219 protein-coding genes, 2 tRNA genes and 3 pseudogenes (1 of these 224 cut by a window edge) are annotated in these 230,686 nt (G+C 55.4%); 103 read left to right on the top strand and 121 right to left on the bottom strand.

Features of this window, described 5'->3' with window-relative positions; translation table 11 throughout:
* The 7 genes from COMA2_RS15220 to COMA2_RS15185 form a co-directional block, all read left to right on the top strand.
* Nucleotides 1-22 carry the 3' portion of an ArsR/SmtB family transcription factor gene (locus COMA2_RS15220; protein ID WP_090900092.1) on the top strand. The gene continues 317 nt to the left of window position 1, outside the view, so only the last 22 of its 339 coding nucleotides appear in the window; its start codon lies beyond the left edge, outside the window; it ends in the stop codon at nt 20-22.
* A complete protein-coding gene (locus tag COMA2_RS15215) occupies nt 19-528 on the top strand; it encodes an SRPBCC family protein (protein ID WP_090900089.1) in 510 nt (169 codons plus the stop codon). The genes COMA2_RS15220 and COMA2_RS15215 overlap by 4 nt, the downstream gene beginning before the upstream one ends.
* A 1,476-nt stretch (nt 529-2,004) precedes the next feature.
* Nucleotides 2,005-2,301, top strand: a complete 297-nt coding sequence (locus COMA2_RS15205) for a type II toxin-antitoxin system Phd/YefM family antitoxin (RefSeq protein WP_090900083.1) — start codon at nt 2,005-2,007, stop codon at nt 2,299-2,301.
* Nucleotides 2,298-2,591, top strand: a complete 294-nt coding sequence (locus COMA2_RS15200) for a type II toxin-antitoxin system RelE family toxin (protein ID WP_090900080.1) — start codon at nt 2,298-2,300, stop codon at nt 2,589-2,591. Before COMA2_RS15205 ends, COMA2_RS15200 begins: the two co-directional genes overlap by 4 nt.
* A gap of 705 nt (nt 2,592-3,296) precedes the next feature.
* The gene (locus tag COMA2_RS15195) at nt 3,297-4,367 is read left to right on the top strand and encodes an alkene reductase (RefSeq protein ID WP_090900077.1); all 1,071 of its coding nucleotides are present in this window, start codon (nt 3,297-3,299) and stop codon (nt 4,365-4,367) included.
* Between the two features lie 135 nt (nt 4,368-4,502).
* Nucleotides 4,503-5,729, top strand: coding sequence for an ankyrin repeat domain-containing protein (locus COMA2_RS15190; protein ID WP_090900074.1), 1,227 nt, complete (start codon nt 4,503-4,505; stop codon nt 5,727-5,729).
* Between the two features lie 211 nt (nt 5,730-5,940).
* Nucleotides 5,941-6,480, top strand: a complete 540-nt coding sequence (locus COMA2_RS15185; RefSeq protein ID WP_090900069.1) for an ankyrin repeat domain-containing protein — start codon at nt 5,941-5,943, stop codon at nt 6,478-6,480.
* Nucleotides 6,481-7,099: 619 nt separating this feature from the next.
* Here the strand turns inward: COMA2_RS15185 and thpR are convergent.
* Together thpR and COMA2_RS15170 are read right to left on the bottom strand one after the other, a co-directional pair.
* The gene (gene thpR, locus COMA2_RS15175; RefSeq protein ID WP_090900063.1) at nt 7,100-7,699 is read right to left on the bottom strand and encodes an RNA 2',3'-cyclic phosphodiesterase; all 600 of its coding nucleotides are present in this window, start codon (nt 7,697-7,699) and stop codon (nt 7,100-7,102) included.
* Nucleotides 7,696-8,991 carry a competence/damage-inducible protein A gene (locus COMA2_RS15170; protein WP_090900060.1) on the bottom strand — a complete coding sequence of 432 codons (1,296 nt, stop codon included), beginning with the start codon at nt 8,989-8,991 and terminating at the stop codon, nt 7,696-7,698. Before COMA2_RS15170 ends, thpR begins: the two co-directional genes overlap by 4 nt.
* Nucleotides 8,992-9,209: 218 nt before the next feature.
* Here COMA2_RS15170 and COMA2_RS15165 point away from each other — a divergent pair, with 218 nt between their 5' ends.
* The 4 genes from COMA2_RS15165 (at nt 9,210) to COMA2_RS15150 (ending at nt 12,162) form a co-directional block, all read left to right on the top strand.
* Nucleotides 9,210-9,932 carry a chlorite dismutase family protein gene (locus COMA2_RS15165; RefSeq protein ID WP_090900057.1) on the top strand — a complete coding sequence of 241 codons (723 nt, stop codon included), beginning with the start codon at nt 9,210-9,212 and terminating at the stop codon, nt 9,930-9,932.
* A gap of 259 nt (nt 9,933-10,191) precedes the next feature.
* Nucleotides 10,192-10,410 carry a hypothetical protein gene (locus COMA2_RS15160; protein ID WP_090900054.1) on the top strand — a complete coding sequence of 73 codons (219 nt, stop codon included), beginning with the start codon at nt 10,192-10,194 and terminating at the stop codon, nt 10,408-10,410.
* A gap of 95 nt (nt 10,411-10,505) precedes the next feature.
* Nucleotides 10,506-11,672, top strand: a complete 1,167-nt coding sequence (locus tag COMA2_RS15155) for a hypothetical protein (protein WP_090900051.1) — start codon at nt 10,506-10,508, stop codon at nt 11,670-11,672.
* A gap of 49 nt (nt 11,673-11,721) precedes the next feature.
* Nucleotides 11,722-12,162: a hypothetical protein gene (locus tag COMA2_RS15150; RefSeq protein ID WP_139077409.1), complete on the top strand. Its 441-nt coding sequence runs from the start codon at nt 11,722-11,724 to the stop codon at nt 12,160-12,162.
* Nucleotides 12,163-12,173: 11 nt separating this feature from the next.
* On the opposite strand, the gene COMA2_RS15145 is transcribed toward COMA2_RS15150, so the two are convergent.
* The 3 genes from COMA2_RS15145 to COMA2_RS15135 form a co-directional block, all read right to left on the bottom strand.
* Nucleotides 12,174-12,434, bottom strand: coding sequence for a hypothetical protein (locus COMA2_RS15145; RefSeq protein WP_090900045.1), 261 nt, complete (start codon nt 12,432-12,434; stop codon nt 12,174-12,176).
* Nucleotides 12,435-12,447: 13 nt separating this feature from the next.
* On the bottom strand, nt 12,448-13,245 hold the full coding sequence (locus COMA2_RS15140) for a hypothetical protein (RefSeq protein WP_139077408.1): 798 nt from the start codon (nt 13,243-13,245) through the stop codon (nt 12,448-12,450).
* Nucleotides 13,246-13,538: 293 nt separating this feature from the next.
* Nucleotides 13,539-14,402: an SDR family oxidoreductase gene (locus tag COMA2_RS15135; protein ID WP_090900039.1), complete on the bottom strand. Its 864-nt coding sequence runs from the start codon at nt 14,400-14,402 to the stop codon at nt 13,539-13,541.
* Between the two features lie 243 nt (nt 14,403-14,645).
* Here COMA2_RS15135 and COMA2_RS15130 point away from each other — a divergent pair.
* Nucleotides 14,646-14,721, top strand: a tRNA-Met gene (locus COMA2_RS15130).
* 198 nt (nt 14,722-14,919) lie between these two features.
* Here COMA2_RS15130 and COMA2_RS20550 read toward each other — a convergent pair.
* Both COMA2_RS20550 and COMA2_RS20545 read right to left on the bottom strand, forming a co-directional pair.
* Nucleotides 14,920-15,015 carry a hypothetical protein gene (locus tag COMA2_RS20550; RefSeq protein ID WP_217490777.1) on the bottom strand — a complete coding sequence of 32 codons (96 nt, stop codon included), beginning with the start codon at nt 15,013-15,015 and terminating at the stop codon, nt 14,920-14,922.
* Nucleotides 15,016-15,022: 7 nt separating this feature from the next.
* On the bottom strand, nt 15,023-15,163 hold the full coding sequence (locus COMA2_RS20545; protein ID WP_217490776.1) for a hypothetical protein: 141 nt from the start codon (nt 15,161-15,163) through the stop codon (nt 15,023-15,025).
* A 326-nt stretch (nt 15,164-15,489) separates the two neighbouring features.
* Between COMA2_RS20545 and COMA2_RS15120 the strand changes: the two genes are divergently transcribed.
* The gene (locus COMA2_RS15120) at nt 15,490-15,855 is read left to right on the top strand and encodes a DUF3703 domain-containing protein (RefSeq protein ID WP_342672622.1); all 366 of its coding nucleotides are present in this window, start codon (nt 15,490-15,492) and stop codon (nt 15,853-15,855) included.
* Between the two features lie 36 nt (nt 15,856-15,891).
* On the opposite strand, the gene COMA2_RS15115 is transcribed toward COMA2_RS15120, so the two are convergent.
* Nucleotides 15,892-18,507, bottom strand: a complete 2,616-nt coding sequence (locus COMA2_RS15115; RefSeq protein WP_090900036.1) for an FtsX-like permease family protein — start codon at nt 18,505-18,507, stop codon at nt 15,892-15,894.
* Between the two features lie 143 nt (nt 18,508-18,650).
* On the opposite strand from COMA2_RS15115, the gene COMA2_RS15110 reads away from it, so the two are divergent.
* A complete protein-coding gene (locus tag COMA2_RS15110) occupies nt 18,651-18,929 on the top strand; it encodes a LuxR C-terminal-related transcriptional regulator (RefSeq protein ID WP_090900033.1) in 279 nt (92 codons plus the stop codon).
* A gap of 2 nt (nt 18,930-18,931) precedes the next feature.
* Here the strand turns inward: COMA2_RS15110 and COMA2_RS15105 are convergent, their stop codons facing one another.
* Together COMA2_RS15105 and COMA2_RS15100 are read right to left on the bottom strand one after the other, a co-directional pair.
* Nucleotides 18,932-19,858, bottom strand: coding sequence for a dihydroorotate oxidase (locus COMA2_RS15105; protein WP_090900191.1), 927 nt, complete (start codon nt 19,856-19,858; stop codon nt 18,932-18,934).
* Nucleotides 19,858-20,508, bottom strand: coding sequence for an ABC transporter ATP-binding protein (locus COMA2_RS15100; protein WP_175304645.1), 651 nt, complete (start codon nt 20,506-20,508; stop codon nt 19,858-19,860). Before COMA2_RS15100 ends, COMA2_RS15105 begins: the two co-directional genes overlap by 1 nt.
* A gap of 603 nt (nt 20,509-21,111) precedes the next feature.
* On the opposite strand from COMA2_RS15100, the gene COMA2_RS20300 reads away from it, so the two are divergent.
* The 6 genes from COMA2_RS20300 (at nt 21,112) to COMA2_RS15070 (ending at nt 24,531) form a co-directional block, all read left to right on the top strand.
* The gene (locus COMA2_RS20300) at nt 21,112-21,519 is read left to right on the top strand and encodes a ComF family protein (protein ID WP_175304644.1); all 408 of its coding nucleotides are present in this window, start codon (nt 21,112-21,114) and stop codon (nt 21,517-21,519) included.
* Nucleotides 21,520-21,522: 3 nt separating this feature from the next.
* A complete protein-coding gene (locus COMA2_RS15090) occupies nt 21,523-21,864 on the top strand; it encodes an FmdB family zinc ribbon protein (RefSeq protein ID WP_090900024.1) in 342 nt (113 codons plus the stop codon).
* A 106-nt stretch (nt 21,865-21,970) separates the two neighbouring features.
* A complete protein-coding gene (locus COMA2_RS15085; protein ID WP_090900021.1) occupies nt 21,971-22,168 on the top strand; it encodes a helix-turn-helix domain-containing protein in 198 nt (65 codons plus the stop codon).
* Between the two features lie 15 nt (nt 22,169-22,183).
* On the top strand, nt 22,184-22,624 hold the full coding sequence (locus COMA2_RS15080; RefSeq protein ID WP_090900018.1) for a division/cell wall cluster transcriptional repressor MraZ: 441 nt from the start codon (nt 22,184-22,186) through the stop codon (nt 22,622-22,624).
* 9 nt (nt 22,625-22,633) lie between these two features.
* Nucleotides 22,634-23,230, top strand: a complete 597-nt coding sequence (locus tag COMA2_RS21400; protein WP_090900015.1) for a RusA family crossover junction endodeoxyribonuclease — start codon at nt 22,634-22,636, stop codon at nt 23,228-23,230.
* A gap of 101 nt (nt 23,231-23,331) precedes the next feature.
* A complete protein-coding gene (locus COMA2_RS15070; RefSeq protein WP_090900011.1) occupies nt 23,332-24,531 on the top strand; it encodes a cyclic di-GMP phosphodiesterase in 1,200 nt (399 codons plus the stop codon).
* A gap of 34 nt (nt 24,532-24,565) precedes the next feature.
* Here the strand turns inward: COMA2_RS15070 and COMA2_RS15065 are convergent, their stop codons facing one another.
* From COMA2_RS15065 to COMA2_RS14990, 16 genes are all read right to left on the bottom strand, one after another.
* Nucleotides 24,566-25,801 (bottom strand): ABC transporter permease, encoded by a 1,236-nt coding sequence (locus COMA2_RS15065; protein ID WP_090900007.1) that lies wholly within the window; start codon nt 25,799-25,801, stop codon nt 24,566-24,568.
* Nucleotide 25,802: 1 nt separating this feature from the next.
* Entirely contained in the window at nt 25,803-26,513 is a 711-nt protein-coding gene (locus COMA2_RS15060) for an ABC transporter ATP-binding protein (RefSeq protein WP_090900004.1), read from the bottom strand.
* A 121-nt stretch (nt 26,514-26,634) separates the two neighbouring features.
* Nucleotides 26,635-27,888 (bottom strand): efflux RND transporter periplasmic adaptor subunit, encoded by a 1,254-nt coding sequence (locus COMA2_RS15055; protein ID WP_090900001.1) that lies wholly within the window; start codon nt 27,886-27,888, stop codon nt 26,635-26,637.
* A 206-nt stretch (nt 27,889-28,094) separates the two neighbouring features.
* Nucleotides 28,095-29,435 (bottom strand): acetyl-CoA carboxylase biotin carboxylase subunit, encoded by a 1,341-nt coding sequence (accC, locus tag COMA2_RS15050; protein WP_090899998.1) that lies wholly within the window; start codon nt 29,433-29,435, stop codon nt 28,095-28,097.
* Between the two features lie 43 nt (nt 29,436-29,478).
* Nucleotides 29,479-30,042, bottom strand: coding sequence for an acetyl-CoA carboxylase biotin carboxyl carrier protein (gene accB, locus COMA2_RS15045; RefSeq protein WP_245631048.1), 564 nt, complete (start codon nt 30,040-30,042; stop codon nt 29,479-29,481).
* Nucleotides 30,039-30,599 (bottom strand): elongation factor P, encoded by a 561-nt coding sequence (efp, locus tag COMA2_RS15040; RefSeq protein ID WP_090899993.1) that lies wholly within the window; start codon nt 30,597-30,599, stop codon nt 30,039-30,041. The genes accB and efp overlap by 4 nt, the downstream gene beginning before the upstream one ends.
* Nucleotides 30,600-30,670: 71 nt before the next feature.
* Nucleotides 30,671-31,141 carry a type II 3-dehydroquinate dehydratase gene (gene aroQ / locus COMA2_RS15035; RefSeq protein WP_090900188.1) on the bottom strand — a complete coding sequence of 157 codons (471 nt, stop codon included), beginning with the start codon at nt 31,139-31,141 and terminating at the stop codon, nt 30,671-30,673.
* Between the two features lie 123 nt (nt 31,142-31,264).
* Nucleotides 31,265-31,987, bottom strand: a complete 723-nt coding sequence (locus tag COMA2_RS15030) for a tetratricopeptide repeat protein (protein ID WP_090899990.1) — start codon at nt 31,985-31,987, stop codon at nt 31,265-31,267.
* Between the two features lie 8 nt (nt 31,988-31,995).
* Nucleotides 31,996-33,240: a bifunctional phosphopantothenoylcysteine decarboxylase/phosphopantothenate--cysteine ligase CoaBC gene (gene coaBC / locus COMA2_RS15025; protein WP_245631046.1), complete on the bottom strand. Its 1,245-nt coding sequence runs from the start codon at nt 33,238-33,240 to the stop codon at nt 31,996-31,998.
* A 3-nt stretch (nt 33,241-33,243) separates the two neighbouring features.
* Nucleotides 33,244-33,603 (bottom strand): DNA-directed RNA polymerase subunit omega, encoded by a 360-nt coding sequence (locus COMA2_RS15020; RefSeq protein ID WP_090899988.1) that lies wholly within the window; start codon nt 33,601-33,603, stop codon nt 33,244-33,246.
* 27 nt (nt 33,604-33,630) lie between these two features.
* Nucleotides 33,631-34,347 carry a guanylate kinase gene (gmk, locus tag COMA2_RS15015; RefSeq protein ID WP_245631044.1) on the bottom strand — a complete coding sequence of 239 codons (717 nt, stop codon included), beginning with the start codon at nt 34,345-34,347 and terminating at the stop codon, nt 33,631-33,633.
* On the bottom strand, nt 34,344-35,222 hold the full coding sequence (locus COMA2_RS15010) for a YicC/YloC family endoribonuclease (RefSeq protein ID WP_090899985.1): 879 nt from the start codon (nt 35,220-35,222) through the stop codon (nt 34,344-34,346). Before COMA2_RS15010 ends, gmk begins: the two co-directional genes overlap by 4 nt.
* Nucleotides 35,219-35,866: an endonuclease III gene (gene nth / locus COMA2_RS15005; protein ID WP_090899982.1), complete on the bottom strand. Its 648-nt coding sequence runs from the start codon at nt 35,864-35,866 to the stop codon at nt 35,219-35,221. Before nth ends, COMA2_RS15010 begins: the two co-directional genes overlap by 4 nt.
* A gap of 39 nt (nt 35,867-35,905) precedes the next feature.
* On the bottom strand, nt 35,906-37,621 hold the full coding sequence (gene hflX, locus COMA2_RS15000) for a GTPase HflX (RefSeq protein WP_090899979.1): 1,716 nt from the start codon (nt 37,619-37,621) through the stop codon (nt 35,906-35,908).
* The gene (tsaD, locus tag COMA2_RS14995) at nt 37,593-38,684 is read right to left on the bottom strand and encodes a tRNA (adenosine(37)-N6)-threonylcarbamoyltransferase complex transferase subunit TsaD (RefSeq protein ID WP_090899977.1); all 1,092 of its coding nucleotides are present in this window, start codon (nt 38,682-38,684) and stop codon (nt 37,593-37,595) included. Before tsaD ends, hflX begins: the two co-directional genes overlap by 29 nt.
* A 108-nt stretch (nt 38,685-38,792) precedes the next feature.
* Complete coding sequence (locus COMA2_RS14990) at nt 38,793-41,219, bottom strand: ATP-dependent Clp protease ATP-binding subunit (RefSeq protein WP_090899974.1); 2,427 nt, start codon at nt 41,217-41,219, stop codon at nt 38,793-38,795.
* Nucleotides 41,220-41,477: 258 nt separating this feature from the next.
* On the opposite strand from COMA2_RS14990, the gene COMA2_RS14985 reads away from it, so the two are divergent.
* On the top strand, nt 41,478-42,338 hold the full coding sequence (locus COMA2_RS14985) for an NAD(+)/NADH kinase (RefSeq protein WP_090899971.1): 861 nt from the start codon (nt 41,478-41,480) through the stop codon (nt 42,336-42,338).
* Between the two features lie 21 nt (nt 42,339-42,359).
* On the opposite strand, the gene COMA2_RS14980 is transcribed toward COMA2_RS14985, so the two are convergent.
* Complete coding sequence (locus COMA2_RS14980) at nt 42,360-43,712, bottom strand: FAD-dependent oxidoreductase (protein ID WP_090899968.1); 1,353 nt, start codon at nt 43,710-43,712, stop codon at nt 42,360-42,362.
* 310 nt (nt 43,713-44,022) lie between these two features.
* Between COMA2_RS14980 and COMA2_RS14975 the strand changes: the two genes are divergently transcribed.
* Nucleotides 44,023-45,006, top strand: a complete 984-nt coding sequence (locus COMA2_RS14975; RefSeq protein ID WP_217490771.1) for a polyprenol monophosphomannose synthase — start codon at nt 44,023-44,025, stop codon at nt 45,004-45,006.
* A 91-nt stretch (nt 45,007-45,097) separates the two neighbouring features.
* Here the strand turns inward: COMA2_RS14975 and COMA2_RS14970 are convergent, their stop codons facing one another.
* The 9 genes from COMA2_RS14970 to radA all read right to left on the bottom strand — a co-directional run bounded on the left by COMA2_RS14970 (nt 45,098) and on the right by radA (nt 52,238).
* Nucleotides 45,098-45,832, bottom strand: a complete 735-nt coding sequence (locus COMA2_RS14970) for a hypothetical protein (RefSeq protein ID WP_090899965.1) — start codon at nt 45,830-45,832, stop codon at nt 45,098-45,100.
* A 33-nt stretch (nt 45,833-45,865) separates the two neighbouring features.
* On the bottom strand, nt 45,866-46,378 hold the full coding sequence (locus tag COMA2_RS14965; RefSeq protein WP_090899962.1) for a peptidylprolyl isomerase: 513 nt from the start codon (nt 46,376-46,378) through the stop codon (nt 45,866-45,868).
* Nucleotides 46,379-46,397: 19 nt separating this feature from the next.
* A complete protein-coding gene (locus COMA2_RS14960) occupies nt 46,398-47,471 on the bottom strand; it encodes a ligand-binding sensor domain-containing protein (protein ID WP_090899959.1) in 1,074 nt (357 codons plus the stop codon).
* Nucleotides 47,468-48,244 (bottom strand): twin-arginine translocase subunit TatC, encoded by a 777-nt coding sequence (gene tatC, locus COMA2_RS14955; RefSeq protein WP_090899956.1) that lies wholly within the window; start codon nt 48,242-48,244, stop codon nt 47,468-47,470. The genes COMA2_RS14960 and tatC overlap by 4 nt, the downstream gene beginning before the upstream one ends.
* 45 nt (nt 48,245-48,289) lie before the next feature.
* Entirely contained in the window at nt 48,290-48,529 is a 240-nt protein-coding gene (locus COMA2_RS14950) for a DUF465 domain-containing protein (RefSeq protein ID WP_090899953.1), read from the bottom strand.
* A 15-nt stretch (nt 48,530-48,544) separates the two neighbouring features.
* Nucleotides 48,545-49,081, bottom strand: coding sequence for a ribosomal protein S18-alanine N-acetyltransferase (rimI, locus tag COMA2_RS14945; RefSeq protein ID WP_175304643.1), 537 nt, complete (start codon nt 49,079-49,081; stop codon nt 48,545-48,547).
* A gap of 14 nt (nt 49,082-49,095) precedes the next feature.
* On the bottom strand, nt 49,096-49,887 hold the full coding sequence (gene tsaB / locus COMA2_RS14940; protein WP_175304642.1) for a tRNA (adenosine(37)-N6)-threonylcarbamoyltransferase complex dimerization subunit type 1 TsaB: 792 nt from the start codon (nt 49,885-49,887) through the stop codon (nt 49,096-49,098).
* Between the two features lie 7 nt (nt 49,888-49,894).
* On the bottom strand, nt 49,895-50,812 hold the full coding sequence (locus COMA2_RS20295) for a hypothetical protein (RefSeq protein WP_175304641.1): 918 nt from the start codon (nt 50,810-50,812) through the stop codon (nt 49,895-49,897).
* Between the two features lie 64 nt (nt 50,813-50,876).
* Complete coding sequence (gene radA / locus COMA2_RS14935) at nt 50,877-52,238, bottom strand: DNA repair protein RadA (protein WP_090899945.1); 1,362 nt, start codon at nt 52,236-52,238, stop codon at nt 50,877-50,879.
* Nucleotides 52,239-52,426: 188 nt separating this feature from the next.
* On the opposite strand from radA, the gene COMA2_RS14930 reads away from it, so the two are divergent.
* The 5 genes from COMA2_RS14930 (at nt 52,427) to COMA2_RS14910 (ending at nt 57,395) form a co-directional block, all read left to right on the top strand.
* Nucleotides 52,427-52,861, top strand: a complete 435-nt coding sequence (locus tag COMA2_RS14930; RefSeq protein WP_090899941.1) for an RrF2 family transcriptional regulator — start codon at nt 52,427-52,429, stop codon at nt 52,859-52,861.
* Between the two features lie 6 nt (nt 52,862-52,867).
* A complete protein-coding gene (locus COMA2_RS14925; protein ID WP_090899939.1) occupies nt 52,868-53,716 on the top strand; it encodes a sulfite exporter TauE/SafE family protein in 849 nt (282 codons plus the stop codon).
* Nucleotides 53,717-53,984: 268 nt separating this feature from the next.
* Nucleotides 53,985-54,614 (top strand): fibronectin type III domain-containing protein, encoded by a 630-nt coding sequence (locus COMA2_RS21395; protein WP_090899936.1) that lies wholly within the window; start codon nt 53,985-53,987, stop codon nt 54,612-54,614.
* A 176-nt stretch (nt 54,615-54,790) separates the two neighbouring features.
* Nucleotides 54,791-56,656, top strand: coding sequence for a transketolase (locus tag COMA2_RS14915; RefSeq protein ID WP_090899933.1), 1,866 nt, complete (start codon nt 54,791-54,793; stop codon nt 56,654-56,656).
* A 298-nt stretch (nt 56,657-56,954) separates the two neighbouring features.
* Nucleotides 56,955-57,395 (top strand): c-type cytochrome, encoded by a 441-nt coding sequence (locus COMA2_RS14910; protein ID WP_175304639.1) that lies wholly within the window; start codon nt 56,955-56,957, stop codon nt 57,393-57,395.
* Between the two features lie 93 nt (nt 57,396-57,488).
* Here COMA2_RS14910 and COMA2_RS14905 read toward each other — a convergent pair whose 3' ends face one another.
* Together COMA2_RS14905 and COMA2_RS14900 are read right to left on the bottom strand one after the other, a co-directional pair.
* Nucleotides 57,489-57,809: a cupin domain-containing protein gene (locus tag COMA2_RS14905; RefSeq protein WP_090899927.1), complete on the bottom strand. Its 321-nt coding sequence runs from the start codon at nt 57,807-57,809 to the stop codon at nt 57,489-57,491.
* Between the two features lie 35 nt (nt 57,810-57,844).
* Nucleotides 57,845-58,264: a sll1863 family stress response protein gene (locus tag COMA2_RS14900; protein WP_090899924.1), complete on the bottom strand. Its 420-nt coding sequence runs from the start codon at nt 58,262-58,264 to the stop codon at nt 57,845-57,847.
* 150 nt (nt 58,265-58,414) lie between these two features.
* On the opposite strand from COMA2_RS14900, the gene COMA2_RS14895 reads away from it, so the two are divergent.
* Both COMA2_RS14895 and sthA read left to right on the top strand, forming a co-directional pair.
* Nucleotides 58,415-59,278: an HDOD domain-containing protein gene (locus COMA2_RS14895; RefSeq protein WP_090899921.1), complete on the top strand. Its 864-nt coding sequence runs from the start codon at nt 58,415-58,417 to the stop codon at nt 59,276-59,278.
* Complete coding sequence (gene sthA / locus COMA2_RS14890; RefSeq protein WP_090899916.1) at nt 59,275-60,690, top strand: Si-specific NAD(P)(+) transhydrogenase; 1,416 nt, start codon at nt 59,275-59,277, stop codon at nt 60,688-60,690. The genes COMA2_RS14895 and sthA overlap by 4 nt, the downstream gene beginning before the upstream one ends.
* Nucleotides 60,691-61,104: 414 nt before the next feature.
* On the opposite strand, the gene COMA2_RS14885 is transcribed toward sthA, so the two are convergent.
* The 4 genes from COMA2_RS14885 to COMA2_RS14870 form a co-directional block, all read right to left on the bottom strand.
* A complete protein-coding gene (locus COMA2_RS14885; RefSeq protein ID WP_090899913.1) occupies nt 61,105-62,556 on the bottom strand; it encodes an RtcB family protein in 1,452 nt (483 codons plus the stop codon).
* Nucleotides 62,553-62,990, bottom strand: a complete 438-nt coding sequence (locus COMA2_RS14880; protein ID WP_090899910.1) for an archease — start codon at nt 62,988-62,990, stop codon at nt 62,553-62,555. Before COMA2_RS14880 ends, COMA2_RS14885 begins: the two co-directional genes overlap by 4 nt.
* Nucleotides 62,991-63,061: 71 nt before the next feature.
* Nucleotides 63,062-64,210 (bottom strand): M24 family metallopeptidase, encoded by a 1,149-nt coding sequence (locus COMA2_RS14875; RefSeq protein WP_090899906.1) that lies wholly within the window; start codon nt 64,208-64,210, stop codon nt 63,062-63,064.
* 123 nt (nt 64,211-64,333) lie between these two features.
* Nucleotides 64,334-67,696 (bottom strand): YhdP family protein, encoded by a 3,363-nt coding sequence (locus tag COMA2_RS14870; RefSeq protein ID WP_175304638.1) that lies wholly within the window; start codon nt 67,694-67,696, stop codon nt 64,334-64,336.
* A 290-nt stretch (nt 67,697-67,986) separates the two neighbouring features.
* Here COMA2_RS14870 and pgm point away from each other — a divergent pair, with 290 nt between their 5' ends.
* From pgm to COMA2_RS14845, 5 genes are all read left to right on the top strand, one after another.
* Complete coding sequence (gene pgm, locus COMA2_RS14865; protein ID WP_090900176.1) at nt 67,987-69,633, top strand: phosphoglucomutase (alpha-D-glucose-1,6-bisphosphate-dependent); 1,647 nt, start codon at nt 67,987-67,989, stop codon at nt 69,631-69,633.
* A gap of 13 nt (nt 69,634-69,646) precedes the next feature.
* Nucleotides 69,647-70,459, top strand: a complete 813-nt coding sequence (locus COMA2_RS14860; protein ID WP_090900173.1) for a class I SAM-dependent methyltransferase — start codon at nt 69,647-69,649, stop codon at nt 70,457-70,459.
* Nucleotides 70,460-70,552: 93 nt separating this feature from the next.
* Nucleotides 70,553-70,789 (top strand): type II toxin-antitoxin system BrnA family antitoxin, encoded by a 237-nt coding sequence (gene brnA, locus COMA2_RS14855; RefSeq protein WP_090899900.1) that lies wholly within the window; start codon nt 70,553-70,555, stop codon nt 70,787-70,789.
* A 336-nt stretch (nt 70,790-71,125) separates the two neighbouring features.
* Nucleotides 71,126-71,287: a type II toxin-antitoxin system RelE/ParE family toxin gene (locus COMA2_RS21390; RefSeq protein WP_090899897.1), complete on the top strand. Its 162-nt coding sequence runs from the start codon at nt 71,126-71,128 to the stop codon at nt 71,285-71,287.
* Nucleotides 71,287-71,592: a HigA family addiction module antitoxin gene (locus COMA2_RS14845; protein WP_090899894.1), complete on the top strand. Its 306-nt coding sequence runs from the start codon at nt 71,287-71,289 to the stop codon at nt 71,590-71,592. Before COMA2_RS21390 ends, COMA2_RS14845 begins: the two co-directional genes overlap by 1 nt.
* A gap of 411 nt (nt 71,593-72,003) precedes the next feature.
* On the opposite strand, the gene COMA2_RS14840 is transcribed toward COMA2_RS14845, so the two are convergent.
* The 3 genes from COMA2_RS14840 to COMA2_RS19885 form a co-directional block, all read right to left on the bottom strand.
* On the bottom strand, nt 72,004-72,969 hold the full coding sequence (locus COMA2_RS14840; protein ID WP_090899891.1) for a hypothetical protein: 966 nt from the start codon (nt 72,967-72,969) through the stop codon (nt 72,004-72,006).
* A gap of 98 nt (nt 72,970-73,067) precedes the next feature.
* Nucleotides 73,068-74,258 (bottom strand): hypothetical protein, encoded by a 1,191-nt coding sequence (locus COMA2_RS14835; RefSeq protein ID WP_139077404.1) that lies wholly within the window; start codon nt 74,256-74,258, stop codon nt 73,068-73,070.
* 374 nt (nt 74,259-74,632) lie between these two features.
* The gene (locus COMA2_RS19885) at nt 74,633-75,064 is read right to left on the bottom strand and encodes a hypothetical protein (protein ID WP_139077402.1); all 432 of its coding nucleotides are present in this window, start codon (nt 75,062-75,064) and stop codon (nt 74,633-74,635) included.
* Nucleotides 75,065-75,401: 337 nt separating this feature from the next.
* Here COMA2_RS19885 and COMA2_RS20940 point away from each other — a divergent pair, with 337 nt between their 5' ends.
* Nucleotides 75,402-76,499 (top strand): helix-turn-helix domain-containing protein, encoded by a 1,098-nt coding sequence (locus COMA2_RS20940; RefSeq protein WP_281176451.1) that lies wholly within the window; start codon nt 75,402-75,404, stop codon nt 76,497-76,499.
* 63 nt (nt 76,500-76,562) lie between these two features.
* Here the strand turns inward: COMA2_RS20940 and COMA2_RS14825 are convergent, their stop codons facing one another.
* From COMA2_RS14825 to COMA2_RS14785, 9 genes are all read right to left on the bottom strand, one after another.
* A complete protein-coding gene (locus tag COMA2_RS14825) occupies nt 76,563-76,880 on the bottom strand; it encodes a helix-turn-helix domain-containing protein (RefSeq protein WP_090899882.1) in 318 nt (105 codons plus the stop codon).
* The gene (locus COMA2_RS14820) at nt 76,870-77,271 is read right to left on the bottom strand and encodes a type II toxin-antitoxin system RelE/ParE family toxin (RefSeq protein WP_090899880.1); all 402 of its coding nucleotides are present in this window, start codon (nt 77,269-77,271) and stop codon (nt 76,870-76,872) included. Before COMA2_RS14820 ends, COMA2_RS14825 begins: the two co-directional genes overlap by 11 nt.
* 296 nt (nt 77,272-77,567) lie before the next feature.
* On the bottom strand, nt 77,568-77,714 hold the full coding sequence (locus COMA2_RS20285; RefSeq protein ID WP_175304637.1) for a hypothetical protein: 147 nt from the start codon (nt 77,712-77,714) through the stop codon (nt 77,568-77,570).
* Between the two features lie 110 nt (nt 77,715-77,824).
* Nucleotides 77,825-77,980 carry an addiction module protein gene (locus tag COMA2_RS14810; RefSeq protein ID WP_090899873.1) on the bottom strand — a complete coding sequence of 52 codons (156 nt, stop codon included), beginning with the start codon at nt 77,978-77,980 and terminating at the stop codon, nt 77,825-77,827.
* 82 nt (nt 77,981-78,062) lie between these two features.
* Nucleotides 78,063-79,007, bottom strand: coding sequence for a lipoyl synthase (gene lipA / locus COMA2_RS14805; RefSeq protein ID WP_090899869.1), 945 nt, complete (start codon nt 79,005-79,007; stop codon nt 78,063-78,065).
* Nucleotides 79,004-79,378 (bottom strand): hypothetical protein, encoded by a 375-nt coding sequence (locus COMA2_RS14800; RefSeq protein WP_090899866.1) that lies wholly within the window; start codon nt 79,376-79,378, stop codon nt 79,004-79,006. The genes lipA and COMA2_RS14800 overlap by 4 nt, the downstream gene beginning before the upstream one ends.
* Nucleotides 79,379-79,381: 3 nt before the next feature.
* The gene (locus tag COMA2_RS14795; protein ID WP_090899863.1) at nt 79,382-79,747 is read right to left on the bottom strand and encodes a hypothetical protein; all 366 of its coding nucleotides are present in this window, start codon (nt 79,745-79,747) and stop codon (nt 79,382-79,384) included.
* Nucleotides 79,748-79,940: 193 nt separating this feature from the next.
* Nucleotides 79,941-80,252, bottom strand: a complete 312-nt coding sequence (locus tag COMA2_RS14790) for a Rieske (2Fe-2S) protein (protein WP_090899861.1) — start codon at nt 80,250-80,252, stop codon at nt 79,941-79,943.
* Between the two features lie 24 nt (nt 80,253-80,276).
* Nucleotides 80,277-81,152 (bottom strand): Mrp/NBP35 family ATP-binding protein, encoded by an 876-nt coding sequence (locus COMA2_RS14785; protein ID WP_090900170.1) that lies wholly within the window; start codon nt 81,150-81,152, stop codon nt 80,277-80,279.
* A 230-nt stretch (nt 81,153-81,382) separates the two neighbouring features.
* On the opposite strand from COMA2_RS14785, the gene COMA2_RS14780 reads away from it, so the two are divergent.
* The gene (locus COMA2_RS14780) at nt 81,383-84,331 is read left to right on the top strand and encodes a proline dehydrogenase family protein (protein ID WP_090899858.1); all 2,949 of its coding nucleotides are present in this window, start codon (nt 81,383-81,385) and stop codon (nt 84,329-84,331) included.
* Here the strand turns inward: COMA2_RS14780 and COMA2_RS14775 are convergent.
* Nucleotides 84,224-85,120 (bottom strand): TapB family protein, encoded by an 897-nt coding sequence (locus tag COMA2_RS14775; RefSeq protein WP_090899856.1) that lies wholly within the window; start codon nt 85,118-85,120, stop codon nt 84,224-84,226. The two genes, COMA2_RS14780 and COMA2_RS14775, sit on opposite strands and share 108 nt — an antisense overlap.
* Before the next feature lie 131 nt (nt 85,121-85,251).
* Between COMA2_RS14775 and COMA2_RS14770 the strand changes: the two genes are divergently transcribed.
* Complete coding sequence (locus COMA2_RS14770; protein WP_090899853.1) at nt 85,252-86,028, top strand: SDR family NAD(P)-dependent oxidoreductase; 777 nt, start codon at nt 85,252-85,254, stop codon at nt 86,026-86,028.
* A gap of 98 nt (nt 86,029-86,126) precedes the next feature.
* The gene (bioD, locus tag COMA2_RS14765) at nt 86,127-86,879 is read left to right on the top strand and encodes a dethiobiotin synthase (RefSeq protein ID WP_090899850.1); all 753 of its coding nucleotides are present in this window, start codon (nt 86,127-86,129) and stop codon (nt 86,877-86,879) included.
* Here the strand turns inward: bioD and thiE are convergent.
* The 3 genes from thiE to COMA2_RS14750 are packed head-to-tail and all read right to left on the bottom strand — an operon-like array spanning nt 86,830 to nt 89,199.
* Nucleotides 86,830-87,504: a thiamine phosphate synthase gene (gene thiE / locus COMA2_RS14760; RefSeq protein WP_245631042.1), complete on the bottom strand. Its 675-nt coding sequence runs from the start codon at nt 87,502-87,504 to the stop codon at nt 86,830-86,832. The genes bioD and thiE overlap by 50 nt on opposite strands.
* 5 nt (nt 87,505-87,509) lie before the next feature.
* Complete coding sequence (locus COMA2_RS14755; protein ID WP_175304635.1) at nt 87,510-88,097, bottom strand: SRPBCC family protein; 588 nt, start codon at nt 88,095-88,097, stop codon at nt 87,510-87,512.
* Nucleotides 88,087-89,199, bottom strand: coding sequence for a DGQHR domain-containing protein (locus COMA2_RS14750; protein ID WP_090899845.1), 1,113 nt, complete (start codon nt 89,197-89,199; stop codon nt 88,087-88,089). The genes COMA2_RS14755 and COMA2_RS14750 overlap by 11 nt, the downstream gene beginning before the upstream one ends.
* A gap of 96 nt (nt 89,200-89,295) precedes the next feature.
* On the opposite strand from COMA2_RS14750, the gene COMA2_RS14745 reads away from it, so the two are divergent.
* The 9 genes from COMA2_RS14745 (at nt 89,296) to COMA2_RS20280 (ending at nt 98,139) form a co-directional block, all read left to right on the top strand.
* Complete coding sequence (locus COMA2_RS14745) at nt 89,296-89,670, top strand: hypothetical protein (RefSeq protein WP_090899842.1); 375 nt, start codon at nt 89,296-89,298, stop codon at nt 89,668-89,670.
* Nucleotides 89,671-89,685: 15 nt separating this feature from the next.
* Complete coding sequence (gene queG / locus COMA2_RS14740; protein WP_090899839.1) at nt 89,686-90,693, top strand: tRNA epoxyqueuosine(34) reductase QueG; 1,008 nt, start codon at nt 89,686-89,688, stop codon at nt 90,691-90,693.
* A 463-nt stretch (nt 90,694-91,156) separates the two neighbouring features.
* Entirely contained in the window at nt 91,157-92,110 is a 954-nt protein-coding gene (locus tag COMA2_RS14735) for a multicopper oxidase domain-containing protein (RefSeq protein WP_090899836.1), read from the top strand.
* A gap of 61 nt (nt 92,111-92,171) precedes the next feature.
* Entirely contained in the window at nt 92,172-92,615 is a 444-nt protein-coding gene (locus tag COMA2_RS14730) for a group I truncated hemoglobin (protein WP_090899833.1), read from the top strand.
* Nucleotides 92,616-92,872: 257 nt separating this feature from the next.
* Nucleotides 92,873-93,331, top strand: a complete 459-nt coding sequence (locus COMA2_RS14725) for a c-type cytochrome (protein WP_090899830.1) — start codon at nt 92,873-92,875, stop codon at nt 93,329-93,331.
* A 284-nt stretch (nt 93,332-93,615) separates the two neighbouring features.
* Nucleotides 93,616-94,953 (top strand): sigma-54-dependent transcriptional regulator, encoded by a 1,338-nt coding sequence (locus tag COMA2_RS14720; protein ID WP_090899827.1) that lies wholly within the window; start codon nt 93,616-93,618, stop codon nt 94,951-94,953.
* 150 nt (nt 94,954-95,103) lie between these two features.
* On the top strand, nt 95,104-96,324 hold the full coding sequence (locus COMA2_RS14715; protein ID WP_090899824.1) for an HD-GYP domain-containing protein: 1,221 nt from the start codon (nt 95,104-95,106) through the stop codon (nt 96,322-96,324).
* A gap of 130 nt (nt 96,325-96,454) precedes the next feature.
* Nucleotides 96,455-97,675 (top strand): cyclic di-GMP phosphodiesterase, encoded by a 1,221-nt coding sequence (locus tag COMA2_RS14710; protein WP_090899821.1) that lies wholly within the window; start codon nt 96,455-96,457, stop codon nt 97,673-97,675.
* Nucleotides 97,676-97,965: 290 nt separating this feature from the next.
* Nucleotides 97,966-98,139, top strand: coding sequence for a hypothetical protein (locus COMA2_RS20280; protein WP_090899819.1), 174 nt, complete (start codon nt 97,966-97,968; stop codon nt 98,137-98,139).
* Between the two features lie 302 nt (nt 98,140-98,441).
* Here COMA2_RS20280 and COMA2_RS20535 read toward each other — a convergent pair whose 3' ends face one another.
* The 7 genes and pseudogenes from COMA2_RS20535 to COMA2_RS14670 all read right to left on the bottom strand — a co-directional run bounded on the left by COMA2_RS20535 (nt 98,442) and on the right by COMA2_RS14670 (nt 103,261).
* Nucleotides 98,442-98,735 carry a hypothetical protein gene (locus COMA2_RS20535; protein WP_217490769.1) on the bottom strand — a complete coding sequence of 98 codons (294 nt, stop codon included), beginning with the start codon at nt 98,733-98,735 and terminating at the stop codon, nt 98,442-98,444.
* Nucleotides 98,735-99,970 (bottom strand): ComEC/Rec2 family competence protein, encoded by a 1,236-nt coding sequence (locus COMA2_RS14700; protein ID WP_217490768.1) that lies wholly within the window; start codon nt 99,968-99,970, stop codon nt 98,735-98,737. Before COMA2_RS14700 ends, COMA2_RS20535 begins: the two co-directional genes overlap by 1 nt.
* 375 nt (nt 99,971-100,345) lie before the next feature.
* Nucleotides 100,346-101,200, bottom strand: a complete 855-nt coding sequence (locus COMA2_RS14695; protein ID WP_139077400.1) for a hypothetical protein — start codon at nt 101,198-101,200, stop codon at nt 100,346-100,348.
* 60 nt (nt 101,201-101,260) lie between these two features.
* Nucleotides 101,261-101,728, bottom strand: coding sequence for a thioredoxin-dependent thiol peroxidase (gene bcp, locus COMA2_RS14690; RefSeq protein WP_090899812.1), 468 nt, complete (start codon nt 101,726-101,728; stop codon nt 101,261-101,263).
* Nucleotides 101,729-101,741: 13 nt separating this feature from the next.
* Nucleotides 101,742-102,191 carry a tetratricopeptide repeat protein gene (locus COMA2_RS14685; RefSeq protein ID WP_139077398.1) on the bottom strand — a complete coding sequence of 150 codons (450 nt, stop codon included), beginning with the start codon at nt 102,189-102,191 and terminating at the stop codon, nt 101,742-101,744.
* 24 nt (nt 102,192-102,215) lie between these two features.
* A pseudogene (locus COMA2_RS20795) lies at nt 102,216-102,872 on the bottom strand (DUF507 family protein).
* A gap of 5 nt (nt 102,873-102,877) precedes the next feature.
* Nucleotides 102,878-103,261 carry a cyclophilin-like fold protein gene (locus COMA2_RS14670; protein WP_090899800.1) on the bottom strand — a complete coding sequence of 128 codons (384 nt, stop codon included), beginning with the start codon at nt 103,259-103,261 and terminating at the stop codon, nt 102,878-102,880.
* A 95-nt stretch (nt 103,262-103,356) separates the two neighbouring features.
* Between COMA2_RS14670 and COMA2_RS14665 the strand changes: the two genes are divergently transcribed.
* The 8 genes from COMA2_RS14665 to COMA2_RS14630 all read left to right on the top strand — a co-directional run bounded on the left by COMA2_RS14665 (nt 103,357) and on the right by COMA2_RS14630 (nt 115,612).
* Nucleotides 103,357-104,148, top strand: a complete 792-nt coding sequence (locus tag COMA2_RS14665; RefSeq protein ID WP_175304634.1) for a ribonuclease H-like domain-containing protein — start codon at nt 103,357-103,359, stop codon at nt 104,146-104,148.
* On the top strand, nt 104,145-104,900 hold the full coding sequence (locus COMA2_RS14660) for a PP2C family protein-serine/threonine phosphatase (RefSeq protein WP_090899795.1): 756 nt from the start codon (nt 104,145-104,147) through the stop codon (nt 104,898-104,900). The genes COMA2_RS14665 and COMA2_RS14660 overlap by 4 nt, the downstream gene beginning before the upstream one ends.
* Nucleotides 104,901-104,991: 91 nt before the next feature.
* Nucleotides 104,992-105,867, top strand: a complete 876-nt coding sequence (locus COMA2_RS14655) for a nuclear transport factor 2 family protein (protein WP_175304633.1) — start codon at nt 104,992-104,994, stop codon at nt 105,865-105,867.
* Between the two features lie 79 nt (nt 105,868-105,946).
* Nucleotides 105,947-106,951 carry a hypothetical protein gene (locus tag COMA2_RS14650; protein ID WP_090899790.1) on the top strand — a complete coding sequence of 335 codons (1,005 nt, stop codon included), beginning with the start codon at nt 105,947-105,949 and terminating at the stop codon, nt 106,949-106,951.
* A 302-nt stretch (nt 106,952-107,253) separates the two neighbouring features.
* Complete coding sequence (locus tag COMA2_RS14645) at nt 107,254-111,462, top strand: PAS domain S-box protein (protein ID WP_090899786.1); 4,209 nt, start codon at nt 107,254-107,256, stop codon at nt 111,460-111,462.
* 101 nt (nt 111,463-111,563) lie between these two features.
* On the top strand, nt 111,564-112,838 hold the full coding sequence (locus tag COMA2_RS14640; RefSeq protein WP_090899783.1) for an ATP-binding protein: 1,275 nt from the start codon (nt 111,564-111,566) through the stop codon (nt 112,836-112,838).
* Nucleotides 112,839-112,853: 15 nt separating this feature from the next.
* The gene (locus COMA2_RS14635) at nt 112,854-114,284 is read left to right on the top strand and encodes a sigma-54-dependent transcriptional regulator (RefSeq protein WP_245631041.1); all 1,431 of its coding nucleotides are present in this window, start codon (nt 112,854-112,856) and stop codon (nt 114,282-114,284) included.
* A gap of 200 nt (nt 114,285-114,484) precedes the next feature.
* A complete protein-coding gene (locus tag COMA2_RS14630) occupies nt 114,485-115,612 on the top strand; it encodes an HD domain-containing phosphohydrolase (RefSeq protein WP_090899780.1) in 1,128 nt (375 codons plus the stop codon).
* A 1-nt stretch (nt 115,613) separates the two neighbouring features.
* Here the strand turns inward: COMA2_RS14630 and recN are convergent, their stop codons facing one another.
* The 9 genes from recN to moaC all read right to left on the bottom strand — a co-directional run bounded on the left by recN (nt 115,614) and on the right by moaC (nt 125,835).
* Nucleotides 115,614-117,293 carry a DNA repair protein RecN gene (gene recN / locus COMA2_RS14625; protein ID WP_090899777.1) on the bottom strand — a complete coding sequence of 560 codons (1,680 nt, stop codon included), beginning with the start codon at nt 117,291-117,293 and terminating at the stop codon, nt 115,614-115,616.
* A gap of 183 nt (nt 117,294-117,476) precedes the next feature.
* The gene (trxA, locus tag COMA2_RS14620; RefSeq protein ID WP_090899772.1) at nt 117,477-117,854 is read right to left on the bottom strand and encodes a thioredoxin; all 378 of its coding nucleotides are present in this window, start codon (nt 117,852-117,854) and stop codon (nt 117,477-117,479) included.
* 57 nt (nt 117,855-117,911) lie between these two features.
* Nucleotides 117,912-120,380, bottom strand: coding sequence for an LPS-assembly protein LptD (locus COMA2_RS14615; RefSeq protein ID WP_090899769.1), 2,469 nt, complete (start codon nt 120,378-120,380; stop codon nt 117,912-117,914).
* A gap of 1 nt (nt 120,381) precedes the next feature.
* Nucleotides 120,382-121,665 (bottom strand): bifunctional folylpolyglutamate synthase/dihydrofolate synthase, encoded by a 1,284-nt coding sequence (locus COMA2_RS14610; RefSeq protein WP_175304632.1) that lies wholly within the window; start codon nt 121,663-121,665, stop codon nt 120,382-120,384.
* A gap of 40 nt (nt 121,666-121,705) precedes the next feature.
* A complete protein-coding gene (gene accD / locus COMA2_RS14605) occupies nt 121,706-122,542 on the bottom strand; it encodes an acetyl-CoA carboxylase, carboxyltransferase subunit beta (RefSeq protein WP_090899763.1) in 837 nt (278 codons plus the stop codon).
* A 121-nt stretch (nt 122,543-122,663) separates the two neighbouring features.
* Nucleotides 122,664-123,404, bottom strand: a complete 741-nt coding sequence (locus COMA2_RS14600; RefSeq protein WP_090899760.1) for a hypothetical protein — start codon at nt 123,402-123,404, stop codon at nt 122,664-122,666.
* Between the two features lie 65 nt (nt 123,405-123,469).
* The gene (gene moaA / locus COMA2_RS14595; protein WP_090899758.1) at nt 123,470-124,534 is read right to left on the bottom strand and encodes a GTP 3',8-cyclase MoaA; all 1,065 of its coding nucleotides are present in this window, start codon (nt 124,532-124,534) and stop codon (nt 123,470-123,472) included.
* A 92-nt stretch (nt 124,535-124,626) separates the two neighbouring features.
* Nucleotides 124,627-125,325 (bottom strand): molybdenum cofactor biosynthesis protein, encoded by a 699-nt coding sequence (locus tag COMA2_RS14590; protein ID WP_090899756.1) that lies wholly within the window; start codon nt 125,323-125,325, stop codon nt 124,627-124,629.
* A gap of 15 nt (nt 125,326-125,340) precedes the next feature.
* Nucleotides 125,341-125,835 carry a cyclic pyranopterin monophosphate synthase MoaC gene (moaC, locus tag COMA2_RS14585; protein ID WP_090899753.1) on the bottom strand — a complete coding sequence of 165 codons (495 nt, stop codon included), beginning with the start codon at nt 125,833-125,835 and terminating at the stop codon, nt 125,341-125,343.
* Between the two features lie 238 nt (nt 125,836-126,073).
* On the opposite strand from moaC, the gene COMA2_RS14580 reads away from it, so the two are divergent.
* Nucleotides 126,074-126,349 (top strand): hypothetical protein, encoded by a 276-nt coding sequence (locus tag COMA2_RS14580; RefSeq protein WP_217490766.1) that lies wholly within the window; start codon nt 126,074-126,076, stop codon nt 126,347-126,349.
* Between the two features lie 38 nt (nt 126,350-126,387).
* Here the strand turns inward: COMA2_RS14580 and COMA2_RS14575 are convergent, their stop codons facing one another.
* Entirely contained in the window at nt 126,388-126,900 is a 513-nt protein-coding gene (locus COMA2_RS14575) for a hypothetical protein (RefSeq protein ID WP_090899749.1), read from the bottom strand.
* A gap of 361 nt (nt 126,901-127,261) precedes the next feature.
* Here COMA2_RS14575 and COMA2_RS14570 point away from each other — a divergent pair, with 361 nt between their 5' ends.
* Both COMA2_RS14570 and COMA2_RS14565 read left to right on the top strand, forming a co-directional pair.
* On the top strand, nt 127,262-127,645 hold the full coding sequence (locus COMA2_RS14570) for a hypothetical protein (RefSeq protein ID WP_090899746.1): 384 nt from the start codon (nt 127,262-127,264) through the stop codon (nt 127,643-127,645).
* Nucleotides 127,646-127,727: 82 nt separating this feature from the next.
* Complete coding sequence (locus COMA2_RS14565; RefSeq protein WP_090899743.1) at nt 127,728-128,276, top strand: OmpH/Skp family outer membrane protein; 549 nt, start codon at nt 127,728-127,730, stop codon at nt 128,274-128,276.
* A gap of 247 nt (nt 128,277-128,523) precedes the next feature.
* Here COMA2_RS14565 and COMA2_RS14560 read toward each other — a convergent pair whose 3' ends face one another.
* Complete coding sequence (locus COMA2_RS14560) at nt 128,524-128,889, bottom strand: rhodanese-like domain-containing protein (RefSeq protein ID WP_090899741.1); 366 nt, start codon at nt 128,887-128,889, stop codon at nt 128,524-128,526.
* Nucleotides 128,890-128,903: 14 nt separating this feature from the next.
* On the bottom strand, nt 128,904-129,917 hold the full coding sequence (locus tag COMA2_RS14555; RefSeq protein WP_090899738.1) for a PA0069 family radical SAM protein: 1,014 nt from the start codon (nt 129,915-129,917) through the stop codon (nt 128,904-128,906).
* A 138-nt stretch (nt 129,918-130,055) separates the two neighbouring features.
* On the opposite strand from COMA2_RS14555, the gene serS reads away from it, so the two are divergent.
* The 4 genes from serS (at nt 130,056) to COMA2_RS14540 (ending at nt 133,372) form a co-directional block, all read left to right on the top strand.
* The gene (serS, locus tag COMA2_RS14550) at nt 130,056-131,342 is read left to right on the top strand and encodes a serine--tRNA ligase (protein ID WP_090899735.1); all 1,287 of its coding nucleotides are present in this window, start codon (nt 130,056-130,058) and stop codon (nt 131,340-131,342) included.
* 413 nt (nt 131,343-131,755) lie between these two features.
* Nucleotides 131,756-131,929, top strand: a complete 174-nt coding sequence (locus COMA2_RS20275; RefSeq protein WP_175304631.1) for a hypothetical protein — start codon at nt 131,756-131,758, stop codon at nt 131,927-131,929.
* A 320-nt stretch (nt 131,930-132,249) separates the two neighbouring features.
* Nucleotides 132,250-132,660, top strand: a complete 411-nt coding sequence (locus tag COMA2_RS14545; RefSeq protein WP_139077396.1) for a hypothetical protein — start codon at nt 132,250-132,252, stop codon at nt 132,658-132,660.
* A gap of 337 nt (nt 132,661-132,997) precedes the next feature.
* On the top strand, nt 132,998-133,372 hold the full coding sequence (locus COMA2_RS14540; RefSeq protein ID WP_090899729.1) for a DUF4870 family protein: 375 nt from the start codon (nt 132,998-133,000) through the stop codon (nt 133,370-133,372).
* Nucleotides 133,373-133,823: 451 nt separating this feature from the next.
* Here the strand turns inward: COMA2_RS14540 and COMA2_RS14535 are convergent, their stop codons facing one another.
* Both COMA2_RS14535 and COMA2_RS14530 read right to left on the bottom strand, forming a co-directional pair.
* Nucleotides 133,824-134,768, bottom strand: a complete 945-nt coding sequence (locus COMA2_RS14535) for a hypothetical protein (RefSeq protein WP_090899726.1) — start codon at nt 134,766-134,768, stop codon at nt 133,824-133,826.
* 202 nt (nt 134,769-134,970) lie between these two features.
* Nucleotides 134,971-135,297 (bottom strand): DUF4282 domain-containing protein, encoded by a 327-nt coding sequence (locus tag COMA2_RS14530; RefSeq protein ID WP_175304630.1) that lies wholly within the window; start codon nt 135,295-135,297, stop codon nt 134,971-134,973.
* A 1,235-nt stretch (nt 135,298-136,532) separates the two neighbouring features.
* Here COMA2_RS14530 and lexA point away from each other — a divergent pair.
* The 5 genes from lexA (at nt 136,533) to COMA2_RS14505 (ending at nt 144,231) form a co-directional block, all read left to right on the top strand.
* Nucleotides 136,533-137,090 (top strand): transcriptional repressor LexA, encoded by a 558-nt coding sequence (gene lexA / locus COMA2_RS14525; RefSeq protein WP_281176454.1) that lies wholly within the window; start codon nt 136,533-136,535, stop codon nt 137,088-137,090.
* Nucleotides 137,091-137,109: 19 nt separating this feature from the next.
* The gene (locus COMA2_RS14520) at nt 137,110-138,294 is read left to right on the top strand and encodes a DNA polymerase Y family protein (protein ID WP_175304629.1); all 1,185 of its coding nucleotides are present in this window, start codon (nt 137,110-137,112) and stop codon (nt 138,292-138,294) included.
* On the top strand, nt 138,295-141,327 hold the full coding sequence (locus tag COMA2_RS14515; protein ID WP_245631040.1) for a DNA polymerase III subunit alpha: 3,033 nt from the start codon (nt 138,295-138,297) through the stop codon (nt 141,325-141,327).
* Between the two features lie 18 nt (nt 141,328-141,345).
* Nucleotides 141,346-142,248: a DUF72 domain-containing protein gene (locus tag COMA2_RS14510; RefSeq protein WP_090899715.1), complete on the top strand. Its 903-nt coding sequence runs from the start codon at nt 141,346-141,348 to the stop codon at nt 142,246-142,248.
* Between the two features lie 576 nt (nt 142,249-142,824).
* On the top strand, nt 142,825-144,231 hold the full coding sequence (locus tag COMA2_RS14505) for an MFS transporter (protein WP_090899712.1): 1,407 nt from the start codon (nt 142,825-142,827) through the stop codon (nt 144,229-144,231).
* A gap of 176 nt (nt 144,232-144,407) precedes the next feature.
* Here the strand turns inward: COMA2_RS14505 and COMA2_RS21385 are convergent, their stop codons facing one another.
* Entirely contained in the window at nt 144,408-145,295 is an 888-nt protein-coding gene (locus tag COMA2_RS21385; RefSeq protein ID WP_090899709.1) for a phytanoyl-CoA dioxygenase family protein, read from the bottom strand.
* Between the two features lie 816 nt (nt 145,296-146,111).
* Between COMA2_RS21385 and COMA2_RS19880 the strand changes: the two genes are divergently transcribed.
* Together COMA2_RS19880 and grrM are read left to right on the top strand one after the other, a co-directional pair.
* Nucleotides 146,112-146,936, top strand: coding sequence for a hypothetical protein (locus COMA2_RS19880; protein WP_139077394.1), 825 nt, complete (start codon nt 146,112-146,114; stop codon nt 146,934-146,936).
* Nucleotides 146,933-148,111, top strand: a complete 1,179-nt coding sequence (gene grrM, locus COMA2_RS14490; RefSeq protein WP_090899703.1) for a cyclophane-forming radical SAM/SPASM peptide maturase GrrM/OscB — start codon at nt 146,933-146,935, stop codon at nt 148,109-148,111. The genes COMA2_RS19880 and grrM overlap by 4 nt, the downstream gene beginning before the upstream one ends.
* 2,550 nt (nt 148,112-150,661) lie before the next feature.
* Here grrM and COMA2_RS14475 read toward each other — a convergent pair.
* From COMA2_RS14475 to COMA2_RS14425, 11 genes are all read right to left on the bottom strand, one after another.
* Complete coding sequence (locus COMA2_RS14475) at nt 150,662-150,901, bottom strand: hypothetical protein (RefSeq protein WP_139077392.1); 240 nt, start codon at nt 150,899-150,901, stop codon at nt 150,662-150,664.
* Between the two features lie 194 nt (nt 150,902-151,095).
* On the bottom strand, nt 151,096-152,301 hold the full coding sequence (locus COMA2_RS19875) for a YfaP family protein (RefSeq protein ID WP_175304628.1): 1,206 nt from the start codon (nt 152,299-152,301) through the stop codon (nt 151,096-151,098).
* Between the two features lie 919 nt (nt 152,302-153,220).
* A complete protein-coding gene (locus COMA2_RS14465; RefSeq protein ID WP_090899687.1) occupies nt 153,221-156,247 on the bottom strand; it encodes a sigma 54-interacting transcriptional regulator in 3,027 nt (1,008 codons plus the stop codon).
* Nucleotides 156,248-156,258: 11 nt separating this feature from the next.
* On the bottom strand, nt 156,259-156,837 hold the full coding sequence (locus COMA2_RS14460) for a hypothetical protein (RefSeq protein ID WP_090899684.1): 579 nt from the start codon (nt 156,835-156,837) through the stop codon (nt 156,259-156,261).
* 9 nt (nt 156,838-156,846) lie between these two features.
* Entirely contained in the window at nt 156,847-157,893 is a 1,047-nt protein-coding gene (locus COMA2_RS14455) for a S1C family serine protease (RefSeq protein WP_175304627.1), read from the bottom strand.
* Nucleotides 157,894-157,930: 37 nt separating this feature from the next.
* Entirely contained in the window at nt 157,931-158,431 is a 501-nt protein-coding gene (locus COMA2_RS14450; protein ID WP_090899678.1) for a hypothetical protein, read from the bottom strand.
* A 30-nt stretch (nt 158,432-158,461) separates the two neighbouring features.
* Nucleotides 158,462-158,995: an LPP20 family lipoprotein gene (locus COMA2_RS14445; protein ID WP_175304626.1), complete on the bottom strand. Its 534-nt coding sequence runs from the start codon at nt 158,993-158,995 to the stop codon at nt 158,462-158,464.
* Nucleotides 158,996-159,193: 198 nt separating this feature from the next.
* Nucleotides 159,194-160,717 carry a hypothetical protein gene (locus tag COMA2_RS14440; RefSeq protein WP_139077386.1) on the bottom strand — a complete coding sequence of 508 codons (1,524 nt, stop codon included), beginning with the start codon at nt 160,715-160,717 and terminating at the stop codon, nt 159,194-159,196.
* Nucleotides 160,718-160,723: 6 nt separating this feature from the next.
* Nucleotides 160,724-161,620 (bottom strand): LPP20 family lipoprotein, encoded by an 897-nt coding sequence (locus COMA2_RS14435; protein ID WP_407919018.1) that lies wholly within the window; start codon nt 161,618-161,620, stop codon nt 160,724-160,726.
* Nucleotides 161,621-161,732: 112 nt separating this feature from the next.
* Nucleotides 161,733-162,203 carry a tetratricopeptide repeat protein gene (locus COMA2_RS20530; protein WP_217490764.1) on the bottom strand — a complete coding sequence of 157 codons (471 nt, stop codon included), beginning with the start codon at nt 162,201-162,203 and terminating at the stop codon, nt 161,733-161,735.
* Nucleotides 162,204-163,343: 1,140 nt separating this feature from the next.
* Nucleotides 163,344-163,817 (bottom strand): JAB domain-containing protein, encoded by a 474-nt coding sequence (locus tag COMA2_RS14425; RefSeq protein WP_090899663.1) that lies wholly within the window; start codon nt 163,815-163,817, stop codon nt 163,344-163,346.
* Nucleotides 163,818-164,257: 440 nt separating this feature from the next.
* Between COMA2_RS14425 and COMA2_RS14420 the strand changes: the two genes are divergently transcribed.
* The 14 genes from COMA2_RS14420 to COMA2_RS14355 all read left to right on the top strand — a co-directional run bounded on the left by COMA2_RS14420 (nt 164,258) and on the right by COMA2_RS14355 (nt 178,986).
* On the top strand, nt 164,258-164,617 hold the full coding sequence (locus COMA2_RS14420) for a TrbC/VirB2 family protein (protein ID WP_217490762.1): 360 nt from the start codon (nt 164,258-164,260) through the stop codon (nt 164,615-164,617).
* Between the two features lies 1 nt (nt 164,618).
* On the top strand, nt 164,619-164,948 hold the full coding sequence (locus tag COMA2_RS14415; protein WP_090899659.1) for a VirB3 family type IV secretion system protein: 330 nt from the start codon (nt 164,619-164,621) through the stop codon (nt 164,946-164,948).
* A gap of 56 nt (nt 164,949-165,004) precedes the next feature.
* Entirely contained in the window at nt 165,005-167,464 is a 2,460-nt protein-coding gene (locus tag COMA2_RS14410) for a VirB4 family type IV secretion/conjugal transfer ATPase (protein WP_090900154.1), read from the top strand.
* An 8-nt stretch (nt 167,465-167,472) separates the two neighbouring features.
* Nucleotides 167,473-168,519, top strand: coding sequence for a TrbL/VirB6 family protein (locus tag COMA2_RS14405; RefSeq protein ID WP_090899656.1), 1,047 nt, complete (start codon nt 167,473-167,475; stop codon nt 168,517-168,519).
* A gap of 3 nt (nt 168,520-168,522) precedes the next feature.
* Entirely contained in the window at nt 168,523-169,248 is a 726-nt protein-coding gene (locus COMA2_RS14400; protein WP_090899655.1) for a TrbJ/VirB5 family protein, read from the top strand.
* Between the two features lie 28 nt (nt 169,249-169,276).
* Nucleotides 169,277-170,044: a VirB8 family type IV secretion system protein gene (locus COMA2_RS14395; RefSeq protein ID WP_217490761.1), complete on the top strand. Its 768-nt coding sequence runs from the start codon at nt 169,277-169,279 to the stop codon at nt 170,042-170,044.
* Between the two features lie 13 nt (nt 170,045-170,057).
* Entirely contained in the window at nt 170,058-170,984 is a 927-nt protein-coding gene (locus tag COMA2_RS14390; protein WP_175304624.1) for a TrbG/VirB9 family P-type conjugative transfer protein, read from the top strand.
* Between the two features lie 9 nt (nt 170,985-170,993).
* The gene (gene virB10, locus COMA2_RS14385; protein WP_090899650.1) at nt 170,994-172,394 is read left to right on the top strand and encodes a type IV secretion system protein VirB10; all 1,401 of its coding nucleotides are present in this window, start codon (nt 170,994-170,996) and stop codon (nt 172,392-172,394) included.
* A complete protein-coding gene (gene virB11, locus COMA2_RS14380; protein WP_090899647.1) occupies nt 172,375-173,484 on the top strand; it encodes a P-type DNA transfer ATPase VirB11 in 1,110 nt (369 codons plus the stop codon). Before virB10 ends, virB11 begins: the two co-directional genes overlap by 20 nt.
* 8 nt (nt 173,485-173,492) lie before the next feature.
* Nucleotides 173,493-175,556, top strand: coding sequence for a type IV secretory system conjugative DNA transfer family protein (locus tag COMA2_RS14375; RefSeq protein WP_090899644.1), 2,064 nt, complete (start codon nt 173,493-173,495; stop codon nt 175,554-175,556).
* Nucleotides 175,553-176,530, top strand: a complete 978-nt coding sequence (locus COMA2_RS14370; RefSeq protein ID WP_090899640.1) for an OmpA family protein — start codon at nt 175,553-175,555, stop codon at nt 176,528-176,530. Before COMA2_RS14375 ends, COMA2_RS14370 begins: the two co-directional genes overlap by 4 nt.
* An 18-nt stretch (nt 176,531-176,548) precedes the next feature.
* On the top strand, nt 176,549-177,646 hold the full coding sequence (locus COMA2_RS14365) for an LPD7 domain-containing protein (RefSeq protein ID WP_090899637.1): 1,098 nt from the start codon (nt 176,549-176,551) through the stop codon (nt 177,644-177,646).
* A 46-nt stretch (nt 177,647-177,692) separates the two neighbouring features.
* Nucleotides 177,693-177,971 (top strand): TrbM/KikA/MpfK family conjugal transfer protein, encoded by a 279-nt coding sequence (locus COMA2_RS14360; protein WP_090899633.1) that lies wholly within the window; start codon nt 177,693-177,695, stop codon nt 177,969-177,971.
* A gap of 382 nt (nt 177,972-178,353) precedes the next feature.
* Nucleotides 178,354-178,986 (top strand): DNA-directed RNA polymerase subunit alpha C-terminal domain-containing protein, encoded by a 633-nt coding sequence (locus COMA2_RS14355; protein WP_090899630.1) that lies wholly within the window; start codon nt 178,354-178,356, stop codon nt 178,984-178,986.
* Between the two features lie 102 nt (nt 178,987-179,088).
* On the opposite strand, the pseudogene COMA2_RS21380 reads toward COMA2_RS14355, so the two are convergent.
* Nucleotides 179,089-179,343 (bottom strand): annotated as a pseudogene (locus COMA2_RS21380) (DUF6908 domain-containing protein).
* Between the two features lie 231 nt (nt 179,344-179,574).
* Between COMA2_RS21380 and COMA2_RS14345 the strand changes: the two are divergent.
* The 4 genes from COMA2_RS14345 (at nt 179,575) to COMA2_RS14330 (ending at nt 186,748) form a co-directional block, all read left to right on the top strand.
* Complete coding sequence (locus tag COMA2_RS14345) at nt 179,575-180,792, top strand: VOC family protein (protein ID WP_175304623.1); 1,218 nt, start codon at nt 179,575-179,577, stop codon at nt 180,790-180,792.
* A 43-nt stretch (nt 180,793-180,835) separates the two neighbouring features.
* Entirely contained in the window at nt 180,836-183,385 is a 2,550-nt protein-coding gene (locus tag COMA2_RS14340; RefSeq protein WP_090899621.1) for a pyruvate formate lyase family protein, read from the top strand.
* A gap of 9 nt (nt 183,386-183,394) precedes the next feature.
* Nucleotides 183,395-184,660, top strand: coding sequence for a Dyp-type peroxidase (locus COMA2_RS14335; protein ID WP_090899619.1), 1,266 nt, complete (start codon nt 183,395-183,397; stop codon nt 184,658-184,660).
* A 270-nt stretch (nt 184,661-184,930) separates the two neighbouring features.
* Nucleotides 184,931-186,748: a phospholipase D-like domain-containing protein gene (locus tag COMA2_RS14330; RefSeq protein WP_090899616.1), complete on the top strand. Its 1,818-nt coding sequence runs from the start codon at nt 184,931-184,933 to the stop codon at nt 186,746-186,748.
* Nucleotides 186,749-187,004: 256 nt separating this feature from the next.
* Here COMA2_RS14330 and COMA2_RS14325 read toward each other — a convergent pair whose 3' ends face one another.
* The 18 genes from COMA2_RS14325 to COMA2_RS14245 all read right to left on the bottom strand — a co-directional run bounded on the left by COMA2_RS14325 (nt 187,005) and on the right by COMA2_RS14245 (nt 209,716).
* A complete protein-coding gene (locus COMA2_RS14325; protein WP_090899613.1) occupies nt 187,005-187,205 on the bottom strand; it encodes a hypothetical protein in 201 nt (66 codons plus the stop codon).
* Nucleotides 187,206-187,218: 13 nt separating this feature from the next.
* Nucleotides 187,219-188,313: a hypothetical protein gene (locus tag COMA2_RS19870; protein ID WP_139077382.1), complete on the bottom strand. Its 1,095-nt coding sequence runs from the start codon at nt 188,311-188,313 to the stop codon at nt 187,219-187,221.
* Between the two features lie 9 nt (nt 188,314-188,322).
* Nucleotides 188,323-188,724: a CPBP family glutamic-type intramembrane protease gene (locus tag COMA2_RS21375; protein ID WP_407919017.1), complete on the bottom strand. Its 402-nt coding sequence runs from the start codon at nt 188,722-188,724 to the stop codon at nt 188,323-188,325.
* Nucleotides 188,725-188,869: 145 nt separating this feature from the next.
* Complete coding sequence (gene qatD / locus COMA2_RS14315; RefSeq protein WP_090899608.1) at nt 188,870-189,631, bottom strand: Qat anti-phage system TatD family nuclease QatD; 762 nt, start codon at nt 189,629-189,631, stop codon at nt 188,870-188,872.
* Nucleotides 189,628-190,803, bottom strand: coding sequence for a Qat anti-phage system QueC-like protein QatC (gene qatC / locus COMA2_RS14310; protein ID WP_217490760.1), 1,176 nt, complete (start codon nt 190,801-190,803; stop codon nt 189,628-189,630). The genes qatD and qatC overlap by 4 nt, the downstream gene beginning before the upstream one ends.
* A 98-nt stretch (nt 190,804-190,901) precedes the next feature.
* Entirely contained in the window at nt 190,902-191,507 is a 606-nt protein-coding gene (qatB, locus tag COMA2_RS20525) for a Qat anti-phage system associated protein QatB (RefSeq protein ID WP_342672623.1), read from the bottom strand.
* A 265-nt stretch (nt 191,508-191,772) separates the two neighbouring features.
* Entirely contained in the window at nt 191,773-193,536 is a 1,764-nt protein-coding gene (locus COMA2_RS14300) for a KAP family P-loop NTPase fold protein (protein ID WP_090899599.1), read from the bottom strand.
* Between the two features lie 888 nt (nt 193,537-194,424).
* Nucleotides 194,425-195,063 (bottom strand): hypothetical protein, encoded by a 639-nt coding sequence (locus COMA2_RS14295; protein ID WP_090899595.1) that lies wholly within the window; start codon nt 195,061-195,063, stop codon nt 194,425-194,427.
* Nucleotides 195,064-195,144: 81 nt separating this feature from the next.
* The gene (locus COMA2_RS14290; RefSeq protein WP_090899592.1) at nt 195,145-198,498 is read right to left on the bottom strand and encodes a Swt1 family HEPN domain-containing protein; all 3,354 of its coding nucleotides are present in this window, start codon (nt 198,496-198,498) and stop codon (nt 195,145-195,147) included.
* Nucleotides 198,499-198,508: 10 nt separating this feature from the next.
* Nucleotides 198,509-201,322, bottom strand: coding sequence for a DUF1156 domain-containing protein (locus tag COMA2_RS14285; RefSeq protein WP_090899589.1), 2,814 nt, complete (start codon nt 201,320-201,322; stop codon nt 198,509-198,511).
* Nucleotides 201,319-201,870 carry a PIN domain-containing protein gene (locus tag COMA2_RS14280; RefSeq protein ID WP_090899586.1) on the bottom strand — a complete coding sequence of 184 codons (552 nt, stop codon included), beginning with the start codon at nt 201,868-201,870 and terminating at the stop codon, nt 201,319-201,321. Before COMA2_RS14280 ends, COMA2_RS14285 begins: the two co-directional genes overlap by 4 nt.
* Nucleotides 201,860-202,216: an STAS-like domain-containing protein gene (locus COMA2_RS14275; RefSeq protein WP_090899583.1), complete on the bottom strand. Its 357-nt coding sequence runs from the start codon at nt 202,214-202,216 to the stop codon at nt 201,860-201,862. Before COMA2_RS14275 ends, COMA2_RS14280 begins: the two co-directional genes overlap by 11 nt.
* A gap of 22 nt (nt 202,217-202,238) precedes the next feature.
* Nucleotides 202,239-203,108: an ATP-binding protein gene (locus tag COMA2_RS14270; protein ID WP_090899580.1), complete on the bottom strand. Its 870-nt coding sequence runs from the start codon at nt 203,106-203,108 to the stop codon at nt 202,239-202,241.
* Entirely contained in the window at nt 203,105-206,680 is a 3,576-nt protein-coding gene (locus COMA2_RS14265; RefSeq protein WP_090900148.1) for a helicase-related protein, read from the bottom strand. Before COMA2_RS14265 ends, COMA2_RS14270 begins: the two co-directional genes overlap by 4 nt.
* A gap of 613 nt (nt 206,681-207,293) precedes the next feature.
* Nucleotides 207,294-207,614 carry a hypothetical protein gene (locus COMA2_RS14260; protein ID WP_139077379.1) on the bottom strand — a complete coding sequence of 107 codons (321 nt, stop codon included), beginning with the start codon at nt 207,612-207,614 and terminating at the stop codon, nt 207,294-207,296.
* Between the two features lie 84 nt (nt 207,615-207,698).
* The gene (locus COMA2_RS14255) at nt 207,699-207,995 is read right to left on the bottom strand and encodes an AbrB/MazE/SpoVT family DNA-binding domain-containing protein (RefSeq protein WP_090899574.1); all 297 of its coding nucleotides are present in this window, start codon (nt 207,993-207,995) and stop codon (nt 207,699-207,701) included.
* Between the two features lie 189 nt (nt 207,996-208,184).
* Nucleotides 208,185-209,168 (bottom strand): relaxase/mobilization nuclease domain-containing protein, encoded by a 984-nt coding sequence (locus tag COMA2_RS14250; protein WP_090899571.1) that lies wholly within the window; start codon nt 209,166-209,168, stop codon nt 208,185-208,187.
* The gene (locus COMA2_RS14245; RefSeq protein WP_090899568.1) at nt 209,165-209,716 is read right to left on the bottom strand and encodes a plasmid mobilization relaxosome protein MobC; all 552 of its coding nucleotides are present in this window, start codon (nt 209,714-209,716) and stop codon (nt 209,165-209,167) included. The genes COMA2_RS14250 and COMA2_RS14245 overlap by 4 nt, the downstream gene beginning before the upstream one ends.
* 401 nt (nt 209,717-210,117) lie before the next feature.
* Between COMA2_RS14245 and COMA2_RS19865 the strand changes: the two genes are divergently transcribed.
* A complete protein-coding gene (locus tag COMA2_RS19865; protein ID WP_139077375.1) occupies nt 210,118-210,927 on the top strand; it encodes a hypothetical protein in 810 nt (269 codons plus the stop codon).
* A gap of 89 nt (nt 210,928-211,016) precedes the next feature.
* Here the strand turns inward: COMA2_RS19865 and COMA2_RS14235 are convergent, their stop codons facing one another.
* From COMA2_RS14235 to COMA2_RS14220, 4 genes are all read right to left on the bottom strand, one after another.
* On the bottom strand, nt 211,017-211,445 hold the full coding sequence (locus tag COMA2_RS14235) for a DUF6908 domain-containing protein (protein WP_139077373.1): 429 nt from the start codon (nt 211,443-211,445) through the stop codon (nt 211,017-211,019).
* Nucleotides 211,446-211,507: 62 nt separating this feature from the next.
* Entirely contained in the window at nt 211,508-211,750 is a 243-nt protein-coding gene (locus COMA2_RS14230; protein ID WP_090899559.1) for a hypothetical protein, read from the bottom strand.
* 633 nt (nt 211,751-212,383) lie between these two features.
* Nucleotides 212,384-212,653 (bottom strand): type II toxin-antitoxin system YafQ family toxin, encoded by a 270-nt coding sequence (locus tag COMA2_RS14225; RefSeq protein WP_090899555.1) that lies wholly within the window; start codon nt 212,651-212,653, stop codon nt 212,384-212,386.
* A gap of 3 nt (nt 212,654-212,656) precedes the next feature.
* The gene (locus tag COMA2_RS14220; protein WP_245631038.1) at nt 212,657-212,935 is read right to left on the bottom strand and encodes a type II toxin-antitoxin system RelB/DinJ family antitoxin; all 279 of its coding nucleotides are present in this window, start codon (nt 212,933-212,935) and stop codon (nt 212,657-212,659) included.
* Between the two features lie 335 nt (nt 212,936-213,270).
* Between COMA2_RS14220 and COMA2_RS14215 the strand changes: the two genes are divergently transcribed.
* Nucleotides 213,271-213,573 carry a BrnA antitoxin family protein gene (locus COMA2_RS14215; protein ID WP_245631037.1) on the top strand — a complete coding sequence of 101 codons (303 nt, stop codon included), beginning with the start codon at nt 213,271-213,273 and terminating at the stop codon, nt 213,571-213,573.
* 127 nt (nt 213,574-213,700) lie between these two features.
* Here COMA2_RS14215 and COMA2_RS21370 read toward each other — a convergent pair whose 3' ends face one another.
* The 3 genes from COMA2_RS21370 to COMA2_RS14200 are packed head-to-tail and all read right to left on the bottom strand — an operon-like array spanning nt 213,701 to nt 214,592.
* Nucleotides 213,701-213,904, bottom strand: coding sequence for a type II toxin-antitoxin system RelE/ParE family toxin (locus COMA2_RS21370; protein ID WP_407919016.1), 204 nt, complete (start codon nt 213,902-213,904; stop codon nt 213,701-213,703).
* 59 nt (nt 213,905-213,963) lie between these two features.
* A complete protein-coding gene (locus tag COMA2_RS14205; protein ID WP_090899549.1) occupies nt 213,964-214,344 on the bottom strand; it encodes a type II toxin-antitoxin system VapC family toxin in 381 nt (126 codons plus the stop codon).
* Complete coding sequence (locus COMA2_RS14200) at nt 214,341-214,592, bottom strand: type II toxin-antitoxin system Phd/YefM family antitoxin (RefSeq protein ID WP_090899546.1); 252 nt, start codon at nt 214,590-214,592, stop codon at nt 214,341-214,343. Before COMA2_RS14200 ends, COMA2_RS14205 begins: the two co-directional genes overlap by 4 nt.
* A 718-nt stretch (nt 214,593-215,310) precedes the next feature.
* On the opposite strand from COMA2_RS14200, the gene COMA2_RS21365 reads away from it, so the two are divergent.
* From COMA2_RS21365 to COMA2_RS14160, 7 genes and pseudogenes are all read left to right on the top strand, one after another.
* Nucleotides 215,311-215,568 carry a helix-turn-helix domain-containing protein gene (locus tag COMA2_RS21365; RefSeq protein ID WP_090899543.1) on the top strand — a complete coding sequence of 86 codons (258 nt, stop codon included), beginning with the start codon at nt 215,311-215,313 and terminating at the stop codon, nt 215,566-215,568.
* 559 nt (nt 215,569-216,127) lie between these two features.
* Nucleotides 216,128-216,946: pseudogene (locus COMA2_RS21360) on the top strand (site-specific integrase); the annotation flags it as partial.
* Between the two features lie 225 nt (nt 216,947-217,171).
* Nucleotides 217,172-217,261, top strand: a tRNA-Ser gene (locus tag COMA2_RS14180).
* Nucleotides 217,262-217,351: 90 nt separating this feature from the next.
* Nucleotides 217,352-217,588, top strand: a complete 237-nt coding sequence (locus COMA2_RS14175) for an HlyU family transcriptional regulator (protein WP_090899540.1) — start codon at nt 217,352-217,354, stop codon at nt 217,586-217,588.
* A 43-nt stretch (nt 217,589-217,631) separates the two neighbouring features.
* Nucleotides 217,632-218,000 (top strand): hypothetical protein, encoded by a 369-nt coding sequence (locus COMA2_RS14170; protein ID WP_090899537.1) that lies wholly within the window; start codon nt 217,632-217,634, stop codon nt 217,998-218,000.
* 113 nt (nt 218,001-218,113) lie between these two features.
* Nucleotides 218,114-218,422, top strand: coding sequence for a hypothetical protein (locus COMA2_RS14165; protein WP_090899534.1), 309 nt, complete (start codon nt 218,114-218,116; stop codon nt 218,420-218,422).
* A gap of 146 nt (nt 218,423-218,568) precedes the next feature.
* Entirely contained in the window at nt 218,569-218,787 is a 219-nt protein-coding gene (locus tag COMA2_RS14160; RefSeq protein ID WP_090899531.1) for a hypothetical protein, read from the top strand.
* A gap of 2 nt (nt 218,788-218,789) precedes the next feature.
* Here the strand turns inward: COMA2_RS14160 and COMA2_RS14155 are convergent, their stop codons facing one another.
* A complete protein-coding gene (locus COMA2_RS14155; RefSeq protein ID WP_090899527.1) occupies nt 218,790-219,062 on the bottom strand; it encodes a hypothetical protein in 273 nt (90 codons plus the stop codon).
* Nucleotides 219,063-219,239: 177 nt separating this feature from the next.
* On the opposite strand from COMA2_RS14155, the gene COMA2_RS21355 reads away from it, so the two are divergent.
* From COMA2_RS21355 to COMA2_RS14135, 5 genes are all read left to right on the top strand, one after another.
* The gene (locus COMA2_RS21355) at nt 219,240-219,416 is read left to right on the top strand and encodes a lipocalin family protein (protein ID WP_139077371.1); all 177 of its coding nucleotides are present in this window, start codon (nt 219,240-219,242) and stop codon (nt 219,414-219,416) included.
* A 48-nt stretch (nt 219,417-219,464) separates the two neighbouring features.
* A complete protein-coding gene (locus COMA2_RS14150) occupies nt 219,465-220,010 on the top strand; it encodes a hypothetical protein (RefSeq protein WP_090899524.1) in 546 nt (181 codons plus the stop codon).
* Nucleotides 220,011-220,272: 262 nt separating this feature from the next.
* Entirely contained in the window at nt 220,273-220,692 is a 420-nt protein-coding gene (gene msrB, locus COMA2_RS14145; protein WP_090899522.1) for a peptide-methionine (R)-S-oxide reductase MsrB, read from the top strand.
* A gap of 439 nt (nt 220,693-221,131) precedes the next feature.
* Nucleotides 221,132-222,289, top strand: a complete 1,158-nt coding sequence (locus COMA2_RS14140; RefSeq protein ID WP_139077369.1) for a hypothetical protein — start codon at nt 221,132-221,134, stop codon at nt 222,287-222,289.
* A 248-nt stretch (nt 222,290-222,537) separates the two neighbouring features.
* Nucleotides 222,538-223,434 carry an NAD(P)-dependent oxidoreductase gene (locus tag COMA2_RS14135; RefSeq protein ID WP_090899518.1) on the top strand — a complete coding sequence of 299 codons (897 nt, stop codon included), beginning with the start codon at nt 222,538-222,540 and terminating at the stop codon, nt 223,432-223,434.
* 454 nt (nt 223,435-223,888) lie between these two features.
* On the opposite strand, the gene COMA2_RS14130 is transcribed toward COMA2_RS14135, so the two are convergent.
* The gene (locus COMA2_RS14130; protein WP_090899515.1) at nt 223,889-224,461 is read right to left on the bottom strand and encodes a DsbA family oxidoreductase; all 573 of its coding nucleotides are present in this window, start codon (nt 224,459-224,461) and stop codon (nt 223,889-223,891) included.
* 70 nt (nt 224,462-224,531) lie between these two features.
* Entirely contained in the window at nt 224,532-226,469 is a 1,938-nt protein-coding gene (locus COMA2_RS14125) for an ATP-binding protein (RefSeq protein WP_090899512.1), read from the bottom strand.
* A gap of 211 nt (nt 226,470-226,680) precedes the next feature.
* On the opposite strand from COMA2_RS14125, the gene COMA2_RS14120 reads away from it, so the two are divergent.
* Nucleotides 226,681-227,034 carry a flagellar basal body rod protein FlgC gene (locus tag COMA2_RS14120; protein WP_090899509.1) on the top strand — a complete coding sequence of 118 codons (354 nt, stop codon included), beginning with the start codon at nt 226,681-226,683 and terminating at the stop codon, nt 227,032-227,034.
* A 64-nt stretch (nt 227,035-227,098) separates the two neighbouring features.
* Nucleotides 227,099-229,273 carry a B12-binding domain-containing radical SAM protein gene (locus COMA2_RS14115; protein WP_090899506.1) on the top strand — a complete coding sequence of 725 codons (2,175 nt, stop codon included), beginning with the start codon at nt 227,099-227,101 and terminating at the stop codon, nt 229,271-229,273.
* A gap of 155 nt (nt 229,274-229,428) precedes the next feature.
* On the opposite strand, the gene COMA2_RS20265 is transcribed toward COMA2_RS14115, so the two are convergent.
* A partial coding sequence (locus tag COMA2_RS20265) for a porin family protein (protein WP_090899503.1) occupies nt 229,429-230,686 on the bottom strand: 1,258 nt, incomplete at its 5' end.

The raw sequence follows: 230,686 nt of genomic DNA, 5'->3' as shown, positions 1-230,686 counted from the left end.
AATGAAGGAGACCAGCCGATGACGATATTGCGACATCAGCCAGACCCTCGACTCGATTTGGTTCTTGAACGCCTCGTCGATGTTCCGCCGGAGTTGATCTGGAAGGCATGGACCTCGCCGGAACACCTTAAACCCTGGTTCACTCCCGCTCCATGGAAAACAGTCGACTGCGAAATCGACCTGCGTCCGGGCGGGATATTTCGGACAGTCATGCGTTCACCGGACGGTCAGGAGTTTCCCCACATCGGCTGTTATCTCGAGATCGTCACGAACGAAAAGCTGGTCTGGACGAACGCGTTGCTGCCGGGCTATCGGCCGGCTCCTCTACCCGCCGAGGCTGAGACCACCTGCGACTCATTCTTCTTTACGGCCATTCTGCTCCTTCAACGGCATCAGAAGGGAACCAAGTACACGGCGCTCACGATCCACAGAGACGAAGCAGGTCAGAAACAGCATGAGAAAATGGGATTCCACGAAGGTTGGGGGACGGTGCTGGATCAATTGGTGGTGTATGCGAAGACTCTCTAGCGTGTGAACTCTAAAGCTGCTAGGGTCTGTACACAATTGAGGAACTTCAGTACAGTCTGTTTTTTTCAGGAGGAACCAGACACGATGCCTCGCACACTACTCAGAAATGACCAATGGGAACGAATCAAGGATTTACTCCACCATCCCCGACATGCATTGATTATCCATGCGCGCGCTGATGTAGGAGACGGGAAGCGCGTTCTTGACGTTACGAAGCGGCTATCTCACGGAAGCATATATTCTCTGCAGAGCGCAGACCTTTTGATCGCCGGCGGGAACGCCAACTGGGCAATTGACGCTCAGCGACAGAATTACTGGGTGTCATCCTGGCCACGGCATCTCAACTCCTTGCCTCCATCCGCACACTCCTGAAGCCGTCAACCTTTTCCGCGAACCGGTCCATCAGGTATAACGACTAACAAAGACCAGCAGGTGAGCCGTGAGGCTCATGACGCACTCAACAGAATGCACAAAACAAGACTTGCCCCGACCTTTGACCGAGCTAAACGGAGGTTTGGCATCACTGGCGCTCTATCTCACTCCTCGTTCAAGAATGCCTCAATGTCCTTATCTCGGCCGGAGAAGTGCTCAGACTGCTTTGTTCTTGAACTAGTAAGATGGAAATAGCGCCAGCACTCGCTCACAATTTCCCCCCAGCTCTTTTGGTAAGTCTCCTGGTACCACGCGAAGCCCTCGCTTGGAATGCAGTCGGTGCTGCTGATAATGAGTCCGTTGAGTATTGGAATCTTGCGTGAATTGCAGTAATCACCGAGCCTGCATGCATACCAACCCACTCCATCCAGGTGCCGTAGAAAGGGATCGCCCCAATCTTAGATCGTAGATCGCAGGAGAGCTTACGCAGTACTTTCGCGGCATCATCTTCACCAGCTCGGTCCCCCACAGGCGTGAGAATCGCCTGAGCATGAAATACCACTGCGTAGCGAATCTCCTCCAATAACTTCTTTAGATCGTGAATAGGCTCGATGACTAATTTGCCAAGGAGTTGGCTCGTCACAAAAACAATCATGTACCCAGAACGGTGGCGGATGAGGTAATAAGAATTTTCGTTAGGTCATCCACTGCGTTTCATACCCTCTAACAATGTTTGGACAGACTGTATAATCCCCTCACGGCAGCTTGTCCGCCTCTGTCTAAGCCAACGAATAGGCACCAATTGCCCGCTGAAAATCGTAGGGTCGGATCTTGTATGGTGCACGCGTAGCAACAAAGCTTTAGCCATCCTGCTGAAGGAAACAAATAGTTGGGGATATCTCTGATTGCTCCATTCAATGTGTGTACCACCCCCAGCCTCCCCCGAATTCGGCGGCCCATCCCTTGCACCTCAGCGCGGCAAAACATTTCACCCTTTCCTGCGCACGGATGGCAGCACACACGGGCCAGTTCATTTGACGTAACGGCGCCAATCGATGTATCATAACGACCAGAATTCTGGCCTCTAATATTAGGAAGTTCACGATGGTAAAAACCTTGTCGTTATCGGAAGTCAAAACCCGCCTCCCTGAACTCGTGGCGGGAGTGCAAGAGCGTGAAGAGGAAGTCATCGTCACGAAGAATGGCCGGCCGGCGGCCATTTTGATGAATATCGATGAATATACCCGTCTCAAAGAGACCTTGGACGTCCTGAGTGATCCGGGACTCATGAACCAGATTGCCGAGAGTCGGGCCTTTTACAAAATAAAGCGCAAAGGACTCTCGTTTGAGGATGTGTTCGGCGAGCCCCTCGCGCCCGTCAAGAAACGCCGTACGGCGTGACATCCTTCCGACCGGACATCCCTCCGCATGTGGTGGACATAATCCGTTCGCTCCATCCTGACCTCAAGCAACTGATCAAGTCAGCTGTCCGTGCCATTGCCGCCAATCCCGAATGTGGAGAGCCGCTCAAACGGGAACTCGACGCGTTGCGAAAATATCGCGTTCGCCGCTTTCGCATCGTCTATGGCGCTGATCAGAAGAAACGAATCATTCGGCTAATGGCTGTGGGTCACCGTCGATCTGTGTATGAGGAGTTGGCGGAGCGGATTGGACGAAAAACCCGAGTATAGCCGCGTCTGAACGATGGTACAAGACTTGTACCCCTAGCGCTTCATAAGGTACCACGTCCGAGATTTCATTTCTCACGGCAACCATTTCATACGTTTGACGATCTCAGCGATTCGCCTGCACTCACACTGCGTGCCGATCCAACCTGCCCTCATCCCATCATGTTGTACTGAATCAAGACTTTCGCGATAGTCGCAGCACGCACGATGAAAACACTGGACGATATTCGCCGACAACTTTCCGCGGTAAATTCGAGTTCAGCCACCTGCTGTACTAAGTAACACCCACTGCCAACGTTGTTCACACCGCTCCAAGTCGAAGACCTCTTCTTACCAAATCGTATCGCCACGGCTCCCATCACCGCAATGAAGGGGTCGGGCGTCTTTTTTACTTCACGCTGCTTTGATGCCTGATGACGGCAGGTTACGAGACGGTTCAGTGGATGACACACAACTACTCGGTCCTCATAGCTGAGAAAAGCGCGGTCACGTTACTTCACCGTCGCACGAGAAATCGACTCCGACGCAGTCTGCAATCGTTGCGGTACCTGCTTGCGAGAGCTACCACGACATGCATAGGCTGATACAGGCGAAAGCTGCTCTTCCCTAACATTTGCCGCAGCGACTTACCTGCTGCCTTGACTCCCCGGCCATCTCACTTATAAGTTCTTCCCCCAAGGATTCATCAACTGACGTAAAGGACCGCCGATGCCCACGTTGTTGACGCCGCTTCAAGTTGGAGCGCTTCTCTTGCCCAACCGTATCGTCATGGCTCCTCTCACCCGTGTGCGGGCCGGCTCCACCCACATCCCCAACGACATCATGGTGGAGTATTACGCTCAACGCGCTTCGAGCGGACTCCTCATGACGGAATGCACGATGGTCGATGCCCACGCCTGCGCCTTCATGGGCGAAGGCGGCATCTATAGTCCTGCGCACGTGGCCGGTTGGAAACGCGTGACGGATGCGGTACATGCCAAGGGTGGCCGTATCTTCATGCAGATCTGGCATCCTGGCAGAGCCGCGCATTCGCTATTGAACGACGGCGAGCAGCCGGTCTCCAGCAGCGCGAAGGCGATTCGCCACGAGATGACCCACACGCCGGATGGCGCCAAACCCTACGAAGTGCCTCGTGCGCTCCGCACTGAAGAAATCCCACAATATGTGGAAATGTTCAGATCTGCCGCGCAGAACGCACGGCAGGCCGGCTTTGACGGGGTGCAAATCCATGGCGCTCACGGCTATCTGATCGACAACTTTCTGCGTGACGGCGTGAATACGCGCACGGATGTCTATGGAGGCTCTGTTCCCAACCGCGCTCGATTTCTGCTGGAGGTGACGGATGCCGTCATCGGCGTCTGGGGCGCCGGACGTGTCGCCGTGCGAATATCACCGCTGGTCCCGTTCAATGACATGGTGGAGAGCCGACCGGAAGCTCTGGTGACCTATGTCGCACAGGAATTGAACCGACGCGCGATCGCGTTCCTGGAGATTCGGCATGAGAACCACGCGCTGCCCGAGGAGCAAGCCATTTTGCACATCGCGCGAAAACATTTCCAGGCGGTGCTCATGAGCAACGGCAGCTACACCCGTGAGAGCGGCGAAAGGACGGTCACGGAGGGAGCAGCTGATGCGATTGTCTACGGACGGCCGTACATCGCGAATCCGGATCTGGTCGAACGCTTCGCCAAACAAGCTCCGCTCAACGACGTCAACTATGATCGCCTATACGGAGGTGGCTCGGACGGCTACAGCGACTATCCGGCTTTGGCCGGATGACACCCAGCCCACCCCCTGCAGTGTGGTGTGTGTAGCCGCTTACCCTACTCACGACGATGGAAGAGAACGAGTGGAGAGGAACCAGCGGATTAGCTGATAATCTCCGCCCGCGCTCGCACGACATTGGAGACTGACATGATTTCACGATGGATGAGACTCTGCGTCCTCTGTGCCCTGTTGCCGCTGCTCCTGGCCATGCGCCCCGTGGATGAGAAACTTCTGATGGCCGCACGAGACGGCAATCTCAACCAAATCAAGACCCTGCTTGATGAAGGAGCGAACGTCCAAGCCGCCAATGAGCAGGGGACGACATCACTGCATGCCGCCGCCTGGAATGGGCACCGCGACGTGGTCGCGCTCTTGCTGCGCAAAGCCGCTCCGGTCAATTACGCCACCAGCGACGGAGCCACCCCGCTCTATATCGCGGCGCAGAATGGTCATTCGGCGGTTGCCGCGCTCTTGCTGAACAACGGAGCGGCGGTGGATCAGGCCACCAACGTCGGTGTGACGCCGTTGTTCATCGCCGCGCAGAACGGCCATCGAGAGATCGTGGCGCTCTTGCTCCAACACAAAGCCGACGGGAACCACGTTGCGGAAGACGGTGTCACGCCGCTGTTCATTGCCGCGCAGAAAGGCCATCACGGCGTGATCGAGTTGCTTCTTCAACAGGGGGCCGCCGTGAATCCGGCCCTGCCCGATGGTTCGACTCCGCTCTTCGTCGCAGCCCAGCATGGTCATGTCGCGACCGTGTCGCTCCTCGTGAATAAAGGCGCGGCAGTGAACCAAGCCATGACGGATGGCGCAACGCCGCTGCTGGTCGCCTCGCAGAACGGTCATCTCGCCGTCGCGAGGCTCCTCCTCGAACAGGGAGCCCTCGTGAACCAAGCCGTCCACAACGGTGTGACTCCGCTCCATGTCGCCGCGCAAAACGGCCATCAAGAAATAGTGGCGCTCCTCCTAGAGCAGGGCGCGGCGATCAATCAGAAAGCACGGAACCATGCCACGCCCCTCCTCCTCGCCGTGCAAAATAACCATCGAGACGTTGCGGCGCTGTTACTCGCCCATCGGGCGCTGATCAACCAGCCGGCGCCCGATGGCGCCACCCCGCTTCACATCGCGGTCGCGGCAGGCCATCGAGACATGGTGGCGCTCCTCTTGAAAAAACGAGCGGACGTGAACGCCCAGACGGCAGACGGCAAAACCCCGTTGCATGTGGGAGCCTATCAGGGCGATCGAGAGATCGTCACGCTGTTGCTCAAGCACGGAGGGAACAGACGCGCCAAAACACTATCCGGCGAACGTCCGATCGACGTCGCCCGCCAACAAAGCCACCGCACGCTCTTTTCTCTCCTGAAACCGTAGGCGTCTGTATCGATGTCCTTCTTCGAACGCACGACAACGGATTTCAACCAGGCAAGCCCGATTGAAAAGCCATTGTCTACCCATGAACGAGAGTTCACCTCGCTGTTGATCTGCGAGGCCTCAGCAGTGTAAAGGAACGCGCGATGAATACCGCGACCATGCTTCAGCACCACGCTCGTCGATCGTGCCACCAGGAAAAGGAGTCTGGGGCATGAAGCCGGTCGCCTCGCGCTGGACCTTTGCCCTCTGTCCGCTGCTGCTCTTGAGCGGCTGTATGACGGCGCCGGAGGAGAAGCTGCGGCTGGCCGCCGCGGAGGGCAATTTGCTCCGAGTGCAGACTTTCCTTGGACAAGGTATCAGCGCTCAGGTGGCGGATGCGCACGGCGTGACCCCGCTCTTTTTGGCGGCAAAGAACGGGCATCAAGAGGTGGTGGCGCTCCTCCTGGAACGAGGAGCAGCCATGCATCCCATGCGGCAGGACGGCGTCACGCCGATCTTCGTCGCGGCACAGGAAGGACAGCGGGAGGTGGTGGCGCTTCTTCTTAAACACGGAGTGGATGCGAATGTGCGCGCGCCGATAGGCGATGTGACGCTCTTACATGTTGCGGCCTATCGAGGCGATCAGGAACTCATCACCCTCCTGTTGCGGCATGGAGCGCATAAGCATGCCAGAATGACATCCGGAGAACGCCCGGTAGGTTTGGCCCAGGCGCAAGGCCACACGGCACTGATCCCGCTCCTCGAACCATGACGGCTTTCACGGCAACCTCTTGCTGCTGCTAGTTACATGTATTCCTCCCACTTCCCATAGCTCGTTCGCTGGTCCCACACATCCGATCCAACAGTCGCTCTTCGGTTTCAAACAAATTCGTATCCGGTCAGATACTGGGGTGTATCCGAACCGATAACGTTGAGAGCTTGTAAGAAGCGTTCCTCGTCTCCTTGGCTTCCTGCACCGCGCAAAGAGAGAATCTTCCGTTTGGATAGCCGTGGCATTGATCGTGCTCCATCGACGAGCAGCCTCCCTGAGGCTTTTCTTCTCATTCCTCACTCAGGGAGGCATTCAAGGGAGGTATGTATGGCACACACAAACTGCTCATCAATCGATATGGCTGCCAACGTCTATTTCCGAGGATGCATTTCAACAATCTGCGCGTTCGGATGCGCGATGCTGCTGATAGGGACGCTTGATGGACGCCCGGCGCATGCCGCAGCACTCACGGATCTCAAGGCGACCTGGATCGGGTGGTCCTCGATCAAGATCAGCGAGCCTGGTTTCGACTTTGAAGTGCGAGAAGCGGACGGTGTGCCCAAGGCGAATATCCGGGACTTGATCGAGACGGTGAGGCATCGGACGAGACATCATCAGGTCATCCGACTTCCCATAACTTCGTATACACCGGTCCGGTCGGACGCAATTTGCTTTTCATTAACACAAGCGCCCCGACGGTGATGGCGCCGAGGGAGAGTGGCCGTTCACAGACGCCGCTCTGGGCCAATAGCGGCCCGGCTTGTCGATCGCCGGCCTTGATTCGTGCCAGCGTCAGATGCGGTGTAAAGGGTTTGTCATCCGTCGACAAACCGAGTGACCGGCAACAGGATTCTATCTCCCGATGCAACGCCGCCAACCGGTCGGCGGCGTCACTTTTGAACCACTGTTCCGATGGGCCGACCCACAGCACGCGCGGTTGCCGAAGGTTTGGGAACGCCTGGAGCCGATCGATGGGAATCTGAACGGCCGGATGGGATCGCCTGACGGTGGTCATGGCTTCGCGCATCCGACCAACGAGTTGTTCGTCGGTGTCGCCGAGAAATCTGAGGGTAAGATGAATGGACGACGGCTGCACCCACGCGATCCGGATATCTTTTGAAGACTCGCAGTCGAGCCGTTGTCGCACATCTTGTTGAGCCAGCGAGATCCGGCTGCGGAGATCGTCTCCGAGTTCCACGGCAAGAAACGTGCGTATCATGTTTCTCTCCTGGCGATGAGCCAGCGACGCAGGACATCCAGGGCCGCCTGCGCGGCGCGCTGCCGAATAACGGACCGCTCGCCGTGAAACCGACACTCCTTTGACATGACCTCATCCCTCCCACCATTGAGCCCGATGTAGACCAGCCCGACGGGTTTGGTCTCAGTCGCGCCGCCCGGCCCGGCGATGCCCGTGACACTCAAGGCCACCGACACGCCAGCGCGTTCGCGCATCCCCCTGGCCATGGCTTCGGCCGCTTCTCGACTGACCGCTCCATGTCGCTCGATCAGGCTCGCCGGCACGCCGAGCATGTCTGTTTTGGCTTGATTGCTGTAACACAGCGCCCCGCGATCGACGTAGGCCGAGGACCCCGGCACCTGTGTGAGCCGGTAGCCGATAAGACCTCCCGTGCACGATTCAGCTACTGCCACGGTGAGTTGCTGTTGCCGAAGCATACGACCGACGACTTCTTCCAACGTCTCCGGTCCTTCGGCATAGATCCACTCGCGCAATCTCGTACGAACCCCTTCCGCCAATGACTGAAGCGCGGCTTCCTTGATCGATCGATGGGCCTGAGTCGTCAGCGACACCAGCACTCCGGTCGGGGAGGCCAGGAGCCCCAGGGCAATCGGCGTCCGCTTCTGTTTCCGTATGAGTCCCTGTAGCTTTGCATCCACTTCAGACTCCGGCAATCCCCAGGTATGAAAGATCAACCGTGTGATGGGAGAGGGACGCGCCTGCGCCGATCGATCACATTGCGCGGCCAACCAGGGAACAACCGATTGCTCCATCATGGCTTTCATTTCGTTGGGAACACCAGGCAATGCGATCATGTGAGTCCCCCGCCAGGTGATCGCAAACCCCGGTGCCGACCCAACTGGATTCGGCACCACTGTCGCCTTGGACGGAATCAACGCTTGTCGTAATTGCCCCTTGTTTGGCGTTCGCCCCCATTGTGCCAACCTGGCCCTCATGCTCTCGAACGCTTCCTTGCAGCGAGCCAATCGAAAACCGGTGACCGACGCGACGGCCTCCCTGGTGCAGTCATCGATCGTAGGACCTAAGCCTCCGGTCATAATCACAATCCCGGCACGACGACAGGCGGTCGCGAGGACACCGGCAATGTCAGACGGATCGTCTCCGACGATTGTCTTGAACCTGACTTCGATGCCGATCGCAGCCAAGGCATCGGCGATAAACAGCGAATTGCTGTCGGCGCGGCCTCCGACGAGAAGCTCTGAGCCGATCGCGATCGTTTCCGCGAAATATCTATGCGGCGACGCTGCTGCCATACGCGATACGGGTCCATTCAATCCGAGCCATGTTGATCACAAAGCGAACCGCTCCACCGATTGCACGCGGTTGCCAGTACCAGAAGCTCGGCATCCTGTCAATGAACAGGTCGGGTCTGGCCTCCCGTTGACAAGACAGAAGGGGAAGTGCTAAACGAAGAAGACTTGAGGAAGTCTCTCCTCTCTTTGATGCTAATTGATACTAAAGGAGCTTGGTAATGTCGACCCCGGAAACATCCCCCACCCCGTCGGCCCCTCGGCGTCAGTACGTCAACTTTGTGTTCTATAAAGTCGATCCCGCTTGGCGGCGGTTGCCGGAGGATGTGCGGACGCAGGGCAAGCAGGAATTCCTCCGCGCGGTGGAGGAGTACAACGGACAAGTCCTCGTGGTTCCCTATTCGACCATTGGTATTCGCGGCGACTGCGACTTCATGCTCTGGCGTATCAGCTACGATCTGGACCTTTTCCAGGACATGACCACCAAGATCCTGGCCTCCGGCCTTGGGCAATACCTCACGACCCCCTATTCCTATCTGGCGATCACCAAACGATCCGTGTACGTCGATCATCACTCGCATGCGGGCCAGGAAGGCAAGCGGTTGACCGTGGTCCCGGGGAAAAGCAAGTACATCTTCGTGTATCCGTTTTTGAAGACACGGGAGTGGTTTTTGCTGACGAAGGCGGCGCGGCAGGGCATGATGGACGAGCATATTGAAGTGGGACATCGATTCCCCTCCGTGAAGCTGAACACGACATATTCGTTTGGGTTGGACGATCAGGAATGGGTAGTGGCCTTTGAAAGCGACAAACCTGAGGATTTTCTGGACTTGGTGATGGCGCTACGGGAGACGGAGGGCTCGCGCTATACGCTGCGAGATACCCCGATCTTCACGTGCATTCGCAAGAGCCTCAAGGAAACCCTGGACACGCTCGGCGGCTAGATATCCGGATCGCGTGAATCCTAGGGCCTTCGATCATAACGATCGAAGGCCCTTTGTTTTTATCGAAAAAGCCGTCATCGGGACACACCGGCGCCCTCTGGTGTTCGATAGCTCTCGCTGGGACCTATCGCTCAAGCCCTCCCTCCATCTCCACGACCTCCGTGCTCGCGCCGATGACGGCTTACACTCACGCGTTTCTGCGGCTTTGACAGTCTGATGAGGCCTGTGTTACCTCTACACTATCATTCGCTGGGGTCTCATGGCTGATACGACCGCTCTCTATGCCGTGCGTTTTCCCGATGGCTCGGTGAGCCTGTATGTCGATGACCTCTATGCTCAAGACCGAGGCATCGACCCTTCCCAGCTTGTGCGGGTGGAAATTCCACGAGACATGTTCCTCAACGGCAGCATACAAGACATCCGTGAATATGTCGCCCGTCAACTCGAACAACGTGAGCAACGAACCGGCACAGCCTAGTCAGCCATCAGGTGCGAGTCGTGCTGTCTCACCCCTGCGTACACCTTAGAACCATGGCCTTCACCGCCTGAAAGAACCTAATGACACACGCAGTCATGGCATCGCCGCTGACCGCCGAGATGATTGAAGAGGTCGTCGCCGGCTTGCCGATCCAAGGTCGCATCATCCTCAGGCTGTTACTGATCCAATACCTCGACGTCACTCACGAGGAAATCTTGTATATGGTGGCAGACCGGCCGGACCCTCGCTGTGTCTCCGGCAAGAAACCCGTCACCACGATGACCCAGGAATCGATCACCGCAATGATCGATCGCCGGAACGAATACCGCAGGCGGGCTCGGCTTCGACGAGAACGAACCTGGCTTCAATGCGTGGCTTTGAAACATCAGGTCCACATGGCGGAGGCCTTGGTCTCTCGAGCCGCGCTCCTGCTCGCTGACCGCGGTGTGTCTGCCGAAACCATCGAGACGCTCAAATCCCAGGCTCGGTCCGCCGTCCCCACCACGACGCTCCGATTGCTCGAAGAGCGTTGGGAACACAACGAGATTACGGCCGAGGAATATCAACGGCAACGGCTGGCCGTTGAAATGCAAACACTGCTCCGTTTTGCCGAACGGTTCAAGAAACGTCTCGACCTGGCGGAGCGCGAGCAGCGGACATCGGATCAGACGATCTTGCTCGATCATGAAATCGGCCATATTTGGGGAATCCCGGCCGGCACCTTGGCCGCGCGCAAGGTCAAGTTCTTGTCTCAGTATCTCACCGCACTGCAGGCCAAAGGCTCAGGGACCCGTCCGGTACCAGGAAGCACCCCCTCCCTGGAGCTCTGGAAGGACACCGTGCAGGTTCTCTCTCGCACCCCCATCGAACGATCAATCGCGACCTACGATGGGCTCGAGCAGACTGAGTCAGCTTTACTTGAGAAACTGGCGGCTTATGCCGTGATTCGCATTCCGGAAGCCACGGAAACGAAATTCTGGAATTCGCTCGTGTATGGAGCCAGTTCAAACGCCATGCACAGCGAATCAACTCGGACCTTGTTCGGACTCCAACGGCTGGTCTCCATACAAAAAGATGTGGACGCCGGCGACGAGGCGCTGGATGAAGAACTCCTCACTCGCACGGCGCCGATATCGAAAGAGCCGGAGTTGCTCGCGCCACCGAACGAGGCCAATCCGTCCGAGCTGACTGAACTGCAGCAGCACATTCTCCACAACTTCATCGGAGAGGATGTCAACGGTCGACCCTCAGACAAATGGTAAACTTTCAGGGTTGCCTATCACCGGCAGTTCGGTATAATTACTTCACCAAATGACAATACGATCCGCCACTCCCTCACCCATTGTCACCTCAGTGATTGTGCTGCTGCTACTCGTCATCTGCCCGTGCCTGCCGGGATTACCGGGCACGGCGACTCCGGCGGCGGCCGCCGGCCTGATTGAGATCGCGGAGCTCTTGGCCCACCCAGAGCAATACGATCATCAAGACGTCATGGTCACGGGGAAGGTCATGAACGTGCAGTTAGCCACCAATCGTCAAGGACAGCCGGCCTACGGATTCTTGCTGCAAGACCAGGCCGGCACATTGAAGGTGGTGAGCCTCGGGCAACTGGAAGTCCATGAGGGCGATCAGGTGATTGTCGAAGGTGTCTTCAGTCGCCTCAGACAAGTCGGCCGCACGATTGTCTACAATGAGATCAAGGCCCTATCCGTCAAACCGCTGACCCGTCTCAATCCGGACCTCGTCGGCTGATTACGACTTCTCTAGTCGAGCTTCTGAACAAATTCCGCATGACCGTCTTTCCTCACGTAGACATGCACCGTATCGCCCGCTGCAACCACGTCCTTCCTCGAATGGGTGTCGACGTGGATTCGGAGCTCTTCGCCTTTCGGCGTTTGGATGCTATACCACTCTCCATCGATTCGGATCAGCGTGCCTGTCACCCCATCCAATCCGCATCCGGACAAACCCATGCTACCGATCACCACAGCAAGCATTCCTCGAATCATCGCCGTGCGATTCACTCTTGCACCTCCGCTAGCGGAAGACGTCGATAAGAAATCGAAACCCGACCTGAATAGTGTAATTCCATTCTTCCGGCAAACCGCCGCCTCCTGCGACAAAGCGAACGTCTTCCGTCGTGTTCCGAATGCCTCGAAAGACCAGATCCACCTGCATAGTCGGCGTCCTGTACCAACGGAACCCGGTTTGATAAGCCGGAAATTTCTCCTCAAATCCAAAAGGATCGCCATTGAACGTCTCGGCAAGAAATCGCAGTTCACGTGAGAAGGTGATCACCTCGAACCCGGCGGCCCAATAGAACTTCATCTGATAGGTTGCCGAGCCGGCGTCATACCGATTCTTCGTTCCAAGATTCACATGGATGGCCAAGTCGTTATCGTAGGGGTCCGTACTATTCTCGGGCGTAAAGAGAAACCAACTGACGTGCGCCATCGTATAGGAATCCCAGTGCTGTGTGTTTCCACTGAGCGGGAAAAGTGACGCCGCGGCGACCGAGATCGATGGAATCATGCCGAATGATCGGTGGATGACGTACTTCGGCTGGACAAGCATATCCAGAGGGCGCGCCTGGCCACCTTGGTAGGTGAACCCGAATCCACCGGCAATCAGTTCGAATCTGTCCGTAAGCGCCAGGCCCTGAATCGAGCGGGCCTCGACAACCGGCCTGCTGCCGTCCGCCATGCTTACCCCTGCGAAAGACTCCACTTCGAACTGCCCTTTGTAGACAATTCGCGCGTCGTCGGTCACGAAGGGACGGACAGCGAATGCCTCCGACGGCCAGTGGAGCGACACGGCTGCGACGATAATCGCCATCGCTCCGAAACGCTGAACAACGCGCGCGCACATAGTTACAGCCGGTCCTCTCTCCGACGAATGACAGGACTTCACACATGGCCACCTGCTGACTTCTCTGACTACATGAGATTGCCTGAAACCTCAATCTAAATTCGATCGGACATCCAACCGCACCAAACATGTAACAACCCAGTACGAGGCGCATCATCCTTTCGGCCACGCACTGCCGCATGCGAGAACCGGCTCAACCGTCCGCTTTGGATCCGTGACCCGTCTGAATAAGAAATCATTGCGGAGATGGCGGTGTGCGCTCAGTGGGGAAGCTTCAAGATCCAGGTAAGCATTCGATCTGAGATCCGATCGGGAAGAAGTTTGACCATCAACGCGCGGAGCTTGGCGTCAGTCCCAACGAGATACCGCGTTTTGGGAGTCGACGCGGTCAACGCGTCTTCAACCACTCTTGCGACGGCGTCAGGCGAAATCGCCCGTTTCGAGGCTTCTCCCACGACCTTTCTCACCGCAGCCACGACAGGCTTATAGAGAGTTCGAAGTTCCGTCTCGATGGCCGCCTCTCGCTCAGCTGCCTCGATCGCCGACTTGTTCCAAATAGGCGTCGTGATCGCGCCCGGCTCGATAATCGAAACATGGATTCCCCATTGCTGGACTTCGAGACGCAAGGCGTCTGTAATGGCTTCGAGCGCGAACTTCGATGCCGAATAGGGACCCATCAGCGGCATCGTTGAAAGTCCTGCGATAGAGCCCATATTGACGATTCGTCCCCTTGCCTGCCGGACTAATGGAAGAAACGCTTGGGTGACGGCCACCTGCCCGACGACATTGACCTCAAGCTGCTGACGGAGGTCGGCGATCGGTACGGCTTCAAGCGGCGCCACGACTGCAATCCCGGCATTGTTAATGAGTCCAAAGAGTCCGCGATCCCTCGTCGCTTCCACAACCACTGCGTAAGACTTCTGAATGGTTGCCAGATCGGTCACATCGAGTTCCACCGGGACCAGCCGATCGGAACCGGCCTTTTGAAGGACCACGCCGTCTTCAGATTTCCGTACTCCGGCGAACACGGCGAAACCCAATCGATCAAGATGCAACGCACAGGCCGCTCCGATTCCAGTGGAAGCTCCCGTGATGACCACCGCGCGACTGTCTCCGATCGACATCTTCATCCTCTCGAACGGCCTCGCAAAACCATAGCAGGTTTTGAGCAGCTTTCTCCATGACGTCTCACACCGCGTGCGACCGTCGGCCTGACTCTTCGGCGCGCGCGGTTGGTGCGCTGCCATCCACGCGCAGGGATGGGCTGCGCGATGGGAACAGCGCTATCCCCCTGCCTTGCCTGAAGACCTAGGGGCATGGTACAAGTACCGGTTAAATAAGACCCTGAAAGCTGCAGATAATATCGTGGCGGTGTAGCTCAGTTGGCAGAGCAGCGGACTCATAAGCCGCGGGTCGGCCGTTCAATCCGGCCCACCGCCACCAAAACCGACCTTCGGTTGACCTGCTGGCTAATTTTCGTTTTTTCGTGATTGCCGCCAGCGGATAACTCTCTTCGACTTTCTCCTATTCCATACCTCGTTTGCGCGCACCGACCGCTCATTATCGTTTTATCGTAATTATTATCGGCGGATAAGCGCCTCTGGTACAGGGCAGGCATGTGCCGAAGCATTCCTTCAGAAACTAGGCCGCTTTGTTCAGCCGTTTGCTGGCATGCAATACAGTAAAGCCGATAACTTCTTCCCCCTCATAGCGGACGATCACGTCGTCATCGGTCATCTCGCTGTCAGCGGCATGGCTGGGCTTTTTTATAGTTCACGTAGAGCGTGTCGGCCTCGGCATCGTACGTGAGCCACACAGCCTGTTGCGGTGCTCGGTTTACGGCCGGAATCAGCTTCAAGTATTCCTGGATGTCTGCTATGGCCATAGCTTCCTCCTCTTCTCAAGAGACCGAATACGACGGGTGAGACACGCCGTAATGACAAAGCCGTCGTCGGTATATTCTCGATACGCGACCACGAGATGCTTCCCCACTTCCAATTCACGAACTGCAATCAATTCACATCGCCTCCGAGCAAGACCCGCGCCGGATGCGATACAGTATCAAGTACTTCCGAACGCAACCCGGCAAGCTCGCAATGCTCCTCGGTGATGTGCCTCCATGCAAAAGAAACGAGACGTCAACCATTGCGTCGGCACCTTGGTTTCCCATCATTCCTCGCGTACAGTAACGGAGAGCAATTCCACTGAGGGATGAACATGCACCCCGAGCTTCGACGAGCCTATGAGACCGAGATGACGAAGGCAGTCGGCCAGTACGACGCCGGAGACTTTCGACTCGCATTTTCCCATCTTGAGCGGGCGCACATCTTAGGACAATCGTTTTCGATTGAACATGCCAGATCTCATTGGTGGATGCTGAAAGTCGGTTGGAAGCGTCGAGATATAGTGGAAATTACCGGTCAAATCCCAAGGATGTTGGGAGCGTTGCTCTTCTCACGAATGTGGGTGCCGATCGGCAATCCTGGCGGGGCTCGCGTCCCTCCGTTTCAGTCCATGCCCATTCCTGAGGACCTTCAACGGTTGCTCGACAAATACGGACGCGGCTCCATGACGTGAGCCGTCTCTGCGGAAGTCGTCATACAGTCGTCGCTCTTATTCTTCCCGGAGCCCTTCCACCACCGGCTGTCGCGCGGCCCAGCGGGCCGGGAAGTAGCCCGCCACCAAGGTGGCAACCGCCGCGAGCCCCACGGCCTGAACAAGCGCACCGATCGGAACAATCATCTGAATCGTCCACCCGAACGATTGCTTATTGATGACCTTGATAAGTAACAGCGACAGCAGTCCCCCACCGATGAGGCCCAACGCAATCCCCACCGCGCCAAGATAGGCCGCCTCCCATAACACGAGCTGTCGAATTTGCTCCGGGCTGCCGCCGATGGCCCGTAGCGTCGCAAATTCCCTGCGACGTTCAAGGACGGACGTCACCAGTGTATTGACGATCCCCAGCATGGCGATCACGATCGCGATGGCCTCCAGCACATAGGTCAACAGAAAGGTGCGATCAAAGATGTCGAGAATTTCTTTCCGCAATTCAGTATTACTGATCACAAGCGGCGGAAGTCCTCCGCCGGCTGCGCCGCTCAGTTGCTCGAGGATTCGTTCTCTCACGCGTTCGATACTTGACCCAGCGCTCATGTAGACGGGGAATACCGTGGCCAAATCATCGTGCCAGAGCGACTGGTACAGCGCCCGATCCATGAGCAGCTTCCCTCCATCCGTCGAATAGTCATAGAACACGGCTACGATCGGGAATCGCGCGGGACCGCTCGGCGTCAGAATGTCAAGCGTCGATCCCTCTTCCACCCCAAGCCGATCGGCCAACACCTCAGAGACGAGGAGACCACGGGTATCGGCTGCCCGTATGAGCTGTTCCGAAGAATCGCCCCGGCGCACGAGATACCGGCTCCATTGGGCATGCAACCGCAGATCTCGCGAGACAATAGCCACCCGTTGACCGTTTACCTCCACCCGGACATCACGATAGCTATCGACTGCCGCGACACCCGGGGTCGATGATAAGATACTCAACCACGAGGGCGGAAGACTCCGGCCGGCGCCTCCGATTTCCGTGCCCCGCAGCCACAGAGAGGGTGCCACGACCAGATCGGCAAGAACCGTATCGGTAACCCATAATTCGACCGTATGGCGAAAACTTCGCACCATGACCAGCACGCCGATCATAATCGCCAATCCCACCATTAAAGCGGAGACGGTCACCCCATTTCGGCCGGGACTGCGCGATGCATGCTCGACGGCGATCCCTCTCATGACTCCCCCCACTCCCCCTGCGCGTCCCACATATCGTCGCGGACGCCGCCATCCGGTGACACACATCGGGGCCAGACAGGCCAGACCGGCCAACAGACAAAGCGTTGCCGCATACCCCATGACAGGAACTCCACTAATGGGTCCCGGCAGGCTCAAGAGTCCCGTCATCACGAGCAAGCTCAACCCGAGCGCGGCGAGCGTTCCCACTCGTAGTTGCTGACTTGCTTCATAGTCGCCGGGAGCCAACGCTCGCACGGTTGCGGTTCGGCTGGCATCCAGGCTGGGGCCGACGGCGCCGAGCATGGACATGACGCATCCGATCACAATGCCTTCGAGCATCATGCTCCAGAATTGACCGGTCTGGAATAGTCCTCCTTCCCCGGCACCGACCGGAGCATAGAGATCCGAAATCGTTCGACTGAGCAGAGCCACCAGCTCTTGCGCCAGCGCCACCCCTGCCACGCTTCCGGCGAGTCCTCCCAACAATCCAAAGAACCCGGCTTCCGTCAAAAACAACAACGCGACCCGAGACTGAGTCATCCCGATGGCTCGATAGATTCCGATTTCCCGTCTCCTCTGGGCGACGGCAAAGGCCATCGTGTTATAGATCAAGAACATTCCGACCAACAGGCCGACCCAGCTCAACACCGTCAGATTGAGGCGAAAGGCGCGCACCATTTGCTCAACCTGCCTAGTTCTGTTGACCGGCCGTTCCACCGTCAAATAGGAAGGCAACACAGCCCGTAAGTCCCGTGCTACTTCTTCGACGGTTTTTCTTTCGTCGGTCACGATATCGATTCGATCCAGTTTCCCGACCATCCCGAACGTAATTTGTGCGGCGGCGATATCCATCACGACCATGCGTCCCCATGAGGAGGGTCGGTCCGGCTCATTGTGAAGAATCCCTGCGACCCGACAGGTAAAACGCCTAGACCCAAGTAGAAGATCGACCTGATCATCAACCGACAGATTCCACTCCGTGGCCAATCGGCTTCCCAAGAACACCGCCTGTGGCTCGATCATGCCCATCAATTGGCTTTCTGTCGACGGCTGGCTCATGCGGAACCCGCGTGTATTGAATTCGGCCAGAAGATCCAGTCCCACCACTTGCACCGCTTGGTCGACTTGCTCTCCCCTCAGGCGAACGGCCGTCTGTAGAATCACCGGCGATGCAGACGTCACTCCGGCGATGGTTCTGACCTGTATAATGACTTGTTCATTAAGTCCGGTCTCCCCTCCGGACACCTCCAAGGTCGTTGGACCAGCCACCGTCAAGACTGCCTCTTCAAAGGACCGCAGCACGTCGATATTGGCAGTCCGCACGGCGACGGAGGCCGATACGCCGAGCGCGACCCCGACGATCGTCAGCAGTGTGCGTACCGGCCATTGCCGGACATGAGAGGCAAGAAGAAGGAGTAATGCCCTTACAAAGACAGGCATTGAGCGTGAGAGCAATTTCCTGCTGAGAGAAGTCTTATTGGCCGTGATCTATACATCCGCGCGCTGAGCACAAATCAGTCGTTTCGTTTACACGTTTCCAGTCGTTTGCTAGACTGATCTCAGATCATTTGAGAGGAGAACAGATGGCCAGAAGCAAAAGCACCACCGCACTCCCGCTCCATCGGGTAGGACATCGTTCCAGGCCTTCTCTGCACATAACGCCCCGCCAACGCGAGATCCTTCGATTGGTCGCGCTAGGCCATACCAATCGTGAGATCGGCGCGGCCCTGGACATCAGCGTCCGGACGGTCGAAGTCCATCGTTTCAACTTGATGCGCCGGCTCAATGTCCGGAACGTCGCCCAGCTCCTGCGTCAAGCCCTGCAACAAAACCTGCTGCCTCGCAACTTCGGCACAAAATAGGCTCATAATTCCTTGAGCCGTCCCTGACATTCCACAATCGACTGGTATCCTTTTCTCATCAAAACCGCCGTCAATTCCGCTTCCAGTCGTCCGAACACATCCAACCCTTCCTCCACCAACACCGTCCCGATTTGAACCGCCGACGCGCCGCACAGGAAATGTTCGAACACATCGATCCCCTCGACAATTCCTCCGGTTCCGATGATCGGCATCTTCCCATCAAACAGCTTATAGAAGGCGCGGACGTTCGCCAGGGCCACGGGCTTGATCAGTCGCCCGCCCAACCCGCCGAATCCGCCTTTCGGTTTAATGACGACGGCTTCACGTTCCGGATCGACAACCAGGCCGTTGCCCACCGAATTGATCATATTGAGAAAGTCGACTCCGCAACGCCCAAGTACCTTCCCCATGGCTTCATGATGCGCCGGATCGAAGTACGGCGGCAGCTTCACGCCCATCGGAACCGTGATGAGACGCCGAACCTTTTTGAGCACGCGTTCGGAAGTTTCCGGATCGTAGCCAATTTGGGGCTTCCCTGGAATATTCGGGCAAGAGAGATTGACCTCGATGAGATCCGGCTTGGCGGCATTGATCGCTTCCGCGATGGTCGGAAAATCTTCCTCCCCAAGTCCGGCCACGCTGGCGATCACGGGCTTTCCGAACCGCTTGAGATGAGGGATCATCTCGGCGTAGGCTCGATAGCCAAGGTTGGGAAGGCCCATCGAGTTGATCGACCCCCCGGGAAATCCGTGATACCGTGGCGTCGGGTTGCCTTGGCGTGACTCAATGGTCATCGACTTCGTGACGATCGCCCCCGCGCCGGATTTCCCCAGGGACTCGAGCTCGTCCCGTGTGACGCAGAGCGCTCCCGACGCATTCATGAAACAACGGGGGAACGTTACGCCGGCGATCGTTGTGGAAAGATCGATCACGAGGTTGCCGGTTCGGTCATACGTTCAGTGCGTGCAATCAGCTGTCCGTCTCGCATGGTCCACACATAGTCGGCGGCGTGCGCAGCCTGCAGGCTGTGGGTCACCAGCAGGACCGTCCGCCGTTCAGCCGTCGCGAGCTCACGAATAAGCGCCATGATATCCGCTCCTTGCTGAGAGTCGATATTGCCCGTCGGCTCATCGGCCAAGAGGAGACGGGGCCCATGTGCCAATGCCCTGGCGATCGCAATGCGTTGTTGCTCTCCCCCCGACAATTCGGCTGGTCGATGCCGGCGCCGGTGGCTCATGCCCACCCTATCCAACATGTCCGTCACCCGTGTTTCTATCTCCCGTCCGTTCTCCCCGCGCAACATCAGAGGCAGCGCAATGTTCTCTTCAGCCGTCAAACCATGAACCAAGTGGAAGGCTTGAAAAACAATCCCGATCGTTTCACGCCTGATCCTCGTCCATTCGTAACTGGACAGGTTGTGGGTGGATCGCCCATCAAGCACGATCTCTCCCGAAGTCGGCAGGTCCAAACCCGCGACGAGGTTCAGAAGAGTGCTTTTCCCGCAGCCACTGGGGCCCACGAACGCACAGAATTCTCCGGGTTTAATCTCTAAATTTACTTCGCGCAAAGCCGTGACCATGGCTTCTCCACGCGAATGGGTTTTCGAGAGGTGCTTCAATATCACCATCGGTAGCCAGCTCTCTCTGATGACCGGTCGACCGGGGTACGACCATTCTCATTCGTATAGCACAATAAATCAGAAGCCGACAACCTTGACACGGGTTGGCCCGTCGCCATAAAGAGAGGTGGGACACATACAGATAAAAGGCTGTCCATGGCCAATCCTGTCACAGAATCGACCTCACGTCTCATGCGCCGTGCGCTCAGGTTCTTTCTTCCCGTTCACTGTTCGAGTTGCGCTTCGCTTCTGACGGATGATCCGATTCCCTATTTTTGTTCCGACTGCTGGAGCACAATTGCTCTCATGCCCGATGCCCGATGCTCCCGCTGTGACCGCCCCTTCCCTTCCTCAGTCGCCACAACCTACAGCCCAAACCATGTTTGCCAACCCTGTGCTGAACGTCCGCCTTCGTATACGAAAGCCTGGACCCTGTACCCTTATACCTCTCTACTCCAGCAGGCAATTCGTCTCTTTAAATACCAGGGGAAAGTTTCCCTGGCGACTCCACTTGCCGCCCTCATGATCGCTCGACTCCCTCCGCTCGATTCCATTGACCTGATCATGCCCGTGCCCTTACACAGCGAGCGACTTCGTCAACGAGAATTCAATCAGTCCCTGCTGCTTGCCGATGGCATCGGACGTCACCTCGATACTCCCGTCGCGTATACGAATTTGATCCGAACCCTCCCTACTCCAGCCCAGACCACGCTATCCCGCAAAAGCCGCCTCAAAAACCTTCGTCGAGCTTTTGCCGTCCGACATTCTCATGTCATTGTGAAGAAACGCATTCTTCTGATCGACGACGTCTTCACGACCGGCACGACGGTGAATGAGTGCGCAAAGACACTCCGGAAGGCCGGTTCCGGCGATGTGTTCGTGATGACGTTAGGACGCACGATGGATCCTACGATGATTCCCGACCGCATCATGGCCCAGCGCGTACGGTCGCCGGAGCTGCTGGGAGGTTGACCGATGCCGATTTATGAATATGCTTGTCAGGAATGCCGCAGAAAATCATCGGTTTTGGTTTTGAATCCGCGCAATCCCGGCCTGCTCACCTGTCGGCATTGCGGCAGTGAGAAATTGGATCGGCTCCTGTCGCGATTTGCCGCTCCTAAGTCTGAGGAAGCTCGACTCGAATCGCTGGCAGATCCAGCGAACCTCGGAGCGGTTGATGAGAACGACCCTCGGAGCGTCGCCCGTTTGATGAAGAAAATGGGACAGGAAATGGGCGAGGATGTCGGCGATATCGAAACGATGATGGACCAATCCGATGACGGCGATGGAATATCAGAAGACACTGACGGCTTGTGACCTGTACTGTCATATATTTTCGCTTGACATTCCCAAGGCCGTCTCTAGAATGACGAGAGTGCTGGAGGCAGAATGAGCATCAATCAATCTGGCAACAGGTGGAGTGATGAGCAGGGCTCCGAAGACCGAATTGATGACCGCGACGGAAACATGCCGGTATCTCAAGATTACCCAACGTACCCTCTATCGCTATCTTCAAAGTCGACAGATTCCCGCCTTCAAGCTGGGCAAGGAATGGCAATTTGTCCGTTCGGATTTAGAGCAATGGATCCGCGACCGAACCAGAACCGCCTTGATTTCCTAACCACAGGACACCGCAATGTTTGCCGGTGAATACCTTTGCAAGGTTGATGAGAAGGGGCGCTTCATCGTCCCCTCACCCATCCGTGAACAGATCGAAGCCGATGGCCAGACCGTCATGTTCCTGAAGGGTCCGGAACAGTCCTTATTGATCTATTCCACGAGAGAATGGGAAAAGGTGCTTGAACGGACCCGGACGTCGCTGGATGAAGACCAGAGCCGGCTGTTTATGCACTTTATCGTGTCCGAGGCCGGCTCATCGGACATCGATAAAACCGGACGGATCTTGATTCCTGGTCGATTGCGCAAACTGGTTCCGGTCGATGAAGATCAAGAAATCATACTGGTCGGGCTTTATCACCGAATGGAAATCTGGAACCCAAGCGAATGGCGTCGGTATCTGGCCCGTACGGAAGATCGCTTTGAACAAAATATGGCCAAGATCATGAATCTCCTCTAATTCGGATCCATGCCGTTCAACCGACGTCGAGACAGTTGCCGGTCATCAAGGTTTCGCCTTCCTGCAATATTGCGTCGCGGCACTCCACCCAACCCATCCGTACCGAAAAAGGCGCTGCGAATCAACGGGACGACTCCAGCGCCGACACCTGATCCAGCCGGCCAAAACACCACCATTCACGCGCCATTGCCTGCTCCACTCATCACATCACACGCATTCAAGGTCACCTTGCCCGTCCCTCCCAGCATCAACCATCAATATGCAACAGTGAATGGACGTCGTCTGCTCTCCTCCGCCGGACGTGCCTATAAGACATGCGTCGGCCGGCAGGTATGGCTGGCATTGGCCCAATCCTCTACCGGATGCTCCCTACGGGATCGACTTCAATCCGGACCGCTTGCGCTCTCGATACGATTCTTTTTCGCGTCCGCCTTACGACGCGACCTCGATGGCGGTCTGAAGATCGCCCAAGATGCGGTCTGCGAAGGGCTTGGCATAAACGATAATCGCATCATTGAAACTCATCTGTATAAGCAGGTCGACAAAGCCGACCCTCGTATCGAAGTCTCTCTCTCGTGCATTCATTCTCCGCATCACTCGGCCTGACCACTCCCGACAGGACTCGCTCGGCTACAGTTAGTCCCGGTTCGTGCCGATATCTGAAGGAGCTATGCCCGCAACCTTGTTTACAAGCAGACGGATCTCCGATGGCGACAACACGCGTCCCCGTCAGTGAGCTTCACATCGGGATGTATGTCGCCCGTCTGGACCTCTCGTGGTTCCGCTCCCCCTTACTCCGCCATTCATTCCTGATCGAACATCCTGCCCAGATCGACAAACTGGTGCGTGCAGGAGTGAAGATGGTCGACATCGACCTCGACCGTGGAATCGCCTCTCCGCCGCATCACCTCGCGGATAGTACCCATGCGGCAACTAAACCAGCCCCTCCCGGAAAGAGCACACCACCCAAGTCTTTGGCCCAGCTGAACGAAGAATATGCCCAAGCGAAGCTGGCCAAGCAACAGATGGATCAAGCGGTACAATCCGTTTTTACGACCATTACGAGGACGGGGACGGTCAACCCCGAGCAGGCCGCCGAAGCGGTCCAAGAAATCACAATCGCCATGAGAACTCTCACCGACTCTGCTATTTTCATGGCCTTGAGTCAAAACCGGGCCGACGACTCCACCCTCAGCCAACATGCACTGGCCGCCTGTACGCTGTCACTGGTGGTCGGACAGGTCTTCCAATTCAACCCCCTGGAACTGCACGAGCTGGCGACCGCCGCACTCTTGCATGACATCGGGCTCTTACAGATCAGACCTGCCATTGTCCGCCATACTCATGTCACGTCAGACATTGCCAAGGCCAACCGACGGGAATTCGAAACCCATCCCCGCCGCGCCGTTCTGATGTTAGAGGGGCAAAGAGGAATTGAAGCCGCCATACTCCATCTCATCGCGAATCATCATGCCTACCTTGATGACAGCGGCTATCCGAAAGAGTCACGAGGACAATTTACCTCCGACCGCACACGGATTCTGATGGTCGTGGATCGATATGACGAATTGATCACCGGATTCGGCGGGACCGCCCCCCTGACGCCCCACCATACATTTCAACGCCTGTACCAGGAAGCTCGGCAAGGCAAGCTTGATCAACGAATCGTGTCGTCATTTATCGCGCGAATCGGTATTTATCCCATCCATAGTCATGTGCGACTGAATACGCAAGAGGTGGCGGTGGTCACGAAGCTCCATCAAGAACACCTGCATCAACCGATCATCACCGTCACCCACCAGCCAGAGGGTGTTGAATATCCGGTGCCGTTTATCGTCGATCTCGCGCACCAGGCCGGCGATCCCCAGGTCCGGGCGATTGAAACGATCATAGACAGGAATGCGTAGGAAGCAGTGGCGTCAGGAATAATGCGGGCAAGCCCTATTCGTAACGCAATGCATCGATGGGATTGAGCCGAGCAGCCTTATTCGCCGGATATAATCCAAAAAACAGGCCCACCACGACGGAAAACACAAACGCCACCGCGACGGTATCACTCGAAATCACGGTCGGCCAACCGGCGATGACTGTCGTCAAGCGCGCCGCAAGCACTCCGAATAGAATGCCGATACAGCCACCGACCACGCTCAGCGTCATGGCTTCGATCAGAAACTGCATGAGAATATGGAACCGTTTGGCTCCGACGGCCATCCGAATTCCGATTTCCCGGGTCCGCTCGGTGACGGAGACAAGCAGAATGTTCATGATTCCAATGCCGCCGACGAGTAACGAGACAGAGGCCACGATCATCAACATGACCGTCAAGGTTTCGCTCGTCCCTTCCTGGACCTTTCCGATTTCGACCTGCGTACGAATGGTGAAATCATCCGGCTGATCAGCCTGCAAGCGATGTCGAGACCTCATCACCTGGCGGATTTGCTCGACGGCATCCGCCAAATCCTCGGTTCGTTCCGTCGAGACAAAAACCCCTCCGACCGATCCAAGGAACAATGTTCCGAAGACTTTTCGCTCGGCAGTCGTGAAGGGGATAAAGACGATATCGTCCTGATCGGATCCCTGAACCGACTGTCCTTTAGGGGATAAGACACCGATGACTCGAAACGGGACATTTTTTATGCGAATGATCGCGCCGACCGGTTCTTCACCTGGCTCGAAAATGTTTTCGACCACGGTTTGTCCAAGGAGCGCTACCCGGGCCGCACTCTCCATATCTGCTTGGGTAAAGGAACCTCCGCTGCTGAAGGACCAGTCTCTGATCGAGACGTAGCTGGGTGACACGCCGTGAACCGGACCATTCCAATTGCGGTTCCCATTCACAATTTGCATGGTGCTTCGTATAAGCCACCCGGACTCAGACAGAATTGGAATCCGTTTCTTCAGTTCCAGCGCGTCGGTCACCGTCAGTGTGACGGCACCGCCTTGCGCGCCACGCACGCCGCCGATTGTCATGTAACTGGGCCAGATCATAATGACGTTGGTGCCCATCGTGGCGATCTGCTTCTGCACCGCCAGCTTCGCCCCTTCTCCGATGCTGACCATCGCAATGACCGCCCCGACTCCGATAATGATCCCGAGCATGGTCAAACCTGCGCGCAGTCTGTTTCGCCCGAGCACTCTTAACGCCGTTACGACGGTGAGCCACACAAACGCCGTCAATTTAGCCTCCCACTGCCTGCGACCGTTCTTTGGTCACTTGATCGCTGAGGATCCGACCATCCTTGACGACGATTTCACGCGAAGCGTAGGCGGCAATATCGACTTCGTGCGTGACCAGGATCACCGTCATACCATCCCGATTCAAACCGTCAAGAATCCCCATGATTTCCTGACTGGACTCCGTATCCAGGTTTCCGGTTGGCTCGTCGGCCAGCAACAAAGAGGGCGAGGTCACCAGGGCTCGAGCGATCGCCACCCGCTGCTGCTGGCCACCTGAAAGTTGCGTGGGGGAATGATGCTCACGCCCCTTCAATCCGACACGTTGAAGCGCAGCGAGCGCGCGCGTACGCTGTTCTTTTAAGGAAAGTCCTCTGTAGAACAGAGGCAACTGAGCGTTTTCTAGGGCACTGGTACGGGGAATGAGGTTGAAGCTCTGGAATACAAAGCCGATTTGCTGATTCCGGATCTCTGCCAACTGGTCGGGCCGTAATTGCCCGACCTCGACGCCGTTCAACCGATACTGTCCCCTGGTCGGTTGATCCAGGCACCCGAGAATATTCATCAACGTGGACTTCCCGGATCCGCTCGACCCCATGACCGCGACAAAGTCCCCCTGTTCGATGGTGACACTCACCCCACGCAGAGCCTGCACCTCGACATCGCCCACTCGATAGACCTTCCAAATATCTTCACCGACGATCAATGGATTCACAAACCTAGCTCATCCTACGCGCCTTCAACGCGAATCATGAAGATGGACTGATGGAGGGTAAAATATGCCTTCTCCGCCGACGAGCGACGTTCACACACGGCGCTTGAGGAATATCAGCGCCTCATCGGGAGCGAGGACGTTGCTGGTTCCCAAACCCCGGCGGCAATTCACTACCTTTTCTCTCGCCGAACGGCTGTTCAATACCAACAACAACGAGATCCCCTTCCCTGAGACCGCCGGAGAGTAATTCAGTGGTAAGGCCATCCGAAATGCCGGTTTGAACCGGCAGAGAAGCAAGGTCGCCGTTCTCTACCAGCCTCCAGATGGTTTTCGGCGGTATCGCGCCGGTCTCTGTTTTGACGGGACCTCCTCCATGCCCGTTTGCTGCGCGCCCATCGGCCTCTCGGCGACTCCCCTCACCCTTCGGCGGCATAAATCTGAGGGCCGCATTGGGCACCTTGAGAATCTGGTCTTTCTGCGCCACGATAATCGACACATTGGCCGTCATGCCAGGTTTGAGCCGTAAGTCCGTGTTATCCACACCGACAACCACATTGTAGGTGACGACGTTCTGGACGTTGATGGGTGCGAGTCGTACCTGCCTGATGATGCCGGTAAATGTCACGCCGGGGTAGGCGTCCACCGTGAAGACGGCTTCCTTCCCTTCGGCCATCCCTCCGATGTCCGATTCGCTCACGTTGGTGTCGACCTGCATTTTGGTCAAATCGAGGGCGATCAGAAACAGATTCGGCGTGGCAAAGCTGGAGGCGACCGTCTGGCCGACCTCTACATTGCGCGCCACAACGATGCCGTCAACGGGCGACCGAATGACGGTATATTTCAATTCGAGCTCAGCCGCATTCAACGCCGCTTCCGCTTGCTTGACCTGTGCCTCAGCGACCTTCAATTGCGCTTCCGCGCTTTGAAAATTCGTGAGGGCAACATCGACGTCATTTTGCGAGACAAACTGTTGAGGCAACAAGGATTCCACTCGGTCCAGTTCGCGTTTTCGCTGCGCCAGGTCGGCTTTGGATCGCGCAACGTTTGACCGCGCCATCTCCAGATTGCTGGCAGCCTGTTCCCGGCGAGCCTTGAACGGTTCCGGATCAATGACCGCAACCATATCTCCAGCCTTCACCCGCGAGTTGAAATCCGCGTGGAGGCTCTTGATCATCCCGGACACTTGCGTGCCGACCTGAACCGACACAACCGGATTGATCGTCCCCGTGGCACTGACGGACGAAATAACCTGACCTAGCTCAATCGCCGCTGTTCGATATCGAACGGGGGCCTTCCGCTCCCCATTGAAAAACACATAGCCGCCGATGGCGAGTCCAATGACTATGACACCGATGATAAAAGCGATACGGCGCATATATCCCGCATGTAGTCCAAGAATTGTCGCTATCCTATCAGGAAGCCACCGAACGATGCATCTCTCGCTCCACGCGAGGCGACGGCTCCTCCCCTTCAAACCGCTGTCTTGAGCTTAACACAGACCCAGCGGCCCACCAAGAAATGGGATCTCTTGATGGCGAAACACTGTGAAGACGGCACTGGGGGAGGAAAGATGTGTAGGGATTATCCGGCCAAGAACCGGTCCAGGAACGTCGTCGACACATGGCCCTTCTGAAAGTCCGGATCATCAAGGATCCGACGGTGAAGAGGGAGGGTGGTCTTAATCCCTTCGATGACGAACTCACCGAGCGCGCGTTTCATGCGAGCCATTGATTCCTGCCGATCACGGCCATGAGTGATCAGCTTGGCGATCAGCGAATCGTAGTACGGAACGACCACCGAGCCTGACTCCATGGCGGAATCGACCCGCACCCCGAATCCTCCAGGCGGACTGTACTTGGTGATCGTTCCAGGAGATGGCGTAAACTTCTCCGGATCTTCAGCATTAATTCGACACTCCAGGCTGTGTCCGGTCAGCACGACATCCTGTTGGCGAATGGAGAGAGGATGGCCTGCGGCCAGACGAATCTGTTCCTTGATCAAATCGATGCCGGTCACCATTTCAGTGATGGGGTGCTCGACCTGGATGCGGGTGTTCACTTCCATGAAATAAAAATTTCGGTCTTTATCGAGCAAAAATTCGACGGTACCCACGTTTCGGTAATGGGCAGCCTTGACCGCCTCCACGGCCACCCGACCGATTTCTCGACGCAGCTTGTGATCGACCACCGGGGATGGCGTTTCTTCGACCAGCTTTTGATGCCGTCGTTGAATCGAACAGTCCCGCTCCCCCAGATGCACCACCCGACCATGTTGATCGGCCAAGATCTGCACTTCGATATGGCGCGGCTCGAGAAAGTACCGCTCGAGGTATACCCCGTCGTTGCCGAAGGTCGATTTCGCTTCGGCCTGCGCGGCCTGAAACGCCCGACCCAGGTCTTCGGCCTTGTTGACGACGCGCATGCCTCGCCCTCCGCCGCCGGCCGTCGCTTTAATAATGACGGGAAAGCCGATCTTCTGCGCCGCCTGCAACGCGTCCTCCTCGCTGCGCAATTCGCCTGGGCTTCCGGGCGTGACCGGTAGGCCTCGCCTCGCCACGATTTCACGCGCCTTCGCCTTATCCCCCATCATGGCGATATTGTCCGAGCTCGGCCCGATAAACTTGATGCCGATTGACTCGCAGACTTCGGCAAAATGGGCGTTCTCCGACAGAAATCCATACCCGGGATGGATCGCGTCGACACCGGTAATCTCCGCGGCACTCAAGACGTTGGGAATATTTCGGTAGCTCAATGCCGATTCGGCCGGCCCCACACACACCTTTTCCTCGGCCGCTCGGACGTGCAGGGCATGCGCATCAGCCTCAGAATGAATGGCCACGGTCTTGATGCCCAGTTCTTTACAAGCGCGGATCACTCGCAGCGCGATTTCTCCGCGATTGGCAATCAGAACTTTCTTAAACACGTCTCGGCTCCGATACGATGGCGAGGACCGCCTTTAGAATGACCTATGAAGCGGCTTTGGGATCGATCAGAAACAGCGCCTGACCATATTCCACCGACTTTGTGTTTTCCACCAAGATCTTGGCAAGGCGACCATCCACTTCCGACTCAATTTCATTCATGAGTTTCATCGCTTCGACGACACACAACACTTGGCCCTTTTTCACAACGTCACCTTCTTCAACGTAGGGATCCGCATCGGGTGAGGGCGACCGGTAGAACGTGCCGACGATAGGGGACGTGACGGTCAAGAAACCCGTGCTTGCGTCTGATACTGCTGTCGTGGCTGAAGCGGAATGCATCGGTTGTTGAGGCGGAGTGGGGGCAAACTCCTGCGCGGATGTCGCGAGCGGTCTGGCGGCGAGATCATGGCGGACGCGGATGCGGATGCCTTGTCGTTCAAACTCGAGCTCGGTCAAATTATTACGCCGAAGCAGGTCGATCAGTTCTTGGATTTGCTTGGTCGATCCCCCTGTGAGTGAACCCTCATGCCCGGTCTCCTCTCCAGCCTGCGGCAACACCACCCGACGAGCCTTGGTTTTTGCATGAGTAGATCGACGACGGCTCACCGAACACGCTCCACGTAGGATCTGGTGCGAGTATCGATCCGAATGACGGTGCCAACCTCCAAGTAAAGCGGAACCTTGATCGTCGCCCCCGTTTCCACGACCGCCGGCTTGGTTCCTCCAGATGCCGTGTCTCCACGCACACCCGGATCCGCATCCACGACCTTGAGCTCGATGAAGTTCGGCAGCTCAACGGCGATCGGGCGATGCTCATAGACGAGGATCTTGGCGATCATATTTTCTTTCAATAAATCGGCATTCTCTCCCAACTGACTCTTCTCAAACGTCAATTGCTCATACGTCTCGGTATCCATCAACGTGTAGGAATCTCCGGTCGCATAGAGGAACTGCATGTCACGCTCTTCTAAATCAGGCTCTTCAAACCGTTCCCCTGATCGAAACGTCCGGTCCAACACATTTCCGGAGAGATAGCTTTTCAACTTCGTCCGTACGAACGCACCGCCCTTGCCGGGCTTGACGTGTTGAAACTCGACGATATGAAAGGGCTCGCCTTCGACCATTAAGCGTACCCCGCTACGAAAATCCACCGTAGAAATCACTCGCAACTCCCTTCTATGAAACACATAACCGGCCCGGTGACATTCTGATTGCGCTTCCGTCTTCGCTCCGCTTATTGAGGTACTGCCGCCGAAGAACCCTTGGATCCGGCAGCAGATATGTGCTCGCACAATCCTCGCAAGGCCAAGAGATACCCCGAGGCACCGAAGCCGGCGAGCTGTGCCAACGCGACCCCCGACACATATGAATGCTGTCTGAATTCTTCACGCCGATAGATATTGGACAGATGGACCTCGACGGTGGGCAACTCAACGGCGGCCAGGGCGTCGCGTATCGCGATGCTGGTGTGCGTGTAGGCCGCTGGATTGATGATAATGCCGTGATACCCGCGTCGTGCTTCCTGGATCCAGTTCACCAATTCTCCTTCGAGATTCGACTGACGAATAACCAGTTCAGCTCCAAGTTCACCACCCAGCTTTTCCAGTGACGCATCGATCATATCAAGCGTCGTCGTCCCATAAATGGAGGCTTCTCGATTACCCAACAGGTTCAGATTGGGACCGTGAAGGACCAGGATGCGCAGCATATCGCGTACAATGCCTCCCCTATACACCTGCCTCGCCCTACCACGTCAAGGGCGGCATTCTAGCAGCCCCCTCTCAGGGGGTCAAACTGCTGAGGTCATGGGGGAAGTTCAAGAAGAGACTTACACTTGGGGATCTCGTCGGCGGATCTGGAGCTGGTTGAGCCACTGCTCAAGCCGTGCAGTCACGAGACTTCTGGATTTCTGTGCGGCCTGGTCCCTGGATCCATTTGTAGGAATACGCGTTTCTTCCGAGCGGGGCACGCTACTCAACAATCCCTTGGCCTCATCTTTCGTTGCCGGCGTCGCGTCGTCTATGGCGGATGTCATACCCTCGCCGCGAGGCCGATTGGCGTCAAGGCTTGCGAGTTTGACCAGTTTCTCACCCGATTGTCCTGGTGATGATGCTTCCGTTCCATGAGCCGGTGCGTCGAATCCGGCACAGAGCGACAAGGCTTCTTGGTCACGCGGATTGATGGATAATATGACGCTGCATGACCGGATGGCCGAGTCCGTGGCCCCTTGAGCCGCATAGAGTTTGGCCAATGTTCGATGGGCACGAAGGTTATCGGGACTTACCTTGATGGCTTCTTCGAGAATGGCCTTCGCCTTGACTGGTTGGTTCAACTGCTCATAGGCGCGTCCCAACGCGACCATGGCCGTGATGAATCCTGGATAGAGCTTCAACCCATCTTCAAGAACAGCCACCGCCTCTTCCCACATGCCGGCTTTGCCGTATTCTTCTGCCAGCGGGATAAACGCCTTGGATCCAGGATCTTTCGCGAAGGCCAAGGCCAACCGATCAATTTCGGCGGCGTTACCGACTTTCTTTGGACCTGACGCCATAGCCCCAGTCACTCCACCAAGGATTCGCGACGAGGCGAGATCAAACAGAGCTCATGCACCGCAGTCAGAATTTCGTCGGCCAGTCGTCGCTTGGGCATCAGACCCAGGACTCTCTGTTCGCCCGCCGCCGAGAGAATGACGACCGCATTGTCGTCACTGCCGAACCCACATCCCGCCTGCGTGACATCATTCGCAATGATGAGATCCAGCCCTTTCCCTCTCAACTTGTCTTTCGCATGCAACAATACGTGTTCGGTTTCCGCAGCGAATCCAACCATAATTTGCGATGTTCGATGCGCGGCCAGCATCGCCAGAATGTCCGGGGTAGCTTCCAGGTCGAGCATGAGCTCGGATTTCCCCCGCTTTTTGAGTTTCTGTGTCGCCTGACTTTTGGGACGAAAGTCCACAACCGCTGCAGCCATGATCAGAACGTTCGCAGCAGGGAAATGCCGATTCAACGCATCGGCCATCTCGCTCGCCGTATTGACCGAAACGGTGGTCACCCCTGGAGGAGGCGTGAGAGAGGACGGTCCTGTAACCAAGATTACCTCCGCACCTCGATCTCGCGCGGCCTCTGCAATGGCATATCCCATCTTCCCCGAGGAATGGTTCGAAATAAAGCGAACCGGATCAATAGGTTCCTGAGTCGGGCCTGCGGAAACCAACACCTGCTGTCCCTGCCAATCCCGCCGGGGGTTCAGCGCGGCATGCACGGCATTCATGATTCGTGACTCTGTCGGAAACCTCCCTTGTGCGACGTGTCCTGATGCCAGCGGACCGACATCGGGATCGAGCACGACGACGCCGCGGGCTCGAAGCACCTGCACATGTTGAACGACCGTGGGATGTGTCCACATGTCCCCGTCCATGGCCGGGGCGACAATCATGGGACACCGAGCGTTCAACAGCATCGTACTCAGCAGATCATCCGCCAGACCAAGTGCCGCCTTTGCCAGGAAATTGGCCGTCGCCGGCGCCACAATGATTGCATGGGCTTGTTCCGGGACAGCGAGGTGGACCATTTCTTCATGAGATTCAAAAAGGTCCGTCGCCACTCGTCTTCCCGACAGGACTTCAAACGTAAGGGGAGTCACAAATTTCGTGGCGGCTTGAGTCATGACCACGGACACGGTGGCCCCGTCACGCGCAAGCGATCGAAGCAACCCAACCGCTTTATACGCAGCGATGCTGCCCGTTACCCCAAGGACAAGCCTCTTACCCCGCGGATGGGTCGGCACTTGCGCTTCCTCCAAAACCTACTCCTCAGCCGGAGCCACCGTCGGCTGTACCGTATCATCGACGTAGACACTGAGTTCCTTCTTGATTTCGCGGGCGTCCTCTCCGGTCATCATCGCGATGCGCTCGGTTTCACCCTCTTTCCCTCGCTTGGCCTCCTTCATTGCATCACGGGCGTCCTTGCCGGTCAAATACTTGACATGACCTCTCAGCACCTCGTCGAGCGCCATAGTTGTTTCTTTGGTGAAGCGAGAGACCCACGTTGACTTCGCGCCTTGAGTCAAGTGTTTCGCGCGCTGTGACGCGACGATCACCAAGCGGTGGCGGGAATCGAACTCATTGGACGTGTATTGCGGCAACAAGCTCAGCATGTCGATCATAGTCAGTCTAGCTCCCCTCGTTATAGGTTATGAAGTGGATGACGGTTCCGTTTCCGCGGATTTTGCGTCTTTCTCAAAAATAAAGCTTTGTTCAAGCCAATGTAGGTCCATCCGTTCGGTCTTCAAACGTTCCGCAATGAAAATGCTTTGCAGCTCACGGAGAGATTGCGTCAGATCATCGTTGCGGACGATGTAATAATATTCCCTGAAACACCAGACCTCCTCCTTCACCTTTTGCAATCGGCGAACAATCTCCTCCTGAGAGTCGGACCCTCGACCGTGGAGTCGAGCGCGCAGAATGTCCATCGATGGAGGAAGAATGAAAATATAGACGGCATCGCCGAATTTCTTCTTAATCTGAAGCGCGCCCTGGACATCGATTTCCAGTAAGACATCGATACCCTGCTCCATCTTATCCATCAAGGGCTTTCGCGGTGTTCCGTACCAGTGGGAATACACGTGCGCGTACTCCAAGAACTCATTTCTCGCAACCATATCGTGAAAAACGTTCTCGTCGATAAAGAAGTACTCACGTCCGTGTTCTTCTCCTGGCCGCGGTGCTCTTGTCGTAAACGAGACTGAATGCCACACCCCGGAAACCGACGCCACGATCTGTTTGCACAACGTCGTCTTCCCGGCCCCTGAGGGAGCTGAAACGATGTACAGGATTCCTCGACGTTCAGGAGCTTGCCGATTCCCCGTCACACCCGGAGGGAGATTACTTGTAGTGATCGCGGTGCTCATTCGACATTCTGTATCTGTTCACGTATGCGCTCAAGCTCCGCCTTCATCCGGACCACGTCGGCCCTGATCCCCGCGTCATTCGCTTTTGATCCAACAGTATTGACTTCCCGGCCTAATTCCTGAAGAAGAAAATCCAACGTCTTCCCCACCGACTCGGTCCCTTGAAGCGCACGCTCAAACTGTATCATATGGGTGTCTAGTCTGACCAATTCTTCCGTAATGTCGCACCGATCGGCATACAGAGCCAACTCTTGATTGAGCCGAGGGAGGTCCGGGATAGCGTCTGTCAACAATTTTTCCACTCGCTGCTTCATGCGGTCGAAGGTTTCCTGCGCAATGAAGGGAGCGCGGGACGAGATCGCGCTCCTGCATTGACGCACGAGGTCGAGTCGAGCCAAGATATCCTGCGCAAGCAAGACTCCCTCCTTCTCACGCATCTTCACCATATCCGACACCGCGAGCGACCCGAGTTTCTCCACCATTTTCGTGAGCTTAGGATCGTCGGCCGCCTGCTCAGACAGCGCGACAATATCGCGAAAACCCGCCATCAGCCCGATGTCAATGGAGCCTTTAAGTTTCAGTGTGCGTTGGAGTGTACGGAGAGCCTGATGGTACTGCTTCGCTAGACCAACGTCAAGTTGCACGGCACGAGTATTTCCCCGACTCCCCTGAAGCAGCACCGTAAGATCGACTCGCCCACGGACACAATGTTGCTGGATCGTCTTCTTGAAGCTTTCCTCCAGCCCACTCATCGACTTCGGCAGGCGAATGGAGGTTTCAAGGAACCGATGGTTCACCGATCTCACTTCAATGCTGACGGTCCCATCGGCCCATAGTCCCTGTCGCCGACCAAATCCGGTCATGCTCTTAATCATTTCGGTAGTTTTCCTTCCCACTCACAGACATCGTAAATCGGACACACGAGGCAGCGAGGCTTCCGCGCGAGGCATATATACCGACCATGAAGGAGTAACCGTTGGGATACCTTCGTCCACTGCGTTGGCGGATACACCGATTGCAGATCGCGTTCGATTTGCTCAGGGTGACTCGAATGGGTCAAGCCGAGTCGGTTGGCCACCCGTCGCACATGCGTATCGACCACAATACCCGGTTTCCCGAATGCGGCCCCAAGAAGGACGTTCGCAGTTTTTCGTCCGACACCAGGTATCGACGTGAGTTCTTCCATCGTATCAGGAACTTGCCCCTTGAATTGCTCACTAATGACCTGCGCGCAACCGATCAAATTTTTCGCTTTACTCTTATAAAAACCCGTTGATCTGATCAATGGCTCCAATTCCGTCGACGTCGCTTTCGCCATGACCTGAGGTGTGCGATACCGTTTGAAGAGGGTCGGCGTGACCTGATTCACTCGCTGGTCCGTGCACTGCGCTGAAAGAATTGTCGCGACCAGCAGCTCCCACGGCGAACGATGCGTTAATTCCACCGGCGCCACCGGCATGGCGTGACGAAGACGCAGAGCAATCTGCGCCGGGCGGTCGAGCGCAGGCTGTGTCCTCATGCGTGTGGTTTTCTTCATGGCGGCCCGATTGTGCAGAGGTTACCGACGAGATGCAAGCGCCAGCGCTTCATCCTGCAACGGGGGACGAGCGGTCTGACATTCACTACTTGGCAGAGATCTCACGTGTGCTTCCAATCGGGCCAAGAGAGGCCCAAGCGTCGCAGGCTGGAGCGCCGAAATACCGATGGCTCCGTATCGTCGGCACAGCAACTCAACGCGCGGTGGTGACATCTGGTCACACTTATTAAACACGAGCAGCCTAGGGATCGCATTCAACTGCAAGTCTTCAAGAATGGCGACGACAGCCGTAATCTGAATGTCGATGTCTGCGGCGCTGCCATCGACAACATGCAGCAGGAGATCAGCCCCTCGTAGCTCTTCGAGCGTTGTCCGAAAGGCGCCGACCAGTTCTTGCGGAAGATCACGGATAAATCCTACCGTATCGGTGATGATGACTTCGCGATCTTCCGGGAACCGCAGGCGTCGGCTCGTCGTGTCCAGAGTTTCAAACAATCTGTTTTGCGCCGATACCTGACTGCTTGTCAGCACGTTGAGCAACGTCGACTTACCGACGTTCGTATAGCCCACGAGAGAAACGACGGGGAGTCCGTGCCGATCTCGCCTGGACCGACGTTGGTCTTGCTGGCGCCCGAACTGTGTCAATTCCCGTTCTAAGTGCGTGATGCGGTCGCGCACACGGCGACGATCGGTTTCCAGTTTGGTTTCACCCGGCCCCCGAGTGCCGATCCCGCCGCCCAGGCGCGAGAGTTGGGTGCCCTTTCCGGATAATCGTGGAAGCAGGTACCGCAACTGCGCGAGTTCCACCTGTACTTTGCCTTCACGGCTGTGAGCCCGGCGGGCAAAGACGTCCAGGATCAGTTGCGTCCGGTCGATCACCTTGATATCAGTCATCTCTGAAATCGCTCGCAGTTGAGCCGGAGACAACGTTTGATCAAAGATCACCATGTCCGCGCCCCGATGGAGCGTCTGAATCAGGACATCCTTCATCTTGCCGCGTCCCAAGAGATAGCGCTGATGCCCATCCGGCGTTCTCTGCACGACCCGGTCGACCACCATGACGTCGGCGGAGTTTGCCAGCTCCGCCAATTCGACTAAACGCTCTTCCTGCTCAGACCGACTTTTGACGGAGGCGCTGACAAGTATCGCTGATTCCTTCCCGCTCTCAACCGCATAGTGCCCTCGCGCCTGCTGAAGGTCTGATTCGAGCTCTTCGATGAATTGGTCGAACATCATGGAGAGATCGTGGAAGGGGACAGCCTTGAGCACGTTGAACAATTGCCCGGCCGAATTAGGCGCCAGCAGGTGAGCGATATACAGATCGCCTAGCCGGCCATCCTCGGTAACGGAGAGGAGGCCAATGAGATCAAGCCGCAAGAACGCGAGGTCGGTGAGCATCTCTTGATTTAAGGGCTGATCATGCAGTTGTGTGCGAATGAATCTCAAGCCACGGAGCGATCGCGCACCGGCACGGAACAGAGTCAGTGTTGTGGAAGACAACGTCAATTCCGTTCCCACAATCACTTCCTGAACTTGTCCACGCCGGGTCAACAGCACGCCAATCGGACGGCGGAGCTCAATGGTCAGTTGGGCCATTGCCTTCGCGAGCTCTGGGGTCACGACCTTGTCGGGTAAGACACGACGTCGGTACAGTCGCTCAAGCGACACGACTTGGCTGGTGCGCAGTCCTGCGACCTGACCTCGGATATCAGGAATGGGCGTTCTCCTTATCTGCATGAATCGTCACGAATCTCTCAGCCGGGCTGATATCGAGATCGGAATGCGGTCGTTCTCCGTTCATCAGCAACTGACGCCCCGCCGAGGCAATCATGGCAGCGTTGTCTGTGCAATACTCGATAGGCGGCAGCGAGAGGCAAACGCCTTCACGTGCCGCGCGCTCGCTCAGTATGGTCCTCAACCGGGAATTGGCTGAGACCCCTCCCACGACGGCCAGCGCGGTCAGGTTCGACTGTCTGAGGGCCACGAAGGCCTTTGTGGCTAAGACCTGCACAATAGCCTCTTGGTAGCCGGCCGCCAAGTCGGCAGCCTGATGCGGTCGCAGAGGACCATCCATTTCTCGTAACTTATACAACAACGCCGTCTTGAGCCCACTGAAGCTAAACTCAAGACTGCTCTTTGCCCGGTGGAATCGAGGAAACCGAATGGCCTGCGAATCACCGGAACGTGCGATTCGATCAACGGCTGGTCCACCCGGAAAACCCAAGCCAAGCATCTGGGCTCCCTTATCAAACGCCTCGCCGGCGGCGTCGTCACGAGTGCGCCCCAACAGAATACACCGACCACCGACTTCATGGCGATAGAGATGGGTATGGCCTCCCGAGACAACCAATACAATGCAGGACGGTGGGAATGTCGGATCGGCGAGCCATGCGGAAGCGATGTGGCCCTGCAAATGATTGACCCCGATGACCGGAATCCCCAAACCGTAACTCAAGGCTTTGGCATAATTCACTCCCACCAAAAGCGCTCCAGCCAATCCAGGTCCCTGGGTGACGGCCACGGCACCGAGAGCATGTTTTGGGACTTGGGCGATCGCCAAAGCTTCTTCGACGACCAAATCGATCGTCCCAAGGTGAGCTCGCGCGGCTAATTCCGGAACGACTCCACCGAACTTTTCATGGACTGTCACTTGTGAAGACACCACATTTGAAAGCACCTCTCCCGCATGACCGAGCACGGCTGCAGCCGTTTCATCACATGATGACTCGATTCCGAGAACCAGGTCCGGACGCCATTGAGTCCCAGATTGAAATACAGACTGTGTAGGGGAGGAACACATCTCGTTACGAATGGGCCAGATGATATTGAATAACAAAACGGCCCCTGCAGCGATCCGCCACAGAGGCCGCTCACGATTGCATGGAGACACCAACGATCACAAAGGGCGCTAGACTCCGGCCATTGCCTCCTGCTCGATGAAAGTCGGAGCTCCGTCTCGCAGAACCACTTTCACCTTGCGGCTTTCCTTGAAGCGTCCTCTGATGAGCTCATCGGAGAGCGGGTCACCGATGGCACGTTGGATCGCCCGCCGCATTGGTCTCGCTCCATATAACGGCTCATAGCCCTCTTTGATAAGCCATTGCTTGACTTCGTCGTCGACCTCAATCTCAATCCCTTTGTCCAATAGGCGAAGGTTTAGCTCACGGAGCAGGATATCCAAGATGCTATAGAGCTGTTCTTTTTCCAGCTGATGGAAGATTACGATTTCATCGATTCGGTTCAGGAACTCCGGACTGAACGACTTCCGAAGCTCTCCGAGTACTTCTTCCTTCTTCCGACGCGCGGCCTCACCTTCTGTGCTCTGGAACCCAAGAGAAACACCCTTCTGAATCATTTTTGTCCCGATATTGGACGTCATGATGACGACCGTATTCTTGAAATCAACCTTTCGTCCGAGACTATCGGTCAGCACGCCGTCGTCCAGTACTTGAAGAAGGACATTGAACACGTCCGGGTGCGCTTTCTCGATCTCATCGAACAAGACGACAGAATAAGGCCGACGGCGAACCTTCTCGGTCAGCTGCCCCCCTTCTTCATACCCCACATAGCCGGGAGGAGCGCCGAAGAGACGAGAGCTCGTAAATTTCTCCTGATATTCGGACATATCGACACGAATCAACGCGTCTTCGCTGTTGAATAGAAACTCCGCCAATGTCCTAGCCAGTTCCGTTTTCCCGACACCCGTGGGTCCCAGGAAGATGAACGAACCGATCGGTTTCTTGGCTTCCTTCAAGCCGGCACGAGAACGGCGGATGGCACGAGCGACCGCCGAGATCGCCTCATTTTGACCGATGACTCGTTTATGGAGAAACTCTTCCATGCGCAAGAGCTTATTGGACTCTTCTTCCTCCAGTTTAAAGAGCGGAATGCCGGTCATTTTTGAGACAACGTAGGCAACATCCTCTTTGCCGATCACAGGCTTATTCTTTTCCTGATTCTTTTTCCATTCTCGCTTGGATTCGTCGAGGAGCTTGCGCAACCGCTCTTCCTCCTCGCGATGCCGTACGGCCTCCTCGAAATTCTGCATGGAGATTGAGAGTTCTTTCTCTCGTGAAACCTTCTTCAGCTCTTGCTCCATCGCTTTCAATTCAGTGGGGAGAGCATAGGTCTGCAGTTTGGCGCGGGAACCCGTTTCGTCGATCAAATCGATCGCTTTGTCCGGAAGGAACCGGTCGGTAATGTACCGATCCGACAATTTCACGGCCTCCACAATGGCGTCTTCCGTGATTTCCACTCCATGATGTTCTTCGTATCGGTCCCGAAGCCCTTGGATAATGAGGATCGTTTCGTCGAGATTGGGCGGCTGAACATGGATGGGTTGGAATCGCCGTTTCAAAGCACCGTCTTTTTCAATATGCTTCCGGTACTCATCCAAGGTCGTCGCTCCGATACATTGAATCTCGCCGCGCGATAAGGCCGGCTTCAACATATTGGAGGCATCAATGGACCCTTCCGCCGCTCCGGCTCCAACCAGGGTGTGAAGTTCATCGATGAAAATAATGATATTGCCCGCCTGGACAATCTCCTTCATTACCACCTTGAGGCGTTCTTCAAATTGTCCGCGATACTTTGTGCCTGCAACGAGCGACCCGAGATCCAAGGCAATGACTCGACGAGAGAGCAGGTTGTCCGGAACTTCGGATTGAATGATGCGCTGAGCAAGTCCCTCGACGATCGCGGTTTTCCCCACACCAGACTCGCCGATCAGCACGGGATTGTTCTTGCTTCTCCGGCTGAGAATCTGCAACACACGTTCGATTTCGTCGGCTCGCCCGATCACCGGATCCAATTGACCTTCTTGAGCCAACTGCGTCAGATCACGGCCAAACTCATCCAGCGCCGGGGTGTTGCTCTTTCGATCACGTTCACGGGGAGCAGATTTCCGCAAAAACGTCACGGTCAGTTGACGCGCCGTCAAAAGATTCGCGCCCAAACTCCGAAGAATTTTCCCACCGATTCCCTCTTCTTCCCGTAGGAGCCCAAGGAGAAGATGTTCACTACCGATGTGGTTGTGGCCCAGCAGGCGGGCCTCCTCAACACCATACTCAATGACCTTCTTCACGCGCGGGCTAAATGGGATTTCCCCAAACGTCATCGTCGTTCCTCCGCCAGGCAGATTTCGCTCGATTTCCAACCGAATCTGCTCGGTAGAGAGGCCCATCTTTTTCAGAATCATAAGGGCGATGCCATCGGACTCACGGAGGATGGCCAGGACGAGATGTTCAGTCCCTAGATAGTCGTTTTGGTGTCGCTCAGCCTCCTCGCGTGCGAGGATGATGATCTTTCGACCTTTGTCCGTGAATCGTTCGAACATCCTGCCTCCTTCTCAGAGAGTGAAACTTCTGGCCGCGTTCGAGCAAAACCCTTGAAAAACCTTGCTGTGATTCTAACCACAGTATGTGCGAGAGTCAAGATTGAGCGGAGAACGAGACAGCGAGTTGACGGCCACGTTCCCGCTTTCTCTTGCTCTGGGTGTACCGACAGGAGAAGGTCCATGACTTTCCGTTGACATGAAAATCAGCATCCCGATACAATCACGCTCCCCGTTCGTCCGACCATATGCCTGGTATCCATGAAAAGTAAAAGCATCGGGATCTTGACCAAGCCCAAGTTCCCCGAAGTAAGAGACACGTTGCTCGGTGTGGCTGCCTGGCTCCGTGCCCGTAGCATTGATGTCTTGCTCGACACAACCTCTGCAACGCTCTTGAGCGAGGTCGGAGGAATTCCCAAGACGCAACTGGCTCAGAAAGCCGATGTTCTCCTGGTGCTCGGAGGGGACGGAACCATTCTCAATGCCGCACGGCTCGCGGCAGAACGGAGCATTCCGATCCTGGGAGTCAATATGGGTGGCCTTGGCTTCTTGACGGAAGTCCGATTGGACAACCTCTATCCTTCCCTCGAACGGGTATTTGCCAACGATTTTACCCTTGATGAACGACTGATGCTGGCAACACACGTCCATCGGCATGGAGAAACCGTTGCGAGAGGCATCGTACTCAATGATGTCGTCATCAGCAAAGGCACCCTGGCTCGCATGATTGAACTCCACATCGCCATTGATGGCCAGTTCGTGACGAATCTACGAGGGGACGGCCTGATCATTGGAACCCCGACAGGCTCTACAGCGTACTCGCTCTCTGCCGGAGGACCTATCATGAACCCCGCTCTGCAGGCCCTCATTTTGACGCCGATCTGCCCACACACACTGACACATCGTCCGTTAATCGTACCAGGCAATGTCGTCATTGAAGTGACGTTGACAAGTAAAGATGACGGATCGATGGCTACACTCGATGGGCAGGTCGGCGTCTCCATCACACAAGGAGATACCGCGGTCATTCAGACTTCAGACTATCGAACCCGATTGATCAGGTTTCCGGAAAGCCACTACTATGAAGTGTTGCGGGAAAAACTGAAATGGGGGCATGCGTAAAGATGAAGCCTGCCAGGCACCTCACACTCTCCTCTCCTCAATATACTCGAGCATCTCCTGGTTGACTGAAAACTTGAACTCCCCGATACAATCGGACTTCTCGACGCATGCGTGTTCTGCCGCAGCCAGCGCCCGTAACCCATTCACATCAACCGGACGACTCTGACGTTGCTTCAACCGTGCATGCAAGCGATCCAGAATAATGTTAACGTCTCCCCCCTTCGCCTTGGTGGCTAGGTACCGCTCAACCACCTCCGCACACCAATCTCCGTCACGCTTGGCGACGCCGACGAGGCCCTCGCTGGCTTTCCGTGCCCAACCGGCCAAAAACACGCCGTCCATCACCTTGCCTTCTGATTCGTCATAGGCTTGAAAGAGCGCATCATCGGGGTCATTCCCGGTCTTGGTCGGGTTCGTGGTAAACATGCCGTTCTTATAGGGCAGCCCGACGGTTTCATCCACCTTGTCGCCAACCGCAAACACGACAGAATCACAGGGAAATTCATAATACTGCTTCAATCCAGCCGCGACGGTATCCTCACCCTTCGGGTCAAGCCGGTTATCTTCCATTTCAAGTCCACGCACCCGATTCTGGCTGTCAACCAGGATACGCTTCGGCGACGCAAGGAAACGGAACCCCATCTTTGTCTCGGATACCTTCGACTCACATTTTGTAAATTCGTCCGTGAATGCCTTCAAGACCTCATCGGGATTCTGGCCGACCTTAGCAAGGCGATCCTTGATGCGTTCAAACTCAGTTTTGATCCCATCGAGATCCATGTTGGCACAGATACTGCGAATCTCTTTTGGATTGTACTTACGTTCCACGGGTCCCCGCCTGACGATGGCCGTGACCCTTTCAACTTTCTTGTAGCGGATCAACCAGTGGGCAATATCCACCATCACATCGCCCGCCCCAATTACTGCAACATGTTTTCCCATTTCAAATGGACGGTCGCCGAAGCCGGGTAAACGATTGAAGTGATAGACCACATCTTTGGCATGAAACACGCCCTGAGCTGAGTCCCCCTCGACACCGATGGCCTTGGTTCCCTGCGCACCGATCGTGAAAACTACCGCATTCGCACCCAGCCCTCGCACATCTTCGACCGTGAGGTCTTTTCCGTTCCCGATGGAGACATTTCCGAAATAATGGACGTTCTTCTGCTGAAGAAGTTCCCAGTACTGTTTCTTGAGCCCGCCACGGAGTTTCAGCTTAGAGGGAAAGATCCCGTATTCAGCCAATCCACCGAATTTGATATCGCGATTGAGAATAATGATTTCGTGGCCGGCTTTCGAGAGCGCGCTGGCGACAGCCATCCCTGCCGGTCCTGCTCCTGCCACAATAATCACTTGCGTCTGTGTCCCGCTCATACAGTGTTCCTTAAGAGTTAAGTGATAGAAAATCCTGCAATATCAACGGATCGCGGACTTTAGCATAGCCGTTCCCGCACTGTCAAAACGCGCAGGCAACGCACCGACATGATCGACTGAATCTTTGCTTGCACACCTCTCCGCTGTCGACTAGAATACCGCCGATTTCAACAAGGAGAGTGCTCTGTCGTCTCACGTATCCTATTTAGATCCGCGCATCTGACATATTCCTCACATCTTTCGTATGCAGACAGATCAACCTCCACCCTGCTGGGCCATGCCCTAGGCGAACAATTCATTGAACAATTCCATGCCCGGTAGCCCATCCATCGCTCCACCGCTCGATAAAGATCCCATGCCGTTCATATCCTTCCATCACATCGGCAAGGATGACGGGGCAACGCCTCTCCGGAAGCTGGGCACAAATGAGGCCTACGCCGTCCCGAACTTTGAACTCGCTGAGGAGCTGATTGCCCATGGCGCTAACAGCGCGCGCATTGCCATCAGCCCACCTGAGTCTACTGAAAGCCGGCCTCGAGAATATTCCCAAGCGGCGCCAGGTACACCACTCATCCCCACCTCACCATTCGAGTTCAAACGATCGATTGTCATCGTCCTCCCAACTTACAATGAACGCGCCAATCTTGAGGCGCTTGTTCGGGCGATCAGCCGATATCTCGTCGCTGATATCGTGGTCGTTGATGACAACTCCCCGGATGGGACCGGAGAGTTAGCCGATCAGCTCAGTTGTCGGTATGGGCATGTGCACGTCCTGCACCGGCCAAACAAAGAAGGACTTGGGCCAGCCTATCTCGCAGGATTTGCGTGGGCGCTGCAGCGGAATTACCATCTCATCATTGAAATGGATTGTGACTTCAGTCATGCGCCCTGGGATCTGCCCCGCTTGGTGCACCGCTGCCACACGGCCGACCTGGTGATCGGAAGCCGCTACGTGCCCGGGGGTGGGACCGAAAACTGGAATGCCCGCCGTCGTTTCATATCCCGCTGCGGGAATACCTATGTCAGCCTCTTCCTGGGCTCGACCATCCACGATTGGACAGGAGGATTCCGCTGCTATCGCCGCGAGCTCCTGGCACGGATGAACCTCGCCACCGTCCAAGCAAAAGGGTACATCTTTCAAGTAGAGCTGGCCTGGCGGGCTGTGCAACTGGGCGCGGATGTCGATGAATTACCCATCCGCTTTTGCGATCGCATTGAAGGCCAAAGCAAACTCGGCTGGCAGTCCATCGTCGAAGCGCTGATGGAAGTACCCAAAATGTATCTGCGGGCATAGCTAGTCGATAAAACGCTTCTCTTCGTTTTTCCAGTCTTCCGGCAAACACTCCCGCATCACATCGAGACGTGAACCGTGCCAGGCTCGGTTGCTAGCACAGAAACTCATGATTCACACATGGCCTCATGAGGGAAATCTCCGGATCAGGCGGATTGAGCTTGGTCAGATCGACGATGAGTTCGTCCTTCGCATTGGCTAAAATCTGGTCCAGCAGGCTGCTCTTCGTCGGAACAACTGCATGCACTGGCTCAAACATCAGGTCAAACCCTTTCGCAGCCGTCGGCCGCATAGGATACCGCCGATCATAGATCATCCCATAGGCCGGAATACCGTAAATGATTCTCCAATTCCCCAGAATGATGTGCAACTCCGTCCCATGAATGTAGAATCCGCCCGTCGTGATAATTCGCCGGGCGAAGGTCTGCGGCTGGCTCAAATAAAAGGTCACTCGCTCGTTGGCTTTCGCCTCAGCCAGCGCCTCCGATATCCGCACAGACAGGAGAGTCAATTCCTCATCCGTGAAGGCCGGAACCAAGGGAGACTCCCCTCGCATCCACCGCTGCAGCGCAATCCAATGCTCCTGCACCTTCAATCCCGACAAAATCATCCGCAATCTATCCGGCTCGATCGTGAACGGATGGGCATGGTGGCTCGGTGGCCATTCCGCAAGCACTTCGGAATCCTCTTCCAACCGCACGAAGTTGACCGGATCCTCGTAAATAATTCGCGATGGCACATGAGGCGCGGCACAACCGGCCAGTATCGCGCACACAAGTGCGCCCCATGAAACGTGAAACATGAAACGTGAAACGATGGTTCGGATCATCCTTCTTCTTTCTTTCTCGGTACGTCTTCCCGTTCATCCTTCGCTGATCGTGACGGTCATCTCGGCTCGCTCCAGAGGATTGTCCCGCCCGTCACGCTTCATGTTGACGATCTTATCGGCCACATCCATTCCGCTCACCACCTCGCCGAATGCCGTGTATTGCCAATCGAGGAAATTGGCGTCAGCGACGCAAATAAAGAACTGCGAGCCGGCGCTATCTGGATCATTCGCGCGGGCCATCGAGACGATACCTCGCTTGTGTGGCGTACTGTTGAACTCCGCCTTTACTTTATGACCCGGTCCACCCATTCCATGGGACGAACGGTCGGAATTCTTACTGTTCGGATCTCCTCCTTGAATCATGAACCCGGGAATGACACGGTGAAACGTCGTCCCATTGTAAAACCCATCTTTGGAGAGCTTCACAAAGTTATTGACGTGACCGGGCGCCACATCGGGGAAAAACCGAAGGACGATTTCTCCCACGGATTGCCCTTTACTTGTCACGGCTATCGTTGCCTGTGTCTTCGCGCCGATATCAGCCATTACATACGTCCTTTCTAAGTTAGCGAAAGAGAAACGGAGGAGGTGCCATTCCCGCCTCCAACCCCTGGTTGACGGCCGTCCAGCTGAGGCCGTCGTCGCTGCGAAATACCCCTGAGCTCGTCCCCGCGTAGAGCCCTTTGTCACCCGACCCGATCAACACTTGCACGGCAAGGTTCGTGAGTCCCTTATTGACCGGAATCCATTGCTTGCCCTTGTCCACCGTCCTAAAAATCCCGTTCCCGGTTGCCACGACTACGCCTTGATCACTGAATACAATGCCCCTGATAGAATCGTTAGGGAGCGCTCGACTGATCGGTCGCCACGTAAGTCCGCCGTCGACGCTCCGAAAGACTCCGCCGTCGAACGTGCCGGCCAAAATACTTTGATCCTGATCGATGGCAAGAACACGAATGAAATTTTCGATCATTCCCTCGTGATCCTTCAGCCCATGCCGCATACGAACCCAGCCGGTAGAGCGAGGGCTCAACCGAAAGATGCCTTGACCGGACGTCCCGGCGAATAAGGTTCCATCAGCTGAACGAACGAGTGCGTGGACCAGAATATCATCCAACCCCGAGGTCACGGGTGTCCAATGATCCTCGGAGCCGGCCAGGCGATACACGCCATCCCCGGTACCGGCAAACAGTTCGTGGTTTACCGCCAGTAAGGCTTTGACTTCAAGCCGTTTGAGCCCGGCATTGACGGGCTGCCAGCTGTTTCCCTTATCGCGCGAACGAAACACGCCACCACGAAACGTACCGGCATAGACCGCTCCGTCTTTCGCCGAGGCCAAACTCAAGATAAAAGGATCGGTGATGCCACCGCCTACGGGAGCCCATGTCGCGCCTTGGTCCACGGTGCGAAAAATCCCATGCCCGAAGGATCCGGCATAGAGAACTCCATTGCCGCCTATCACCAGGGCCTGTACGCTGGCTGCGGCTTGTTCCGAATATCCCGGTGTCGTCGACGGTTCTGATACCGGCAGCGGATCGAGCGTCTCGGGGCTTTCCGCACCGGCCGTACCGAGAAGACCACCGCAGACCAGCATCGCGGACATGATGGCCCGTATCCGCCGGGTCTCTCCCTGTCTCATCGTACCCTCGTTCCCGCGGTGTTGATCGGCAGATCCGGGTCAAGCGGCAAATCGATCCCTCCCGAGTCCGGTTTTCGTCCGAATAGCCGGGCGCCGAGAATCCCGATCTCATACAGCACCATCAAGGGCACCGCCATCAGAAGCATGGTAAAGAGCGTGGCATCCGGAGTGACGACGGCGGAGACGATGAGACATATTAAAATGGCATGTTTACGGTAGCGCGCGAACGTATGCGCCGACGCCATCCCGGTCATTGCCGCCAGCGTCATCGCCAGCGGCAATTCAAAGGCACAACCGAAGATGAGCAGGAATTTCACGTTGAAATCAATGTAGGTGCCGACACTCAGCTGCGGAGTGATATCACGATCGAGTCCAAAACTCACGAACAGATCGATCACGAGCGGCAAAATCACCACATTGCAGAAGACCAGCCCCAACGCGAACAGCCCTCCGGCCACCACGAACAGCGGGATCGCCCAACGCTGCTCTTTCGGTAACAGCGCCGGCTCGATGAACTTCCAACACTGATAGAAAATGACCGGCAAACTGAGGAGGAGGGCGGCCAACAGCGACACCTTGATCGACGCGAACAGCGCCTCCGTTGGGCCATAAAACGCCAGTTGGTTTGAAAAGGGTCGGTTGAGCCACGCCACCATTTCGGCGGAAAACGAGAAGGTCAGCAGCAACGCGCCCAAGACCGTCGCACCGATGATGAGCAGTCGTCGCTTGACGGCTTGGATGTGGGCGGCAAGCGGATGGATGGCCTGTTCCATATCGACAGATTCAGCCGCCTGCAGAATCGGTGGCCGATCAGCCTGCTACCGCGCCGGCTCGAGCCTGTGCTCGCGGTAGAGACGAATCAGTTCTGCAAGCTTGTCTTTCTTCGCCAATTTTTCCTTTTGCATCCGCTTTTTCTCGATTTCTTCCGAAGGGGTCAAGACATGGCGCTTCTGCAGCTCGTTCAGTTCAATGTCCAGGCGATGGTGGGACGCTTCGAGCTCCCGGAATTCGGTGTTGGAGTGGCGAAGCTGTTCGATAATCGCATCTTCCGTCAACATAACGACACCTCCTGGTTAAAGTGAGTCTGTTGAAGCCGATCCACCTCCTATGGCATCCTGCCGCCGGCCGCTCAAGAGCGCGAGCGGATGCAGTTCCATCAACAAGGCGTCTTCGATGGGATTCGTATAGTAGCGAGGGCGACACCCGATCTGCACAAAACCGATACGAGTATAGAGGGAACGCGCCGGATTGTTCGAGGCTCTGACTTCAAGGACCGCCCGAGTCGCCGCGTGTTCTACTCCCAGGCGAAGTGCTTCGGTAACCAACGCTCCTCCGACCCCTCTCCTCCGCGTCGACTCTCGCACCGCCAGATTCATCAATCGCAACTCTTCAAAGACAATCCAGAAGCAATGGTACCCGATAATCATGGGTTCGGCCGGTAGGACAGACACCTCTCGTTTTCTCGCAACAAGGAAATGCGCGAACTGGTTGTTCGTCAACTCGGCCTCCAGCATTTTGCGCGTCCAAGGGGATGAGAAGCAAGCCTCTTCCAGAGCGAGGATGTCCGGTAACATATCCGGTGTCGCGGGGACAATTTGAAACTCGGACATCACCATGTTCTTCCTCACGGCTCCCCCAGACGCGACCGTCGGCGCCCCCGAGCCAATCGCTCGGCAACCTTGGTTTCCACCCGCTGCCGGCGCCTCGCAACGGGTGACACCCCTCCTGACCGTTCGTATTGGATTTCCGCCTCGGTCCGCTGGACATACAGCGGCAGAACCAGTTTTCCGGCAATTTCACCGCGGCGAAGACGTTCCAGCCCCATACACGCGACATGAAGAGCCGATGGCTTGAAGACATCCCGTGGTCCCACCGTCACGGGGACTGATGCAGGCAATGCCGCTCGAATCTCCGATTCCATCGAGGACCAGCCGTCACCGAATATCACCGTGGGTTCAGTAAGACTCCGCGCGAAGGCTTCCGGAGTTCCAACCTGTTCATCGACCATACGATCTAATCGCCCATCCCCGGCCCGGCGGAAAATCGCCCAATACACTTCCCCACGACGACTGACCAACAGCGGGCAGACCGGAACGAGTGCCGCTTCAAGACTCCTCGCCATGGCTTCCAGGGTCGGCACCAGCGCGAGCGGGAGACCAGTGGCCGCCCGAAGTCCTAAGCATGTTGCAATCCCTACCCGAATGCCGGTAAATGAACCAGGCCCAATCGAACAGGCAAGGCCATCGAGATCACCCAGCTGTAATCCGGCTTGAGTGAATAGTCGATCGATGGCCGGCAAGAGGAGAGACCCTTGAACACCACCAGCCTCTTGCTCATGCGTGGCGAGGATACGGTCGTCCTCCAGAATCGCGACACTCTGCCACGTCGTAGCCGTTTCCACCGCGAGGACTTTCATTGCCGATTCATGAGATCTGACCCATGTCTTCCACCCGTATGGTTTGATTGTGATGCATCTCGTGGAAAATGATATGCACTGTGCCTTGCCCACGACCATCTTCGAGAGAAATCTTGAACGGGCGGAATAGCCGAACATCCGGATCAACTACGGCCTGTGTTGGAATGCTCCCCGCCTCCTCGAGCGGTCTAAAGTCGTCATACTGAATCGTTGCCTCCACCTCCCCACTCGACCCAAGCCACTCTTCTTGCACGACGAACAATCGGCGGTCAAACCATAGGCGGCGGATCGGCGAACGCGATGGGCCAGTTCCTCCGGTTGCCGGCGCATAGACATCGAGACGATATCGATTTCTCTCTTCCACGACCGTAGCCGTTTCATCTCCGGCAACGGAGTTCGTCCCCAAGACACCGCCGACAGCCCATACACTCAACTGAGAGAATCGAGCCAGCTTCCCCGCTTCTTTCATGTCGGACTGGTACCCGCTATAAATCTTTCCCTCGAACGGCAAGCGGAGCTTGTACTGATCATCGGCTTGGATGAAGTCGAACAGCTCATTTCCGAGCGAGGTAAACCCTCTCAACCGCAACGCGTTCGGACGACGGTAATAGACCGTGCCCTCGATTCGTGAGGCAATCGGAATAAGCCCACCCCGCACTTTCGCGCTGAACAATCCCTTCATGGATTGGATGGCCGCTTCACGATGGCGCAACAGTTCGGTCAGTTCTTCGGCTGTGACTCGTTTGAGCGGCTGTTCGTGCGTTGGCGAAAAAAAGGCACAACCAGCCAGCATGGAGATGGCGACACACAAGCCGAGGAAGTGCGGCAATCCTGTTTTCCCACTACTCTCCCCTTTCCAGGGAAGCAGAGGCGGATAAGGCTCTCCTGCGCGCATGCAACGAGCACCGCCCATTGCGATCAGCATTCGATTCATTTTGTGTGCGCGTTGCGCGAGCACGGAGCCTTGTCCGCCGCTCGCTTCTCTATTTCTACGCCAACACCACATCCAACGCCTCTCGCACTTCTTGAATACCGATCAGTTCCATACCGTCGATGGGATCGAGCTTCGTCAAATTTCGTTCAGGCAACACGCATCGTTTAAACCCCATCTTCGCGGCCTCGCGAATGCGCAATTCAGCCTGACTGACAGCACGTACCTCTCCGCCCAAACCGATCTCCCCCAACAGCAATGTCCCCGGCTCGACAGGCACCTCACGGAGACTCGATGTGACAGCGGCGACGATCCCCAAGTCGATCGCCGGTTCGTCGATATGCATCCCTCCCGCAACGTTCACATACACATCCTGTCCGGAAAGATGCACCCCCAGCCGTTTCTCCATAACCGCCAGCAGCAGCGACACCCGATTGACCTCCACGCCGTTCGCCATTCGTTTGGGCATGGCATAGGTCGTTGAGGACACCAACGCTTGCAGTTCCACCAGTATCGGCCTCGTCCCTTCGAGACTCGACACCACTACCGATCCCGTGCTTCGTTGAGGACGTTCCGCCAGAAACAACTCGGACGGGTTACTCACCTCTTCGAGCCCCACATCTTTCATTTCGAACACCCCGATTTCATTCGTCGACCCAAAACGGTTCTTCACGGCGCGGAGAATCCGGTAGCTGTGCCCTTTATCTCCCTCAAAGTACAACACCGTATCGACGATATGTTCCAGCAACCGCGGCCCTGCAATCGCCCCCTCTTTCGTGACATGCCCGATGATGAAGACCGGCACGCCGGCCCGCTTGGCAAACCACATGAGTTGTCCCGCCACTTCCTGAACCTGACTGATGCTGCCGGGGGCGGAGGTAATTTGTTCCGTATACACCGTTTGGATCGAATCGACCACCACTGCGGCCGGCTCAATTTCCTGCACCGTTTTCAGGATTTGTTCAAGGGAGGTTTCGGCCAAAATCAACAGATGGGGATGTTCAATACCCAACCGTTGTCCACGCATCTTGATCTGCCGGGGAGATTCTTCCCCGGAGACGTAGAGAACCGGCGATTCCTTCGTCGCCAACCGTGGCAAGGCCTGTAAGAGCAGCGTCGTCTTCCCGATTCCAGGATCGCCTCCGATTAGGATGACCGCACCGGGAATTACGCCGCCTCCCAGGACTCGATCGAATTCACCAATGCCGGTGAACCGACGATCCTCTCCCACGACTTCGATTTCACCGATGGGCGTGGCCTTGGACTGAGCTGTCTTGATCGCGGCAGGACGACCCTTTCCAGTCGCCGCTTGCCGCTCCTCTTTCATCGTATTCCAGCCGCCGCAGTCAGGACAGCGGCCGAGCCACCGTGGCGCCTGATGTCCACAGGTTTGGCAAGAAAAGACAATCTTGGATTTCAAAAAAGGCCTCGTGAGGAGGAAGGTAACCGACGCTGTATCTTAATGTATGCAAGGAGGGAATAAAAGCTGGGAGTAGATACACGAACAACATGTGAGATGACCGAAGTCGCCCGTCTCAAAACTTTGACCTTGACAAGCCTTTAAGGTTTACCTTATGTAATTATTGTTGATAAACTAACTCTATATTTATGAAACTCTCGAAGAAAAGTGAATACGGCCTTCGGGCATTGCTTGAACTCGCGCTGGCCCATGGAAAGACAACTCTGCAGCGCCGCGACATGGCCGATCGCCAGCACATCCCCGTTGAATTCTTGGAGCAGATTCTTCTCACGCTCAAACGAGCCGGGCTCGTCTCCAGCCGACGTGGAGTAAACGGAGGATATGACCTGATTAAACAGCCGAACGAGATCACACTCGGTCACGTCATACGCATACTCGATGGTCCGCTGGCGCCGATCGGCTGCGTCAGCAAGACGGCCTACCAAAAATGCAACGACTGTCCCTACACGAACAAGCCGCGGTGTCCGGTGCAGCAAGTCATGGGCAAAGTCCGCGATGCGATTGCCGGGGTCCTCGATCACTATTCACTTGCCGATTTTGCCGCCGGCCATCCTAAAGACTAAGCCCTCATGGACACCATCGTTCTTGTCCTCATTACATTTGTCGCCGCCACAGTGAACGGCGCGCTAGGGTACGGTTTCTCCTCCATCACGGTTCCCGTCGCTCTCTTGTTTTTCACCAATCGCATTTTGAATCCAGCCCTCGTACTCATCGAACTCGTCATCAACGCATATGTGCTCTTCATTAACCGGAAGAGCATCCCCAACGTCTTCTGGCGTGTCGCGCCTATTCTCGGCGGTCTGGCGGTCGGAGTCGGCATCGGCAGCTATCTTCTCTTTTTGGTGCAGCCGGCCTGGATTAAATTCGTGACCTATTTTTTTCTGTTGCCCTTGATTCTTCTCCAGGCCGCGGGCATCCGGAAACCAATTCGCGCGGAAAAAGCGATAGGCGTACCGTTTGGCGTAGGGCTCGGCACTCTCTACTCTCTCACAACGATTTCCGGCCCCCCCTTGGCGCTCCTCTTCAACAATCAAGGCTATCCAAAACAAGACTTCCGCGCGGCATTGGGAATCATTCGCCTGGCGGAATCTTCACTCACAGCGATCGCGTACGGGTTTATCGGGTTCTACAGCGCCGGCAGCATGGAAATTATTCCCTATATCGTTCCCAGCGTCATGATCGGCATTCCGCTTGGGACGTATCTCATTCGCTTGATGGACCCTGAAACATTCCGGCGCATTTGCATGGCATTCGACGGGCTCATCGTAGGTTTCGGTCTGTGTCGAGTCCTGGTCGAACTCGATCTTGCCACGTCGATCACAACCTACAGCATCTTAGCAATCGTGATCCTCGTAAACGGCTATCTGCTCTTGAGATTTTTTCGAGAGCGCTCAGACCCCCGACAAGCCCCTTACTGATATCTCCCCATCGCCTCTTGTCACAGTGGCTGTACTGGAAAAACCCATCTGGCTATCGTGTTGTAGGTACTTGAAGGTTGAACCATTCACACCTCGTATTTCCTCTTGTTCATAAAAATATATAAATTGTTGATTAATGGTAGCTTACCGGATGTCCTTCGCAGGCACAACAGTTGCTTAATAGCGGACCACCACTTACCTAGTGGGTTTGCTAGTTGACTTTGAGTTAGTTAACCGCGTGGCAATTCATTTGTGAGGATTACTTCATATGCTAAGACCCATACATTCGATCATGCTGGCTCTCAGGAGTTTCACGGTCGCATTAGTCCCTCTTTTAGTTGTGACCACCGTCCTCCCCCTTGGCGGGTGTAGTGACGGCGGACAGAGTGGACCAAGTATTTCTTCCCTCTCCACTCCGACGGACACTCATCCGAACGAGGACACAGAGGCAGCCCTTAACACGACTGAGACCACCGCGAACGAGCAGGAGGACCCGACAGCCTCTGCGACACCCACAGAGGAAATAGAGCCCTTCCCGAGCGAGCTTGCGGAAGCAGATCCTGAACATCTTATGACAGGCCTTGAGGGAGAAGACAATCCGATGCTATCAGAACCCTCCATTTCAACCGAGGCCACCGCACGATTGACCTGGGCACCACACCCTGATCCAACTGTAGCCGGTTATCGTGTCTACTACGGGAAGGAATCTTCCGGGGAACCAGGTTCATGCTCCTATGAGACAAGCCAATCAGTCGAGGCTCCACCAGCCATCATTACTGGACTCGAGCCTAATACGCCCTATTTCTTTGCCATCAGTGCCTTTGGAGGCGAAGAAGGCGAAGCAGAAAGTCCCTGTTCGAATGAGGTCCTACTGATCTCATCCCCAGCCCAAGGCTAACAAACCGCTGGCCGAGTCATGAGTATTTCTGAGCTCCCCTGGTTCTCGCCGGGGGAGCCCATCTCCGCATTGACCTCTACTCGCTGATTTGTTAGCCTCACGCTCTAGCGACCACTGCCGAGAATGTACAACCAACACCTACGCGCGTTTTGATCTCTATCCTGAAAGGATCGTCCATGGCCGGTTTAGCTGCTTCGCCTGAATTGCTCAGCGCCTTACACAACAAGGCCACTCAACTTCGCATCAACAGTGTTCGGGCCACCAGTGAGGCCGGCAGCGGCCATCCGTCGAGCTGCGCCTCCGCCGCCGATATCGTCGCCGCATTGTTTTTCTCCGTCATGCGCTACGATCCCCACAATCCAAAAGCGCCCAACGGCGATCGTTTTATCCTCTCAAAAGGACATGCGGCTCCGCTGCTTTATGCGGCATGGGCGGAGGCGGGTCTCTTTCCACAGAGCGACCTCTTAAAATTGCGCACCTTATCGTCCGATCTTGAAGGGCACCCGACTCCTCGCTTGCCCTTTGTCGATATGGCCACTGGTTCCCTTGGGCAAGGGCTTCCCGTTGGAATCGGCATCGCGTTGAATGCGAAATTCGTCGACAGAGTCGATTACCGAACCTACGTATTGATGGGGGATGGAGAATCGGTCGAAGGATCGGTCTGGGAAGCCGCCGAGATGGGCCGCCAATGTCGGTTGGATAACTTGTGCGCCATTGTGGATGTGAACAGGCTCGGACAAAGTGACCCCACCATGTTGCAGCACGACATGGATGCGTACCGTTCCCGGTGGGCCGGATTCGGTTGGCATGCCATCGTCGTCGACGGTCATGATCTCTCAGCCCTCCTCAAGGCCTTCGATGAAGCTGCCCAGACAAAAGGACAGCCGACCGTGGTGCTGGCTCGAACGTATAAAGGCAAGGGCATTTCGTTCATTGAAGACCGAGCTGACTGGCACGGCAAGCCGCTGAAGAAAGGCGAAGAGGCTCAGAAGGCGATCGATGAACTCACAAAGCAATTGAGCCCGAACGGTGCCGTGATTCAGATTCCAAAACCATCGGTTCCCAGCACCGCTCCCACCACCATCAGCCCGATGCCCGCCGCGCCTTATAAACTCGGTGATTCCGTCGCAACGCGTGAAGCGTTCGGTGTGGCATTGGAAGCCTTGGGGTCCGCTAACGCCGCGATCGTCGCGCTCGACGCCGACGTAAAAAACTCGACGTACACCGACAAATTCGGCAAGAAGTTTCCCCATCGGTTCTTTGAAAGTTTCATCGCGGAACAAAACATGGTGGGTGCCGCCGCCGGTCTGGCGGCCTGTGGCAAAATCCCTTTCGCAGCGACGTTTGCCTGTTTCTTAAGTCGCGCCTATGACTTCATCCGTATGGCCGCGATCAGTGGTTCGAACATTAAGCTCGTCGGGACCCATGTCGGTGTCAGCATCGGCGAAGATGGGCCGTCCCAAATGGGATTGGAAGACATCGCGATGATGGCGGCCCAACCAAACGTGACGGTGCTCTACCCCTCCGATGGCAACTCAACCTATCAATTAGTCGAGACCGCCGCGAAGCATAAAGGCATGGTCTACATACGGGCTGGAAGGCCAAAAACTCCGGTCCTCTACGGGCCGGAGGAGCGCTTCCACATCGGCGGCAGCAAAATCCTTCGAGAGAGTGGATCGGATGTCCTCACTATCGTGGCTGCAGGTGTCACGCTGTTTGAAGCCTTGAAAGCCTATGACCAACTCAAAACGGCTGGGATCGCTGTCCGTATCATCGATCTCTACAGCATCGCGCCCATTGATCGAACCACCTTGGTGGAGAGTGGACGCGCGACGCAGCGCAGAATTCTCACGGTGGAAGATCACTATGCCCATGGAGGCCTTGGCGATGCTGTTCTCAGCGCGGTCAGTACCGAAGGCCTCGCCGTCCACAAGCTCGCCGTTCGAGAAATCCCCCACAGCGGGAAACCGGAAGAGCTCGTGGATCACTACGGGATCGGCGTGAGGTCCATTGTCGAAGCAGCGAAGCGGATCATCAAGTAACTCCATCTTGACTATCGAGCGACAATGGACTCAGTCCGACTCCTTTCTTCAGGCCCCTGGAACGGCAAAACCGCCGAGTATATCCTCAACGGACTCACCAGGTCACCATACCGGCACGATCTGTTGACCTCGGCAGAAACCCGACGTGTCGGCCTGCAGCCTGTTTTCGAAAAAAATTATGATATAGTTGGATACGCCGATTGCAGGCTAGTAATCTCTTGATCAACTCACGTAAATAAGTAGGTAGAACGTCCACTACAACTCATAGGAGGTACGAATGACGAGAAGGAATGTATGTGTGTCAGTGTTGGTCATGGGATGCGCCCTGCTTCTTTCAGGAGGCCCAGCCTCAGCCGACGATCTCGCGCCCTTACCCCCGGTTCCGGCCGACTACGCGGGCAAACATATGCCCGCGGGCGGATGGACCGATCCCAAAGCCATTGAGGAAGGTGGAAAGATTTATCGAGGCGAGTTCAATACCGACATCAACTGCGCCAGTTGCCACGGTAAGGACGGCAAGCCGGTGAAGAAGGGGGCGCGCGATCTCCGAGACCCGAAGAATACGACACGGTACTCGGACAGCTATTGGTTCTGGCGTGTATCGGAAGGGGTCCCGAAGACGAAGATGAAGGCTTGGAAGGGGCTGTTGTCGGAACAGCAGATTTGGCAGGTCATTGCCTATCAGCACATGTACTCGCACGACGGGAAGCCGTCCGACCATTCCGACTACAAGCCATAATCATCGGATTCTGATCCGACAGAACAAGGGGAGAACGCGGGACACCGCTTCTCCCCTTCGTATTTTACGACACGCGAGCATCCTGACGACCCATCAGGATGGATTCGGCGAGACGAAGACCAGCAGGCTCAGCCTCTTGCTTGTATGATTCTTTACACCATGTTCCTCTCCAGCCGGCGCCAGAGTTCCCTGCCCAGCCTCAAGTACTTGCCGCCCTGCACCAACCTGAAACATCCCTTGCCCTTCTAAGACGATGTACACCTTATCCTGATGGCCATGGACATGCCCTTTTTGCTCCTGGCCTGGCTCTAAGCAATACACATCGCAGAAGAAGCGTTCCGTCTGAAACAGGTTATTCTTCTTCATCTTGTCGCTGCTAAACTGCTGATGATCTTTCAGTGTAATGACCTTCATCCTCGATACTCCATTCCTGGACGCATGATCGCTATTTAGGGAAGATGGGACAACAGTTTCTGGTACGACTGCTTCAGCTCGTTCAAGGCCGTCGTCATCCCCTCCTGCACGTCGTGCCATTTGGCATCTGTGGCGTTCTTCAATTCCTCTAGCCTTGCTTTGACTCCATCTTTCTTCTTCTCCAGCTCATTCAGTGACTTCTGCAGTTCCATGCGCGTGGATTCAGACGCTTTTGCCACCTTCCCACGCAACTCAGCGATTTGTCGTTGCAGAGCGGCCAATTCCTCATGCGCCTTACGCTCAATGGCCTCTTTTTGCTGAACGGTATACTCCTTGGTGGCCTCGATCGTCTCCCGGGCCTCTTTGACGATCTTCTCTGTCCCGGTCTTCGACTCAGCGGCCACATTCTGTAGGAGGCTTAATCCCGCCATCCCCACCCATAGAACCGCTATCATGCATGGATGTCGATACATCATCCCCTCCCTCTCCAAAGAGACAACAGCAGGTCCGTGACCCTTTCCAAGTCACCACCACTCAACTTTCTGAGGCAAGAAACCGACAAAGGACGGTCATCGGAAGATAATTCTCATTGAGGAGCCCTCCCTATGCCTTCTGAAACCCAGCCGGCCGCGAGTCAACTTGACCAGCTCGAACAGGGCTTGGTTCAGAAAATCAAAGCCAGTGACGTCGAACTTCCGTTACTGCCGCAAGCAGCCAGCAAGGTCATGGCATTGGCCTCGGATGCGTCCGCTGATGCCGCCAAACTCTCGGCGCTGATTCATCAGGATCAAGCACTCGCCGCGCACGTCCTACGGATTGCCAATTCGCCGGCCTACATGCCCCGCAGTCCGGTTGTGTCGCTCCAGCACGCCGTGGCCATGTTGGGCATCACATTGCTGTCCGAGATTGCCTTTACGGCATCATTAAAATCGGGCGCATTCAAAGTACCAGGATACGAAGAGGATGTAAAACGGCTCTGGCGCCATTCCCTCGCCAGCGGAGCCTTCGCCAAAGAAGTGGCTCGCATGAGGCGTGTCAACGTCGAAAGTGCCTACCTCTGCGGTCTCTTGCACGCCATCGGAAAACCCGTCGTCTTGCGGACTGTCACGACACTCGCGAGTCAACAGCGCATCGCTCTCGAGAAACCCCTCTTGTCCGGCTGGATTGCCGGCTATCACGCCGAAGTGGGTGCCCTGATCGCCGACAAATGGGGCCTCCCCAAACAAGTCGCGGTGGCCATTCAGTACTACGGAGACTACGACCATGCCACCGAGTTCCGTCAGGAGTGTCTGCTCACCTGCGTGGCCGATCTGTTTGCCAGTCATCTTCTGACACCTGACGAAATGCCGGAGGACTCCCTGCGCGAGCATTCCGTCTTCGTTGAATTAAACCTGTATCCCAAAGACATCGATCAGCTCATGACCATGAAAGATCGTGTGCTGACCGTCGTGAATGCGATGAACCTATGAGCACACCCAGCACATATGACATTATTGTAATCGGAGCAGGTCCAGCCGGACAGAAAGCAGCGGTCCAAGGGGCCAAGGCCAGCAAACGGGTCGCCCTCATCGAGCGGGAACGCGGGATCGGAGGCAGCTGCGTCTATCGCGGAACGATTCCCAGCAAAACGTTACGAGAAAGCGCCCTGCATCTCGATCGACTCAAGCGGGCAGGAGAAGCATTCCAATTCAGCCTGAAGCCGGATATGCACATTGCCACGCTCTTGAGCCGTCTTGAACACGTCGTGCAGGCACACGATTCGTTCATGAGCCAGCAACTTCGACGCAATGGTATTTCCCTGCTGCACGGCCGAGCGCATTTCCAGGATGAGCACACCATCGAGATGCACACCGTCGATGGCGCACAGCAACGACTGACAGCCGGCACCATCGTCGTGGCCACGGGGTCACGTCCCAGAAGTCCGCAGGAGATTCCCGTCGACCATGAACATATCCTCGACAGCGACTCCCTCCTCTCCATGATGTACCTGCCGCAATCGCTGACGGTGATCGGTGGCGGGGTCATCGGTTGCGAGTATGCGTCCATCTTTGCCTTACTCGGGGTTGAGGTCACGCTGATCGACCGCGCGCCCTATCCTCTCCAATTCATGGATCGGGAACTCGTTGATCAGTTCGTGCAAAGTCTCGAACAGAACGGCAGCCATTATCGAGGCGGATGTCAAATCACAAAGGTTCGGTGGGACCAGGTGGCGCATGTCGTCACGACATTGCACGACGCAACCGTAGTGAAGAGTGAAAAGATGTTGGTCGCCCTTGGGCGACAAGCCAACATCGAAGACCTGGAGCTCACGGCAGCCGGCGTCACGATATCGGATAAAGGACTGATCCCGGTCAATCAGTATTGTCAGACCAATATCGCGCACATCTACGCCGTGGGTGATATGGTCAGCGGTCCGGCACTGGCTTCCAAGGCCATGGAGCAGGGACGGCGAGCAGTCCGGCATGCGCTCAACCTCCCGGTGGGTGATGCCGCTTCAACCATTCCACTCGGCATCTATACGATCCCGGAAATGGCCGGCATCGGCTTGGATGAGAAGAACGCGCGAGAACGGTATAAGGATCCGCTGATCGGACGGGCAAAGTTTGAGGAAATCGCCCGCGCCCAGATATCCGGCGCAAGCCACGGCCTCCTCAAGATGGTGGCTGATCCGGCGGGTGAGCGCTTACTCGGGGTACAGGTTGTCGGGGATTCCGCCACGGAACTGGTCCACCTGGGGCAATTAGCCCTTCAGAGCGGCGCAACAGTCGAGTCCTTTATCGATAACGTGTTCAACTTTCCGACCTATGCCGAAGCTTATCGCATCGCCGCGCTCGATATCCTGGGCCAAGTGGCAAAACGTCGAACGGCCAAAGCCGCGTAGCGGCTTATCCTGGCCTTGGCAATCAGGCTACTGCATCTCCAAATCTTTGACCACATCATGTAGCCTGGCCCATTCGTCGGGACCGAGGTTCACAAACTCACACCCAAAACCACCGGATCGAAACCACCGAACTACTGCCTGGGAAAATCTGGATTGATGACAAGCTATTTCCACACCCTCTCACAAGAACCGGCAGGCTGTTCAAAAGGCCAATGTTTCACCCGTCCACCCCGGCGCGCCGAGACGCGCCTTTCCGCAGGCAAGGCCGCAGCTACCCGCTGGTTTTTCCTGTTGTTGCATCTGTCCTTCACGTTTCACCAGATACGCTTCACGCACTTTCAAGCGATGGGACCTGCCTCGCGAAGCCGCTTCGGCAAGGCGGGGAACGAGCTGGCGGACTTTTTCAACAGCCTGCTAGCCCTTTATGTTGCCGATCGGCCTAAGTTCCGCCACGGTTTTTGTGATTCCCGCACGATCGACCGCTTCGACCACCTCGGAGATATTCTTATAAGCAAACCCCGCCTCTTCGGCCAGCCCGGACATAGAGACCGCCTTCACAAGGATACCCCGCTCTTTCATTTGCTTTTGTACCTGTTCACCGCGAACAGCCTTCTTTGCCTGCGCTCGCGACATCGTGCGCCCCGACCCATGCATCGTTGAAGCAAAGGTGTCACGCACCGCTCCCTGCGTTCCCGCCAACAGATAGGACCCCGTTTCCATTGAACCGCCGCAGATGACCGGCTGGCCTGTCGTTCGATACCGTGGCGGGAGCTCAGGACTTCCCGGCCCCAATGCTCTCGTTGAACCCTTTCGATGGACCACCAGCTCCCCTTCCGGATACCGTTCGACTTTGGCAATATTGTGCGCCACGTCATAGACCAGCTCCATACCCAGCTCTTCCGCCGATCGGCCGAATACAGCGGCAAATGCTTCTCTGATCTGATGGGTGATGACTTGACGGTTGGCAAAAGCGACGTTGGCCGCACAGTTCATGGCCGCAAAATAGTCCTGCCCTTCGACGGACGCAAACGGCGCGCAAGCCAGTTGCTGGTCCTTGACGGCAATCCCATATCTCCGCATCGCTTTTTCGAATACTTTCAGGTAATCACTTGCGATCTGATGACCGAACCCGCGAGACCCGCAGTGAACCATCACGACTATCTGGTCCTGACCGGTGATGCCCCATGCTGAGGCTATCTCTTGATCAAAGACGCGATCGCTCGATACGACCTGTACCTCAAGGTAATGGTTCCCTGACCCCAAGGTCCCCAACTGATTGATGCCTCGACTGACCGCCTGGTCGCTGATTTTGGATGGGTCGGCCCCGGCGATACAGCCTCTCTCTTCCATCGCTTCCAGATCGTGATGCCAACCGAACCCCCGCTCAATACACCATCGGGCCCCATGGACCATGACATCTTCCAACGAAGAGCGGTCCAACCGAACAAAGCCGCTCGCGCCGACCCCCGCAGGCACTCTCCTGAATAATTCCGTCATCAATCGCTCAAGCGACGGTTGCACTTCCTTTTGGGTTAGATCGGTTCTCATGAGCCGCATGCCGCAGTTCACGTCATAGCCGACGCCGCCGGGCGAGATGATCCCCGTACGGACATCAAAGGCGGCCACGCCTCCAATGGGAAATCCATAACCCCAATGTCCATCCGGCATGCAGAGGGCGTACCGTCTGATCCCGGGAAGGCAGGCCACGTTCGTGACTTGCTCGAACACGCCGGCATCCATCGAGTGAAGAATGGCCGGCGTGGCATAGATCCGCGCAGGAACGAGCATGCCGTCTTTCTCGCCGGGCGGGATCTCCCACAGTTCATCGGTAATCCGAACGACCTGCATGGCGGTATTGAGCTTCATACATCCACCACGACTCTAACAGTCCATCGATGTCCTTCTTGGACAAGCCGATAAAGATGCTTGGTGATTCCCTTCACATCGGCTCTCAATGTCTGCACTGAGCCATTGACCGGCTCTCCATACAGCGCCCCTCTCAGTTTCCAACAGCCGGGATCCTCGTGAGTCAGCGTGAGTTCAGACCGGTTAAATACTACCCCCGCCGCATCCTTCCAGTACACGAGGTCCGAGAGCCAATCGAACAACAGTTCGGCAGGATCCTCATCTGTTCGTTCAATCGTTTGCCGCCACGTGGCCCCCACTGTTGGAGGGTCAGCCAAGGCTTCGATGACGGCGCATGTCGCTCCTTGAAAGACTTCCTGAAGCGAATCGCCGGAAGCATCGAACGCCAGATCAGCTGTGGCGATGTCGTCCAGAAAATGAAATGCGTGGGACATCTCTGTGCCGAAGCGGAGTGCTCACCCGATGGGAACATGCGGAGATGTGGGACCCTGGTCCGGATCGCGGTCTATCCGAGCTCGAAGACTTTTTGAAAATTGGTGAGATTGCGGCAGCCGTCCTTGGTGACCAACACCATGTCTTCGATTCGGACCGCTCCCAATCCTGGATAATACAGCCCTGGTTCGACCGTGACGACGTGGCCCTCTTGGAGGAGTGACCCGGTTCGACTGATCCGAGGCGCCTCGTGAATATCGAGCCCCACTCCATGCCCTGTCCCATGAAAATACCCTTGCATGCGTCCATTCACCAAACCGGTCTTGTATCCGGCCTTTTCAAACCGCGCGCAGATGCCCTGATGAATCTTCATTCCATCCGCGCCGTCCTTAATTTTGTCGATGGCGTCTTCCTGGGCATCCTTCACGACGCCATACAGCCGTTTGAGTTCCACGCTTGCCTTCCCGCGTATCACCGTGCGCGACATATCGGCAAAGTAGCGACTCGTGGCCGACCGAGGGAATACGTCGAAGATAATGCTGCGATGAGCCGGCAACGGTCCGGTCCCTTCATTATGCGGATCACAGGCTTGCTCCCCCCCTGCCACAATCGTATGCTGGGCGATGCAGTCGCGCTCCATGAGCTTCACGTTGACAAGTTTTTTGATCCGTTCCGAGGTCACCACCGCGCCGTCGAGCCAGAGTTGCTCATCCTTGACCTCGGCCCGGCGTAACATCGCGTGGGCTGCGGCCACGGCTTCTTCCGTCGCCCGCTGCGCGTCTTCGATATGACGGACTTCTTCAGCCGTCTTCACCACCCGCTGCTCATAAAACGGGTCCCGCTTTGGTTTGAGACTGTATCCCCGCTCTTGTAATCGAGCGGCATGGATGATCGGGAAATTTGCCGGCACCGAAAGACGGCGGATTTTGGACTCTTTCAACACCACGTGGACGATATCGACTGCCGTCGGGTCTTTGATTCCCTGTTTCTTCGCCTTCTGTTCAATGTCCGAGTAGGACAATACCCGATCCACCGAGGCTTGGGTCCTGGCGCGGTCCATTTCCAGATCGCTCATGACCATCACCCGCTCGCCTTTGATTTCGAGATAGATGAACGGGTCCGGCGCCATGAAGCGTGTGGCATAGTACAGATTCGAGTCAAGCTCGCTGGCGGCAATAAACAGTGTGGCCACTTCTGCTTGGGGAGTCGTCGTGCGTTTCATAGATGAATCAGCGTGACAACGGCGGGGATGGCGGGTGAGAGGAGCGGCCTATTCAACATTCTGAGCGGATGCTAACATGGGGGCGGGGGTCGGTCAAGAATAGTCGGTCACGAATCGAGCCTCTCACGGCACGGCGGGAGCCGGTGATGGAGTCATATCTCTTGGGCGCACTCCGGACTCTTCATCCGGCGTCATCAAATCGATAGGCAGGCTGAGTGTGTTCGTTAAGACGTCGACGGCCAGTTGAGCCAATCCCGATAGGCCGGACGCAAAGGACTTCACCGGCAGATAGGTGACTTCGGGATCTTCCATCGCTCCCTTCATGGTGAACATCGCCGTGGCGATGCCCTTGCGATCCCCTGCCACGATTCGCCCAAAGAGCGGAATCGTCTTGAGAAATTGCGAGTATGACCCGAACGGACTCACCGCGACGGCAAAATCCAGCTGGTCTGTCGGCAAGTCATAATTCCCGGCAGCCGTAATTTTCAGAATTGGGCTGTCGATGATCAGATTTTCCGTCTGAAACATCCCACTTTGAATCATAACGGTCGCGGATATCCTGTTGTACGGCAACCCCTCTTTTTCAAGATCGACCTTCCCCTGCAACACAGCCGGGAGGTTCAACAAGCTAATGATCTTCCAGACTGCCCGCTCATTCGTTTTCAGGATGCGCCCATTTTCCAACAACAACTCAACTTTGCCGTTCAACGAAGGATAGACCCCATGCGGATTGCGCCCATGCCCGCGAAGCACGCCGCTGAAGCGAACTTCTCCCGATGCGCCATGGACCTGAGCTTTGGTCAGCCGCAAGAGGTCTTCAAGCTCGACTCCGGTAGCCCTGAACGACAGGTCAAAATCCGCCGGCGCTTGGGGGGGAAGTTGCACGACGAACCGCCCGGCCACATGCCCATGGGGGGACTCGCCGGAAAGCCGATCGATATCCAGCACTCCGTCCTGAATATTGATTCGAGCGGCAAGCGAGCCGAATTTCAGATGCTTGTATCGGCCACGGGCAACGGCCGCCGCCATGGTGACATGGCTGGTCGCCGCCAACGTTTCGAGAAACCCCCGGATCGGAGTCCGTTCCCCCTTCGGAATCACCAGGCTCAAATCCAATTGATTGGACTCGATCTTGCCGGTGATGATCGGCTTCGCCATCCAATTTCGAACCGTGGCCTCTATGGCGACATCGCTCCCTTGAATCTTGAACGACAGCCGCTTGAGTTCGATCTCGTTGCGGGCGAACTTTACGCGGGCATAGCAGTCTTGTAGTGGCCCATCCATCCCTTTCGCCTGCATCAGCCCGTTCGTCAGTCCCATCCAGCCGGTCACCCGCCAGGTTCTCCAATCCGGCTCCTTTCCTTTGACATCGAGCGAGACTTCGATATTACCCGCTTCAAGCCCACCTTTGGATATCCACTCCGGAAGGCTGGATACCGACAACGTGCCGGTCGTGACAGCCATATCGATCATAAAACCATTGCCGAACTGCATGGTTCCCTTGGCAGGAATAGTCACGGAGGGCAGGACCAGCTCCACTCGCTGGAGCTTGACGCTGGTGGACTGAGGCATCACCCCTTCAAACTGCACAGTGGCATGAGGACCGGCGGGTTTTGCAATCACCCCAAACGCGACTGTGGCCTCATCCAACACAACAGACCCTTGGATATGAGGTCTCGCCGTCGAGCCGGAGAACGCAACCGTCGAGCTGAGCATCCCTTCAGACACAGTTTGTTCAATGCCCGAGGAACGAAACCACCGAACGATCCGGGCTGCATCGCCGCGCGCGCGAACGACGAAATCCTGATATTGGCTTTGGGGTCCTCCGGTGATGGCACCGTGAACCTGCACAGCCATTTCCCCAAGATGTCCGGCCACTTGATCAAACTGTGTGGCGCCATCGGACAAGACAAATCTTCCCTGCAGCCCGGTCACACGCTCTGGTAAATTCACATGGGTGAGACTGACCTGACGAGCCGTAATTTCCCCACCGGCAAACGTGATCCCACCGGACTGGTTCAACGGTCCCACGAGGCGAAACGTCGACTGCGTCATCCCCTCGGCATCACGGATACCCGCGAGCAACTGCGTGACGCGTTCGGCTTTCACCGTCCTCGCCAGAAAGTCTACAAACTGCGCCGCCGCCATCTCTCCCGTGATCTCCAGTTCGAGCCATGGGCCTGCGTCGAGAAACGACACCTCCGCCTTTCCACCGGTGATTTGCATCGCCCCGTACATGCCGGAAACCTTCGCAATGCGAACACGCCCTGTCTCGACCACCACCACCGCCGCGAGGTCTTTCGCGGCTATCCGATCACTGCCGATCAAGCCCCGACCGTCGCTGACATGAAACTCTCCGACCGTCGAAAGTCGGGGGCCCGTCGTGGCGGACCCAGTGAGCGTCGCATTCACCACTTGCACCTTGCCGTCGATCTGACGATCCACCAATAGGGCTGGCAGCTGAGAATGGATCCAGTCGGGGGGAATGGTTTTCAGCAGCTGCGGGAGAGCCACGAGAGAACTGCTGAACGTGACCGCAAACGTCGGCTGAGGAGTTAGAAGGCCGGCCAGATTGGCCGTGCCTTTTAGGGTGATGTTATTTAAATGCGCGGTCATGCCTGACAGAACCATGTCGTATCCGGCAACCCCCGGCATCACGCGAACGGTACTCTTCAGATTCAACGCTCCTTGAAGATGCTCGGAAACAGGCCTGGGTCCGAGAAAGTCGGCCGCGTCTCGTATCCTGAGATCAGCGGCGTCGATCTGTCCGTCAAACTGAAACCCAGTGGCCGATTCAGCCGTCTCTTCGCCGGACAACGATACCGATGGCTCTGCTCGTTTCACGACACCATTCAGTGACACAGCAGAGAGCCCTGAGTCTCCTTGATGAGCCGCGGACACATGGACCTCCGCCAAACCACGGTCAGGCCGGACCAGCAGCCGACACTCGACGTGCTCCAACTTGAGAGACCGAATGCCGTCGGGTCTGGCGGCATCGATCACCGTGATCGTTCCATTCACGAGGGTCGCCTCTCTGATCATAAGCGTTCGCCCCATCATGTCCATCGTGTACTGATCGGCATCCGTGGCCTGCCCATTCAATTCGTCGGAGATATTCCAGCGGCCGCGTTCGTTCCGCCGAAGCGTCAAGGTGGGTTCCTCGATCAGCAATCGCTTGCCGACCACTTGTTTTTTGAGAAGCGGCAAGAGGCGCAAGACCAAATCGATGCGCTTGGCCGTCAGAACAACCTGCTCTGATTCAGGATCGTGAATCTTGACATCGGTGAGTTCCGCTCGAATGCGCGGGAAGATCACAAACTTGACACGATGCACATCGATCTTTCTTCCCAGGCTCTCCTCCAGCTGTTCCAGGACAAAATCTTTGAGATAATCTTGGCCGGTCAGCTCCCTCGAAAATGAGAGGAACGCGATGGCCGACACCACAAGGACGAGTACGATCAGGAGCGCAAGCCGAAGACGGGACACACCACTCCCTTCAGATGACAGAGGGATCCTTTTTGGCATTTTACCGGATCACTCACTCGAAATCCATGAACTCGGCATTCTATAAGGGGTTTCTCTCCTTGATTTCATCGTTTTGAAGACACCTGTCCATCCGAACAGAACCATCCGTACATCAGACGCCGCACATCAGACGTAAGAGCGCCTCCAAGGTAACCACTACGTTATGATACGGGACAAGGGTGAGTCATCGGGCAACGGATCCTGGCCTTTCGCAGTTGACAGCGGCCGGACAATCGAACTACATCTGTAGCATGGCTATTCATACTCTTGCAGGCCGACCGGCGCCCCACTCAATCCTGGTGGATGTAGAGAAACTTTTATCCGCATACTGGACTGAGAAACCGGATGTCTCGGTTCGAGAACAGCGAGTATCATTCGGCACATCAGGGCATCGTGGCTCCTCATTCAAGCGAAGCTTCAATGAGAATCATCTCGTGGCCATTGCTCAGGCAATTTGCGAATACCGGGTCGCACAGCGCACGACCGGGCCGCTGTATTTGGGGAAAGACACGCATGCGCTGTCGGAGCCGGCCTTTGTCACTGCTCTTGAGGTCCTTGCCGCCAATGGTGTTGAAGTCATCATAGACAAGGACGGGGGCTTCACACCGACCCCGGTCATCTCGCACGCCATTCTCACCTACAACCATGGCCGAACCTCCGGCTTGGCGGATGGCATCGTCATCACGCCATCGCACAACCCGCCGGAAGACGGCGGCATCAAGTACAACCCGCCGAGCGGGGGGCCGGCCGATACACAGATTACGAAGTGGATCGAAGATCGAGCCAACGCTCTTCTCGCCACCGAACTCCAAGGAGTCAAACGTCTTCCGGTTGAACAGGCCAGACGCGCATCAACCACACATCCGCACGACTATATCGGGGCCTATGTGAGTGATCTGAGTCATGTGATTGATATGGACACCATCAAAGCCGCGGCGCTCAAGCTTGGGATCGACCCCCTCGGCGGATCCGGTGCAGCCTACTGGCAGCCGATTGTCGAGCGATATGGGATTCCTATAGAGATTGTGAACCCAGCAGTCGATCCAACCTTTCGCTTCATGCCCTTGGATTGGGACGGCAAGATCCGCATGGACTGTTCGTCTCCCTATGCCATGGCGAATCTGATCGCGCTCAAAGATCGCTTTGACGTGGCTTTCGGCAATGATGCCGACAACGATCGGCACGGAATCGTCACTCGTTCAGGTTTGATGAATCCGAACCATTACCTGGCCGTCTCGATTGCCTACCTCTTTGCCAGTCGGCCCGGCTGGAAATCCGACGCCGGGATCGGCAAGACCTTGGTCAGCAGCAGCTTGATCGACCGAGTCGCGGCCAAACTGAAACAGAAACTGGTGGAAGTGCCGGTAGGCTTCAAGTGGTTCGTCAGCGGTCTGCTCGATGGCTCGCTTGGTTTCGGCGGCGAGGAAAGCGCCGGCGCCTCGTTCTTACGACGCGATGGAACAGTCTGGTCGACTGATAAGGACGGCATCATCATGGACCTGCTGGCTGCCGAAATGACGGCCAAGACCGGCCTTGATCCATCCGAGTTGTACCGAGCCCTCACGAACGAGCTGGGCGAGCCGGTCTATGAACGGATCGACGCCCCGGCCACGCCGGAGCAGAAAGCCATTCTCTCCAAACTTTCGCCCGAGCAAGTGAAGGCATCGGAGCTTGCCGGCGACAAGATCGTGGCGATGCTCACCAAGGCTCCAGGCAACGGCGCGGCGATCGGCGGCTTGAAAGTCGTGACCGGAAATGGCTGGTTTGCCGCCAGACCGTCCGGGACCGAAGACGTGTACAAGCTCTACGCCGAGAGTTTCAAAGGGAAGGAACATCTCAAGAAGATCCAGGATGAAGCTCAGGCAATCGTTTCCAGCGCGCTGGCGGCCGCCATGTGATGCCGCTTGTTTCATGAACGACCACACGCTCCGCTGGCCTCTTCCCAAGCACGACTATTGGTCCACGCCGTTCGCGCATTCGTTACTCCAGCACCTGGACCTTCGACCCGGTCTACGGATCCTGGATGTCGCATCCGGCCACGGCATTCCGGCCTTTTATCTCGCTGAACAAGTCGGTCCGACCGGTGCGGTGCTGGCGATCGATGCGAGCGCCGGTCAGGTGGCTCGTGCAAGAGCCGTTCAGGGCTCGCAATTGCCATGGCTTCGATTCGAATGTGCGGATATGCGTTCCCTGCCTCCCGCGCTGCCGACATTTGATCGCATCACAGGCAATCTCTCCGTCATGTTCTTTCGCCCCAATCGATTTGAGGCCGTCCGTGGACTTGTGGACCATCTCAATCCGGACGGTCAGCTCGTCCTGACCTTTCCGTCCTCCGGCACATTCGATTCACTGTGGCAGCGAGTGGATCAAGCGATGACCCGACAAGGGCTGATCAGCGAGCGAGAGCGATTCCAGGACTATCTGCTCGAACGACCATCGGCGCGGGACGGACGAAGTTGGCTTGAACGACTCGATCTTGAACGAGTCGAGGCCATCGAGTATCCGCTTGAAGTAAAAACTGGCGCCGGTCAGGAGTTTCTCCATCACCCGCTGCTCCGTGGCGGCTTTCTCGACGACGTGTACGAATGTTTCGAGGATCAGTCCCTCGCCAACCGATTCATGACCGACATCGCGCAAGACATTACCCGATTCACCCCGCTCATCGCGCAACGCTGTGTGCTTTCAGGATGGAAACGAGCTGCGAAGGCTGGTTGCGAAGGTTGAGAGTGTTGAATCCTCTTGGATTGACGAACTCTCCGCAGGTATATTTTCTACAAGGATGGGTATGTTGAGTTCGATGTTGCGGGGAACTCTATCATGAAAGCCAAGAATCTCGAGAAGATGTTCGATGAGGGGAAAGGCGTGACGCCTTATCTTGATCTTTCTAGAGCGCGCCGTCCTGGGCATGAACAGAGACGAGTGAATGTGGATTTTCCCAGTTGGATCATCGAATCACTGGATGCTCAGGCAAGCCGTCTAGGCGTCACCAGACAATCGGTGATCAAGCTGTGGATCGCCGAGCGATTGAAGGAAGAACAGAAGAAGGCGAGTTGAGGCAACTGCCCTCGGACTCCCCGTCAAGCTCCTCAACATCGATTGAAACCGTGAAACCGTTGCCAACGTAACGGCCCCCGTTTGAGAGCGAACCGCGGTCATCAGAACTCCAACCAACCGTTCCGATTGCAAGACGCGACCTTACCTGCTTTCGAGAACACAAGTTTCTTGCAGACACGTACGCCTATACCGTACTCTGAAAACAGATGATCATTCGATCCGTGCGCCACCGGGGACTCAAGCGTCTGCTTGAGAGCGATCAGATCAAAGAACTACGGGCCGACCTGGTGAACCGGATACGGAATATCCTGATAGGCCTTGATTGTCGCCGAGGATATGCGAGTGTTTCGGGAAAGTGCCCCTCCCGGCTGGTGGGTGCATCAGCTCTCGGGCGACCGTAAAGGGGCATGGAGCATTTCAACCTCCGGCAACTGGCGGATCACGTTTGCGGAGGAGAATGGGTATGTGGATGACTTGGATTTGGAGGACTATCACTAATGGCACGAAAAGGCATGAAAATCGGCATGTCGCCTTCCCATCCGGGCAGCTTCATCAAAACAGAAATCCTGGACGAGCTGGGTCTCAGCATCACCAAGGCCGGTGCCATCCTGGGTGTGCGCCGGGCCACCTTTTCCGACTTGGTGCATGAAAAGACAGCGCTCTCTCCAGAAATGGCGTTGCGGCTGGAAAAAGCCTTTCATCTGAAGATGGAGATGCTGCTCCAGATGCAGGCCTGGTATGACAGCACCAAGATGCGCAAGCAGGCCCGGAAAATCAAGATCGAGCCTTTTGTTCCCGCATAAAACGGACTGACTGTACTGAAACATCGGCCCGGTTAATATCTTGCCACAGCTGTTGGATAACAAGATCCTCTGCGCTTAAACATTCAACGACCTATAAACTCAGGCAGCGCCTCATCCAAAGCCTCATCGCCGGCATCCTATCTAAATACGTCAGCCGCTCTACGCCACAGACCAATTACTCAGAAGTCAGCAACTTAGGCAACACAAACTGCCATGAAACCGGCAGGGATGCTGGATATGATGTCGTTCAAATTGCTGACTTCTGAGTACCTGGTCCGCTGTGGGGAGAAGCACCTCTCAGAATTCTATCGGCTTTCACAATGCACAGTACAAGATCCGACCCACTGACTTCTGACGCTGGGCCACGACCTCAGGAGATAAACAAAAACTTCATCAATTTTCGCGCTAAAATCATCCTTCTAATAATTTTTCCATGAAGATGCAATCCCACAGCATGGTTTCTTTCCAGGCTTGTTCTTTCATTTCTCGTTCCCAAGTCCATTGAAAATACTTCTGAGGCAATGACGCCACATCTTTTGGACAGGTGTTCAGGAGAATCTCCTGGACGCGGGGAGTCGAACCATCGCGGAGATACTCGAAGAAGGGGTTCCCAGGGTCACGTTTGTTGATAGTGATTATACTTTCCTGGATTGACGAGGTTGTATGGCCCATAAGCCTGAGCAACCAGGCTTCTACTGCGACAAGATGGAGAGAGTACCCCAGTTTGTTCGTATGTGCATTGTGGTCATTAATCCAGGTCGAGCCAAATGTGCCAAGATACCCACGGAGTGAACCGTTCGGTAAAGGAGGCATGCCTTGTTGGTGGAGATAATCGACTGTTGCAGCCAAGACTTCGGCATCTCCCGGGCGGATGGAGCAATTTGCCGAATCAGGGCAGAATCGTGGGATGCTTCGAATCCAGCAGTCGGATGAGAAAAGTTTATGCAACACGCATGGGACCGTATCGTCGATCTGTTTGAGCCATTGATATGCCCGTGCAGTGTCGCGAGTAGTTACCAGATAGAGCTGGACGCCAAGTGCCATATCCGGTGAGAGGGACGCGCCTTCAGCCGCGTGATGATTGACACGGAGCCGTGGCGATCGATACCATCGCCCTGATGCCTCTTGTGCATTTCGAACCGCATCACATCCACGAACATCACCTGCGGCACAGAGCAATCCATTAAAAAGTGTCGTATCACCGTCATCACAATGCTCTTTGGAAGGTGAGCGGGTTCCGTCAGCGCTGTCACAGTAGGGAGCATGCTGTTCCCACAATGAAACACGTTTAACTATCTCAGTATCTTCGGCGTTGGCTTGTAGACAGAGCGAATAGGACAAGAAGAGAACCGTCATTCTCAAGAGATGTGTTGTCATTGCGCCTCTCATTATTTTCTTGCGGACCCTATAGTGCATGAAAGAGAGTTCCAGATCTCGCTCATGATTAAACCAAAACACTCGCCTCTATAGATTTCTCAGAATATGTCCTCTGGGACCTGCGGGATTACCATGAAAAGATTGTTGTCGACTTTGACCTTAAAGAATTTGTCACTGGCTCCAGTTTGGGTGTGAATAAATCCACGCCCATCAAATACTTTTCCAGTTAAGGTAAACGACTCTAGATTTTGGGGAAGTGGGAAAACTGTGGGATCTGCCCAGGTAAGAATTGATTGCCCTTTTAGTCCAGGCATCGTGCCTTCTTCCTCTTTATATTCATAGACTAAGACTTTGCAATTTACGACCCCGTCCCTGTCTCTTGGGATAGCTCTCTCTCTTCCAACGTGAGCTCTGAAGACATGACCATTTTCCGAGATTTCATTTGGTTTCCAGCCGATACAGTATGAATTCCCTCTCCCTTCTCCGTACTGCTCGAAGCTAAAAGCGTTCTTCTTTTCCAGATCAAATTTCCATCCTGCCTCAGGTCGTATTGCACGCTCCTGATCTGTGTCATACCCTCGGAATTCAGATTCGGCCCACATTCTTCCCGGACATTTCCCATCTGAATATTGCTGATGACCTGGGCAGTCGATTTGTCTATTTAGTATTTTCCTTTTTACCTTCATTGTTGTGACAAGCTCGAGGTCAGCCACCTTGAGAGGTAGTGCCAGAATCGCAATTTCTCTTGTCACACGTGGAGCACTGGAGAAAGTCTCCACGACCCGACCTATGAAACCGATGCGCGGGTTTCGATAACTTAATTTAATTTTATTTAAGCTTGAGCTCTCCTTATCGAATATAAATCTGTCTACAGGGACATCGAACACTAACCTGGTCTTTTCTCCATCACCTGATGGCCTAATCACTTCGGAGGAATTTGGCAACAAGAGCTCCGCTTCGGCTGTATCAAGATTGGCACCGCCGAGAGTTATACGGATTGGCTCTTTTTGTCTATAAATTACACGGGGACGCTGCTTGAGAATATATGGTCGATCTCCATCCGGGGTGATCATGCTAACGATCTGCGCAGCTGAGCTTTCAAGCTCTTGAATCTGATCTAATCGGGCTGCTCCTTTTCGATTAATGTCATCAACAAGGCCTTCGATTCGTTGGAAGTTTTTCTTGGCAGTATCGTCAAGCTTCTTAAAAGCATCTCCTAATAGCCTACTATTCGCAGCTTCCCAGGCATCAATTGCATTCTTCGCCTCAATCACAGCACGGATGAGCAAGTAGTCACCTTTTTGGCGAGCCGATTCCAACAATGACTCAATGGTAGACCGAACTTCACTGAGTCCCACAGACATAATGGTTGTCTCTGTGATGAGCGCGTGTGCTGGCTCAGCAAGTATTAAGAGTGCGCCCAGTAGGACAGCACATGGGCACAAAAAAAATCGTTTCATGAGAATTTGAGCAGAATGTCTATCTGAATCTATCAATAAACTTCGCATGTTACTTCTTTCGCCAGTAGGTCATGGTGTTTGGACACTCGTATCCTCAGGAAAACTTCCAACGGTCCTGCCCAGGTTTGTTCTTCGAAACAGCCAGAAGCGGGACGGCTCTGCCTCCCAGCCCTGCCCGAACATGTTTCTTATCGAAAGGTGCGTTACTGGGGATTCCCCTTTTTTGATGTCGCAGTAAAACGGCACTCTGTGCCAACTCTGGAAGTAAGTTTACCAGGATTGTTTGTACAGTCTGCGTATGCCCTGACAATGACTCTAACTAATCGTTGGGAGCATTCCTTCTCACCATCGGCATCAGTCACACAAAAGCTTCTTGTCTCATAGGCGTTTCCTCCGCCGTCGGAGTTGTATTCGCAATTTCCCGCTCCAAACTTTGTTTTTTCGGCAAGCTGTTCTTTAAAGAAATATCGGCCATCGCCTGCATATATATCTCTGTAGGCCCTATGATCCTGCCCTATACTCGTACATGTATGAGAGCCAGTGTCCACCGTAACGTCAATCGGAACGGTATTTCCTGCGGCAAAAACATAAGATGGAGCAGTCAGCGCGACCCCCATGAAGATTTGCCACTTCATTTTGCTAACCTCCTTTGTGTAAGTGACGTTGTGCAAAGAATATGTGTCTTTTCAAGAATTATTGCCGTTACCCCGCGCTAACATACCGATTTCCAATCAGGAGGAACCTCTGTACTACCTCGCATCTGTAGCGTCGATCTTCCACGAGACCGACGCCGGTCTCATGTGATATCCGTTCACCTTCCGCAATGCCTGCTTTGTGGCTCCAGCCCCTATTCATACGTAATGACCCTTGTAGCAAACCGAAGCTGTGCTAGAAATACGCCACCTAACGTACGGTGTTGTACTTATACTACTGCACTAAGTAAGATAGCGGATCTTTGTTCGGAGCATGACGATGGAACGTCTAACAGGGAAGCAACTGCGGCAGGTATCTGAGTTCTTACTTGATCTGTATCAACTGCGGACGCACGAGGAGTTCACCGATCATGTGATCACGGCATTGCCCGCGATCACGGAAGGTGATTTTACGTCGTACAACGAATTTATGTTGGATGACGGCACGATCCTCTACAAGTCCGATCAACTTCCGTACTGCCCCGATCCCTTACACTATGCCTCCGTGCTCCAACAGAACGTGCATGAGCATCCGGTTGTCACCCATTGGCTCACCACTCAAGATGATTCGGCCCATATCATTTCAGATTTTGTGCCGCCTCATCAATTTCACAAGACGGTATTACATAACGAATTCTACAAGCCGCTCAAGATGTCTTATCTGCTATTTCTTGGGATGAAGGCCGCAAATGGGCGGTTGATGTCCATCAGTCGTCACCGTAACGGCAAGGAGTTTCATGATTCCACCAAAACCGTCTTGAATGCCATTCGCTCCCATCTCAAGCGCGCTTTGGAGAACGCCTTGGCGGTCACTCAGATGCAACATCAGCTGACAGCCATGAATCACGCAATGGAAGAGGGACAGCAGGCTCTTATTTTAGTGACCCAAGACGGAGGCGTTCGGTTTGTTACACCATACGCGCAGAGGTTGCTGAAGCAATACGGGCTTCAAACGCGATCCGATTCCAACCGGCTTCCTACCCGCTTAAGAGACTGGCTGACTCACTATCAACGGCAACTAGCCCGAGCAGACGATGTACAACCAGAACTCCAGCCCTTGTTGATCCAAGGAGAATCGGGCCGCCTGACCGTCCGGCTGATCGTGAAGGGGTTAGAGTATCTACTAATTCTCGAAGAACGTAGGACTACGCCTGTGGCAAGAGATTGTGAGTTCCTTGGGCTGAGCCCTCGGGAGTCGGAAATCTTGGGATGGGTCACGCAAGGCAAGACGAATCCCGAGATCGGCATGATTCTGAGGATCAGCCGCCGCACCGTTCAGAAACATCTGGAACGGATCTATATTAAATTGGGAGTGGAGAACCGAACCGCTGCCGCGGCAATGGTCACAGGCACCACACAATCCATAGGCAGGGAATGAGGATAGATAACCTCGGCACGGGACAATAGGGCTGGCCTGACTATTGAGTTACGAAACCATGCACTATGCAGCTCGATGGGGTTTTGGTCCTGGCTCTAAGGAAATCTCCAGTCGACCGCCACAGGCACGGACAATCTTTTGCAGCGTGCGGAGCTCATAGCGATCGTATTCCGCATTTTCGTAGCGGCTGATCGCCGATGCTGTGGTGCCGGTACGTTTCGCCACTTGCGCTTGGGTCAATCCTGCCTCCAGGCGCAGCCGAGCGAGCTGCTCGCCGATGGCCAGCTTTTGCAGCTCTTCTTCGAATCCTTTGCGGAATTTTGAACTAACTAGCTTTCTATCCAACCAGCCTTTGCCCATTCCCACAGCTTTAGTTTTCATATCGAGCCCTCCCCTCAAAGTCCTTTTTATACGCTTCAGCTCGATCAATTTCTCGTTGTGGTGTTTTGTCGACGGCTTTCCTGAATCCATGCATCAAAATCAGCCGACGACCGACGAAAAAGAAGCACAGGATGCGATCAGCCTCGACTTTAAACTCGAAGAGCTGATCGGTCCCGGTCAAATGTTTAAACTTACGCTCATTCCAGATCTTTCCAGTGTCCCCCATCCGCACAAACAGAGCTGCGAACTTCTGCTGGGCTGCGACCGAAAGCTGTTCGAGCCAGTCTTCTGCTGGTGCGGTGCCATTCGGAGCAACGTAAAACTCAATTCGGAGGACCCTGCCGTCATAGACCAATCGGGTTAGTGGCGACTTACTTGAGGGATGCATCATCCTCTTTTCCGTCAGAAAATAGCATATATGCTATCAATCAAACAAGCGAAAGAGTCGATGCGAAGGCGCAACGACGGTGACGCAGCGCCGTTGAGGCAGGTCTGCTTGAAGACCTAAGGTGGTGAAAGGCACGCAGAATATGATTAGCTTAGGCGTGGAGAATGTTTTCTCGGCTCGGCTTTAATAAAAATTGAGCCGATCTTCCCAATACCCAGGCCGGCGTCGAAGATACATGACCGCGACTATGACTACTTCATCAGCGGCAACCGCATACAGAATCTCAAATGGAAACCGTTTCAGGAGCTGACGCCTGAGCTCTTCTTCACCTTGGGCGCGACTTCCGGATGGACCAGGACAGCGGCTACCGTCCGTTCGACCTCAGTGAGGAATTCCGATCCGAGACCGGCTGATTGTTGTTGGTAGTACTGAGCAGCAGCAATCATTTCCTCCTCAGCAGGAGGAAGAAAGATAGCCGTCATCATCCGAGTTTAGATTTGGCTTCGCGAAAAACTTGCTCGGCGGGTTTGCCTGATAACTTCCCTTGTTTGTATGCTTAATAGCGACGTTCAGCCTCCTCCAGCCAGACCGCTTCCGCATCGACATCTTCTCCGGGGTCGATACTGGCAATGAGATGGTGCGCCACGACCGCACGATCCTTCTTCGGTAGGCGACTCGCTTCTTGTTCTAATTCAGCGACTGATTTTGGCATGGCGGTTTTTTCAGTGAACTTCCGCCACCACTGTACGGCGATTCCATACCGTTTGCAACGGCTTCAGCAGATAGAGACACGGTCACAATTCCTTGCCAGTTACCTGCTGCTCCGCATGATAGGAGCTGCGGACGAGCGGACCGGATTCGACATGGCTGAAACCCATCGCAAGGCCCTCTTCCTTGAGCACGGCGAATTCGGAGGGATCGTAGAAACGGGCGACAGGGGGGTGGTCTCTCGTCGGTTGGAGATATTGGCCGATCGTGATGATGTCGCAATCGACCATTCGGAGATCGCGCATGACCTCGCGCGCCTCCTCAAGCGTCTCACCCATGCCCAGGATCAGGCCGGATTTGGTCTTCATCCCACGTTGCTTCGCCGTCGCGAGCACGTCGAGTGAGCGTTGATATTTTCCTTGCGGGCGGATCGATGGAAAGAGTCGCCGAACTGTTTCGATATTGTGATTGAGAATCTCCGGCCTCTCGCCACAGACCGTTGCAAGCGCTTCCTCGTTACCTTCGAAGTCCGGAATCAACACCTCGATCGTACAGGTCGGATTCAGCCGTTTGGTCTGCCGGATCGTTTCCGCGAACGCCCATGCCCCGCCGTCCGGCAATTCATCGCGATTCACCGACGTGATCACGGCATGGCGCAGGCCGAGGGCTTGGATTGCCTCTGCAACACGGCCTGGCTCTTCCTTGTCCAACGAGTGCGGTCGTCCTGTCTCCACCGAACAATAGTGACAACGCCTGGTGCAGATGTCGCCAAGAATCAGGAACGTCGCCGTGCGGGCATTCCAACATTCCCACCGGTTCGGACAGCGAGCTTCTTCGCAGATAGTATGGAGACCAAGCCGCTCCATGGTCTGCTTGATATCGAGATAATCCGGACCAGTCTTGGCCTGAACCTTAAACCAGGAGGGAAGGCGAGGTCGGGTGATAGGGAATGATTGATGGGTGATGGGTGATGGGTGATGAATGGCAGTAGAAGAAGAGGAGCGGAGTTGGTTAAGAGGAACAAAACTCATGACCGTGATCCATCCGAAGAGGTGGTCCGGAACCAACTTAGAACTTTCCCCAAAAGGCCGGGTCGGTCAGGCTCAGTTTGTGGAGGATCCGGATATTCTACCCACAGTTCCTGTGAACCCAGATAGACCCCGTCGCGAAAGCTCCGTTGAGTCTTGAGCTGCCGGTAGCCTTGAGCATGCAACGTCCGGATCAAGACGGTGAGCGCCTCATCCTGGGTCGGATGAACCTCCGTCGTGACACGGACGGCCTCATACCGTACAAGAGCTCGGTAGCCTTCTCCGGCCCGTTCAAACTCGACCGGCCTGCTGAATCCCCGTTCCCGGTTGTCCAACCCGGCGAGTTGGTGTTTATCGAATCCCGTCTGCCCCATCGCTCATGCTAAGGCTCGATACACGGCAACCAAATCACTCAACGCAATCGTCTTGTTTTTGAGTATGGCCCGTTCCGCTTGCATCATCTCTCGAATCTTGGGATCGACCGCGCCGGATTTGAGGCAGGAGGCGCCGAGCGCCAGAATCCGGTCACACTCGTCGGCGAGCTTCCTCTTCACAACGGGATTCACCGACAGAATCTCCATGAGCTGTTGTCGCGTTTCATCGAGATGCCCTTGGAGTTCGGAATCCGGATAGCTCTTCCGAGCTGCTTCATCGAAGCAACGATCGAGGTATTGAGTCAAAAACACGTAGAGGCGCACCAGCGCGGCCGCTATATCCGTTTGATCGTTCGTCGAGACAGGCATACGTTCTCCCTCCTTCTGAGACAACGGCAGATAACCCGCAGGCTGTTGACAAAGTCCGCCAGCGGCGTTCTCGCATCGCTCAGAGGCTCAACGTACCAAAGCGTACGCCTCGCCTCTTCGCTCGCTGCGGCCTTGCTGGACGGCCTTTCTGAACACCCTGCGGGCATTAGGATTCCGTCTATGAGAGATGACTTCAGACATCCAGCAATACCTGCACATCGTCGCCCTCGATTTTCACTTGGTAGGCTTCTACTTTCGCGGAGGGATTATTCATGCAGGCGCCGGTCGTGACATTGAACCGCCATCCGTGCCAGGGACAGGTGACGATGTCACCTTCCAACTCTCCCTCTCCCAACGGACCTTCTCGATGGCAACAAGTATTGTTGATCGCATGAATCGTCCCATCCACATTAAAGACGGCCAGCGTCTTTCCGTTCGCTTCCGCCACGATACCGTGCCCGGGTTTGATATCCGTGGCCGCAGCCACACGCACGAACTCTCCCATGCCTTCCCTCCGATTTGAGACCGCTCAATTGGTACTGAACGGCTGCTTGATCTTCTTGAGCAAACTATCGATGGACGAGCCGGTTTTCCCGGCATCGCCGAGCGCTTCCATGAGTTTCTTTGCTATATTCCGAAACGCCTCGGCTTGAGGGGATGCCGGATCGGCCACGACGATGGGATGGCCGGTATCTCCCCCGTCTCGAATGGCCGGATCAATCGGGATCCGGCCAAGGAACGGCACACCGACCTTGGCTGCTGCCCGCTCTCCCCCGCCATAGGAGAAAATCTCCGTCCGCTCGCCACAGTGGCCACACACAAAGTGGCTCATGTTCTCGACAAGGCCTAGGAGCGGAACGTTTACTTTTTGGAACATCGTCATGCCCTTGCGCACATCGTAGAGCGCAACTTCTTGAGGCGTGGTCACGGTGATCGCCCCGGCTAACGGAACCATTTGTGACAAGGAGAGCTGTACATCACCGGTGCCCGGCGGTAAATCAATCAGCAGGTAATCCAACTCGCCCCAGAGTACATCCCGGAAAAAAGCTTGCAAGTATTGGTGGACCATCGGACCACGCCAGACAAGCGCGGTTTCTTCCGGTACCAGGAACGCCATGGAAATTAATTTCACCCCGTAGTTCTCAACAGGAAGAATTTTCCCGTCCTTCTGTTCCGGGCCGGCGGTACACCCCATCATCATGGGGATATTGGGGCCGTACAGATCCGCGTCCAGAAGACCGACCTTCGCGCCGGCCAATGCCAATGCGCAAGCCAGGTTCGCCGACACGGTGGACTTACCGACTCCACCCTTGCCGCTACTGATTGCAACGACATGTTTGACGCCGGGAATCAAATTATCTTTTCCCTGGGGCTGCTGCGTCCCATGGGCATGTTCATCAGCCATAGCGAGTCTCCAGTTCAGGTAGGTTCGACCGCGTCGTTCAACAATGCCGTCTCTGATCGAGGCATCATCAAATCCCAATATCATCCATCATAAGGGATGCGGCGCCTGAAAGGAAATGGGCCGGTCGGACCATCGTCCATGCGCCGACCGGGGCAGCAAAGAACGATGACCATCGTCCGTCCGAGAGGTATACTGAACTCAAGCGAAGCGCATCATTCTCAGGACGACCTATGACACCATCTCCCCCCTTAGAACCGGCCATTCGCCGGATCGGCGAACAACTTGCCCGGCTCTCCGCCGGCCTTTCACCTTCGATCTTTGACAGCCGCTGGTGGTCCCATTCGGCGATCAATCTGGCGATGAAGGATGCGTCGTTTAAGACCAGACTGTTCCACTTCATCGATGTCCTTCCGGTCATTCAAGACGATGAGCGTGTCGTCTCGCTCGCCGAAGAATATTTCGGCCATGAGAGCAGTGAGTTGTTCGGACTTCAGTGGGGATTGAAGGTGCTCACTTCTACGGGCATAGGGGCACGCCTCACCGGCAAGTCAATCAGGAAACAGGTCGAAGAGATGGCCAAAACGTTCATTGCCGGCGCCTCGATTGAAGAAGCCGTTCCGACGTTGTCGCAATTATGGAAAGACGGACGAGCCTGGTCTGTCGATCTGTTGGGCGAGGCCACCATCAGCGAGCAGGAAGCCGATCGCTATCGTGACCACTGTCTGAACGCCTTAATGGAACTGGAGCGCGCCACGAAGACCTGGCCTTCCAATCCCTTGCTCGAACGAGACCACCTGGGACCCCTCCCACGCGTGCAGCTTTCGCTCAAAATTTCGGCTCTTTCATCTCGGTTGGATCCGATCGATCCCGAGGGAAGTTACGCGTCGGTCGCCGCGCGGCTCCGCCCGTTGGTGGATCTGGCGCAGTCGCTGCCGGCCGGATTGATTTTCGATATGGAACAGGCGGAAACAAAAGGCCTGATCCTGCATATATTCAAGCAACTCTTCGCCGAGCCTGCCTATCGATCCTATCCCTATGCCGGACTCGCGTTGCAGGCCTATCATCGAGAAACCGAACGGGACATTCATGATGCGGTGGCGTGGGCGCGAACACGTGGGGCGCCGATTACGATCCGACTGGTCAAGGGAGCCTACTGGGATTCCGACACCGTTCGATATCGGCAAGCAGGCTGGCCGGTTCCGCTTTTTGAGCACAAGGCGGAAACCGACATGCAGTACGAGCGAATGATTTCGCTGTTGTTTGAACAGGCCGATCTCATCCGACCCGCGTTCGGCACGCACAATCTTCGCACATTGGCCGCCATCGAAGCCCATGCGGAATCGCGGGGTCTGGCAGCCGACGCGCGCGAGTACCAAATGATCTTCGGCATGGCGGAGCCGTTCCAGCAGGCCATGGTCAAATTAGGCCGCCGTGTGCGGTTGTACAGCCCTGTGGGACGGCTGCTTCCCGGCATGGCCTATCTGGTTCGGCGACTCCTGGAAAATACGTCGAACGAATCGTTCCTCAAAAAAGAGTACGTCGAATCCCAGCCCGTGGCCCGGCTCCTCGCTCCTCCGACAGCGCCGGACCGGCTCCCGCACGCCACGACGAATGACAAAAATATTTTCAGCAATGAACCGCATAGTGATTTCTCACAGGCGGCGGCGCGGGAGGCCATGCAAGGAAGCATCGGATCGGTCCGATCTCAGCTGGGCCGGCAATGGCACGGGGGAGCATCCGGTATCAGACTGACCGGTCCCTGGCTGGAATCCCGTAATCCTTGCAGACCAACTGAGGTCGTGACCCAGGTTCGGAGCGCCGCGGTATCCGATCTGGACCACATCATCGAACAGGCGCTCGCACAATGGAACCATTGGCGGCGAAACGCTCCGGAAGCGCGAGCTGCAATTCTAAGGAAGGCCGCATCTGAACTACGCCGTCGTCGATACGAGCTGGCCGCGTGGGAGATCTTTGAAGTCGGCAAGCCATGGCGGGAGGCCGACGCCGATGTCGCCGAAGCGATCGACTTCCTCCGTTACTATGCGGATGAAATGGACCGTCTGGCCGGACCGGTACGGCTCGGCAACTGTCCGGGAGAACTCAACCAGCGCACCTATGCGCCGCGCGGTGTGACCGCCGTCATCGCCCCATGGAACTTTCCGCTCGCCATCCCCGCCGGAATGATTTCCGCGGCCCTTGTGACCGGCAATCCGGTCCTGTTTAAGCCGTCGGAACGCGCGCCCGGCTTAGGCACTCTGCTCACCGACATCTTCATCGAAGCAGGTGTCCCGGGCGGTTGTGTGACCTGCCTCCCAGGTGGGCCGGAGATCGGCCAAGCGCTCATCACACATCCCCAGGTCGTGACGATCGCGTTTACCGGATCGAAGACCGTGGGACTCCACATCTTAACCGAGGCAGCCCGCATGGCCCCCGGACAGCCGATGGTCAAGCGGGTGATTGCCGAGATGGGCGGAAAAAATGCCATCATTGTCGATGAGACGGCCGATCTCGACGAGGCCATCGCCGGCGTCGTCGCATCGTTTACCGGCTATGCGGGACAGAAATGCTCGGCTTGCTCCAGAGTCATCGTGCATCGCGCCATCCATGACTCCTTCGTGTCCCGCCTGCGTGAGGCGGTGCTGAGCGTGGAGGTCGGCGATCCCGTACACCCGTCCACCAGGATGGGACCGGTGATCGATGCCCGAGCCCAAGCGAGCATACAACGCTATGTTTCACTCGGCCTCGAAGAAGGCCGGCTCCTCGTGCAACGACCCGTGGATCAGACCGGGTATTTTGTCGGGCCGACGGTATTTGTCGATATCCAACCGCATCACCGTTTGGCACAAGAGGAAATCTTCGGACCGGTGTTGTCGGTCATGAAGGCCGACGATTTTACCGATGCGATCCGCTTGGCCAACGGAACCCAGTATGCCTTGACCGGAGGGGTCTACGCCAGGAGTCCCACTTATCTTGCGATGGCTCGAGAGCAGTTTGACGTGGGAAATCTGTACCTGAACCGACCGATCACCGGCGCCTTGGTCGCCCGTCAACCATTCGGAGGACATCGCTTTTCAGGGATTGGTGCGAAAGCGGGCGGGGAAGACTATCTGGCCCAGTTCATGATCGCCAGGGTCATCAGCGAGAACACCCTTCGCCGGGGATTCGAGTCGACTCAATGAGGCCTTGGCCGCTTTGATGTCGTATTCTTCAAGCTCTTCCGTGATCTCCGTGACCACGCCGCGATCCTCCTTGACGGCGGCTAATTCCTGCCGCTCCGAATACTTCACGAGCCCGACCCCCTTGGCGAACCACGCCGTCATCACGTCGATTCCGGTCACGGTTCGACGGCTCCCGGACAAGTGGATCTTCATGTTCATCCGCGCTTCAACCTTGACAGCCTCCTGGAACGTACCGGCTGGGACCGTAATGGTTTCTCGACCGATCACCTTGCTCCAGCCCTGAGTATCGACCGTCTCATCGGTTTGATCGCGATCCATATCGTTGCCGAAATCAACCCCTATTCGGTCGAACTGTTGGAAGGATGACGGAACTCGCAGTGGAAATCGGAAAATCTGGTAAGGCGTAATGTGTTTCTCCAACGGTGTTCCTGGCTCCGACCCATAGTACACAATGCCGACCGCGTCGCGCCGATAAAAACTATCCGACGCTCCGTGATTTCCCGGGTTGGTATCATGGAATACGGTTACCGTGACACCATTGATGGCCTTGGTTCCCGTGACCGTCGACACATTCGTGAACAATTTCAGTTCGACAGTTTGGAGCGGCCCCTCGCTGATCTGGCCACGATAGGTCCAGCGACTCCCGACCGTATCGGGGAAATACTCCTCGGACTTTGAAATCGTGACCGGCTCCTCCGCTCCGAATGCCACAGGCCACGGGTAAAGACCCAGGAATGCGCACAATCCCACCGCCGATACGAATCGCACAGCACCGTGAAGCTTTGCCATTATCCCAACTCCAGATACGATTGTTGTGACGGTACCATAGGAGTCGAGGGAGCGGCAAGCCGATCGATATCGGGCGGAGTTTGGATACCTGCTTGTTTTGGCCCGCTTCTCCCCGCATAATTCTGTCCGATATGGAACCTCCCATCCCGCCGATACCTCCCGCGAAGGATCGATCGACGAACCAGTCTGATCGTCCGGCTGTCCTCATTACGGGAGCATCCGGAGGGATCGGGCGCGCGATCAGTCACGCCTTCGGAAAAATCGGATGGTACGTGGGAGTCCATTACTATCGGAATAAACCGGCGGCCGAAGCGACCTTGAATCACGTCCTCAAAGATGGTGGCAGCGGCGCCCCCTACTCCGCCGATATTCGAGAAGCTGAATCCGTTCGACGCATGGTCGACCGCTTCTCCTGCTGTACCTCCGGCCCATTGGCATTGGTCTGCAACGCCGGAATCGGACAGAGCGAGTTACTCGCGCGTCATGCAGACGAGATCTGGGATAACGTCATCGCCACGAATCTCACAGGGACATTTCACTGCCTGCGAGCCATGGCGCCGACTCTGCTCGCTCGCGGCGGAGGCTCCATCATTGTGCTCGGGTCCCACACAGGGTTCCATGGGGCAACCGGTCAGAGCGCCTACGCGACGTCGAAGGCCGGACTGATCGGACTCGTGAGAACGGCCGCGCTGGAATGGGGACCCAAGAATATTCGCGTCAATCTCGTACTGCCGGGTTGGCAAAAGACCGGCTTGACCGAGGGCCTGTTTCCAGAAGGACAGGGTTGGCTCGACCACGCCCTACACCGGCCGGCGGCTCTCGACGAAGTCGTGGGGACCATCGTCCACCTCACCCAACTCAAGGACATATCAGGACAGGTGTGGAACTGCGACAGCAGGAACCTATAACGTGAAGCGTGAATCAATAAGTCATTAGTCATCAGTCATTGACTAATGACCAGTGATGTCAGGGTTGCGAGATACGAGAGACAAACGACGAGCGACGAATGTTGGAAGTCCCGATGAACCACGGAGTCTTCATAACCGGTACCGATACAGGCGTTGGGAAGACGTTGGTCACGGCAGCGTTCGCCCTTCATCTGAAGAAACGGGGATTGACGGTTGGCGTGATGAAACCGATCGAGACAGGGGTCTCGAGAGGAAGGGAAACTCAGTCGGATGCCGCCCGGCTACGAGCCATCATGGAAAGCGAAGAGCCAGCGGGAGCGATCTGTCCCTATCCGTTTGAATTGCCGGTCGCTCCACTTGCCGCGGCTCAAGCCGAAGGACAGACCATCAATCCGGACACCATCAAGAAAGTCTACCGACTCCTGTCAAGCCGGTATGACTGCATGGTGGTTGAAGGAATCGGCGGGGTGCATGTGCCGGTCACCAACAGCTCGAACGTCATGGATCTGATCAAGCGGTTGCGCCTTTCGGTCGTCGTCGTTGGACGGTCAGGGTTGGGAGGAATCAATCATGCCTTGCTGACCATCGAAGCCCTTCGTCGAAAACATATCCATATCGTCGCCCTGGTCTTGAATCGGACGCATTCCGTCAGATCGGCCCTGGCACGGGTTCAAGAGCGATCGACTATTGAAATTCTCCGCCGACAAGCCGACGTACCGGTACTCGGCCCACTCCCTTACGAACCAGGCCTGCCGGGCCGTTTCCGCCCAACGGTCACGCATCTTGCCCGATCTGCCGCCATTAAGAACCTGGCGAAGTTGGTAGCGAGACCAGCGAGACAAAGTCGTTGACGGACCGCGAAATATCCGGCGCCTTCAGAATCGCCGAGATCACCGCCACTCCATCGGCTCCTGCGCGCATCACATCCGCCGTGCGATCGGCTGTAATCCCCCCGATGGCGAAAATAGGGAGTTCCGTGAGGGAACGGATTGCTCGTAACCCTTGCAGACCCACGACCGGATCATGGTCCAGCTTCGAGCCAGGCGTGAAAATCGGCCCAAACCCGAGATAGTTTGGTCCATCAATAGCCGCCGCCACCACTTGCTCTCGATTGTGTGTCGAAACGCCGATCAGCTTTTCCGGCCCCATGACCGTTCGCGCGAGATTGAGCGGCAAGTCTCCCTGCCCGAGATGCACACCATCCGCATCCACCGCCAGCGCCAAATCGCATCGATCATTGACGATGAACAGCGCGCCGAGCTCGTGCGCCGTTTTCCGCAGCGGCAAGGCCTCTTCGTACGCGACTTTCATCGATGCAGTCTTGTTCCTGTATTGAAAGATCTTGGCACCCGCTGTTGCGGAAACTTTCAGGATATCGACAAGCGGACGTTCGGGACAAACCGCCGGATCCAGAATGATATACAGGCCGGCGAGTGCCGATGCGCCAGGATTCTTTTCTCGCGAAAGGTGAACCATCTCAGTTACCGCTTGGAATGCTCCAACGCCTTCTGTTTGACGATACGGAAGTGGGTGGCCAACTCTTGCCGCGTGACCATCGCGACTACCCAATTCGGCACGAGCGAATCCAGCTCGACGATGAGTTCAAACTCGGCGCGCGTGTGATCCCCCTCCCCGGCCGGCTGAAGCTTCCAGACCCGATGATAGCGCTTGAAGTCACCGCCCTTCAGGTCGGTCACAAGACCACCGCTCGGCAAGATCCTGGACTCCGTCACCAACCGGCGTTCACCAGGCATCACCGGATGGTCGATGCGAAGATCGATCGTGGCCACCCCCTCATGAATGTTCAATTCAGCCACTCTCATCTGAACCTCGAAGAGGTCCGGCCAATGCGCGTAATCCGCCAACAACGCTTGTATCACTTCCGGCTTGGCCGGGAAAAGCGGATGCGCCGTCGCGCGGATTCCCCCGCCGGACTCCGTCTTCACCTCCAACCCGTCCGCATCAGCCGCGGCCCGAGCATCTACCTCCCATGGGGACATGGATAGAAGGATAGGGACGGCCAACCAGAGGACGAGGCTCTGTGACGCCGGAGCTCGTCTATCCGACAATCGCATCCAACAGCCGTTGGTGAATCTTCCGCACCCGTTCAAGTTGTCCTTTGGCGGGAAACCGCTCGTAGAAGCCGTCGGCGCGGAACTCTTTCGTCAAAGGGGCCCAGGGCTTGACGATCTCGGCAAACGGCTTGTGCGAGCGTTGTTCATCCCAGTCGTTGATGAGCTTGCGATCCACGATCACATCGTCCAACACTCGAATCAGCGCCTTGAGCGTCACATCGCGAGTAAACATATACCGCTCGTTCTGTCCCCACACCTCGCCCATGACCTCCTTCACTCCCTTCAGATAGTCGCGCACCAAGGCGTAGCAGCGATCAGGCTTCATCCCCAAGTGTGACTCCATCCAGTGCTTATGGACCGTCACGACTTTCAACAGCTCGTTGAACACCTCGGACTGTAGAATCCATTTTTCCTGTTTGCTCCGTCCCCCAAGGCGATTGATCTTGTACCGCAACGGCGAGTCCGGCTCGCCGTACAGGAGGTTCACGACCTTGGCGGCGAATTTCTTTTCAGGACTTTCCCACGAGACCTTCTCATAGAGGTCGACCAAATGCGACCGGTTGATTCGCGTATGGGTCGAATTGATGATGACGAACATCTCGGTCGCGAAATCGGCGCTGCGTCCGTCGAACAACAAACAGGGCACTTCCACCTGCGCGCTCTGATCGGAATGTTTCTCGTGGAAGAAGTGAAGCCCGGCGAGACGGTGTTGCCCGTCGATCACCAGATATTTTCCTTTCGGCTCGCTCAAGTGGCCGATCGAATCCGAGCCGTCCGTCTTTTGGAAGCGAAGGGTTTCGTCGGTAAAGAGCAGCACGGTGCCTGGAATCATCGGTTGGGCCACGACGGTCTCGTAAAAATTGACGATCTGCTTGATCTTCTGCCGATTCAAGACCCGTTGGAATCCCTTCTCGCTCCGCTCGATGCCCGCGATAAACTGCGCCACGTCGTCATGGTCGGAAATCTTGGCCTGTGCGATCTCTTCACCCTCGAAATAATACCGGCTGGTGAACCGGACCTTCTTCAACAGCTCACTGGCTTTGTAGGCGATGAAATAGAACGTGCCTTCTTTTTGCGTGATCCGCGTCGCGAGCATGGCGCCTCCATTGGTTTGAATAGAAGCCGGCGGGAGGATTCTACGCGGCCCTCTCCATGGCCGCAAGACAAGCTCCTGTGCTACGATCCTACACCGATGATCTCACAATGGTGCAAGTTTGCCCTATTCATCTCACTTCTGATGCCGGGAGTCGTGATGTCCTCCGACGCCGGCGCGCAGGACTCGGAAGACTCAACCGCCACGACGGAACTCTCCTGCAGCTTCACGATGGAAAAAGGTGAAACCGGACGCCCTTGCCACGTTCCCTTTCCACAAGGATGCCTGGTCGCCTCCATTCCCGGAACCAAGCGCCCCTGGACCACGATCTCGAAAGGCGGCCGCCTGCAGTGCCGGTTTGACGAAACCAAGACCGATTGGAAGACAACCATCGTCGGCACCTGCGACCGATGCCGATCGGTCCGATGTTCGGCCCACTTCAGCGTTCGGTTTGATTGCTCGACCCAACACTAAGTTCACGGATATCCCATGTCCCTCACGGCCGCCATCAAACAAGAAGCCCGCGCGCTGGGATTCGACGCGGTTGGGATGACGCAGGTGTCCCGCGAACGGACAGGGTCGGCGGCCGACGGCCATCAAAAACATTCCTCGCCCCAGTCCGAGACCTCCGCCACGCAACGCCTCTTCACCCGCCTCACCGAATGGCTCCAGCGAGGCCATCACGGCGCCATGGCCTGGATGGAACGGGCTCCAGACAAGCGCGCCGATCCCTGCCTGGTGCTTCCCGGCTGTCGGTCGATCATCTCCCTGGGGATCAACTACCTCACTGAGCATCGCGCGAATGAACAACCTGGGTATGGCCGCATCGCGAGATACGCCTGGGGGAAGGACTACCACAAGATTTTTGATTCCAGGCTCACGCAACTGGAACAGGCGATTCATAGGATGGCGCCCGGCGCTCAAACCCGTTCGTACTCGGATACCGGCCCCATCATGGAGAAAGCCTGGGCCGAACAGGCGGGCCTGGGTTGGATCGGAAAACATTCCAATCTCGTTTCATCGGAGCATGGCTCGTGGCTGCTGCTGGGAGAAGTTTTGACCACATTGGAGCTGGAAGCTGATGAGCCGGCGACCGACCTCTGTGGCAGCTGCACGCTCTGCCTTCAGGCTTGCCCCACCGGAGCCATCACGGAGCCCTATGTTGTCGATGCCACTCGTTGTATTTCATACCTGACCATCGAACTGCGGGGTGATGAGACCGCCATTTCTCATGAGTTGCAGGGTGGCATGGGAAACAAAATATTCGGATGCGATGATTGCCTCGACGTGTGCCCCTTCAATCTCCGAGCCGAGCCGACTCAGGAACAGGCGTTTCAACCTTCACGCTGGAGCCTTTCGCCTCGCCTCAACGAACTGTCTCAGCTGGATGAACGGACCTTCGCCACGGTTTTTCAACACAGCCCGATTCGACGCGCAAAACACCAGGGGTTTCTCCGGAACGTCGCCATCGCGCAACGGAACTTGAAGCCCTCGTGACCATTCCACACCTTTCCTCCTCACACATGAGTTGTTGTCCCTTACGCACGTGGAGAGCGTTTTGAGTGAATCGAATTGGATACAAAATGTATCTAATTCGATTCTTTCCCTGACCCTGACGGCTTGATTCACGACATCGATATCTTCCCGACAGTGCCTCACAATCGCTACTAACTACCTGATAGATCATTCACTTCGCACAGAAGTTATAGTTATCCACCTCCATCACAACTCGCGCGGAATGTATTGTGCTGTACACGATCCCAAATGGCCTCGGCTCCGGCTGAGCCAAGGCCATCTAGGCCCAGTTGAGCACGCAACCGGATTTTTTCTTTGTATTTTTTCTTCTGAATTTGGTACATAGTTCACTGGGCGTTTGTCGACGAAGGGTGGGAGGGGGATCAATTCGCCACGCTCGTCAGTGCAGCGTCTCTGTTCCATCAAAATCTAAAGGGAGGCTACTATGCAGAGGTTTCGTGTGCTCACAGCTACATTAGGACTTGCCGTTCTCTTGGGGGCCAGCGGCTGTATCACCATGCCGGGGTCCGCAGGGGCGAAGGTCCATGATGTTACGTTCACAGCGATGGAAACGGAAATCGTCATCGACGGGAACGGGACGAAATACAAGGCTTGGACCTTTAACGGTCAGATGCCGGGCCCGGTCGTCCGGGTCACAGAGGGTGATACCGTCAACTTCACCCTGATCGGCGACAAGAATAATACCTTCCCCCATTCGATGGACTTTCATGCGGCCGAGCTCGACTTCTTGAAGAACTACCACAAGACCGTTTCAGCGGGCGAAACACACAAATTCTCCTTCGTGGCGAAGAAGCCCGGCGTGTTTTTCTACCACTGCGGCGCGGGCCCCATGATCCAGCACGTCGCCCGTGGCATGTTCGGAGCCATCATCGTGGATCCGAAGGATGCCAATGCGTGGCCGAAGGCTGATCGTGAATTCGTCTTGGTCCAGTCAGAGTTCTGGAAGAATCCGGACAACGTGCAGGCGATGTTCGACCGGAAGTGGGACAATACGATTTTCAACGGCGGGATCTTCAAGTACCATCCGTTCTTCCCGGGGGGAGAGCCGTTGGAAGTCAAGGTCGGTGAACGGGTACGCATCTATTTCGTGAACGCCGGTCCGAACGAGTTTTCCGCGCTCCATCCGATCGCCGAAATCTGGGACAACGTCTATGAAAGCGGCAATCCGGCCAACAAGTTCGTCGGCGTCCAGACCTATGTGGTCGGTCCGGGCAGCGCAGCCACCTTCGATATGATCGCGGAGTCGCCGGGAGCCTATCCAGTGGTGACCCACTCCTTAACGGGCGCCTTGCGTGGTGCGATTGCCGTGGTGATCGCCAACCAAAATCCAAAAGACTATAAAGGTCAGTTGATGCCGAACACCCCCTGGAACCCGTAATGAATGAGCGGGGTACGGAGGTCTTGCAGTCAATTCATTCTCACACAAAGGAGTAGACGATATGTCATTGAGCAAGAAGATTATGAGCATGGTAGTGGCCATAGCAGCCACGTGGACGTTGAGCAGCGCGACGTCCTTTGCCGCGGATGCGTCGCTCTATGAGCGGCTCGGCGGACAGGGCGCTATTCAAGCCGTGGTCACCAAGTTCATCGGCAATGTGGGCGCAGACAAGCGCATCAACGGCTTTTTCGCGACGACCGACCTCAAGAAGCTCAACAAGCTCTTAGTCGAGCAGGTGTGCGCGGCGAGCGGCGGTCCCTGCACCTACTCGGGCCGTGATATGAAGACGACGCATAAGGGCATGAAGGTCACCACCGCTGCCTTCAACGCGCTCGTGGAAGACTTGGTCAGCGCCTTGGATACCTTCAACGTGCCGGCGAAAGAAAAGGGCGAGTTGCTCGCCGTCCTCGGACCGATGAAGAGCGATATTGTCGAAGTTCCATAACGACGCGCAGTGGTGACCACTGTCCGAGTCACCCGCTAGCTTCCGTCAGCCAGGGCCCACCGGTCCTGGCTGACGAGGTCCTCATGCTGGTAGACCCACCTTCTTTCAAGCGCTGAACCTGCTTATTTCCACCAGACATGGGCACTGCCACTTAGGACAATGTTAATGTTATCATGTATCGATTTTGATGCGGCTCGGCGCACGGGGCGCGAGTAGCCATCCGGCAGGACATCAGTGGCAATCACCAAGGAGGAACCATGAGAGGGAAGCGTTTGATCGTGACGTTGTGTAGTTTCATCGCCGTTGCCTTGTGGAGTACGGCAGGTTGGTCTGGCCCCGAGTCCGACCCACTGAAGCCGCGTGTTCCGGACGCTGAACGTGGGGAAGCGCGAAAAGTGAAGAGCCCGATCACCGTAACTCCTGACATCATCGCCAAGGGCAAGGAGCTCTATGAAGGCAAGGGCACCTGCGCAAACTGTCATGGTCAGGGTGGCGAGGGCGATGGCGCGGGTGGAATGCTGCTCACGCCAGGTCCACGAAACCTTACGAATTGCAAGTTCCATAAAAAGCGGAACGACGGGGAACTCTTCTGGGTTGTGAAGAATGGAAGTCCCGGCACCGGTATGCCGGCCCTCGTAAAGGGCGGCGTGCTCACCGAGGAAGAAGCCTGGACGATCATCGCCTACGAACGAAGTTTCTGCAAGGACAAGGACTAGCGGCTGAAGGACGTTCACTCTGCGATATGGATACGGGCTGTCGGTCAAGAATTTCGACTGACGGCCCGTTTTCTCGTTACCCTCAGCCGCCAAGCGTGCCGCGCAAGAAGCTGAACCGTACGTTCGCATTCATGACAAGGCCTCGCTGATTCAGCGTCCACGCCACCGTCGACTGTCGGCGTGCCTTCTGTTGTCTCACCCCCCTTTCTTTCTTTGCATAAAAAGGTATAGGCTATTGTTGATTTCGATGGTTCTACAGGAGCTCTGGACAAAGGAGTCTTCCGATGAACCCTCACACGTTTCTACTCATCTCCAAAGACTCCGAGCTCAAGCAACTCCTCCACGCAGCTTCGCCTCAAACCGACATTCACGCAGCCGGTACGATAGCTGGAGGACTCGCTCTCTGGTCTGATATTTCACCCACGTTGGTCGTTGCCGAGGGGAATGCCCATACCCTGGCGCCCCTCCTTGAATATGCCCGTCAGGCGCCCCACTCCCCACCCCTCCTTGCGATCGGAGACCGCCATTCCCTCAAAGACGCTGTAGAAACCATGCGCGCCGGGGCCGCGGATTACCTAGCCAAACCGATTCTGCTTGAGGATCTGTTGCCCGCCATCACCCGCGCCCTTCACCATCCCGGTCCAGCGCCATCCTCGTCGCCGCACGATCCGTTCGCATCCATCATCAGTGTCTCGCCGCAAATGAATCTCATGAAGCAACTGGCCAAAGAAGTGGCGGTCACGGATGCGACCGTCCTCATCACCGGGGACAGTGGAACCGGCAAGGAACTGTTTGCCGAGGCGATTCACCACTATAGTCCACGAGCCAAAGGCCCGCTGATCGCGCTGAATTGTGCCGGCATTCCGGAGAATCTCTTGGAGTCGGAGTTATTCGGTTATGAATCGGGAGCCTTTACCGACGCCAAGCGGGCCAAACCAGGACGATTCCAACTGGCGGAGGGAGGAACATTGTTTCTCGACGAGATCGGAGAAATGAGTTCGGCCGCTCAAGCCAAGCTCCTCCGTGTGCTGGAAAACCACACGATCGATCCCTTGGGCGATACCCGCAGCCACAAGGTCGACATCCGCATCATCGCCGCCACAAATGAAGATCTCCTCGCCCACATCAAAGCCGGTCGTTTCCGCCTCGATCTCTACTATCGGCTGAACGTGTACCAGCTGCGCATTCCACCGCTGCGCGAACGGCTCGAAGACATCGAACCGATTCTCTTGCTTTTCTTGGAGCGAGCCACACAGGAGCGCGGATGCCGCATTCGGGCTATCGACCCGGCAGCCCTTGCCGTGCTTCAACGCCACGATTGGCCTGGAAACGTCCGCGAGCTCCACAATGTCGTCGAATGGCTGACCATCACATGCAAGGCAGAGACTATTCAGCCTGCCCATTTACCGGCATCCGTGCGAACCGCTTCCTCAACGACTTGCCCGAACCAAAGTCCCAAGCCGTCGTTGCTGGCCTTCGGACTGTCGTTTCAGGACATGGAAAGGCGCATGCTCGAAGAAGCGCTTCGAAAGGCATCCGGCAATATCTCGGAAGCCAGCCGTCTTCTCAAGATGACCCGCAATACGCTCCGCTACCGCATGGCGAAGTATCACCTGTCTTGAAGAACCATCCCTCGCTTCAGCCACCACATCCACCCCGGTCGCGTTGGCGCCGTCATATGGGCTCTGGTGCAGTCGCGTGCGCCTTAAGATTTGCTGACGGCAGACCGATAGTGCTCCGGAGCAGAAGGAGCCACGCCACCCACTGATCCTATGACAAAGCGAATCGGAATCGACGAACTACAGCCGGGCATGCTGGTCGAACAGCTCGATCGCTCCTGGCTGAGCACGCCTTTTTTTCGGCACAAAATGACGATCACCTCGCCACAACAAATCGCGCAGCTGAAGGCCTGTGGAGTCCGGACACTGGTCGTCCGCATTGATGCGGAAGCGGTCCGAGAAGCGCCGGCACCGGAGCAGAGTCTTGCCGACGATTCCAATGTCCCGGTCGTGGAGGAATCGGTGTCGGCGCCGCCGGTTGTCCCCTTCGAAGAAGAGCTGGCTGTCGCCAGACAGGTATATCAGGCTGCGAAGACCGTCATTCAAGAGGCCATGCATGACGCGCGGCTGGGACGAGCGCTCAACGTCGAGGCCGTGAGGGCGGTCGTGACCGACATGACCGACAGCGTCTTTCGGAATCCGGACGCCTTATCCAGTCTGTCGAGGCTCAAGCGATTCGACGAATACACCTTTTATCATTCCGTGAATACCGCCCTGCTGGCCATGTCCTTGGGCAAGAGCCTCGGATTCGACCGGTCGATGTTGCATTTAGCCGGAGTCGGCACCTTGCTGCATGACATCGGAAAAACGAAAGTGCCCCTCGCCATCCTGAACAAACCCGGCCGGTTTGAAGCGCACGAGATGGAGATTATGAAGCAACATGTCCTCAGGGGGGTTGAGGTCTTGGCCGGCACGACCGACTTAGGAGATTCATACGTCCAGCCCGCGCTTGAGCACCATGAACGGGTGAACGGAGCCGGATATCCGCATCGGCGCGCTCGGAAAGACATCAGCCAGTTCGGCCTCATCACGGCCATCGTCGATATCTATGACGCGATGACGAGCGATCGGTGCTACCACAAGGGGCAACCTGCGCATCAAGCCCTTCAGTTGCTCTATCGCCTCTCGCTCGAAGGCCATCTTGACCCGGCATTAGTCCAGCAATTCATCCAGGTCGTGGGAGTCTACCCTGTCGGGTCGGTCGTGGAGTTGACTACAGGCGAGACCGGCATCGTCAAACAGATCAACCATGAGGCGCCATTGGCGCCGGTCGTGCTCCTCGTGAAAAGCGCGGGAAATACCCTGCTCTCAAGCCCTCGCGAACAGGATCTCTCCGGGCAAACGGAGACGCCGCGTCGGAGCATTACGACCGTTCTCTCCCCTCAACAAGCCGGCCTTGACCCGACCCTCTATCTCGATAAGAAAGCCGCATAAGTCCGTCATAGGAACATCGAGCCTCGCTCGCCCGCGCGACACGGCACCGCTGCGCCTCCTTGAGTCTCAAGGTTTGCAAGAGAGGGTCCGATATCGTGTACTGGAGAGTCCGATTCACCTTCCTGTTGCCATGAAAAAGCGGATCCCCATCGACGAATTACAGCCGGGTATGCGGATCGACAAGTTAGATCGGTCCTGGCTGGATACACCGTTTTTTCGACACCGAATGACGGTCACATCCTTCGAGCAAATCGCGCAATTAAAAGCCAGCGGAGTACGAACGCTGGTGGTGAATCTCGACGCGGAGGACATTCCGGATACGCCGGAAGCGGAACCGGACATCGCCACGGATCCCCTGTTCGCGGCAGCAAAAGAACCGGCATCGGTCCCTCCCCCTATCCCATTCGAGGAGGAACTGCCGGAGGCCAGGCGCGTGTATCACGCCGCCAAGACGATCGTGCAGAACGCCATGCATGACACAAGGCTTGGACGGGCGATCAATATAAATGAAGTCAATCGGGTCGTCTCCGACATGACCGGCAGCGTGCTCAGAAATCTCGATGCCCTGACCAGCTTATCGAGACTCAAGAAGTTCGATGAATACACCTTCTACCACTCCATCAATACCTCGATCTTGGCCATGTCCCTGGGACGCGCTCTGAGATTTGAACGAACCGCCCTGCATCAGATCGGAGTCGGCACGTTGCTGCATGACATCGGAAAAACCAAGATCCCTCCGGAAATCCTGAACAAACCAGGCCGGTTTGAACCGCATGAGATGGAGATCATGAAGCAGCATGTCCTACGGGGAGTGGAGGTGCTCACCACGACTACCGGATTGGGTGATTCTTACCTACGCCCCGCACTCGAGCATCACGAACGGGTAGACGGCACCGGGTATCCACACCGACGAGTCAGAAGCGAACTCAGCCAATTCGGCCTCATCGCCGCAGTCGTCGACATCTACGATGCGATCACCAGCGATCGCTGCTACCACAAGGGACATGTGCCGCATGAGGCTCTACGGTTTCTCTATCGCTTGGCGCTGGAGGGACATTTGGACGCCACCTTGGTCCAGCAATTCATCCACGTGGTGGGGGTTTATCCGGCAGGTTCAGTCGTGGAGTTGAATACGGGAGAAGTCGCCATCGTCAAACAGATCCACCACCATGCGCCGCTGACGCCGGTGGTGCTCTTGGTCAAAAGTGCGGGGAATACGTTGCTCTCCAAGCCTTATGAGCTGGACCTGGTCGCACAGATAGCCACACCGCATCGCAAGATCACAGCCATTCTGGATCCCCGGCGGTCCGGCATTGATCCGACCGACTACCTCGACAAGAAAGCGGCATGAGCCCTCTCGCCGCAGGAATACATTCGCAACTTTAATCATGCGGCTATCAACACCTATTTCCGAGATCTCGTGACAGAACCACATCGTCAAAGACTCCCGACCCCATTTGAACAGAAACCGACAACATATTGACGGACTGAGCCCTCTTGCACCGTCAATATTCTGAACATTCCGTACCCCGCGTAACTACGTACTCGTCAAATCCTTGCACTACCGACATGGGGACCATGTGGCGCGGCTCTTGCTTGAGTTCATCAGCAGCTGTGCACACAACCACCGAGGAGGGATCGATGGAATGTCCGAAATGTAACGGGATGCTGATGTTGGAGCGGTTCTCGGATTTCTTTCTGGTCTTCTATGCATGGAAATGCCTCAACTGCGGCGCGATCATCGACCGTACCATTTCCAACAATCGAAGAAAGAGTCTGGCGGCTCGAGAGTCACAGACCGTCGCCACCCGGTAGGATCCTACTGCTCGGGACCTGGTCTCGAGCCCGCAGGGACCGAGCGGCAGCCACGGCTGGCTAGCGGGATCCTATCCAACGGTCTATCCAAGCCGTCGGCAACTATCCGGTCTGGTCAGTCGTGGAGTTGAATGCGGTGATTGACACCGTCCGATCTCGTGATCAAGGCGAGGCGTCGCACGATTGCTTTCCATGAATCTATGCGGTTCTCTCAATCACGGCGCGAAGAGCCCCGTCACAGAGGACTCTTCACTGGAGTATGACGACAACGATTTAGCCATTAACCATTTCATCGTTATCGGTCACGCACGTATTACCTCGGCCGGCTGCGGCGCCCCTGAGGAGTCGAGCCTGTAGGCATAGGCCTCTTTCATTTTGATGTTACCGCTATCCGTATACACGAAGAGTCGCTTGCCGTCGGTGCGTGTCTTCACGATTCCATAGGACGTACGGCTGAATCCGTAAAATGGGCCGCGTCGTTTATATTCCTGGTCATCCACGGAACGGCACCACTTCTCTTCTTTGAAGAAGGCCACCAGTTCCGTCACCAAGATCAGCGGCTCAGGGCCCCTTGCCCATTTTCCTAACGCCCCCATCAATGTCGCCCGGGGATGGATGTATTCTTTCCTCGCGTTTCATCTCCGCTCGAGACCACGCTCACGACCGGCGAGACAGCCTGGAAGAATGCCCCGGAAAAATCGGCCGAACCATGATGAGGCGCTTTGAATACTTCCGATTTCAGGTTGAGGCTGCCGCGATTGTGCTCACGGGCAAGGAACCGGCCGGCTTCGTCATTGAGATCACCAGAGAACAGGTAACTGAACCCTCCATATATTAGGCGAAAGACGATGGAGTGTCCGTTGATCGTGTGCGATGCCGAATGTCCTTTGAAGCCCGCCTCTTTGACGCTCAACGATTCATGACCGATTCTTGGCCCCTTGGGAGGATTGCCGAGGAATCGCAATGCCGGTTTTTCACTCATGGTGGTCACGAGGGGGCCAAGCACCTCAATTCGCAGGTCTCCATTATTGAAAAAGGCAAAGGCGTTGTCGTCGCCGAACTGCAATCGCCGGATCTCGACATTCTTTCTACTGTTGTACTGAGACAGGGCTTGCTTCCATTTCCGGAACGGCTCGTTCATGTCCGCATCGGCTACTGCCAGGAGATCGTCTTCCAAGCCGACGAGGAACAGTCGGCCGTCCACTGTTTTGGTTGGGCCGAGTTGTTTGGTTTCGGGGACATTCATCTTGTTGACCGTGGTCGGGCGTTTGACAATGCCGTTGTGGTAGACACGCTTCGGCTGCATGAACAGCCTCTTTCGCTTCTCCTTGTTGGTTTCCGACGTAAAGATCTCGGTGAGGCCGGCGAAATGGTCGGCGTCTCCATGGGTGACAATGATGCACTCGACTTCCCGGGGGTTCGTGATCGTCGTGCCACGAAAGCGGCCGGCCAAATAGCGAGCGAACATTTGGTTGTCGCCGCCGTCGACAAGGATGATTTTTCCATCCGGAGATTCAATGACGGTGCCGTCTCCCTGCTGGACATCGACGACATTGACCTTGAGCACCCTGTTGTCCTTGAGCGGCCTCGTGATCGTCTCGATCTTGATGCCGGAGGACTTGCTCGGCTCGATATAGCCCGTGATGGATTCCGGCAAGATACTGCCATCCGATCGTTGGCGAAAGACCGTCGTGCCGACTTCAATATGGCTGCTGGTTTCCTTCACAACCGACACTTCGTCACCCCAAGCAACCGTCCGGATAAATTTCTTTCGACCCTTTTGCTCCCACACATCTGCCAGATCTACATTGAGAACGCATTTCTTACCCATACACACCCTCCTCCGCTAAGGAACAATCTCACATTTATCGAGAACAGATCCCGCCCGCTCTCCATCGGTATCCGGAAGCTCATCGCGGCTGACGATCAGTTTCTCGGCCGCTTCCGTTCAATGGGAGAGAGTTTGAGGGTTGTTCTCCGATCGCTGGACATACACATCTGCTTCAACCTTGGAGCGGCCCGCGGTAATGGCGATGCGGATGCGTACACGTCGTAGTTGACGTTGACGCCGTCGGCCATGGCCTGCTTGTATCCATGACAAGGTTTTGATTGAAGAAGCCGAAGGCCGCTTGCTGGGTAGGGCGATGAGGCCGATGAGGTGCATCGAAGTATTCCAACACCTGCGCTAAACCAATCGGGACACCTGCTACAGTTTCCTCCTCACATCCTTCCAATCCTTCGCCACCTTGGCCTTGCGCGGCGCCTCGCCCTTCGCGGGTTCCGGCACCATGATCGCGTCGAGACGACGCTGCAGAAATGCCTCGGCAAATGCTTTGGATCGGCCGACCCCGGTTTTGATGGTCTTCCAGCCCGAGGCATGGAGCTCGTCAATCTTTGTCCCCAAGGCCATTGTGTCAGCGGGCAGCGCCAACACATAGCCGGTTGGAAACTTGTGTTTCTTCAACCAATCCCTGACCTCTGCGCTCCGCTGAAATCCGTCTATCCCCACGGGTACATTCACCACATACACAACCTTGTAATAAAACTGCGTGAGCTTCCCAAGCTCATTCACTGCCTCGGCTATCGGTTTCCGTTCCGATTCAAGGATGATTCCGATGGGAGGGATTCGACTCGGCGTCGGTTCCTCGATCAAGGACGACAGTTCGATCACGAGGATTGGCTGCCGCCTCTCCCACACCGCGAGATTCGCCTGGCCTTCCGCCTGGTCGACTCGTGGGCTGTTGCCGACGCGGACTTGGACCGGCGCGAGACCTTGCGCCTTTGGAGTATAGGTGAAGAACGCCCGGCCATCACCGCCGGTCAACGCCGTGGCGACAACCTTCCCATCCACCACGAGTTCAAGTGGCTCCCCGCCCAATGCGGCAATGAGCATGAGTCGTTTCGAGATAAGTTTGGCTTCTACGGTGGTTGCCTGGCCCGGAGCCGTCAGCGCGTCTCTGACGAGAATCGCGGCGGAACTTTTCTCCGCGGCGAACAATAGACTCGGTGAGACAACGATGAGAAGGAAGAGAGCGAAACAGGCTTCGCGGGTTTGGCTCATGGTCTGCCGCATCGCCTTACCGGCCAAGAAAAGAACGGATCACGAATTGATGTGTGGACGCTAGGCTTTCAGGGCTTTGAGCACTTCGTCCGCGTGGCCGTCGACGCTCACCTTCCGAAAGATCGCCTTGAGCTTGCCTTCGAGATCGATGACGAACGTGCTGCGCTCGATCCCCCAGTACTTTTTCCCGTACATGTTCTTCTCTTTGTACACGCCGTAGGCCTTGGAAATCGCCGCATCTTCATCGCTGAGAAGCGGGAACGGCAGTCCGAATTTCTTGATGAACTTCTGGTGCGATTCTTTCCCATCCAAACTCACTCCGACAATGGCGCCTCCCGCCCGGATGATCTGCGACTCCACATCGCGAAAATCACAGGACTCTTTCGTGCAGCCCGGGGTATCGTCTTTCGGATAGAAGTAGAGGACGATCTGTTTCCCCTTGAAACTCTTCAAGGTCACGGATTTCCCATGCTGGTCCGGAATCGCAAGTTCCGGCGCGTTATCTCCGACCGCAAGTTCTTTGCTCATAGATCCATCCTTTTCAATATCTCGGCATTCCGCCGAAGTTCGGCCGATGGGTCCCATAGGGACGATCCTTGGTGCGGTTCTTGTTCTCGGGATTCCCATACGCTGAAAGCGCCGGCGAGTCCCAGATGGTCTTGTCTCCGGGAGACAGGTTGGCTGCTTCCAGAAAATGCTGTCTGGCGACTGCTGAATCGCCCAGTGCGTTCAAGGCCAACGCATAGTTGTAATGGGCCGGCCCGGATTGCGGAGCCGCCGCGACGGCTTGCTCGAAATACCGTTTGGCCTCCTCGTACTGTTGCGCCTGATAGGCTTGCGTTCCTTGGTCGGTCAGCGCCGTGGCCTGAGCCTTGACCTCGCCATCAAGGGCAAGCGGTACAAGCGGTTTGCGTTTCTGCATACAGGCCGTCGTCCCAACCAGCAACAACACGAGACCCCACATCGCCAATAGTGGTATGGTTTTTCTCATGTAAAACAACCTCGACGGTCAGACCTACGTCTGTTTGCGCGTCTCTTCTTCGAAGGTTTTTCGATACAAGATATCCCACTCCGCGCTTCCATCAACGATCCCTCGAGAATACGATGCCAACTTGGCTTTCACCCTTCGGTCGATCTCCTGTTCCTGCATCAACTCAGCGACCACTACCTGTTTAATCGCTTTTAATACCCGTTCATCCTTGCCCGTAACTTTCGCTCCGGTATAGCTCTTGACGGCTGTGAGGATGACATGTGCCAGATGGTTCGCCTTGTCTTCGCTCAACATTTTGGGTCCAAGTCAATGGTCACTCGGCACTGGTCAATGGCCGGAAAAACTCTCTACAACCAATTCGTTTCTCGCCGATGACCCATGATCATCGCCCAATGACCTTCACAAAATAATTCCCCGCTCACGAACCAACTTCTGTTTCACCATCTGGAACATCTTTTGATAATCGACCTGCCCTTGCGCAATTTGCTGTTCGTAGGCCTTCAGCAACTGCCGCACTTCCGCATTCACACGATCTTCAACGGATAATTCATGCGTGATGGCCTGATCCAATACCTCGACGAACCCCTTCCGGTCTCCGATGAATTCGATGTGCCCTTCCTCGTGGAGACGACCGATGAGGTTCTCGGCCATATGCCGCACACGCTCTTTGGACAGCCGCATGACGTTTACACCGGTTCGAGTTGAATGGTCGCGACATCCATGACCTGCCGAAGTTTGGTCGCATCCCCTATGATCGTCCCGATGATATTTACGCGATCAGCCGGAACCGGATCGATCCCTACGCTCATGGGAGTTCGCCCAAAAAAGATCGCCAAAACCTTCCCGGCGCCCCAGAAGGCAATGTCTCCGACCTTCACCTGGGTCGTCGCGGTTTCCCGGTAGTCGCGAACTCCTGAAATCGGGAAGTAGAATTCCTCTCCCCACGTGCTGATCGCAGCCGTGACCGGAAGCGCCGCATACACTTCGTCTGCCGTCTTCGTCTTTCTGAGTTCCGCTTCCAGCCGAACTCCGCCAATGATAATACGAATTCGTTTCGCCGGCGCGGTCATGCGATCGATGGCCCACCCGTTTCTTCACTGCGTTCTTCGCGATGTTGCGAACTGTAGCTTGTCTCCTATACGAAATCAAGGCTACAATCCGCGAGATGCTGACCTCCAGCTTCATCTTCCTCCCGGGTATCGGACCAGTCACGGAACGGCGCTGGTGGCAAGAGGGCTTGCTCGATTGGCAAAGTTTCCTGGATCGACCGTCCGTCGCCGGCCTCTCTCAACAACGCAAGAACTGGTATGATGAAGAGCTCCGCGAGGCGCAATCGCTGGTAGCGAGGGAACAGCTTCATATGTTTGGCTCCCGCCTTCCGCGTCGAGAACATTGGCGACTATACAACACCTACCGCTCTCGGACCGGGTATCTTGATATCGAAACGACCGGCGCATCACCCGAATCCGGAGCGGTCACAGTCGTTGGACTTCATCGCGGAGGGACAACGACAAGCCTGGTTCGCGGTGAAAATCTGACGACAGAGCGGTTGCAGGCGGAGCTCGACCAGTGTGACCTCCTCGTGACTTTTTTCGGATCGGTCTTCGATGTCCCCTACCTCTGTGCCGAGTTTCCGAATCTCCGATTTCCCCTATTCCACGTCGACCTTTGCTTTGTCGCCCGTCGGCTTTCGTTACGCGGGGGGCTGAAGCGCATCGAACAAGAAATGGGGATCGACCGCGATGCAACCATCAGTGGCCTCGACGGATTGGATGCGGTTCGCCTGTGGTTCCAGTGGCGCCGAGGTGACACAATCGCCCGTGAGACTCTCTTGAGCTACAACCGAGCGGATACCGAAAACCTCGTGCACCTTGCCGACCGTTTCTATGAGGACATGGTGTCGCGCTTCGGGCCGTCCTTATTGTCGACCACCCTTCAACCGACCTCTTCCCAATGAGCACCTGGATCGGCGCCGGTCGGAGCGAGATCGGACACGTTCGCACCGTCAACCAAGATGCGTTCGCGATCCTCGATGAGGCAGGTGTCTGGGCCGTCGCAGATGGAATGGGCGGGCATGTCGGCGGTGAAGTCGCCGCGCAAACGGCTATCGCCACCGTACAAGCCGAAGCAAGAACAGCGGGCGGTCTGCTTTCTGGCGGTCAAGCCTCACCCGTGGATGTGTTAACAGACATGATCAGCCGAGCACATAATGCGATCCTCAATCGGGCTCGATCAAAATCCAAGCTGAAAGGGATGGGCACAACCATCGTGATCCTGGCGATCGTCTCCGGTCCCGCTCCGATTGCCTACCTCGCCCATGTCGGCGACAGTCGCGCCTATCGATTTCGATCCGGCACATTGACTCCCTTGACTAAAGACCATACGTTGATCGAAAAATACCTGGAGCGCGGCATCCTCACGGCAGACATGGCCAAAACTCATCCGGAACGACATGTGTTGACACGCGCCTTAGGAGTGGGATTGACGGTGAAACCCACCATCACGGCCTATCCGCTCCTGCCGGAGGATCTGATCCTGCTCTGCTCGGATGGGCTGACCAAGATGTTGGAGGACGAGGATATCCGCACCCTGCTCGCTGCAGGTGAGCCCGACCCGGCTCAAATCTGCCGCCGTCTCATCACGGCGGCGCTCGATCGGGGAGGCGAAGATAACGTCACCGTGATTGCGGTGGCCCCGCGCTCCGCTTGACTCTACTTCGTTGTTGACATGGCCCCTCAGGCCGTGTAGCTTTTCGGATCATTCTAACCTTTTGAACCTTGTCATGCGCATGGAGACTCTTATGCCCCGTCGGGGATCATTCGCCTGTGGAAGCCTCTTGCTCCTGATCGGTTTTGCTACGGTCGCGAGCGCCGGTGACCCACTCGATCCAGAAACGGCCATTCGTCAAATGGTCCGGGCCAACGCGGAAAAAGACCTCCCGACACTGTCTCGCCTCATGGCCCACGATGCCGATATCGTCAGTTACACAGTCGGTGGTCGCAAATACATCGGCTGGCCTGAGTTTGAACGGGAAATGCGTGAAGAATTTATCAACACCCAAAAGATCGAGATTCCGATTACGGAGCTCAAAGTCTGGACGAAAGGCGACCTGGCCTGGTTTACGATGGAACTCGACTATACTCGTTATGTCGGCGAAGGATCCGCCGTGAAGCGCACGGTCCTGCCCTTGAGGGAAACCGGCGTCCTCGAACGGCGTGCCGGACGTTGGCAATTATTGTCGTGGCACGAATCGTTCCGATCGGCTCAACCTGGGGGACCTCTTGCCTCGCCGTCCCCGGCTGCGGGGTCGCAAAAGCTCGTCAGCAGCGCGGCTGTCGCGCTGCCGGATGTGAGCGGGGAATGGGATATTCTCGAAGTCGAAGACGACAAACGCTACAAGGCGACGCTCGATAAGAGCGGGAACGGCCCCTACACGCAACAGGGCGGACGGTTTACCACGACAAAAATCGAGAACCGACTGTGGCAAGGCACCTGGCACCAGCCCGGCAACGATCGCGAAGGCGGGTTTGAGGTACTCCTGTCGGAAGACGGCACGCAGGCGAAGGGAATTTGGTGGTACACGCGGGTCGATACGAGGAAAAATATTCCACCGAAGGAACATGGCGGCACCTATCACTGGAAGAAGGTGACCTCATCACCAGCCAGTGGCCAATGAGCTGGCCTGTTGCTTCCAGTCATACCAAGACATCGGAGTCCGGTTCAAACATCACCGCTTCACTTCCTCTGGAGGTCTTATGCGCAGATCCCTCACTCTGTTTTTCTCTCTCTTCTTCATGATCTCATCGGCCTACGCCGACGGGGGGCATGAGCATCACGCCATTCCCACCCTGAAAAAACAGGTGGGCTCAAAAATCACCTATGGAGAAAACACCGCTGTTTTAACCTTCGGCCCCATCGACCTTCCGACCGGCCATGGTGAAGGCGATATGGGCGATTCCATGCCGCGATTCAATTTCCAGTTGCCGGAAGACAAATATTTGATCGGCTTCAAATCGGCCCTTTCCACAGTCGACGGGAAGGAATTGCCGAGAAATTACCTGCATCATATTTTGATGATCAACAACACCAAGCCCAGCGTGTCCTGCCCCGGTGAGCCGCTCTTCTTCGGTGGGGCCGGACTCGAAATGTCGGAAACCCAATTCCCCGATGGATACGGCGTCCAACTTTCGGCAACCGATAAGTTAATGACGGTGGTCGCGTTCTATCACGGGGCCCCTCCCACGAAGGACGTCATCGCCACCTTTACAATGTACTTTGCGCCGAAGGCCAAACCGGTCAAAGCAATGGATATCTATCAGGTCGGCGTCAACATCGTCTGTTTCACTAAGTTCGGTGATCGGCCTGCGGATCAGACGGACGAAGGGATCGAAATCAGGCAAGGAGTCCAAGTCCATACGGCACCATTGAAGTTTCGGATGGACGGCTGTGTCAAATACGCCTATCCACACGGTCACGATGAATTGCTCATGATTGCGTTGGAAAATAAAACAAAAAAACAGACACTCCTCCGGACTGTGCCGGATGTGGAGCGGGACGGAACGCTCCGCGAATTCCTACCTCATCAAGTGTATAAAGACGGCAAGGGATTCCCGATCACCAAGGAAGATGACTATGAAATGGTGATGGTACACCATCATCCCCTTCAGAAAGCTGAACTCCAACATGGCATGGGCAATTACCTGCTGTACATGACGCCGGGTGCCTGCTCGGAACAGGGTAACACTGCCGCCGCCTACTGATCTCCTCTTGCAGGCCTGCCGACAAGAACCATCCTGCAGGCCTGCAAGCGGTCCATAGTTTCCCCAGCGTCCAAAATTGTTCATTCAACCAGCTTCGTAACCACCGCTCCCCTACGAAAGAACCGGCTACCAATCTGGGTTTCTCGCCGCCACTTGTGGTATCACAATCACACTGTCCGTACTGACGCATTGAGCAGTGTGTTATGGCTGAGTTGATTCATTGACACGCGGCGGCAATATGCGCAGCCCCGCAAAATGACCTCTCTAAGTGCAGGCTTGCCCAGAAACACGGGAATCGTGCCATGCCGCAGAGTGAGCCTGTTACCATCCTCCTCGTCAATGCGATCGCCGAAGAAATCAAACTAGCCACGCTCGGCCTCCGGAGATCATTTCCAAACTGCCGCGTCGAAGCGGTCTACACACTGGAGGAAGCGCTTCAGTGGGGACATCGGGCATTATGGCAGCTCATCGTAATTGATGAGGGGGTGATCGCCCCGCGCGCTACGCCTAGTTTCCAGGAACTGAAGCGACTTGTCCCCTATGCCACGCTCGTAGTGCAAACGGATCATGGCGACTCCGCCACCGCCTCGAATGCGCTTCGGTCCGGTGCGGACATTGTCCTTTACAAAAAGTCTCCGGGCTTTCTCGCCGAACTCGTGGTGTGTGCGAAAGGCGCGATCGAAACACGCGCTATCCGTATGACGCTCCAACAGACGCAGGAACGCCACGACCGTCTCATCGAAATGCTGAGCGATGGATTCTATGAACTCGACGGGAAAGGACGATTCGTGCAACTCAGCCCGGTCGCCGCCGACATGCTGGGCTACAGGCAAGACGAGTTGCTCGGCACTCCCTACTCCGCCGTCGTGCCCTCAGATCAACAGGATCTCGCTCGCCATCGCTTCAACGACCGCAGAACAGGGCCGCGAGCCGCCCAGCGTATAGAGATCGACCTCATCCGCAAGACCTCTTCCGGCAAACCTGCCCACACTCGAGTCAAAGCCGAGATCAGCGCAAGAGGGCTCTATGATGTGAATCGCCGATATCTGGGAACGCTGGGTCTGTTGCGCGATATTTCACAAGACCGCCGGCAGGCCAAGACCATTCACCAGCTTGAGCATCAACTTCGTGAATCCGATCGACTGCTCGCGATCGCTCGACGCGTGTCGACCTTATCAAAAACTCTGCGTGCCCCCCACCATGCGATACAAGTCCAATCTCAACTCCTGCTCAAAACCATCCGTGATGCGCGCCTGATCGAACAAGTCGATTCGCTCGCGACGTATGCCGCTGAAGCCGTCGATCTAGGAAGCGAACTCGCCCAGACCACGACGAATATCATTATTGGCCGAGACACCATCAATGACATCATCGAGGCCGTCGTGGCCTCCGCTCAACCATCCCTTGTGAACACTGATTGGATTGAACTGGTATATGGACAGGACCTTCCGCCCTTTACCGGAAGCGTCGACTCCATGGTCGATCTCGTTCGCATGCTTCTCTCATATGCCCACCGTTATATGGCTGCTATAGGAACCCCACATCGATTACGAGTCAGTACCAGGGTCGCCAGTTCAAACGACCCCTCCGTAGACCAAGGGACCGCCTCGCTTCCACAAGCCACGGTCACCGAATTCGAAATTCACATCCAAGAGACGGATATCATCCCCACTGTTGAAAAACCCACCCTCCAAGCAGCAACCGGCGATCTCTTTGAGGCCTATGGGATAATCAAGCGACTCGGAGGCCGCTGGGATTTTCGGGCTCCGCTCAGCGGCTTTCTGTCGCTCACGGTGCGGATTCCGGTGGAACCATCTCCGTTGCCGGACAGTCCCACTGTGCCTGTGCCCTCCGTCGTTTCTTCAGCGGGTGGGACAGCCGAGCGGACTGCCGAGGCGATTCTTCAGGCTCCGGCGCACACCTTGCCGACCGCCCCCCCCATCCACTCGATCCGACCATCGGAGCCGTTGCCTGAGCGCCGCGCATACACTCGGACCATCGTCGACCTCCCAGCGCGCATTACCATCGGCAACACGCTACACGAAGGCATCATGGTCGACTTGAGCCCGAGCGGAGCCTTGTTGGAGATCGAGGGTATCGTCCCCTCAGTTGAGCAACAGCCGGTCTATCTGATCCTCAAGACCGTCGTCAGTATCGTGGAATTGGATGCCACCGCGTATGACCGAGGAGAAACTCCCCGCCTGAGCGGCATCGAACAGCGCACCTCACGTCTCGCACTCGAGTTCAGCGCATTCAATGAAAGCCAAGGGAAGATCCTCACGTCGTTTATCGAGCAAGCACGCATGCGCGCGCTTGCCATAACGGTCGAAGCTCAATTTCCACCGATGGATAAGCCCAGCGATCTGGCAGAGGCCTGTACCGAAGCGAGCCTGCTGGGTACAGACCATCGTGAGACCATGAGAGTTCGAGTCGCGCTGCCGGTCCGTATAGAAACTTCTACCGCTGCGGCCGGACGTCTGTCGGGCCTCGTCATCAACTTCAGCAGAGGCGGTGTCTGCCTGCTCGCAGAACCGTTCCTGAAAATGACCGAGGAGGTACTTACGCTTCATTTCTCTTCGATCGGCACTCACAATCAACCGATGCTACAGCAACCAGACGCAATTCTGACCGGCCGCATGGTCTATCTCGCGCCCGATTCAACCGTTCCATCCGAGCTCACACCGGCTCCATCCCAACCGAGACAGCGCATCGGCATCCGTTTTTTTCAACCGGCGCCGCTCGTAGAACGAGAAGTCAACCGTGTGCTTGCACAACACATCGGCTCTTCCCTCAACATTGCGGCCCCAGACAGCCATTCCTTCATCGTCAGCGACAGATGGGAGTGCCGCAATACACGCGGCCAAGTTATTGCCGTGACGGCCGACCATGCTCGCCATCAGGTTTCACCCGATGCCCCGATCATCATCGTGATCCCCGGATTCGGATCGACCCAGACTGACTTCGTCTCACTCTCGTTTCATCTCGCTGTCAACCATTTGCGCGTGCTTCGCTATGACCACTCAAACCATGTCGGCCAAAGCGAAGGCAGTGTCCTGCACTTTACTTTAAGCAGCATGCAGGCAGATCTCCAGAGCGTTTTGGACCTTGTCCATACCACATGGCCCACCGCTCCGGTGACTCTCCTCTCCGAGGACATTGCTGCGCGAGTAACGGTGAAAGTCCTGGCCCAGAGCAGAGCGACTGATCGGCTTTTCTTATTGAATCCGGTCCTCGATCTAGAAACTGCTCTTTCCACTATCACTCACGCCGATGTCGTTGGAACCTACCGGCAAGGCCGTCGGTGGGGCGTCGTCAATCTCTGGGGCCTCAATGTCGACTTCGACAAGTTTGTCGACGATGCGATCACCGGACAGTATGTCGATGTAGCCTCGTTATCGACTGATCTTGCTCAACTGGTCACTCCGCCGATGACCCTCGCCTCTCCCGGAAAGAACCGTTCCATTGAAAACATCTTCGGCCCTCAACGTGTGCCTGTTCGTGCCATGGAAACCGCCCTATCCGTCGTATCGCTGCCGGACGACCTGTCCGGAGAATCCCGCGACGGCGAGCGCCGCGTTGAAGCCTTTGAGACGATCATGAAGATGATCTCCACGCCCATGATCGACGGTCATCCCTCAGCTCAGAGGCAGGAACCGAACATTCACGATGTGTCTCAGCAACGGCAGTTGGAGCATGAACGGATCCGCATCCGGTACCACATCTCGCAGGCCACACGCAGCGCCTTGTGGGGAGCTCACTTGGCTCATCTGTCTCAACTCGAACACTTGCCGGACTATTCGGCCATGACCAATGACCTATATCGACGGCTCCTTCCCCTTGAACCAGGTATGACTGTCCTCGATATCGGCTGCGGCCAAAGAAACTTCGTCCGTCTTATGTTGACCAATCAAGCCTATCGGTCGGCACATCACAGCAGACAAGCGACCGTCCCTCTCCGTTATGTCGGGTTGGACCAATCTGCCGAATCACTGAGACTTGCAGAACAGCATCTCCATACATTTGCGAAAGAATTGCCTGGCACGCTCAGAGCTGCCGTCCCAACTGCTCAATTGATGGCAACAAGCTGGATGCGCACGGACTGGGATGCACCGCTTCCTTTCGCCGACGGATCGATTGAGCGCATTCTCTGCCATCTCTCGCTCTCTTTCACTTCCTCACCCCTTCATTGCCTCAGACAGATGCTCCGAGTCTTGCATCCGAACGGGACATCCCTCGTGACCTGCCTTCAACCGCACACCGACCTCTCGATGCTGTTTCGCCGTCACCAGCTCGCCGAAGGCCACGACGGATTTGGGTCTCCGGCCCAGATCGTCCTTCACTATCTCGGCCGTCTGCGTGAAGCCATTCGCCACGGCTTATTGCATATCTACGAGCGGGATGAATTGACCCGTCTGCTGACTCATGCGGGTGCGGGGTCAATCCAGCTGTTCCCCATCCTCGACGGCCAACTCCTACTCGCCGTTGTACGGAAGACCAAATCTACTGGGTGAAACAGCCCCTCGAGTGTATACTGCTAACATAGTGATGATACGTAGTCTCGTTTTCACCACAACGAACTACGCGGACGGATGCAACTTCGCACACCACGCTCATGACACGTCATCCAGCTCCTCAATCGGACCCTTGTCAGGCAGGCACGGACTCACTGCAACGACTCACGAAGTTCATACGGGACATGGGATATGCCACAAGCGTTCCACTCATTGCAGAGCGGATTCTTTCCGGCTTCTCCGAAGCATCCCGGCACTCTCACGGGCTACTGTATCTGTTTGACCGTGAGCGAGAATGTTTCCGCCTGGTGGATGTACCCCCGCCGACTCCTTCAATAGCGCCTCCCGTCGTTCCTCTCAATCACCCCCTCGTTCAACAGCTGGCTGATCGCCAAGATATACTCGACTCGTCCGTACTGGCCGACCCCCTATGCATGGGATCGTCGGACAACACCACGGATGCCCAGTTCGCCATGCTTCCCCTCCATCTAGCCGTCCCGCTGCTGAATCGAGGTCGGTTGATCGCCTTCGTAGGACTCCGATCTCCGAGAGAATCCCCCGTCATCCTCTCTTCCCCCCTGGAACTACTGACCGCGATGGCCCAGAGCGCCGCCAATGCGATCGACTCTCTCCTGTTGTACGAGGATCTTCGGCAATCTCAAGTCCTCATGCGGCGAACTGATCGACTGCGTTCTTTGGAAACCATTGCAGGGGGCTTCGCGCATGAAATCAGAAACCCCTTGACCTCCATCAAAACCTTCATTCAGCTGGCTCCTGAACGGAAGGATGACAGCCAGTTTATCGATGAATTCAGCCGCATTGTGCTCGATGACGTCAATCGGATTGAGCGGTTGATTCAAGAGGTTCTCGACTATGCTCGATACATGGAACCTCAGTTGACCAATGAGGATCTGAATGAAATCGTCTCGTCGTGCCTGTATTTCATCCACGTGAAGGCCGACAGCCGAGGAATCAAGATTGAAAAAGATTTGGCGCCGGAGCTTCCTCGTGGCATGTTAGATCGGCAGCAAATCAAACAGGTCATCTTAAACCTGCTCTTGAATGCGATGGATGCCATCGGCGAAAAAGCCGGAACGCTTCGGGTACGGACCACGAGGCTCCAAAAAGCGGGCGGTGAGGTGTGGACGCAGATACGGATCGAAGATACCGGGCACGGCATCTCGCCTGAAAACCTTGACCACATCTTCGATCCGTTCTTTACCACCAAACATGCGAGCACCCTGAACGAAGGAACAGGTTTGGGACTGACCATCGCGCATCAGATCGTTCAGGAGCATCGAGGAGAGATTCAAGTTCAGAGTACGGAAGGGATTGGAACGACCTTCCTCATCAATCTTCCATCCCATCAAAAATAGACGTAAGGAGCGCTTGTGGAAAGTTTGGTTGTTAAGAAGCGAGTGCTGTTGATCGATGACGATCCACGAGTCCGTGCCTCCCTCAAGATGGTTCTTGAGCCGATTTATGACATTCTCCAGGCCGGCGATGGACAGGAGGGGCTCGACGTGTTTCGGAAAGACGAGCCCGACCTCATCCTCCTGGATGTCATTCTCCCGGGAACCGACGGCCTCGCGGTGCTTCAAACGCTTCGCATGGAGAGCAAGATGACTCCTGTCATCATGCTCACAGGCACTAAATCCGTCAAAACAGCTGTTGACGCCATGAAGTTCGGAGCCGCCGACTATCTCTCAAAACCGTTCGACGTCGATGAGCTCCGCATCATCATCGATCGCGTCCTGAACTCTTCCGAACTGGAGCGAGAGGTCAAGCAGCTGCGGGCTCAAGTCGTCCAGCGCTATGCCTTCCATAATCTGATCGGTAAAAGCCAGGGTATGCAGGAGATCTACTCAAAAATCGAACAAGTCGCCGACAGCCGTACCACTGTGCTCATTACTGGAGAAAGCGGCACAGGGAAGGAATTGGTCGCGAAAGCCTTGCACTACAACAGTTCTCGGCGCGAACGTCCCTTCATTGCCTTGAACTGCGCAGCCTTGCCTGAAACGCTCATTGAAAGCGAACTGTTCGGCCACGAAAAAGGGTCGTTCACGGATGCCACAGCCCGGCGCGTCGGACAGTTCGAATTGGCGAATACCGGAACGTTGTTTCTGGACGAAATCGGCGACTTAAGTCCGGTCACACAGGCGAAACTTCTGCGTGTCATCCAAGAGCGTGAGTTTACGAGAATCGGTGGGGTTCAGTCGATCAAAGTCGATGTCCGCATCGTGGCGGCGACGAACAAGAATCTTGATGACCTGGTTCGAAAATCGCAGTTTCGAGAGGACCTCTACTACCGCATCAACGTCATTGCGCTCTTTCTCCCTCCACTCCGTGAGCGCGGTGAGGATGTCCCCCTCCTGGCCAAACATTTCCTTGAGAAACGACTGGAAGAGGAACGACGCCCTCGGATCGATTTCGGGAAAGACGCACTGGAGCTTCTGACACGCTATTCTTGGCCGGGCAACGTTCGCGAGCTGGAAAACGTCGTCGAGCAAGCGTTCATCTGGTCTCAACATGCCGCGCAAATCATGCCGGAGCATTTGCCGACGTTGATCAAGAACGACTCCCGTTCAACGTCGCTTCGGGACGATACCCTCGCGGGTCGCATGTCGCTTGAAAAAGCCGTGATGGAGTTTGAACGAGAGATTATCCTTGATGCGCTGAAACGGACCAATTACGTACAAACCCATGCCGCAAACCTACTGGGAATCAGCCGACGGATGCTGAAATACCGAATGGATACCCTCAACATCGGTCGCCCGGATAATTCCTCCCCGCAAGAGTCAGACCTACCCATGCAAGAATGACACACGTCCATGCAAGAACGTCACACTTATTCACAGATTATCCTCATTGGCCTGTTAGCAATATAGGAATCCTACCATGTTACGGTCTACGTATAGTTGCTCGTACCCCACAACAACACTCTATATTGAAATTAAATATAACTACGTAAAAAGGAATGAGAATTGCTTACTATGAAAGCGGCTTGGAGTAAGTAAAGAGCATGGCAACGGTTTCTTGTCAGCCTGAAACACAACCCACAGTCCTGGTAGTTGATGATGAAGCGGGGCCACGCGATGCCCTTAACGTGATTCTTCACACTTTCTGCAACGTTCGTTCGGCAGAAAACGCCAAGACAGCCCTAGAAATCCTCGGTCAGGAACCCATTGATCTGATCACGCTCGATCAAAAGCTTCCGGATCGTCATGGACTCGACCTCCTCAGAGACATCAAGCACTATCGCCCTGACGTGGAGGTCATTATCGTCACGGGATACGGGAGCCTGAAGGCTGCGATGGAGGGCGTCCGCCACGGAGCTGCGGGCTATTTGCTTAAGCCCTTCAACGTGAACGAGCTGACCACCCTCATCCAACAGACGATGGACAAGAAGCGCCGACTCGACTTTCTTCGTCGCTGCCTTCGAACACTACCGGACCTTTGGGGATCGGAGGAAGAAAGCGCACGTGCATGGGATAAGGTGAAGGCGGGATATGCCTCGCTCTCCGTTCACTCGCAGAGCCATGATGTCTTGCGGCAAGACGAGATGACCCTGCTGCCACTCTTGTCCGATGCTCTGGAGGCCACAGACCGTCAATTACTCACCCATTCGAGCAGAGTGAGTTTCTATGCGACCTTGATGGCTAGCCGACTCAATCTTATCGTCTCCGAGCAAAAAGCATTGGCCTTGGGAGCTTTTCTGCATGATTTAGGAAAAACAAGCTTCCCCTCATATAGGTTTTCAGAAGACCAGGTCCTTCCGTCCGGCGAGGCATCCGTCTGTAGAGAACACGTCGACAGAGGCGTGCGGATGATTGCGCCGTTGGGTTTACCGATTGAGGTGAGGCAAGTTATCGCGTCCCATCATGAGCAATGGGATGGACACGGCTACCCTCGTGGACTCCGAGGCCCGGATATTCCCTTACTGGCTCGTATTGTCGGCATCGCCCAAACGTTTGATCATCTGACCGCCGACGCCCCTGGGCGCGTCGCGCTGCCGCAGGATGTCGCAATTCGCCAGATCTCACTTCAATCTCACACGCATTTTGATCCGCTGCTGCTGGAACTCTTCGTTCATGTGGTAAAGGACTCCCCCGTCTCGCCTCCCGCCATGGACATTGCCCCGGCCGCTTGATCTATTCATGCGCTCCGGCGATCAATTCCGCCGCCGCAGATCGAGTCTTTGAAGTGATTCGCTCGCCACCCAGCATCCGCGCAATTTCGCCCTCACGACTTATGCCGGTCAGCGAACGCACCGTCGCCACCGTCCGCCCCTTCACGTCCGATTTTTCAACCGAGACGTGATGCTGCGCTTGAGAGGCGACCTGAGGCAGATGAGTGATGCACAACACTTGATGGTATCGGCCCAACTCCCTGAGCCGTTTCCCGATCGTGGCTGCGACCGCCCCTCCAACTCCCGTATCGATCTCATCGAAGATCAAGACGGGCACATGATCGACATCGGCAAGGACGGATTTCACCGCCAGCATCACCCGCGAGAGTTCGCCGCCGGATGCTATGCGAGATATCGGTTTCAAGGGCTCGCCGGCATTGGTCGACAGCAGAAACTCAACACGATCGCTCCCATCAGGGCCGTAGACTTCGTCAGGCCCGCTCGGCATGACTTGGACGAGAAACCGTACCGATCCCATTTTCAGCGCACTGAGCTCTTTGCCCACCAATTTCGTCAACCGATCGGCGGCTTCCGCTCGCTTCACAGAAAGCGCCCGGGCCAGCGCCGAGAGGGTGTGTTGTTGTTCCCCAACAAGACGATCATACCGATCAAGCTCGCTGTCCGATTGCCGAAGTCGGTCCAGCTCTTGTTTCACTCGAGCCTGAGTCTCTAAGGCGGCTTCGATCGTCCCCCCGTATTTCTTTTTTATTTTCTGGATAACAGCCAAACGGTCCTCGATCACATTAAGTCGCAGAGGGTCAGCCTCCAGTCCCTCGGCGTAACCACGAATGGAATCGGCGACTTCTTTCAGAAGTACTTTGGCCTCGGATGCGAGCCGACCTGTTCCCTCCATCGCGGGATCGATCTGAGCCAACTCTCCCAACGCGCGCTCCATCAATGCCAGATTCACCAAAATACCGTCAGGATCGCCTTGAATTCGTTCCTGCGCTTCCAAGGCCAACTCAGCCAGACGCCGAGACGCTCCCAACCGATGGCGTTCGGCCACCAGCAACTCTTCTTCGCCCAGACGGCAGGCGGCCTCATGCAATTCCTGCTGTTGAAAACTCAACAGGTCTTCTTGCTGGGCTCGCTGCTGGAGAGTCGCGGCAAGCGCAGCGCGTTCTTCGCGCGTCCGTACCCATTCACGATGGATTGATCGATAGCGAGACCGTATTTCCTGCAGACGACCGAAGGCATCCAGAACCTCAAGCTGAGCAGAGCTGGACAGGAGCGATTGCTGGTCATGCTGGCCATGGATATCGACAAGCGTACCGGCGAACTCTTCCAGCACATGGACCGGGCTTAAAACGCCATTCAGGTACACCCGGTTTCTTACCGAGCGCGCAATGATGCGTCGAATGATGAGCTGAGAATCGTTCGGGCCAAGGACGTCTTTGGCCCGCAGCCGTTGCAGGAGAGGATGGGCGGGTGGAATCTCAAACGACGCTTCAAGCTGGGCTTCGTCTTCACCAAATCGAATTTGGTCGCTGGAGGCTCGCCCACCGACAAGCAGCGCCACCGCATCGATTAATAACGACTTACCGGTCCCTGTCTCTCCGGTCAATACGGTAAATCCTGAGTCCATGTTCAGACTCAGTCGTTCGATCACGGCAAAATTCGCAATGCGCAGCTCAGTGAGCATAGCTGCAACAGTGGCAAGTTCTAACTAACGGCAGACCTCGGGACACTGAACATCCCTCCCGCCGACTGAACGTATCGCTGAAACAGCGAACTCATTGCTCACAACGGTTGACCAGGAAATCCACAGCGCAGCAAGCCTACACCTGCGTTGAACACACCGGAGACCCGTTATTTCAGCATTACGCTAGGCCATCCCGGCATGCTGAGCGAGTAGTGAGTCGATCATTTCTTTGAACTGGCGCTTTGGCCTGGCACCCACCAGCTTCTCAACCGGCTGGCCGTTCTTAAAGAAAAGAATGGTGGGGATACTCATCACCTGGTAACGACCCGCCACCTCAGGATTCTCGTCGGTGTTCAGTTTTCGAACCTTCAGCTTCCCGGCATATTCTTTTGCCAATTCGTCGACGATGGGAGCTACCATTTGGCAAGGGCCGCACCATACCGCCCAAAAATCGACCATGACGAGTTCGGAGGCCTTCATCACTTCGGCATCCCAAGTGGAATCTTCGACTTTCAAGGCGTCACCAGCCACGTCTGCGCCCTCCTTCAGGGTTGAGATCATTGATACATGATTGCATGGGCATCGTACCCCACCACTGTTTTTAGTGTCAAACAGGGATCACCGTCCGCTGCGCACTCCCGGCAACGGAGCGGCTGTCTCAGGCGCCGGCGGAGGAATCCCATAGGGTCCGCCCAGCGTCGCCCACGGGAGACCCCGTTCACCCCACAGAAGCGGGCTCAAGAGAGTCCGCATGACGACAGTCCCGGCGCTTTCGGTCCAACCGATTCCCGTGAGGCTCAACATAAAGCTGTATTGCTCACGGTCCGGAAACTTCAAGTAATACAGGCCCACCGACCAACACCTGCACGGATTCTGATACAAGGCGACGGCGTCCAACTCCGGACTTCGTCCATTTTTGACATCGTAGTAGGCCTTGGCTCCGAGCGTCCACCCCCAGGGGGTACGGAACGCCCCCCCCATGGTCACAAACTGAATTTCCCTCGTCGGAGCAAATACCTCGTTGAATGAGATCGGGTTCCAGACGTCGCCTCGCCGGACCCGGTTCCCATCTCTCGTGTACCGCTGACCCACTTCGAAATACCAGTTGGTGCCCTCTTGAAATCGAAGATCCGTATTGAATTGACTCACCCCAGGCTGGTAGGGATCGAAGAACGCATCGACCGTCAGATACCGGTTGATCGGCGGTCGAAGAGCCCACGCCTGCGCCGCACGTCCGACGACCGGGGTCTCCAACCACGCCGTCGTCATCAACGTCGGCAGATTGTTGCCGATCACGGCCCGCATCCAGATATCGGAAAACTTCTTGCCTTGGATGGGCACCGTGGCCGGCTGGAGCGGCTGGGTGAACGATCCGAGGAAAGGGGCGACGCCCGGCGTGAACTCCCTGGCCAGCGTCTGTGCATCGCCGACGTGATAGCTCTGAGCCAACGTGAGATCGAGCCAGTTGAACGCATTCGTCTTCCCGGATTCCAGCACGCGACTGCGCAGCAGATAGGTCAGCAAATTCTTCTTCGGAAGGTCGTCCACTTGGTCGATTTGCGTCACTTTCGATTGATCAGTCGACGGCACATATTCGTACATGACCGTGGGCTCGAGGGTATGCAACAGATTGCTTCCGTCGGCAAGGGAAAATCGGCGCGTCACTTTCGATGTGGCATCCACCCCCAACCAAAACGTCTCCCGATGTTGACCTTCATCCGATTGCGCCCCTCTGCTGTAATAGACCTCACGAAACTTCGCTTGCGGTCGAATCCCGACCATATGCCCGAGCTGCAGAATGTCCGTCGAAATACTGGGAACGACATTGATCCGATTCAGCGAAAATCCTTGATCGCGATAAAAATTGACGTAGTTCCCTTCCATGCCCAGCAAGATAGGCGAATTGAATAGTGAGACGGAGGGAAGGCTATAGCCAACTTCCGGAAGGCGTTGAAACGTATCCTTTCCTCCGGCTTGTAACGGTTGCAGATACAGGCCCAGAAGATACAGGTTGCCGTAGGAGAAGCGCTGGGTCATCAAGAGGTTCGATTCGCTGCTCGGCGAGGCGCGGAGTATCCCTGAATTGCTCAGCTGTTGGAAATAGTTCGGATCGGTGACCAAGTTGGCGCTGGCACGGAGCAGCAACGTATCAGTGAGATATTGTGTATGGGTTCCGATGAGTGCCGCTCGTGCCTGCTTGACATCTTCCCCGGTGTCCGTGATGCCGGAGACATTGGGAAGCTGCGTCTGTTGCAGGTAACTCACGTACCACTTGCCTCGAGACCGCCGGTCCAAGACATACCGATATTCAAAATCAGACCCATATCCGAGGTCGCTGTAATAGGACGGTGTGACCGTCAGATCCTGACTCGGATTGATCGCCCAAAAAAAACTCTGCTTCAGGTGGAACCCAAATCGAGTGTCATAACTCGGGGCCGGAATCAAAAAACCGGTTTGTCGTTTGGTCATGGGAAAAGAGAAGGTGGGGAGCGGAATCGTCGGCACGTCTAAGACACAAAACCACCCGCCCTTGACTCCCAACGTGTCCCCCATGGTCAGATCCAGATCCTTAAACCGAAAGCGCCATGCCGGCACTTCTCCATCTTGCGCATCACAATTCGTGAAGCGGCCGTCTTTGACTCGGTAATGGTATTCGGAAAATCTCTGCAGGAGGCGGCCGGATATCGATGAGTTGGTTGTCGGAGCGTAGAGCTGGGCATGTGTCGCCACCCCGGCTTCCGTATTAACATTGAGCTCCATTCGTTCAGCCGTCACATCGGCCTGCGGGTCCGTTAAATGAACATGGCCGACGGCGGTGAGAATCCCCGGCAAGACTTGAATGGTGGCGTGGTCAGCCGTGAGCGTGATCGCCCCCTGCCGAATCACCACCGATCCGTTTGCTTCATACACCTCTTGATCTTGTCGATAGTCGATTCGCTCGGCCGTGATATCGAGAGGAGCCGAACCGGCAGGCGACGCTCCTGCCCCCGTTCGGTCGTCCGCCGCTGCTCCGGGAAAGGGAACGAGAGAGAGGATGGCGACAATGAGAACGAGCCGGCGGCGGACCCACGCGAGAGGACCCGCCATGCTAGCCACGAATCGGTGACAGCCCACAGCCACGCACTGCCGCTTTGATATCCCCGAGGAGCATCAACGATCCCGCGATACAGATGAGATCGTGAGGCATGGCCCGGCTCCTGGCCACGGTCAACGCGTCCATGGGAAGAACGGCCTCGAGCACCGGCCCTTGCCATTCACGCAGCGTTGCGCGGAGTTCTTGGACCGTCGCGGAGCGCGCGAGGGTCGCCTGCGTCAGCACGATTTCCGACACACAGGGTAAGAGTGGCGCGATAAATCCCCGGCGATCTTTATCCCGCATCATACCCCATACGAGGATAATTCGTGATGTCGGGTGACTGGCGGAAAAGTCTCTGAAATACTCCGCGAGCGCATGAGCGGCGGCAGGGTTATGGGCGCCGTCGAGCACAACCTGGGGGTACTCGCCGATGACTTCCAGACGACCTTCCCAGGAAACCGTGCGCAGGCCGTTGCGAACGGCTACGGCATCCGCGGCAAATCCGGCCCGATCCGCCGCTTCAAGAAGCGCCAACGCACAAGCGGCATTGTCCCACTGGTGACGCCCCGCCAAGCCGCAGGTCAGGCCCTCCCACACGCGAGTCGGTCCTCGATACGTCAGCCGCTCGGAGTGATCTCCATCAACAGCAAAGTCCCGGCCAAGCTGCCACAGGGGAGCTGCGCGATCCTGCGCCACCCGGCGCAGCACGTCTTCCGCTCCCTGCCCCACCCGGCCGATCACAACCGGGACGCCAGGCTTGATGATGCCCCCTTTTTCAAATGCGATCGCCTCCTCCGTGTGTCCCAAATATTCTTGATGGTCCAGACCAATGGTCGTGATCGCGCTGGCCAGCGGTTGTTCAACGACGTTGGTTGCATCGAACCGTCCGCCCAACCCCACTTCCAATACGGCGACATCGACTTCCGATTCCGCGAAATGGAGGAATGCCAGAGCCGTCGTCATCTCAAAAAACGTCGGTTCCAGGCTCTCGTCGAGAACGGCCCGCAATCGGGCGATCAACTCCTCGACGTGGTGCTCCGCAATCATGGATCCATTGATGCGAATCCGCTCCCGAAATTCGATGAGGTGAGGAGACGTATAGAGCCCGACCCGCCGGCCTGAATGCTGAAGGACGGCCGCCACCATCGCCGCCGTCGACCCCTTGCCGTTGGTGCCTCCGATATGAAGGACGCGAAGCGCGCGATGAGGATTGCCGACCCGGTCCAACAGAATCCGCATGGTCTCCAGGCCCAGCTTAATGCCGTGCTTCTGAAGCGCGTAGAGGTACTCGATCATGGAGGAGTAGCTCATCAATAAGCCGGAAGGACGCAGAAGGCTAAAAATGATTCACGAGGGTGCCGACCGTCTCCTTGAGACGCTTGCGCTCGACGATCATATCGATCATGCCGTGTTCGAGAAGAAACTCGGCCCGTTGGAACTGATCCGGCAACTGTTGCTTGATGGTTTGTTCGATGACACGAGGTCCGGCAAAGCCGATCAACGCTTTCGGCTCCGCAATGATGACATCGCCCAACATCGCCACGCTGGCTGTGACGCCGCCGAACGTCGGATCGGAAAGAATCGAGATAAACGGCAGTTTGGCCTCGCCCAGCTTCGCGACCGCCGCCGAGGTCTTGGCCATCTGCATCAACGAGAGGATGCCTTCCTGCATCCGCGCGCCCCCGGACGCGGTGACCAGGATGACCGACAGTTTCAGCTCCAATGCCCGATCAATCGCGCGACAGAGCTTTTCCCCGACCACAGACCCCATACTCCCGCCCATAAAACTAAAATCGAAGACACAGAGCACCACCCGACGTCCGTTGACCAGGCCTTCGCCGATGACGAGCGCATCCTTTCGGCCGGTCTTTTCTTGATGGGCCTTGACCCGATCTCGATACGACTTGGTATCTTGAAAACTCAAAGGATCCTGCGCTTCTAAACCCGCATCCCATTCCTTGAACGTCCCGAGATCGATGAGCAATCCAATCCGTTCAGTGACCGAGATCGGAAAATGATAATCGCACTTCGGACAGACTTTGTTGTTCCGATCGACCTCCTTACGGTACACGATCTCCCGGCAATGATTGCACTTGAGCCACATCCCCTCGCTGCCTTTCGAACGTGGCGGCGGAACGGATTCTGCGGGCTTTTCTTTCTTAAACCACGCCATGCTTATCGCCTTACTGTATCCTACCCGTTCGATGCATTGCTCCGCACAAATCGCCGGAGAATAGCACAGGGCTCCCCCCGATGCACCTTTCTGCGCATTGCACCCGAGACATCAGACCGCGTCAGTGCCCAAGAATCGAGGGACTCAGCTTCGCCAACATCCATACCCCGACGAGGACACTGGCGAGACTGGCACATCCCTGAATCCCCACAAAAAGCCGCTGGCTCATCGAACGGGAATAGATGACCGGCACGCTCATGGTTACCCCGATCACCATCATGCCGATGATCGATCCGACGCCGAAGACGAGGATCGCCACAAGTCCGCCGGCCATGGTCGTCGTCGTGGCCAGAATCATCAGCATCAACGCTGCCGATCCGGCAAGTCCATGGACCATGCCGATACACAGCGGACGAACCGCATCGGTCATCCAATGCCGATGGCGATGATCTCGTTGTTGCCGGTGGCTGTGCAGGTGGACATGCGGCTGACCGTCGTGGTCATGGCTATGGACGTGCCACCGCTCCCGATATAGTTTCAAGGCGAGACTCCCCCCAAGTACGATCAGGAGCATCCCTACTCCCGATTCGGCCATGACTTCAAATCCGGCAGGAATATGGAGTCCCCAGGCCAGCACGATTGATCCGACCAGCAGCAGCGTCAGCGTGTGGCCGGTCCCCCACCACAATCCGACGGCGCCGGACGCCAGAAACGACGGCCGCTCGGCAAGAACGGTCGAAACCGCTGCGAGATGATCTGTATCCAGGGCATGCCGCAGTCCCAGCAGAAAACCAATCCCCAGCAGCGTGACTAAATCGGCATCGGGCGTCCAGAAATCCAACATTGAGGTCGAGGCTTCCATCACGGTTCATACCGACACGAGCACTGAAAGAGGCCGATACCGACTCGATGAGATACGTGCCTCTCTCATCCACCACGGGCATGCATTTCCAGATGAGGATCTTCCCGGAGCCGATCGATCTCGATCAACCCTCCGTCTCGAAGCCCCACTCGTTCCAACGCCTTCCGCTCCTCAGCCCCACGATCGCGACGAGCAGCCCATCCCGACCGAATGATGTCCCGCATATGCGCCGGCTGCGTATTCACACGAAGAGGCTTGCGGAGATCAACTCCCGATCCCGCATACAAGCACAAATACCACAACCCGTCGGCGGTGACACGACTGCGGTCGCACTGCGCGCAAAACGGTGTCGTCGTCGACGGAATAATCCCAAAGATCGTGCCGTCCGGCAAGCAAAATCGTTGGGCGGGAGCGGCCCCACGTTCTGGAAGCGCCGTGATTCGACCGTACCGTCGCGCGAGCGTATCGAGGATCATGTCCTGAGACAGGACTTTGGCCAGGCTCCACTCGTTGGCTCCCCCGACATCCATGTATTCGATGAACCGCACCTCGGCCTGATAGCGCTTGCCCCATTCGATCAGCTCGCTCAGTTCATCGTCGTTGAATCCACGAATGACGACCGTGTCGAGCTTCAGATGGGTAAAGCCCGTCTTCCCAACCGATTCCATGCCTTCCAGAACTCGTGCGAATTCATCCCGCCCCGTCAGTTGACGAAACCGCTCCGGCTTCAGGGTATCGAGACTGACGGTGACGCGGTCGAGGCCGGCATAGTAAAGGTCCTGGACGGACTCGGCCAGTAATACGCCATTCGTCGTCAAGGCCACTTCGGTAATTCGTCGATCCTGCCGAAGCAGCCGAACCAGCCGCGCCAGATCGCGACGCAACAAGGGCTCACCCCCGGTCAGTCTGACCTTATCGACACCGAGATCGGCAAAATAGCCTACGAGCGTCGCCATTTCTTCGAAGCTTAGGATATCCTCACGCGGCAGCCAGGCGTACTCCGGTTCCGGCATGCAATACCGGCATCGAAGATTACAGCGATCGGTAACGGACAGCCGCAGGCTGCCAAGCGGCCGACCGAATACGTCCTGTACCACTACGGGCGCTACCCTTTCCGTGAATTCATCCATCCCTTACCGCCGACCTTTATCTTCGTTTTTCACTCTGTTTTCTTGCGCTTCACGTTTCACGCCCTACGTTTCACCTTTCACGCGTCACGAATTTAGGGGTGTTCTTCCACCCACACTTCGCCTTCAGGAGTATGTTCCAGCTTCCAGATCGGCGTGATCTGCTTGAGCTCATCGATCGCCCATCGGCATGCTCGGAATGCCTCGGCACGGTGCTCCGCCCCGGCGATGATCAACACAATATTTTCACCGATCGTGATGTCGCCATACCGATGGATGACGAGCAACTCGAGGATATCGAAATCTTTCAGCGCCCGTTCTCGAATCTCCCGCAGCTTCTTCTGCGCCATCCCTTCGTAATGCTCGAACGTAATCCCATCCACATCCCGTCCGCGAGATCGATCACGCGCAATACCTAAAAATGTGGCGATCCCCCCGATCCGTTTCGATCGGCTCCGCACTCGATCGAGTTCCTGATCGATGGAAAAATTCTCCCGCTGCACTCGGACGAACTGACTTTCCTCTGTCGGTTCCTGTCCTGATCCTCCGGCGAACGGGGGCAAGAGCGCGACCTCGTCGCCGTCATTGATGATCGTCTCGTCGTGCGCGATGTCCTGATTTACGGACACCAGCACCTTCTTCTTCTGAATCAATTCTCCGATCCCGGGATGGCTGGTCTCGATCGCGCCGACCAAGTCCTTGACCTGCCGGCCATTCGCCACATCCAACGACAGGGAACCCTGATTTCCCGCCAGCATTTTCGTCACACCGAACAATCGCACCGTAATCATCATGCCCCAACCCTAGCCTCAACCATTCCGTACATACGTCCCCGACTTCCCACCCGATTTGGAAAGCAGACAGACCTCGCTGAAACTCATCGCGCGATCCACCGCTTTGCACATGTCGTAAATGGTCAACGCCGCGACCGAAGCCGCCGTCATGGCTTCCATTTCGACTCCCGTCGGCCCCGTCGTCTTGGCCGTGGCCGTAATGGTGATGGAGCAGCGGCCTTCCGGATTCGGCTGAGACTCCTCCTTGAAAGAGATATCGACACTCGTCAGGAGAATCGGATGGCACATGGGAATGAGGTCTGGCGTCTTCTTCGCACCCATCACGCCGGCAACCTGGGCGACGGCCAGCACGTCCCCCTTCGCAATCTTGCCCCGTTGAATTTTTTCAAGGGTTTCCGGAAGAAGAAAGACCTTGGCCTGGGCCGTGGCGAAACGCTCAGTCGAACCCTTGGCACTGATATCGACCATCCGAGCCCGCCCTGATTCATTGAAGTGAGTGAATTCGGCCATTTTATCCGTGGAATCAGTACTTTACAACCGGCATGCAACGGGATTATAGGGGCCGCCGGAAACGAAGGTCAAGACGAAGCGCAGGGCATTCTGACCGAGGAGGACGTGTTTCGCATCGTATCGTGAAGATCATTCTCGACACCAACGTGCTGGTCAGTGCGTATACGGCACGCGGCATTTGCGCCGGCCTTTCCGCTATATTTCGGCCGAGCATGAGTTGATCGGAGAGGTGAGCCTCATGGAGCTTCGATACCTGTTGCGAGATCGATTCCGCGCATCACCAGAACTGATTTCCACTGTCAAGGCGAAGCTCCGCGACGAACACATCGTTCCAAAACCCACGAAACACTCGCCACTTCCCATTCGTGATCCCGACCAGTGGGTACTGACTTCAGCGATCGATGGCCAAACCGATCTGCTGGTCACAGGAGACCAAGATCTCTTAGTGAGAGCGGATCGGGCGCCTCTCGCCATCGTCGATCCTCGGGGCTGCTGGGATCGCCTCCGACGATAGCGAGCCTCCCGCAGTTGGAGGAACGGGATCGGGGGCGGTTACGGCAAGGGCTCAGGCCGGATACGGGTGGCGTCGATGGTGCCTGGGCCGGAGAAGACGATGTTGCCCGCGGCATCTTGCATCTCAACGAAGATGGTTCCATGGAGCTGCTCGCTACCGTTGATGAACTGGAACTTGTACCGGACCTTTTCCCTGCCGATCACGATGCCCGGCGAGGTGGAATGCTCGGGAGCCCCTTGGTAGAGCACCACGATCGTCGCATCGAAGCCGCCGTTCTTCGAACGGCGCCACTCGCCGTGACCCGACGTGGCAACCAGTGGGCCTAGCGGAGACTCCGGCAGATAGAGACGGCGTGATTCGACGAGATTTCCATCGGCGGTGAAGGTCAAGAGGGTCGTCTGTGGCGGCAGCGGAATGGTCGCGGAACGAGCAACCCCTTCCCAAGAGCCTGTCGGTGCCCGATCTTCGTGGGCAAATGCCGGTAATCCCATGGACACGGCGAGCGCACAGACGAATGTGCCCATGATCTTTCTCGCGTAACGCTGCTTCACAATGAACTCCTTGGTTGATAAGAGTAGGCCGCTCGCTTCCGCGGTCGAACTGTGGAAGATGTTGCCCGGTATCGTGCGTCTCAGCTTCTAAGTTCCATCAAATAACGGAACAACAGCGGCGCATTCTCAGCCGCCCCCCCTAATTTCGTCAAGGTCATTTTCCAAAGCGGTTCACGAGGCACGCGCGTACAGGCCATCAACATGGCCACCGCGAGCGACAGGCGTTTGCCCTAGAAAAACACCGCCCATTTTCAGTACACTCTCCCGAGACCTAGCCGCGTGGCCGGAAGGAACGACTGTCGTACAGGGTTTCACGAATGCAGCGAGGATTCCGATGGGACTTCTAAGCAGACTTCTCAACATGCCATCGTTCAACGGCGCCACCAATGCGCTCTTGATAGAGTTGGCCCTCCCTGAGCTCACAGAATCGCAGCGTTCTCAGCTCAAACGCCGAGTTCTTGAACTCTACAAAACCCACACGACGTCGGACGGATCGACCGACGACATCCTGGCGCAACTGAACCAAACGCCGCGCATTTTTCAGTTGAATATCGTGGCCCTTGCTATGAAAGATCTCGGTTATCCACCGCCGTTCAGAAAAGAAAAGATTCAGAAGATCAAGAATCCGTTCGATCCGGTCCATGCGGATGAATATGCCTTGCGGGCGGTTGCTCGACGCCTCAAGTGGCGCTATGGCGTCGAGATCTGGATCGCAGGAGAATCAATCAGTTTTGATTCATGGTAACGATGCCATCGCTTGACAGACCCGCGATGCGCGGTTATTCTCGCGTGGTTTCCCAACTAGGCCAGGAGGCATAAGAACCAAGATGCATATTTCTGCTCTGCGATCCCTGTTTCTAGCGATGTGCCTTTCTCCCCTTTTGTCGCTCGTCGCGTCTCCCGCTCACGCCGCGGAATTCAAGATGGGGGTGGTGGACCCGCAGTCGGTCTTGGAAAAATCCAAGGCGGGGAAGCGGGCGCTTGAAACGCTGAAGGAATACGTAGGAACCAGGCAAAAGCTCCTGGCCAAGGATGAGGAAGACCTTCGCAATACCGAGAAGCAATTGAAGGAGCAGGCACCGAAGTGGACCGACACGGAAAAGAAGGAAAAAGAGGGGCAATTCCGGACGAAGGTTCAGGACTTCCAGAAGCGCGCGCAAGAATTCAACATGGAACTCCAGAAAAAACAGAAGGAGTTGGTCGACGAGTACATGAAGAAAATCTCCGCCGCGACACAAACGGTCGCTGAAAAAGGAGGCGTGTCGATCGTCGTCGATAAAGGGAGCGAACAGACCGTCAAGATCGTGATTTACAATAAGGATACGATCGATCTCACCGAGCAGGTGATTAAGGAGTTCGATCGGACGAACAAGTAGGACTAGAGGATGGTGAAAAAGCTCACTGTCTCACCCACCTAACCCCTGCGCGCTTGCCTCGCGCCTGCGTCGACGCCCGACGCGGCGAAGCCGAGGGCCGAGACGCGCCTTTCACCGGGCAAGGCCGCAGCGAGCGAGAGACTGAGGCGTAGGAGGTTGGTGCGTTGAGGTCTTGAGCGATGCGACCTGCCTCGCGAAGCCGCTTCGGCAAGGCGGAGAACGACGCTGGATGGCTTTTGCAACAGCCTTACTCCAGCGGATAACCGGCCTCGCGCCACGCACGAATCCCTCCATCCATCGAGATCACGTTTCCATACCCCATCCGTTGCAACGCATCGGCCGCCAGCGCCGATCGATACCCTCCGCCGCAATAGAGCACCACTGAGTCCTGCTTATCAGGAACCACCGACTCGATATCCCGCTCGATGATCCCCTTCCCAAGATGTCGAGCGCCTCGAGCATGGTCCTTGGCGAATTCATGATCTTCTCGAATGTCGATGAAATGGAACCGTTCGCCCCGGTCGAGACGAGCCTTCACCTCGGCCACGCTACACTCCTTGACACGTCGTTTGGCCTGTTCGACAAGTTGCAAGAACCCTGGATTATGCTTCACGCCTCCTCCTCTCTTCAAAAGAGCGATCCCTGTTCCACGCCCGGACGACGAAACGTCCGTGGAGCCGCGATCGTAGCATTCTCAGTAAATCCTGCCCGTCGTCTGGCCAGATCGAACAGCTGTTCGATCACCTCCCAATAGGGGCCTTGTCCGGCCTGCCGCTTGAAAAATCGGCGCTCCGTCAACGCCCCGCCCCTGATTTCACGGAGTCGATTGGTAATCTTTCCGATCCGCTCCGGAAAGGCCTCTTCCATCCGCTCCAAAAACACCGTCTCCAGGCTGCCGGACAGTCTCAACAGGCTAGAGGTCGCCGTGCGGGCGCCGGCACCGTACGCGCGATCCAACAGTTCAGGAATATCCGCTTCATTCAGACCAGGAATGATCGGCGCGATTGAAATACCTGTTGGAATTCCAGCGTCGGAAAGCGCCTTCATGGCGGAGAACCGTTTCGTAGTCGACGGAGCCTGGGGCTCTACTGTCCTGGCCATCTCGTCCGACGCAAAGGGAATACTGAAATAGACCAGGGCACAGGCCTCATGGTGTAACTGCACGAGCACATCAAGATCGCGCAAAACCAATGCGCCTTTCGTAATAATTCCCACGGGATTGCGATAGTCCGCACAGACGTGCAAACAGGCTCGGGTCAACCCGTACTCTGCCTCAATCGGTTGGTAGCAGTCGGTATTTCCTGAAAAGACGATCAGCTCTCCATGCCACGAAGGCTTCTCAAAGGCGCGCTGAAGCAGGCGCGGCGCATCCGCCTTTACCACGATCTTGCTCTCGAAATCGGTTCCCGCGCCGAATCCCCAATACTCATGGGATGGACGCGCATAACAATAGGCGCAAGCATGAAAGCAGCCTCGATAGGGATTGACACTCCATCGAAACGGTAAATCCGGGCTATCGTTGCGGCTCAGGATCTCTCGCGTCTCGTCTGCATACACCGTCAACTTCGGCGACGCCGGCGGTTCCAGAAGTTCCCGATGTCTGGACTCGAATGGATTAGGAGGATTTTCGATTTGACGCATCCCACACATCCTGTCCTTCATACCCGATCGATGTCAATTCCCACACCTGAGTCGTCGGTTCACGGCCTCTGGATCGGCTGCTTCATTGACTCTCCAGAAATCAGGTGCTAGATTCCAACCGCTTTTAAGGAGCACGCTGTGTACGACCTGAAGGCTCTCCGCGAAAATCTTGATCATATCCGCGAGACGCTTGGACGACGCGGGAACGACGTTCCGTGGGATGATCTTCGCAAATTGAGCGATGAACGACGCACACACACCATGCAGGTTGAACAGCTGCGACAAGACCTCAATAAGGGTTCTGAAGAAGTCGCTCGGCTGCGTCGAGCCAAAGAACCGGCTGAAACGGCCATGGCCGCGATGAAGCAGTTGGGGGATCGCATCAAGGACGCCGAGGGCGATCTCCGAAAAGTGGAGGACGCGCTCACCGACGTTGCGCTTCGCATCCCCAATCTTCCCCATGCCTCGGTCCCAGTGGGGGCTGATGCCTCGAAAAACGTCGAAGTCCGTCGATGGGGCGCCGTGCCGTCTTTTTCCAGCCCTCCCAAACCTCATTGGGAAGTCGGAGAGCATCTCGGCATCTTGGATTTCGATCGAGCCGCGAAGATTGCCGGAGCCAGGTTTTCCGTCATGACCGGGGCCGGTGCCAGGCTGGAACGAGCGCTGATCAACTACATGCTTGATCTCCACACCACTCAACACGGATATCGAGAGGTGCTGCCTCCCCTCATGGCGAATCGCGCGTCGATGACTGGAACCGGTCAGCTTCCGAAGTTCGAGGAAGATCTCTTCCGCATGAAGGATGAAGACTACTTCCTGATTCCGACTGCGGAAGTACCGGTGACGAACCTGCATCGTGAGGAAATCCTGGGTGGAGACCGCTTGCCGCTCCGCTATACGTCTTACACTCCTTGCTTCAGACGAGAGGCAGGGTCCTATGGAAAAGACACGCGAGGTCTGATTCGGCTTCACCAATTCAACAAAGTTGAACTCGTGGCATTTACGACTCCGGATCGTTCCTACGAAGAGCTTGAACGGCTGACCAGCCACGCGGAGTCGATCTTGCAGGGCTTGCGCCTCCCCTATCGCGTCATCGCACTCTGCACGGGAGATATGGGGTTTTCCGCCGCCAAGACCTACGATCTTGAGGTGTGGCTGCCGTCTCAGCAGCAATACCGCGAGATTTCGTCCTGCAGCAATTTCGAATCGTTTCAGGCCAGACGAGCGAGCATCAAGTATCGGCTGACCGGAGGAAAGAAAGAGGCGAAAGCCGACTTTGTCCATACGCTCAATGGGTCCGGACTGGCCGTCGGACGAACCGTGGTGGCCATCTTGGAAAATTTTCAGCAGCCTGACGGCTCGGTCGAAATCCCTCCGGTGCTGCGGCCATACATGGGAGGGATCGAAAGAATTACGAGACAGTGATCTTCACCACCGATCAGAGCTGCCAATTTACCAGCCTGGGGTTCACGACCTTACGGAAAGCATGCAGAGCACAATTAAAATGTCAGGAGTCTTTGTTTCGGGTCTTCAGTCGGCCATTCGTGTCATGGGCTGACTCCGGTCTATTTTTCCTTGTGCGCGTTAACATCAAACCCTCCTCGATAGGTTCCTCGTTGATGCCCCATCAATGGCGTCGAGGAAATCTCGAAATGCCCATTCTGCAAACAGCCCTGCCTGACATTTGTCACATACCGGAAATTTTGAGATTTCTAGTGGTTACACTAGTGTCCAGACATGTGGAGAAATGCTACATAAACAGGTAGCCTACAATGTCAATGTTATGTCTCTCATGCTCTTTACGTCAAAAGCGATGAGCGTACGATGCGAGGTGCATTATGACTACGACGCAAGCTGCTGAATTGCGAGTCAAGTGGAAACAGCAGCCGAATCCTCCCAAGTGCGAACATTTGAACCTTGAATTGGAATGGAGCGAGGGCGGCTATCGGACTGGAAATTACAACTGCATTCTGTGCGGAGAGAACGTGGTGAAGACATGCGGACAAACATAAGAGAGTCGAATCTGCGTTCCGAACATCCGCGCCATTCAACCGCCGCATCCTGACTATCCTCCCCCGAACCGGTTCCCCTTCCCGCATGGAGTTGAGTGCCATCCCCTTTACTTCTTGGCGCTGAAGCGTCATCCACTTAAAAGCCAATGACCCTAGGCAACTTACTCGTATGACGCTCTCGGCAAGAGCATGTAGATTTTATTTGTTAGGCAACCTAGCTACAAAGGACACCGTGAGATATGAGTTGAAGCACTCCGTTGAACCATCAGAAGTCACATTGAAGGGACCTCATCCAAGTCATGCTAACCGGGAGGCGATTTATGATGACTTCAAAAGTTGGTCGAGTGTCGTCAGACATGATCGTATTGTTGCTTGGACTATTCATCCCGCTTCAGATGAGTGACGTCGCCTGTGCGTTAACGGAGATGAAAAGAAGCCCCTGTGAAATACCGCCTGGGCTGAATGCGATGCGCGCCGAACAAGATGAGAGGGATACCCATATCATTTCCGGCGAGCTGATAAGTACCGACGGCGATTATTATTTCGTCAAGGACGAAACGGGAAAAGAAGTGAGCCTGCTTTCCGACCAGAGGACAGTGAAGCCTGTCATCGAGAAAGGAAACCGCATTACGGCTTATGTCGACGATGACAATTATGCCCTATGGATTCGATCCAACGAGAGTACAGATCGCCGAAGCGACCATGCCTCGCTTGACTGCAATCCAGGTTAAACGCGGAGGCAGTTTCTTTCACTGAGATCCACGTGTCAACCTAACCCGCGGCAAGACTCCACGCGAGCAGGTTACGAAGCGCTTACACCTGTAGCTCCCGGCACGACGGGCAGATCCTGCTCCGTCATTGAGTTAGGTCCCATTGGCTTTGCCGCACCGCTTCAAAAACGACCTTCACCTCCGTCTGCCTTCAACAAGTTCGCTGCACCCGGCATGAGCGGCATCATACCTGATCGGTCACTGGTGGTCTTGCGTTAAACTGGAGATGGCGAATATGCTGAATGTACAGTCCTGATCTGTGCAACATGCCCACGGAAAATGAGAATGGAGCGAACTCATGGATTCACTTGTCACGTGGACTAAGGTCGTGTACGCCCTACATGCATTCAGCTTGCTGACCGGCATCATCGGCACCGCCACGGTGGTCGGCGCTTTCCTCACCGGCTGGCCGTCGATCATCGCGGTCATTCTGAACTACATCAAGCGGAGCGAGGCTCGCGGCACCTGGCTTGAATCGCACTTTCGCTGGCAGATTCGAACCTTTTGGTTTGGGCTGCTCTGGATTTCCCTCTGCGGGGCCTTCATCATCGCAACCTTGGGGATCGGCCTCCTCTTCATGTGGCTCCCGATCGGTCTGGTCGGATTGTGGTTCGTGTATCGCATCATTCGCGGCTGGATCACTCTTGGCGATAGACGCCCAATGTACGTGTGAATGAGACGACGCAGAAAAAAACGCATTGCGACTTCTGTAGTCATCACAGACATCGCGGTTTAGGACGATGCTGAACAGCCACGCAGGATGCGCAAAAGTCCGTCCAGCAAGGCCGCAACGAGCGAAAGGCCGAGGCGTACGCGGTTGGTACGTTGAGGCCTCGAGAGATGCGAGAACGCCGTTGGCGGACTTTTTCCGCATCCTGCTAGACGGCCTTCATGAGCACACCACTCCCCGGTCCACTTGGGGCCCCTGTCTTAGGGTGGTCTCAATTGCACGGCCGAAAACTGTGAACCCCGCGAAAAACCGCGAAACCCCAGCATGAGCACTGCCAAGAACGTTGCCCACTGTAGTACCGTCCTCTACCGCCGTTTACCGTCTATTACCGTAGGTTACCGCGATCTATTCTCCCGTTTATTTCCTTGTCCTCCCCTCGCTTAAAGAGCACCGTTTACCTTATCGAGATTGCGCTAGCCGGAACATCATGTGTTGATCGTTCAAAGTCACGTTGTAATTCGTAAATGAGTTGTCCTTTCGGAGAATTTTTATTTCGTATCGCAACCCAGCAGGCAGCGATGGTTCGAAAATTCTCAAATTCAAACGGCTTTCCGTGACTATTAAGAATCATACTTTGAGCGGTCGAAACCAACGGTAGGCAAGCATAGCCGAACATGCCAATGAGTGACGGCTGTGGAAATTGGAATGCGAGCGGCGTGATAATTTCTTCAATCTCATTCGTTAGAGAGCAAGAACCATCGTCTAAGGTAGATGCCTCCAGGATTTGACCCGGTTGCTCAATCAGCTTCGACACGTCAACGGCGATGATTCCTAACGAATTCGCATTTTTGATTTGAGTAAATGCACTGTCCACATTATCGCTTAGCGTGGTATTGCTCATCGGACGTTTACATTCAATCCGAATCGCATCCTCATTATGTAAAAACACAATATCACTCGTGAAAGATTCGCCTGGATGACTAGCGATAAGTCTCGTGTTTCTAAATCCATCGACAGAAAGAATCGGTACTTTTGGACCGTGAAACAGCTTCCCAGCCAGCATGTAGACAAAGCCATCATTCCGAGGTCGGTTTGAATTAAAACTTTCGCCTTCAGGGAGGATAGTTCCCTTTTTAAGGACAAACGAAATCCTCTCTTTCAAACCTGGAAAGAATTCTGCTTCCTTCACCCAACCGTCGTAGACACCTAAGATTTCCATTGCCTGGAAATGAGCAAGGAAATGTGCGTTTGAGTGTCGGCCGTCGTAGTACTCAATCAAGAGTTTCTTATAGGTTGCCGCGCGTCCATGTTCTAGTCCGACCCAGAGCAAAGCCTCCTCTAATCGTGCCAAGAGTGCCGGGACCGAATGTTTCCATTTTCTGGTCGTGTCGTTATTCATTGCAGGTAACTCTCCTCACAGCATCTCGACCAACCCCTGAATCGTCTTCGATGCATTTCCTTCACTCCGATTGTTCACGAGCACATACGATCGACTTCTGGCCTTCAATGCCCCTCCTCGCCAAGGCTGATCCGACGCACCCCCAGTATGCGGCGTTCCAAAAGAGTTGGGAAGTATACGTCAAGCGTACGGACGAACCGGCTCACGGTTCAGTGCGTTTACTCTGCCGCACCAGAACCCCTATCCGGGTATCAATACTCACCAGCAGCTCATGAAGGCTAAAGAGCAGGATGGCCCCTTCACACATCATGCGCCACATCAGATTACCTATCAGGAGGACTACGATTCCGCCCAGGCGAGTCGCAATCGGACCGGCCGCATACTCAGCCAGAGCATCGGGGGACACGATCGACAACAGCCCGGCAGCGGTTATGAAGCAGGCTCCGACAAGATAAACCACTTTAATCAACTGGGGAGTCACTAATTCCCGAAAGGCAAAATACTCCGAGTAGAAGCTCGTGTATCTCACCGATTTTACTCGCTGTGCACTCAATGCCTGCTCACACACGGAGCACTTCGTGGCCGAGACATCATGTTCCGTGAAACATTGTGGGCATTTCATAGATACTCCTCCGGTGGGCGGTTCAAGGATAGGCGTAGGCGTTTCCTGCAACTTATCTGACTTCTGAGTCGGAGGCGAGAGCAGAGTTCACCGGTGGCTAGACTGTGTAAGTCGTCACAACCCCTTCCGAAAAAAAGAAAGCAGGTGTTTACCAAGCCCAACGGAACCCCGTATACTGCGCAATCTCGTAACAGTTTGAAGGAACAGTATGCTCCGAATCGAGCGACCTTGAGGATACGTGATGTGTTTATCCGACGACGATACGATAAGACGATAATGGGAATGAGTCGTCGGCCCACACGACGCGCGATTCATAAATAGGAGTGGCGTCATATCCCGTTGCAAAGAACAATCAGATTGGCTCCGAGTCGAGCAAGCTAGGTTTGGAGGGGTGACGGAGCGGCCGAACGTGCCGGTCTTGAAAACAGATTTAGACCCTCAAGAACCTCCGAAAACCGCATAAACAGAGGCTTCTGATTGGACAGGATGGGTCATCTGTGGCTCATCCTGTGTTCATTTCCGCGCCCCAAGTGGACCCCGCTAACGACGTACATTCTTACCTGCTGATCTTACCTTCCCTACCTCTCTTCCTCTAACACCGATACCGCTCTCTCACAATCGGCACACCCCCCCACCGGCATTGGCAATGGGTCCCATTTGGGGTTTGCCCCACCAGGACAAAAATAGCCTTAGAACCGCTTACAAACGGGATTCCCCCAATTTAGCCCACGAACGCGCTACCGACCAGGAGTCCATGCAGACCGGTAGGAGCGGAGAGTCCAGCCCATGTATCTGTTCGGGCAGGTCCGCTAAGCCTGGAATACTAGTCCGAGTTTGAACTATTTAGCACTTCTTGAGCTGCCCCGTTAGCTCATCAATACATTTGTGATGCCCTGGAATGTGGCCATGCGGAAAGTGCGATTTTTTCTCCACCTTGGACAAATCCAGATTTGTCGCCTTCGTTGCAAGGTACGCCCAGATTTCTGCAAGGTCGGCTTCCCCCGTGTCCGTGAGACGAAGGGTCAGAGTTTGGCTAATAATTTCCTCCCTCGCGCCATAATTTTTCTCGGATCAAAGTCGGTGACGCGCCCAGCGGCAAGATCCGCCACGAGACACGTCTCTTGACAGATCCACGAAAGCATGTGACATTATGTCACATGCGGCCTGGATCGTTACGGGAAGCCCGAAAGACCCTTGGGATGACTCAGGAGACCCTCGCTCAGACGCTGCACTGCACCCGCCGATCGATCATCCGCTATGAAGATGGCACTGTTCCGATTCCCATGACGGTGGAATTAGCCCTCATGCAACTCAGCTCCGCCCAGATTCCACTCGCCGGTGTCGTTGCGGCCGGGGCGCCCATTGAACCGATTCCTCAGATGGAACGCGTCGAGGTGCCGAAGAGCATGGTCGGTCGTGGGGAGACCTTCGCCCTTCGGGTGAAAGGCACGTCCATGCAGAATGAGGGCATCTTTCCAGGTGACATTGTCGTGGTGCAGAAACACTCGTCTGCCAGCAATGGCCAGACCGTGATTGCTTTGGTGAATGGCGAGGCCACGATCAAGACGTATTACCGCAAAGCCGGGATGGTGGAGCTGCACCCAGCCAATGACGCCATGCAGCCGATCATTATCAAGCCATCGGACAGTTTCCAGATCGAAGGGATTGTCGTCGGCGTCATCCGCCATCTCCGAAAGTGAGGCCTCGGCTGTTGGCACTATGGACCGCCAGATTGTCTGCTTCGGAATTCCTGCCTTTGAAGTCGCCGTTGCTCGGCTTCACAGTCCCAGCCTCTCGACTCGACCACTGGCCATCGCTCCGTTAAATACCTCCCGTGCCCTCCTGCGTGAAGTCTCATCCGAAGCAGAACAAGCAGGCCTTGCGATCGGCATGTCCGTCGAGCAAGCCCGACGTGTCTGTCCCTCCCTGCACGTCCTGTCTCCAAATCCCTTTCGCGTCCGTACGGCGGAGGAGTGTTTGCTTCAGGTCGTGAGACGCTACGCTCCGGTCTGGGAACCGGTTCAGCCCGGCTCCTTCGTGATGGATCTGACCGGAACCGGACGACTATTCGGACCAGCCTATGACATCGCGGCGAAGGTCCAGCACGAAGTGCTCTCACAGTATCGGCTCGATGGAGTTGCCGGTGTGGGCAGTAGCAAGCTTGTGGCCCAGACCGCAGCGACGTTGATTCAGCCTTCCGAACTGTATGATGTCCGGCCTGGGTCTGAGTCGGTGTTCATGGCACCACTGTCCGTGCGCACCCTGCCAGGTTTACAGCGGCCCTGCATGCGACAGGTCCTGTCGCGGCTCGATGACCTGAACCTCGATACGCTGGGCGAAGTGGCAGAGAGTCCTGTTGAAGCCTTGGAAGTGGCGCTCGGGGATTATGCCGGGCAGCTATCCCGCTGGGCTCAGGGAATTGATTCATTGCCGGTATTGCCGCCGGCGAGTCAGCCTCATCTCGAAGAGACGGTCCTCCTCGATCCAGATGAAATCGATGATCCGGTGCTGACTGGCCGATTACTCGACGCATTGCAACGGCTCTGCCGGACCTTACGAAATCAGCGCCGAGTCTGTGGCCGTCTGTCTCTCACGATCCGCTATAGCGATCACATTGAGGTGACAAAACATGGGCGCGTGACTCCCGAGACCTGCTGGGAATGTGATCTGTCCCCCGCGGTGCTGTCGCTCTTTCAGAAATGTATGCGTCGGCGGATTCGCTTGCGAGCCATGATCCTGAGTATGGCGGGTCGCGCCGGTTACGCCGAGCAAGGTGTGCTGTTCGATGCTCGACCACTTGAGGAGCAGCGCAAACAGGACCGAGCGAGGAAACTATCTGTAGCCCTGGACAACCTCCACGCACGATTTGGTGAGCAGATCATTCGGTATGGCAGGAGTAGCTGAGTGGCCTTTGTTCACCTCCACACGCATTCATCTTATTCGCCTATGTGGGGCGTGCCAACGGTGGAGGCCCTCTGTCAGGCAGTCAAAGACCAAGGACAGGAATATCTCGCGCTCACCGATACCAATGGACTCTATGGCACGATCCGTTTTCTTAAAGTCGCGCGAGAGCATGGACTCAAACCCATCATAGGGGCAGAACTTGTCTCAGGTCAGCACCGGGCCGTGCTACTCGCAAAGAACCCAACCGGCTATGCCAATCTCTGCCTGATTCTCTCGGCTCGCCACTGTGATGCGTCCTTTAACGTCATCCAGACGGTCGCACAACATCGCACGGGACTGTTCATCCTGTCCGATGATCCTATTGCTGTGACTGCTTGGCAGACGGAGTCAGAAGCGGACCTCTATGTCGAGTTGACACCGGGACCAGCCTTGCAAGACGCGGTCGAATTGAGCCGCCGACTCAGACTGCCACCCACGGCCACCACTCGCGCTGCTTTTCTCCAGCCAGCAGATTACCAGGCCCATCGGCTGCTACGCACGATTGCGGAGAACACGACGCTCTCACGGCTCAAGGCCGATCGTTGTGCCCTCCCCTCTCACTGGCTCATGCCGGAATCCGTTCTTGCGCGACATCTCCCCCACGTTCCGCAGGCTCTCACCAACACACGCTGGATTGCCGAACAGTGCCACACAGATTGGGACTTCAAACAGACCATCTTTCCCTCCTTCCGCCAGCTCTCCTCAGGCGCCGCCTTTGAAACATTACAGCGCAAGACCAACGACGGCGCCATCTGGCGCTATGGTGCCTTGTCTCCCGTAGTTCGAGAGCGCATCGAAAAGGAACTCACCGTGATCCGTGACAAAGGCTATGCGGATTATTTTCTGGTGGTGGATGAAATCGTCCGCCAAGCGCCACGGACCTGTGGCCGTGGCTCAGCCGCCGCCTCAATCGTGTCCTATTGTCTCGGCATCACGCATGTCGATCCGATCAAGCACAACTTGCTGTTTGAACGGTTTCTGAATCCCGGTCGTCATGATCCACCCGACATCGACGTGGACTTTCCCTGGGACGAACGGCCCGCCATTCTCGAGTGGGTGTTCAAGCAGTACGGACACCAGCATGCCGCGATGGTCGCCAATCAGAACACGCTCGCCACACGGGCCGCCTTACGCGAAATTGCGAAGGTCTATGGTCTGCCAGCCGGTGAGATTGGCAAGGCGTTGAACTTCCTCCAACGGCGGGCGGACTTTGTCGATGTGCGACCAGGGATGAGCGTGCAAGACTGGGCTCGTGATGTTTGCAGAGCGTTGAACCTGAGAAACCCCTGGCCGGAGATCCTCTACTGGTCGACGCAATTGGATGGCCACTTCAGGAATTTGGGTCTCCATCCTGGTGGCGTCGTGTTGGTTCCGGATGAGATCCGACGGTATGTGCCGGTCGAGATCTCCGCCTCCAATCTGCCGATGATTCAATGGGAGAAGGACCAGACGGAAGAGGCCGGGCTTGTGAAGATCGACCTCTTAGGTAATCGCTCGCTCGCCGTCATCCGTGACGCCATCGCAGCCGTCACCCGCAACACCGGACGCGTTATCGATTATGCGACCTGGGATCCGATCACTGATCCAGCCACCAATGACCTGATTCGGCTAGGCGAGACGATGGGTTGTTTTTACGTGGAGTCTCCCGCCACCCGGCTGTTACTCAAAAAGCTCTGGGGTGGGATGCCGCCAGCTCGACGTGCCGTGGCAGATGTCTTTGAGTATCTCGTGGTGGTTTCGTCGATCATCCGCCCCGCTGCGAATGTGTTCGCTGATGAATTCGTGCGCCGAGCTCATGGGCAACGATATCAGTCGCCTCATCCGCTGCTCGATGAGATCCTCGCGGAGACGCACGGCATCATGGTGTATCAGGAAGATGTCATGAAAGTGGCGGTCGCCTTGGGTGGATTCTCGGTTGAAGACGGAGATCAGCTCAGAAAGGTCCTGAGTAAGAAGCACAAGGAACGGCAACTGCGAGACTATCAACGCCAGTTCTATCAGGGAGCCATGGCCCGTGGTGTGGAATATCGCGTGATCGATGCGATTTGGGCCATGATCATGAGCTTCTCCGGATATAGCTTCTGTAAGCCGCATAGTGCGAGCTATGCCCAGGTCAGTTTCAAATCCGCCTACCTCAGAGCCCACTACCCTGCCGAATTCGTTGCCGCCGTCGTGAGTAATCAAGGGGGGTACTATTCGGCCTTCGCCTATCTGTCGGAAGGCAGACGGATGGGCCTCACCGTCCTGCCGCCAGACATCAACGCGAGTGCCTGGGCCTACAGCGGATCAGGAACCACCGTTCGAGTGGGACTGATGCAGATCAAAGGTCTTCAAGAAGACCTCGCCCAGCGGATCATTGCAGAGCGAGAACAGCACGGTCCCTATCGATCGCTGTCAGATTTCTTGAGTCGCATAAAGCTCGACTACGCCCAAGCCAAGTTGTTGATCAAAGCCGGATCCTTCGATTCCATCGCTGGAGAGTTGACCAGGCCGGCCATTTTGTGGCGCGTCTTTGCCACGCAGGCGACCAGGCCGCCGACTCATATCCCAATTCCTATGGAGTACTCACCCCAGAAGAAGCTGCATCATGAGCTCGCCCTCTTCGGCTTTCCGTTACGCTGCCACCCACTCGATCTGTTCACAGAGGCGCTGGCTGCGACTCCACGCATCCGCGCGAAGGACTTAGAGCAGTATGTGGGGAAAGAAGTGACCCTGATTGGGTGGCTCCTCACAGAGAAGATCGTCTCCACGAAGAAAGGCGAGCCGATGGAATTTATGACCCTGGAGGATCAGACCGGGATGTATGATGCCACCCTGTTTCCCAATAGGTACCGGGAATACTGCCATCTCCTGGCCCCAAACCAAGCTTATGTCGTGACAGGCCTGGTCGAGGAACACTTCTCGACCGTCACGGTCACCGTGAAAACCCTACAGCTCCTGACCACCGGCGCAATTCCAGCACCGAGTGAGCCTCTTGAGGAGCTACGCGTATAGCCAGTACACTCCTGCTCTATGCCGCTCTCACCGCTGATTCGATTCGGAACTTCAACCTGGACCTACGAAGGATGGCAAGGCCAGGTCTACTTGAAGAAGTATGCCAAGACGACCTTTGCGCGGAAATGCCTGGGCGAGTATTGTCAGTATCTCCACAACGGTGACCCGTGCTTTCGCACGGTCGGCAATGATTCCACGTTCTACCGTCCACCGACAGCCAACCAACTGCGACACTATCTCAATCAGATCCCCGAAGACTTCGAGATGTGCTTCAAGGTGTGGGAGGAGATCACCATTCCGACTTACGCGAAGCAGGCTCGGTATGGCACAAAGGCTGGACAACCGAATCAACGCTTTCTTGATGCAAAGCTCTTCAATGATCTCGTGCTCACACCTTATCGAGAAGCCAAGTTCGAGCCACACACCGGCCCATTCTTGTTTGAATTCCAACGGCACGGGATGTCGAGTGAGGAATTCTGCTCGCGCCTAAATACGTTTTTTGGTCAACTCCCCCAGGACTTTCGCTATGCGGTTGAAATCCGTAACGCGGGGTTACTTGGTCAGGACTATCGCAACGTCTTGGAGAATCACGGCATCGCCCATGTCTACAATCATTGGTCCTACATACCTTCGTTACGGGACCAGCACCAACGGATGGAGAATTGCTTCACGGCACCCTTCACGGTCCTGCGACTCCTGACGCCACTCAAAATGTCCTATGAAGCCGCGAAGAAGCGAGCAGAACCGTACACGAAGATTGTGGAAGAGCTGCCAGAGATGCGTCGAGACACCGTGGACCTGGTGAAGAAAGCGGTGGAAGAGAAGCGAACGGCGTATGTCTTAGTGAATAACCGCAGCGAAGGAAATGCGCCCCTGACGATTCAAGCCTTAAGGAAGGCGCTGCAGGCTGCAGAGACGTGAGTGTTGCCTAATGCCATTTTAGGTGATCCTGAAAATAGAAATTGCCCCTCCCCACCCGACCTGGTGATCCTCACCTACGCATGATGAAGAACCACTGCCTCACAGCCTCGGGGATGAGGGTCGAAACGGAAACAGCGGTACACCCAGCAGCGTGACCGACGGCCATGCCGGTCTTGTTGACTGGTCGAGTGTCCGTTGTGAAGGATCACAACATCTCTCCACAAAATTGCTTTCGCAATAGATTTCCGCGCCTTACATGCGTCGTCCTCAGTGATTACGAGCGGGGCTCGTCCTGCTTTGCAGGACCTTGCTCTCACCCCCGCGTTCACAGACGGGAAACTCCCATTCGATTAGAAACGAGACGTTGAAGCAGAGGTTTCATGAAGGTTGTCCAGATGTCGCACTAACTAACTCGTCCCTTCACAAGCTCAATATCAGCTAGCACTTCAAATGGCTTTATGTTCTTTGCGTACAGGCTTGGCAGAATCGAATAACGACCTCCTTAATACACATCATGACAGGGGCGATTCCTTGTGTCGTAACTGTTCTATGGTAGAGTGCCCCTAACTCACTGCCATGATCACTCAAGACACATCATTACAGTCCGCAGAATACCGTCTTGACGGCCATTCCACTCGAATCGATCCAAATGAATCAGGTCGGCGGTTCGGCATTCGTGATGGGCTGTTCCATGCCGTTGCCCAAGGCGGAGCCGAGCAATACCTCTCGGCCTTTGCCCTACTTTTCCATGCGACACCATTCCAGTTGAGTATCCTCTCGGCCATTCCTCAACTCTTGGGCACATGGGCACAGCTCGTTTCTGTCAAAGTCTCCCACTGGTTCCCTAGCCGGGCCTCTCAAGTGTTCTGGGGCATCATCGGACAATCTTTATCGTGGATCCCCATCCTCGCACTCCCGTTACTCTGGCCTGAACATGGGCCATGGCTTCTCATTGCAGCCGTCGCCGTCTATTCCACCTTCACCCATTTCACCTATCCAGCGTGGAATAGCCTCATCACCGACTTACTTGAACCCAATGAGCGAGGCCGTTACTTCGCCAGACGATCACGGGCAGTTGAACTGACCAGTTTTATCGCACTCTGTATGGCAGGTGTCTTCTTGAGCTTCTTCGAACAGCGGCAACTCCTCTGGGTAGGCTTTGTCGTAATGTTTCTCACGGCAGGCCTGTGCCGTAGCGTATCGGCTCTCTTGCTGCGGAGAGTAAGCAGCTTCCCACTGCATGATCCAAGTAGCACTCCAACCGGGTTTCGCATCTTTCTCCGCACAGGCATGTCCACAAACTTTCGCCACTTCCTGCTGTTTTCTGGGCTCATGCATTCGTCTCTGCTGGTCGCCGGTCCGTTCTTCGTCATGTACCTACTTCAGGATCTTCACCTCGCGTATTGGCAATACGGAACCTGGCTGGCGGCAGGTATTCTAGGGCAATTCTTTACCTTACCAACCTGGGGTCAGTTCGCCGATCGTTTCGGGAACAAAGCCTTACTCACCTTCACTGGACTGCTCGTCGCATTTCTTCCGATGTTGTATCTGTTCAGTACAGCTTGGCCGTTTCTTGTCAGCGTGAATTTCTTTGGAGGCGTGGTATGGGCAGGGCTTGGGCTCGGATTGAGCAACTATGTCTTCGATGCAGTCCAGGCAACCGATCGCCCAAAAGCCATCGCCGTTTTAAGCATCGTCAATGCCATAGGATGGGCCATGGGAACAGTGATAGGAAGTGTACTAATTGGCACGGTGCCAGCCAGGTTGCAGGTTGGGGAATGGACTCTGGAGCTCGTTTCCAATCTGCCGTTCATCTTCTTTCTTTCCGGCCTGTTCCTTTTAATCGTCTCGGCTACACTCCTCAGAACCTTTCACGAACCTCGTGAAGTGGAACAACTGGGACATTCCCAGTTGATGTGGGAACTACCGCTTTTGAAACCCTTACGCCAAGTATCTCGCCGACCAACGGACCCCAATCGATAAGGCCCATCTCTGAACCCCACCGCAGGGGGTCCATTTCAAACTGGGAGCAACTACATTGCCTTTCTGGGTGGTAGGCTATTGGCCTCTGCGGCCTCGCAGCATAAGGTACCATCAATCGCCTAAACGTCTCAATTTCCAGACCAGGCAACAATCGCACAAACACCAAACAGATGTATTTATGGAATCTCCCCCGCATAGCAGTAATGGTCGGCCATGGCTGTTCTATAGCCAGATGCCGACCATACAATTGGGAAAAAGCTCTCATCGAGCTCGTTTGATCCAATTCGCTTATAGCGGGAGAAAATATACCCCCCTCGTGATCGAACAAAACGAACACGGCTTGGAAGTAGGTGGACAGCGATTGCTCGTCGCTGGTCAATGTTTGACTGATTGCCATCCGAACCGTGCCACATTTCACTACGGTGCATAACTACGGTTCCAGCGGGTACATCTAACGGAACAATATCGGGACGCGTAACGCCCGCAGCTGTAGCCGCAGCAAGCATACGTGCCCGTGAAGGCGGTGTTCCATCCGGCTCAACGTACGAGCCATCCGTTCGTGGCCACAGATGTGATCCACGTACATATTGAAGCGTTCCCTGCGTGGGAGTGGACTTATCAAGAGCGCACCAACATGTCACGCCAAATGCAGGCTCAAGAAAATCGAGATTATCCTGGTGGAACGCACCCTCATCCCACTTGGGCGGTTTCAACCAAAGAGTATCCTGAGCCAATCGAACGCTCTCCCAGCCCATGAGTACCGCCGCCGCCTGTGCAAGGGTTGGAGACAGCACGAAGCGAGCGAAGGTCAAATCACTTTTCCAGGAATTTGCCATGAATCGAGGAAGATGTGGCAAACTGGTTCCCTCTTGCCACAATGCAGAATCCGGGAGATTCCCAGTCTCATATTCACCTCTGAACACAGCTGAAAAGTGCTCTCGCATGAGATCCAGGCGAGACGGATCCACTATTTGCCCCAAGACAACAAATCCGTCCGTTTCAAACTTTGTGCGATTCGAAGCAGCACTCTCTACCAACCCAGGGAAAGACCAGGCACCCTTCATTGGGTTTCTCCCTTACAACGTTCACAACTACGTAATTGTGTATGCTGAGTATCCAGCACAATATCCTCATTTACTCGGCCATGCTGCCGATGCCCTTCCCCTGTTCATCCGCCTAATCGCATCATCCCATCACGCATTTGATTGCCTCTCCTATCCATGGCACTCGCAATACTACCTCCTTTTTCCAGGATGCACATCCTGAATCTTGACAGAACCATATTTCAAGACGTAAGATTTACTAACTATAAGTGAGTTGAAGTAGTAATAACTTACAACCTTACATTTACAGAGGAGGAATCTATGTCTCAGGATCAGATGCAAGGTAAGTTGATGCAGATGGTGAATGGGTTGAATATGCCTTTGTCTGTATCTAGTCAAACAGGTGCTATCCGCTCTATGGAAGATCGGATAAGAAAGATTCGAGAAGGTTCCGTTCAATCGATGGGAAGTTGCAATCCTCCTTTCTCCAGCTGGGGCAACTAGTTCGGCCAGAGTTTCAACCTGCGAGGGATGAGATTTCGTCTGGGGACTAAAGTTCCCAGATTCTCAACCATCCTGACCACACTATGAGCTCTCCACTCACGGTCTGGTCAATCCGCATGAGAATCAGTCTGACTCTATCTCAAGACGCTGCGGCCATTTTTGCCGCAGCGTTGCTGCAAGACTCCTAGTTATGCTACCTGGCCCTGAACCAGCGTCCAAATTCTCCTCTCTTCTATACCAACAGCAGCTCGAGCCCAAGTGCTTGGCGACCGCCTCAGCTTATTACAGTCATAGCAATCAGATCAGACCAACCGCTCGAATTGGTGAACGTGTATGTTGACCAGCAATTCCCCTATGAGTGGAGACGTCCGAAACAAAAACCTGGTACGCTGGCAGCCGCTTGGCGAAGCATCTGTCGACGTTAGGGTGAGTGATGGTGTTGAGATACTCCATGAGGCCTCGAATGAGGAAACCGCATGGGTTGGTCGTGGTCCTTGGCGTGATCTTTCGGCTATGGAGCGAAACGCCCTGTCAGCGCAATCGCTGAATACGTGGTCTGAGAGCTTGGTGACCCTCGATTTGTCAGCGGATTTACTCACTCTTGCACATGAGACACTGATTGCACCCCTGACTGCCACCAACGGCGCTCGTAATGACTCACTTGTAAAAGCAATAGCGCATTTTCGGCATTGCCTTCGTGACGCATTAATCAGTGCGGGGATAAATTTAGATACTGCTGGTCCAGCAGATGTTATCGTGAATCCGCCCGGCATGCGAAGCACGGCTTATGATTATGATGAGGGTCGCCCCCGCGGGCTTCACATCGACAATCACCAGTCGCTTCCACTACATAAACGAGCAGACTCATTCGTCTTAGCCAGTATGAATATCGGCTGGCAATCGCGGTATCTTCATTTCGTGCCGGCTGCAATGTCGACGATTCTTCATAAGCTGGAGTTGCCTGAGACCTGTGGATTGCTTCCACGTGAAATCAAAGACCTGTATTTCCAGCGATTCCCTCGTGACCCTGTTGTAAAAGTGACGATCCCGCCTGGCACTGTGTATCTACTGCAAACTCAAAATTATATTCACGATGGCGAAACTGTTCCAGGAACGATCCCAGATGTTGTCTTTCTTATGATGGGAAATCCGTTGTGAATGCGCTGAGACCTTTTGCCAATTGCCTACGGCAACTTGTTCTTCAGCCGACCCCATTCTGCAATCTCGCCTGTACCTACTGTTACCTGCCACATCGTGACGATCACACCGTGATGGCTCCAGAGGTTTTAGAAGCAGCCTTTTGCCTTGTGCGAGATGCAGAACTCCCTGGTGATCATCTAGAAATACGTTGGCATGCTGGTGAGCCGCTTGCAGTTTCAAAAAAGTTTTACAAAGACGCATTTGCACGAGCGCGTTGCATCCTTGGAGAGCAAACAGCCCTACACCATTCTATCCAAACAAATGCCGTTCTCTTGGATCCCCAATGGGTTGATCTCTTACAAGCTAACCGCGTTACTGTGGGCGTGAGCATTGATGGGCCGCCGGTCATACATGATACCCGGCGCCTTACGCGTCGAGGCGGGGGTACATTTCAGAAAGTCATGGACGGCATTCAATGCCTACAAGCGGCTCATTTCAAATTTGACGTCATTGCAGTCATCACTCCTGACACACTGCACCATGCCAGTGAGTTTATGGACTTCTTTGAGAATTTAGAAGGGATGGGCCAGCTCGGTCTCAACATAGAAGAAACCGAGGGGACGCATGTCTCCAAGGCTTTTGCCGAGGACAGCTTTGATGGTCGATTTCGAGAGTTTTTAGAAGATTTGATGAAGTGGTCGCAGAGAACGGGAGTGACCGTGCGGGAATTCAAGTCCATGCGATCGCTAATTTTGGCCGGAGCAGGTTCTTCCACGCGCAACACTCAAAATGAACCATTTTCAATCTTAAGTATTGCATCAAACGGAGACATCGGAACTTTTTCACCAGAACTGCTTGGAATGACCCATCCAATATTCGGTCACTTTAGCATTGGCAATGTCTTGTCATGGACGCAGGATGGCATCCCCTATACAGAGACCTGGCCGCGCCTGGTAACCGATATTTCCGCTGGGACGACGCTTTGTCGGTCCGGCTGTGAGTACTTTTCTGTTTGTGGTGGTGGAGCCCCAATTAACAAGCTTTATGAAAAGCATTCTTTTGCCACCATGGAGACTCACCACTGCCGATTGACAGTAAAGGCAGTCGCAGATGTTGTACTTTCTGCAATGGAATGCGAAATTGGAATAGAATCTCCCCCTCCTGAATCACAACGCTTTTCTCCCATGGTCTAAGTAAAAGAGGAAGTTTGGTTCAGCTCTCTAGCTGTAAGGTTTCTCGAACAGCGTAACGAAGGCGGTGCACGAGTGCAGATCAAGACGCTCGGATACTGCGAATGGTCTGATGAACGGCTGATTCAGCTCATACGCAGTGGCAAGGCCAAAGAAATCCTCTCAGCCAGAGGTCAGTTCGTCGTCATAGCTGAGGAGCAAAGCGTCACGACGATCGTGACTTCCCATCATAGCGTTCAACACTACTATTACGCAGCTTGCGCTGACTCCGTTATTCACGGTGAGACCGTCCTCGATGTCTGTTCAGGCTTGGACGGTCCCTTTCGGTGGAATTACAGAGCGATAGCTGATGTCCTTCTCCTGGATCATACCATTGGCAATGATACGCTCTATGCTGACGTTCAACGCACCCCTCCAGCCTCTGTACTCGTTTTTGAAGGTGGACAGATCCGCTCATATCTCGACGTCTCACACGCAGATCCTAGCCCCTTCTCCACTTCCGACCTCTGTGCCAACCTGCAGACAGAGGTCATGCGGTGGTGGGGACAAGCGAACGATGTTCTGTGTCTGACTGGAGGATTGGATTCGAGGCTGCTACTCTCCGTGTTATTGAAGTGCGGCGAACGTCCTCGCTTGTTGGTATGTGGACACCGAGACTCTCATGACTTGAGGGTCGCCAGAGCGATTTCCCGAAAATTCTCGCTTGAGCTTACTGAATGCGAAGTGACAGCCGCAGATTTTCTGGCCGATGCAGAACGCTTGGTGTCTAGAACAAATGGACAATTGCCTCTTAGTCACTGGCCTGGTGTTTTGTTCCCCCGCTACCTTCGAGGGACACGGATGTTCCTGGGGTTCAATGGTGAGGCTCTCCGCAGCTACTACGATTCTCGCGGAGTCTTATCGATGGTCAGGGCAGGACTCTCATCACATGGATACTTTGCCAGAAACCTCTGGCATCAGAGAACCGCTCTGGCACTGACCGACCAGGAAACGGCTTCGTTACATCCAGAGTTGCAGATTGCACTCGGTCAGGATGGGTGGCAGGATCGATTCGATCGTCTGATGCCGCGACATCTGCAACTCGGCGATGCACTCGACCATATTTTTACCAAGGTACGAACGCCCAATAAGTCGGGCACGGATATATCGGCTATTTCCCTTCACACCGATTGGGTGGTCCCCTTCTGCTCGGACTCATGGGTACATGCAGCTAGACAAGCTCCACGAATTTGGAAATACGGAAACACTCTTCACCGAAACCTCATTCATCGGTTCGAGCCGCGGCTCCTCGATTTCCCAACAGACGCAACAGTCCCCGCGCCGACATGGTTCCGACAGCTTAGTCGCTCTGTGCTATGCAGAAGGCCTCCGGGACAGACACAAGATCACTTTTTTGATCAGGATCAATACCGCAGTCCCGAACTCGTTGAATACTGTGAAAGGAGCCTCGCCAACTTACATGAGCTATTTGATGTGACTGAATGGCCACGATGGTCCGATGGCTTACGATCGCGGCTATTCTTTTCGCTTGCGAGCATGGGCCTTTGGCGTCGTATGCGGGGAAGCATTAAGAAGCGGGATTCCGTGTGCGAAACGTACAGCCAAGGTGAGGGCCGGAAATTTGAAGAGGGCCAAAGCGGCATTCGGACACGTGTTTGCAGCTGGACGAAGGTAGCTCCCAGCACCCCATGCTCTAACAATCACCCAGCGGATGGCTGTTAAATCCTGGGAAGTCCAGATCTCACCGATCCTGCATCGAGACAAACACTAGCCAACCGAATAGCCGCATCCCTCTGGAGTATGCCGAACCGCTCTAAGTACCGCTGTCGGCAAATGCCGGCTGTTCTGTTGACATCGTACCCATTGGGTGGCTTGGCTAACACTTTTGTAAAGCCCGCTATGAAAACCTCGAAGATACCACGCCAGGCGCGCGAGGTCTTGAAGATCGACGCTTGGCAGGCCGATGTGGATGGTGGCTCGCCTGCCCCTCAATGCAAATCTCACACTCCAACCTTCCTGTGCTTCTGCTACGCTCATAGCCAATTCTGCTCTGTAGGCATCCACACCATGCGAATCTGATGGACGAGCTCAGTCTTGCGTGGTTCCCAGAAACAAATGATACAGCGATCAGGCCAAGGGCACTCCTCTTGAGGGTCGAAATCAAACGAGTCAGAAGAGAATGTCATGAGCGCAGCGACCTCGGCTAGCTCTAACCACAGCCGGCCCTCGACCAAGGAGAGCTTGATGCGCACAGAATCCGATAGAGGTTCATACGCGACGCACTTCACCGGTAACTCCTTTCGATATCTCGTGACGACACTCTTTAGCGGGTTGCCCCATCACCATGCCAGACTCGCTTCTGGCTGATGCCCTTCCATTACCGAGAAGGAATGAGGTCCTACTGGAGATCACTGAGCGGTTTCCGCTCTACCCACAGCGCGTCCTCCTCTCTCAGGCTTTCCTGGCGCACCAAGATCCGACCCTATATTGTTGACCCCGAGGTTTCCGGACTCCCCTCTTCAAGCGAAGAGGGGAGATCGGGTGGCCATGAGATTACTTGGGGCCTACGGCGACACCGTGGACTTGCGTGCAGACACGCGCATAAACAATATAGTTTTGAGAGTACGTGTCAGCCGTGAACTTCACAAGCGCTGTGGCGCCAGGCGATTTCTTTAAGGCCGCAGCAATAGCGTCTTTGGTTTCATTGCCATCGCTGATGGGGATCAACCCCAGAAGATAGCCCACACAATCTTCCCCAGAAACAGGTCCGATTTCTCGATAGGACCCGGGCATCAATGGCTCCGTTGAAGGCGCGGCCCCGCCTGAGATATGTCCACAACCTGTCACGATCCCGCTCAACAGTAGACCAACCAGTGAAAGTATCAAAAGCCGTCGTGTTTGCATAACCTTCCCTCCTTTGCGTGTTTGTTGGTGGATGGATAGGAGAGGCCAACCCACTTGAGCGGCCTCTCCCTCTGAATACAATCCTAATTCACGTTACAAATAGTCGGAGTTCCTCCAGGTAATGGGCTTGGCGCTTGATCAAGCCAGGCATTCACCGGAGTCACAGAGACATTGCACTGCGCATCCACTTCAATGTTGAAGACATGCCACCAGACCTTGGCTCCTTCACCCGTTATTGGAGCAAAGACGGTGGTATTTCCGTCGCGTGTGAGTTCCACGCGCGTAGGAGATGCCGTGATGCCAGGACTTTGTGTACCGCTGTAGTTATGGACCGCATAGATATACGTCCCTTGCATCACTTTGATGAGTGTTACGACCTCAGGGCCAAAACTTGAGGTGTCGTCCACGTCTAAATTGGCAAAAGGGAATCCCGTCAGAGCCCCCTTATCACCGAAATACACATGATCACCGTTAGGTGTGTAGAGATGGGAATCAAGATCCGATGGGCTTGCGCCCCATGTCAGCTTAATATTGAAACCATCACGGGATCCGGTTACCAGACATGAATCCAGTGCGATATCCGTGGCACTTGGCCCAATACTGACCGTATTGGTCAGTTGCGTACCGACCAAGGCCGCCACTGTGGCTTTGCCATTCTTTTGGATTGGCAGAAGGAATGAACCATCTGCTCCTGTGTACACCTGAGAGGAACCTGAATAGTCGATCCCATCGCTTTCGACAAGGGCATTGCCCACTGCCTGTCCAGCTTGGGTTTTGACACAACCATTCACCAAGATTGTCTCTGTCACCAGATCCGCGTTCCAATAACTTAAACGAGACACCGTGCCTTCGTAGTAGCGATTGGCACCAGTCCCGGCGAGTGTCGCCTGCCCTTCCTCAATCCATCGTCCACTTGAGTCATCAAAATAAAACAGGGGAATTGTTGCCGATACACTAGACGATCTTGTACTAACGGGGATACGGATCGTCGCAGTGGTTCCGGGGGCCAGTCCATACTGCACGTTGTTGCTATCCCTTGCACTGATCCTCATTGCACCGCTACTGACAATCGTCACAATATTTCCACCGGTAGAAGCAGTGTAGTCTCCTGGCATATTGTTCGTTGTCGCAGCGACATTGATAGGAGTGATCCCAAATTGAACATTCGCCGCTGGGGGTCCTCCATCTAGTGGGATAAGGGCGTCGCCTGGAATAACGACTTGAGCTGGTGAATTCGGCGCAGTAATTGTGCCACCTGATGCAACAGCCACAGTCTGTGTCACACCCACCCTGACTAGTCGTACAGTGAGAGGTGTACTCTGCCCACCTATCACACGGGCAATGCGAATATTCTCCGCATAACCGTTCGCTTCAACACGTACGATCGCTCGATCACTGACTGGTACGGACAATGAGTAACTGCCATCAGCCCCTGATGTGGTCTGCACCGTTCCCACCTCAACTACCGCATTCGGAACTCCACCCGAACCGTCTGAAGCAATCACACGGCCGGTAAGTGTCCCATTAGCTGGCGTAGGTAGTGGAGCACTCACATCACCCCCTCCACTACAACCAGCCAATCTAAGGCAGAGCATGACCAGAACAATGATGCCTCCCCATCGCGTTCGCCCCCTCTGAAATCCTGAGATCAACATCTTCATCGCATCCTCCTTGTGGTTATGCACACATCCCTGTTTGACCTATCCCCGACATTCCATCCCCGTCATCCAAACCTGGCATCGACTAAAAAACGCCGGCCACATCAGTATGTGAATCCCTCACCTCCGGATTGTGTGAGCACGTGCTTACTCCATCTTCACCGGTCCGATTATGAATGGGGCTGTAGGTCATGACCTGTCCTTCAGCAAGTCCGCTGCCATCAATTTTTAATCGGACCAAGCCCAACCAATCATCATGTATTCAATGACTTATTCGGAAAGCGCTACGGGAAGATCGTAAAGGTGTTTTGTTAGTTATGCGGGGACTCGGGCAGGATCCCCGCAATTCGGGGGGAAACGGCTCCCTCTACCTAACAAACGCTTGCTCCCCCGCTCCGGGGCAATACAGGAATACAGCGTAGGATACGAGGAGACTAGACAGATAGCATGATTCTAAATCGAGGGGGATTATGCGAGGCAAGCCAGGAAGCCCGTGACTGAAATGTCGTCAACGGCCAGGCATCTCACAGAGAACCGGAAGATCGTGACACTACACAATACGGGCACGAATCAGAGCGTCAATTGCTGGATAATAGCAAGCTGGCAGATTTTTGAAGTGTTGTTTACACCAGGCACGAAAATCCGAAGAAGGGGGATCCTCTGAAACCACTTTGTTAAGTCCCTTCACATACTCGTTCAGTTTCTTCAGCACTAGCTTGGTCAGCCCAGACTCTCCGGCCAAGCTAGCCGCCGCTTTCTCCCGATCGAACTGATGATACACCAGGGCCTTAAAACACAGTCCTTTCCACCACTCCGTGACAGTATCACGACTCCAATCGAGTTCATCCGCGGCATTCCCTATCGTCAAACAATGTTGGCGCATTGCCCTTAAAAACTCCAATTCCTCAAGACTTAGGTCAATATCATCCGTGTCCTGAATCATTGGAGATGATGGTGTAGCCGTCGGCGGAACCACTAATTCGTCTGACACCCGACCTAAGCCTAGATCTCGTTCCGTGATTTCCGAACCTTCCGCAAGAAGAACAGCTCGTTCCAGGCATTTTTCCAACTCCCGAACATTCCCAGGCCAAGTCCATGTTTGAAGACGAGCGCTCGCATCATTCGAGAGTGGACGATTTGGTTTCTTATTCCTAACAGCTGCCTGTCCAAGGAACAACTGCGCGAGTTTAGGGACATCACCCATTCGTTCTCTCAGAGGTGGCAATCTCATCTCAATCCCGCATAAACGATCATAGAGATCCTGTCGGAATCTCCCTTCTGCGATCTCTTTCGACAGATCCTTATTGGTCGCCGACACCACTCGTACATCCACCCTAATCGCTTCCTTTTCGCCGACGCGGGTAACGAAACCATCCTGCAACACGCGTAACAGTTTGGCTTGCAATACGAAATTCAGATCACCGATTTCATCCAAAAATAGCGTGCCAGTGTCAGCCTGAAGAAAATAACCATCGTGATTAGCAATTGCTCCCGTAAAAGAACCTTTTTTATGTCCAAACAGTTGACTCTCAAAGAGATCTGGTGGGATCGCTGCCATATTGACAGGAACAAATGGGCGTCCCTTCCGGTCACTCCACTTATGAGCCAAGAACGCGAAACGCTCCTTGCCTGTCCCAGGCTCACCAAGGAACATGATCTTCACCATACTCTGAGCGACCTTTTCCAGATCCTTCAAGCAATGCAGCAATCCTGGATCACTGGTGATGATGTCCTCCTCACACAAATCCTGCAACTTTTTCTTTTCATCAGCTGAAAGCGCCGTATGACTAGGCTCATGGGCCCAGAGACTTGTACGCTTTGCTGGCGATGACGCGATTGTTTGGTCTGTCTTCTCTCGCTCTGCTTTGGCCAGTCGTAGCTCAGTTTCCAAACGTTCACGCGCTTGCGCTTCATACTCGCATATGTTCTGCCACTTAACGGCACGGTTCTCTGTCTGTACCAGTTCTTCTTTCGCACGACGCAGCTCGATCTCAAGACGCTCGCGTTCTTCCGCTGACGGAACCCCTTGTTCTCTTGGCGCACCTTTCACAATCGCCAACTCACCTTCCAACCGCTTCACATAATCTACTTGTTCTACCAGGAGATGCTGTGAGTCGTTCAGTGCCTGCTCTTGCGTCAGCCGTGCAGATTGTGCAGCTGCTGATGCAGCTTCTAACTGTCTGATCCGAGCCTCCTGCTTCTCTCGGAGTCCATGGAGACCCATCACCTCTTGCTGTAGTGCCATCCGTTTAGATTCAGCCTCTCGTACTTGCCCGAGACCTAACCAAGACGTCCAGGTCAACGCGCCACCTGAAGCCACTACCAAGCCGACCATCGGTACCACTATCGGCGCGACCATGCCGAACCAGGCAAACGCTCCATAGGCGCCAGCTATATACAAGACACCCAGAACACTAACACCCACGAGACTTCTCCAACCTTGAAGCAATAGCGCCGACCAGGCTACGAAGATTGCCAACACCCCAGTAAGTCCCCACTGCTCCCAAACCGGGAGCAGATGGAGTTTTCGCTCTGTCACAATCGTATTAAACGTGTTTGCCAAAATAAACCCGCCTGGCGCCTTCAACTCCAAGGGCGTTCTCCGTTTATCGGCTTCGATCGCAGCATGGATAATTAAGACGGCTTTCCCTTGAACAGTCTTTCGCAACCCGTCTATGCCATCCTTTTCGTTCTCAATTTTATTCAACACATCAATGATGGGGAAATACTCGGTCTCTCCCTCCCAACGTCCAGCGTAATCGAGCAATACATTTCCCTGCAGGTCAACGGGAATAGACAGGTCACGCTGCATACCATCAGAAGCTATTGCACCCTTGAATACCAACGTCTTTTCTGGCGTGAGTTCTATCGCCTCCGGACTCACACCAAGGTATGCTGCCGCGAGTGAAACACCCAAGGCTGGAATAATCACATCGCCACTTCTCACAAAAGCCGGGGTACGCCTGTAACCCCCATCAATGTCAGGTATGGCTGCGACATGACCAATCCCGTTCGCTTCGCTGAGAAACCTGAACATCGGTGGAAAGACCTGGCCAACCCGTGGAACATCGAGAAGGAATGGTGGACGATGAGACACCCCTTTTTCCAAGAAGACGCTTGCGTTGAGACCAAATGTACGGTCCACCGACGTCTCGGATTCCTGTTCTTGCGTTACCTGAAGCGGGAGAAACACCGTATGAGATTGCCGCATAGCACTGATCAATGCCTGGTCACTAGATTCCCCACCTCGCTCCTTGGGACTAGCCTGACTAAAGTCAAAATCCAGTGCGATCACTCTCGCACCAGCGCGATGGAGGGCGTCAATGACTTTGGCAAAGACCTGGCGATTCCAGATTCCCACTCCAATTTCCTCATCACTGACGTCATCTCTGGCGATGATCACCAACTGAGAAGTAAGCTTGACACTCCCACGCAATTGCATACGGAGGTCATATGTACTCAACTCCCATGATGAGATCAAATTTGGCATAAGGATATAAAGCATAACCACTACCAGTGCTGAAACTATGCCAATAACAAGAGCTGCGCCATGGTTATCCAATGATGTTAGCCTCATACCTTATCCCCTCAACACCTGTGACCTTGAGCGCCAAGCATATCCTTGGGTTTGCAAGGCCGCTTCGGCACGAGCGGTGCACTAATCTGTTCTCCCCCCTGCGCCTGTCGCATGCGGGTCGCGAGATCCTTAATCGCCTGTTCTGGTCCAGTGACAGTAGCGCTAGCACCATCGCGACGATGCTCGATGGTAGCCGACAGCTTCAATTCCAGTTCCTTTGCCTCGCGGTAATACCCATCGATTTCTTTCAATCCTGTTTCATATTCTGATTTGGTCGCAAGACCTGCGGTGAACCGAGTACAGAGTCCGGCATACCGAGCAATGATACTGTGCACCACGAGATCCCATGACTCCGCTGCTTTGTTGAAGTCTGGCCCCGTTGCAAAGCGAAAAGGCCCCACCCCTTTCACCAGCACACTTGAATCAGACTCCTTCGTTTCAAATTTTTTGCAGTCCAAGAGAGCATCTGATGCTTCGACAGGTGCAACATTATATATCTGAGACAAAAAACCGACACTGAGTACAACAGCCACTGCACCCCAGTGAAAGTACTCTTTTCTTTTTCGCACCTTCTCAAACAATGCCATCATGACCACGCCTTATCGACGCCGACGTTTTTCAATTTCCGCGCCCATGTCGTCCATCTGTTTTTCCAAATCCTTTTGGACCAGATCCAGCCGTTTCAATAAGGTGTCGATGCTATAGGGACGCAGCGGCGGAAGGCCTGGGCCAGTTTCCGGCTTAGCTTCCGGCTGATTTTCTAGAACCTTATCTGGCTTTGGTGCTAAATTTTTGGGGGAAGGATCTCTATCGCCAGATTCCTTCGGTCCCGGCTGACTTTCTTGTATGGAGTCTCTTACTCCTGGTCCCTTGGCTGACGGCGCATATGACACATATACGCCTTTCCTAGCCAGCCAATCCTTGGCAACGTTGGACTTGACCGCAAAATTGATGCTGGTGATAGCCAATCCATCAGGTGCCCGCCGCTGGATAAACGTGTTAATTCCGATTTGTTGACCGAATTCATTCACCAGGGGTCCGCCGGAATTTCCACGATTGAGGCTCGTTTCAGTCTGAAAGATATCCCATCCTGGGACAGTAGCGTAATCTTTCCACTCTGCGCTGATGACACCAGTGGTCAAGGTCCACAACCCACCCCTCTCAGGGTGACCGATGGCTAGGACACGCGACCCAATAATGGTCCCCCCCGGATCTGCGAGTGCTAAAACTGGCAAGGAGGAGGGCAGACTCACGATCTTCAGAAGAGCCAAATCTAATGTCTCGTCATAGGCCACCACCCTAGCCTCATGCCGTCTAGCCAAATTTTCCTGATTGTTAAAGTCGCCGACCACGCGATCCGGCTTCAGAAACACAAGAATGCGTTCGTGAGGAGTTTTTTTCTCATCGTTCATGATCACATGCGCATTCGTAAGCACCAGCCCTTTGTCGTCAATAATGGAGCCCGTCCCAGCACTGCTTCCAGTAGCGATGAGCACAACCGCAGGCGCTGCAGACGCGTAAATCTGTGCTGAAGACAGCTCGGCTGCTATCGCCGATCCGGCCGACACTGCAGTTATGAGTGAGAAGACCACTCCAACTCTCGTGCTCCAGCAAAGTGATCTCGTCTCTCTCCACTTGGCACCCATATCGACCTCCCTCGACCTGACTGAGCCAAACGCTGGACTACGGCCTGCCATCTATTACTTCGAAAGTCACGTCTTTGGCGCTACGCAACCCATCTTGATCTGCAATGCTCACACGGACTGTGTGTTTACCAGAGGGCAATTTAGCGGCCGGTACATAGATACCATCTGCGGAAGCATAGCCTCGCACACGGTCGGTAATATCAACATCGATAAATTTGATCAGAGTGACTTTCATACTAGCTGGATCGACTGGACTGATCGTAGGCCTAAATTTCACATCGACTTCTACCGGGGACGGCGTAACACTTCCGTCCGGCGGCTTCAGAACCTCTATCTTTGGACCTAAGCTGGACTCTGCTCCTATCTGAGTCAGATCGCGGTCCGGCGGCTTCTTCGCAGATGCCATCGCTGCCTCTTCCGGCGTAATCAGCCACAGCTCTTTGTCGCTGGCGGATTGTGCCGACCCAGGTGCTAAAAGAAAACCGAGCCCGATGACGATGGTGATGAAGCTCGTACCAACGTGCCTTGCACTCCGCATGATGTCCTCTCTCTATGCTCCCCCCTAGTTCTACTTCCTCTTCTCTAACTCTTGATTCAACTCATCATGGGCTTTATCGGCATTCTTCTGAACCCACTCTCGCAGGTTGGCATCGAGCTGCTTAAACTGCCCGCTTGCTGCCGCATAGTTCTTCATGATGTCTTTAAACTGCTCCATATCCAATCGAGCCAAGGCATAGGCTTCATTTCGAAGCGGGTGTTCCCAGTACTCAACTATCTGGGCACCGACGAGTGTTGCCTCGGTCACCTGTTTCATCGTGTCTTGAATACGTTGCTCCACATCATGCTGTGAGAAATCGCCGGCTGTAGTTTCCGCCATATATTGTTTATTGAGGCCGGCCACGTAGACTTGGAGAGTTGCTGCCAGGTCATTTCTGGCTTGGGCTCCCGCTGATTTCCTGCGCAAGGTTGGATTCAAGATACCAGATACACTCCCTACCCCTTGCAACACTCGCCGTCCGTCAATCTTCTCCCCACCTCCCCCTTTTAACACCCAGTCCGGTAACCCTTTGACATCCTGAAGCGGCGTATCGACCCGTGACATCCCTCCTGCCTCCTGCCCAGTTGGTTTCTGACTTGCGCATCCCACAACCATGGATACGATCACCATCACACCAACCATTACCAGCATACTCGTTTTCATTTGGTCCAGACGCTTCATGAAGCCCCCTTTTCTTATTGAGAATGACCCCTGCTTTATTCGACCGTTCCTATTCAGCAACTCCACATCTCTGCAATCGCCTCACTTCAACAAACCTCCCAAACTCCTCATCATCCCAGACCCGTCGTTTGAGGTTCCGTCCCCGCCAGCCTCCACTGCAATTCGACTTGCAAACAGCCCATCATAGGCTTTGACTTCCTTCTCGAGGACACCAGACTCTGTCGTCAATACAGAGAGATTCGCCGGTAATATCGCGATATTAAGTGTAATCTGCTTGATCCGTTCGGGTGCGCCCGGACCGGCTTGACGAAGGATTGATTGCACTTCACGCTGCCAGTTCGGACCCGCTTCTTTGAAATGATACCCCGCGATGGCCAAGAGCAGCTGCGATTGGCACATTGTGCCCTTCACGGCATTCACCGCTGTCTGGATATTTTTGGCGAGCGCCTGCTGTTCTGGATTGAACACGATGGGCTGGGTTTTGATCTTGGCTAATTCAAGGCCCAATTTCTCGATCTCTTGTTTGTACGCCGCCACCGTCGTTTCGAATTCATTCTTCTGCACTGCAAGCTGCTGCTTCAGCTCTTCAACTTGGCCAGCATTCGTATCCCGATTGCTCGCTTGCGCCGCCTCGTCGGCTGTAGAGGGATTACCGAATTCGGCTGCCTCTAGTTGCTTAATTCGTTGCTCGAGGTCCAGAATGTCTCGGTATTCCTTGGCTTTTTTTTCCTCTGCTTGCAGGACCGCTTCTCTCAGTAGTTTAATCTCGTGCTTATTTTCCGCCAACGATTCCACTGCGTCAGGCAAACTCGTATAGACCTCCGATGCTTTTCCATCCAGTTTACCCATGAACAACTCCGGCTTCGGTTCGAACGCCGGGTTGTATTTCAGGAAGCGATAGAACACTTTGGTAAAGATCGGACTTGAGTTCTCCCCCAATACTCTTCGTTGTAAGGCCTGCACTTCATCCTCAGTGGGATTGGCTACGCCTATTTTGCGCAATGCAAAAAGATCGGGATAGCGTGCAAAGAAAATGGTCTGAAGATACATCGCCTTCAGTTTCAATGCCGACGTGAGCTGGGTATTTCGACCATAATGAGCCGGATCCTGTTGAAGCATATTCCGCAACTTACCTTCCTCTGTCAGCGGCACACTGCTATCCCCCTGCTTTGGCCAAGCAGATCCCGCAGCAATCGGCAGAGTCTTCATGATCAACCCACCGATTTCAATAATCCGAGCTGCCGTGTTGACCCGATCCAATGCCGATTCAACCGTGGCCTCCTCCGTTTTGAACGCAAGACCCTCTTTTGCCAGATCCCATGACATCATCGATCCCAGGGACAAACAGGCCGTCGGTAATGGAAAGGGAAAGGGATTGCCCGTCGTAGGAAGCGGGAGGCCCACAATATCTGAAATGGGTGAAATGGTTTTTGGAATAAATCCCCCACTGCTATCCGACATTCCTGAGCATCCCGCCACCCCGGAGATTAGGACTCCCACCGTGATGCCGTAAGACAGCCGATCAAACCGTTGTAAAAGAAATCGATTCGTGCGTTCCCTGACTGTTCCCATTCTTCCCCCTTTCCTAGCCGATACACTGCTCATCCCGGCTCATTCCGAACCCTCCATTCCCTTTGCAATTGTCGGTTTGGCTTTTTCAAAACATGATCCAGCAGCCCGCTGATCGATCAGATGTTCCTCACCGACTTTCCCTGTTCCCTGGCAGGCAACGTTGAACGAGGCAATCAGGCGATCCTTGAACCGAATTTGACCTATAAGTCTGTAAATCCTTCGCTTGTCACCCGCTGCTGTTTCTTCACTATCCAATAGCACTTTGTATCCAGCAAAGATTGTATCGGCTAACTCTTTGCACTGCGGTTGCCCCGAGTCGTCAGAGCAGAGACCATACTGCTCCTTGGAAGCCACTAGCTTATTACCTATTTTCGTGAACAGCCCCTCCAATTGAGCTCTAAGAGCTGCTGTTACTTCGCCTCTCCCTTCGGATCGATCAAGCAGCATGAATGGTTTAAGCTTGAATTGGCGACGCAATTGTTCAGCAAGTTTCTTCTGCACCGCTTCCACCGCGGCCTTTGGAGCGATTGCGAGGGCATAGGTAACGCAGTTCTTACGATCCAGATACCTCTCTCTTATTTCCGAACCTGACAACATTTGATCAACAACCTGGCGTGCCTCCAGGGAGATCTGTTGTTCGCCTTCGTGCGAAATGCCCTTCATTGCAGAATCGTTCCGTTCCTCCATAAAGATCTTCACCTCTTCTTTCACCGAGACTTCGATCTCCTTGGCCAGTTCGGCGCGAGCATTCTGTTCCGCCACTTGAATCTGTTCGGATGACTTCGGCATGCGATCAGCGCTCCCAACTCCAACCTTGTCATCCGTCCTCGGGCGTTTGAATAACCATTCTGGAGGTTCTCGTTCTGGCAAAAATGAGCAAGTATCCCCGAACAATACTCGCACCACTGGCTCGGCATGCACAGAGGGAATGCACATGATTCCCAATAGCACCGCGACCAGTATAATGACGACCTGGCACGCGACCGCTCTGCTCCCGGTCACGGACGCCTTACGGACAACTGTTTTGCGCAAACGCTTTCTCATGGGCTTACTCTCCAGGCCTTCTTTCAGCATTGATGGCCCTGAAACTATCAAGTGAGCGCTTGGCGCGTGAGAGCGCCTGACTATATTTTTCATTTTGATCCACGTCGACTGCCTTCTGATAACTCCGCACTGCTTCATCAAATTGTTTGAGGCCCTCGTGGGTAATGCCGGAATTGAACCAGGCACAATGGTCTTGGGAGTCTTTGCGGGTCAATTCAGACACTAGTTCACGGGCGTGTTTCCAATTCTTGTCGTGGAGTGCAATCCACACCGGATCGCTCGATCCCTGAGCGCACACCTCTCGCAACTCTGATTTCCAGTCCGACACAAAAATCGAGGCTACCTGCTTCACCGCCCGATCGACTAATATCCCACGCACTTCCTCCCGAGAGGCGCCCGGTCGAGTGGTTTCTTGTCGCACTAGTTCCTGATGCAACGGTTTTTCCCCGAGGGACAGTGTTATCGTAGCTTTCAATGCTCCATACCCCATCCTTAGGGAACAATCTTCAATAGTGCCTGTGATATGTAGTGGTTCTTCCACGGAGCGGAAGCGAGGATCCACTGGAGTAAGCTTTCCTCTTACAGCCAGTTCATGGATCCCTGTCCATAAGTCCCTCGCGCAGTCAGCAGGCCCTCCAAAGTCTTGAATCCTAAACTCACCAATATTCCCCGGAAGCACTAATTTTGGTTTGACCGGCACCTCTACAATCGTGGCACGTGTTCCCGCGCATCCACCGAGTAAAGAGACCAGCACAACAAGCAAGACCGGCAATAGACAGTTCCACCTCTGCAACCACGCTGCCACACGCCCTATTTTTTCCGATTGATTCCAACGCACCTCACACATGGAGATTCCTCCTTCCACCATCATGTCCTCAAACCTCCTGTACTACCCTGAGATTCAGTTCGTCTTGAGTCGCTAATCCAGCAAAGCTCATTCCAACTCAATCCCGCCAGCTAAGCCATTGATCATTTAAGTAAATAGGCTCTCTCGTCTTCGTACAAGGCGACCCCAATCGGTCTATCCCCACAGACTGCCGGGAAGCTTCCTATAGTATGAGGGGAAATAGTTTTGCGGGAGCGACATCCAGCTTGACTGACGTACGACACCCATCAGCTCTGAGCATGCACCGGGAACAATTAGAGGAGAATAGATTGTTGGATACTTGGAAAGGAAGGAACGATGAATCAAGTCCAGCCACTATTCTTTGACCTATAACGCATGAATACTTAAGCCTCGTGAAATATAGTCGACCACTGCTACATTGGCAATAGTCAAAGACTGAAATCGTGGGTACAAATATCCTGCACCCCGCCGCGAACACCTGGTCGCCACTGCTCGCCTATGCAGCACCCGTGGAACGAGAGCGAGGCCATCACGCTCAGCCCGTCGTCCCCATCTTCTGGGGATAACCTTGTGAACAAATCGAGGTGAGCACACTAGTGACAGCGCACTGCGCCCTCTTCAGAACCTTGCCTATTTTTTAGGCGTCCGCTGTGTCAAGAGCAGACCACCACTTGTAGTAGGAACCTGGAATCTTCCGAAGGTGTCGACAGGCGTCATCTGTTCAGAAGGATAATGGACAGGATGCGCAACAGGACTTTGGCTGTTACCTCACAGCAGCCAGCCCTGATCGGCAAAACTATAGAGACGGTCGTCACCGAGAATCAGATGGTCGAGTAATCTGATGCCCAGTAAGTCTCCAGCTTCCCGCAATCGTGTCGTGAGCGTCCGATCCTCCGGGCTCGGTGTGGGATCACCGGACGGGTGATTGTGGACCGCGATGATCGCAGCAGCGTTGAGGAGGATGGCGGACTTGAACACTTCGCGGACATGGACAATGCTGAGCGTAAGCGAGCCGATCGAGACGATGTTCACGCCGATGCCAACGTTCTTCGCATCGAGACAACAGACGAGGAACTGCTCGCGATCGAGACCGTCAAAGCATGGACGCAGCGCTGCGGCCGCTGCAGCGGAATCGCGAAGAACGCCGTATGGAGCAGTGTGACCGCCCTCAGAGACGAGCGTGACCCGGTAGCGAGGAATGAAGCGTGGAACGTTGAGTTGTTTGAATGATTGTTTGGCCATGGTGGCACCTCCCAAAAGTTGAACGCACTGGCGCTTTCGCAGAAACCGAAGCGCCAGGGCAGGACAACGGAGGTGACAGGGCGAGGACTGCCGAAGCAGCACGGGTCGGATGAGCATTCAGCGGCGGCCGTGACAGATCTGTGCTGGCGCGGACGCTGCGTCAGACGATCCGTGCGCGGCAGGCCATCGGCCTTCCATGGCCAAACAAGTCCGATCGACTGACAATGACGGATGAGCGCGCGGTACTGGATCAACCTCGTTGCGGCCGATCTACCCCTCTCCACCCTACTGTCTTCAGCCGTCCTCTCCGCACATACGTACTTCCAACAGGCTTGCATCAAAAACTGAACCTCACTACATGTCACCCCGTTTGGCGATGAGTGCGAGCAGAAGACGCTACAAACTGGCCACAGATGCCACTTCACAGAAAGGAAGGGAAGATGGAAGAGGTGATGACGAGAGCGGGGGTGACGAAGGAGAAGACGTTAGGGACAGGGACAGTGAGAGGCATCAGCCGAGGGAATGGGCGACTGATCGCGGCAGCCTCGTGGCTTCTCGGGGTGGCCATCCTGTTGGAATCGGACCCGGCCTGGGCCCAGATCACCAAGGTGAACACCGTGATGCAGAATGTGCAAACGGTCCTGACGAGTGTGGCGGTGACCCTCTTTACCGTCGCCATCATGTGGGCCGGGTTCAAGATGGCCTTCAGCCATGCCCAATGGTCCGACGTGAGCAACGTCGTGATCGGCGGCATCTTGGTGGGCGGCGCTGCGGGGATCGCGGCCTGGTTGATCAACTGACATGGACGGCTTTCGCGATCCCATCTTCACCGGTTGCACGAGGCCCGCGATGTTGGGCGGCGTGCCGATCGTGCCGCTGATCCTGATCGGCGGCCTGACTCTCTTGGTATCGGTCTGGCTGTACTACCTCGTGAGCGGCTATCTCTCGCTGGCACTCGTGCTGATCACGATTCCCATCCTCCTCTGGATGCGCCAGACGACGAAGACGGACGATCAGCGCTTGCGCCAAGTCATGATGCGGGCACGGATGCGACTCCGGCACGGACCGAGTCGCGGGACGTGGGGCGCCATTTCCTATGGCCCCCTGTCATGGAAGACCAGACGTTCGTAGGGAAAGAGCTGAGGTGCTGAGTGTTCTCAATGCAGCAGGTTGAACAGAGACAAAGAATGAGGACTAGAGCCGCGCTCGCGAAAGCCGCGTCCGCGCAGATTCCTGCGAGTGACTATATCCCGCTGGGCACATCGATCACGCCCACCGTCATCACCTTGACCGGTGGAGAGTATCTGGCCTGTTGGAAACTGGACGGGATCACGTTCGAAACAGCGGACCGTTCAGAAGTCCTGCTGCGCAAAGAAGCGCTGCACCAGTTTCTCCGATCCTTGGGCGGCGGGTCTTTCGCGGTCTGGTCGCATAAAATTCGGCGGGTCGTCACTGAACGGTTGCAAGGCACCTCGCCCAATCCCTTCTGCCAACACCTGAGCGATCGCTACTATCAGTCATTTACGCAGCATCGACAAATGGCGACGGAGCTGTACCTCTCCCTGCTGTACCGACCCTTTCCGTCCAAGGTCGCAAGCTTCTTCACTCGCATGGGTACCCGCACGATAGTTCAACGACGAGAGCAGGAAACCGCACAGCTGACCGTCTTGGAAGACATGAGCAAACAACTCGAAGCGAGTCTCAGTCGCTATGGGCCCATCCGCCTCGGTACCTACACGAAACGAGACATCCTGTACTCCGACCAGCTGGCCTTTCTCAGCTACCTCATCAATGGCGTCTGGGAGGAAATTCCGCTGCGGCGAGCACCGCTGGCCTCGTACCTCCCCTCTTCTCGCCTGCACTTCGGCGACCGGACCGGCATGCTGGAAATCTGGCACCCGCGCGAGCGGAAATTCGCTGGGTTTCTCGACATGCAGGAATACCCGCCTTTCTCCGAGCCAGGCATGAATAACGGTCTCCTCTATAGCGACGCCGAGTACATCGAGACCCAGAGCTTTTCGTGCCTCAACAAACGCGCGGCCCTCAAATCACTCGCCACCCAGAAAGGGCATTTGATCGCCTCGGAAGACGCGGCGACGCGCGAGATCGAACAGATGGATCAGGCCGCGGACGATCTGCAGAGCGGGCTCATCGACTTGGGCCAGTACCACTACAGCCTGGCCATCTTTGGCGGCACGATAGAGTCAGTGAGCACCGCGCTCGCCGATGCCCGGGCTGTCTTTCAGGATGGGCCGGGGTTCAAGATGGCGCGGGTCGACGTGATCCCCGAATGTGCCTGGTTCGCACAGATCCCGGGCAACTGGAGTCTGCGGCCGCGCGAAGCCGTCATCACCAGCCGGAACTTTGTTTGCCTCAGTCCTTTTCACAATTTCGCCCGTGGCAAACGAGCGGGCAATCCCTGGGGCGAAGCCCTGGCCCTGTTCAAGACCCCAAGCGGCCAGCCCTACTATTTCAATTTCCACGTGTCACCGGAGGATCGAGATTCGCGCGACGAGAAGTATCCCGGCAACACCTTTATCTGCGGCAGCACGGGTGTGGGCAAGACCGCGTTGGAACTGAGCCTCCTGGCCTTCGCGACCAAGTACCAAGGACTCCGCTGCGTGGTCTTCGACAAAGATCGTGGCGCGGAGATCGGGATCCGGGCCATGGGCGGGAGGTATCAGTCGCTCAAACGCGGGATGCCGACCGGCTTCAATCCCTTGCAGCTCGAGCCCAGCCCCCAAAATTGGCAATTCTGCGAACAGCTCGTGGCGCAACTCGTGAAGCAGCCTGGTGACGAGATTCCCCTGCTCACTTCAAAGGAACAGAGCGAGATCAGCCATGCCGTGCGGACGGTGATGAGTGAGACGGTCTCCCCGGAGCTGCGCTCTCTGTCCCTTCTCCGCCAGAACCTCCTGGCCACCGGCGACCAGAGTGTGCGGGCACGGTTAAAGCGTTGGACCCGCGGTCACGCGCTGGGCTGGGCCTTCGACAATCCACACGATTCCCATGAGATCAGCGGCGCACGATTATTCGGCTACGACTATACGGACTTTCTGGACGATCCTGAAGTCCGCACCCCGATCATGGCCTATCTGCTTCATCTGACCGAACGGCTGATTACAGGCGAGCCCTTCATCTATGTCATGGAGGAATTCTGGAAGCCACTGCAAGACCCGCTATTCGCGGACTTCGCCTTCAACAAGCAAAAGACCATCCGCAAACAATCAGGCCTCGGCGTCTTCGTCACGCAATCCCCCTCTGACGTGTTGAGACATCCCATCGGCAAAACGATGGTGGAACAGAGCGTGACCCAGATCTTCTTACCCAACCCTCGCGCCGACCATGACGACTACGTGCAGGGGTTCAAAGTCACGGAGGCGGAATTTCACATCATCAAGAACCTCGGGGAAGCGAGCCGTCTGTTTCTCGTGAAGCAGGGCCACAGCTCGGCGATCGTGCAATTCGACCTGGGCGGCATGACGGATCTGTTGAATGTCCTCTCGGGTACAACGGACAACGTGGCGTTGCTGGACCAGATCCGAGCCGAAGTAGGCGATGATCCCACAGACTGGCTTCCCATCTTTCATGAACGCATCGCGGCGCGAAAACGTCTCCGGCAGGAGCACGGAAGAGGAGTCGCGTAGAGCAACCGATGGGCATGGCGACCTACATCGAGCAGTCGGTGAACAACGCCCTGGACCACTATGTCGTGGCCTCCAGCGATGCCGTCATCGGAGTGCTCGCGCCGGTCGCCGTGACCGCCATGACGCTCTATGTCATGTGGACCGGCTTTCAGGTCATGCGCGGCGACGTGCAGGAACCGGTCACGGCCCTCGTCTGGCGCTGGTTTCGCGTGGCGCTCATCACCGGGCTGACGTTGAACGGGCCACAGTATCGGAGTCTCGTGAAGGAAGGATTGGACGGCATTCAAGAGGCCTTCGCCTCTGCCTTCGGCGGGGTGCTCTCGATGGGAGGCGCCATCGACCAGATGGCCGACCCCTTCACGACGTTGATGGAAACGCTGTTCACCGAAGCGAGTTCTGGACTGGTCCCGCAATTCTCCCTCTTCATCGCGGGAGCGATCTGTGCCACGGCGTCGATCGTGATGGCCTTTGTCGCGATGGGACTCTTTCTCGTCGCAAAAGTGAGCCTCGCCCTGTTACTTGCGGTCGGACCCGCCTTCATCTTCTGCGCGATGTTTCCCGTGACGCAGCGCTATGCGGAGAATTGGCTATCCAGCGCGCTGGTCGCCGTCTTCACCAACATCCTCATCATGGCGGTCATCACCTTTCTCGCGAGCCTCCTGCGAAATGCCTGTCTGCACGTGCTAAGTGCCTATTCAACCACCTCGATCCTGGCAGATGTCGTCGGCCTGCTGTTCCTCTCCATCACCGCCGCCTATGTCTTGCTCCATGTCGCGTCCCTGGGAGCAAGTTTGGCCGGAGGCCTCTCGTTGGGGAACCCCGGTGGCGATGCCACCAGGAGTGGAATGTTGCTCCTGCACAGCGTCACGTCCGGTCTGAGTCGATTGGTCCCGTTGGCCGTGGCTTCCAGCGGCGGATCTCTGAGTGGGCCGCGAACCGGAACCGCCCGCGCTTTGCTGAGCGCGCTCTCTTCCGGGAAGCCTCAGCCAGGGAGCGACCTCTATCAACGGACCTCGTTAGAACGGTTACGCAACAGCGTCTCGCGAAAGGAGTAAGGCATGTCACACATAAAACGCGCGTTGATCGCGATGGCAATCGTCGTGATGATCCCCGTGAGTCCAATGTCGAAACTCCATGCCGGAGGGATTCCTGTCATCGACACGGCCAATCTCGTGCAATCCATCGTGCAGGCCCTGGCCTGGATCCAACAGTTCCAGCAGATGCAGCAACAGATCCTCCAAGCGGAGCAACAAATCAATGCGATCGTGGGCTCGCGTAACATGGGCAGTCTCATGAACAACCTCACCCTCGCCGGGGTCGTCCCTTCCGACGTCAATGCCGTGTACCACGCCATTCGGTCCGGCGGGGTCCAGGGCCTCACCGCAGCGGCCCAGATCATCCGCCACAACCGCATGATCTACAACTGCGAGGGCAAGACCGGCGACGCCCTGCGGATCTGTCAAAACATGCTGAACCAGACACCTCAAAGTCAGGCCTACTACGCGAACACTTATCAGATGTTGCTCGGACGGATGCAACAAATCCGGGCTCTGACGACCCGCATCAATCAGACCGAGGACGAAAAAGGGATTCTGGAACTCAATGGCCGGATCGCCGCCGAGCAAGCGCAGGTGAGCAACGACACGAACCGAATTCTGACGATGAAATCCATGATTGAGGCGGAGGAAAAAGCGGCGCAACAGGAACAGCAGGAACGTGTCCTCAAGATGTTGGCGCCAGGCACGGCGCGGACCTTCAATAACATGGCCCCCTGGACGCCGTAGTCCGGCTCATCAGACCGAGGACATGAACATGGAAACGATGCCGGAGAAACAGAAGGACCCCTCAGTGGTGAACGCGACAGACGAACCGCAATTCTACGATCAGGGCCGAGGCTGGGATACCGACTGGCGGCTGCGATTGGAAGCGTCGGAACGCAAGGCCTGGTGGGTCGCGGGGACCGCCTGCGTCTTAGCCGTGATCTTAGGAATAGGCCTCGCCTGTCTCGCTCCCTTCAAGACCACCGTGCCCTATGTCTTCGCGATCGATCGCGCCACCGGCAACGTGGAGCTGGTGAGCGCAGCGGATGATCGGACCGTGCTGGGGTACCAGGAATTGCTCGATAAACATTGGACGCAGAAATACGTGATCGCGCGAGAATCCTACTCGTATCGACTGCTCCAAGCCGACTACGACCAGGTCTTAGCGATGAGTACGGATGAGATCGGGCGCGACTACGCGAGTCTCTTTGACGGGGTCCATGCCCGCGATAAGCAGCTGGGCAGCGGCATCGAATGGAGGGTGAACGTGTTAAGCGTCACCGTCCACAACGATGCAATTGGACTGAAGGCGACAGTGCGGTTCGAGAAGCAGGTAAAACGGACCGACGCGCACAGTCTTGAGCCGCCGCAGTATTTCATCGCGACAGTCTCCTACGAGTACCGTCACACGATGAAAGGGCAGGAAAAGGATCTGATCCAGAACCCGCTCGGCTACAAAGTGACGGGTTATCGGGTGGATGCGGAAATTGGCACGATCACGCTACCGACATCAGTCCTGTCGATGGTCGAGAAGAAATAGGGAGGGGCTGGTTATGTACGTCATGAAACAAGACACAGGGTCGATCACAGCATGGATCATCATCGCCCTCCTCTGTGCAGGAGTCCCATCGGAAGCGGCAGAGATTCCGGCGCCAGGCGACGGAGATCAGCGAGTCCGGTACGTGACCTATCAGAAGGACGAAGTGACCAAAGTCACAGTCCGCCGTGGGGTCGTGACCCGCATCGTCTTGGGAGACGACGAACGCATCGTCATCGCAGGCAGTGGCTTTCTCGCGGACTGTGCGAAGCCGGAAGCGGAATGGTGTATCAGGGCCGATGTCGGGACCAATCAGGTCTGGGTGAAACCCAAGGACCAGGCGACGCACAACAATCTGGAGATCCGCACAGACAAACGAGACTACAGTCTGGAGTTCACCGTCGTGGGAGACCATCGCATCGGACGAAAGCAGCACGGCGGATCAGGGCAACACGAACAAACTGAACCGATGTACCGCGTAATCTTCCGGCACCCACTCGTCCTACCCAACCCTGCCACCATGACGGCGATGCAAGCCTCGGCTCACCGCGCCAAGCACGCTCGTGACAAGACCGACCTCCTCGCCGAGCGGCTGAATTCGTTTGTCCCCGAACCGCGCAACTGGTCCTATTCCATGGAAGTGCTACCGGGAGGCGACGATATCGCCCCGGCCCTCGTGTTCGATGACGGCCGCTTCACCTATTTTCAATTCCCGCCCAATCGCGAGATCCCCGCCATCTTCTATTTCTCGCCGCTGGGTGAAGAAACCCGTATCAATTTCCACATGGAGAAGGACCTCGCCGTCGTGCAACGGATGGGACGCCGGTTTGTGTTGCGCTTGGGCGATGCCGTGGTCGGCATTTGGAATGATTCCTACGACAAAACAGGAGTGCCCGCCGTCGAAGGAACCACCGTCTCCGGCATCACCAGGACGTTACGCTGAGAAACAAACATGGAACAACCACAAGAGTCACGAGAGAAAGCTGAGAAGAAACCTCCCATCATCGATGGAATTGTATCGGTCAACCAGCAGGCCAGCGGCAGGAACGAGACCGCGGCGCGCGTGGCATTTCTGGTCGTGATGGCCATCGTGCTCGTGGTGGGACTCGTCTTTGCAGCGAACACGTGGAGTGCGAAGCGGAAAGCGGAAGCGACACAAGAGGAACGGGCGGCGAAGGTGGAGAACAAACCGGCCCAAGTTGGACTGAAACGGGTCTTTGAGACCGATCCGCTTCCAGTTCAACAGACAACCGCACTCGTGCGGTCGACCAGCCAGTCGCCTGTCGCGTCCGCTGACCCTATGAGGCAGTCGTCCCTTGGCCGAGGAATCGCTGACGAAAATAGACCCATGGGACTGGTTCCTGACCAGACTCCAGGCAACCCATCGCTCAGGACACGCTCTTCAAGTCGGTTCGGTGGGGAGGTCCTTGTGACGAACTCCCCTGCTTCGGACAGTCCCCGGACTCAACCAGTGGGAACCGGACCAGACGCGGCCATCTCCTTGGTCCGCGAACTCCTTAATGGCACGAGACAGCCGGACACGGGGTCCGGGAACCTGCTAGGAGGACCCGCGATGCCGGTCAGCACGGCAGACACAGGAAGTTCGATGCCAGCATCGGTCGGGTACATGGGCGGAGCCAGCGGTCCGTCGATCGGCGTGACGAGCGTCGGGCTCGCGGCGCCGCCCGGTCCTCCGGCCAGCGGAGCCGGTCCCATCGGCGGGCTCCTGACACCGTCCGATACCCCAAAAGTCCAAGCCGGTCTCTTGGGGGATCGGAATCTCATCTTGCCGAAAGGCAGAACGATCGACTGCGCCTTGACCGTACGAGTGATCAATGAAGTCGCCGGCATGGCGACCTGTGTGCTGAACAGCGATGTGTACAGCGACAACGGTCGCGTCGTCCTCTTGGAACGTGGATCGGAAGCGGTCGGCGAATATGCAGCGACGATGGCGCAGGGCCAGCGCCGCCTCTTTCTCCTCTGGACCAGGGTCAAGACGCCGACCGGAGTGGTCATCAATCTGAATTCACCCGCCGCCGATGCACTCGGCACCTCCGGATTGGTGGGGGTCGTGGATAACCATTGGTGGGACCGACTGGGCGCGGCCTTTCTCCTCTCCCTCGTGCAAGACGGGATCGGCTTGGCCACCGCGACACAGGCCGGAGGCGGGGGCGCGCAGAGTCTGGGGATCTATCAACATTCCGCCACAACGGGGAACCGCATGGCGGAACTCATCCTCCAATCCACTATCAACATCAAACCTACGCTCTACAAGAACCAGGGCGACCGCGGGACGATCTTCGTTGCGCGAGATTTGGATTTCAGCACCGTCTATGAACTGCACCCCCACTGATCTACTCGCACACGACACGATGGTGCGCGAGTTGTTGCGGCCCTTGCTGCAATATCTCGCGCTGCCCGGCGCGACCGAGATCGTCGTCAATCGGCCACAGGAAGTCTTTATCGAGGTCGGCGCAGCCTGGCAGCATCACCGCTCACCGGACCTGACTTTGGATCGACTCACCGCGCTCGCCACGGCCATCGCGACGGCGACCGAGCAAGAAATCGGACCGCACCACCCGATTCTCTCGGCCATGTTGCCGGATGGGGAACGGGTACAAATCGTGCTGCCGCCGGCTGTGGAACTGGGAACGATCTCGATCTCAATCCGCCGTCCGAGCGCCTGGATCAAGACCCTCGACGAGTACGACGCGGAAGGAGCCTTCAGCCGCTATGTCTGGGCCAAGGCGGCGACGCTGGATCATCGCGCTTCCGAGCTCGATTCCACTGAGCGACAGCTCGTGCAGTATCTGACCGATCGTCAATTGGGTGCGTTCATCCGGACAGCCGTGCTGGCGAAGAAGAACATTGCCGTCGTGGGGGACACCGGCTCCGGCAAAACCACGCTCATGAAATCGATCTGTCAGGTGATCCCGAAACAGGAACGGCTCATCACGATCGAAGATGTGCGCGAATTGTTGCTCCCCCAGCACGGCAACCGGGTGCATCTCTTGTACGCCAAAGGAGGCCAGGGCACTGCGACAATCACACCGTCGGAGTTGATTGCCTCCACGCTCCGCATGAAGCCGGACCGAGTGCTCCTCGCCGAGTTGCGCGGCGGAGAAGCCTTCGACTTCCTGAAACTCCTGACCACCGGCCACAGTGGATCAATCACCTCCTACCACGCGGAGTCCTGTGCCCTCGCGGCCGAACGCTACGTCTTCATGTGCAAAGAACACGAACAGGCGGCGACCTACGATGTGCCGACCCTCAAGCGCCTGGTGGCCTTGACCATCGACGTGATCCTCCACGTGGTCGCGCAGAATCACTACGACGAGGACGGCCAGCCTATCAAGAAGGACCGTTACGTGGCGGAAGTCCATTATGACCCGATCGCGAAACTCGTGGCGCGATTCGGAGAAGCCACCCTCGTGAGGGCGTAGAGGGACCGATGTCACGTAAGAGCATGCGGATCGCGATGGCCCTGTTGCTCTATCTTCCGCTTGGGCTCTGCGGAGCGGATGCCCTCGCCGGCGCTGTCTTCACCCTCGCCAACAAACAGATGCCTGAAGACCTCTCCCTGACCAGCTGGCCCGACTCCTGGCGAGCCTATAGGGAGGATCCGATTCAGCGGAAGCGACTACAATTCTCCGCCGTGGTCGGGGGATTCGTCGGATTTGGTCTCCCGGCGCTGCTGCTCGTGTCCCTGACCAACCAGAAGAAACCGCTCCATGGCGAGGCGCGATTTGCATCTCATAGTGAAATTCAACAGGCCGGGCTCTATGGAGAGCGCGGAGTCATCGTTGGAAAAGTGGGGCGACGGTACTTGGTCTATGGGGGCCAGGAATTCGTGTTGCTGGCGGCGCCGACCCGATCAGGCAAAGGCGTAAGCATCGTGCTCCCGAACCTACTCCACTACGATGAGTCGGTGGTCGTCCTGGACATCAAAATGGAGAACTTCGCCTACACGTCGAAGTTCCGACAGGCGCACGGGCATCACGTCTTTCTGTTCAATCCCTTTGGCGCCGACGGCCAGACCCACCGCTGGAATCCATTAGATGCGGTCGATCGCGACCCGAATCGGCGTGTGGGCGAAATCCAAGCCATCGGGCAGGTGCTCTATCCGACGGAGCAGATCAAAGATGCGTTCTGGAACGAGTCCGCTCGCAACCTCTTTCTCGGCCTGGCTTTATATATAATGGAGACTCCTTCCATACCCTGTAGTTTCGGAGAAGTGCTCCGGCAGGCCTCCGGTAAGGGGCAGCCCATCAAGGACTATCTGCAAGACCTCATCAGCACCAGGGCCAAGAGTGACGCCCCGCTGAGCGACGACTGTACGGCGGCCCTGCACCGGTTCTGTGCCACCAGCGAGAATACGATGGCGAGCATTCTCGCGACCCTGACGGCTCCCCTCACCATCTTCAGCAATCCCATTGTCGATGCGGCGACGAGTGCGACGGACTTCGACCTGAAACGGGTGCGCGTGCAACGGATGTCGATCTATGTCGGCATTCCGGCCAATCGGCTGAGCGACGCGGCGTTGCTGGTCAATCTGTTCTTCTCGCAGCTGATTCATCACAACACCGTCGACTTGCCCGCGACGAATCCCCGGTTGAAGCACCAGTGCCTCGTGATCTTGGATGAGTTCCCCGCCCTCGGGCGGGTGAATATTCTCGCGAAGGCCGTCGGCTTCATGGCGGGCTACAATCTGCGCCTGCTCCCGATCATTCAGAGCCTCTCGCAGCTCGAATCGGTCTATGGGGAAAAGGACGCGCGGACATTCGTCACGAACCATGCCTGCCAGATCCTGTTTGCGCCTCGCGAGCAACGAGACGCCCAGTACTACTCTCAGATGCTCGGCACCTATACAGCCGAGGCGATCTCGACCGGTACGAGCCGCCCCCTCAGCTGGGGCCACGGCAAACAAGCGTCGTCCAGTTCCACCCAGTCGGAACAGGCGCGGCCGCTCCTGCTGCCACAGGAAGTGAAGGAACTCGGGGACCAGCGGGCGATCATCAACCTCATGCATACGAAGCCGATCCTCTGCGACAAGGCCCGGTTCTATGCCGATCCGGTCTTCACCGATCGGTTGAAGCGCATCAGTCCGTTCCTCGCGTCGGTGGGAAAGCGGATGCCCACCCAAGCTGAACTCGAAGAGGCGGCGTTCGTGCGCCGGGAGCTATCCGTGGAGATTCCCCGCCTCGACCTGGAACTCCATCGCGCCAAAGTCGAACGGCGTGTGCGTCCAGTACAGCCGAATGAACCGATCGACCTCTCGAAGTTGGCAATGGACCTCACCACCCTGCCGCCGGTTGTGCCACGCGACACGCCGACGCCTGAAGAAGTGAACAATCTGGTTGATGCCTTTGTGGCACAGCTGCAATGGACCGACAAGATCGATGACGACATCTCAGAGAAGAGGAGTCCTGTGAGCGAAGAAGGGAGAGCCCAAAGAACGGAGAAGCACGTTGCTCGATCCCTGATGGATCGAGACAGAGAAGAGAGGGACGTATGACAACATTCGTGAAACGACAGGCAGGGCTTCAAGCACTCGTAATCCTCATCGCCTGCGCCGCGACCCTGGCCTGTGTGCAGAAACCAGTGGTGCCATCCGGTGCGGCTCGTGTGCCCATCAACAGCGATGACATGATCCAGCAGTACCGCGAACGGGTAAAGAGCGACCAGCGTGAGAAGCAGGAGCGGAGTTTCCTCACCAGACAAATGGAATCGCTGACACAACAGGTCCAGGAGTTGAGTGCCGCACTGACGCTCATGCAACTCAACCAGCAAGAACTGGCGAAAGGTAAATCTCGGTCCGGCCTCACGATCACAAAGACAGCGCTCACGATCCCCCCTGTTTCACCAGAATCGAACGGTCCACAGACGAGCACTCCTATCCCACGTGATGGTGATACGTCTCAGGCTGTATTCGATCAGAGCTTGTCGCATACCGGGACAACGCAGAGTGAGGAGGAGCGATCAGCAACGGTGGCGCCTGCCTGCAGCATCGGACCATCAGCAGTGCCATCCACCTCCCCTCCACATCAGATACACGAAGGGCAGAACGGCTCGTGGAGACCCCGAGTCATTGATTTGAGTGAACGGGAACAGGTGGAAGTGCATCGTCACAGTATCATCTTCCGTGTATCCGAACGGACAGGTCGGTCTGAGTTTCGTCCCAGCAAGCCGCTGCAATCCCACCTGAAACAGATCATGAGCCGTGGTCCTTGCCTGCACGTGCGTGGATACACGGACGGAGACAAGGATCTCTGGATCGAACATGAGACAGCCAAACAACGGGCACACAAGGCCCGCGCCTATCTCATCGCGCAGGGCTATGACCCAAACCACATCGAGATCACCATCGTGCCGATCGGGCAACATGTGGCCGACAATGCGACCAAGAAAGGTCGGGCAAAGAACCGACGGGTCGAGATTGAAGTGAAGGAGCACAATCCGGCCTCCGTCTGGCCGCAGTGGTACGGATAGGAGAGAGGAAGGGACACCATGAATGAGATAGGTCTGGACGAAGCGCGAGAGACGAAGCAGAACGACGAGCCTAGGCCTTCGAAAGGCACTCAGGGCGAGAATGCAGAACAACCACGACTCAATCAGCGTCGTGATGCTGCCGATTCCTTGCGGAAGCGATTCATCGAAGCCGGTGAGCAATTCTATTACCGCACTGCGCCAGGTGAACCGACGAAAATTGCGTTTACCGATCACGGGAGGAGGCTGGTCACGGAACATGACGACCCGAGCGTCATTCAGGGAATGGTCCTCCGGGCAAAAGCCAAGGGCTGGACCACCGTGCGGGTGAACGGCACCACTGAGTTCAAAACGGAAGCCTGGGTGCAAGCCACGATCGCCGGACTCGATGTGGAGGGCTATACCCCGCGTGGGATCGACTTAGCGCGAGCGGAAGACCGCAAGGATCAGCGCCCAGTTCGTGGCAAGACGGCACAACAGCCTGTCCAGCGAGAGGATTCACATAATCGGGCGACGGAGGATCAGGCCGGAAAGCTAGACAAGGCTTTGAACTCTGGCCAGCAGGTCGCGGTGGCCACGCTCGAAGCAATTCTGAAGGCACGGGGGGATTCCCCCACCATGATCGCCGCGGCTGTCGAAGAAGCGAAGGCGCGCCTGCAGGGCGAACGAGTCGTGGTGGGTACCGTTGTTGACCACGGCATTAGCCATTACAACCACGATGTCCAGAATGCCAAGAGTTATTTTGTGAAGGTGGTGACAGACCATGGTGAACGAGAGATCTGGGGCATCGACCTGGGCCGCGCGTTTGAACAAGGGAAAGTGCAACGGGGTGATGCGGTGGCCCTCGTGCAACAAGGGCGTGAACCGGTGACGGTTCCGCTACGAGATGAGCCCGGCGTGTCGATGGGCACGGCTTCACAACCGGGGAATCGTAATCGCTGGGAGGTCATCAAGCTGGATTCCCTTGGGGTCCGTGAACAGCATCACCTGAAAGAGGCGGCGCGTACCAGCACCCAGGAACCGGTCGTGCCTCAGTTTGATCACACAGCCGCGCGGACGGATCGCATGCCAAATGTCCCACGGAGCCCTACCTTGGAGCGGACCAGAGGCGGTCGATGACTTCTATGATCGAGAACATCTCACTGGATAGCACTGAGGTGAGCCCATGAATTGGTGGAAAAGACACAACTGGATCGCGGTTTTTGTGGGAGTGAGCCTCCTCGCCATAGCCCATGATGCATCGGCGCAAACGCCGACCAAACCGTCCTTCTTGGAAGGCGACACCAGGCTGGCCTGTGAATGTCTGCTATGCTTAGCAGCGGGCCCACAGGCGCCAAAAGAATGCCAAGCCGCGCTGACAAAGTACTACATGATTCAGGCAGGGAGCCCCTTCAAAACCATGGTCATGCGAAGAAACTTCCTCCAGCTCTGCCCCAAGCAATAGCCCGTCGCACTGGACTTATAAACGTCACGATCACAGGGCACGACTCCGGTCACGATGCCGCGGAGTAGCCCTGGTTAAGGCCAATCATCTCTCGCCTATGGCCACTATTGTACGCCAACACATACTGATGAAGTATGTCCTAGGCTTTAATATTTCATTATTTATACCTCATTAGCACTACACACTCTTATTCTCCCCTCTTGCGAATAACTTCTCCTACCTCAAGGGAATAGCCTCAAAACCTGACCTTCCTCATAACAACCACGGCGCCACGCGCCTCTTGCGTTTCCTGTCTGGGTAACCACAGGGCAAAGAGGGGCGCTCCGGTGGCGCGAGGATTCCCGAGTCACCACGTATCGGAGGAAAGGAAGGACGCACCACTATGCGGAAAGATCGATTGGCGACGCTCACGATGGATATTGTGGTCAACCATCCGACCAAGCGCACCGCCCTCGACGCGGCCTATGGTCAGCTCAGTCCCTGGGCCCAGACCGAGTGGGATTGCGCAAGTGATGGCGTATCAATCACCGAACGAGCAGCGCGCCTTGGTCACTCGATCCGGGAACAGCGTCGCTGCGACGAGAGTCTGATCGAACACATCTTTGCTGCTCTTAATGGACGAACCTTCGTGGTCCTTGATGCCACCTATTGCTTCATGACACAACGGATGTTGGACCGAAGGACGGGGCGGCGCATCCCTCCTGACGCGGTGCGGCGCTTTGCGTCACAACCCATCGCGAGTCTTCTCCTCAACACCCGCGCGCAGCAGGATCTGAAACGGCGGGGTGTTAACACGATCGGCGATCTCTTACCCCATGCTTATGAATGGTTATCGCCGAAGCGTTTGGCACCGGGTAAACCGGTGATGAACGTCCGGCTTTCGGTCCGACGTTGTTTACGGATTCTCGGCGTGGAGATTGTCTTCCCCGAGATCAGACAGCGAGCGATCTATTGCCCCTGCTGTGCGCACACCGAGAGGGATGTCATGAAGATCGTCGCGTTGGCGGGGGTGTAAGCGAAAACCAGGAAAGGGAAAAGGAAAGGAGCCATGATCAAACAATCATGGCTCCTGAAGAAGGAAAATAGATCAGAAGAATACGATTCCCGGAGTAGCAGCTTACGAAAAGAATCTGTGGTCTTTGAGATCGGTAAACCGGGTCTGGGCAAATGCCTTCAACTCCTGTTTGAGTTTGGGCACCAGATGCATGTGCTTTCCAGCCTCCTCATACTGGTACACCTCCTGACAGATTCCCAGATAGTCATTCCTGAAGGAGATTGCTCGGCGGCCGCGCCATCTGGCTGGTTACGAAATAGGAAGCTCCATAGCAGGATCCCGCATGAGATCGCCGTTCTGATGCCCATTGTGACACACTAATACGATCCAGGGCCTTATGCCTCTGCTCTATGATAGAGCCATACGGATTATTACTACCAGGTCTTTAAAGCCTTATCCCAAAGTTGGGATCGCGCGCATTCAATGCAAGTGCTATTGTCACGCTCCCGACATCGTGCTGTAGCGGTTCTTGGGGTGAGCGGAATGTCGTGCCTGACATGCTACGGCAATCCGTTTAGGATTGATAGCAAAGGGAGAATGGCGCTCGACATGATGGAGAAAGATGGAAGTGTTAGTAACTATCTGTTTGACATCGACGACAATCTATTGTTTCTCCCAACTCGCCTCTATCTGTGGAATGCCGAGACTCAGATTGAACAATCGATTACTTCTGGTGAATTTGCCACTATTCAGCGCGCGCTAGGGCTTCCAGGTAAATGGCAAGCCTGGTCCATCCGAGATGCTACATTTCGGGATTTTCGTGATTGTGACGGCGTTGCCATTGACGAGCAACCCTTTATTCGAGATCTCCGTGTCATGGTTGAAGGTGCACACTCGTGGCAGGGCCCATCCTGGCCCCTACTGGTACACGCTGCTAGTGAAACACGCCCGATTGCCCTGGTCACAGCCAGAGGTCATGCACCAGAGACAATTGAGTATGGTATGCGGTTGCTCGTTGAAAAAGGTCTACTTCCTAAATTGCCACCTATATTGGGTATCTATACGGTTACGCACCCCACTGTACGTGAAACGCTTGGAGTCAAGGACCCTGCTATGACCGTACCATCAGTCAAGAAGCTAGCCATCCGTGACGCGGTCAACCGTAGTCTTCAAAAGTATGGGAAGCAACCTCCCCATCGGTTCGGCATGTCCGATGACGACCCAAGCAATATTGCGCTAGCGATTTCGGCGATGCGCGCATGCAAGATTGATCATCCCGATAAACGCTTTTTCGTGATTAATTCCAACCACCAGGATTTTTCTAAACTCGAAATTTTTCCAATGGATTACCCCGTCACAAAGATAGAATCGGGTGAGCCATTACTACGAGACAATCCACAAATTGGGCAATCCAGCAATATTCCCAATCTGAAGTCCACATCTGAAAGACTGATTTCGGGAGGACATGCCTCGATTCAAGTAAGAGACATAACTCGATCGATTGCCTTCTACACTTCGACTTTTGGCTTATCCCTGAAGTCCAGGAGCGCAGATGATTGGGCGGAGATAGACGCTGAAGAAGGATTTGTTATCAGATTGCAGCGAGCAAGGCTTCCCGCTCTGACATCGGCCGGGGTACTGAGTACTCCTTGCTTGGAGCTGACCGTCACGAAACCTATTGGAGAGGTATCGGACATTCTGTCTTCGCGTGGGCTAGAATTTCTTTCGACAACGACAGGAGCCGAATCGAGTTGCAAAACGCTGTTCAAAGACCCGGATGGCAATTTGATATCCCTCACGTTTCCACTGACAGTAGATGCACCTTAGGCGCGAGGATTGAAGTAAATCTTGAAGGGTGAGCAAAATCACAATGATTCACAATGATGTTGAATACTGGCGTTACTTACAATCGCTTTCCCCTGGGCATCCTGATTTGCCGTCACCTCGTATCTGCCGCTTACTTGAACGAGTTTTTGAGAGGTGGAAACATAAGCCTCTTTGGCTCCGTGAGGAGCAGGTAGGGCATCTATTTCGTGGTAGACGCGATATCTCCAAGGCACAACGGGTAGCACTGGAGCGCCTACCCGTTTCTATTCAAAAGGCGCGAGCTGTGCGAAGGATGCTGGAGATCGTTACAGATCCGGTTGTCGCTGCCACCAATGGAACATGTCAGATCGAGCCAGACGAGTTGATCGCAGGCACGCTGCCGCCTTTTTCAGTTGGGCAAGGAAAAGAATTCATCGGTTATCTCACGAAGGATGAAGAGTTAAGAGGAATGTTGGGCTACCTCAGCGAGCGTTCTCCCATGGGTCATATAGTTCCTGACCATAGCCGTGTAGTGCAGCGAGGTATTCGCGCGATTATTGATGACTGTCGAAGACGGCATAGCAAAGCAAGAGCAGATACCCGAAACTTCTATACCTCAGTTATCGAATCCATGGAAGCAGTCATCTATTACTCCAACCGGTGTGCAGATCGAGTGGAAGATGCCATAAGAACGTTACCTGACGATGATGCTCGAAGAACCAACTTGACACAAGTTGCGCTTCGCCTCCGCAGAGTACCCGAACACAAGGCTGAGACTTTTGTAGAGTCTTTGCAGTCCATCTATATCGTTCACTGTGCACTCCACTGGACAGTCGAAATCGTTCCACTGGGACGTTTGGATCAAATTCTTTACCCTTATTATCAACGAGATCTGAAGGCAGGGCGATTGACCAGAGAGTCAGCACAAGAACTTGTTGATGCCTTTTGGATAAAGCTCGATGAACGGGCACTACTGAATTATCGGCATGCAGAAAATAGATTTACCCCAACAGACGGAGTGCTCACCGGATTTGTTGGAGCATCGAACTATGATCAGGGTGGCCTACTAAACCAGTGGATGCAGCAAATCACCATCGGAGGCGTGCTACCAAACGACGAACTCAAACCGTCTGATGCGTGCAATGTGGTCACTGAACTCTGCCTTGAGTCGGCCCGTCGACTTCCACTGAATAGTCCTACGCTAGACTTACGAGTTCATGCCAAAACACCTCGAGCCATCCTGAAGATGGCTGCAAAAGCGATACTGAGCGGGGGAGCAAGTCCTGTCTTACTTAATGATGATCGTATTGTTCCCGCCCTTAGCAAACATTCTGGGTTTCCTGTTCCACTTAGGACTGCCCGGAACTATGCATGTGATGGTTGTTATGAAACGATGTTTGCTGGTGAAACAGAGTTTAGTTTTGGTTTCGTGCCGGCGCTCGCTTGTCTTGAATATACATTGAATCAAGGTGCCAACCTGAGTGGATCGGGGACGCTCAACCTTCGCGGCGAGAAGTGGTCATGGAGGACGACTCCAGCCTCAAGCATTACTTCGTGGAATGATCTATGGCAAATACTTAGAGAGCATATCCTGCTGGGCTGCCATCGCTATATCCATAGCGTACTTTCGTCATACGGCAATAAGGAAGGTATCGCACCATCACCACTCCTTTCCGGCCTAATTGCGGGGTGTATAGAAAGAGGACGAGATTTGGTGGCCGGTGGAGCCAACTATAGGATTTTTTCGCCTTTGATGACAGGGATTAGCACTGCTACTGATTCGCTCTATGCAATACAACGGCTAGTATTTGAGGAGCAATCGGTTGCTTTAAATGAGTTAGTTACATGCCTATCCACTGATTGGGGAAAATCGCTCATTGGTGAGGAGGACAAGAGACATCCAGCTTTTGGGCAGCATGTAAGTCCGCACCGCATTGCGCACATACGTCAGCAATGTTCAGCACTCTCTAAATTTGGGTTTGGCTCACAAGATGTGGACAAAATAGCCTGGGCATTGCTGGAGACATTTTGTGATTGTGTCTGGGAGGCTTGGGGCCACCCCCTGCATCAAGAGCGACTGCAGCAATTGCGCAGAAGATATGGCAAGAGTTTCAACATTCTTTTAACTCCAGGTGTTGGCACGTTCGAGCAATATGTCCTCGCTGGTTTGTTCGCCGGAGCATCAGCGGATGGTCGTCACGCCCGAGAAGCACTAGCTTCAGATCTCTCGCCAGCGCCTGTTCACACTGATAGAGAGGCTGAATTTGACTCCAACCCGATTCATGCTCGGGTAGGATCGTTAAAGAGCAGTTTTCTCAGCTATGCTCATTCAGTAATGAACAGACTCGGCGACGGTGCTCCCGTCGACTACAATATTTCAGAAAACTTTCCCGTTAGTGCTCTTACAGAAGCTATTGAGCGTTTCGCAAAAGGACGTGGAGGCTCTATAGCAACTTTTACCGTTGGTGATCCCAAGACATTCGCAGCTGCACAGAAGAATCCAGAAGACTTCAATCTTCTCCGGGTTCGGATGGGAGGCTGGACAGAATTCTTTGTGGCTCTCTTCCCAGCACACCAATCCCAGCATCGCCGACGCCCATTATTCACAACCTAGAGGACAGGGATGATCGACAAGGCTTTACCCGTAATTCTTCGAAAACCTTCTCCATTATTGACCGGGCCTTTCCAATCGGGAATTACGGATCCACAATGGCCAGTTTCGCCACCAGAGGCAGAGGGTATCGATCAACAGAGATATGCAGTAGAACGTGCAGGACGCATCAACCCACAAGCCTTTCTTACCGTTGTCGCCACAGATGTATCCGCAAATAGTCGGGAAGCTCTTGTGGAGGTATTTAGACGGCTGAATAGGTTTGCACAGCACGAGATGAGAAAGCCACCTTCGGTTTCAAACCTGCCTGTTCTCCAACAGGTGCCTACCACCTATAGGGTAACGGTCACAATAGCGCTAGGATCCAAACTGTTCGAAACGGCAGAAGGTCACGATAGATACGGCTTGAACGGGCTTCGTCCCCGCTGGTTAAAACCCATGCCCCGAGTTATTGGAGATAGCTACGATCCAATAAATGAGATGGCTGACTTGTTAGTCTTGGTCGCTAGTGATCATCCATATGTAAATACGGCTATAGCTCGTTCAATTGCGCACGGTTTTGTCGACAAGCGTCTACAGGTACGTCGCATTGAACAAGGATTTTCGCGCCCGGATAAAAAAGAGTTTCTTAAATTTGACGATGGGATTGACAACATATCTAATGCGAATGGTGGCGAACTCGACAGATTGGTTTATGTCCGCACAGAAGATGGGGAACCGGATTGGTGTGTGAACGGCTCTTACCTTGTCTGGCGTAAGATTCGCGAAAACCTCCCAATCTGGGAAACAATGAGCGAGAAGGAGCAGGAAACAGCGATTGGTCGTAGCAAAAGCAGTGGGAAACCATTGTCACGCAAGAGTACTGGACCAGGGGGCATGACCCCGCTCTACCCGGATCCGAAAGATGCAAGGGACGGCTCACTCGCATCACACATACGCAAGGTTCAACCCCGGCGTTCCGGCCTTGATCTTCTTGGCATATCCGATCTTGATCGAAGATTCTTGCGTCGTGGCTACCCCTTTTTCCACGGACTGGATGAAACAGGCAAGATTCAATGCGGCCTCCTCTTTCTCGCTTTCATGAGGGATCTGCGGAAACAGTTTGAGTGGCCTGTGCAGATGTGGCAAACAAACCCAGACTTTCCGGTTCCCAATACGGGCCCTGACACCCTATATGGTAAGGGCATTCTCTCAAATGTCACTGGGGGTTACTACTTCTGCCCTCCTGCCTCACCTCAGGGTGAGGATTTTGTTGGTTCCGGATTATTTGTGGGATAACCACCTGGACCCTACAAAGAAAAGGGGGGCGATACCCATACGCTTTGATAAATTGTCCACATTTAGTAGGTGCCTAACGCTTTCTCACACCAGAGAAGGCTGATTAATTCCCGAGTGCGATTAGTCAGCATGAAAACACAGAGGATGGGAAAGGCTTCGGGTTGGAAATATCGATTAATCAGACCTTCCCTAGCACACCCATTACTCGCGTGCATAACCTAGTCAGCTTACGCTCACTGTATTCTGAGAACGAAATGTGAAGGAGGGAGCATGCGGATCTACGCTAAGTCGAACAATGGAGAATTTGAGGCGCGTATCATCAGCGGGACACGCACAATCCTAATGGCGATCAATTGTCATGAGGCCAGGCGAAGAGGTCTAAGAGGGTTCGCATTTTTTCGAAAGGGTCCCGACGATGAAGCGGGCAAATACCTTCGGTCTCAGAAGGTATTTGAATCCATTGTCCCCAATCCTAAGGAGTTAGTAAACGGTAAGCCTCCAGTCTTTAGGACCGACAAACATCCGGTACAGAGCTTTCTCTGGAGCGATTATGCAGCAACTCCCTCAACCAACTATACAATGCGAATCATGCCGATGTATGGCCCCATCGACTCGATGGGAGCTCCACCGAATGATATGATCGAATTCGCTGTCAAAACCGAAGCCGAAGATGACTCGAATGGCCACGGTATTTGGTTCAATCGTGGAGCGATCGCCAGTCAGCATTTCGCTAAAGAATTCGGAGATATAAAACCGAGCCCTCAGCAACTGGATGATCTTACACAACCGGTCACGCGATGGCTCTCAAGATCGCTAGCGGAAGCCTGCCTCCAATTCATTAACGAGACTCCGCCTGGCGAGGCGTTACGTGCTTGTTTATACGAGTTCACTTACAAGCCTATTCTCAACGCATTCAAAGCTGCTGTTGACCGCGGTGTTGATGTGCAGATTAGCTACCATAAGACTTCTGCAAACGACAAAGCAATCCAAACCGCACAATTGCCGAGAAAGGCACACAAAAAACAGGTGTTGTTCCCTCGAACGGTACCAAAGATCCCGCACAACAAGTTTATTGTGCGACTGTCTGGCAACAAGCCCATATCGGTCTGGACTGGCTCAACTAATATCACACCCTCTGGGTTTCTGGGGCAGACTAATGTAGGGCACAAAATCAGCGACGCATCCACGGCAACAACGTACTTCGATTACTGGAAGGAGATTTCAAAAGATCCTGATACTTCGACTTCAAAGTCTGTCGTCACTAGGATTACACCACACCCTGAAGAAGTACCTGCTAATAATTCGATCACTGTTGTGTTTTCACCTCGCCAGCGGGCAGCGATGCTCGATTGGTATGCCAATAGAATTCTCGATGCTGAGCAGTCAGTCATGTTTACGGCGGCTTTCGGTGTAAATGAAAAGCTCATATTGCCATTAGCGAAAGACCGGGAGTTCCTACGGTTCGTTCTGATGGAGAAGCGACCAAATAAGGACATGGCAACCCGCCTCCGGGCTGATAAGGATGTCATCATTTCCTATGGAGCAGATCTCGGTCAAACGACGGTATACACAAACAAGAAGTTCAAAAAGCAGAAAATCAAGAACTTTAGCCTCGACAAGTGGTTCTGGGAAGAAGAGCACTACCGCAAATCTGGAAACATCTTTTATGTTCATACAAAGTTCTTGCTCATTGATCCACTTTCAGACGACCCCCTAGTCTGCACCGGCTCAGCAAATTTTTCGAACAATTCACTGACGGCCAATGATGAGAATATGCTTATCATTCGAGGAGACAAGAGGGTAGCAGACATTTATCTTACTGAGTTTGATCGAATCTTCCGGCATTTTTACTTCCGCGATGTGGCCAATGAGATTGAGGTACGAGGCCATAAAGCAACTGGCGCATTTTTAGATGAGACAGACGAGTGGACTAATTCATATTTTAAGCCTGACGCATTCAAGACTAGACGGCGCGAAATGTTTTTTGCTAAGCCGGAACCAACCTGGGTGACAAACGCCGAGAAAAGGCCTAAAGACGAAACCAAGCGAGATGGCGATAAACCGATTACACGAAGGAAAACAAATTAAATGTTTCAAGACATCGAAACAAATTCTGGACAATGCTTTCCTGATCACTGTCCCTTTGGATGGCACTATGTCAGCCGTTGTGCAATGCCTAGATACTTGCGGATTCAGAAAATGTACTAGGACTCTCGTCGAGGACCGCTGAAACCGCCATCTTACTCTAGTTTTCAGGGGTCGTCGTTTTATGGGAGACGTCACTTCCTTGTCAGCGTCTCCTTGACCGGGGAGATTACACCATATCTCTTCTACTGATAGGGCGCTATGGTTTGCCCTTTTTCTTTTTTTGAATTTCTGGTGCTTTTTGCACGATATAAATTGTTGATGCAGTAACTCCTTTGCGTTTTACATTCAGCCCCAAGGCCTGTGCCACATTCAGGTAATTTGTATCATCAACTTTGATAGCTCTAAGCACTTTAACGGTGCCTAGTTTTTTCCTAATTGCTGGTGAATCAAATAGCATTATCAGTACTCCTCTAGTTTATTGTCGATGTAAGTTTTCTAATCATCGCATAAAGAGCGTCATTATCAACGCCTGTGGCAAGGTTCAATGATGATATGCCAGTTAAGGTGGTTGTTCTGTTCTTTAGAAGCGTAGTGTCCGTACAACGGCCGCAGAACATGTTTACTGGAAGGTTGATTGTTTGAAAGAGAGTTATTAATCCTAAGGCTGCAAGACAGTCTGATGCAGATGATACATGGAACTGAGGTGCTCCACATTCCCGAAGTGCAGTTAGAAAAAGAGGGACATTAGCACCAATGGGATCACCTCCACACTCCACTACGAGCGAGCTGCAGTTCAAATTAGCGATGTGATAAAGGCAACCTAAGAACCTGCCTTTCATGCAGCCCCGTTCTTCGTTAGAATAGGTCGTTGCTAATCCGAAATCAATAGGATCAATCACATGAGATGCACCAGCATCTGCATAGATTTGACGCTCAATTGTCGACGCTGTACCAGTGGCTTTTAGAGCAATTACGTCGTGCCCTTCACGAATAAGACATCGCACTATGTTGATTCCTGCAGTTGTCTTCCCGGCTTCAGCAGACGACCCTGTTATTAGGATGGTGAGAGGAAGTTGTGTTGGCCTATCGTATTGCAAAGGTGTAATTGCATAATTCGAGATATTCATATTCGCGGCAGTGTCGCTGATCGCAACCCCTAGAACAGTTACGTGAGTTGCGAATTCTTGAGTGTCGCTGGCGCATTCAGTTAAATCTCCTATTATTCCCTGAATGCTAAGTATGGTTAACTGGCGGCCAGGCCGGTAAACATCATCTTCTGGAACTTTGCCAACATTCCATCGTGTTGATTCTCTATTGGCGACCGTAGTTACTAGAATGTCTCCTGGAAAAAGCGATTGCAGACGTCCTGATGAATCTTCAATAGCTGAATGAGGGAAAGCAGCCACTTCAACCCGACAAACAACAACATCTCCAGCATGTAGCATCCGTTGTTCAAATCTACGGACTTTATTGCGGGGAACGGTGCGCAAGCATGAGGCCCATTTTGCCGTTTTTGCCCAATTGTTCTGGATCATTTTAGGGACAGCGTTCTTTGTGGTAGACATGGGAATATCCTACAGGGCAATTGCAATTGTTCCTTCATCGGTCATCTTTATCGGAATAGTCCTAACGTAGAACCAGGTGGTAGTGTTTACTGCAATATGAATTAAGATGCATAGAAGTAGGCTTGCAGATAAAGCCAAAGACAGTTCCATGCATATCGCAAAAAGTAGGGAGAACAACCTCACCCATGCGCCCTTGTGGGCAAGAGAAAAAGCGATCACGGATAGTAAAGAAGATGCATAAGAGCTGATAAGTCCTCTGTAGAGGATTTCTTCCAGGATTGCGACGAATATTGTGCCAATTAATTGGTGGCTACAGAAACGAAGATTGACAAAATAGTTAATCACCGTTTCAGAGTACCGAGTCCCGTGAAGTCGACGAATACCCTCAAGGCACTGCCATGTACAAAGCATCGCAATAGCCACAAGTAGCCATTTATTCAAATCCCATATTGAGTGATAGCCAAGAGGCGCGCCTCTAGGCTGAGCCCACAAGTATATGGGCGCACTGAGTATAAGAGTGCTCTGTAATAATTCCCTCTCCCACTCCCAATTGAGACTATTCTTCATTAGGTATTTTAAATACTCCCTTTTCGTCCCTCAACAGAGTTTGAAGGTTTTTCCAAACTGTCTTCTCAACATCCTCTTGGCTTGCACTCCAAATTTCTGCTAGTTGGCTAACGGCATCACTGACTTCCCATGGCCATAATGATCGTCCGTGGGCTGTTGCGAATGGACCGTCTGATTCCGTAAGCACCCGTTCGCGAGGCATTTTTGCTGTCAAATCTCTTCCTTTCCTGGTGCGCAACATCGCCGGACCGACACTGAACCAGCATCCCAGGCCAACCGCACGATCTAGGTCACGAAGGCTACCGGAAAACCAATGTAGCACAGGCGTCCCCGCATCCGGGCACCCTTCTAGCCGATCAATCACAGCCTTGCTCGCGTGTCGGCTATGGATCGACATGACTCGCCCTCCCGCCTCCCTACACACGTTCAGCACGTGATCGAATACCATTGTCTGATCATTCCAATATCGTCGGTACTCCGGACCACCATCCAATCCTATTTCGCCGACGTAGGGTGTGCCAGGTAGAAGCTCATCAAATAGCACCAGCTCACTTTTTCGTTCGTGAGCGATCTGTGGATGTAGACCAAGCCCCGTCTGAATCCATTGACTCTTTTCCGCCAATGCGGACGTTCCCTTCCAAGCTGAAGGCGTCGTCGTGATCGAAAGGACGTACAGGCCGCGTGTGATGCACTCGTCCCGCACCGCCAACGGGTTTGGATAGAGATCGAGATGACAGTGAAAGTCGATCATTTAACACCGTAGTGCTTGAACAAAGATTCTAGCTCGCCGAGCCCGCGGCCTACCATCGCTTGGAGTGGACTAATATCGCCCAAAAGCGTGGTACTGAGAGCCGTTCCAATCCAACTCTCCAAGCCATCCGCTTTTACTTGGGCGAGCGCCATTCCCACGGAACGGACGTCATCAAAACCCGCGTGCTCTGCATCATCGCACCCAAGATCCACGTACACGTATTCCGTCGTATCTCTCAATTTGGCAGTGTGGAACGCCGCCCGGCGGACGAGGCATGGTACGCACCGTCCACAATGCTTGTAACCGAATTGCTTAAATCGCCCGCAGCTCGTCGTGTAGGATGCATGTGCGTTCAGCAGGGCTTTATTAGTGCAGTCGCGCAGCATCTCACCCTTTGTCTTAAGTTGATACGGGTTCTCCATGTGCACCCTTAGACCAGCAACGTCCAGCAGCTGCTGAAGCAGACCAAATAATACCGGATGCGTCGTGCGGGTGCTGAGGCTTCCCAGGCGCGATCCGGTGAGAGGCGGGTTGATCGAGATGAACCCGTTCTCACAGACGTACAGCGTCACGTTGTCACCAGCGTGATAGCATTTCAGTGTTGTTGCCGCAAGGACCCCGTATGCGAAGAAAATCAGCGATCGCGCCCGCTGCGATGGCGGATTCTCAGGATTTGGAACTTCGGCATTGTGATTTATCTGCAGATGCCTCAAACCACCTCCGATGGTATTCGCAAATGATCGTTGGTTCTCCGCGTCGCCTCGCACAGTTTGACTGACGGCAAATGGCTTTCGGCCGTCACTGACTAAATCCACATTCCCAATGAAGCTATCCAGCCCCCCTGAAAGCAGAGCTACGCAATCTTCAGGCGGCAGAACTGGTTGCGTGGGCGGGGCGGGCGAAATTCCTCCCCCCATAAAGCTAATTTTCCATCTATCGATGGTAAGAAACTCAAGCAGTTTTCCCACCAATTCCCGCTGCGCATTCCAAAAAGCAGGATCGGCCACCGAGATCTCCAACTCGAACTCGCGCGTCCAACCATCCGCGCTCATATTCCGATGACCGGCCAGGTCAGCGGCTATCACGGATAGCGCAAGCGACAGAAAGTCCCACGCCCTCGTTGCACCGTGCAACTTTTCGCGAGAAATCTTATCCGCGACGGCGGCACCCACACTCCCACGCGTTGGCCTATCCGCTGGCCCATAGAGGACAACTTCCAATACTTTCGAAGTCCCTTTGAAAGAGTAATCCTTTGGGGCACAAACGAGCTTCATAATGCATACCCCTCGAATACCTGGAAGGTTTCCTCCAGAGCGGCGCGAACGACTTTGTTAACACGTCCCGTCGTCACGCGATGTCCGGCACTTTGCAGCTTTCTAAAAGCCGCCGCAACCGTTTGCTTGACATACTCCTTTACTTCTTTGAGACGCGAAAGAGCGACCGTAGCTGTTGGCGCTTTGTCCTGGATTGCTTTGCCAATATCAAGCACCGCGCGCTGATACACATCCAATGCAACGAACCGCTCGATTGCCATACCGCGTTGGTCCTCGGTCAAATTGAGAAGATCGGCGTCGGGAAACATCGTTAGAAGTTCGGATAAGGCGTCCTTGATCGCCACCCGACTTGCCTCTGCATCCTGAGTGCCATCCCCCGGGCGAACCGCCTCGATGATTGCGTCCATGACTTCCCGCGCTGATCGACCAGCGAGAAGGGCCGGGTCGAGGCGACTTCCAGGTGTAGCGGCCTGCCCTCTGGCGACGCTCGACAAGGCTCCATGAAGGGTACCCGCCGTTGCTGCCGTGCCGCCGAACCGCCTTACGGCGGTTGCCTGGCCACCATATCCTCTCCGGACGTAGTCTCCGATGCCGCGTTGCATATCCTGACGATCGCCACCTCGTCCGAACTTGCCCAGACTAAGCCGTGCCCCGCCAAAGCGCGCTGCTGGTGCAATTGGAGACGGAGGTATTTGCGCGGCTGATTGATTAGGGGTGATGGGCAACTGCCCATCTTGGTCACCGCTATCCGTTGGCCCGGTCCCGTCTCCATCTTGCGATGGGGGACTGAGAGGAATGGGAGGAACCCATGGCGGCACCATAGGGACTCCGCCGCCTGGCCCTTTGCTAGATGCGGACGTTCCCATCCTATCCCTGCTGTTTTATTGCCTTCCTAACCGGATCAGACAACCCCGTCGATGTATCCCATTTTTCAAAAACACTGGTCGCCCAAGGCTGATCGCTAATCTTTGGAATGATGCTCGCTTTAATTTGCGCCACCGGACGTTCAGATAGAAAAGCGGCGAGCCGCGCCCCTTGCACCGCATCCGCTCCTGCCGTTACTAAGCATGCCTCAAGGACGGGCGGTACGCCCCATTCTTGTTCCTGCCGCGCTCGGTCTAACAGGCGATCCATGATAACTGTGATTTCCGTCCTGGGGACTTTCGAGAGGCGGTCCTTCAAGTTGGCAGCCATATCAGGATGCTGGAGCAAAGCTGTCAACAACTCAGCGGCTTCCGAGGACAGCCGGTCTTGCGGACTGATCAATGGCGCATGTTCGCGGCTGACATAAAGCACGCCCCGGAGGTCACGATCTGCAATCCTTGGGGGCAGCGTCAGCCACTCCAGGACAAAGGGATCGTCCCACGGTGCCTGCAATGAAACCTTTTGTCCGGCATTCACTTTCTCTTCCCATTCGGACAAGAACGCAGGCTTTCCATCGCTACTTTCAGTCACCGCCTTCGTCAACTCCGCGTAGGCCTTCGGATCACCAATTCGCTCGAACAGCAACATCTTGGCGAGGACTGCTTCGTCCACGCCGACGCCATGAGCGTTTGAGATTGCCATACGGATGGCAAGCGCATTCAAGAAGCGCTTAATCACACGAGGATTCCCCAAAATTCCTGACGCAGTCGTCATCAGGGGCGCGAGTCTGTCCGCTGTGTCGAATTTCCCGACGAGCTCGTGGTCAAATTTGTCGTACAGCGACTGTAGGAATGCACGGTCAACCCGCTTGCCTTGCCATGTCTGCCCGAGTTGCTTACAGATGTCCGCACGAAGTTTTTCTTTAACGCTCTCGTCAACGCCACTGTTTTCCACGTATAGCAACATCATGTACCCGCGCACTTCCTGCGTTCCGAGGGGAGGCACCCGGATTGGCACCTGAATGAGCTTGTCAAAATAGTTAATAACAAGATCGTCGGTTACGTCAGGGAAATGGCGACGAACGGCGTATTTAATCATCGCGTCGTCAGCAGCGATCACGAAAGCGGTGTTCTTCAAGAATAGAAATAGCCGAATAGCCTCCAATGTCGAGATTGTCGTTTCGGGCAGGCATCGGTCTAGGTCATCGATCATGACTACAAGAGTCACATTCATGGCCTCGAGCGTTTTCTCGAAGCTTTCCCGAAGCGCATGTATTTCCTGAGGAGGAGAAGACTTCTTCTTTGCATCGAGCAGCCCCGATGCCGCGTCCTTCATTTCGCTACCTAACCCTTCCGGGGGTAGTCCTGCGTACAGGGCTGCAGCAGAGCCCACCACCAACTTCGCAAGCCTAAACCATCTGACGCGCTCTAAGAATTCCCTGGCCTTGTCGAGACCATTTTTGCGCTTCTCGGCCTCCTCTATAAGCCTTTCGCCAATGACTTCCATCAGTGCAGCACGTGCATCGTCATATCCCTGATAAAGCCAGGCGTTGAAATCCACGAAGATAAAGTCACCATTGCCATTGCCCGAACGCTGTGTGAGGGAACGGCGGACTATCCTGATCATGGATGATTTACCTACGCCCCAGGCTCCAGAAACACCTATCGAAATCGGTCGTCCTTTAGCATGGATAATGATCTCAGCGACTGTGTCGGCGACACCCGTAAAGTTCAGGAAATCTCGGTCTGTCTCATTATCTGGCCACATCTAATGTCCCTCCAACTTTAAGCAACCCGGCTCGCCAACTCTAGCACTTCGCCTCTGCAATGGTTGCGACCACCGCAGCGAAAGATCACTACCACTACCACTTCGCCATCAGGTCATCAATATTCCTGACCGTAGTAACTCGCCGTGTCTTAGCCGACGACCAGAGCGTTCCAATGCGCGTTTACCACAAACGCTCTTTGCCTCATCCTTATCGATTAGGTTGTCCAAGAGTTAGGGTCAGGCATGCGTATTGACTTTCGAACGGTGCGCCTCACAGGCAAAAACAGTCGACTGTTGCCCCTGGGGGACCACGAAGAACGCTATCAACTACTGTCCTTCGATTCGCAAGCCGCGGCCGTAGGGATTGGTGGGACTCTCGGAGTGAAACGGACTGCCTGCGCCGTACGGATTGTTGATGGAGTCGGGCGAAAACCTCGAACCGTACCGGCCGTAGGGGTTGCTGGTTGAGTCGGAGTCGTAGGGGATTGGCGTTCAAGTTGCCTCGGTAATTTCCCTGTTGGTCATAGAGCCTTGGCGCGTCGGTCGCGAAAGGATTCATCGCCGATTGATTACTGAACGGACTGCCGTACTGGCTGAAGAGATTCTTGATCCCGTTCGGCGCAAAGGGACTCCCCGCCCCGTACGGATTGGCCGTCGAGTTCTGCTGATACGGATTGGCGCTGAGTTCCCCGAGATCTTTGGCGGAGGCAGAAAGAGGAAGTAGAAGGAGCAAGGGGAGAAGGAGTAGCATCGGAGCCCGCTGTACAAAGAACATTCTGGACTGGGGTTACTCCCCATTTAGGCCATGTTGCAAGCTCGTCCTGCTTGCCAACCTGTGTCAAACGTTAAGATACAAAAGCTTGACCCGCTAACCGACGTGGTCTCCGACTACGCCACAACGCCCCATCGATTCACAAATCGATACAGCCGATCATTCAGCGTGAAGCTACTATGCTCATCTGTCGGTACACGCGTGTAGTCAGGACCCGCTTGATCGACAGGAACTGAATGGGCATGATCAGATTCTGGATAACTGTTCCAGCTGAGGAGTTGTCCGGAATCAATCACTCGATCTTCATCTATTTCTCCTGACATGCCAGCCGGCCACAAGGCCATCATGCTCGATGGTGGCTCCCAATAGACAAGCGGGCGAATTTTGCTGAATCGTAAGAGATCCATGCCAGTTTCAACATAAGCCGGCGATCGAGACAAAACTTTATGGATTTTGGCGAGAGGTACCGGTCGTTTGGAGCAAATGAATAATCTCATCATCGTTGGCATGGCCTCATAGCAAATGAACACCTTTTGCTTCGGATGTTCTTCCCACAACGCTGCAATAGCGTGGTGAAGCAACCAAAGATGGCACGTTGTTTTCAAGTCACCAGCTTCCGCGGCAAGGCCGTCGTATGCATAGGCATAACAGCGCCCAGCACACTTCGGATCAGCCAGGTTTGTATCCACCAAATCCAAGGCGTTAAGCCTAAGCTCTGCGACGTCAGCCAAATCAATTTTTAGGATCGGAAACATGGCCAATTCTAAGCTTTGGTCCGTTGTGTAATACTCTGCTCAACTGCAGATGGAATAGGTTCGATTTTCTTTACCATCCAACTATTCCTCTTCAAACCCCTGGCTCGTGAACTTCAGCGTGCGGCTGTTTTCTGTGACGGTGCGCACTACGTTATCGGGCGTCCCGTTTGGAATCCTGGCCTCGATTTCCAATGTGACCGTCACATCGGAGCCCATCAGCCCAACCAGATGAGAAATCACCTCGTCGGCGATGCGTCCTGCATCCCGACCTACCCGCGTGGGGTCGAGAATGACACTCCCATGAAAGCGCTTCGGCTTAGGAATTTCCTGGGAAGCAGTTCCATTTGTAGGAGAAGTTGCATCGGAACCAGAAACTCCGGTTTTCAAGCCTTCGCCATTGAAAGGACCCTTTGCTCCCTCCCCCTGTATGGCACCTGTCTCCACTTCGCGTTGTTTGAGTGCCGTTGTTGGTCTAACGAGCAGGCCTGACAGATTATCTTCCGAAACATTTACTGGCTGACCACAGCGAAGCCCGCGGTAGCGTCCCGCCGTTTCGTCGAAGCTCTCGGCATACGCGAATGAATCGTCCGGCCACATGAGTAGCCTGAGCCCATCTCTGATGGCCTCGATCAACACGGCTGGTTCGCGAAGCCGTGGCAGATACACGTAGCGAGCAAAGTCTTCAATTAGTTGCTTGATGGCAACATGGTCTCCACGCCACAACGGCACTTGATCCAATTCTAAGCGCAGACGGGTGGCAGCAAACCCCGTTATCAGCAGTTCGTCATTGCGAAGCTTCTTGCTCACCCGCACCGCCAGCGGTTCTTGGCCAGCAAGTCGGAAACTCTGCCACTCTACAGAGTTCTTGGGCGACGCCTGTGTGGGTACCAGGAGCCATTGATAGGATTCTGGTATGCGCGCGTTGACAACGCTGGAGGCACTATCCTTCAAATCCTGCGCCTGCTTCACTTGATGCTGAGAAAGGTCGAGTATCTCCTTTTCTCCGAGAATGGACTCCCATGCCAGAAAACGCCGCACCGCCTCGTCCAAATCCTGGAGCCGTGTCTTGTCTACGGCAAGAAATACCAGTGTGTTCCGATACAGGCGAGGAATGTTACCTCGTGATTCAAGGATGGCCTTCGCTGCCGCCATCGCTGGACTTTCCGAATCCTTGCTATATGGATATTCGATCCGCAATACAACTAATCGTGCGTCAAGATCATCCGGTACATCCTGCCCTGATTGCGGCAGGGCATGAATCCGCCGAAAATCGCCCTCTTTCCGAAGGTCAGCGCGTAGTCGATTCTCCAACTCTTTGACCACAGCATCTGGGTCTGCCTTAAGCTGCTCGGCACGGTCTTCGGCTAATTTGGTTACCGTGGGTTGAGTGGAATACCAGTAGCGGGCAGCATCTTTGTAGAGGTAGGTAGCCGATTCGCTCAAGCGCCGGAGCGCATCTCCGAAAATCGCTGGTGCTTCCCCCGGCATCACACAACCTAGCTTGATGCGCCGATCCTCTAGTCCGCGATTGGCGGCCTTGGCTGTTGGCGCTGACCCAAGATAGATAGTCCGTGCTACTCGGCGGCAGGCAGCAAACTTTCCAAGATTGGGCACCTCCCTGTCGATCCGGAGCGGCAGTGAGTTGGGACCATCCACATCCTTCTCGATGACCGGCACCCAGTTGTCGGACAGGTAGCGGGTTAACTCGAACTGCACGCGCGGGTCGTCGATTGGGATATTGGAAGGGAGAACCAGCGGATTACGGTCCCCTTTCTCCCATAAGCTGTGGATCACTGCGGCCATTAGACGAAGCACGCCGCGTGTGCGCTGAAATTTCACGAGAGTCGACCAATCGGTGTAGAGCCGGTCAAACACCTCCGGGTGGATCGGGTACGCCGCCTTAAGCCGTTTCTCATAATCGGCGTTGCGACACTCAGGTGGAAACTCAGCGCCCTGTGTCGAATAAAGGTCGAAGAAAGCCTTCGCGACCGTATCGCGTGCTACATACTGAGCCTTCTCAACCAATGGCTCGAACAATCGGCGGCGCACTATCTCGAAGCTCTCCTCGGCGCTCGCCGGTCGCCAGGAGGTCTCTACGCGGCCGATGACGTTGCGCAGACGATCCAGCGCTGCCCGCCCTCGCTCACCGCCTACCTCGACGTCGTCGGCCTGAGTATGGGGCGAGCCAGCTGTGTCGGATGCGGGAAGGCTGACAACGAGTAGGCAATGCTTCACCAACTTAGCCGACTCGGTCAACAACTGGGCAAAGGAAAAGTGCGTCTCGAAGCTACCAGCAGGCAGATCGCTCTGATCGTGCAACTGCCGTGCATAGGCTACCCATTCATCAATCAGGATCAGGCAAGGCCCGTATTCGTTTAATAGTTCACGTAACGCATCACCAGGGTTGGTAGCATTCTCGTCGTCGGCTTTGATCCGTTTAAAGGCTGGCTTGCCGCCCAATTGCCAGGCCAGTTCTCCCCATAGCGTCCGGACCACCGTGCCATCAGGCTTCGTCACTGGGTTGCCGGGTGAGATCCTATTTCCGACCAGCACAACACGCTTGGCTCGAGGGAGCGCGGGCTGTCCCCCAGCATTTCTGAGAATTTCTTCCACACCCAACAGCTCACTGGCAGGGGAACCAGAAAACAGGTGATACAGCGCTAACATCGAGTGCGTTTTCCCCCCGCCGAAGTTAGTCTGGAGCTGCACCACGGGATCGCCCCCTTCACCACTCAGCCGTTGCACCGCTCCAGTGAGAAGGTGTTTCAGGCTTTCAGTGAGAAAGGTTCGACGAAAGAATTCAACCGGCTTGCGATACTCATCCGAGCCTTCGCCCAAATGCACCTGCCAAAGATCGGCGGCAAACTCCGCCTGCTGGTATCGCCCGCTGGCAACATCCTTGTGCGGGGTGATGACTTCACGCCACGGTTTGAGGCCCATATTAACTTGACTCTCTATCGCAGTGCCGGCGGAACGTCGCTTCTCAGTGCGTACTTGCTCGTCGAAGCGCACCCGTAGCAGCTCCATTTTCATCTTCTCTACTTCGGTCGCCTCCGTTGCCGAGATGGTCGCCAGGAGACGAGCTGCGCTATCGAGTGCGCGGTAGGCGTCATCCGTACTGAAGGGACGCTGGTGTGCCCACTTGTTTCTGGTGTCCCGTAACTCGCTCACCAGCGTGCGCTCCGCGTTGCCCAGTGTCTTCCGAAACACCTCATTCCATTGGTTCCACATAACGGCAAGAATTGCGGCAATATCCCAGTGCGGCTTGTCCTCCGCGCCAGCAAACGTGAGCTGTTGGTTGGACAATGTAGCTTTCACTTCTTCAAGCCAGAGCTGCTGATACTGGGCCTTCAATTCCCGTTCAAGAAATGGCTGCAACCCATCTCGAAGTAAATCGAGCATTTTTCCGACGCGCTCATGATTGGTGATGGCCACTAGTCAACTCCTAATCGTACAGGCCCGTAGAACTGCCTACACCGCTTTCCCGTGACAATCTTGCAATCTCCGGCCAGCCTAGGACGAGAGCATTATACGCCTGGGCCTGCTGCGACCGTTTCTTTTTCTCGCACAGATTAAATAATCGATAGGCCAGATCCCGTGCCACGTCGGCCTGAGCGCCGAGTTTGCGTAGTAGAGTGGCTGTCACTACATCACCTGCCTTCTCGTAATGATAGACGCGCAGAAGGTGGTGGGTCATTTCCCAAACTGTGAGGCGACTGTCAGTGGCGGGGTCCCAGTCTTTTGCCAGTTCGTCGGGCTTGAGTATGCGCACCTTGCCAGCCTTTGAAACTATGATGCCCGCCCTGACCATCCCTGCGACACTGGTGTTCTTAGCTTTGGAAAGGTTCTCGGCTACACCATATTCTTCGGCGTCGAAGCCGAACTGCTCAAACCACGCCAGCGCCCAACGTGTGTCAGCATCGAAGTCGTCCTCTTGTTCGGAAAGGACTTCGGTGAGAGTCTTATTGATGAGTCCCAACGCCGCGCGCACGGACAGTGGCTTCCCGCTGCTTTCCAGAATGCGACTGTAGCGAGAATAGACAGCCATACCTGGCCCAATGGCAGCCTGGGCGAAGTCTACTGGCGCGATATTGCCCTGTTGAAGATGCCGCAATGCGTCAGGCAGTGTTCGCTTCAGTTCTTGACGTAATTGCGTGCTTGACGTCTGAGGCGCGTCCATAGCACGAGGGCGGCAAGCCAGCACAATATAAGAGGCCAACGCATTTGAGCCCATTGCCCGCATACGCCAAGCCTGCGACGCGCGCACCGGCCAGGTGGCTGTGATTTGGAAGCCACTGGAGATAAGGGCCTCCAATAAAGTTTCCCAGCCGGTTGTGAGATCCACGCCTGAGTTACCCTCATCATCCGAATCTTCACTCTCTTCGTCGTCCTGCTTAAACGCGTAATAGACGGTCAGCGGAAAGCGTGGATCCATCTTGTTGCGAAGTGCAGTAAAGGCATTTCTGAAACCCGTCTCGAAATGTTCTTTGGCCCTGTCCTTATCACCACCAAAACGCTCCGGAGAGGCTGTCAGTTCCGGTAACTTCGGGACCAGGACGGTACTGAACAAGTCCGGATAGAGTGAACCGACCGTTCGTCGCAACCAGACATAGAAAAAATCGCTAAGTCCTGCATAGCTAATGTTGTCATAGTAGGGAGGGTCGGTGCTGACCAAAAGATCTTTAATGCCGTTTGCTCCCGTAGCTGCATCGATCTGACGGGCGTGCCCAAATTGAACAGAGCCAGTAGTCAGCACCTCGACACAATCAGCGACATACTCACTGCACGTGTGCCAAGCACCAACCGATTCACCTAGAATGTTGGCTTCAGCAAAGTCCCATATCATCGGGATTGCTTGACGGCCGAAAAGATGCATCACCTTTTGATTACTAGCGCTCCATCCACACAGCGAGTTATTGAAATCGCTACAGCGATCCACGGCTAGGCCCAGGAAGATTGTGACTGTGCGGGCGTATGCGTCGGCGTCTTCTGAGGAAAGCCCGGCCGCCAAGGCATCACGACGCACATCCGTCACGATCTCCTTCACCAGATCACTGAATGTAACCATTGCGGTCAGCTGACGGGGAGTGAAGAGTTGGTCAAATCGTGTCAACCCATAACCAACGCACCAAATATTTCGGGGGTCATCGGCCAGCAGTTCCGCAACTTCTCCCTCGGGAGCGGACACTTCCGCTGCCTCTCGCTGTTCATCCGTGGCAGGGAGATACAGCCGACCACGCTTTGCCTCGGCAACCACTGCTAGCAAACTGTACCCTAGCCTGTCGCCCTTCGCTTCGGTCTTGATATGCGATTCATCAAGCGGTTCATCTGTGAGCAAACACCGAAACTTTGCCCCGCGACCCAATTTGGTCCCTGCAGAAATTGATTCTCGATCCTTCGGGGTCCCGGTTCGCACCTCTAAGCGATACGTTCCTGCAGCCTTGTCAACGATTGGCTCCAGCCAGGCTAACTTGCCCTTCTTGCTTGAAAGCCAGTAGGTGCTGATCAGCGGAACTTGCTTACCCCGCGCTGCTGGATTAGGACTGGCCACTGTGCGCGCCCAAATCCATGCGATCACATTCGCTTCGCCGGGACCGTATTCTTTGGGCAAGCGGACTTTGGGATAAAGGTGCCCTATTTTTTTCTCGGCGCGTTCACGGATAAGTCGTCCGTAATACCGTACATCCGCTGCCAATCCGTATGTGCCGCGCCAGGAGTCTGTGCCTCCAATGCGCCCACGGTCCTCTAGGTCTACGGGGGGCTGCCCGGCCCAACGAGGGGCAAGTTCGAGGTTACACTTGTTCAAGAGCACGGCCACCGGGTTCAAATCGCCGGCCTGGGCCTCAAAACCTAGACGATTGGCTTCGAGCGGGATGGAGCCCCCTCCGGCGAAGGGATCGAACACGACTGGCAAGCGCCCGTCACAATGTTTCAGCATCTCCTCACGAGCCCCTGCGTACACCTCGGGTGCTTCATGCAGTTTCTTGCCCATCATGCGTCGCAATATGTCGAACAGTCGCTCACGCTCGGTTTTCTGAGCTTCCTCCGTTGGCCACTTCTCGGGATGCGCTTCCGGATCGTCTACCACGGAGGCAAATAGAATCGCTCGTGCAGTTGGAAGTGGCAACCGGGCCCACCAATGATGGATGCCTTTGGGGTGCGGCCCAATACCAGGCATCTTGTCATAGGCCGACGCGTCGTTGATTTCCGGCAACGGTAACGCAACTTCGATCAGCTTCTTGCGAGGGGTGGGAGTCATGGGCAGGCGGCAAGTAGTTTGGGGTTAGTCGTAAGTATCTCGATCCCTCCGATGGTGACATCACCATCATTTGTGACAAACTTCCAGCCATGATGGCGACAGGTTTCGACGAGCAATCCGTCATTCAGATCCTGGGTCCCAGATTCAAAATCAGCGATCACCTGCGAGACATTACACGAGGCAAACGGATGGTCGTGCCGAGAACAGAGTTGGAGGATCTTCCGGGAGAAGACGGCAGCACCTTGGCCGATAGAGCCAAAGTCGGAGGACTGTCGAAACTTCTTGAAGTCTGGATGCTTAGCCTTGTGCAAAGCGGACCATTCGATCCTACAGTAGCGATTCATATACTCGCTGAGCACAAGGGCGTCCAAGGCCAGCATCGTCCCCACCGTCAGCATCCGTTTAAGCGCCGCAGAGTAGTTCCTCGCGAAACCAGGAGGCCGGTTCGATGGAGCAGGAAACAGGTAAAGCCAGACATTGGCATCCAGCAACAGGGCTTCTCCTTTTGAAAAAGCATAGGACGAAAGGTCGTGAGCTTTATTCTTCATCTCCGACCTCTTCCTTCCAAGCCTGATCGAATTGCTTTCGGTTCTTGAAATAAACCTTGGCGTTATCGACAACCCTTTTCAGCATGGTGAGATCCTCTGTGGTCATGTCGCGCACGGAGAGTAGCTCGCGAATCCGCTCCTCTGGAAATTCACCATACAGTTGACCGATCGCAGCATTGAGGAAGGCCGAGATCAACGTTTCCACTCTTTCAAAGGACACCACCACCTTACGATTGTCGCGGAGCAAGGGCGCAATCTTGTCATGCACGGTCTGGCCATCGTCAGCCGAGACGCATAACGGACTGCCCACGATGTCGAACACACGAACCACGATCTCATCTGCCATAATCCAGACCTTCCGTCCTACATTAGAAGATATCTTCCGGCGAGATTTCCGAGCTCAATCGGTACGATTGGGTGTCGCCGGTGTTGATCTCAAGATTCACCACAGTTCCCATAAAATCGGCGGCGAGTTTTTCGAAGGTCTCTTTTCCGTTGCAATATTCGTAAAATCCAAGCCGCGAAGCAAGGTGAATCTTGCCTTCGTTCAATGCAATAAAGTCTTTGAGAAACTTTAGCCCAACGCCTCCCGGCTGCGAACCTGTTTTGGTCGTGTTCCCACCTTGCAGCGCCCAGCGAATGGCCTCGGTTGAAGAAACATTCGTTCCTAGATAGCGTCGCACATTGGTACGAATGCCAATGCCGGCATCGGCAATGGTCAAGTCTAAGCGTTGAACCTGCGGGTAGAACTGTCCACACACGAAGATACCAAGGCGAGAGTTAGAGTGAATGACGGCGTTTTGGAACACTTCGAAGATGCTCTGCTTAAAGACCTTCCCCAGGCCGTCGGTCATGCGAGGGATTCCTTTGCCCTTCAGATGCTGCTTGAGATAGTCCGCAAATCGACCTTTGTCGGAGAGCTGTATACGCTGAAACGGTAGCGTCGTTTGGTTAACATCATCGATAGCACTGTAGCCATAGGCGAGGAGGAATCCATTTTTTCGCAAAACGCGCTCAATTGCTGAAGGCACCTTTACAAGTTCGACAGCGTTAAGATTGTCCGAGATTCTCGCCAGTACGGCCGCCAGGGAAGCGGCCATGTTTGCATCGAAGAATCCACACTTCGAAAAATCAACCTCCAGCCTGTCCGCATGCAACTTTTCGGTATCGGCTGCCAGCGAAGCAAGACGCTCAAACCCCTCTTTATCACTGTGGATGGTTGGCAAATAGTGAATCATGACGGTCGCGATGCTTTAGCGAGTAGTTCTCCGAAGCTGTAATTAACGCTCGTCACACCAAAATCCGGTTCACGGCGAAACGGCCGACGGATATAATGAACGTGGTGGCGATCGCCGTCAAACTCCACCATTGCTAGGATGAAGTCGTCGGGCCTGTTCAATGAGTACAGAATTTCGTTTTTGGTCACGGTGATGGTATCTGCCCCTGACACCCGGCCCTTGACCTCGATGAACCGCAACTTCCCGGTGCCAGGTACCCGGCTCTCGATGTCGTACCCTAGCTTATCGAACTCGCGGTCGGTCGGGTCAAATCCGAGGCCCCTTTCAACTTCCATGACGATATCTCGTGCCCGCGCGGCGGCGGCCTGGGTGTCAATCATAGATGCGGACGTTGCCTGCGGATGACCTGCCATCTTGGCGAGTAGTCCTATCGGCACGACGACGACTCCTCCGAGCACCACCGGAGGAAGAGCGGACACTTTGCCTTCCAGTTCGAGCTGTTCCATCCGCTTCTGGAGACGCCCCTGCAGCTCATCGGCTCGACGCCGGGCTTCTTGCGAATTGAGTCGGGCGTTGAGTTTGCCCGCCTGCTCCTGGACCTTTAACTGCTCAGCACGATGATCCCAGTAACTAATCTCCTTTGTGAGACGTTCTTTCACCGCTGCACGGGTCTTGTCGGTCCACTCCACACGACGTGAGCGGACTTCCTGTAAATGCTCCGGCACCACGTTCCCAATGGCGTATCCCTGAGCCTTCTGCTCTAATTCGCGTGTGATCCAGCCACACTCAGGACGGGCCAGGATCGTTGCGACGTCAGGCTCGGCTGCGGCCAGGGGTCTGTAGTCCAAGTAAGGGGCATAGCCCAGGTGGCGCGCATTGCGCGCCGCATCGAGTTCCACATACAGCATGCGCTTGGAGATGATCCGTCGCTCGCCCGTGCGGATGCTGCTAGCGTCTTGAATCGCATGATCGAGATAGAAGAGCACACGTGGCTCATTGCTGGAGTCGCGTTCGTCCACCAGTACAGACCCACGGCGTAGAAGATCTCGATGGCGTTCCAATGTGAGATCGATGGCAGCATCCAGCAATGGGTGACCCGGACAGACAAAGGCTGCGAGAGACTGACCTTGTGGGGCGATGAGTGCCTTTTCAAACGCAATGCGTTCGTATCGTGGCAGGACGGGCTCGCCGATCCCGATCAGGCGGTCGCGGTTTCGTACCGGGGCTGGAACATGTGTGACTTCATACCGCCGTGGCTCTCGCTGCTTCGCTGCCCCACCCAATCGTTGGAATGCTTCGAGAAAGAATGATTCGATATAGTGTGGCTGCAACCTTCGCGCTTCGGCTCGTTCCATATCCTCCCGCACACGCTGCACGCGGCTCGCATCCATGGCGTCGTGAGCGAGCGCCCGCTCCTCTAGCAGATCTTGGAGTTGAGCCTTATCGAATGCATTCGCCACCACTCTCGTCAGCCTGGCCTGTACCTCCGGACGCTCACCGTACCGGATTGCCTCAATGAGGAGATCGCGCAGTGGTTTGCCCTCGAACTGCATCTTGCCCAGCACATCGAACACTTGGCCGCCGAGTGCTTTCCGTGCCTCGTCGAGCTTTTTCAACAATGTCAGATAGACATCGCCTTCCCGCGTCTCCTCAGCCACCAGATTCCAGAGGTGACAGACCTCAGTCTGTCCGATGCGGTGGATTCGCCCAAATCGCTGTTCGAGACGGTTAGGATTCCAGGGCAGGTCGTAGTTGACCATGAGGTGGGCCCGCTGAAGATTAATACCTTCGCCTGCCGCATCGGTAGCGAGGAGTACCTGTACCTCAGGGTCGTGCTTAAAAGCCTCCTGCGCTTTCATTCGTTCCTCACGGCCCATCCCGCCGTGAATCATGACGATAGCTTCTCGGCGGCCCAGTAGCGTGGCAATGCGGCTCTCCAGGTAATTCAAGGTGTCGCGATGCTCGGTGAAGAGCACAAGTTTCTGCCGAGGCGATGGTGTTGGTTGAGGTACGCCACTCGCCCCATAGGGCGATATCGTTTCTGCAGCATGGTCCGCAATTGCTACAGGCGTGAAGATGACCCCAAGCAGCTTGGCCAGTTCGCGCCATTTCCGATCCTCCCCACTGCGACGGACCGCAAGGGCCAGCGACTCTAAGCGCTGGAGCGTCAGAATCTCCGCCTTCAACTCCGCAATACTGCGCGCGGCCGTGGCTTGGTCGAGAATCTCCTCTTCAGCAGCTACTACCTCGTTGTCGGGTGCTTCTTCCAGGTCTTCTATATCCTCGTCATCAAGCGCAGGTCCATTTGCCACAGTGGCAGTTACGGGAGTGCCGCGATGGAGCAATTCCATCTCACGTAAACGTTTCTCTAGCCGCTCACGACGACGGCGTAAGGATTGGTAGATGGCTTCTGGAGACGAAGCAAGCCGTCGCTGGAGAATGGTTAACGCGAAGCCCACGGTATCGGCGCGCTTGTCATTTTCCAATGCTGCCGCTCGGTCGAACTCCTCGCGGACGTAGTTGGTGACTTCCTTATAGAGCTGCGCTTCGCCTTGGGAGAGTTTGTAGGGAGCGGTATAGGCGATACGCTCAGGGAATAGCGGCGTCGAGTCGAACTTGAGCAAGCTTTCTTTCACCATACGACGCATGAGATCCGATACATCCACTGCATGGACGCCGTCGCGGAAGCGCCCCTCGAAACGGTCACCGTCCAACAACGCCATGAACAGCTGGAAGTCCTCTTCCTTGCCGTTGTGCGGAGTGGCTGTCATCAAGAGAAAATGGCGTGTGAGCGTGGAGAGTAATTGCCCAAGTTTGTAGCGTTTGGTGTACTTGATCTCGCCACCAAAGACGGTGGCGGACATCTTATGGGCCTCGTCGCAGACGATGAGGTCCCAATGACAGTCGGGAGCCGCAAGCTTCGCCTGCACATCCTCGTTACGCGATAGCTTATCGAGACGGGCAATGACCAAATTCGTTTCGAGGAACCAGTTACCTGTGCGCGCGGCTTCGAGCTTGTCATTCGTCAGAATTTCAAAAGGGAGATGGAACCGGCGGTAGAGCTCGTCCTGCCATTGCTCGGCCAGACTTCCTGGGCAGACCACCAAGCAGCGATGCAGATCGCCCCGCGCGATCATCTCCTTCATCAAGAGCCCCGCCATGATGGTCTTGCCTGCACCAGGATCATCAGCCAGCAAGAAACGAAGCGGTTGGCGTGGCAACATGGCCTCGTAGACCGCGGTGATCTGGTGTGGCAGAGGGTCGACGAGCGACGTGTGGACGGCCAGAACCGGATCGAAGAGATGGGCAAGGCGGATGCGGTGTGCTTCCGACACGAGGCGGAAGAGACTGCCATCACCGTCGAAACTCCAGGGGCGACCATGCTCAACCACTTCAAGCCGTGGCTCATCATGTCGATACAGCAGGACGTTTGCCACACGACCTGCCGGGTCTTTGTATGTGAGTTCGAGCGCTTCAGATCCAAACCACTGCACACTGACGACGGTAACCAAGGAATCAGGCAGGATGCCGCGGACAGCGGCATTGGGTTGGAGATCTTCGAGACTAGCCATCACGCCTTTCAGAAGAGAGAAACTGAGGTAGCTTTTGCGCACGAAGCTTACAGCTTTTCCCTTGAGAAATCACTGGACTTAAGGAGAAGGTTAGTCGGAGACGGGCAAGAGCAGCATTAATCATCAGGCTTCTGCACAAATCCGTTACCCCCATTCAGCCTAGGGTCAAAATATTCTTAGCTCACCTCGTAAATGTCGAGCCGCTTGCGGTTATTTCGTTCCAAATTCTCCTCGAATGCGCCTGACACTCCTGACTATCCCTGCCATGGATATTGGCAGTAGCCGGATAACTCATGCATGCGCCACGACGTTCAGCTGCTCGGTACCCGCGATCACTCAGCAAAGGAATGAGAGTTGCGTCCCTCACGAAGACCGGTCTCGCTCCGGCGAACGAGTCTTTGAGACCTCCCGGGACCGCTCACTCAAGTGACGGACCAGGTCCGTGGCCAGTTGCCGATCCTCCCCATGATCGGACCGAGCTAACGTGCGCATCACCTGTTCATAATTCCGCATGACTTCCTGGACTCGTCCATGTCGGCGCGTGGTACGCTTCAGCCGTTCCAGCGTCTCCCCTTTTTCTGATGACTGGCGTACGCGCCCGATACAGACTCCGTTACTCTCGGTGCCCGTTGAGATAGACCGCTGGTGGCATGATGGTGACACCGTTAATGGTCTGCCCATAGAAGCGACCAAACGCCTTGAAATCTCCGCTCAGCAAGTGGGTCGCCCGCACACTGATCGCGGCCCACAGAATGGGACGGTCGTTCTCTGGAAGTTTGCGTAGGATGGACAGCTCGCCCTGTGGCGGCAAGACCGACACCACCTCGACAGAGCGGCACAACCGTTCTAGCTCTGCCTGTTGTTGCCCTGATGATAGATTCCGCCTCGCCTCCTCCAGGGCATAGGCAGAGGTCACCAGGTGCGTGCGCGGCATGGTAAACAACCTGCGAAGAGGAGTCTCGACCCGGTAAGCCGCAGAGAACAGCACGTTGGCATCAAGAAAGACGCGGTCCACGGATTAGGAACGAGCCGGCTTGTAGTGAGGGATCTTTCGGACGTCGAGGCCCATCTTCCGCACGGCCTCTTTGGCTCGCGCATAGTCCTTTGAATCGACTGCATTGGAGAGGAGAAACTCCGCTTGCCGTTCAGGGGTGTACATCTCAAGGGGAAAGGCAGCAGCCGGTCGAATCAGGACTCCTTCGGCTCGTTCCTCAGCAATCACGAGCGAGCCCTCCGTGATGCCGAAACGGCGCCGTAGCGAGGCCGGAATCACCACAGCCCCTCGTTTGCCGACCTTGCTCGTTTCTGCGGGCATGACGCCTTCCCTCATATGTGAGATAGTCAGACTGTCTGAATGTCGGGCATGTGTGAAGTGTAGCCTCGTCACGAAGGAAACGCAAGCGCCCGTGGATCCGTCGGTCTGAACCGGCCTCAGAGTCGTTGTGGTGTCTCTTTCGATTGATCGGCCCCATGCCGCTCCCTCGATCGCCACCACCAACTCTTCTCATCGCTCACGGTCCTTCCCTCGCTCCCTGTCGGTCTCCGAAGTCCGGCCTCGTCCCCCGAGATAGCGCACCAAATCCGACGCCAGCTGCCGATCCTCCCCCCGATCCGACCGGGCTAGCGCCCGCATCACCTGCTCATAATTCCGCATGACTTCCTGCGCTCGTCCCTGTCGGCGCGTTGTGCGTTGCAGCCGCTCCAGCGTCTCCCCTTTTTTGCTCGGTTCAGGTAGATGCCGAACAGTCCACCGTTCGTGCGTCGTGCGATGAATTCGGCTCGTGGTCGTGGCCTCAATGCCATGTTCGCGTAACGCCTCCGCAAACCCCTCCCGCCAGCGTTGCAGATCGGCCTTCCTGGGATTTAAGCGAACTCCGTATAGGCCTGCTGCTTTGACCGTCAAGTGCACATGTGGGTGCGGAGAGGGATGCGGGTCCGGATCGGTCTCAAACGTATGGAGCACCATGGCATACTGAAATCCTGCGAACTCTCGTGTCGCAAAGTCACGGGCCGCCCGTTGGACCGACAAGGGATCGGTCCTGGTCGGCATGGAGAGGACGAGATGAAAGGCATCGCGCATGGTCGAGTCGGCGGCGATCGGCATGCCGCCGTCGCGCCATTCGGCTTTCAGATCGGCCACGGCCTCCTTCCCAAGAACGACCTGACCATCCTGGTCCTCAATCTCGAGTTGGCCATCCCGCGAAATGTAGGTGAGATTGTTCGAGATGCCCTTCATCCCTTTCGGCGCCCTGACTAGTTTCACCATGACTTGGGGCGCACGGCGGACCATGGCTTGTAACTTCTGCCGCACGTAGGTCGCGCGAGCCCGTGACGTGCTGAGCCGTCCGCCGGGACGCACAAGCTTGGCGGAACCAAACGGATTGCGCGTGCTGGACCTCGGGCGTGGGAGAGTCTCCGTTGAGACATTGAAGAGCCGACTCCCCCACTCATCCAGCTTCTCGTCAATCTGGCTGGTTAGCGGGGTCATTGAAGGTGCCAGCGCTCCACAGTCCCGCGTAAGACATCGGACACTTTCTTCGTATGGGCCTGAATCACGCGAGAGAGTTCGGTGATGACCTCGACCCGAAAGGCGGCTCGGTTCTGAGGCGCGGTATTCAGGACTTTGGCAATCTGATTCAAGTTCCTCCCCAGGGCCAGGAGTTGCTGATTCGACCGGGCCAAGGTCTCCAATTCCGGTTGTCCGACCTGCGGCTGCCCGGTCAATTTGGTGCGCACCATCGCCACCAGCCATTTCGTCGGCACGTAGCCTTCGTGACCGGCCATCTTTTTCAGGGCGGCGAGCTCTGAGGTCGTCAGGTTCAGTTCGATGCGGGCGGTGGCTCGTTCTCGCTTCGGACTGATGCGACTCCGAGGCACCGGAGCCTTCGTGGCTCTCTGGTCCATGGCCTGTCGAAGGGCGTTTCGAAAGGCATGGCTCGGCGTGATGCCGTGGACCTGACACCAAGCCTGCCAGGGTCCTTTCAGTTCACCCAGATCCACCGTGACTGTGGTCGTCCGTTTTGCCCTCTGCCCCATTAACTCACCTGTACCAGCCCAAATCGAGACATCCACCCCCCTCACCGATCGCAGCCTGATTCTGTCCACCGGAGGGTCAACAGGCATGGGCAACAAGAATACGATAAACCCATAATGTAAGACAACTACGGGCAACAGCCATATCCTGCAACCTCTTAAAATCTGTATTACACCATGCCTACGACGAGACGGATATAAGACCACCGGTCAACCGTTCGCGCTGGCTAAGGACGCCAGAAATGGGCCCCGGATCGACCAGTTAGTGGGGCCGCGGGCATGCCGGCATCCCCGGTCGGCTGTCCGGTTTCTAACAATTCGGGGGTCCCGGTTTGAGGGGGGTTCTCTTCCTGTTATCCTGTGACAGAGAACACCCTGCGGTTGTTGAGGTCACAACCATGCGCATGACCGGGACAGATCGTCTTCGATGCCTGCTGGCACTCGGCTTGATAAGCGGGCTAGTGGCTTGTGGCAGCTTCGCCAACTGCTTCAATAGCGGGTTCGCCCCCGCCGCCTGTGGCGGGGGGTATCGCGAGAGCGACGTGTCTTCCCTATCGCAGCCCACGGCCACTTCGGCGGAAGGTCGCTGGACGGGCACGACTTCTACCGGCCGCGCCGTCGCTGGGCTAGTCCTGGAGGACGGCTCGTATTGGCTGTTCTACAAGGCAAGAGGCAATCCCACCGTCCTTGCTGGACTGGTACAGGGCACTGGCACCTCACACTCCGGCTCCTTCGGGTCCTCGAATACGAGAGACTTCAATGTGGAAGGCGCTGGCATTCGGACAGCGACGATGCGTGGCCACTATGTCCTGAACAAGAGCTTTCAGGGGACGATCGCCTACTTCAACGGCGACACAGAAAGCTTCACGAGTACGTCCGATGCGGACTCTGAGTCGGCCCCGAACCTGACTCAGGTGACCGGGACCTATACAGGAATTCGTACCGACAACCACCAGGTCACCGTGACCGTGGATGCAGCCGGGATGCTTTCAGGTCACGCATCAGATGGATGCACCGTTGCGGGAACCTTGTCTCCTCGTACAAAAGGAAATGTGTTTCATGTCACCGTCACATTTGGAGGTGGCATATGTCGCACTGGAACCGAGACGGTCACTGGGATGGCCTTCTACGAGGCCGCGACCAACCGGCTGTACATTGCCGCCCTCAACCATGCCCGGACCACTAGCTATCTCTTTCTCGGCACGAAGCGGTAAGCCTCACAGGTTCACGATTCTGTCAGCGTTTCTTTTTTTAATGGGGGCATGACCTGGTCAGATCATGCCCCCTAAATGGATCGACGAGCTTACGGAGAAAGGATCTGTCGCACCGCGGTCGCGGCAAAGAATCCTTGATCCTTCAGATTGACAAACCAGCTCTCGGCGAACTCCTTCAACTCCTGTTTGAGCGAGGGCACGACGTGCGTACGTCTGCCCGTCTCGTCGTACCGATAGACGTCTTGCACGATCCCCAGGTAGTCGTTCCGGAACGACACCGGTTCGGCTGCCATGCCATCGGGAAAATTGTGAAATAGAAATACGATGTCGGGATCTCGCATGAGGTCGCCGTTCTGTTCGCCGTAATGGCACAAGGACACCAGCCGGTCTCCGTCTCCACTGGATCCAATCTCCTCGACCGAGAGTGGCATGTAGCCGGACACAGTGATCCGCACCGCTCGTGCGCCGTTGAGCAAGTGATTCAAATCCGTCGCAAAGGCTTGATACAGTTTCATCATCGTTTTCCTTTTTTCAGGTGAAGGAAGCCCCCGACCTGAGGGCCGGAGGCTTCCCGTGACGGTCAGCGGTCCGACCGCTCCGCGATCCAGCGTGTCGCCTGTTGGGCGACGACGATCAGCGCGTCAAGGTCTGCGACTCCGAAGGATTCGGAATTCTTCCAGACTCCATCTTGCCCCTTGTACGAGCGGGCCACGGTGACGTTGTAGAACGGACCGTTCATGCCCTCGTTCTTCCAGATGCTCGCCTTGATGCGGCTGCATCGAAGCGTGGTGACCGGCTTGGGTTTTTTGTCCTGAGGTGCCATAGTGTTGTCTCCTTGAGTTAGAGTTGATGTGTTGGCCTCTCACGAGGCAGTGGAGGCCACACAGCGACGACAAAGGAGACAGAGAGGCCGTCGCGACCTGGCGGGCCGGCGGGCGCGAAGCGGAGGAATGCCCGTGAAAGACGACGCGGCTTCTGGCGGCGCGCGGGCATGATCGACGCAGCCCGCCGGTGGAAAGCCAGGGCGGCGGCCGGATGCGCACTGGCACCGGACCTGAAACCACAAGCTGGCCCCCGCTCATCACCAGCACGGCATTGGAGAGCAGATCCAACAGACGAGGCGAGAAGGTCCGCTTTAGATAGACGAAAGAGACCATGCCCGTTCGCCAAGATGGAAGAGAGTCAACAAGTCGGCTTCGAGACGGTCTTGAGCTTGACGCAACTGTCGGCCCAACAGGCGACCGACTATGCGTCAGCTGGTTGATGAACGCAGTGGAAGACCGAACGGCCTGCGAGGCCGAGGGGAACCGTCATGTGATGGGAGGCGAGAAATCGTTGAGATGCGCGACTGACTGAGCCGGATAAACGAGTCGTCAGCGAGGTCGAGAACAAGCCATCTTCCTGGAAATGCCTCACCGGCCGTTGATACGGCGTCTGATCGTGTTCACACTCACCGTCAGTCAAACAGGTCGGCGTGCGTGCCTGTCCGTTCGAGGATGAGGAACGTGGCCTCAATTCTGTAGATCAGAAGCCAGTCTGGTTGGATATGGCATTCTCGATGGTGGATCCACTCACCGGTAAGAGTATGGTCCTTGTTCTTGGGAGGCAATGGTGTTTGGGCCTGAAGCAGGTCTACGATGGCTTCGAGTTTGTCAATATCGTAGCCCCGTTTTTTGGCAAGCTTGAGGTCTTTGAGAAAACGGCTGGTGGTTTTGAGGAGCAGCACGACTTAGATGCCCGTACGGCTTCTGAGTGCGCGAAAGTTCTTGAACGAGGGGAGTTTCTCTGGATGCTTTGCTTCTTCAAAAGCCTCCAGCGTGTGCGCGTTCGGGATCATGAGAGGAAAAGGGATACCCTGGTGGAGTTCCACCTGGGCATAGAACAGGCGTATGGCTTCGGCTTCGGTCAAACCGAGTCGATCGAAGACTTTCACCGCCTTCCTTTTCAGACCAGTGTCGATACGAGTATTGATGCGCTCTGACATAGCCATCTGTCCTGTTTTTTTCATGTTCCAATTGTACGCCATTTGTCGTGCGAATGAAAGATGATTCTCAATGCTACTTATGTGTAAGAGGGTTGTCCAATGACTAGAACGTGACAGTAGACCCTGCTATAGACCGACGGATTGATCAACAGGCTACGTTTCTGACGGCCTTGAAGAAATCGTACAGGTGGGGCCGATTGTGCAAGGCATATGCAGCTTCTCTCCCGCATGGTTGACTTGCATAGCACGACAAACGTCGCTACAGTCGAACGTGCGTGATAAGAGGATCATGGTGATGCCTCACACTCCGCGTGGGCAGGCCATGACGCGCATCATCTCCATGAGAAAGGCGAATCGCCGTGAGCAAAAAACCTAAGATCAAGAGCGATCTGAAGCGGCTGGACCGCATGACGGATAAGGATATCGACTACTCCGATATCCCGCCATTAGATGACGCATTTTTCAAGAAGGCCACGATGGTCGCCTGGCCGCCGGTGAAGCGGCAAGTGACTGTACGTCTCGATGCAGATGTGCTTCGCTGGCTGAAGGCCTCCGGCAAGGGGTACCAGACACGGCTCAACTATATTCTCCGTGCGGCAATGGAACATCAAGGGCCGCGGCGACCGCGCGCCACAAAGCGACGGCGCCCCCATGCGGCGTAAGGAAAGAGCGACGACATGAACTTCGCCAGCTCCACGGCAATCCCCACTTCCTGCTCCGCCTTCGCAAGAGCCTCGGCGAATTTTGGCTCCTTCCTGATCTGTTCGTGGATGTACTGTCTATGCGTGTTCATCGTGACGCCTTGCGCGTGACCTCCTCGTATCCTTGCTCCGCGATGGCGATGTCTCGTTCTCGCAGTTTCTGCCGTTTCTTCCGGATCGCATGCAGGATGACGAACCGCTGCCTCACGAATGCGGCATAAAAGAACCGGTACTCAGTCCCCGACCATTCCGGACGCAGCTCCCAGATCTTGCCTCGAACATGTGACGCGATGGAGCGGATCCACGGTGATCCGTTCGATCAGACCGGGACGAGATGCACACTCGGTTGGTCTACGGAAGCATCTGACACACCGGACCATAGGGCTTCAAACTCGCATCACACGTGAGCATGCGCAGGTGTTCAACCTGGGCTTGCGCCACCAAGATACGGTCAAAGGGATCACGATGATGCAGCGGCAACCGTTCAAGCGCCAGGGTGTGGAGCACAGACACCGGTAATTCCTGAAACCCACTGTCCGCGATCTTCGCCGCGAGTTCGTTGGGATCCGCGGCAAGCTTGTTGAGTTGGATCTTAATGACGATTTCCCACAGGGACGCGGCACTGATATAGACCACGGGCGTGGTCTCGATCTGGTGATAGATGGTTTTCGAGAGTCGTGGAGACTGAATCACAAACCACAAAAACACGTGCGTATCTAATAACAGGTTCATGGCCCAGCCTCGAATGCAGCCATCATGTCCGGTGGTAACGGCGCATCAAAATCGTCAGAGATGGTCACGCGTCCTTTCAAAAGCCCTGAGCGGCGGCGTGGCAGCTTGGCCTCGAGCGGTCCCAGCTCGGCCACCGGCATTCCATCTTTGCAAATCGTAATGCGCTGCCCTTTTGCAACGGCGGCAAGGAGTTTGGAAAAATGGGTCTTGGCCTCATGGACATTCACCGATTTGGTGGCAACTTTCATACACCCCCCATATGGACTAAGATTAGTCTACTTCGGACTGGTGCGGGAGTCAATCCATTCGTTCCCGTGCACAGGAGGTCGCCCCCATGCGCCCATCATGATCCTTGAACATGAGGCACGCCTCGATATCCGGATTCCCGTCATGGAGGTAGTAGACTCGCACCTCTGCTCCTCGATTCTCCCTGAAGAGCCATCTCGACCATGAGTGGACTCAGACACCAACTCGCGCACCGACCTCTTTTCACCATCGTGTTGCGCCCCTCACCCACGCGGGGCGCAACAGAATCTCCTCGTCTGTGATCACGCACGACTGCAGGCGTGAAACCGTCCGCGGTGGCGCAGCTGCCACGGGCGTGCCACACCCCCTGACGGGCGACGGGTATTGTCTCGGCACGGTCGAGTCGCATCGTGCGACACGACGGTGCCAGACTTCACCTGGCACGGCGTCTCGAGACGCGGTGCCTCCGCAGACATTTGTCCGCCGCTCTGCAGACCTTGGTGAGTTCCTCCCGGAACGCGGCCGGCACCAACACCGGAGTCCCTTCGCTTCTGTGGCAACCCCTACTTTTTCGGTATGGTTATAAAATCTGAACCTTCTCATAAGTGCTTGAGAGAGCAATGACTGAACAGTGGATCACTATTCGGAAAGCGTTGAGAGACGATTCACTGACTCGGCCACATCAGCAGGGGTGCTGAGCGTTAACTCATTGGTCACTGAATGATGGAGCGTCCAGGATTTCTCCCGTTGAAGGAAGCAGCTGCCTGGGCGGGCGTTTCTGCCCGTACGGTCAAGCGTTGGCTCGCTGATGGCTTACCGTGCTATCAAGCTGGCCATAGGACCAAGGTGCTTATTCGTCCGACGGATATTGACCAGTTTTTGACCAGGCGGCAGGTCACAAAAGTCGATATCGATGCTCTGGTTGAAAATACTCTACGAGAGATGCAAGAGGCGCGGCACAGGACGGATGTAGCCTAATACCCCATCATAGGTTTATCCTTTGCCTTTGCCCTTGTACTTCTTGAGAAGGTCACGAAGGGCTTCCTCCACTCTGGCATGTGGGCGCCGTTTTTGCTGAGTGGCCAGGATCTTCGTCTGCATCGCTCACCGAGAATCGATGCAGAGATTAAACTGCTCCTTGGATGAGGTATCCTATTCCATTGTTCACACCCTACTGGGCCCTGCTATGGGCGTCAATAGCGTTGTTGCAGTGCCATTAGATATTATGCCAGCATTATAGCATTACGCCGCATGTGGATGGATGACTGAGAGCAGGACGATAGATGGTGACAACATGTCAACCAATCATGCTGTAGGCAGAACCGTCTAATCCAAGGAGGATGAATTGGGAGTCAAAGTTACACAACGAACTGGAAAGTCTGGCTGGTGGGTTTCCATCATCCACAATAACAGCCGTAAGAGGAAGCGGTTCTCTGACAAGAAAGTAGCCGTAGAGTTTGCCAAGAAGATTGAGGCAAAGATCAGATGGGCCGAGGTCAATGGCAGTCCTGTAGTCTTTTCACAACCCGAACAGAACATGCCAACCCTGAAAGGGTACATGGAGAATTGGCTCAGTGCCTACGTGGATAACAACTGCAAATTCTCAACAGCCTCAGGCTATCGGCAGGTTTGTAAGAAGCACCTCTACCCTGCCCTAGGCGCTCGCACCTTGGATCACGTGACCAGAAAGGATGTGAAAGACTTGGTCGCCACCTGGAACAGCCAGGGGCTCAAGAAGCGGACGATTTTGAATATCCTGACGCCGCTGCGAGAAATGTTCAACCATGCCATTGACGATGGCACCGTGACCGCCAATCCTGTGTCCAAAGTTGGGATGATCGTGAAGGGATGTAAGGCCTCAAGCGCCCATATCGAACCGCTGACCGCAATCGAGGTCAAGGCGTTACTTGCCACCACTAAGGAGCGGTATTCGTTTCTCTATCCGCTCTTCCTTTGTGCCGTACGGACAGGCATGAGAGAGGGAGAATTGATCGGCCTCCAATGGGAAGACATTGACTTCCTGGGATCCTTCATTGAAGTCCGGCATAATGTTGTCCGGCGGCAAGAGACATCCACCAAAACCAACCGGATTCGGCGCGTAGATCTCTCTCCCCAGTTACAAGCCGAGTTGCTCAAGTTGAAAGAAAATCTTCAGCTTGAAAGCTCGATGACGGGATACGCGTTCCCGAAATGGGTCTTCTTGACGCCACATGGCAACCGTATGACGAATGAGGTCCTCAGGAAAGGCTTCTACGCCTGTCTCGAAGCGGCTGGGCTGCGGCGGGTACGATTCCATGACCTGCGGCACACCTTCGCCAGCCTGTTGATTCAACAGAATGCGAACGTAAAATATATCCAACAACAACTCGGTCACAGTAGCATCAACATCACGTTGGATGTATACTCGCATCTCTTTGAGGGAGACCATCGGCACCAGGTCCAGCGTCTGGACGATGAGCTATTGGAGACAAGTCCGAGGAGGTTAACTAACCCAGAAAACGCGCCCCAGCCGGACCCTCACCGAGAAGGGGCTCAGACGCCTACCAACGAAACAATTGAATTTAAAGCGAATATCAGACACGGAGGGGTGACGGAGCGGCCGAACGTGCCGGTCTTGAAAACCGGAGATGGGGTAACCCATCCGCGAGTTCAAATCTCGCCCCCTCCGCCATATTTCTGTAGGACCTTCGCTCACAAGACCCTCTGGTGTCACCGCTTGAAGAAGGGCCGGCTGCAGAAGGGAAGTAGGTAGATAACCACAATGGCCCAGGCCGTGACTTATAAGGGATTCACGATTCAACCTGCGCCTCGACAACTCGTGGATACCGGCCAATGGGAATTGAACGTCTTCATCTCATGGGCCACTGAGGACGATGAAGACAGTCGTCATTTCGTGAAGACCGGCCGATATGCGACCGAGGATGAAGCCACGGCTCAGTGCGTAGCCTATGGCCGACAGATCGTGGATGGCCAGGTTCCCGGCTCATCGGTTGGTTAATCCCACCAACCATCCGAACAGTCAGCGCTCACGGAGGCGTGTCATGCGACTCGCTCTGGCTCTGCTCCTCACCCTGTTGAGCGCCTGTGCCGATCTCAAGCTCGACCAGACTTCTGACCGAACCGGCAGCCTATCAGATCAGGAACGTGAGGCCCTGCAGCGGCAGGCTCGTGAAGGCGCGCAACGGTCTCGCGAACAGTACATCGCGACCACCAGGCCCGCCCTTCAACGGAAGTTTCGACGGGAATACCCCACGATGAATGAAGCGGACCTTGAACTCCTGGTCAATGATGCGTTGGAGCAGGGATTGCGTCCGGAGGTTGGACACCGACCGGATGGTCCGATCAGGCAGCCCCAAATGGATTGCATGTCTTCCCCATGGAGGAATTCTGTTTTTTCGAATTGCTATTAACGAACATTGTGCGCAAGAACTTACTTGATGTAGACCATGTAGGGACAGAATAGAACAGCCACGGAGTGGACGTCATCGGAGTTCGTAACAGCGTACAAACGATGGAGGAATCCATGGACAGTGGGAAATACGGGATCGATCCGATGAAAACTCAGGCCATACGGCACTGCCTGGAAAAGCAATTTGCAGACGTAACGTTCAGTCAGAATATCAGGCCGACGTTCGTCTTTCACAACAACGTCGCGAAACAATCTTGGCACTTGGTCTTTAACGAGCAGTTTTTAGCCGACCACATGTCCGTCGAGGAGTTGAAGCATTTTGTCGAGAGCAAGGTGATCTCGAAGGTCCTCAAGAATCCAGGGAAGCGAATTCAGATTTCAAAGCTGGGAGACATCACCGTCGAGGAAAAAAATCCATCGTAGGTTTACAGCGGCTTGACTGAAATGCGCTTAGATCGACACGCGAGGCGCATGCTACCGGATGGCCACTATAACCGGCAGAACATCGACAGCCACACTGATTGGGAGATGCGAATGTTGGCACCACACCGTCAACCCACGAGGACATCATGGTCAACTATCCGCAGCGGATACCATTCCAACGGTTACTGGTTCGATTTGTCTCGACTTCCACGCCGATCGAACGGCATCTGCTGGCCGGCAAGCAGCTCACGGACACCGAACGTGATCTGATCTATAACACCGTACTCATCCTTCAAGCGGCGTTAGAAGTGTGGCAAAGAAAGCACAGCAGATCTCCGCGGAAAACACGTCGTCGTGATCATTAGTGTCATAACGCCGGCGGGAGCAACGGTTTGGCGCCGGGCGTTTCGAGTCCATCGTCCCATTCGATGCCGGCGCGCGATCGGTGACGATTACAGACGAGAAAACTTCCGATGTTCACATCGCACTCTTCCGGCTCGGAGAGGCTCGGATTGCCGTTCTGGCCTGGCTTAACGAGTTCGAGACGCAGGTCTTCCTGTTTCGGCAGACAGAAAGGATGGAACTGTTCAGGTATCCAAATGTGATGAAGTCGCTGACTAAGAAGGGCGCCTGTATCCACGGACCTTGGACCACTCGTCCTTTGCCATGCGGTACGGCACTGATGGAGGCTTCCGTACCACGAGACGCTTGAGAAGTAGGAACAGCGTGGTGATGGAAAAGGCTTGAAGGATTTTCATCATCATGGGCTTGACCTTCTGCATAACGATACCGGTTCCAAGCCCACATTGCAACGGTCTTGACTTGTCGACACACCGACCGCCGCTATTTCTGGATGCAATCCCGCAAACCACATCTGGACGGAGTGACTTACCAGCGCTTAGACGGCAAAGCTCGGCAACTCGGTTTTCCCATTTCAGACTTTCTGAAATCGACGCGTCGCCGCGAGTTGACACACGCCTTTCCACCAACGTAGGTTTTCCCTGCTGTTGACCTCGTACCGACTGAACCGGACACCCAAGCCATGGACTGGTCGTTACTCATCGGCCTTCTGACGTTCATCGTCTGCGCTGGAGCAGGAATATTCTTTTGGCGCGGATTCGTTGATCGACTCAGGAACGACTTTCGAGCTGAGCAGCCCGCTCTGCGCATCACCAACCTCTCAACCTTCCACGCCGGAGATGTCGTCACACTGACGCCTGATTTGGAGAACGTCGGGCAAGGAGTCGCATACGATTGTGTCCTGCAGCTCGCCGGATGGGAGGGCAGTTTTTCCGTCAAAGCCCTGTATCCTCATGGGCCTCGGTATCACAAACATTCGATCCCCATCGTGCTGGAGCCGACCGCCCCGATCCGCGTGAAACCTATCAGCCGATGCTATTTGAGGTTAGCCTGCCATGATCGTTGGGAGCAGCCGTACGAATATTGGTATCCGGTTACCCAAGTAGAAAATATAAACACTCGCCTGCATGACGTTCACATCAACCTCGTACAACCTGAACTGACTGAGCCAAACCCATCCCTCTGGAAAATATGGAAACTCCTTCGGAAGATTGCGGCACATGATTGACCGGACAAAACGGGCATCCATCCCGGACGTAGACGACGGTTCCGTAGGGATGGGATCACGCCGGATGGCCGGCCTTCACTGATTTGAACACCGAAGAATGATGCCGGGCATTCCCTGACCCCCTTGCATTCTGATTCCCCGAACCGTACCATTTTCTTATCCCTTCACTGGGACAGCCGTATGTCGTGAGGAGTCCGGCAAGACGTCGCCGCGCCGTTCGACTGAGAAGCAACGCACCATCAATGAATGAAGGAGAGCCCCGATGCCGCCTAATATTCAGATCGATCCCATCGTCAAGGTCACAAAGACCGATGAAGAATGGAAAAAGCAGCTGTCGGCTGCCGCCTATCGTGTCTTGCGGCACGAAGACACGGAAAGAGCGTTCGTCAATCCGCTGCATGAGAACCACCAATCAGGGATCTATCATTGCGCCGGTTGCGACCTGCCGCTCTTTTCGTCCGAGCACAAGTTCGACAGCCGCACCGGTTGGCCGAGCTTTTGGCAGCCGATCGATCCACGCGTGATCGAGACACGAACCGATTTCAAACTCTTCGCGCCCAGAACGGAAGTCCATTGCGCGCGATGCGAGGGGCACCAGGGCCACGTATTTAAGGATGGGCCGAAACCCACAGGTCTCCGGTACTGCATCAACGGCGTGGCCTTGAAATTTGTCGCCGGCTGATCGCGGATCGCCATTCCTTCTCAGTCAACGAACTTCAGTAGTGATACCCCGGCTCGCGCGCCTCGCGCCTGCGTCGACGCCCGGCGCGGCGAAGCCACGGGCCTCGCACGCCTCGCCGAGTTGGTGATGCGGGACTGAGCGGGCGAAGCGGGCTTCACACACTTCCAAGCGTCGCGACCTGCCTCGCGAAGCCGCTTCGGCAAGGCGGGGAACGCCACCGGCGGACTTTGTCAGCATCCTGATGGAGCACCCCCTGGCACTCATCGTTCTATTCACGGTACAATCCTCAATCACAGATCATCAAGGCAACGTTGCGATGTTCTCCCGCATACTACCGTACACATTTCTTGGCCTGGCTCCCGTGCTTCTTTCGTGCAGTGAGTCATCCAGCCTGTTCGGCTCAACAACATCCCCTTGTTCCTTAATGACCGTGGCGGACGTGGAACGGGTGCTTGGAGAACGGGTTCAGGAAGGGACTCTGGCTGATCCAACGACCTGTATCTTCCATACCCATCGTCATACGGGAAACACCGTTACCGTCCAGCTTGACGAAACACCCAGTGCTGACCGACGGACATGGTTCAATAAAGAGCGTCTGCGCCGTGACAGCCATCTGATTCCCGGCTTGGGCGACGGAGCGGTGAGAGTGGACTCTTCTCCGACCCTGTCCCGGCTGACCTTCATGCATAGAGATGCGTTTGTGACCGTAATCGTCTCCTCAACCCAACCAAAACAACTCGGCGAATCCGTCACTCAATTGAGCAGGACCGCCGCAAGCCGCTACGGAGCATCCTTGACCGCGACGCTCCCTCCCTCCGCCCAATCCTCGACACCAGGCCGCGGAACCCAGGCTGAGACCGTCGCTCCACTGGCCCCCGTGACGCTTACACGAACGCTTCCTGCCCATTCAGGCACCCCGGTCGGACCCAAAAAAGCCACCTCGTTTGATCCGAAAAGCCTGGTCGGAACGTGGCACGCACATCTCACGCAGGGAACGACCCAGCACGACATGCTTCTCATCATTCAGCCTAATCTCACGTGGTCGCTCTCATCGATGATGCAGGTTGATGGAGTGTTGAACGCGGAAGGAGGTCTGTGGTCGTTCGAGCGGGCAAACACGTTCAAGGGCCTCGGATGGAAAGGGACCTACCGCAAGACGACGCCGAATTCCTTCGCCAGCACCGGCAGTGTTCAGGCAGCCTGGACGAGACTCTCAATCGATCAAAAACCCGCGCGCATTCCAGTCGAACTGTGGACACTCCGACGCGATGCCACCAGCGTGCCGGTGTTTCAACTCAAGACGGTCGATTCCGATCTCGTCGGCCAATGGGAGGGATCCGGCACCTACGCCGGAGGTTCCGCCGCCTTCGTGTGGGTGATCAAATCCTCCGCTGCGACCGATTTGCTGATTGTCGATACGCTCCGTGGAACCGTGCAGACCAAAGATGGCATTCCACAACTCCAACCTGTCCAAAAGCGGCAACAACGCGTCAGCGTCATCGCATTCCATGACCGAGGATTTACCACGACCGATGGAAAGACCAACCTCCGATGGACCAACCTTCGTTCTGAACCGACTGAAGACCATCAGCTCTAGCCCACATTATTCATGAACGATTTTACCGCAACCGCCGATCGCCGCTGCGACCCGCTTGGCCGCGAGATTCGCGCGGCCAAGCGGGCAGGCTCGCCCTTCGTGACCTCTACATACTGTTTGAAGTATGCCTCGGCCCCCTCAGGGCTCCGTGTGCCCGTCTTACTTGACGTCCGGGCTGGTTTCGTCACGAATCGTCATGAATAATGTGGCTAGTGATTCAACTTTGATCGTTCCGAAAGGATTCTCTCATGGCGGACACAGAAATTCGGATCGGATTTGTCGGTGTGGGTCGGATGGGCGCCAACATGGCCAGACGTTTGAAAGATGGGGGGTACCGCGTCACGGCGGTTCAAGACCGTTACGCCGAAGCGTCGGACTCCTTGGCACGAGAACTCAACACGGAAGTGGCCGCATCACCGGCGCGCGTGGCTGAAGTATCCGATATCGTCATCACTGTCGTATCGGATGACGCGGCCATGCGGGACATTTATGCTGAACAGGACCCAACCAGTTTGATGGCTCACGCGAAAGATCGGCTGTTCATCAACTGCGCAACCCTCTCACCGGCACTTCACATCGAGATCGAACAGGCGGTTGAACGGCGTGGTGGCGCCACCCTCGAAGCCTGCATGGCGAGCAGTATAACCCAAGCGCGGCAGGGTACCCTGTATCTCATGTGTGGGGGCAAGCAGGACGTGTTCGACCGGGCTCGCTCGGTGCTGGACACCCTCGGCACGACGGTACGGTATATCGGCCCGGCCGGAAAGGCGGCAACAGTCAAAACACTCGTGAATATGGTGATGAACAGCAATACGGCCGCGTTGGCCGAAGGGTTAGGACTGGGGAAGTCGCTGGGAATCGATCTGACGCTCCTGCGCGAGGTGTTCAGCCAGACCGGGGCTGCCTCGCGAGTATTGGAAACGGACGGAGAAGATATGCAACTCCGCGCACACGACTGCTATTTTTCCGCAGCCCACGCCGCGAAAGATTCAGCCATCGCGCTCGGCTTGGCCCAAAGAGTCGGCCTCTCGCTCCCGATCGCACAGGCGACGCTGAGTCAATATCGACGATTGATAGAATTGGGCAAAGGTGACTTGGATAAGTCTGCGATTGCCGAATTGACGTTCCCTGATCGCCTTGATTGACCAGTGAGCCGGGCTCACCGCATGAACCTCGCTGTGCAAGAAAGAAAACGCTGTTCTCCAAACCCTACGCTACAGTTTCAAACTTATAACTAGTTGATAGTCTGAATGTTATGTCCTTTTCATGGAAAATCAGGCTATCTCATCGCCTTCTACAGCCTTCACGGGTGAAAAGGCTTGCACTCCATTCATTCATATAACAAGCTGATTTTATTATGCTCTTTTGCCCGCCTCGGTTGGTACGGATGATGCCACATTCCAGTATCACTCGCCATACAGACGGCCTTCAACGTGGGAGGCGTTATGACCTATATTGTAGGACTGTTATCGTTCGTACTGTTGTTTGTCCTCGGAGTCGGAGCTGCTTTCATCGTAACCAGTCTTTAATTGCGTGACTGGATAGAGGCAGTTCAAATCGATCAGAGACCGATCGGTGGGAGTATGCATCGCCAAGTTGTTACGAGAAGAACTGTTGAACCTGTTCCCGAGGGACACAACCGACGAGCAGATCGCCGTCGGGGGATACAAGGAGGGGAACTCCGTTTTGCCCTGTCGCATGCCACGCAGTTTCCCATCTCTGTGCGATGAGCTGGTTCTCCCCATCAATATCTTCAGCACAATGTTCTCCCGCCAAGTGCTTCAACACAAGCGGATCAGAAATATCTTGCCCTTCGGACCAAAAGGCTCGATACGTTCGTTGAACAAAGTCCATTCCGTTCCGTAAATCTTTTCGTAAGAGCGCAATCGCTTGTTCAATCGCTGGGAGAGTATTGGGCTTCCCAGGCGGCAATGCAATCGGCAACCCCGGGGCCAATCGCTGTACCATCGCGACTTCGTGCCGCAATTCCGCCCCCAACGAGCCCTCCCACGGTCTCATGGGGCGGGGCAACTGCGGCGCATGCTGCACTCCTCGCCACTCGCACCGGTCGATCAAACCCAAGTCATGCAACCGTTCGTGCAGCGCATAACAGAACGGACAATTAAAATCGCTATAGAGCAGAAATCGATCCGAGGCCGCATTGGAATTCATGACGCCACTGTACCGAAGTTGGCCGACAGAGTCTATCGCAAAGGACAAGAAATGGCGGGACCACGGAGGATCAGGAGTCGGCCTTGCGCGAGAGTTCTTGAAGATTCGTCCGGAGCGCGGTCAGCGTCACAGGCTTCGTCAGAATCCTATCCATCCCGGCCTGGCGACACTTCTGTGCTTCTTCATCGGAGGTGTGCCCGGTGAGAGCCATGATGGGCAAATGGCTCGGCGTCCCATCCTCGCGAAGACGAATCTCTCGGGTGGCCTCATAGCCATCCATATCAGGCATCTCACAATCCATCAACACGACGTCATAGGCGGTTCGAGTGATCGCCTCCAACGCTTCACGGCCCGTGCGGGCCACTTCGACCTGGCAACCAAGCTTCTGCAAAAACTTGCAGGCGACGACTTGATTGATTTCATTGTCGTCCGCGACCAAGACTCGCAACGGCCCCACCTGGTCTCCTGCACTCCGTTGAGCTGCCCCTGAGGACGACACTGTAACCTCTCGATGAATTGCCGGAAGGAGGTTGGTGGTATAGGCAAACGTGCTGCCTTGACCAAATACGCTGTTGACCGTGATGGTCCCTCCCATCAGTTCGACGAGCTGCCTGCAAATCATGAGACCGAGGCCCGTCCCTCCAAATCGTCTCGTGGTTGAAGTCTCGGCTTGGGCATACGCTTTAAATAAATTGGCTTGTTGTTCAGGAGTCATCCCGATGCCCGTATCTTGCACGCTCCACTGCAGAACCACCACATCGAATTCGTCCGTCGCATCTCGCGTTACAGAAGAGATGGCGATCGTGACTCCTCCTTGTTGTGTGAACTTGATCGCATTTCCCACAAGATTGAAGAGGATCTGTCTTAGCCTGACCGGATCGCCTCGGAACTCTTCCGGAACATCGGCGTCAATCTTCAGCGAAATCGTGAGGCCTTTGGGGGCCGCCAATCCTTCCGCCAACGTCGTCACATCACCGACCAATGCCCGCAGATTGACATTGGCCACCTCCAAGCTCATCTTGCCGGCCTCAATTTTTGAAAAATCGAGAATGTCGTTGACCAGCGTCAATAACGCTTCCGCGGAACGATGCATCGTCTCGATCAGCTCCCGCTGCTGATCAACCAACGATGTGTCCTTGAGAAGCTGCGTGCATCCCAGTACTCCGTTCATCGGAGTTCGAAGCTCATGGCTCATGGTGGCCAGAAAAATCCCCTTCGCCCGCGTCGACTCCTCAGCTACCTCTTTCGCCCGTCGCAACGCCACATCCGAGGTGATATCGAGCCCATATGCACGAACCAGTTCCAGCTCTTTCAGAGGGAAAAACGACCACGCGATAACCCGATCGGCAACGATATGCTCGACTCGAGCCGGCGAGGATTCCGTTGCAAGACATTCCTGGAGTATTCCTGACAGATTCGCAGGGAACATGGCCTCGATTCCGGATTCGAGCATCCCCCATTGCTCCATCACACTAAGCATGCCGGTGTTGGCATAGAGCACCGAACCCGCAGCGTCGAATTCCACGATAGGATTCGGCGCATCCTCGGCGAGCCGCGCGGCTCGTTGGATATCACGCTGAATCTCCATGGCATCGGTCAGATCACGAACCACGACCATGCCACCGACCGGCACTCCTTGTTGTGTTCTCGGCCAGAACGAGAGCGAGAGCTCAAACTGTGTCCCATCCTCTCGATTCCAAAAGTGGGAAGGGATCACGACAAGCTCGCCGGTCTTCACCATCCGAGTGAATGGGCACTGGGCCCCCTCACTCACACCAGAGGTGAAGCAATCAATAAGGTCGTGAAACCCCAGCCCGATCACGTCGCGTGTTAGCCCGACAAGTTGTTGGGCCACAGGATTCACAAATAGAATGCGATTGTCGCGATCCAAGAAAAAGATGGCATCCGGAACGGCTTCCAGAATCAGACGCGTATCCTCTCCCACCAGGACATGTGATTGCCGAGTCTTGGATCGGGAATCAGAGGTTGAAGCGTTAAAGTCAGACATGAGGCGCGTGTCCGGATTGTTCTCGTTCTCCAACCTATCGGTCGAACGGAGGTCCGTCTGTAGTATGGATGGGCACGATTCCTGAAGTACGGTATGGGATGGAGTCGGTTAAAACCCATTGATACACAGATCACGCCGCCGCTTAAGTTCCTCCTGAACAAACCGATAAGACTCTCGACGGGGCGTAGTGGATCATCCAACGGAGGTGTCTATGATATCCGCCATACACACCGCACTCTCAGGCCTGGCTGCCTTCGGCAAACAGATCGAGGTCGTTGCGCACAATGTCGCCAACGTCAATACCGACGGGTTTAAGAAATCCCAAACAGAGTTCGTCGAAATTCCTAGTAGTGGAGTTCTCCCTGTGGTTGCAAAAGATGACGCATCTGGTCCAACGGTTCTTCGCGACAGCGGTGGCAATCAAACCATGATCGAGCTCTCGAATGTCGATCTTGGCGAGGAAGCGGTGCAGCAGATCTTGGCGCAACGGAGCTTTGAAGCAAACCTCCAGACCTTACGGGCAGGAGATGCGTTACTCGGCAGTATCCTGGACATCAAGAAGTAGCAAGGGTTTGCCAATGGCTTCATTGGCATAGCATTCACGGTTGTCACTATGCTATGTCGAGCTCATGGCTTCTCCTCGTGTCTTGTTGTTGCTTCCTCCTTTGACTCAGCTCAACACCCCGTACCCATCGACTGCCTACCTGACTGGCTTTCTCGAGTCTCGCAACATCGCCGTCGAGCAAGCGGATCTCGGCATCGAAATGGTGCTGCGCCTCTTCAGCCCCGATGGACTACGGAGTATCTTCCGACAACTGCATGGCCAGGAACACTTCCTCCCCCAGGAAGCCATCACGATGATGCAGGCCGAACATTCCTATGTGGACATGATCGGACCGGTCATCGCCTTCTTGCAGGGTAAACTCCCCGACATCGCTTCACGCTTGATTCAACCCAGCGTGTTGCCTCAGGGTCCACGATTCCGAGGGCGCAAGAAATTTCCTCGCGTTGTGTCAGTGGACGATAGAGCCAAGCAATGGGCGACATTTTTCCTCGAAGATCTCGCCGATTTAGTACAGGCCACGATTACACCGCACTTCGCCTTGAGCCGCTATGCCGAGCAGGTCGGACGCAGCGCCTCATCGTTTGATCACATTGTCGCCGCCTTGGCTGAGCCATCGAGCCTGACCGATGAATGGCTTCTGGAGATATTCTGGGAACACGTCAATCGAGTGAACCCCTCGCTGATCGGTCTCTCCATACCGTTTCCGGGCAATCTCTACGGGGCATTTCTCATTGCAAAGGCGCTCAAGCAGCGCCGACCGGATTTACCGGTGGCCATCGGCGGCGGCTATGTGAACACCGAATTGCGCCGGGTTGCCGACCCTCGAGTGTTCGACTATGTCGACTTTGTTATGCTCGACAACGGTGAACGACCGCTCCTCTCGTTAATTGAGCATCTTTCCGGCTTGCGCCCTCGCCGATCGCTGCGCCGCACGATGTATCGCCACAACGATCGCGTGGTCTATGCCGATGATCCCTCCTCGAGTGACTTCGCCATGAGCGACATCGGTTGCCCGACCTATCGAGGTCTGGCCCTAGATCGTTACCTGACCATTTTGGACAGCACCAATCCCATGCATCGTCTCTGGTCGGAAGGCCATTGGAATAAACTGACCGTGGCGCATGGCTGCTACTGGAAGCAATGCACCTTCTGCGACGTGGGATTGAGCTATATCAGCCGCTATGAAATGACGCCGACCGAGCGGCTCATCCAGCAGATCGAGCAACTCATTGACGAGACGGGCCGGAGAGGGTTTCATTTCGTGGACGAGGCCGCTCCACCTTCGGCATTGAAGTCGCTGGCCCTTGCCCTGTTGGAGCGACGGATCAAGATTACCTGGTGGGGGAATATCCGTTTTGAGACTGCCTTCTCACCGGACCTATGCCGTCTTCTTTCCGCCTCCGGTTGTATCGCTGTGACAGCGGGACTTGAGGCGGCCTCAGACCGGCTATTGGACAATATGATGAAAGGCATTACCGTCGATCAGACCGCGCTGGTCGCCGCCCGTTTTAAGGACGCAGGCATCCTGATCCACGCCTATCTCATGTATGGGTGTCCATCGGAGACGATTCAGGAAACCGTCGATTCACTCGAACGTGTTCGTCAGCTTATCGCAGCAGACCTCCTTCAATCGGCCTTTTGGCATCGATTCACAGTCACTGCCCACAGCCCAGTGGGACTAGATCCCTCTGCCCATGGGTTGCGCATTCTGGGGCCTGAATTTCGAGGCTTCGCGGAGAATGACCTTCTGCATCATGATGACCGAGGGGAAACGCCGAGCTGGCTCGGGGAAGGGCTGCGACGATCGCTCCTGAACTACCTTGAACGACGAGGACTCAATCTCGATGTCCGTCAGTGGTTCGAGTATGAAGTCCCACGCCCTCACGTCTCTTCGTCATGGCTCAGCCGCTTGCTCAAGAAAGGGACGAGTGAGGACCATTCGGACTTAGAACGGCGTGTGGTCTGGCTGGGTGCGCCCGTGACTTATGAGCCGATCGGAAATAGATCAAGGCTCACTCTGACCAGTGGCCAAAAGAATCACGTCCTCACTCTCCCGAAGCCAGAGGCTCAATGGTTGATGCAATTAATTCGAGACGCTACTCCGCAGCAAACATGCCAGACCTATCCGCATATGCGGGAAGCCTGCCAACGGTTTTCCGGTAATGAGTCCACGTTCAACGCCTTCCTGACCACCCCTTCGTGGAAAAAAGTCCGAGACGCGGGGCTCGTGCTCGTGTAACTCTCTGAACTTTCCACTCACTGCTAGCAGCCAAACTTGACTCCGCTGTGCCGCGAGAACCTGTTCGATAAGGAGAACAAAAAGAAAGAGCCGGAATCCACAACATGGATTCCGGCTTTTCGTTGACCACGAACCTTTTACTTCACGCGAGCTGCTTAGTACTGGAGCTGCAAGGCGACGTGAAACGAATCGACCTTGTTGCCCGACGCCCCCGGCCCAAAAGTATTGACGAACCCCTTGGTTTCGATATCACCGTACCGCCCATACACCGACACGCGCGCATTGTGGCCGGAAATGATGTAGTTCAGGCCATACTCCCACTCCTGCCGCAAGGCGCTGTACAGCGGATCGATACTCGTGAAGCGCAAATAGGGTTGGAACCGTCCGATCCCCACCTCCTGCGGAATCAGATACAACCCGTACACGGTCCACGAGTGGCCATTGAAGATGCAGAACGCGCACCCAGGCGCAGGCGCCGCGAACGCCCCTACCCCATAATTGGCCCAGTACCGCTTAAATTCGGCGTTGAACGTGAACACGCCCATGTTGTTTGGGATCAGCTTTTCCACCAACAGGTCGACGGTCGCCCCGGTGAAATCCGACCGATTGCCGGTGACGAAATCCCCGGCGCCATCTTTTTGATGGATCACGTTGCCCGAAATCGCAAAAATATCGCCCGCCGTCCCATAATAGGTGCCGGAGGTGTAATACCCAGGGTTGTCTTCATCGTTCAACAGGTTCCATTGCAGACGCCCAGCGTACAGCAAACTGCCCGTGTTATTCGGTCCCCCGCGCGCCCCGGTGAACACGGAAGCCACGTACAACAGATGCGTCCCGAAGGGATGGATCTTCCCGAAGAAGACCGCGCCGTTGTCACGACCATAGAGCCCCGCCTGCCCGCCGGTGCCAGGCCCCGCGCCATTGGGGCCGCTGGGAAAGTTCCCGCTGAAATCGGCCGGGTTGAAGGGCGTGCGGAAGCCATCGAAGGTCGCATGGTAGAACGGCCCGTTCAACTCCCCCCGCTCGCTCGGCACCAAGGTGCGGCCCACCCAGAGGTTGACCCGCTCGTTGATCTCGAATTTCCCGATCGCGTCGAGCAATCCAATGTTGGAGTTCCCGCCGAACTGGGTCCCCCCGGCGCCGACGTTACAGTTGAAACAGTCCGTGTTGAAGGTGAACTTCACGTACTTGTGAATTTGCCCGTTGATGTAGATACGAGCGTTGTCGATTTTGAAGTCGTTGCTATAATGCCCGCCTGCGGCCCCTTCTTGGCTGTTGAAGCTGGAGCGGATGCCCATGCCGATCGAAATCCATTTGTCCTCGTCGGCCTTGATCGTGCCCCCCGCATAGGCACTCGGCAGCGTGGTTCCCATTCCAGCCACCAGCGCCGTCACGGCCCCAGCAACTAAAACC

The sequence above is a fragment of the Candidatus Nitrospira nitrificans genome (assembly GCF_001458775.1).
Lineage (GTDB): Bacteria > Nitrospirota > Nitrospiria > Nitrospirales > Nitrospiraceae > Nitrospira_D > Nitrospira_D nitrificans.
This window is presented reverse-complemented; position numbering and strand designations above follow the sequence as displayed.

Bases quoted from the DNA above. Each gene is read 5' to 3' on its own strand.
- COMA2_RS15215 (WP_090900089.1), top strand. From the start codon at position 19: ATGACGATATTGCGACATCAGCCAGACCCTCGACTCGATTTGGTTCTT.
- COMA2_RS15205 (WP_090900083.1), top strand. From the start codon at position 2,005: ATGGTAAAAACCTTGTCGTTATCGGAAGTCAAAACCCGCCTCCCTGAA.
- COMA2_RS15195 (WP_090900077.1), top strand. From the start codon at position 3,297: ATGCCCACGTTGTTGACGCCGCTTCAAGTTGGAGCGCTTCTCTTGCCC.
- COMA2_RS15190 (WP_090900074.1), top strand. From the start codon at position 4,503: ATGATTTCACGATGGATGAGACTCTGCGTCCTCTGTGCCCTGTTGCCG.
- COMA2_RS15185 (WP_090900069.1), top strand. From the start codon at position 5,941: ATGAAGCCGGTCGCCTCGCGCTGGACCTTTGCCCTCTGTCCGCTGCTG.
- thpR (WP_090900063.1), bottom strand. From the start codon at position 7,699: ATGATACGCACGTTTCTTGCCGTGGAACTCGGAGACGATCTCCGCAGC.
- COMA2_RS15170 (WP_090900060.1), bottom strand. From the start codon at position 8,991: ATGGCAGCAGCGTCGCCGCATAGATATTTCGCGGAAACGATCGCGATC.
- COMA2_RS15165 (WP_090900057.1), top strand. From the start codon at position 9,210: ATGTCGACCCCGGAAACATCCCCCACCCCGTCGGCCCCTCGGCGTCAG.
- COMA2_RS15160 (WP_090900054.1), top strand. From the start codon at position 10,192: ATGGCTGATACGACCGCTCTCTATGCCGTGCGTTTTCCCGATGGCTCG.
- COMA2_RS15155 (WP_090900051.1), top strand. From the start codon at position 10,506: ATGGCATCGCCGCTGACCGCCGAGATGATTGAAGAGGTCGTCGCCGGC.
- COMA2_RS15150 (WP_139077409.1), top strand. From the start codon at position 11,722: ATGACAATACGATCCGCCACTCCCTCACCCATTGTCACCTCAGTGATT.
- COMA2_RS15140 (WP_139077408.1), bottom strand. From the start codon at position 13,245: ATGGCGATTATCGTCGCAGCCGTGTCGCTCCACTGGCCGTCGGAGGCA.
- COMA2_RS15135 (WP_090900039.1), bottom strand. From the start codon at position 14,402: ATGTCGATCGGAGACAGTCGCGCGGTGGTCATCACGGGAGCTTCCACT.
- COMA2_RS20550 (WP_217490777.1), bottom strand. From the start codon at position 15,015: ATGACCGATGACGACGTGATCGTCCGCTATGAGGGGGAAGAAGTTATC.
- COMA2_RS20545 (WP_217490776.1), bottom strand. From the start codon at position 15,163: ATGGCCATAGCAGACATCCAGGAATACTTGAAGCTGATTCCGGCCGTA.
- COMA2_RS15120 (WP_342672622.1), top strand. From the start codon at position 15,490: ATGAACATGCACCCCGAGCTTCGACGAGCCTATGAGACCGAGATGACG.
- COMA2_RS15115 (WP_090900036.1), bottom strand. From the start codon at position 18,507: ATGCCTGTCTTTGTAAGGGCATTACTCCTTCTTCTTGCCTCTCATGTC.
- COMA2_RS15110 (WP_090900033.1), top strand. From the start codon at position 18,651: ATGGCCAGAAGCAAAAGCACCACCGCACTCCCGCTCCATCGGGTAGGA.
- COMA2_RS15100 (WP_175304645.1), bottom strand. From the start codon at position 20,508: ATGGTCACGGCTTTGCGCGAAGTAAATTTAGAGATTAAACCCGGAGAA.
- COMA2_RS20300 (WP_175304644.1), top strand. From the start codon at position 21,112: ATGCCCGTGCCCTTACACAGCGAGCGACTTCGTCAACGAGAATTCAAT.
- COMA2_RS15090 (WP_090900024.1), top strand. From the start codon at position 21,523: ATGCCGATTTATGAATATGCTTGTCAGGAATGCCGCAGAAAATCATCG.
- COMA2_RS15085 (WP_090900021.1), top strand. From the start codon at position 21,971: ATGAGCAGGGCTCCGAAGACCGAATTGATGACCGCGACGGAAACATGC.
- COMA2_RS15080 (WP_090900018.1), top strand. From the start codon at position 22,184: ATGTTTGCCGGTGAATACCTTTGCAAGGTTGATGAGAAGGGGCGCTTC.
- COMA2_RS21400 (WP_090900015.1), top strand. From the start codon at position 22,634: ATGCCGTTCAACCGACGTCGAGACAGTTGCCGGTCATCAAGGTTTCGC.
- COMA2_RS15070 (WP_090900011.1), top strand. From the start codon at position 23,332: ATGGCGACAACACGCGTCCCCGTCAGTGAGCTTCACATCGGGATGTAT.
- COMA2_RS15055 (WP_090900001.1), bottom strand. From the start codon at position 27,888: ATGCGCCGTATCGCTTTTATCATCGGTGTCATAGTCATTGGACTCGCC.
- COMA2_RS15030 (WP_090899990.1), bottom strand. From the start codon at position 31,987: ATGGCGTCAGGTCCAAAGAAAGTCGGTAACGCCGCCGAAATTGATCGG.
- COMA2_RS15020 (WP_090899988.1), bottom strand. From the start codon at position 33,603: ATGATCGACATGCTGAGCTTGTTGCCGCAATACACGTCCAATGAGTTC.
- gmk (WP_245631044.1), bottom strand. From the start codon at position 34,347: ATGAGCACCGCGATCACTACAAGTAATCTCCCTCCGGGTGTGACGGGG.
- COMA2_RS15010 (WP_090899985.1), bottom strand. From the start codon at position 35,222: ATGATTAAGAGCATGACCGGATTTGGTCGGCGACAGGGACTATGGGCC.
- nth (WP_090899982.1), bottom strand. From the start codon at position 35,866: ATGAGGACACAGCCTGCGCTCGACCGCCCGGCGCAGATTGCTCTGCGT.
- hflX (WP_090899979.1), bottom strand. From the start codon at position 37,621: ATGCAGATAAGGAGAACGCCCATTCCTGATATCCGAGGTCAGGTCGCA.
- tsaD (WP_090899977.1), bottom strand. From the start codon at position 38,684: ATGTGTTCCTCCCCTACACAGTCTGTATTTCAATCTGGGACTCAATGG.
- COMA2_RS14990 (WP_090899974.1), bottom strand. From the start codon at position 41,219: ATGTTCGAACGATTCACGGACAAAGGTCGAAAGATCATCATCCTCGCA.
- COMA2_RS14985 (WP_090899971.1), top strand. From the start codon at position 41,478: ATGAAAAGTAAAAGCATCGGGATCTTGACCAAGCCCAAGTTCCCCGAA.
- COMA2_RS14980 (WP_090899968.1), bottom strand. From the start codon at position 43,712: ATGAGCGGGACACAGACGCAAGTGATTATTGTGGCAGGAGCAGGACCG.
- COMA2_RS14975 (WP_217490771.1), top strand. From the start codon at position 44,023: ATGCCCGGTAGCCCATCCATCGCTCCACCGCTCGATAAAGATCCCATG.
- COMA2_RS14970 (WP_090899965.1), bottom strand. From the start codon at position 45,832: ATGATCCGAACCATCGTTTCACGTTTCATGTTTCACGTTTCATGGGGC.
- COMA2_RS14965 (WP_090899962.1), bottom strand. From the start codon at position 46,378: ATGGCTGATATCGGCGCGAAGACACAGGCAACGATAGCCGTGACAAGT.
- COMA2_RS14960 (WP_090899959.1), bottom strand. From the start codon at position 47,471: ATGAGACAGGGAGAGACCCGGCGGATACGGGCCATCATGTCCGCGATG.
- tatC (WP_090899956.1), bottom strand. From the start codon at position 48,244: ATGGAACAGGCCATCCATCCGCTTGCCGCCCACATCCAAGCCGTCAAG.
- COMA2_RS14950 (WP_090899953.1), bottom strand. From the start codon at position 48,529: ATGTTGACGGAAGATGCGATTATCGAACAGCTTCGCCACTCCAACACC.
- rimI (WP_175304643.1), bottom strand. From the start codon at position 49,081: ATGTCCGAGTTTCAAATTGTCCCCGCGACACCGGATATGTTACCGGAC.
- tsaB (WP_175304642.1), bottom strand. From the start codon at position 49,887: ATGAAAGTCCTCGCGGTGGAAACGGCTACGACGTGGCAGAGTGTCGCG.
- COMA2_RS20295 (WP_175304641.1), bottom strand. From the start codon at position 50,812: ATGCTGATCGCAATGGGCGGTGCTCGTTGCATGCGCGCAGGAGAGCCT.
- COMA2_RS14930 (WP_090899941.1), top strand. From the start codon at position 52,427: ATGAAACTCTCGAAGAAAAGTGAATACGGCCTTCGGGCATTGCTTGAA.
- COMA2_RS14925 (WP_090899939.1), top strand. From the start codon at position 52,868: ATGGACACCATCGTTCTTGTCCTCATTACATTTGTCGCCGCCACAGTG.
- COMA2_RS21395 (WP_090899936.1), top strand. From the start codon at position 53,985: ATGCTAAGACCCATACATTCGATCATGCTGGCTCTCAGGAGTTTCACG.
- COMA2_RS14915 (WP_090899933.1), top strand. From the start codon at position 54,791: ATGGCCGGTTTAGCTGCTTCGCCTGAATTGCTCAGCGCCTTACACAAC.
- COMA2_RS14905 (WP_090899927.1), bottom strand. From the start codon at position 57,809: ATGAAGGTCATTACACTGAAAGATCATCAGCAGTTTAGCAGCGACAAG.
- COMA2_RS14900 (WP_090899924.1), bottom strand. From the start codon at position 58,264: ATGATAGCGGTTCTATGGGTGGGGATGGCGGGATTAAGCCTCCTACAG.
- COMA2_RS14895 (WP_090899921.1), top strand. From the start codon at position 58,415: ATGCCTTCTGAAACCCAGCCGGCCGCGAGTCAACTTGACCAGCTCGAA.
- sthA (WP_090899916.1), top strand. From the start codon at position 59,275: ATGAGCACACCCAGCACATATGACATTATTGTAATCGGAGCAGGTCCA.
- COMA2_RS14885 (WP_090899913.1), bottom strand. From the start codon at position 62,556: ATGAAGCTCAATACCGCCATGCAGGTCGTTCGGATTACCGATGAACTG.
- COMA2_RS14880 (WP_090899910.1), bottom strand. From the start codon at position 62,990: ATGTCCCACGCATTTCATTTTCTGGACGACATCGCCACAGCTGATCTG.
- COMA2_RS14875 (WP_090899906.1), bottom strand. From the start codon at position 64,210: ATGAAACGCACGACGACTCCCCAAGCAGAAGTGGCCACACTGTTTATT.
- pgm (WP_090900176.1), top strand. From the start codon at position 67,987: ATGGCTATTCATACTCTTGCAGGCCGACCGGCGCCCCACTCAATCCTG.
- COMA2_RS14860 (WP_090900173.1), top strand. From the start codon at position 69,647: ATGAACGACCACACGCTCCGCTGGCCTCTTCCCAAGCACGACTATTGG.
- brnA (WP_090899900.1), top strand. From the start codon at position 70,553: ATGAAAGCCAAGAATCTCGAGAAGATGTTCGATGAGGGGAAAGGCGTG.
- COMA2_RS21390 (WP_090899897.1), top strand. From the start codon at position 71,126: ATGCGAGTGTTTCGGGAAAGTGCCCCTCCCGGCTGGTGGGTGCATCAG.
- COMA2_RS14845 (WP_090899894.1), top strand. From the start codon at position 71,287: ATGGCACGAAAAGGCATGAAAATCGGCATGTCGCCTTCCCATCCGGGC.
- COMA2_RS14840 (WP_090899891.1), bottom strand. From the start codon at position 72,969: ATGACAACACATCTCTTGAGAATGACGGTTCTCTTCTTGTCCTATTCG.
- COMA2_RS19885 (WP_139077402.1), bottom strand. From the start codon at position 75,064: ATGAAGTGGCAAATCTTCATGGGGGTCGCGCTGACTGCTCCATCTTAT.
- COMA2_RS20940 (WP_281176451.1), top strand. From the start codon at position 75,402: ATGGAACGTCTAACAGGGAAGCAACTGCGGCAGGTATCTGAGTTCTTA.
- COMA2_RS14825 (WP_090899882.1), bottom strand. From the start codon at position 76,880: ATGAAAACTAAAGCTGTGGGAATGGGCAAAGGCTGGTTGGATAGAAAG.
- COMA2_RS14820 (WP_090899880.1), bottom strand. From the start codon at position 77,271: ATGATGCATCCCTCAAGTAAGTCGCCACTAACCCGATTGGTCTATGAC.
- COMA2_RS20285 (WP_175304637.1), bottom strand. From the start codon at position 77,714: ATGATTGCTGCTGCTCAGTACTACCAACAACAATCAGCCGGTCTCGGA.
- COMA2_RS14810 (WP_090899873.1), bottom strand. From the start codon at position 77,980: ATGCCAAAATCAGTCGCTGAATTAGAACAAGAAGCGAGTCGCCTACCG.
- lipA (WP_090899869.1), bottom strand. From the start codon at position 79,007: ATGAGTTTTGTTCCTCTTAACCAACTCCGCTCCTCTTCTTCTACTGCC.
- COMA2_RS14800 (WP_090899866.1), bottom strand. From the start codon at position 79,378: ATGGGGCAGACGGGATTCGATAAACACCAACTCGCCGGGTTGGACAAC.
- COMA2_RS14795 (WP_090899863.1), bottom strand. From the start codon at position 79,747: ATGCCTGTCTCGACGAACGATCAAACGGATATAGCGGCCGCGCTGGTG.
- COMA2_RS14790 (WP_090899861.1), bottom strand. From the start codon at position 80,252: ATGGGAGAGTTCGTGCGTGTGGCTGCGGCCACGGATATCAAACCCGGG.
- COMA2_RS14785 (WP_090900170.1), bottom strand. From the start codon at position 81,152: ATGGCTGATGAACATGCCCATGGGACGCAGCAGCCCCAGGGAAAAGAT.
- COMA2_RS14780 (WP_090899858.1), top strand. From the start codon at position 81,383: ATGACACCATCTCCCCCCTTAGAACCGGCCATTCGCCGGATCGGCGAA.
- COMA2_RS14775 (WP_090899856.1), bottom strand. From the start codon at position 85,120: ATGGCAAAGCTTCACGGTGCTGTGCGATTCGTATCGGCGGTGGGATTG.
- COMA2_RS14770 (WP_090899853.1), top strand. From the start codon at position 85,252: ATGGAACCTCCCATCCCGCCGATACCTCCCGCGAAGGATCGATCGACG.
- bioD (WP_090899850.1), top strand. From the start codon at position 86,127: ATGTTGGAAGTCCCGATGAACCACGGAGTCTTCATAACCGGTACCGAT.
- thiE (WP_245631042.1), bottom strand. From the start codon at position 87,504: ATGGTTCACCTTTCGCGAGAAAAGAATCCTGGCGCATCGGCACTCGCC.
- COMA2_RS14750 (WP_090899845.1), bottom strand. From the start codon at position 89,199: ATGCTCGCGACGCGGATCACGCAAAAAGAAGGCACGTTCTATTTCATC.
- COMA2_RS14745 (WP_090899842.1), top strand. From the start codon at position 89,296: ATGATCTCACAATGGTGCAAGTTTGCCCTATTCATCTCACTTCTGATG.
- queG (WP_090899839.1), top strand. From the start codon at position 89,686: ATGTCCCTCACGGCCGCCATCAAACAAGAAGCCCGCGCGCTGGGATTC.
- COMA2_RS14735 (WP_090899836.1), top strand. From the start codon at position 91,157: ATGCAGAGGTTTCGTGTGCTCACAGCTACATTAGGACTTGCCGTTCTC.
- COMA2_RS14730 (WP_090899833.1), top strand. From the start codon at position 92,172: ATGTCATTGAGCAAGAAGATTATGAGCATGGTAGTGGCCATAGCAGCC.
- COMA2_RS14725 (WP_090899830.1), top strand. From the start codon at position 92,873: ATGAGAGGGAAGCGTTTGATCGTGACGTTGTGTAGTTTCATCGCCGTT.
- COMA2_RS14720 (WP_090899827.1), top strand. From the start codon at position 93,616: ATGAACCCTCACACGTTTCTACTCATCTCCAAAGACTCCGAGCTCAAG.
- COMA2_RS14715 (WP_090899824.1), top strand. From the start codon at position 95,104: ATGACAAAGCGAATCGGAATCGACGAACTACAGCCGGGCATGCTGGTC.
- COMA2_RS14710 (WP_090899821.1), top strand. From the start codon at position 96,455: ATGAAAAAGCGGATCCCCATCGACGAATTACAGCCGGGTATGCGGATC.
- COMA2_RS20280 (WP_090899819.1), top strand. From the start codon at position 97,966: ATGGAATGTCCGAAATGTAACGGGATGCTGATGTTGGAGCGGTTCTCG.
- COMA2_RS20535 (WP_217490769.1), bottom strand. From the start codon at position 98,735: ATGGGGGCGTTAGGAAAATGGGCAAGGGGCCCTGAGCCGCTGATCTTG.
- COMA2_RS14700 (WP_217490768.1), bottom strand. From the start codon at position 99,970: ATGGGTAAGAAATGCGTTCTCAATGTAGATCTGGCAGATGTGTGGGAG.
- COMA2_RS14695 (WP_139077400.1), bottom strand. From the start codon at position 101,200: ATGAGCCAAACCCGCGAAGCCTGTTTCGCTCTCTTCCTTCTCATCGTT.
- bcp (WP_090899812.1), bottom strand. From the start codon at position 101,728: ATGAGCAAAGAACTTGCGGTCGGAGATAACGCGCCGGAACTTGCGATT.
- COMA2_RS14685 (WP_139077398.1), bottom strand. From the start codon at position 102,191: ATGAGAAAAACCATACCACTATTGGCGATGTGGGGTCTCGTGTTGTTG.
- COMA2_RS14670 (WP_090899800.1), bottom strand. From the start codon at position 103,261: ATGACCGCGCCGGCGAAACGAATTCGTATTATCATTGGCGGAGTTCGG.
- COMA2_RS14665 (WP_175304634.1), top strand. From the start codon at position 103,357: ATGCTGACCTCCAGCTTCATCTTCCTCCCGGGTATCGGACCAGTCACG.
- COMA2_RS14660 (WP_090899795.1), top strand. From the start codon at position 104,145: ATGAGCACCTGGATCGGCGCCGGTCGGAGCGAGATCGGACACGTTCGC.
- COMA2_RS14655 (WP_175304633.1), top strand. From the start codon at position 104,992: ATGCCCCGTCGGGGATCATTCGCCTGTGGAAGCCTCTTGCTCCTGATC.
- COMA2_RS14650 (WP_090899790.1), top strand. From the start codon at position 105,947: ATGCGCAGATCCCTCACTCTGTTTTTCTCTCTCTTCTTCATGATCTCA.
- COMA2_RS14645 (WP_090899786.1), top strand. From the start codon at position 107,254: ATGCCGCAGAGTGAGCCTGTTACCATCCTCCTCGTCAATGCGATCGCC.
- COMA2_RS14640 (WP_090899783.1), top strand. From the start codon at position 111,564: ATGACACGTCATCCAGCTCCTCAATCGGACCCTTGTCAGGCAGGCACG.
- COMA2_RS14630 (WP_090899780.1), top strand. From the start codon at position 114,485: ATGGCAACGGTTTCTTGTCAGCCTGAAACACAACCCACAGTCCTGGTA.
- recN (WP_090899777.1), bottom strand. From the start codon at position 117,293: ATGCTCACTGAGCTGCGCATTGCGAATTTTGCCGTGATCGAACGACTG.
- trxA (WP_090899772.1), bottom strand. From the start codon at position 117,854: ATGATCTCAACCCTGAAGGAGGGCGCAGACGTGGCTGGTGACGCCTTG.
- COMA2_RS14615 (WP_090899769.1), bottom strand. From the start codon at position 120,380: ATGGCGGGTCCTCTCGCGTGGGTCCGCCGCCGGCTCGTTCTCATTGTC.
- COMA2_RS14610 (WP_175304632.1), bottom strand. From the start codon at position 121,665: ATGATCGAGTACCTCTACGCGCTTCAGAAGCACGGCATTAAGCTGGGC.
- accD (WP_090899763.1), bottom strand. From the start codon at position 122,542: ATGGCGTGGTTTAAGAAAGAAAAGCCCGCAGAATCCGTTCCGCCGCCA.
- COMA2_RS14600 (WP_090899760.1), bottom strand. From the start codon at position 123,404: ATGGAAGCCTCGACCTCAATGTTGGATTTCTGGACGCCCGATGCCGAT.
- moaA (WP_090899758.1), bottom strand. From the start codon at position 124,534: ATGGATGAATTCACGGAAAGGGTAGCGCCCGTAGTGGTACAGGACGTA.
- COMA2_RS14590 (WP_090899756.1), bottom strand. From the start codon at position 125,325: ATGATGATTACGGTGCGATTGTTCGGTGTGACGAAAATGCTGGCGGGA.
- moaC (WP_090899753.1), bottom strand. From the start codon at position 125,835: ATGGCCGAATTCACTCACTTCAATGAATCAGGGCGGGCTCGGATGGTC.
- COMA2_RS14580 (WP_217490766.1), top strand. From the start codon at position 126,074: ATGGAGCTTCGATACCTGTTGCGAGATCGATTCCGCGCATCACCAGAA.
- COMA2_RS14570 (WP_090899746.1), top strand. From the start codon at position 127,262: ATGCCATCGTTCAACGGCGCCACCAATGCGCTCTTGATAGAGTTGGCC.
- COMA2_RS14565 (WP_090899743.1), top strand. From the start codon at position 127,728: ATGCATATTTCTGCTCTGCGATCCCTGTTTCTAGCGATGTGCCTTTCT.
- COMA2_RS14555 (WP_090899738.1), bottom strand. From the start codon at position 129,917: ATGCGTCAAATCGAAAATCCTCCTAATCCATTCGAGTCCAGACATCGG.
- COMA2_RS20275 (WP_175304631.1), top strand. From the start codon at position 131,756: ATGACTACGACGCAAGCTGCTGAATTGCGAGTCAAGTGGAAACAGCAG.
- COMA2_RS14545 (WP_139077396.1), top strand. From the start codon at position 132,250: ATGATGACTTCAAAAGTTGGTCGAGTGTCGTCAGACATGATCGTATTG.
- COMA2_RS14540 (WP_090899729.1), top strand. From the start codon at position 132,998: ATGGATTCACTTGTCACGTGGACTAAGGTCGTGTACGCCCTACATGCA.
- COMA2_RS14535 (WP_090899726.1), bottom strand. From the start codon at position 134,768: ATGAATAACGACACGACCAGAAAATGGAAACATTCGGTCCCGGCACTC.
- COMA2_RS14520 (WP_175304629.1), top strand. From the start codon at position 137,110: ATGGACCGCCAGATTGTCTGCTTCGGAATTCCTGCCTTTGAAGTCGCC.
- COMA2_RS14510 (WP_090899715.1), top strand. From the start codon at position 141,346: ATGCCGCTCTCACCGCTGATTCGATTCGGAACTTCAACCTGGACCTAC.
- COMA2_RS14505 (WP_090899712.1), top strand. From the start codon at position 142,825: ATGATCACTCAAGACACATCATTACAGTCCGCAGAATACCGTCTTGAC.
- COMA2_RS21385 (WP_090899709.1), bottom strand. From the start codon at position 145,295: ATGAAGGGTGCCTGGTCTTTCCCTGGGTTGGTAGAGAGTGCTGCTTCG.
- COMA2_RS19880 (WP_139077394.1), top strand. From the start codon at position 146,112: ATGTTGACCAGCAATTCCCCTATGAGTGGAGACGTCCGAAACAAAAAC.
- COMA2_RS14475 (WP_139077392.1), bottom strand. From the start codon at position 150,901: ATGCCCGGGTCCTATCGAGAAATCGGACCTGTTTCTGGGGAAGATTGT.
- COMA2_RS14465 (WP_090899687.1), bottom strand. From the start codon at position 156,247: ATGAGGCTAACATCATTGGATAACCATGGCGCAGCTCTTGTTATTGGC.
- COMA2_RS14460 (WP_090899684.1), bottom strand. From the start codon at position 156,837: ATGATGGCATTGTTTGAGAAGGTGCGAAAAAGAAAAGAGTACTTTCAC.
- COMA2_RS14455 (WP_175304627.1), bottom strand. From the start codon at position 157,893: ATGGGTGCCAAGTGGAGAGAGACGAGATCACTTTGCTGGAGCACGAGA.
- COMA2_RS14450 (WP_090899678.1), bottom strand. From the start codon at position 158,431: ATGCGGAGTGCAAGGCACGTTGGTACGAGCTTCATCACCATCGTCATC.
- COMA2_RS14445 (WP_175304626.1), bottom strand. From the start codon at position 158,995: ATGTCACGGGTCGATACGCCGCTTCAGGATGTCAAAGGGTTACCGGAC.
- COMA2_RS14440 (WP_139077386.1), bottom strand. From the start codon at position 160,717: ATGAGCAGTGTATCGGCTAGGAAAGGGGGAAGAATGGGAACAGTCAGG.
- COMA2_RS14435 (WP_407919018.1), bottom strand. From the start codon at position 161,620: ATGTGCATTCCCTCTGTGCATGCCGAGCCAGTGGTGCGAGTATTGTTC.
- COMA2_RS14425 (WP_090899663.1), bottom strand. From the start codon at position 163,817: ATGGCCAAACAATCATTCAAACAACTCAACGTTCCACGCTTCATTCCT.
- COMA2_RS14420 (WP_217490762.1), top strand. From the start codon at position 164,258: ATGGAAGAGGTGATGACGAGAGCGGGGGTGACGAAGGAGAAGACGTTA.
- COMA2_RS14415 (WP_090899659.1), top strand. From the start codon at position 164,619: ATGGACGGCTTTCGCGATCCCATCTTCACCGGTTGCACGAGGCCCGCG.
- COMA2_RS14410 (WP_090900154.1), top strand. From the start codon at position 165,005: ATGAGGACTAGAGCCGCGCTCGCGAAAGCCGCGTCCGCGCAGATTCCT.
- COMA2_RS14405 (WP_090899656.1), top strand. From the start codon at position 167,473: ATGGGCATGGCGACCTACATCGAGCAGTCGGTGAACAACGCCCTGGAC.
- COMA2_RS14400 (WP_090899655.1), top strand. From the start codon at position 168,523: ATGTCACACATAAAACGCGCGTTGATCGCGATGGCAATCGTCGTGATG.
- COMA2_RS14395 (WP_217490761.1), top strand. From the start codon at position 169,277: ATGGAAACGATGCCGGAGAAACAGAAGGACCCCTCAGTGGTGAACGCG.
- COMA2_RS14390 (WP_175304624.1), top strand. From the start codon at position 170,058: ATGTACGTCATGAAACAAGACACAGGGTCGATCACAGCATGGATCATC.
- virB10 (WP_090899650.1), top strand. From the start codon at position 170,994: ATGGAACAACCACAAGAGTCACGAGAGAAAGCTGAGAAGAAACCTCCC.
- virB11 (WP_090899647.1), top strand. From the start codon at position 172,375: ATGAACTGCACCCCCACTGATCTACTCGCACACGACACGATGGTGCGC.
- COMA2_RS14375 (WP_090899644.1), top strand. From the start codon at position 173,493: ATGTCACGTAAGAGCATGCGGATCGCGATGGCCCTGTTGCTCTATCTT.
- COMA2_RS14370 (WP_090899640.1), top strand. From the start codon at position 175,553: ATGACAACATTCGTGAAACGACAGGCAGGGCTTCAAGCACTCGTAATC.
- COMA2_RS14365 (WP_090899637.1), top strand. From the start codon at position 176,549: ATGAATGAGATAGGTCTGGACGAAGCGCGAGAGACGAAGCAGAACGAC.
- COMA2_RS14360 (WP_090899633.1), top strand. From the start codon at position 177,693: ATGAATTGGTGGAAAAGACACAACTGGATCGCGGTTTTTGTGGGAGTG.
- COMA2_RS14355 (WP_090899630.1), top strand. From the start codon at position 178,354: ATGCGGAAAGATCGATTGGCGACGCTCACGATGGATATTGTGGTCAAC.
- COMA2_RS14345 (WP_175304623.1), top strand. From the start codon at position 179,575: ATGATGGAGAAAGATGGAAGTGTTAGTAACTATCTGTTTGACATCGAC.
- COMA2_RS14340 (WP_090899621.1), top strand. From the start codon at position 180,836: ATGATTCACAATGATGTTGAATACTGGCGTTACTTACAATCGCTTTCC.
- COMA2_RS14335 (WP_090899619.1), top strand. From the start codon at position 183,395: ATGATCGACAAGGCTTTACCCGTAATTCTTCGAAAACCTTCTCCATTA.
- COMA2_RS14330 (WP_090899616.1), top strand. From the start codon at position 184,931: ATGCGGATCTACGCTAAGTCGAACAATGGAGAATTTGAGGCGCGTATC.
- COMA2_RS14325 (WP_090899613.1), bottom strand. From the start codon at position 187,205: ATGCTATTTGATTCACCAGCAATTAGGAAAAAACTAGGCACCGTTAAA.
- COMA2_RS19870 (WP_139077382.1), bottom strand. From the start codon at position 188,313: ATGTCTACCACAAAGAACGCTGTCCCTAAAATGATCCAGAACAATTGG.
- COMA2_RS21375 (WP_407919017.1), bottom strand. From the start codon at position 188,724: ATGCTTTGTACATGGCAGTGCCTTGAGGGTATTCGTCGACTTCACGGG.
- qatD (WP_090899608.1), bottom strand. From the start codon at position 189,631: ATGATCGACTTTCACTGTCATCTCGATCTCTATCCAAACCCGTTGGCG.
- qatB (WP_342672623.1), bottom strand. From the start codon at position 191,507: ATGCAACGCGGCATCGGAGACTACGTCCGGAGAGGATATGGTGGCCAG.
- COMA2_RS14300 (WP_090899599.1), bottom strand. From the start codon at position 193,536: ATGTGGCCAGATAATGAGACAGACCGAGATTTCCTGAACTTTACGGGT.
- COMA2_RS14295 (WP_090899595.1), bottom strand. From the start codon at position 195,063: ATGTTTCCGATCCTAAAAATTGATTTGGCTGACGTCGCAGAGCTTAGG.
- COMA2_RS14285 (WP_090899589.1), bottom strand. From the start codon at position 201,322: ATGACTCCCACCCCTCGCAAGAAGCTGATCGAAGTTGCGTTACCGTTG.
- COMA2_RS14280 (WP_090899586.1), bottom strand. From the start codon at position 201,870: ATGAAGAATAAAGCTCACGACCTTTCGTCCTATGCTTTTTCAAAAGGA.
- COMA2_RS14275 (WP_090899583.1), bottom strand. From the start codon at position 202,216: ATGGCAGATGAGATCGTGGTTCGTGTGTTCGACATCGTGGGCAGTCCG.
- COMA2_RS14270 (WP_090899580.1), bottom strand. From the start codon at position 203,108: ATGATTCACTATTTGCCAACCATCCACAGTGATAAAGAGGGGTTTGAG.
- COMA2_RS14265 (WP_090900148.1), bottom strand. From the start codon at position 206,680: ATGGCTAGTCTCGAAGATCTCCAACCCAATGCCGCTGTCCGCGGCATC.
- COMA2_RS14260 (WP_139077379.1), bottom strand. From the start codon at position 207,614: ATGCCGCGCACGCACCTGGTGACCTCTGCCTATGCCCTGGAGGAGGCG.
- COMA2_RS14255 (WP_090899574.1), bottom strand. From the start codon at position 207,995: ATGCCCGCAGAAACGAGCAAGGTCGGCAAACGAGGGGCTGTGGTGATT.
- COMA2_RS14250 (WP_090899571.1), bottom strand. From the start codon at position 209,168: ATGACCCCGCTAACCAGCCAGATTGACGAGAAGCTGGATGAGTGGGGG.
- COMA2_RS14245 (WP_090899568.1), bottom strand. From the start codon at position 209,716: ATGGGGCAGAGGGCAAAACGGACGACCACAGTCACGGTGGATCTGGGT.
- COMA2_RS19865 (WP_139077375.1), top strand. From the start codon at position 210,118: ATGACCGGGACAGATCGTCTTCGATGCCTGCTGGCACTCGGCTTGATA.
- COMA2_RS14235 (WP_139077373.1), bottom strand. From the start codon at position 211,445: ATGATGAAACTGTATCAAGCCTTTGCGACGGATTTGAATCACTTGCTC.
- COMA2_RS14230 (WP_090899559.1), bottom strand. From the start codon at position 211,750: ATGGCACCTCAGGACAAAAAACCCAAGCCGGTCACCACGCTTCGATGC.
- COMA2_RS14220 (WP_245631038.1), bottom strand. From the start codon at position 212,935: ATGAAAAAAACAGGACAGATGGCTATGTCAGAGCGCATCAATACTCGT.
- COMA2_RS14205 (WP_090899549.1), bottom strand. From the start codon at position 214,344: ATGAACCTGTTATTAGATACGCACGTGTTTTTGTGGTTTGTGATTCAG.
- COMA2_RS14200 (WP_090899546.1), bottom strand. From the start codon at position 214,592: ATGAAAGTTGCCACCAAATCGGTGAATGTCCATGAGGCCAAGACCCAT.
- COMA2_RS21365 (WP_090899543.1), top strand. From the start codon at position 215,311: ATGATGGAGCGTCCAGGATTTCTCCCGTTGAAGGAAGCAGCTGCCTGG.
- COMA2_RS14175 (WP_090899540.1), top strand. From the start codon at position 217,352: ATGGCCCAGGCCGTGACTTATAAGGGATTCACGATTCAACCTGCGCCT.
- COMA2_RS14170 (WP_090899537.1), top strand. From the start codon at position 217,632: ATGCGACTCGCTCTGGCTCTGCTCCTCACCCTGTTGAGCGCCTGTGCC.
- COMA2_RS14165 (WP_090899534.1), top strand. From the start codon at position 218,114: ATGGACAGTGGGAAATACGGGATCGATCCGATGAAAACTCAGGCCATA.
- COMA2_RS14160 (WP_090899531.1), top strand. From the start codon at position 218,569: ATGGTCAACTATCCGCAGCGGATACCATTCCAACGGTTACTGGTTCGA.
- COMA2_RS14150 (WP_090899524.1), top strand. From the start codon at position 219,465: ATGGACTGGTCGTTACTCATCGGCCTTCTGACGTTCATCGTCTGCGCT.
- msrB (WP_090899522.1), top strand. From the start codon at position 220,273: ATGCCGCCTAATATTCAGATCGATCCCATCGTCAAGGTCACAAAGACC.
- COMA2_RS14135 (WP_090899518.1), top strand. From the start codon at position 222,538: ATGGCGGACACAGAAATTCGGATCGGATTTGTCGGTGTGGGTCGGATG.
- COMA2_RS14130 (WP_090899515.1), bottom strand. From the start codon at position 224,461: ATGAATTCCAATGCGGCCTCGGATCGATTTCTGCTCTATAGCGATTTT.
- COMA2_RS14125 (WP_090899512.1), bottom strand. From the start codon at position 226,469: ATGTCTGACTTTAACGCTTCAACCTCTGATTCCCGATCCAAGACTCGG.
- COMA2_RS14120 (WP_090899509.1), top strand. From the start codon at position 226,681: ATGATATCCGCCATACACACCGCACTCTCAGGCCTGGCTGCCTTCGGC.
- COMA2_RS14115 (WP_090899506.1), top strand. From the start codon at position 227,099: ATGGCTTCTCCTCGTGTCTTGTTGTTGCTTCCTCCTTTGACTCAGCTC.